177 protein-coding genes, 6 tRNA genes, 1 other RNA gene and 2 pseudogenes (1 of these 186 cut by a window edge) are annotated in these 200417 nt (G+C 67.1%); 98 read left to right on the top strand and 88 right to left on the bottom strand.

What is annotated here, in order from left to right:
• Positions 1–180: 180 nt before the first annotated feature.
• A tRNA-Glu gene (locus AC0IZJ_RS04500) sits at positions 181–256 on the top strand.
• A gap of 82 nt (positions 257–338) precedes the next feature.
• Positions 339–415 (top strand) — tRNA-Asp (locus AC0IZJ_RS04495).
• Between the two features lie 66 nt (positions 416–481).
• Here the strand turns inward: AC0IZJ_RS04495 and AC0IZJ_RS04490 are convergent.
• A complete protein-coding gene (locus AC0IZJ_RS04490) occupies positions 482–859 on the bottom strand; it encodes a hypothetical protein (protein ID WP_471847048.1) in 378 nt (125 codons plus the stop codon).
• A 94-nt stretch (positions 860–953) separates the two neighbouring features.
• On the bottom strand, positions 954–2501 hold the full coding sequence (locus tag AC0IZJ_RS04485; RefSeq protein WP_471847046.1) for a glycoside hydrolase family 43 protein: 1548 nt from the start codon (positions 2499–2501) through the stop codon (positions 954–956).
• Positions 2502–3042: 541 nt separating this feature from the next.
• Between AC0IZJ_RS04485 and AC0IZJ_RS04480 the strand changes: the two genes are divergently transcribed.
• Positions 3043–4188 carry a LacI family DNA-binding transcriptional regulator gene (locus AC0IZJ_RS04480; RefSeq protein WP_471847044.1) on the top strand — a complete coding sequence of 382 codons (1146 nt, stop codon included), beginning with the start codon at positions 3043–3045 and terminating at the stop codon, positions 4186–4188.
• 95 nt (positions 4189–4283) lie between these two features.
• On the opposite strand, the gene AC0IZJ_RS04475 is transcribed toward AC0IZJ_RS04480, so the two are convergent.
• The 3 genes from AC0IZJ_RS04475 to AC0IZJ_RS04465 all read right to left on the bottom strand — a co-directional run bounded on the left by AC0IZJ_RS04475 (position 4284) and on the right by AC0IZJ_RS04465 (position 10839).
• A complete protein-coding gene (locus AC0IZJ_RS04475) occupies positions 4284–7454 on the bottom strand; it encodes a TonB-dependent receptor (protein WP_471847042.1) in 3171 nt (1056 codons plus the stop codon).
• Between the two features lie 721 nt (positions 7455–8175).
• Positions 8176–9222 (bottom strand): LacI family DNA-binding transcriptional regulator, encoded by a 1047-nt coding sequence (locus AC0IZJ_RS04470; RefSeq protein WP_471847040.1) that lies wholly within the window; start codon positions 9220–9222, stop codon positions 8176–8178.
• Positions 9223–9495: 273 nt separating this feature from the next.
• Positions 9496–10839, bottom strand: a complete 1344-nt coding sequence (locus AC0IZJ_RS04465; RefSeq protein ID WP_471847038.1) for a GDSL-type esterase/lipase family protein — start codon at positions 10837–10839, stop codon at positions 9496–9498.
• A 173-nt stretch (positions 10840–11012) separates the two neighbouring features.
• Here AC0IZJ_RS04465 and AC0IZJ_RS04460 point away from each other — a divergent pair, with 173 nt between their 5' ends.
• The gene (locus AC0IZJ_RS04460; protein ID WP_471847036.1) at positions 11013–11732 is read left to right on the top strand and encodes a FadR/GntR family transcriptional regulator; all 720 of its coding nucleotides are present in this window, start codon (positions 11013–11015) and stop codon (positions 11730–11732) included.
• A gap of 125 nt (positions 11733–11857) precedes the next feature.
• On the opposite strand, the gene AC0IZJ_RS04455 is transcribed toward AC0IZJ_RS04460, so the two are convergent.
• The 3 genes from AC0IZJ_RS04455 to AC0IZJ_RS04445 all read right to left on the bottom strand — a co-directional run bounded on the left by AC0IZJ_RS04455 (position 11858) and on the right by AC0IZJ_RS04445 (position 13562).
• Positions 11858–11947 (bottom strand) — tRNA-Ser (locus AC0IZJ_RS04455).
• A gap of 237 nt (positions 11948–12184) precedes the next feature.
• On the bottom strand, positions 12185–13102 hold the full coding sequence (locus tag AC0IZJ_RS04450; protein WP_471847034.1) for an SPFH domain-containing protein: 918 nt from the start codon (positions 13100–13102) through the stop codon (positions 12185–12187).
• A 31-nt stretch (positions 13103–13133) separates the two neighbouring features.
• Positions 13134–13562 carry an NfeD family protein gene (locus AC0IZJ_RS04445; protein ID WP_471847032.1) on the bottom strand — a complete coding sequence of 143 codons (429 nt, stop codon included), beginning with the start codon at positions 13560–13562 and terminating at the stop codon, positions 13134–13136.
• 121 nt (positions 13563–13683) lie between these two features.
• Between AC0IZJ_RS04445 and AC0IZJ_RS04440 the strand changes: the two genes are divergently transcribed.
• The gene (locus AC0IZJ_RS04440; protein ID WP_471847030.1) at positions 13684–15957 is read left to right on the top strand and encodes an Orn/Lys/Arg family decarboxylase; all 2274 of its coding nucleotides are present in this window, start codon (positions 13684–13686) and stop codon (positions 15955–15957) included.
• A 6-nt stretch (positions 15958–15963) separates the two neighbouring features.
• On the opposite strand, the gene AC0IZJ_RS04435 is transcribed toward AC0IZJ_RS04440, so the two are convergent.
• Positions 15964–17295, bottom strand: a complete 1332-nt coding sequence (locus AC0IZJ_RS04435; protein ID WP_471847028.1) for a DUF1501 domain-containing protein — start codon at positions 17293–17295, stop codon at positions 15964–15966.
• A 14-nt stretch (positions 17296–17309) separates the two neighbouring features.
• A complete protein-coding gene (locus AC0IZJ_RS04430) occupies positions 17310–19481 on the bottom strand; it encodes a DUF1800 domain-containing protein (RefSeq protein ID WP_471847026.1) in 2172 nt (723 codons plus the stop codon).
• Between the two features lie 397 nt (positions 19482–19878).
• Here AC0IZJ_RS04430 and AC0IZJ_RS04425 point away from each other — a divergent pair, with 397 nt between their 5' ends.
• Entirely contained in the window at positions 19879–20565 is a 687-nt protein-coding gene (locus AC0IZJ_RS04425) for a PEP-CTERM sorting domain-containing protein (protein WP_471847024.1), read from the top strand.
• 7 nt (positions 20566–20572) lie between these two features.
• Here AC0IZJ_RS04425 and fabI read toward each other — a convergent pair whose 3' ends face one another.
• Positions 20573–21352, bottom strand: coding sequence for an enoyl-ACP reductase FabI (fabI, locus tag AC0IZJ_RS04420; RefSeq protein WP_471847022.1), 780 nt, complete (start codon positions 21350–21352; stop codon positions 20573–20575).
• A 246-nt stretch (positions 21353–21598) separates the two neighbouring features.
• Between fabI and rimP the strand changes: the two genes are divergently transcribed.
• From rimP to AC0IZJ_RS04340, 16 genes are all read left to right on the top strand, one after another.
• Positions 21599–22225, top strand: a complete 627-nt coding sequence (rimP, locus tag AC0IZJ_RS04415) for a ribosome maturation factor RimP (protein WP_457425189.1) — start codon at positions 21599–21601, stop codon at positions 22223–22225.
• On the top strand, positions 22222–23700 hold the full coding sequence (nusA, locus tag AC0IZJ_RS04410; protein WP_471847020.1) for a transcription termination factor NusA: 1479 nt from the start codon (positions 22222–22224) through the stop codon (positions 23698–23700). The genes rimP and nusA overlap by 4 nt, the downstream gene beginning before the upstream one ends.
• Before the next feature lie 49 nt (positions 23701–23749).
• Positions 23750–26740 (top strand): translation initiation factor IF-2, encoded by a 2991-nt coding sequence (gene infB / locus AC0IZJ_RS04405; protein WP_471847018.1) that lies wholly within the window; start codon positions 23750–23752, stop codon positions 26738–26740.
• Between the two features lie 72 nt (positions 26741–26812).
• Positions 26813–27193, top strand: a complete 381-nt coding sequence (gene rbfA, locus AC0IZJ_RS04400; protein WP_471847016.1) for a 30S ribosome-binding factor RbfA — start codon at positions 26813–26815, stop codon at positions 27191–27193.
• Positions 27186–28172 (top strand): tRNA pseudouridine(55) synthase TruB, encoded by a 987-nt coding sequence (gene truB, locus AC0IZJ_RS04395; RefSeq protein WP_471847014.1) that lies wholly within the window; start codon positions 27186–27188, stop codon positions 28170–28172. Before rbfA ends, truB begins: the two co-directional genes overlap by 8 nt.
• 26 nt (positions 28173–28198) lie before the next feature.
• Entirely contained in the window at positions 28199–30022 is a 1824-nt protein-coding gene (typA, locus tag AC0IZJ_RS04390) for a translational GTPase TypA (protein WP_471847012.1), read from the top strand.
• A 106-nt stretch (positions 30023–30128) separates the two neighbouring features.
• Positions 30129–30995, top strand: a complete 867-nt coding sequence (locus AC0IZJ_RS04385; RefSeq protein WP_471847010.1) for a DMT family transporter — start codon at positions 30129–30131, stop codon at positions 30993–30995.
• Entirely contained in the window at positions 30992–32107 is a 1116-nt protein-coding gene (locus AC0IZJ_RS04380; RefSeq protein ID WP_471847008.1) for an enoyl-CoA hydratase/isomerase family protein, read from the top strand. Before AC0IZJ_RS04385 ends, AC0IZJ_RS04380 begins: the two co-directional genes overlap by 4 nt.
• Positions 32108–32212: 105 nt before the next feature.
• Entirely contained in the window at positions 32213–33157 is a 945-nt protein-coding gene (dusA, locus tag AC0IZJ_RS04375) for a tRNA dihydrouridine(20/20a) synthase DusA (protein WP_471847147.1), read from the top strand.
• Positions 33154–33720 carry a methylated-DNA--[protein]-cysteine S-methyltransferase gene (locus tag AC0IZJ_RS04370; protein ID WP_471847006.1) on the top strand — a complete coding sequence of 189 codons (567 nt, stop codon included), beginning with the start codon at positions 33154–33156 and terminating at the stop codon, positions 33718–33720. Before dusA ends, AC0IZJ_RS04370 begins: the two co-directional genes overlap by 4 nt.
• A 360-nt stretch (positions 33721–34080) precedes the next feature.
• Positions 34081–34917, top strand: a complete 837-nt coding sequence (locus tag AC0IZJ_RS04365) for a hypothetical protein (RefSeq protein WP_471847004.1) — start codon at positions 34081–34083, stop codon at positions 34915–34917.
• Between the two features lie 79 nt (positions 34918–34996).
• Positions 34997–36241 carry a DEAD/DEAH box helicase gene (locus AC0IZJ_RS04360; RefSeq protein ID WP_471847002.1) on the top strand — a complete coding sequence of 415 codons (1245 nt, stop codon included), beginning with the start codon at positions 34997–34999 and terminating at the stop codon, positions 36239–36241.
• Positions 36231–36701, top strand: coding sequence for a CYTH domain-containing protein (locus AC0IZJ_RS04355; protein WP_471847000.1), 471 nt, complete (start codon positions 36231–36233; stop codon positions 36699–36701). Before AC0IZJ_RS04360 ends, AC0IZJ_RS04355 begins: the two co-directional genes overlap by 11 nt.
• A gap of 163 nt (positions 36702–36864) precedes the next feature.
• Positions 36865–37293, top strand: a complete 429-nt coding sequence (locus AC0IZJ_RS04350) for a hypothetical protein (RefSeq protein ID WP_471846998.1) — start codon at positions 36865–36867, stop codon at positions 37291–37293.
• Positions 37294–37384: 91 nt separating this feature from the next.
• A complete protein-coding gene (locus AC0IZJ_RS04345; RefSeq protein WP_471846996.1) occupies positions 37385–39484 on the top strand; it encodes a TonB-dependent receptor in 2100 nt (699 codons plus the stop codon).
• A 192-nt stretch (positions 39485–39676) separates the two neighbouring features.
• The gene (locus tag AC0IZJ_RS04340) at positions 39677–40756 is read left to right on the top strand and encodes a type II asparaginase (protein ID WP_471846994.1); all 1080 of its coding nucleotides are present in this window, start codon (positions 39677–39679) and stop codon (positions 40754–40756) included.
• Between the two features lie 55 nt (positions 40757–40811).
• Here the strand turns inward: AC0IZJ_RS04340 and AC0IZJ_RS04335 are convergent, their stop codons facing one another.
• The 3 genes from AC0IZJ_RS04335 to AC0IZJ_RS04325 form a co-directional block, all read right to left on the bottom strand.
• On the bottom strand, positions 40812–41795 hold the full coding sequence (locus AC0IZJ_RS04335) for a recombination-associated protein RdgC (protein ID WP_471846992.1): 984 nt from the start codon (positions 41793–41795) through the stop codon (positions 40812–40814).
• A gap of 60 nt (positions 41796–41855) precedes the next feature.
• Positions 41856–43184: a PEP-CTERM sorting domain-containing protein gene (locus tag AC0IZJ_RS04330; RefSeq protein ID WP_471846990.1), complete on the bottom strand. Its 1329-nt coding sequence runs from the start codon at positions 43182–43184 to the stop codon at positions 41856–41858.
• An 87-nt stretch (positions 43185–43271) separates the two neighbouring features.
• The gene (locus AC0IZJ_RS04325; RefSeq protein WP_471847145.1) at positions 43272–43925 is read right to left on the bottom strand and encodes a DsbA family oxidoreductase; all 654 of its coding nucleotides are present in this window, start codon (positions 43923–43925) and stop codon (positions 43272–43274) included.
• Between the two features lie 133 nt (positions 43926–44058).
• Between AC0IZJ_RS04325 and AC0IZJ_RS04320 the strand changes: the two genes are divergently transcribed.
• Genes AC0IZJ_RS04320 through AC0IZJ_RS04300 form a run of 5 tightly spaced genes read left to right on the top strand, consistent with a single transcriptional unit; the run spans position 44059 to position 48992 of the window.
• Positions 44059–45402, top strand: coding sequence for a hypothetical protein (locus AC0IZJ_RS04320; RefSeq protein WP_471846988.1), 1344 nt, complete (start codon positions 44059–44061; stop codon positions 45400–45402).
• The gene (locus tag AC0IZJ_RS04315; RefSeq protein WP_471846986.1) at positions 45386–45856 is read left to right on the top strand and encodes a hypothetical protein; all 471 of its coding nucleotides are present in this window, start codon (positions 45386–45388) and stop codon (positions 45854–45856) included. The genes AC0IZJ_RS04320 and AC0IZJ_RS04315 overlap by 17 nt, the downstream gene beginning before the upstream one ends.
• Positions 45853–47463 (top strand): diguanylate cyclase domain-containing protein, encoded by a 1611-nt coding sequence (locus AC0IZJ_RS04310; protein WP_471846984.1) that lies wholly within the window; start codon positions 45853–45855, stop codon positions 47461–47463. The genes AC0IZJ_RS04315 and AC0IZJ_RS04310 overlap by 4 nt, the downstream gene beginning before the upstream one ends.
• Before the next feature lie 18 nt (positions 47464–47481).
• Positions 47482–48366, top strand: coding sequence for a glutathione-dependent disulfide-bond oxidoreductase (gene yghU, locus AC0IZJ_RS04305; protein ID WP_471846982.1), 885 nt, complete (start codon positions 47482–47484; stop codon positions 48364–48366).
• On the top strand, positions 48363–48992 hold the full coding sequence (locus AC0IZJ_RS04300) for a glutathione S-transferase family protein (RefSeq protein WP_471846980.1): 630 nt from the start codon (positions 48363–48365) through the stop codon (positions 48990–48992). Before yghU ends, AC0IZJ_RS04300 begins: the two co-directional genes overlap by 4 nt.
• Before the next feature lie 6 nt (positions 48993–48998).
• Here the strand turns inward: AC0IZJ_RS04300 and AC0IZJ_RS04295 are convergent, their stop codons facing one another.
• Genes AC0IZJ_RS04295 through AC0IZJ_RS04255 form a run of 9 tightly spaced genes read right to left on the bottom strand, consistent with a single transcriptional unit; the run spans position 48999 to position 57232 of the window.
• Positions 48999–49391, bottom strand: coding sequence for a ribosomal maturation YjgA family protein (locus tag AC0IZJ_RS04295; protein WP_471846978.1), 393 nt, complete (start codon positions 49389–49391; stop codon positions 48999–49001).
• 3 nt (positions 49392–49394) lie between these two features.
• Positions 49395–50291, bottom strand: coding sequence for a substrate-binding periplasmic protein (locus tag AC0IZJ_RS04290; RefSeq protein WP_471846976.1), 897 nt, complete (start codon positions 50289–50291; stop codon positions 49395–49397).
• A 4-nt stretch (positions 50292–50295) separates the two neighbouring features.
• Positions 50296–51273: a succinylglutamate desuccinylase/aspartoacylase family protein gene (locus AC0IZJ_RS04285; RefSeq protein ID WP_471846974.1), complete on the bottom strand. Its 978-nt coding sequence runs from the start codon at positions 51271–51273 to the stop codon at positions 50296–50298.
• Positions 51270–52106 carry a PIG-L deacetylase family protein gene (locus AC0IZJ_RS04280; protein WP_471846972.1) on the bottom strand — a complete coding sequence of 279 codons (837 nt, stop codon included), beginning with the start codon at positions 52104–52106 and terminating at the stop codon, positions 51270–51272. Before AC0IZJ_RS04280 ends, AC0IZJ_RS04285 begins: the two co-directional genes overlap by 4 nt.
• 9 nt (positions 52107–52115) lie before the next feature.
• The gene (locus tag AC0IZJ_RS04275; protein ID WP_471846970.1) at positions 52116–52997 is read right to left on the bottom strand and encodes a DMT family transporter; all 882 of its coding nucleotides are present in this window, start codon (positions 52995–52997) and stop codon (positions 52116–52118) included.
• A complete protein-coding gene (locus tag AC0IZJ_RS04270) occupies positions 52997–54157 on the bottom strand; it encodes an esterase-like activity of phytase family protein (RefSeq protein WP_471846968.1) in 1161 nt (386 codons plus the stop codon). The genes AC0IZJ_RS04275 and AC0IZJ_RS04270 overlap by 1 nt, the downstream gene beginning before the upstream one ends.
• Positions 54158–54167: 10 nt before the next feature.
• Positions 54168–55484, bottom strand: coding sequence for an omega-aminotransferase AptA (gene aptA / locus AC0IZJ_RS04265; RefSeq protein WP_471846966.1), 1317 nt, complete (start codon positions 55482–55484; stop codon positions 54168–54170).
• Between the two features lie 59 nt (positions 55485–55543).
• Positions 55544–56335 carry a ferritin-like domain-containing protein gene (locus AC0IZJ_RS04260; protein WP_471846964.1) on the bottom strand — a complete coding sequence of 264 codons (792 nt, stop codon included), beginning with the start codon at positions 56333–56335 and terminating at the stop codon, positions 55544–55546.
• Between the two features lie 24 nt (positions 56336–56359).
• A complete protein-coding gene (locus AC0IZJ_RS04255; protein ID WP_471846962.1) occupies positions 56360–57232 on the bottom strand; it encodes a substrate-binding periplasmic protein in 873 nt (290 codons plus the stop codon).
• 109 nt (positions 57233–57341) lie between these two features.
• Between AC0IZJ_RS04255 and AC0IZJ_RS04250 the strand changes: the two genes are divergently transcribed.
• From AC0IZJ_RS04250 to AC0IZJ_RS04240, 3 genes are all read left to right on the top strand, one after another.
• The gene (locus tag AC0IZJ_RS04250) at positions 57342–57866 is read left to right on the top strand and encodes a gamma carbonic anhydrase family protein (protein ID WP_471846960.1); all 525 of its coding nucleotides are present in this window, start codon (positions 57342–57344) and stop codon (positions 57864–57866) included.
• Positions 57863–58828, top strand: a complete 966-nt coding sequence (gene hslO / locus AC0IZJ_RS04245) for an Hsp33 family molecular chaperone HslO (protein WP_471846958.1) — start codon at positions 57863–57865, stop codon at positions 58826–58828. Before AC0IZJ_RS04250 ends, hslO begins: the two co-directional genes overlap by 4 nt.
• Before the next feature lie 121 nt (positions 58829–58949).
• Complete coding sequence (locus AC0IZJ_RS04240) at positions 58950–62468, top strand: hypothetical protein (protein WP_471846956.1); 3519 nt, start codon at positions 58950–58952, stop codon at positions 62466–62468.
• Here AC0IZJ_RS04240 and AC0IZJ_RS04235 read toward each other — a convergent pair.
• The 13 genes from AC0IZJ_RS04235 to AC0IZJ_RS04175 form a co-directional block, all read right to left on the bottom strand.
• Positions 62447–62962: an AAA family ATPase gene (locus tag AC0IZJ_RS04235; protein ID WP_471846954.1), complete on the bottom strand. Its 516-nt coding sequence runs from the start codon at positions 62960–62962 to the stop codon at positions 62447–62449. The genes AC0IZJ_RS04240 and AC0IZJ_RS04235 overlap by 22 nt on opposite strands.
• Complete coding sequence (pnuC, locus tag AC0IZJ_RS04230; RefSeq protein ID WP_471846952.1) at positions 62959–63570, bottom strand: nicotinamide riboside transporter PnuC; 612 nt, start codon at positions 63568–63570, stop codon at positions 62959–62961. The genes AC0IZJ_RS04235 and pnuC overlap by 4 nt, the downstream gene beginning before the upstream one ends.
• Positions 63570–63863 carry a septum formation initiator family protein gene (locus AC0IZJ_RS04225; protein WP_471846950.1) on the bottom strand — a complete coding sequence of 98 codons (294 nt, stop codon included), beginning with the start codon at positions 63861–63863 and terminating at the stop codon, positions 63570–63572. The genes pnuC and AC0IZJ_RS04225 overlap by 1 nt, the downstream gene beginning before the upstream one ends.
• Before the next feature lie 163 nt (positions 63864–64026).
• Positions 64027–65313 (bottom strand): phosphopyruvate hydratase, encoded by a 1287-nt coding sequence (gene eno, locus AC0IZJ_RS04220; RefSeq protein ID WP_471846948.1) that lies wholly within the window; start codon positions 65311–65313, stop codon positions 64027–64029.
• A gap of 96 nt (positions 65314–65409) precedes the next feature.
• Positions 65410–66675 carry a DUF3999 family protein gene (locus tag AC0IZJ_RS04215; RefSeq protein ID WP_471846946.1) on the bottom strand — a complete coding sequence of 422 codons (1266 nt, stop codon included), beginning with the start codon at positions 66673–66675 and terminating at the stop codon, positions 65410–65412.
• Positions 66656–69385 (bottom strand): DUF2339 domain-containing protein, encoded by a 2730-nt coding sequence (locus tag AC0IZJ_RS04210; RefSeq protein ID WP_471846944.1) that lies wholly within the window; start codon positions 69383–69385, stop codon positions 66656–66658. The genes AC0IZJ_RS04215 and AC0IZJ_RS04210 overlap by 20 nt, the downstream gene beginning before the upstream one ends.
• 4 nt (positions 69386–69389) lie before the next feature.
• Positions 69390–69677, bottom strand: coding sequence for a DUF1330 domain-containing protein (locus tag AC0IZJ_RS04205; protein WP_471846942.1), 288 nt, complete (start codon positions 69675–69677; stop codon positions 69390–69392).
• Positions 69678–69749: 72 nt separating this feature from the next.
• On the bottom strand, positions 69750–70607 hold the full coding sequence (gene kdsA / locus AC0IZJ_RS04200; RefSeq protein WP_471846940.1) for a 3-deoxy-8-phosphooctulonate synthase: 858 nt from the start codon (positions 70605–70607) through the stop codon (positions 69750–69752).
• Positions 70608–70609: 2 nt separating this feature from the next.
• Positions 70610–72241, bottom strand: coding sequence for a CTP synthase (locus AC0IZJ_RS04195; protein WP_471846938.1), 1632 nt, complete (start codon positions 72239–72241; stop codon positions 70610–70612).
• Positions 72242–72305: 64 nt separating this feature from the next.
• Positions 72306–73100: an alpha/beta fold hydrolase gene (locus AC0IZJ_RS04190; protein WP_471846936.1), complete on the bottom strand. Its 795-nt coding sequence runs from the start codon at positions 73098–73100 to the stop codon at positions 72306–72308.
• Positions 73097–75664, bottom strand: a complete 2568-nt coding sequence (mutS, locus tag AC0IZJ_RS04185) for a DNA mismatch repair protein MutS (RefSeq protein WP_471846934.1) — start codon at positions 75662–75664, stop codon at positions 73097–73099. Before mutS ends, AC0IZJ_RS04190 begins: the two co-directional genes overlap by 4 nt.
• A gap of 92 nt (positions 75665–75756) precedes the next feature.
• Positions 75757–76071 carry an energy transducer TonB gene (locus AC0IZJ_RS04180; protein WP_457426551.1) on the bottom strand — a complete coding sequence of 105 codons (315 nt, stop codon included), beginning with the start codon at positions 76069–76071 and terminating at the stop codon, positions 75757–75759.
• 220 nt (positions 76072–76291) lie between these two features.
• Positions 76292–77233, bottom strand: a complete 942-nt coding sequence (locus tag AC0IZJ_RS04175) for an inositol monophosphatase family protein (RefSeq protein WP_471847143.1) — start codon at positions 77231–77233, stop codon at positions 76292–76294.
• A 122-nt stretch (positions 77234–77355) separates the two neighbouring features.
• Here AC0IZJ_RS04175 and AC0IZJ_RS04170 point away from each other — a divergent pair, with 122 nt between their 5' ends.
• The 3 genes from AC0IZJ_RS04170 to AC0IZJ_RS04160 all read left to right on the top strand — a co-directional run bounded on the left by AC0IZJ_RS04170 (position 77356) and on the right by AC0IZJ_RS04160 (position 82274).
• Positions 77356–78090, top strand: a complete 735-nt coding sequence (locus AC0IZJ_RS04170; protein WP_471846932.1) for an RNA methyltransferase — start codon at positions 77356–77358, stop codon at positions 78088–78090.
• Positions 78091–78132: 42 nt separating this feature from the next.
• The gene (gene cysE / locus AC0IZJ_RS04165; protein ID WP_471846930.1) at positions 78133–78909 is read left to right on the top strand and encodes a serine O-acetyltransferase; all 777 of its coding nucleotides are present in this window, start codon (positions 78133–78135) and stop codon (positions 78907–78909) included.
• A gap of 77 nt (positions 78910–78986) precedes the next feature.
• Positions 78987–82274 carry a two-component regulator propeller domain-containing protein gene (locus AC0IZJ_RS04160; RefSeq protein WP_471846928.1) on the top strand — a complete coding sequence of 1096 codons (3288 nt, stop codon included), beginning with the start codon at positions 78987–78989 and terminating at the stop codon, positions 82272–82274.
• Here AC0IZJ_RS04160 and mog read toward each other — a convergent pair.
• Positions 82271–82864, bottom strand: a complete 594-nt coding sequence (gene mog / locus AC0IZJ_RS04155) for a molybdopterin adenylyltransferase (protein WP_471846926.1) — start codon at positions 82862–82864, stop codon at positions 82271–82273. The two genes, AC0IZJ_RS04160 and mog, sit on opposite strands and share 4 nt — an antisense overlap.
• Complete coding sequence (gene yjgA, locus AC0IZJ_RS04150; protein WP_471846924.1) at positions 82857–83393, bottom strand: ribosome biogenesis factor YjgA; 537 nt, start codon at positions 83391–83393, stop codon at positions 82857–82859. The genes mog and yjgA overlap by 8 nt, the downstream gene beginning before the upstream one ends.
• Positions 83394–83718: 325 nt before the next feature.
• Here yjgA and pmbA point away from each other — a divergent pair, with 325 nt between their 5' ends.
• Together pmbA and AC0IZJ_RS04140 are read left to right on the top strand one after the other, a co-directional pair.
• The gene (pmbA, locus tag AC0IZJ_RS04145; RefSeq protein ID WP_471846922.1) at positions 83719–85086 is read left to right on the top strand and encodes a metalloprotease PmbA; all 1368 of its coding nucleotides are present in this window, start codon (positions 83719–83721) and stop codon (positions 85084–85086) included.
• Positions 85087–85188: 102 nt separating this feature from the next.
• Positions 85189–86271 (top strand): TRAP transporter substrate-binding protein, encoded by a 1083-nt coding sequence (locus AC0IZJ_RS04140; protein ID WP_471847141.1) that lies wholly within the window; start codon positions 85189–85191, stop codon positions 86269–86271.
• A 67-nt stretch (positions 86272–86338) separates the two neighbouring features.
• Here AC0IZJ_RS04140 and AC0IZJ_RS04135 read toward each other — a convergent pair whose 3' ends face one another.
• The 6 genes from AC0IZJ_RS04135 to AC0IZJ_RS04110 form a co-directional block, all read right to left on the bottom strand.
• Complete coding sequence (locus tag AC0IZJ_RS04135; RefSeq protein ID WP_471846920.1) at positions 86339–88024, bottom strand: TRAP transporter large permease; 1686 nt, start codon at positions 88022–88024, stop codon at positions 86339–86341.
• Complete coding sequence (locus AC0IZJ_RS04130) at positions 88021–88617, bottom strand: TRAP transporter small permease subunit (RefSeq protein WP_471846918.1); 597 nt, start codon at positions 88615–88617, stop codon at positions 88021–88023. The genes AC0IZJ_RS04135 and AC0IZJ_RS04130 overlap by 4 nt, the downstream gene beginning before the upstream one ends.
• A 134-nt stretch (positions 88618–88751) precedes the next feature.
• Complete coding sequence (locus AC0IZJ_RS04125; RefSeq protein ID WP_471846916.1) at positions 88752–89093, bottom strand: protein tyrosine phosphatase family protein; 342 nt, start codon at positions 89091–89093, stop codon at positions 88752–88754.
• Positions 89094–89102: 9 nt separating this feature from the next.
• Positions 89103–89549 carry a GatB/YqeY domain-containing protein gene (locus tag AC0IZJ_RS04120; protein WP_471846914.1) on the bottom strand — a complete coding sequence of 149 codons (447 nt, stop codon included), beginning with the start codon at positions 89547–89549 and terminating at the stop codon, positions 89103–89105.
• Between the two features lie 99 nt (positions 89550–89648).
• Positions 89649–89861 carry a 30S ribosomal protein S21 gene (gene rpsU, locus AC0IZJ_RS04115; RefSeq protein WP_007833691.1) on the bottom strand — a complete coding sequence of 71 codons (213 nt, stop codon included), beginning with the start codon at positions 89859–89861 and terminating at the stop codon, positions 89649–89651.
• A gap of 165 nt (positions 89862–90026) precedes the next feature.
• Positions 90027–91247, bottom strand: a complete 1221-nt coding sequence (locus AC0IZJ_RS04110; RefSeq protein ID WP_471846909.1) for a BaiN/RdsA family NAD(P)/FAD-dependent oxidoreductase — start codon at positions 91245–91247, stop codon at positions 90027–90029.
• Positions 91248–91467: 220 nt separating this feature from the next.
• Here AC0IZJ_RS04110 and AC0IZJ_RS04105 point away from each other — a divergent pair, with 220 nt between their 5' ends.
• Positions 91468–92469 carry a GGDEF domain-containing protein gene (locus AC0IZJ_RS04105; protein WP_471846907.1) on the top strand — a complete coding sequence of 334 codons (1002 nt, stop codon included), beginning with the start codon at positions 91468–91470 and terminating at the stop codon, positions 92467–92469.
• A gap of 6 nt (positions 92470–92475) precedes the next feature.
• Here the strand turns inward: AC0IZJ_RS04105 and AC0IZJ_RS04100 are convergent, their stop codons facing one another.
• The 9 genes from AC0IZJ_RS04100 to AC0IZJ_RS04060 form a co-directional block, all read right to left on the bottom strand.
• Positions 92476–93288 carry a sulfite exporter TauE/SafE family protein gene (locus AC0IZJ_RS04100; protein WP_471846905.1) on the bottom strand — a complete coding sequence of 271 codons (813 nt, stop codon included), beginning with the start codon at positions 93286–93288 and terminating at the stop codon, positions 92476–92478.
• Positions 93285–93740, bottom strand: coding sequence for an EVE domain-containing protein (locus AC0IZJ_RS04095; RefSeq protein WP_471846903.1), 456 nt, complete (start codon positions 93738–93740; stop codon positions 93285–93287). Before AC0IZJ_RS04095 ends, AC0IZJ_RS04100 begins: the two co-directional genes overlap by 4 nt.
• 24 nt (positions 93741–93764) lie before the next feature.
• Positions 93765–93943: non-coding RNA, 6S RNA (gene ssrS / locus AC0IZJ_RS04090), on the bottom strand.
• 17 nt (positions 93944–93960) lie between these two features.
• Positions 93961–94260 (bottom strand): cell division protein ZapA, encoded by a 300-nt coding sequence (locus tag AC0IZJ_RS04085; protein WP_471846901.1) that lies wholly within the window; start codon positions 94258–94260, stop codon positions 93961–93963.
• On the bottom strand, positions 94257–94469 hold the full coding sequence (locus AC0IZJ_RS04080) for a DUF904 domain-containing protein (RefSeq protein ID WP_471846899.1): 213 nt from the start codon (positions 94467–94469) through the stop codon (positions 94257–94259). Before AC0IZJ_RS04080 ends, AC0IZJ_RS04085 begins: the two co-directional genes overlap by 4 nt.
• A gap of 14 nt (positions 94470–94483) precedes the next feature.
• A complete protein-coding gene (nth, locus tag AC0IZJ_RS04075) occupies positions 94484–95128 on the bottom strand; it encodes an endonuclease III (RefSeq protein WP_471846897.1) in 645 nt (214 codons plus the stop codon).
• Positions 95129–95149: 21 nt separating this feature from the next.
• Entirely contained in the window at positions 95150–95794 is a 645-nt protein-coding gene (rsxB, locus tag AC0IZJ_RS04070) for an electron transport complex subunit RsxB (RefSeq protein WP_471846895.1), read from the bottom strand.
• A complete protein-coding gene (locus tag AC0IZJ_RS04065) occupies positions 95791–97113 on the bottom strand; it encodes a polyhydroxyalkanoate depolymerase (RefSeq protein WP_471846893.1) in 1323 nt (440 codons plus the stop codon). Before AC0IZJ_RS04065 ends, rsxB begins: the two co-directional genes overlap by 4 nt.
• 128 nt (positions 97114–97241) lie before the next feature.
• Positions 97242–98429, bottom strand: a complete 1188-nt coding sequence (locus AC0IZJ_RS04060; protein WP_471846891.1) for an amino acid aminotransferase — start codon at positions 98427–98429, stop codon at positions 97242–97244.
• Between the two features lie 113 nt (positions 98430–98542).
• On the opposite strand from AC0IZJ_RS04060, the gene uvrB reads away from it, so the two are divergent.
• The 9 genes from uvrB (at position 98543) to tsaD (ending at position 107171) form a co-directional block, all read left to right on the top strand.
• On the top strand, positions 98543–100669 hold the full coding sequence (gene uvrB / locus AC0IZJ_RS04055; RefSeq protein WP_471846889.1) for an excinuclease ABC subunit UvrB: 2127 nt from the start codon (positions 98543–98545) through the stop codon (positions 100667–100669).
• Between the two features lie 176 nt (positions 100670–100845).
• On the top strand, positions 100846–101379 hold the full coding sequence (gene iscR, locus AC0IZJ_RS04050) for a Fe-S cluster assembly transcriptional regulator IscR (RefSeq protein WP_471846887.1): 534 nt from the start codon (positions 100846–100848) through the stop codon (positions 101377–101379).
• Positions 101380–101406: 27 nt separating this feature from the next.
• A complete protein-coding gene (locus AC0IZJ_RS04045) occupies positions 101407–102627 on the top strand; it encodes an IscS subfamily cysteine desulfurase (protein ID WP_471846885.1) in 1221 nt (406 codons plus the stop codon).
• A 13-nt stretch (positions 102628–102640) separates the two neighbouring features.
• Entirely contained in the window at positions 102641–103036 is a 396-nt protein-coding gene (gene iscU, locus AC0IZJ_RS04040) for a Fe-S cluster assembly scaffold IscU (protein WP_471846883.1), read from the top strand.
• Between the two features lies 1 nt (position 103037).
• Positions 103038–103361, top strand: a complete 324-nt coding sequence (gene iscA / locus AC0IZJ_RS04035; protein ID WP_422015086.1) for an iron-sulfur cluster assembly protein IscA — start codon at positions 103038–103040, stop codon at positions 103359–103361.
• A 59-nt stretch (positions 103362–103420) separates the two neighbouring features.
• A complete protein-coding gene (gene hscB, locus AC0IZJ_RS04030; RefSeq protein ID WP_471846880.1) occupies positions 103421–103939 on the top strand; it encodes a Fe-S protein assembly co-chaperone HscB in 519 nt (172 codons plus the stop codon).
• A gap of 2 nt (positions 103940–103941) precedes the next feature.
• The gene (gene hscA / locus AC0IZJ_RS04025) at positions 103942–105786 is read left to right on the top strand and encodes a Fe-S protein assembly chaperone HscA (protein ID WP_471846878.1); all 1845 of its coding nucleotides are present in this window, start codon (positions 103942–103944) and stop codon (positions 105784–105786) included.
• Positions 105787–105795: 9 nt separating this feature from the next.
• Entirely contained in the window at positions 105796–106134 is a 339-nt protein-coding gene (gene fdx / locus AC0IZJ_RS04020; RefSeq protein ID WP_057299623.1) for an ISC system 2Fe-2S type ferredoxin, read from the top strand.
• Positions 106135–106139: 5 nt separating this feature from the next.
• Positions 106140–107171, top strand: coding sequence for a tRNA (adenosine(37)-N6)-threonylcarbamoyltransferase complex transferase subunit TsaD (gene tsaD, locus AC0IZJ_RS04015; RefSeq protein WP_471847139.1), 1032 nt, complete (start codon positions 106140–106142; stop codon positions 107169–107171).
• A 27-nt stretch (positions 107172–107198) separates the two neighbouring features.
• Here tsaD and AC0IZJ_RS04010 read toward each other — a convergent pair whose 3' ends face one another.
• Positions 107199–107594 carry an Hsp20/alpha crystallin family protein gene (locus tag AC0IZJ_RS04010; protein WP_471846875.1) on the bottom strand — a complete coding sequence of 132 codons (396 nt, stop codon included), beginning with the start codon at positions 107592–107594 and terminating at the stop codon, positions 107199–107201.
• 396 nt (positions 107595–107990) lie between these two features.
• On the opposite strand from AC0IZJ_RS04010, the gene rpsO reads away from it, so the two are divergent.
• From rpsO to AC0IZJ_RS03890, 24 genes are all read left to right on the top strand, one after another.
• A complete protein-coding gene (gene rpsO / locus AC0IZJ_RS04005; RefSeq protein ID WP_394480297.1) occupies positions 107991–108260 on the top strand; it encodes a 30S ribosomal protein S15 in 270 nt (89 codons plus the stop codon).
• A gap of 209 nt (positions 108261–108469) precedes the next feature.
• Positions 108470–110626, top strand: a complete 2157-nt coding sequence (gene pnp, locus AC0IZJ_RS04000) for a polyribonucleotide nucleotidyltransferase (RefSeq protein ID WP_471846872.1) — start codon at positions 108470–108472, stop codon at positions 110624–110626.
• A gap of 11 nt (positions 110627–110637) precedes the next feature.
• Positions 110638–111624, top strand: a complete 987-nt coding sequence (locus tag AC0IZJ_RS03995) for an NAD(P)H-quinone oxidoreductase (protein WP_471846870.1) — start codon at positions 110638–110640, stop codon at positions 111622–111624.
• A gap of 11 nt (positions 111625–111635) precedes the next feature.
• Positions 111636–112379: a triose-phosphate isomerase gene (tpiA, locus tag AC0IZJ_RS03990; RefSeq protein WP_471846868.1), complete on the top strand. Its 744-nt coding sequence runs from the start codon at positions 111636–111638 to the stop codon at positions 112377–112379.
• Positions 112380–112440: 61 nt separating this feature from the next.
• On the top strand, positions 112441–112827 hold the full coding sequence (gene secG / locus AC0IZJ_RS03985) for a preprotein translocase subunit SecG (protein ID WP_471846866.1): 387 nt from the start codon (positions 112441–112443) through the stop codon (positions 112825–112827).
• Positions 112828–112939: 112 nt separating this feature from the next.
• Positions 112940–113024 (top strand) — tRNA-Leu (locus AC0IZJ_RS03980).
• 220 nt (positions 113025–113244) lie between these two features.
• Positions 113245–113604 (top strand): NADH-quinone oxidoreductase subunit A, encoded by a 360-nt coding sequence (locus AC0IZJ_RS03975; RefSeq protein WP_348010679.1) that lies wholly within the window; start codon positions 113245–113247, stop codon positions 113602–113604.
• A gap of 30 nt (positions 113605–113634) precedes the next feature.
• The gene (locus AC0IZJ_RS03970; protein ID WP_046113908.1) at positions 113635–114111 is read left to right on the top strand and encodes a NuoB/complex I 20 kDa subunit family protein; all 477 of its coding nucleotides are present in this window, start codon (positions 113635–113637) and stop codon (positions 114109–114111) included.
• A gap of 10 nt (positions 114112–114121) precedes the next feature.
• Positions 114122–114718 (top strand): NADH-quinone oxidoreductase subunit C, encoded by a 597-nt coding sequence (locus AC0IZJ_RS03965; protein ID WP_471846865.1) that lies wholly within the window; start codon positions 114122–114124, stop codon positions 114716–114718.
• Positions 114719–114720: 2 nt separating this feature from the next.
• Positions 114721–115974 (top strand): NADH-quinone oxidoreductase subunit D, encoded by a 1254-nt coding sequence (locus AC0IZJ_RS03960; protein WP_471846863.1) that lies wholly within the window; start codon positions 114721–114723, stop codon positions 115972–115974.
• Positions 115971–116480: an NADH-quinone oxidoreductase subunit NuoE family protein gene (locus tag AC0IZJ_RS03955; protein WP_471846861.1), complete on the top strand. Its 510-nt coding sequence runs from the start codon at positions 115971–115973 to the stop codon at positions 116478–116480. Before AC0IZJ_RS03960 ends, AC0IZJ_RS03955 begins: the two co-directional genes overlap by 4 nt.
• Before the next feature lie 7 nt (positions 116481–116487).
• The gene (gene nuoF / locus AC0IZJ_RS03950) at positions 116488–117819 is read left to right on the top strand and encodes an NADH-quinone oxidoreductase subunit NuoF (RefSeq protein WP_471846859.1); all 1332 of its coding nucleotides are present in this window, start codon (positions 116488–116490) and stop codon (positions 117817–117819) included.
• 18 nt (positions 117820–117837) lie between these two features.
• Positions 117838–120144 carry an NADH-quinone oxidoreductase subunit NuoG gene (nuoG, locus tag AC0IZJ_RS03945; protein WP_471846857.1) on the top strand — a complete coding sequence of 769 codons (2307 nt, stop codon included), beginning with the start codon at positions 117838–117840 and terminating at the stop codon, positions 120142–120144.
• 171 nt (positions 120145–120315) lie between these two features.
• Complete coding sequence (nuoH, locus tag AC0IZJ_RS03940; protein ID WP_471846855.1) at positions 120316–121419, top strand: NADH-quinone oxidoreductase subunit NuoH; 1104 nt, start codon at positions 120316–120318, stop codon at positions 121417–121419.
• Between the two features lie 10 nt (positions 121420–121429).
• Positions 121430–121918: an NADH-quinone oxidoreductase subunit NuoI gene (gene nuoI / locus AC0IZJ_RS03935; RefSeq protein WP_471846853.1), complete on the top strand. Its 489-nt coding sequence runs from the start codon at positions 121430–121432 to the stop codon at positions 121916–121918.
• Between the two features lie 54 nt (positions 121919–121972).
• On the top strand, positions 121973–122617 hold the full coding sequence (locus AC0IZJ_RS03930) for an NADH-quinone oxidoreductase subunit J (RefSeq protein ID WP_471846851.1): 645 nt from the start codon (positions 121973–121975) through the stop codon (positions 122615–122617).
• On the top strand, positions 122614–122940 hold the full coding sequence (gene nuoK / locus AC0IZJ_RS03925) for an NADH-quinone oxidoreductase subunit NuoK (RefSeq protein WP_471846849.1): 327 nt from the start codon (positions 122614–122616) through the stop codon (positions 122938–122940). The genes AC0IZJ_RS03930 and nuoK overlap by 4 nt, the downstream gene beginning before the upstream one ends.
• Positions 122941–122953: 13 nt before the next feature.
• Positions 122954–125008, top strand: coding sequence for an NADH-quinone oxidoreductase subunit L (gene nuoL, locus AC0IZJ_RS03920; RefSeq protein WP_471846847.1), 2055 nt, complete (start codon positions 122954–122956; stop codon positions 125006–125008).
• Between the two features lie 13 nt (positions 125009–125021).
• Positions 125022–126500, top strand: coding sequence for an NADH-quinone oxidoreductase subunit M (locus AC0IZJ_RS03915; protein WP_471846845.1), 1479 nt, complete (start codon positions 125022–125024; stop codon positions 126498–126500).
• A gap of 21 nt (positions 126501–126521) precedes the next feature.
• Entirely contained in the window at positions 126522–128003 is a 1482-nt protein-coding gene (gene nuoN / locus AC0IZJ_RS03910) for an NADH-quinone oxidoreductase subunit NuoN (RefSeq protein WP_471846843.1), read from the top strand.
• A 13-nt stretch (positions 128004–128016) separates the two neighbouring features.
• Entirely contained in the window at positions 128017–128319 is a 303-nt protein-coding gene (locus AC0IZJ_RS03905) for a DUF2818 family protein (protein WP_471846841.1), read from the top strand.
• Entirely contained in the window at positions 128306–128884 is a 579-nt protein-coding gene (locus AC0IZJ_RS03900; protein ID WP_471846839.1) for an NUDIX domain-containing protein, read from the top strand. The genes AC0IZJ_RS03905 and AC0IZJ_RS03900 overlap by 14 nt, the downstream gene beginning before the upstream one ends.
• Before the next feature lie 224 nt (positions 128885–129108).
• Complete coding sequence (locus AC0IZJ_RS03895) at positions 129109–130278, top strand: efflux RND transporter periplasmic adaptor subunit (protein WP_471846837.1); 1170 nt, start codon at positions 129109–129111, stop codon at positions 130276–130278.
• Between the two features lie 18 nt (positions 130279–130296).
• Positions 130297–133524, top strand: coding sequence for an efflux RND transporter permease subunit (locus AC0IZJ_RS03890; RefSeq protein ID WP_471846835.1), 3228 nt, complete (start codon positions 130297–130299; stop codon positions 133522–133524).
• On the opposite strand, the gene AC0IZJ_RS03885 is transcribed toward AC0IZJ_RS03890, so the two are convergent.
• Both AC0IZJ_RS03885 and AC0IZJ_RS03880 read right to left on the bottom strand, forming a co-directional pair.
• Entirely contained in the window at positions 133502–134905 is a 1404-nt protein-coding gene (locus AC0IZJ_RS03885) for an FAD-binding oxidoreductase (RefSeq protein ID WP_471846833.1), read from the bottom strand. The two genes, AC0IZJ_RS03890 and AC0IZJ_RS03885, sit on opposite strands and share 23 nt — an antisense overlap.
• On the bottom strand, positions 134902–135291 hold the full coding sequence (locus AC0IZJ_RS03880) for a DUF2069 domain-containing protein (RefSeq protein ID WP_471846831.1): 390 nt from the start codon (positions 135289–135291) through the stop codon (positions 134902–134904). Before AC0IZJ_RS03880 ends, AC0IZJ_RS03885 begins: the two co-directional genes overlap by 4 nt.
• Positions 135292–135312: 21 nt before the next feature.
• Between AC0IZJ_RS03880 and AC0IZJ_RS03875 the strand changes: the two genes are divergently transcribed.
• Positions 135313–136608 carry a YihY family inner membrane protein gene (locus AC0IZJ_RS03875; protein WP_471846829.1) on the top strand — a complete coding sequence of 432 codons (1296 nt, stop codon included), beginning with the start codon at positions 135313–135315 and terminating at the stop codon, positions 136606–136608.
• On the opposite strand, the gene AC0IZJ_RS03870 is transcribed toward AC0IZJ_RS03875, so the two are convergent.
• Together AC0IZJ_RS03870 and AC0IZJ_RS03865 are read right to left on the bottom strand one after the other, a co-directional pair.
• A complete protein-coding gene (locus AC0IZJ_RS03870) occupies positions 136580–137536 on the bottom strand; it encodes a Bug family tripartite tricarboxylate transporter substrate binding protein (protein WP_471846827.1) in 957 nt (318 codons plus the stop codon). The two genes, AC0IZJ_RS03875 and AC0IZJ_RS03870, sit on opposite strands and share 29 nt — an antisense overlap.
• Before the next feature lie 28 nt (positions 137537–137564).
• Positions 137565–138125: a helix-turn-helix domain-containing protein gene (locus tag AC0IZJ_RS03865; protein ID WP_471846825.1), complete on the bottom strand. Its 561-nt coding sequence runs from the start codon at positions 138123–138125 to the stop codon at positions 137565–137567.
• Between the two features lie 99 nt (positions 138126–138224).
• Between AC0IZJ_RS03865 and kbl the strand changes: the two genes are divergently transcribed.
• From kbl to AC0IZJ_RS03840, 5 genes are all read left to right on the top strand, one after another.
• The gene (gene kbl / locus AC0IZJ_RS03860; RefSeq protein WP_471846823.1) at positions 138225–139421 is read left to right on the top strand and encodes a glycine C-acetyltransferase; all 1197 of its coding nucleotides are present in this window, start codon (positions 138225–138227) and stop codon (positions 139419–139421) included.
• Complete coding sequence (locus AC0IZJ_RS03855) at positions 139418–140362, top strand: NAD-dependent epimerase/dehydratase family protein (RefSeq protein WP_471846821.1); 945 nt, start codon at positions 139418–139420, stop codon at positions 140360–140362. Before kbl ends, AC0IZJ_RS03855 begins: the two co-directional genes overlap by 4 nt.
• 35 nt (positions 140363–140397) lie before the next feature.
• Entirely contained in the window at positions 140398–141219 is an 822-nt protein-coding gene (locus tag AC0IZJ_RS03850; RefSeq protein ID WP_471846819.1) for a MipA/OmpV family protein, read from the top strand.
• 98 nt (positions 141220–141317) lie between these two features.
• Positions 141318–142208, top strand: a complete 891-nt coding sequence (locus tag AC0IZJ_RS03845) for a hypothetical protein (protein ID WP_471846817.1) — start codon at positions 141318–141320, stop codon at positions 142206–142208.
• Positions 142205–142942, top strand: a complete 738-nt coding sequence (locus AC0IZJ_RS03840) for a TolB-like translocation protein (protein WP_471846815.1) — start codon at positions 142205–142207, stop codon at positions 142940–142942. The genes AC0IZJ_RS03845 and AC0IZJ_RS03840 overlap by 4 nt, the downstream gene beginning before the upstream one ends.
• A 160-nt stretch (positions 142943–143102) precedes the next feature.
• Here the strand turns inward: AC0IZJ_RS03840 and AC0IZJ_RS03835 are convergent, their stop codons facing one another.
• Positions 143103–143411: an Mpo1-like protein gene (locus AC0IZJ_RS03835; protein WP_471846813.1), complete on the bottom strand. Its 309-nt coding sequence runs from the start codon at positions 143409–143411 to the stop codon at positions 143103–143105.
• A gap of 108 nt (positions 143412–143519) precedes the next feature.
• Between AC0IZJ_RS03835 and AC0IZJ_RS03830 the strand changes: the two genes are divergently transcribed.
• Both AC0IZJ_RS03830 and aroC read left to right on the top strand, forming a co-directional pair.
• A complete protein-coding gene (locus tag AC0IZJ_RS03830; protein ID WP_471846811.1) occupies positions 143520–143984 on the top strand; it encodes a CBS domain-containing protein in 465 nt (154 codons plus the stop codon).
• Positions 143985–144060: 76 nt separating this feature from the next.
• Positions 144061–145158 (top strand): chorismate synthase, encoded by a 1098-nt coding sequence (gene aroC / locus AC0IZJ_RS03825; protein ID WP_471846809.1) that lies wholly within the window; start codon positions 144061–144063, stop codon positions 145156–145158.
• Between the two features lie 22 nt (positions 145159–145180).
• Here aroC and AC0IZJ_RS03820 read toward each other — a convergent pair whose 3' ends face one another.
• The gene (locus tag AC0IZJ_RS03820) at positions 145181–145675 is read right to left on the bottom strand and encodes a disulfide bond formation protein B (protein ID WP_471846807.1); all 495 of its coding nucleotides are present in this window, start codon (positions 145673–145675) and stop codon (positions 145181–145183) included.
• The gene (locus AC0IZJ_RS03815) at positions 145675–146142 is read right to left on the bottom strand and encodes a RidA family protein (RefSeq protein WP_471846805.1); all 468 of its coding nucleotides are present in this window, start codon (positions 146140–146142) and stop codon (positions 145675–145677) included. The genes AC0IZJ_RS03820 and AC0IZJ_RS03815 overlap by 1 nt, the downstream gene beginning before the upstream one ends.
• 379 nt (positions 146143–146521) lie before the next feature.
• On the opposite strand from AC0IZJ_RS03815, the gene AC0IZJ_RS03810 reads away from it, so the two are divergent.
• Together AC0IZJ_RS03810 and AC0IZJ_RS03805 are read left to right on the top strand one after the other, a co-directional pair.
• Complete coding sequence (locus tag AC0IZJ_RS03810) at positions 146522–148873, top strand: DNA internalization-related competence protein ComEC/Rec2 (RefSeq protein WP_471846803.1); 2352 nt, start codon at positions 146522–146524, stop codon at positions 148871–148873.
• 56 nt (positions 148874–148929) lie between these two features.
• Positions 148930–149352: a hypothetical protein gene (locus AC0IZJ_RS03805; protein WP_471846801.1), complete on the top strand. Its 423-nt coding sequence runs from the start codon at positions 148930–148932 to the stop codon at positions 149350–149352.
• Positions 149353–149471: 119 nt separating this feature from the next.
• On the opposite strand, the gene mltB is transcribed toward AC0IZJ_RS03805, so the two are convergent.
• From mltB to AC0IZJ_RS03775, 6 genes are read right to left on the bottom strand one after another with little or no spacing between them, the layout of a single operon-like run.
• Positions 149472–150545, bottom strand: coding sequence for a lytic murein transglycosylase B (gene mltB, locus AC0IZJ_RS03800; RefSeq protein WP_471846799.1), 1074 nt, complete (start codon positions 150543–150545; stop codon positions 149472–149474).
• 22 nt (positions 150546–150567) lie between these two features.
• Entirely contained in the window at positions 150568–151632 is a 1065-nt protein-coding gene (locus AC0IZJ_RS03795; protein ID WP_471846797.1) for a hypothetical protein, read from the bottom strand.
• A gap of 36 nt (positions 151633–151668) precedes the next feature.
• On the bottom strand, positions 151669–152679 hold the full coding sequence (locus AC0IZJ_RS03790; protein ID WP_471846795.1) for a hypothetical protein: 1011 nt from the start codon (positions 152677–152679) through the stop codon (positions 151669–151671).
• A gap of 49 nt (positions 152680–152728) precedes the next feature.
• On the bottom strand, positions 152729–154759 hold the full coding sequence (locus tag AC0IZJ_RS03785) for a transglutaminase TgpA family protein (protein WP_471846793.1): 2031 nt from the start codon (positions 154757–154759) through the stop codon (positions 152729–152731).
• Positions 154756–155739 (bottom strand): DUF58 domain-containing protein, encoded by a 984-nt coding sequence (locus AC0IZJ_RS03780; RefSeq protein ID WP_471846791.1) that lies wholly within the window; start codon positions 155737–155739, stop codon positions 154756–154758. The genes AC0IZJ_RS03785 and AC0IZJ_RS03780 overlap by 4 nt, the downstream gene beginning before the upstream one ends.
• A 28-nt stretch (positions 155740–155767) precedes the next feature.
• The gene (locus AC0IZJ_RS03775) at positions 155768–156565 is read right to left on the bottom strand and encodes a ParB N-terminal domain-containing protein (RefSeq protein WP_471846789.1); all 798 of its coding nucleotides are present in this window, start codon (positions 156563–156565) and stop codon (positions 155768–155770) included.
• 147 nt (positions 156566–156712) lie between these two features.
• Between AC0IZJ_RS03775 and AC0IZJ_RS03770 the strand changes: the two genes are divergently transcribed.
• Positions 156713–157645: an alpha/beta fold hydrolase gene (locus AC0IZJ_RS03770; RefSeq protein WP_471846787.1), complete on the top strand. Its 933-nt coding sequence runs from the start codon at positions 156713–156715 to the stop codon at positions 157643–157645.
• Here the strand turns inward: AC0IZJ_RS03770 and AC0IZJ_RS03765 are convergent.
• From AC0IZJ_RS03765 to AC0IZJ_RS03725, 9 genes are all read right to left on the bottom strand, one after another.
• A complete protein-coding gene (locus AC0IZJ_RS03765; RefSeq protein ID WP_471846785.1) occupies positions 157642–157962 on the bottom strand; it encodes a thioredoxin family protein in 321 nt (106 codons plus the stop codon). The genes AC0IZJ_RS03770 and AC0IZJ_RS03765 overlap by 4 nt on opposite strands.
• A gap of 73 nt (positions 157963–158035) precedes the next feature.
• On the bottom strand, positions 158036–158782 hold the full coding sequence (locus AC0IZJ_RS03760; protein ID WP_471846783.1) for an L-fucose dehydrogenase: 747 nt from the start codon (positions 158780–158782) through the stop codon (positions 158036–158038).
• 2 nt (positions 158783–158784) lie between these two features.
• Positions 158785–160062, bottom strand: a complete 1278-nt coding sequence (locus AC0IZJ_RS03755; RefSeq protein ID WP_471846780.1) for an L-fuconate dehydratase — start codon at positions 160060–160062, stop codon at positions 158785–158787.
• A gap of 2 nt (positions 160063–160064) precedes the next feature.
• Entirely contained in the window at positions 160065–160919 is an 855-nt protein-coding gene (locus tag AC0IZJ_RS03750) for an ureidoglycolate lyase (protein ID WP_471846778.1), read from the bottom strand.
• A gap of 42 nt (positions 160920–160961) precedes the next feature.
• Positions 160962–161897: a substrate-binding domain-containing protein gene (locus tag AC0IZJ_RS03745; RefSeq protein ID WP_471846776.1), complete on the bottom strand. Its 936-nt coding sequence runs from the start codon at positions 161895–161897 to the stop codon at positions 160962–160964.
• Positions 161898–161917: 20 nt separating this feature from the next.
• Complete coding sequence (locus tag AC0IZJ_RS03740) at positions 161918–162679, bottom strand: hypothetical protein (protein ID WP_471846774.1); 762 nt, start codon at positions 162677–162679, stop codon at positions 161918–161920.
• Positions 162679–163650: an ABC transporter permease gene (locus tag AC0IZJ_RS03735; protein ID WP_471846772.1), complete on the bottom strand. Its 972-nt coding sequence runs from the start codon at positions 163648–163650 to the stop codon at positions 162679–162681. The genes AC0IZJ_RS03740 and AC0IZJ_RS03735 overlap by 1 nt, the downstream gene beginning before the upstream one ends.
• Positions 163647–165149: a sugar ABC transporter ATP-binding protein gene (locus tag AC0IZJ_RS03730; protein ID WP_471846770.1), complete on the bottom strand. Its 1503-nt coding sequence runs from the start codon at positions 165147–165149 to the stop codon at positions 163647–163649. Before AC0IZJ_RS03730 ends, AC0IZJ_RS03735 begins: the two co-directional genes overlap by 4 nt.
• Before the next feature lie 3 nt (positions 165150–165152).
• A complete protein-coding gene (locus tag AC0IZJ_RS03725; protein WP_471846768.1) occupies positions 165153–165935 on the bottom strand; it encodes an SDR family oxidoreductase in 783 nt (260 codons plus the stop codon).
• A gap of 101 nt (positions 165936–166036) precedes the next feature.
• Between AC0IZJ_RS03725 and AC0IZJ_RS03720 the strand changes: the two genes are divergently transcribed.
• Positions 166037–166741, top strand: a complete 705-nt coding sequence (locus tag AC0IZJ_RS03720; protein ID WP_471846766.1) for a FadR/GntR family transcriptional regulator — start codon at positions 166037–166039, stop codon at positions 166739–166741.
• Positions 166742–166765: 24 nt separating this feature from the next.
• Here AC0IZJ_RS03720 and AC0IZJ_RS03715 read toward each other — a convergent pair whose 3' ends face one another.
• The gene (locus AC0IZJ_RS03715; RefSeq protein ID WP_471846764.1) at positions 166766–167701 is read right to left on the bottom strand and encodes an AAA family ATPase; all 936 of its coding nucleotides are present in this window, start codon (positions 167699–167701) and stop codon (positions 166766–166768) included.
• 35 nt (positions 167702–167736) lie between these two features.
• Here AC0IZJ_RS03715 and AC0IZJ_RS03710 point away from each other — a divergent pair, with 35 nt between their 5' ends.
• Both AC0IZJ_RS03710 and AC0IZJ_RS03705 read left to right on the top strand, forming a co-directional pair.
• Positions 167737–168672 carry a histone deacetylase family protein gene (locus tag AC0IZJ_RS03710; protein ID WP_471846762.1) on the top strand — a complete coding sequence of 312 codons (936 nt, stop codon included), beginning with the start codon at positions 167737–167739 and terminating at the stop codon, positions 168670–168672.
• 242 nt (positions 168673–168914) lie between these two features.
• Positions 168915–170198 carry a mechanosensitive ion channel family protein gene (locus AC0IZJ_RS03705; RefSeq protein ID WP_471846760.1) on the top strand — a complete coding sequence of 428 codons (1284 nt, stop codon included), beginning with the start codon at positions 168915–168917 and terminating at the stop codon, positions 170196–170198.
• Here the strand turns inward: AC0IZJ_RS03705 and ahr are convergent.
• From ahr to AC0IZJ_RS03685, 4 genes are read right to left on the bottom strand one after another with little or no spacing between them, the layout of a single operon-like run.
• Positions 170165–171181, bottom strand: coding sequence for an NADPH-dependent aldehyde reductase Ahr (gene ahr / locus AC0IZJ_RS03700; RefSeq protein ID WP_471846758.1), 1017 nt, complete (start codon positions 171179–171181; stop codon positions 170165–170167). The two genes, AC0IZJ_RS03705 and ahr, sit on opposite strands and share 34 nt — an antisense overlap.
• Before the next feature lie 8 nt (positions 171182–171189).
• The gene (locus AC0IZJ_RS03695) at positions 171190–172047 is read right to left on the bottom strand and encodes a CE1 family esterase (RefSeq protein WP_471846756.1); all 858 of its coding nucleotides are present in this window, start codon (positions 172045–172047) and stop codon (positions 171190–171192) included.
• A 52-nt stretch (positions 172048–172099) separates the two neighbouring features.
• Positions 172100–172558: a GNAT family N-acetyltransferase gene (locus tag AC0IZJ_RS03690; RefSeq protein ID WP_471846754.1), complete on the bottom strand. Its 459-nt coding sequence runs from the start codon at positions 172556–172558 to the stop codon at positions 172100–172102.
• A 37-nt stretch (positions 172559–172595) separates the two neighbouring features.
• Entirely contained in the window at positions 172596–174134 is a 1539-nt protein-coding gene (locus tag AC0IZJ_RS03685) for a fumarate hydratase (RefSeq protein ID WP_471846752.1), read from the bottom strand.
• Between the two features lie 112 nt (positions 174135–174246).
• Between AC0IZJ_RS03685 and fumC the strand changes: the two genes are divergently transcribed.
• The gene (gene fumC / locus AC0IZJ_RS03680; RefSeq protein WP_471846750.1) at positions 174247–175635 is read left to right on the top strand and encodes a class II fumarate hydratase; all 1389 of its coding nucleotides are present in this window, start codon (positions 174247–174249) and stop codon (positions 175633–175635) included.
• 13 nt (positions 175636–175648) lie between these two features.
• Here the strand turns inward: fumC and AC0IZJ_RS03675 are convergent, their stop codons facing one another.
• Positions 175649–176272 carry a TIGR00645 family protein gene (locus AC0IZJ_RS03675; RefSeq protein WP_471846748.1) on the bottom strand — a complete coding sequence of 208 codons (624 nt, stop codon included), beginning with the start codon at positions 176270–176272 and terminating at the stop codon, positions 175649–175651.
• 118 nt (positions 176273–176390) lie between these two features.
• Here AC0IZJ_RS03675 and acs point away from each other — a divergent pair, with 118 nt between their 5' ends.
• Positions 176391–178352 (top strand): acetate--CoA ligase, encoded by a 1962-nt coding sequence (gene acs / locus AC0IZJ_RS03670; RefSeq protein WP_471846746.1) that lies wholly within the window; start codon positions 176391–176393, stop codon positions 178350–178352.
• A gap of 61 nt (positions 178353–178413) precedes the next feature.
• On the opposite strand, the pseudogene AC0IZJ_RS03665 reads toward acs, so the two are convergent.
• The 3 genes and pseudogenes from AC0IZJ_RS03665 to AC0IZJ_RS03655 form a co-directional block, all read right to left on the bottom strand.
• Positions 178414–178512: pseudogene (locus AC0IZJ_RS03665) on the bottom strand (PEPxxWA-CTERM sorting domain-containing protein); the annotation flags it as partial.
• Between the two features lie 81 nt (positions 178513–178593).
• Positions 178594–179676, bottom strand: a pseudogene (locus AC0IZJ_RS03660) (esterase-like activity of phytase family protein); the annotation flags it as partial.
• Between the two features lie 257 nt (positions 179677–179933).
• Positions 179934–180230, bottom strand: coding sequence for a c-type cytochrome (locus AC0IZJ_RS03655; RefSeq protein ID WP_471846744.1), 297 nt, complete (start codon positions 180228–180230; stop codon positions 179934–179936).
• A 60-nt stretch (positions 180231–180290) separates the two neighbouring features.
• On the opposite strand from AC0IZJ_RS03655, the gene AC0IZJ_RS03650 reads away from it, so the two are divergent.
• Positions 180291–180551 carry a TIGR04438 family Trp-rich protein gene (locus tag AC0IZJ_RS03650; protein ID WP_471846742.1) on the top strand — a complete coding sequence of 87 codons (261 nt, stop codon included), beginning with the start codon at positions 180291–180293 and terminating at the stop codon, positions 180549–180551.
• 23 nt (positions 180552–180574) lie between these two features.
• Here the strand turns inward: AC0IZJ_RS03650 and ilvD are convergent, their stop codons facing one another.
• Positions 180575–182254, bottom strand: a complete 1680-nt coding sequence (gene ilvD, locus AC0IZJ_RS03645) for a dihydroxy-acid dehydratase (RefSeq protein WP_471846740.1) — start codon at positions 182252–182254, stop codon at positions 180575–180577.
• A 91-nt stretch (positions 182255–182345) separates the two neighbouring features.
• Between ilvD and AC0IZJ_RS03640 the strand changes: the two genes are divergently transcribed.
• The 6 genes from AC0IZJ_RS03640 (at position 182346) to AC0IZJ_RS03615 (ending at position 186177) form a co-directional block, all read left to right on the top strand.
• Positions 182346–183200, top strand: a complete 855-nt coding sequence (locus AC0IZJ_RS03640; RefSeq protein ID WP_471846738.1) for a LysR family transcriptional regulator — start codon at positions 182346–182348, stop codon at positions 183198–183200.
• Between the two features lie 73 nt (positions 183201–183273).
• Positions 183274–184257 carry a tetratricopeptide repeat protein gene (locus AC0IZJ_RS03635; protein ID WP_471846736.1) on the top strand — a complete coding sequence of 328 codons (984 nt, stop codon included), beginning with the start codon at positions 183274–183276 and terminating at the stop codon, positions 184255–184257.
• Positions 184258–184314: 57 nt separating this feature from the next.
• A complete protein-coding gene (lgt, locus tag AC0IZJ_RS03630; RefSeq protein WP_471846734.1) occupies positions 184315–185124 on the top strand; it encodes a prolipoprotein diacylglyceryl transferase in 810 nt (269 codons plus the stop codon).
• 80 nt (positions 185125–185204) lie between these two features.
• Positions 185205–185933, top strand: a complete 729-nt coding sequence (gene dnaQ / locus AC0IZJ_RS03625) for a DNA polymerase III subunit epsilon (protein WP_471846732.1) — start codon at positions 185205–185207, stop codon at positions 185931–185933.
• A 45-nt stretch (positions 185934–185978) separates the two neighbouring features.
• Positions 185979–186053: transfer RNA gene (locus AC0IZJ_RS03620), tRNA-Val, on the top strand.
• A gap of 49 nt (positions 186054–186102) precedes the next feature.
• Positions 186103–186177, top strand: a tRNA-Val gene (locus tag AC0IZJ_RS03615).
• A gap of 80 nt (positions 186178–186257) precedes the next feature.
• On the opposite strand, the gene AC0IZJ_RS03610 is transcribed toward AC0IZJ_RS03615, so the two are convergent.
• Entirely contained in the window at positions 186258–187589 is a 1332-nt protein-coding gene (locus tag AC0IZJ_RS03610) for an MFS transporter (protein WP_471846730.1), read from the bottom strand.
• Between the two features lie 4 nt (positions 187590–187593).
• Positions 187594–188607 (bottom strand): LacI family DNA-binding transcriptional regulator, encoded by a 1014-nt coding sequence (locus AC0IZJ_RS03605; protein ID WP_471846728.1) that lies wholly within the window; start codon positions 188605–188607, stop codon positions 187594–187596.
• Between the two features lie 242 nt (positions 188608–188849).
• Between AC0IZJ_RS03605 and AC0IZJ_RS03600 the strand changes: the two genes are divergently transcribed.
• From AC0IZJ_RS03600 to AC0IZJ_RS03575, 6 genes are all read left to right on the top strand, one after another.
• Positions 188850–189989 (top strand): glycoside hydrolase family 88/105 protein, encoded by a 1140-nt coding sequence (locus AC0IZJ_RS03600; protein WP_471846726.1) that lies wholly within the window; start codon positions 188850–188852, stop codon positions 189987–189989.
• Positions 189990–190009: 20 nt separating this feature from the next.
• Positions 190010–191272 carry a DUF2264 domain-containing protein gene (locus AC0IZJ_RS03595; protein WP_471846724.1) on the top strand — a complete coding sequence of 421 codons (1263 nt, stop codon included), beginning with the start codon at positions 190010–190012 and terminating at the stop codon, positions 191270–191272.
• Complete coding sequence (locus tag AC0IZJ_RS03590; RefSeq protein ID WP_471846722.1) at positions 191272–192474, top strand: DUF4861 family protein; 1203 nt, start codon at positions 191272–191274, stop codon at positions 192472–192474. The genes AC0IZJ_RS03595 and AC0IZJ_RS03590 overlap by 1 nt, the downstream gene beginning before the upstream one ends.
• Positions 192475–193190: 716 nt before the next feature.
• On the top strand, positions 193191–196070 hold the full coding sequence (locus tag AC0IZJ_RS03585) for a TonB-dependent receptor (protein ID WP_471846720.1): 2880 nt from the start codon (positions 193191–193193) through the stop codon (positions 196068–196070).
• A gap of 59 nt (positions 196071–196129) precedes the next feature.
• A complete protein-coding gene (locus tag AC0IZJ_RS03580; protein WP_471846718.1) occupies positions 196130–197449 on the top strand; it encodes a BNR repeat-containing protein in 1320 nt (439 codons plus the stop codon).
• Between the two features lie 335 nt (positions 197450–197784).
• On the top strand, positions 197785–200417 hold the 5' portion of the coding sequence (locus AC0IZJ_RS03575; protein ID WP_471846716.1) for a TonB-dependent receptor. Its footprint extends 124 nt past the window's final position; 2633 of the gene's 2757 nt are visible here — the first part of the coding sequence; the start codon lies at positions 197785–197787; the stop codon falls past the right edge of the window.

Here is a 200417-nt window from a genome sequence, read left to right as displayed (position 1 = left end):
GAGTGGTAGTTCAGTTGGTTAGAATACCGGCCTGTCACGCCGGGGGTCGCGGGTTCGAGCCCCGTCCACTCCGCCAAGGATTCCATCGGAAATTCCGATTTCGGGATTTCGATAAACGAACGGCCAATTTATTGGCCGTTTGCTTTTTGAGTTTGCTTTTTGAGTTTGGTTTTCGAGTTTGTCCCCTTCGTCTAGAGGCCTAGGACACCACCCTTTCACGGTGATTACAGGGGTTCGAATCCCCTAGGGGACGCCAGTTTATTGGCAATCCCGTCGTAAGACGGCCAAGTTTGATGCGGCTTGCGAGTATTGAGAAATGCTCGAAATGCATCCCACATGGAGTGGTAGTTCAGTTGGTTAGAATACCGGCCTGTCACGCCGGGGGTCGCGGGTTCGAGCCCCGTCCACTCCGCCAAAATTGCAAATGCACCCAAACCCTTCTCGGGTTTGGGTGCATTTTGCTTTGAGGGATTTAAGAAGTTCAGGAAACGCCGCGTGCAGGCGCCGGCGCATTGCCAGCCTCATCACCGCCTCCGCCTCCGCCGCCCTGCGTCTGCGCTGCCGCAGCTGGGCGGGGTTCTGGCGGGGTCGAGCGCGGAGCCTCGCTGGGCGCCCGCTTGCCGCTGACGACGAGCCGTGCAAGCTTGACCACTTCGCTGGCTTGTGCGGGCAGGCCCCCGGCCAGCAGGCCAAAAACCAGGCCCAGACTCATCCATCCCTTGATTCGTCGCATTTCGAACTCCAGCTTTGCATCGGGCAAGGCATGACCAAGAGTGTTCAGCAATTGCAGCGACCAAACCAGGGTCGAGCGACGAATTGCGTTTTCACAGGGATGAACTGCAAATGATGCATGTGCCATTCGGGCTGCGTCTGAAAGCGAACCGGGCCCAGGGGCTGAATCATCGCGCCAAACGAGTAAGCCACTGCCCGTCAAATGCAAGAGTTGGCGTGCGCTAAAGGCCGAGTGCTTCGAAATCGACCCAGGCGAAATCAGCAGTCGCGGGCTTGGCCGTATCACTGAACGCATACAGCCCCATGTAGACACCGGTGAACCCGGTCGATGTCTCCGTCGACAGCTGGTGGGTGGGGATTCTGCACAAGGTCTGCCAGGCCTGTGCCTCGCCGGCTTGTCTCCAGGACAGGGTGTACTCGGCAGGGGTGGCGACGACCTGCAGTTGAACGGCGGCGCCTGACTTGATGGGCGCCGAGGCCACCACCCGGGGCTGGTTGCCCAGGCGCTGCTGGCATTCGACGCGGCGTTCCTCCAGACCGGTGACGCGCAGCAGCACATGGTGCGATTCATTCATCCGCAGGGCCACGCCGGCTGCGTCGCCATCGGCGGCAGGATTGAAGTCCAGCTCCGTTGCAAAGCGCTGGTTCAGGCGCTCTTGGCGGCGCCCGACGAAGGCAGGGGTGCCGATGACATCAAGGCCGGTGCGCGCGCCGATCAGCCGCAGGTGACCCGGCCGGTCGGTCAGTGACCAGCGGTCCTTGGCCAGCGTGCGCAGGAAGGCCCAGTGCGGCGCCAGCTTGCGATCAGCCGCAAAAATCTCACGCACCGGCGGTTGCGGCCAGGGTGCCCAGCCAGGAAGGCCGCGAGTCGGCTGAGCCTCGGCCAGCACGCCGTTCTGGCCGAATTCGGGCCAGTCATCCTTGCGCCAGTGCACGGGCGCAAGCAGCGTCTCGCGGCCGATGTGATGGTGACGGCCGCCCGCCGCCGACTGGGGGCGAATGGCCAGCAGCGTGGCCCACCACTCACCCTGCGGCGTGGTCACGAGATCGGCGTGGCCCAGCGCCTGCAGCGGATGCTCCGGCAGGTTGCGATGGGTCAGGACCGGGTTGTCGGGATGGGGCTCGAAGGGCCCCCAGGGCGACCGCGAGCGCGCCATCGTGATGCGGTGGTCGTAGGACGTGCCACCCTCGGCAATCATCAGGTAGTACCAGCCGTTTCGCTTGTAGAGATGCGGGCCCTCGGGCCAGATACCGCCCATGCCGCTCCACACCAGCCGGGGCTCTTCAAGCAGTTTGCCGGCCTTGAGGTCGACGCGAGCCTGATAGACGCCACCATTGCGGCCACCGCCGTGCCGCGTGTAGAACACGGTGCCGTCGTCGTCGAAGAAGAAGGACGGGTCCATGCCGAAAACCGGCTCTGGCAGGCGGACAGGGTCCGACCATTCCCCGGCCGGGTTGGTCGCGGTGATGAAGAAGTTGCCGATCCCGTCGACGTCGGTCGTCACGATGTAGAAACGGCCGCCCTCGCAGCGGATGGTCGGCGCAAAAATCGCCTGTGAACTCTTGCGGCCGACGAAGCTGATCTGCGTCTCGCGGGACAGGGCATTGCCAATCAGCCGCCAATGCACGAGATCACGGCTGTGATAGATCGGCAACCCTGGAAGGTACTCGAAGGTGCTGGTCACCAGATAGAAGTCGCTGCCAACGCGGCAGACGCTCGGGTCGGAGGCAAACCCGCTGACGACCGGGTTGCTGAAAGTGGCGGGCATGGACGCAGGCGCGTTGGCGGTTTGCTGCTTCGCCGCCTCGGGGGCAAGGCTTTGGGCGCCGCTTGGCGCGCAGGCGGCCAGCAGTGCGCCCGCAATGAAAGCCACGGTTGAGGGCAAGGATGTCACGCACAGGCTCCAAAGTTTTTCGGATGATAGCGATATCATCCAGTGTGTGACTCTTGGGGTTTGCTCGTGGAGGCGGCTACATCCCCAGAGTAATTTCGGGCAGTCTCATAGGTGGAGGTCGCGGTGGCGCCGTCCCAATTCCAATCGAAGAGGCCGGCGCTTTGATGCGATTTGCACATCCGAAAAGGCACTGTGGGTTGTATGGAAATGGTGGCGCAACCATTTGATGATAAGGTTGGGACTTGATCCCGTTAAGCGCGCCTGCGCACGCCGACGGGTCTGACGAGGTTGGTGGCGCAAGCCGATACCACGTAGATTGTTTTTTGCAGGCAAATGATATTTGGCGGCGTGGCGATAGCCTAGATTCGATCAGACATCGTCAATATCGCATTTTTGGAATCGAACGCATCGTGTGATGGTGACGCCTCCTGAATCGACGCTTTCGTCAATACTACGAAATATGGATAACCTGGAAGCCAACCAAGCGCAGCGGAACAAGCCAGCGACGCTGGCGGATGTCGGCCGGCGTGCCGGAGTTTCCGCTATGACGGTGTCGCGCGTTGTCAATGGCGAGCAAGCAGTCAGGGCCTCGACGCGTGACCGCGTCCTCGCTGCAATATCCGAATTGAAATACGTCTCCAGTCAGGAGATACGGCGGATTGTCGACATAGAACCCATCCGGGTCGGCGTGCTCTACAGCAACCCGAGCGCGGGTTACCTGAGTGAGTTTCTGATTGGGCTCATCAACGAAGCGAGTTCCAGCAGCGTGCAACTCGCCGTCGAATGGGTCGACCAACATCGTGGCGCCGGCAGCGTGGATTCATTCCTGGCCAGCGGCCTGGACGCGGTCATCATCGCGCCGCCGCTCAGCGACTGCGGTGCCCTGATCGACAGTGTTCTGGAGCGGGGCCTTGCCACCATGCTGGTGGCGCCGGGCAGGCCGGACGCCAGGGTGAGTTCCGTGGGGGTGGACCACTACGGCGCTGCGATGAAGATGACGCAGCATCTGATCGCGCTGGGACATGAACGCATCGGCTTCATCACCGGCAGCGCGACCCACAGCGCCACTGAATGCCGCTTGAACGGGTTCCGAAGTGCGATGCGCAGTGCGCGCTTGATCACGCCGGACGATTTCGTCGTGCCCGGCCTGTTCACCTACAACTCCGGGCTGGTGGCCGCTGAAACCCTGCTGGCCCGGGCGTCGCGCCCCACGGCAGTCTTTGCCAGCAACGACGACATGGCCGCAGCCACGGTGACGGTGGCTCATCAGCTCGGGCTCGACGTCCCGGGCGACCTGACCGTGGTGGGATGTGACGACACGCCGATCGCGACGAGCAGCCGCCCGGAGCTGACGACGATTCGCCAGCCGATCAGGATGATGGCCGCCAGTTCGGTCAGCCTGCTCGTGCGGCAGGTGAAGGCGAGGCGCGAGGCGCAGGAATTCGAGCCGCAGGTGGTGCATATGGACTGCGAGCTCATCCGGCGCCAGTCCGACGCCGCTCCCCGCAAACGGTCCGCAGTAACGCCTCTGCCGAAGTTGCGTGCAGTGAGTCGGGGTTGATCGCGCGAGCCGGGCAACTCACGCCGGGCATCAGAAAGGGCCGGCGCGAGCCAGCCCTGCGGTGAGCGCCGAGGTCGGCGCCCGGCTGGCGAGGATCAGAACTTCGCCTGCGCCGTCAGCTGGTAGGTGCGACCCGGATCCCAGTAGGTGCGCGTCGCGTACTCTTCCTGCACGAAGGACTTCTGTTTGGCCGCGCCCAGGTTGGCCACGTCGAAGTTGATCGACAGGCCCTTCTTCCAACCCACCCAATCGCCGATTTCCAGGCGCGTGGAGAGGTCCATCACGAAGTAGGCACGGTTCGCCTTGATGAGCCGGAAGGCGTTGTTGCCGTCCGAGGCCATCGTGTCGAACGAGCTCTGCGCCTGATAGCTGTTGCTGAGTCGAATGGAGCCGCGGCTGTTCTCGAAGTACACCGCCAGGTTGGCCGTGTAGGGTGACACACCGATGGGCACCTGGCCGCTGGTGCCGGCGTCCTGCATGGTGCGGGTGTAGTTGGTGACGAAACCGAAGCCGTTCCACGGCAGCCAGCGATCCAGCGACTGCGACCAGGTCAGCTCCACCCCCTTGAGTTTCATGACGTCAGCCGTGTTGACCGGCTGACTCAGCGTCATCAGGTGCTTGTCCGGGCCGCCGCTGGCGTTCACCGCCGTCTCGGCTTGGCTGCCCGCAGCGTAGGTGATGGAGTTGGGGCCGTAGATCTGACGGAGCTGCGTCAACGTCAGCTGCTGCGTCACCGAACGCGGGAAGTTCTTGATGTCCTTCTTGAAGAACGCGGCGGCGAGGTAGCTGCCCTTCTTGTCCGTGTACCACTCCCAGCCTAGGTCGAGATTTTTGGCCTCGAACGGTTTCAGATTCGGGTTGGTAGCCGACACCAGCTGGAAGGCCACGTCGTTGACGGTGAGCGTCAGCGGACGCAGGTCGCTCGGGTTGGCCCGCGTGATGGACTTGGACGCCGCCGCGCGCACGATCATGTCGTCAGCAATGCTGTAGGCCAGCGTCCCGCTCGGCAGGTTGGTGTTGTACGACGTGCGGCCTTGTGTCTCCACCACCTGCGCCGGGTAGCGCGCGCCCTGGCTCGCGTTGGTCGTGCCGCCGTCGGGCAGAGCGGTCGTGCGCGGGTCCGGCACGCTGGCGAAGATGCCGATGGTCTGCATGGCGTGCGTGTGGCGCAGGCCCAGGTCATAGCGCAGCAGGCGGTCGAAGATGCGCGCCTGGCCCGACACTTCCAGGTAGCTGCCGAAGACGTTCTCGCCAAAGCGCTGGGCCGACACGCCGCTGAAGCCGTTGCCGGTCGCAGGGATCAGGTTGCTGGACAGCTGGTTGTACTGAGTCGCCTCGGCGAAGCGGGCCCAGTCCAGGCTGACGAAGCCGGCGCGCCCCGGCGTCAGGTATTGCGACATGTCGGGCACGGCCGAGCCCAGGTAGGCCAGCGGCGGCTTGCCGGCGGTCCAGCCACTGCCGTAGCCGGGGTACTGGGTCAGCGGGTTCGTCAAGGCTGCGTTGGCCGCCGTGATGCTGCCGTTGCACGGGTTCGGGCCCGTGTTGTTGGGCGCCAGCATCTGGAAGTTCAGGTTGCCGCCGCAGGCAATGTTGGCCCAGCGGCCGTCGTCGCCCATGCCGGTGATGCTGCGGTTGTAGGTGTCATAGGCGATGCCGCCCTTGACCGTGAGCTTCTCGTCACCCCAGGCCAGGTTCCAGCGTGCGCCGCGGGTGCGGATCTCGCGGCCTTCACCGTTGATGGTGGCCGTGACGCCGGTCGGGCCGCCGGTGTACCAGCCGAAGGTCTTCGGGTCGTTGGGGTCGCTGCTCGGCGTGTAGACCGGGAAGTCGCCGTTGTGGCTGATGTTCGTGGTGAACGGCTTGGCCGCGTTGGTGGGCACCAGCAGCGTCGGCGCCAGGCGCTTGAAGCCGCTGCGCGCCATGTTGACCTGGCCGGTGAGCGTCCACTTGTCCGTGAGGCGCCACTCAAAGCCCGGGGTCAGCGATGTGAAGTGCGTCTTTTCGTCCTGGCGGCGCCATTCAAGGAAGCCCACCGTGTTCAGGAAGGTGCCGCCCGTGGCGAAGCAGTAGTTGCCGCAGTCGCTGCGGTCGTACGACATCCCCATCGGGATGGCGGCGCCGTTGCGCATGCTGATGTTGAAGTCGGAGCGTTCCTGCTTGTTCGTCTTGCTGCCCAGCAGCACGTCGACATAGGCGTCGAAGGCTTCCGTCGGCCGGAACTCGACGCTCAGCAGGCCGTTCAGGCGGTCGCGCTGCCCCTCGAAGTACACGGGGCGGGGCAGGCGGGGCACATAGCCGTTGTCCAGCTGCTGGTTGGTCGCACCGGGATTGAGTGTCTTGAGCAGTGCAGCGTCGATGGCCTGGCCGGCGGTCAGCGTCTGGGTCACGCCGCCGACGGTATAGGTGCCGGCCGCAGCAGCAGGCACGGTCGTGGGAATGTTCCAGGCGCCGGCAGTCGTACCGGCCGTGCCTGCGGTCGACTGCGACGGGATGGCCAAGCGGGGGGTGATCCAGTCCTGCACATAGCCCACCTCGAAGCCGCGGGTCGCCACGCGGTTGCGGGCGAAGGACGCGCCGACGAGCACGCCGAAGGTGTCGCCAAACGTGGTGCTGTACAGCGCCGTGCCGCGCGTGCTGGCGTGCGGCGACGGGTCGTTCTTGGCCAGTTGCAGCTTCAGCACGCCGCGTGTGCCGGCCTTGTCGAAGGGCCGGGCGGTGCGCATGTCCACAACGCCGGCGATGGCACCTTCCAGCGTCTGCGCCGTCGGGCTCTTGGACACGGTGACACGCGAGAACAGGTCGCCGGGCAGGAAGTCGAGGTCGACCTCGCGGTTCGCGTTGGAGGCGCTGCCGCCACTCGTGCCGGCGGACGCGATCGGCGCGCCGTTCAGCAGGATGCGCGTGAAGTTGGAGCCGAGGCCGCGCACCTGGATGTTCAGGCCTTCACCGGTGAAGTCGCGGTTGACCTGCACGCCTGGCACGCGGGAGATCGATTCCGCGAGGTTGTTGTCGGGGAACTTGCCGATGTCCTCGGCGTGGATGGAGTCGGACAGGCCGACGGTGTCGCGCTTCTCACGGGCCGAAGCTGCCAGCGAGCTGCGGAAGCCGCTCACCACCACGGTGTCGAGCTGCTGTTTGTCAGCAGGTGCAGCGGGTTGCTGCGCATAGGCTTGACTGACGAGCCCTGCCAGCACGGACAGCGTCATTGCGCCACGAGCGGCCCGCAACGGGCGACGGTAAGCCCGGACACGTGGGGTATTTTTCATTTTTGTCTCCTATGGCCGCGAGGGCCGGAACGTTGGAAGCCTTGCCAGGCCCTTGGTGCACAGCGCCAGGCGGCGCTTGTGCATCGTTGAAGCAAGTCCGTGTGCTGTTGCCATCACAACGGAGCCTGCGGAATTCACTGTCAGAAATTCAATTGTTAGACGCTACCAATCGCGTGGTACCTGGGTTTCACCCTTGCGACTTCAGGCCCGCGGTGCCCTGAGGTGGCTTCTCGTGGGCAAGGACTTCGGGTGATACGGAAATCGACATTGATCCGCGAAAAAAAGTGATCAAACCGACTCTGCGTGGTGTTGCGATTTGGCCAACTGGTTGACTGGTTTCCGGCGCAAGAGGGGCCTGTTGGTTCCGGTTTTCATAGATAAGCCAGCGCCGAAAACTCACTTGGAAGAGGCGGGCGCCGGCGCAGCGTTTGAGATGGGTAATGGCGCCGCGTTTGTGCGGGCGTTGCTACCGGGTCGTCTGCAAGGGAGCCATGTCATACGACCGAAACCTTGCGTGATTGCGTTATCAGTAGCGACTGAGCGAAGCGTTGTGGCGGCTCGTCACACCGGCGCTGAACAGGCCTTGGGTCGTGACAGCCGAGTTCGAGAAGCTGCCTGTCCATGCCGCCCTTTCCCGGCTGGACACCGATCTGCTCGCGGGCTGCCCGCCCCTGCGGCGCGCGGTAGGACGAACATGAAAACCGGTGCGCCTCAACCGGCGCTAGGGAAGGTTGTCCTTCAGGTAGATCTCGATGCGAATCGGGTCGACGCCGTGCAGCACCGGGCGCCTTGCCAACAAGTTCAGCGCCAGATGGCAAGAAGCCCGCGCTTCGTGTGAAACCGATTGGCCGATGACGGCGCTGGCGCTGTCATCCAGCAGGGCGGCGCGCGTGTCGGGCGTCAGTTCATGACAGACCCACGCGACCCGGCCGGTTGCGCCCGCCCCGCGCACTGCGGCGTGGATCCCGCTGTTGCCTGCACCGATGCTGTACAGCCCCACCAGATCAGGGTGCGCAGCGAGCAATTCCATTACAGCGGCTCGCGTGAGGTCGTCGCGGTCGTTGCATTCCATGGGTTCCAGCAGCGCCAGCCGAGGGTGCCTTGCGCCCATCAACTCGCCGAAACCTCGCAGGCGCTCGGCGTGGTCCTGCAAGCCGCGAGAGCCCATGATGATGCCGACGCGCCCACTCCGCTCGCCGGTGGAGCGGCCGAGCAGGGTGCCGGCTGTGCGGCCGGCAGCTGCGTTGTCTATGCCCACGAAATGCGTCGTTTGGCGCGTCGCGATCTGCGACACCAAGGTCACAACACAGGTGCCGTCCGCCGCCGTGCGTTCGACGGCTTCGCGCACCAACGGATGGTCCTGCAGCATCAGCACGATCGCGTCGTACTGCCCACGCAAGCGTTTCACTGCCGCAGCCGCAGCGGCGGGTGCGAAGGCATCGGTGGTGCGAATTTCTATGCGAGCCCCTTGTTCGAGCAACCAGGGAGCGAGCATCTCCAACTCGCTGCGCAGCATGGTGACGAAGTAGTTGTCACCGGCAGGCAGCAGGAAGCACAGCAGCGAGGCGCGATTGCGGGCAGGCGCCCGTGCTTGGACGACGGAGAGCCGCTGCAGGGCCTGCTGCACGCGTAGCAGCGTGCGATCACTGACGCCGGGGCGATGGTGCAGCGCGCGGTCGACCGTGGCCAGACTGACGCCAGCTTCACGGGCAACGTCGTTCAGCCGCGCACGATGTTCGTGTTTGGCGGAGGGCAATCGGATGCCCATGCTATCCAGGGGAGCGGATTGAGGATGCACGCTTGTCTCCGGATTCTTGTTATCGCTATCATATGAACTGATAGCTAACATGATCTTGGTGTTTCTACGGCTTCACCATGTGGCCGCCCTATCAGCGAGTCATGGGACGGCGGCACCGTCTTTCAGGATGCAGCGGTCCAGATGCTCACCAGGCGGAACGGCTTTCGCTAGCTTGGCAGTGGCTCGTGCAAGCACGAACTACTGTCAGCGTGGCGGCGTCGGACGTCACAGCGCCCGCGGGCTTCACGGTTGCTCCCTCAACAGCTTGTGCAGCGTCGGCGCCATTGCGCGCTGCCAGATGTCGTAGCCCTTGGCGTTAGGGTGAAGGAGGTCTGGCATGACGTCCCTGCTGAGCGTGCCGTCCGCATTGAGGAGGGCGGCATTGATATCCAGGAAGTGAACGCTGCGACCATTGGCCAAGCCCTGGATGAGCTTGTTCGTCTGCTCGTTGATGCCGCGCAGGAAGTCGTTCGGCTTGTCGCCGCGCGAGAAGATCGCCAGGAGCAATACCTGGGTTTTGGGCAGGCGCTTGCGCAGCTCATCGAGCAGGCGTTTGATCCCGGCCGCCGTCCTCTCCGGGACCTCTGCCCGATGTCCGGCGTTGTTGGTGCCGATCATCAGCACCGCCACCTTCGGCGCGATGCCGTCGACCTCGCCATGTTGCAGCCGCCACAGTACGTTTTCGGTGCGGTCGCCGCCGAAGCCGAGGGCGAGCGCATGGTGCGGCGCGAAGTGGCGCTGAAAGACTTCGCTGCCTTCCTTTTCCCAGCCCTGGGTGATGGAGTCGCCGATGAAGACGATCTCTGGCGGCGTGCCGGCGGCAATGAGCCTGGCCTTCTCTTCAAGCTTCTGCTCATGGCGTGGCCGCCACCAGTCAATGGCCCACGACTCGTCGAGCGTCGCCGGCGTGACCGACTCGGTGCGGTAGTCCGGGCAGGCCAGGCCTGCCTTGGCGGTGCGCGTGATGCGCACGTTGGCGACGCTGACGCGGCCCGCCCCGGTTGCCTCGATGCCAAACGGCAGCCCGACCCTTGAGAAGTCGGCCCCGTCGCGCACAAAGCAGCTCATGGGCAGCGCGACGTGCTGCCATCCCTTGCCGGCCCAGCGGCGGGCAGGTTCGATCAGGTTGACCGCCCGGTCGCAGCCCTCGCCGCATCCGACCTTGGCCCGCACGCCGCCTTTGGCCAGTTCGGCCACGTCGAGATCGAATTCCAGCGTGCCGCCCTCGTAGGGGCGCAGGTCCAGCGGCTCTGTGCTCTCGATCCGCAGCGAGGCCTGCCAGAGGTCTTTCCACTCCAGCAGCACGGCCTCGCGCTGACCACCTCTGATCAGAGCGCTGGCGCCGACGAAGCCAGCACGGGCGTATTTAGCGGTTGGCGGCGGCGCGACGACGCTGTCGCCCGCCAGTTCGACCTGCTTCTCCCAATGGCCTACGACGATGCGCCAGGCGCCGGCCGGTGCGGGAAGGATGGTCAGGTCAGGGCTTGGCTGCGTTTGCGCCACGCCAGCGAAGAAGACTGAAGCGGCGCCGAGCAGACCGGCGGCAGCACGTTTGGAGGTGATTCTGGAGAAGAGGGCGCTGGTCATTGGTGATAGCCGCCACAGGGCGGTGAGCCGGGCAGCCGCTGATTTGCTGCCAACATTTTGGTCATGCCACTTTGCCATATCGGTCGGGGGCCGTCCTGGGATTTTCCCCAGGGCTCACCGCTGCGCCGTCAGAGTCGCTAGCATTTGGTCAGTCCAATTGCCAGTCGTCCCACATGACTCAACAACGAAGCGGTGAACCTCGACGGCAATATCAGCTGGCCGCCGACCGCATTCGCGCGCTTATCGAGACCGACGGCATCACTACGGGATCGCGCCTGCCGGCGGAGCGTGAGCTGGCGTTGCGGCTCGGTGTGTCGCGACCCACTCTGCGCGAGGCGCTTCTGGCCTTGGAGATTGAAGGCCGTGTCGAAATACGCGGCGGCTCGGGGGTGTACCTCTGCGCCGCGCAAGGGGGTGAGGCGGCGACGCTCCCACTGGGGGAGAGTCCCGAGGAGCTCATGCAGGCGCGAGTCGTGCTCGAAAGTGCAGTCATCATGCTGGCCGCCGCAAGGGCTACGAAACTGGGTTTGCAGCGGGTTGAGGACGCGCTGGACGCGATGCGCGAAGACCATGTCCACGGGCGCAAGCCGGTGGAATCCGACAGGCGGTTCCACCTGAGCATTGCCGAGATGTGCGGGAACCCGGTGCTTGTCGGCATGGTTGAAACGCTCTTCGATGGGCGCCACAGCCCGCTCGCCAAGCACATGAGCGGCCGAGTCGAATCGCCGCATACCTGGCATGCCGCGCTGGTGGAGCACGAAGCCATCGTCCATGCGCTGGCTGCTCGCAACCCCCAAACCGCTTCAGCTGCGATGTGCAGCCATTTGCTCGCCTCGCGTGGCCGCTGGATCGGGGTTTCCTCTGAACCGGGTTTCCGTAGCGACGCCGACTAATGAGTGGCCGTGAAAAACGGAATCACATGGAGATCAAATTCAGCGTGCGTGACCGATTTTGTCTATGAATCGGGCAAAAAAAGACCGCCTCTGGGACGGTCTTGAATGACTTGAGAATATTGCTCTGGCGGAGAGGGCGGGATTCGAACCCGCGGTGGGGATAAACCCACACACGCTTTCCAGGCGTGCGACTTAAACCGCTCATCCACCTCTCCTGCAAGCCCGCAATCATAACGCAACGTAGCGGTCAAACGCAGGAGGGCAGCGGGCCGATGGCGCGGCGCCACTCGAGTTGATGAACGACATTGTTCAAATGGACCGTGCAGAGGGAAAGGCTCCTGACCCCAGAGCTTTCAGAACAGCGTCTCCTCGATCGCTTTAGTTCGGCGTCCCGCACTTCTTGTGCCCGCCACCGCCCTTCAGGGTCTTCGCGGATTTTTATCCAAGCGTCGTCAAACCTTGCCACCGGCCTTGAGCAGGCTCATGGCGGTGCCAATCAGACCGGCCACCTCACTCATATTGCCGGGCACGATCATGGTGTTGTTCTTCTGCGCGAGCTGCGCAAAGGCATCCACCGCTTTCTCTGCCACCTTGAGCTGAACGGCCTGGTCGCCGCCTGGCTGCTGGATGGCGGCGGCGATCTTGCGGATGGCGTCCGAGGTGGCATCGGCCACTGCCGTGATGGCCGCCGCCTCGCCTTGGGCGCTGTTGATCTCGGCTTGCTTTTCCCCCTCTGACCGGGCAATCGCCGCTTCACGCTCGCCAGTGGCGATGTTGATCTGTTCCTGACGGCGGCCTTCGGAGGCGGCGATCAGCGCGCGCTTCTCGCGCTCGGCCGTGATCTGGGCCTGCATGGAGTGCAGGATGGCCGGCGGGGGAGTCAGGTCCTTGATCTCGTAGCGCAGCACCTTGACGCCCCAGTTAAGCGCCGCCTCGTCCAAAGCCTCGACGACCGAGGTGTTGATGACGGCGCGTTCCTCGAAGGTTCGGTCCAGCTCCATGCGGCCGATGACGGAGCGCAGCGTCGTCTGGGCCAATTGGGTAATGGCGACAACGTAGTTGCTGGCGCCGTAGCTGGCGCGCATCGGGTCGGTGACCTGAAAGTAGAGGATGCCGTCGACGGTCAACTGGGTGTTGTCCTTGGTGATGCAGACCTGGCTCGGCACGTCGAGCGCGATCTCCTTCAGCGAGTGTTTGTAGGCCAGGCGGTCGACGAAGGGCACGAGGAAGTTCAGACCCGGTGTGAGCGTGCCGTGGTACTTGCCTAGGCGCTCCACCACCCATGCGTTCTGTTGCGGGACGACTTTGATCGAGCGCACCACGAAGATGGCTGCGATGACGAGAATGACGAGTGCGATCTGGAACCCCATGAGGCCTCCCGGTGTGTTGTTGGTCTGAAGATCAGCGGTCGAGCAGCAAGCAACTGCCTTCAACCGCGCGAATCACATGCCGGCCACTCTGCGCTGGCGCTGGGCCGATGAAGCGCGCCTGCCAGGCGGCCCCACGGTATTGCACCTTGGCCAGGCCATCGGCCGTCCATGAATCGACCTGGACGGACTGACCGACGTCGAGGTTGACATCGGGATTGCTGGCGGCGGGCGCGGCTGCGGGCATGCGGCTGCGCCTGAGATGCCAAGCTATGACCGCAGCGCCGCCCACGACGGCTGCGGTCAGCACTTGGCCGGTCTCGCCCAAGCCCAGGTGCGCCGCCAGCGCACCGGCGGCGGCGCCCACGGCAAGCATCAGCAGATAGAAGGTGCCGGTGGCCAATTCGACGGCGACCAGCACGCCCGCCGCGATCCACCAGGCGGTGGCCCAGTTCCAGTCCATCTTGTCTCCCGAGATCAATGTTGTCGGGTCAGTTTATAGACTGCGCTGACACGGGCCAAACACACTGCGGCCCTACACTTCGCCGCTTCGTTTTTTGATGCCCGCCCGCTGGAGGCTGCCCATGATCCGTTTTCACTTTCCCGTCGTCATCATCGACGAGGACTACCGCTCCGAGAACACCTCGGGCCTGGGCATCCGGGCGCTGGCCGAGGCCATCCAGAAGGAAGGCATGGAGGTGCTGGGCGTGACGAGCTACGGCGACCTGTCGCAGTTCGCCCAGCAGCAGAGCCGCGCCTCGGCCTTCATCCTGTCCATCGACGACGAAGAGTTCACGCCTGGCCCGGAGATGGACCCGGTGGTGCTGAACCTGCGCAAGTTCATCCAGGAGATCCGCAACCGCAACCCGGACATCCCCATCTACGTCTACGGCGAGACGCGCACCAGCCAGCATCTGCCTAACGACGTGTTGCGTGAGCTGCACGGCTTCATCCACATGTTCGAGGACACGCCGGAGTTCGTGGCCCGCCACATCATTCGCGAGGCCAAGAGCTACCTCGATGGCCTGGCGCCGCCGTTCTTCAAGGCGCTGATGGAATACGCACAGGACGGTTCCTACTCCTGGCACTGCCCGGGCCACTCCGGCGGAGTCGCCTTCCTGAAGAGCCCGGTCGGCCAGATGTTCCACCAGTTCTTCGGCGAGAACATGCTGCGCGCCGACGTGTGCAATGCGGTGGAGGAGCTCGGCCAGTTGCTGGACCACACCGGCCCGATCGCGCAGAGCGAAAAGAACGCGGCGCGCATCTTCAACGCGGACCACTGCTTCTTCGTCACCAACGGCACGAGCACGTCCAACAAGATGGTCTGGCACCACACGGTGGCGCCGGGCGATGTGGTGGTCATCGACCGCAACTGCCACAAGAGCAACCTGCACGCCATCATCATGTGCGGCGCCATCCCCGTCTTCATGACGCCGACGCGCAACCACTACGGCATCATCGGCCCCATCCCGGAAAGCGAGTTCAGCCCGGAGACCATCCGCGCCAAGATCGCCGCCAATCCGCTGCTGGCGCACATCGACCCGGCCACCGTCAAGCCCGCCATCGTCACGCTGACGCAAAGCACCTACGACGGCGTGCTCTACAACACCGAGACCATCAAGAGGAAGCTCGACGGCTACATCCCGACGCTGCACTTCGACGAGGCCTGGCTGCCGCATGCGGCCTTCCATGACTTCTATGGGCAATTCCACGCGATGGGCAAGAACCGCCCCCGCCCGAAGGAGGCCATGGTCTACGCGACCCAGTCCACGCACAAGCTGCTGGCCGGCATCTCGCAGGCCTCTCAGGTGCTCGTGCAGGACTCGCAGAGCGTCAAGCTCGACAAGCACCTCTTCAACGAGGCCTACCTGATGCACACGTCGACCTCGCCGCAGTACTCGATCATTGCGAGCTGCGACGTGGCGGCAGCCATGATGGAGCCTCCCGGCGGCACGGCGCTGGTGGAGGAAAGCATCCGCGAGTCGCTGGACTTCCGCCGCGCGATGCGCAAGGTCGAGGCCGACTATGCCGAGGACTGGTGGTTCAAGGTCTGGGGCCCAGACTTCCTGCGCGCGCAGGACGACCATGGCAGCCAGCCGGTAGCGGACGACTGGATGTTGCATGCCGACGAGGACTGGCATGGCTTCGGTGGCCTGGCCGAAGGCTTCAACATGCTGGACCCGATCAAGTCCACCATCATCACGCCCGGGCTGGACATGGAAGGGCGCTTCGCCACGACCGGCATCCCGGCGTCCGTCGTCACCAAGTTCCTCGTGGAGCACGGTGTGGTCGTCGAGAAGACCGGGCTGTACTCCTTCTTCATCATGTTCACCATCGGCATCACCAAGGGCCGCTGGAACACGTTGCTGACCGCGCTGCAGCAGTTCAAGGACGACTACGACAAGAACGCGCCGCTGTGGCGCATCCTGCCGGAGTTCTGCGCCAAGTTCCCGAAGTACGAGCGCATGGGTCTGCGCGACCTGTGCCAGAGCATCCACCAGGCCTACGCCGAGGGCGACATTGCGCGGCTGACGACGGACATGTATTTGTCCAATCTGCAGCCGGCCATGACGCCCACCGATGCCTACGCCCACATCGCCCAGCGCCGCACGGAGCGCGTCGGCATCGATGATCTGGAAGGCCGCATCACGACTTCTCTGTTGACGCCTTACCCGCCCGGCATTCCGCTGCTGGTGCCCGGGGAGCGCTTCAACAAGAAGATCGTCGACTACCTGAAGTTCACTCGCAGCTTCAATTCCAAGTTCCCGGGCTTCGCGACCGACGTGCACGGCCTCGTGCACGAGATCGACGAAGAGACGGGGCGCGGCTTCTACTACGTCGATTGCGTCAAAGCCTGACCCTCATCAGGTCATGAAGCCCAGGTCCTGCGGCGCGAAGGCGCCGAGGGCCGGGAACGCGGTGCCGAGGCCCGCTGCGTCCACTCCGAACCAGCGCGCCAGCGTCGCGCCGAACTGCTCCAGCGAGGTGCTGGGAATGAGCGCGCCGCGGCTGCCCGAGTCGTCGGTACCGCCGAGCGCCGGGTAGGGGAAGCGGCCATAGACCTGGCCGCCCTTGACCGCGCCGCCGAGGATGAGGTGATGGTTGCCCCAGCCGTGGTCGCTGCCCGAGCCGCTCGGTTGCAGCGAACGGCCGAACTCGCTCTGCGTGAAGCTGGTGACGAGCTGCGACACGCCGAGTTCCACGGTCGCGTTGTAGAACGCACCCATCGCGTCGCCGAGCTGGCGCAGCAGGTCCCACTGCTGCCAGCTCTGGCCGCTGTGCGTGTCGAAGCCGCCAAGCTGCACGAAGAAGACCTGGCGTCGCACGCCGACGCTGCCGCGCAGCGCGACGACGCGGGCGACCTGCTGCAGCTGGCGGCCGAGGTCCGTGCCTGGGAAGACGGTGTTGACCGTCCCGGCGCCGCTGCTGCGCAGCAGCGTGCCGAGGCTGAGCGCATCACGCCTGACCTGGTTGGCCGCCTGGATCAGCTTCACGCCGCCATCCAGCGCCAGGATCTCGTTCAGCGCCTGGCTGCGCGCGGCGGTGGCCGAGGCAGGCCAGGTGTCCATGCCGCTGACGTCCAGATTGAAGCCCGGCACCAGGTTGGCGCTGGGCACTTGCGCGCCGTTGGCGAACAAGGCGCCGCCGGCCATCGACACGGCCGCCGGGAAGCGTGACGCGCCATTGCGCGCGAGGAAGGCATCCGCCGTGCGGCCGCCCCAGCCGGTGCCGCCGCCGCTGCCATTGCCAGCCTGCGTTTGCAGCATCTGGTCGGAGTGCGAGAAGAGGTTGGCGGGCAGCGTCGCCGTGCCGGCCAGGATCTGCGCACGCGTCGTCGGCGCCAGCAGCGGGCCGACGTTCGCGATCGCCGCGAGCTTGCGTTGCGCCCACAGCGGGTGGATGGTCTGCAGCCCCGAGTTCAGCGCATAGGGCAGACCGTCGGTCGTCGTGATGGGCAGCAGGCTGGCGGACTGGTCGGGCAGTGCCAGGCCGCCGCGCAGGCTGCGGTAGGCGGCGTAGGCGGCGGTGCTCTGCGGGACGAGCACGTTGTGCCCGTCGCAGCCACCAGCCAGGAAGACGCAGACGAGGGCGCGGTAGTCCTCGGTGCCTTGCGCCAGGCTCGGCAAGGCGGGCGTGGCGGTGAGCGCGCAGGCGGCGTGCAGCAGCGCGCGGCGGGTCGTGTTGTGAGCGGTCATGTTGTCGTCCCCTCTCAATGTTGGATGGCGTGCTGGCCGGACAGCAGCGTCAGGTACAGCGCCGTCTGCATGCGCTGCGTCGCGTCGGACTGGGCGTTGATCGCGTTCGCCAGGCTCTGGCGCATGGCGCTCGGCATGCGCCCCCACAGCAGCTGTTGATCCACCGCGTTGATCAGCGCCGTCGTGTCGTTGGCAACCGCCATGAACGGCTGCAGGTTGGTGCGCATGTTGGCGCCCGGCTGGGTCAGCAGTGCCCACATCAAGTTGCCGCGCAGCGTCGCCTCGGTGGGTGTGTAGATCTGGAATTCGGGCGCGGCCAGCGTGGTCTGCGGCAGGCGGAAGAGCTGGGAGTAGTGGCCGAAGACGGACGGCGGCGTCAGCGGCGTCTGGCCTGTGCGGCCGATCTCCCAGCCGAGTGCGTTGCCGGGCTGGAAACCGCCGTTAAGCGCCCGCAAGGTGGCGGCGATGTGCTGCATCGGGTCACGCAGCCGGCCGTCGTTGGTGGCGGCCAGGTCATTGCGCGCTTCCGCGTCGAGCAGGATGGCCCGCACGACGGCGCGCAGGTCGCCGCGCACGCCGCTGCCATTGTTGATGAAGACAGCCGCGACGCGCTGCACATACGCCGGGCTCGGGTTGCTCTTGACCAGTTGGCGGATCAGCCGTTGGGACACGAAGGGCGGCGTGTTGGCGTGCTGGAAGAGGCAGTCCAGCGTGGCCTTCAAGTCGGCGTCCGCACCCTGGCTGGCGGACAGGTTGCAGCCGAGGAAGCTCTTGGCCCGCTGGTCGTGGTTGACCTCTCGCAGCACCATCGGCCCACTGAAGTTCTCCCAGTTGTTGGCGCCAGTGCCGACATAGGTCCAGCCCGTCAGCGCCAGCGCGATCTGCTGCACGGTGGTCTGGTCGTAGGTGGGTATCGTCCGACCCGCAAGATCGAGCTGCGGGCTCCCGTCGGCATTCAGCTTGACGAGGCCGATGGTGAACAGCTGCGTCAACTCCCGCGCGAAGTTCTCGTTCGCCGCCGAGCCGCCGAGCGGCTTGTTGCTGTTGGCGAGGTCGAGGTACTTGCCCATCTGCGGGCTGCGTGCCACTTCCTCCAACAGCGCGCGGTAGTTGCCGAAGGCGTGCTTGCTGAGCGTGCGCAGGTGCGGCACCAGTTCGTTGGGGTAGATGTTCTTGTTGGCCGAGATGACGAGGACCTGGGCCAGCGCATAGGCCACGCGTTGGCGCAGCTGGTCCGGCGCGTCGGTCAGGCGGTTCAGCATCTGGGACGCCACGGTGGACGTGCCGTTGTCGGTCGGCAGCGCGATGGGCGTCTCGGGCAGCGCGAACTGCTCGTTCAGCCAGGCGTCGGCGCCCAGGCTCTGCACGCGGGCGACGGCCGTGGCGTTCGGGCCAAAGCTGGCCTGCTCGAGCAGGCGTGCCGCCGCGAGGTTGGCCGTGCCCTGGCCGGGGCCGGGTACGGGGGAGGGGGAGGGGGCTGGCGCGGGCGCGGGCGATGGCGCAGGAGCCGGAGCCGGAGCCGGAGCCGGAGCCGGAGCCGGGGAGGGCGCTGGAGCGGGGCCGGGTGCGGGCGCGGTGGCCGACACACTGAGGTTGACGACGTCCGAGCCGATCGCGCCCAGCCCCGTCGCCCACACCTGCACCGGCTGGCTTTTGCCCAACCACGCGCTGGGTGCGACCGCTGTGGCCTGCAGCTGCGTCGCGGAGAGCCGCGTCACCGTGGCCTGCACGTCGCCGATCTTCACGGCCACGTTGCCCGGGAAGGCCGCGCCGTTCAGCCGGATCGTGAACGCACCCACCGGCACGCTGGCCGGGCTGGCACTCCAAAGCCGAGGCTGTACCTGCGTGACGATCAACGTGATGCTGCCGGACTTGGCGGGGTAGGCCGTGCTCGTCGCCTTGACGATGACGCTGTTGGCCACCGGCACGGCGGCCGGCGCTACATAGCGTCCCGTACTGTCCACCGTTCCCACACTGGCATTGCCGCCCGCAATATCGTTGACGCTCCAAGTCACCCCGTTCGGCGACAACGGCACATAGGCGGTGAGCTGGCGCGTGCTGGCAACTGGTAGGCTGCCGCTGCTGTAGACGGTGATGGTCTGCGCGAACAACGGCGCGGCGCCGAGACTGCCCAGCAGGGTCAGCGTGGCAAGGCGGCCAAGACGTAACGGGTGGAGGGCGGGCATGAGCGGCTCCGTGAGGCGACCGCTACTGGCGTGCAACCACCATGCCGGCATTTACCGGCGCAAAAGTGACCAGACGCGTCGCCGTTGGACGCTGCAGCTGCCGGCCGGCTGACGAGATTTGTCACAGGCCGACGGGTTGTGTCACATCGCGTTCGCAGAGCTGATGTTCGCCGATGTCACCAGATGTGAGCTTGTTACACGCGCCGCGGCCAGATGCCTAGAACTAGGGTGTCGGGAGAAATGACATCACCGGCGTTCAACCCGGGCAAGCCGCATCGATACCGATCCTGGTCTAAGAAAAATCGACGATATGGCAGTGACTTGCGGGAGCTAGGGGGGCAATCTGGCATGGGCTATGCGCCCAGTGACCGCGTCCACAACTGTTTGAGACCCCTCCATGAAAGCAACTTACAAAATCGTGGCAGCAGCGGCGGCACTGGCAATGGCCTCCGCAGCGCAGGCCGTGCCCGTCGCCTTGACCAAGCTGACAGGCATCACCGGTGGCACGCTGGCCGGCACGGCGGTCTACAAGGCTGACCTGTCCAGCGTCGGTCTCTCCAGCATCCTGTCCATCGGCATCCGCGACAACAGCAGCATGCTCGGCGGCTCAACCGGCCAGTTCTCGGGCTTCGACCTCGACGCCATCAAGCTGTCGACGACCGACTGTGCCGACGCCGCCTGCGCCAGCGCAGCGCTCGGCTTGTCGGTGTTCGACTTCACGACCGGCACCGTGTTTGCGGCGGGCGCCCAGCGCGCCCCGGCCGATGCCAAGCTCTTCGGCACGGATGGCTCGGGCATGGCGGTCGACAACGCCGTCGCGACGCTGGGCCTGTTCGATGCAGAGTCCTCGACCGGCAGCCCCTTCGGTTTCCTGAGCATGGGTGACGACGGCATCATCGACTTCAACCTGACCGCAGCAGTCACGACGACCGGCCTCTTTCTCTACATCGGCGAGGTCGGCGACAACGGCGAGGTCGCGGCCGGCTCCATCATCGTGCGCGACACGAACTCGGTGCCCGAGCCCGCTGGCCTGGCGCTGCTCGGCCTGGCCGCAGCAGGCGTCGCCTCCCGGCGCCGCCGCTGAGTCAGCCTTACTCCCCGGCCATCGCGATCTGGCTAAAGCCGCCGTCCACGTAGGTGATCTCGGCGCTGATGCCAGCCGCGAGGTCGGACAGCAGGAAGGCGGCGGTGTTGCCGACGTCGTCGATGGTCACGTTGCGGCGGATCGGCGCCTGGGCCGCAAATTGGCCCAGCAGCTTGCCGAAGTCCTTGATGCCGGATGCCGCGAGCGTCTTGATCGGGCCGGCCGAGATGCCGTTCACCCGGACGCCCTTCGGGCCCAGCGCCTGCGCGAGGTATCGCACGCTGGCCTCTAGGCTCGCCTTGGCCAGGCCCATGGTGTTGTAGTTGGGCACGATGCGCAGGGCGCCGAGATAGCTCAACGTCAATAGGGCGGCGCCGGCGCGCAGCCGCGGCGCCGCGAGTTTGGCCATGGCCGGAAAGCTGTAGGCCGAGATATCGTGGGCGATGCGGAAGTTCTCGCGCGTCATGCCTTCGAGAAAATCGCCGGCAATCGCTTCACGCGGCGCAAAGCCAATCGAATGGACGAAGCCGTCGAACTCCGGCCAGGCCGCGCCGAGTTGATTGAACAGCGCTTCCAGTTGTTCATCGCTGGTCACGTCGCAGTCATAGATCAGCTGCGAACCAAACTCGGCAGCGAACTCGGTGATGCGCTCCTTGAAACGCTCGCCCTGGTAGCTGAACGCCAGCTCGGCGCCTTCGCGGTGGCAGGCCCGGGCGATACCGTAGGCGATGGAGCGGTTGGACAGCACGCCCGTGATCAGCAGCCGCTTGCCGGCGAGAAAGCCCATTCTTGTCTCCTGTGAGGTCTCAAACAGCCTCAGATTCTGTCACGCGCAGTGGCCCGCGACTTGCCGGCATGGGACTTGCACCGTACAATCCGACTTTCACCGAAAACGGGGCTAGCGCCTCGCCAGCCCCGGACGACATCCCCCGGCGCTGGCCGTCATTGGTTTTGGTGAAACGAGTTGGGCGGATTCATCCAGCCCATTTTTTTTGCTTTTTCGCTTTTCTTCTAGATCCAAACCCGCCCCCGCATGAGTTGGCAAACCGCTGTGGAAACGACCGTAACCGGACTCGGTTATGAACTCGTGGACTGCGAACGCAGTGCCAGTGGTGGAACGCTGCGCGTGACGATCGACAAGCTGGGCCCGCAGGTGGGTGCCGGCGAGCTGATCGACGTGGATGACTGCGAAAAGGTCACCCGCCAGTTGCAGTATGTACTCGAGGTCGAGGGTTTGGAGTATTCCCGGCTTGAGGTGTCCTCGCCGGGTCTGGACAGGCCGCTGAACAAGGCTGCGCACTACGCGCGCTTTGCGGGCCAGGAAATCGACATCACGCTCAAAGCACCTTTCCAGGGCAAGAAAAAGTACCGCGGCGTGGTGAGCGCCCAGCCGCAAGCTGAGAACGACCAGGCCTGGCGTCTGGTGTTCGACGACGGCGAGGCCGATCAGGCGCTGGATTTCACGCTCGATGAAGTGCGTGAGGCACGTCTCGTGCCGGTGATCAGCTTCAAGGGGCGTGGCGGCGAGCCGGCGCCCGACCGCAAGCCGGGCCAGCGTGGCGTCATCAAGCCGAAAAAAGCAGCAGCTAAGAAACAAGCGGGCGCATCCACCGAGGTGGCGCCCGGCCAAGACAAGGTTGACGGAGGTCTCAAGCAATGAACCGCGAAATGTTGATGCTGGTGGACGCGATCTCACGCGAGAAGAGCGTGGAGCGCGATGTCGTGTTCGGTGCGGTCGAAGCCGCCCTGGCATCGGCCACCAAGAAGTTTTACGGCGCTGAGGCCGACATCCGCGTCAGTGTGGATCGCGAATCGGGCGAGTACGAGACCTTCCGCCGTTGGCACGTCGTCCCGAACGAGGCCGGCCTGCAGATCGCCGACGCCGAGATCCTGCTGTTCGAAGCCCAGGACCAGATCGCCGACATCGAGGTGGACGACCACATCGAAGAGCCCGTCGAGTCCGTGCCCATCGGCCGCATCGGCGCGCAGGCGGCCAAGCAGGTCATCCTGCAGAAGATCCGCGATGCCGAGCGCGAGCAACTGCTGAACGACTTCATGTCGCGCGGCGAGAAGATCTTCGTCGGCACGGTCAAGCGCCTGGACAAGGGCGACATCATTGTCGAAAGCGGCCGCGTGGAAGGCCGCCTGAAGCGCAGCGAGATGATCTCGAAAGAGAACCTGCGCACCGGTGACCGCGTGCGCGCCATCATCCTCGGCGTGGACCCGACGCAGCGCGGCCCGCAGATCATGCTGTCGCGCTCCAGCCCCGAGTTCATGAAGGAACTCTTCGCGCAGGAAGTGCCGGAAATCGAGCAAGGCCTGCTAGAGATCAAGAGCTGCGCCCGCGACAGCGGTTCGCGCGCCAAGATCGCCGTCATCAGCCATGACCGCCGCGTCGATCCCATCGGCACCTGTGTCGGTGTGCGCGGTTCGCGCGTCAACGGCGTGACGACCGAGCTGGCCGGCGAGCGCGTCGACATCGTGCTGTGGAGCGAAGACCCGGCCCAGTTCGTCATCGGCGCGCTGGCCCCGGCGAATGTGCAATCGATCGTTGTCGATGAAGAGCGCCACGCGATGGATGTCGTCGTCGACGAGGAAAACCTCGCCATCGCCATCGGCCGTGGTGGCCAGAACGTGCGCCTGGCGTCCGAACTGACCGGCTGGCGCATCAATATCATGTCGGCCGAAGAATCGGCCGCCAAGCATGAAGTCGAGGCCGAAAGCGTCCGCAAGCTCTTCGTCGAGAAGCTCGACGTCGATGCCGAGGTCGCCGACATCCTGATCGCCGAGGGCTTCACCAGCCTGGAAGAAGTCGCCTACGTCCCGATGCAGGAAATGCTCGAGATCGAGGCCTTCGACGAGGACACCGTCAACGAGCTGCGCACCCGCGCCAAGGATGCGCTGCTGACGGCGGAAATTGCTCGCGAAGAGAAGGTTGACGATGTGTCGCAAGACCTGCGCGACCTCGAAGGCGTGACTCCCGAGCTGTTGAGCAAGCTGGCCGAGGGTGGCATCAATACCCGCGACGACCTGGCCGACCTGGCCGTGGACGAGCTGGTCGACCTGTCCGGCCTGGACGAAGCGGCGGCACGCACGCTGATCATGAAGGCTCGTGAACATTGGTTCAACGACTGATCGATCAACCCACGCTGCGCCGCACCAAAAGTAATTTAAGGATCCCCACATGGCCGTGACTACCGTCGCCCAATTCGCCGCCGAGCTGAGCAAGCCGGCGAGCACGCTGCTGGAGCAGCTGCTAGCCGCGGGCGTCAAGAAGTCTTCCGTCGATGACTCGCTGAGCGAGCACGACAAGGAACGCCTGCTCGACCACCTGCGCTCTTCCCACGGCACTGCCGGGGCGGATCGCAAGAAGATCACGCTCGTCAAGAAGTCGACCACCGAGATCAAGCAAGCCGATGCCAGTGGCAAGGCCCGCACGATCCAGGTCCAGGTCAAGAAGACCCGCACCTTCATCAAGCGTGACGACGCCTCTGACGAGGCCGGTAGCGGCCAGGACGAAGCCGATCTGGCTCGTCGCGAGGAAGAGGCGCAAGCCAACGCCGCCGCACTGCGCCAGCAGGAAGAGGAGCTGAACGCCAAGGTCAAGGCCCGCGAGGACGCCGAGCGCGCCGCCCGCGAAGCCGCCGAGGCGCGCCGCGCCGAGGAGCAAGCCGCCGCCGAAGCCGCCGCTGCTGCGCAAGCCGCTGCCGCCGCACAGGCTGCAACCGAAGCCGCCAAACCGGAGGCCGTTGCCGAAGCGCGTCAGCGCAGCTCGGACAAGGCGTCTGCCGAGGCCGCTGCGATCAACAAGGCCGCCGCCAGCCGCCGCAGCAAGTCAGCACCGGTCGAGGCGCCCGCGCCCGAGCCGGTCGTTGCTGCACCGGTGGAAGCACCGGCACCGGTCGTGGTTGCTGCTCCGGTCGAGCCGCCCAAGCCGCTGCTGCGTGTGGTCAAGGCCGTCGACGCTGCTGCCGAAGAGAAGAACAAGCAGGACGACCTGGCCCGCCGCCGCAAGGCCGCCGAGTCCGAGGCCGCTGCCATCCGCGCGATGATGAACGCGCCCAAGAAGGTGATGGTCGCGGCCAAGAAGGAAGAGCCCAAGCCGGCCGAACCGGCTGCGGGCATCAAGGGCACCATCCACAAGAAGGTTGGCGCGCCTGGCGCACCGGCCGCTCCCGGGAGCACGACCGCCAAGCCGGGCGACAAGAAGTCGGTCAAGTCCGAGAAGCTGTCGTCCAGCTGGGCCGATGACGCCGCCAAGAAGCGCGGCCTCAAGACCATCGGTTCGGGCCCCGCCGGCGCCAACCGCCCGGGTGGCGGTGGCAACTGGCGTGCTCCGGCGCGCGGTGGCCGCGGTGGCCGTGGTGGTCGTGACGACAACAGCTCGAGCTTCACGCCGCCTGTCGAACAGCAGACCATCGAGGTCCATGTGCCCGAGACCATCTCGGTCGCCGATCTGGCGCACAAGATGTCGGTCAAGGCTGCCGAGGTCATCAAGCAGTTGATGAAGCTGGGCCAGATGGTCACCATCAACCAGCAGCTGGACCAGGAAACGGCCATGATCCTCGTCGAGGAAATGGGCCACAAGGCATTGCCGGCCAAGCTGGACGACCCCGATGCCTTCCTCGAAGAAGAGGGCAGCGCCGCCGAGCAGCAGCACGAATCTCTGGCGCGCGCGCCGGTGGTCACCGTCATGGGTCACGTCGACCACGGCAAGACCTCGCTGCTGGACTACATCCGCCGTTCGCGGGTGGCGGCCGGCGAAGCTGGTGGGATTACGCAGCACATCGGCGCTTATCACGTCGAGACGCCGCGCGGCATGATCACCTTCCTCGACACCCCGGGTCACGCCGCGTTCACGCAGATGCGGGCACGAGGCGCCAAGGCGACGGACATCGTCATCCTGGTCTGTGCGGCCGATGACGGCGTCATGCCGCAGACCAAGGAAGCCATCCACCATGCCAAGGCCGCTGGCGTGCCGATCGTGGTCGCGATGACCAAGATCGACAAGCCGGATGCCAACGCCGAGCGCGTGAAGAGCGAGCTCGTGGCCGAACAGGTCGTGCCGGAAGAATTTGGCGGCGAGTCGCCGTTCATCGGCGTGTCGTCCAAGACCGGAGAGGGCATCGACACGCTGCTGGAGCAGGTGCTGCTCCAAGCCGAAGTGCTTGAACTGAAGGCGCCGGTGGTGTCGATGGCCAAGGGCCTCGTCATCGAAGCCCGGCTGGACAAGGGCCGCGGCCCGGTCGCGACGGTGCTGGTGCAGAGCGGCACGCTCAAGCGCGGCGACGTCGTGCTGGCCGGCTCCACCTTCGGCCGCGTGCGCGCCATGCTGGACGAAGACGGCAAGGCCTGTACCGAGGCTGGCCCGTCCATCCCGGTCGAGATCCAGGGCCTGACCGAAGTGCCGCAAGCCGGCGACGAGTTCATGGTGCTGGGCGACGAGCGGCGTGCCCGCGAAGTGGCCACCTTCCGTTCGGGACGCTACCGTGACGTGAAGCTGGCCAAGCAGCAGGCCGCCAAGCTGGAGAACATGTTCAGCGACATGGGCGCCGGCGACGTGCAGACGCTGCCGCTCATCATCAAGAGCGACGTGCAGGGCTCGCAGGAAGCGCTGGCCGCTTCGCTACTCAAGCTCAGCAACGCCGAGGTCAAGGTGCAGATCGTCCACGCGGCGGTCGGCGGCATCAGCGAGAGCGACGTCAACCTGGCCATCGCGTCCAAGGCCGTCATCATCGGCTTCAACGTGCGGGCCGATGCCGGTGCGCGCAAGCTGGCCGAAGGCAACGCCGTCGATCTGCGTTACTACAGCATCATTTACGACGCTGTGGATGACGTGACCAAGGCGATGTCCGGCATGCTGGCGCCCGAGCAGCGCGAAGAAGCACTGGGCACGGCCGAGATCCGTGTCGTGTTCGTCGCCTCCAAGATCGGCACGGTGGCCGGCTCGATGGTCACCAGCGGTCTGGTCCGCCGTGGCGCTCGCTTCCGCCTGCTGCGCGAGAACACCGTCATCTACACGGGCGAGGTGGACTCGGTGCGGCGGGAGAAGGACGACGTCCGCGAGGTCAAGGAAGGCTTCGAGTGCGGTATCAAGCTCAAGAACTACAGCGACATCAAGGAAGGCGATCAGCTGGAATTCTTCGAGATCAAGGAAGTGGCCCGCACGCTCTGACCGTCTGCCCTTCGGGTTTACCCCGCAGACCCCGCCCGAAAGGGGCGGGGTTTGTCCTTTTAGGAAACCGCCATGAGACACAAACGCGCCATCCCCAACCGAGCTTTCCGCGTCGCCGACCAGATCCAGCGCGATCTGGCGGAGCTGATCCGCGAGCTCAAGGATCCGCGCATCGGCATGGCCACGATCAATGCGATCGAGGTCACGCCCGATTACGTCCATGCCAAGGTATTTTTCTCGGTGCTGATCGGCGACCCGGCCGAGACGCAGGAAGCGCTGAACGAGGCCGCGGGCTTCCTGCGCAACGGCCTGTTCAAGCGCCTGCAGATTCACACCGTACCGACGCTGCATTTTCAGTTTGATCGCACCATCGAGCGTGCGGCGGAGATGAGTGCGCTCATCAACAAGGCCAACGCGACACGCGCGTTGGAGGACGAGGAACCGAATGACTGAGGCTGTCGTCGCAGCGGCCCGTCGGCCTCGTGTCCAGGATGCCAACCGCCCGCCTCGCGTGCGGGTGCAGCGCCGCGCCCTGCATGGTGTGTTGTTGCTCGACAAGCCGTTGGGCTTGTCGAGCAACGACGCGTTGCAGAAAGCCAAGTGGTTGCTGCGTGCGGAGAAGGCCGGTCACACCGGCACGCTGGACCCGCTGGCCACCGGCCTGCTGCCGCTGTGCTTTGGTGCCGCCACCAAGTTCAGCCAGCTCAGCCTGGACGCCGACAAGCGTTATCTCGCGACGCTGGCCCTGGGCATCCGCACGACGACCGGCGACGCCGAGGGCGAGGTGCTGGAGCGCCGTGAGGTCGACGGCATCACGCCCGAGCAGATCGCCGTCGCCTGCGCCGCCTTCACCGGCGAGATCGACCAGACGCCGCCGATGTACTCAGCGCTCAAGCATGAAGGCAAGGCGCTCTACGAATACGCCCGGGCCGGCATCGAGATCGAACGCAAGAGCCGTCGCGTGACGATTCATGCCGTCGACATCGTCGCCGTGCAGGCTGGCACCGTGACCCTCGACGTCCGCTGCACCAAAGGCACCTACATCCGCACGCTGGCCGAAGACATCGGCACGAAGCTCGGCTGTGGCGCGTCGCTGGCCGCGCTGCGCCGCACGGGCTCCGGCAGCCTGACGCTCGACGGCAGCATCACGCTGACCGCGCTGGAAGCCCTGCCCGAAGAGCAGCGCGCCGCGCTGCTCACTTCACCCGACGGCCTGCTGGCCGACGCGCCCGAGCTGCGCCTGCCGGCCGAAGAGGCCGTCCGCTTCCTGTCCGGGTTGCGCCGCCGTGTCGACGCGCCCGATGCCGAGCGCGTGCGCGTCTACGGCCCCGAATCGCGTGCCTTTCTCGGCAGCGCCCACATCACCTCTGGCGAACTGATCGCCGACCGCCTGTTGACCCCGCCGGAGGTCCAGGCTCTGCTCTCCGCCTGAACCGGTTTTTTTTAGAAGCACGTCTCATGACCACCCCGATCCGCAACATCGCCATCATTGCCCACGTCGACCATGGCAAAACCACCATGGTGGACCAGCTCCTGCGTCAGAGCGGCACCTTCGCCGAGCACGAGAAGGTCGTCGACACCGTCATGGACAGCAATGCCATCGAACGCGAACGCGGCATCACCATCCTGGCCAAGAACTGCGCCGTCAGCTGGGAAGGCACGCACATCAACATCGTCGACACCCCCGGCCACGCGGACTTCGGCGGTGAAGTCGAACGCGCGCTGTCCATGGTCGACGGCGTTGTGCTGCTGATCGACGCGCAGGAAGGCCCGATGCCGCAGACGCGCTTCGTGACCAAGAAGGCGCTGGCCCTGGGTCTCAAGCCCATCGTCGTCGTCAACAAGGTCGACAAGCCGGGTGCCAAGCCCGACGCCGTCATCAACGCCGCCTTCGACCTGTTCGACAAGCTGGGCGCCAACGATGAGCAGCTCGACTTCCCGGTCGTCTACGCCTCGGGCATCAACGGCTGGACCTCGCTGACCGAAGGCGCGCCCGGTGAGCAGTGGGGCCCCGACATGTCGGCCCTGTTCAACACCATCCTGACGCATGTGCCCGCGCAGAAGGGTGACCCTGACGCGCCGCTGCAGCTGCAGATCTCGGCGCTGGACTACTCCACCTTCGTCGGCCGCATTGGCGTCGGCCGCATCAGCCAGGGCACGATCAAGCCCGCGATGGACGTGCTGGTCATGGAAGGCCCGGACGGCAAGACCTACAAGGGTCGCGTCAACAACGTGCTGACCTTCCAGGGCCTGGACCGCGTGCAGACCACCTCGGCCGGCCCGGGCGACATCGTGCTGATCAACGGCATCGACGACATCAGCATCGGCGTGACCGTGACAAGCCCGACCGACCCGGCACCGCTGCCCATGCTCAAGGTCGACGAGCCGACGCTGACGATGAACTTCTGCGTCAACACCAGCCCGCTGGCCGGCCGTGAAGGCAAGTACGTCACCAGCCGCCAGATCTGGGACCGCCTGCAGAAGGAGTTGCAGAGCAACGTCGCGCTGCGCGTCAGCGAGACCGATGAAGACGGCATCTTCGAAGTGATGGGCCGGGGCGAACTGCACCTGACCATCCTGCTCGAGAACATGCGCCGTGAAGGCTACGAGCTGGCCGTGTCCAAGCCGCGCGTGGTGTTCCGCACCGTCGATGGCGAGAAGCACGAGCCGATCGAGCTGGTCACGGCCGACGTCGAGGAAATCCACCAGGGCGGCGTGATGCAGGCCCTGGGCGAGCGCAAGGGCGAGCTGGTCAACATGGAGCCGGACGGCCGTGGCCGCGTGCGCCTGGAGTACCGCATCCCGGCGCGTGGCCTGATCGGCTTCACGAACGAGTTTCTGAACCTGACCCGCGGTTCGGGCCTGATCAGCAACATCTTCGACGGCTACGAGCCGCACAAGGGCGACATCGCCAGCCGCAAGAACGGTGTGCTGATCTCGATGGATGCGGGCGAAATCTTCACCTACGCCCTGGGCAAGCTGGACGACCGCGGCCGCATGTTCGTCAAGCCGAACGACCCGGTCTACGAAGGGATGATCGTCGGCATCCACAACCGCGACAACGACCTGATCGTCAACGCCACGCGCACCAAGCAGCTGACCAACTTCCGCGTCTCCGGCAAGGAAGACGCGATCAAGGTCACGCCGCCGATCGACCTCACGCTGGAGTACGGCGTCGAGTTCATCGAGGACGACGAGCTGGTCGAGATCACCCCGAAGAGCGTGCGTCTGCGCAAGCGCCATCTGTCCGAGAACGAACGCAAGCGCGCGTCGCGCGCATAAGCGCTCGACACACGCTGCGCGGCGCCTTGAGCTCCCCCCAGCCCCCCCTCCAGGAGGGGGTTCTAGCCAGTTGATTGCCCGCGCCCCGAAAGGGGCGCTCGTCTTGATGACTCACCGATCTGCTGTCTTGCTGATGCTGCTGGTCACGCTGATGTGGAGTTCGGCGGGCGTGGTCACGCGGCATCTGGACGCGGCGCGCGGCTTCGAGATCACGTTCTGGCGCAGTGCGTTCAATGCGCTCGCGTTGGTCGTCATCCTTGGCTTCATGCGGGGCAGGGCGCTTTGGTCGGCGATGCGCGGCACGGCGGTCTGGGCGTCCGGCCTGTGCTGGGCCGTCATGTTCACGGCCTTCATGGTGGCGCTGTCGTTGACGACGGTGGCCAATGTGCTGGTCACGATGTCGCTGTCGCCGCTGTTCACGGCGGTTTTTGCGCGCGTGTTCCTGCGGCAGCCGATTCCGGCGCGCACCTGGTGGGCGATTGCCGTGGCCGGTGCGGGCATCGCGTGGATGTTCGGCGGTCAGTTGGGCGGGCCGCTGCTGGGCGTGTTCGTCGCGCTCGGCGTGCCACTCGCCGCAGCGACCAATTGGTGTTTGCTGCAGAAGGTCGGGGAGGGCGGTGACATGCTGCCCGCCGTCCTCATCGGCGCGCTGATCTCGATGGCCGTCACGCTGCCGCTTGCCTGGCCGCTGCAGGCCGGTGCCCACGACCTCAGTCTGCTGGCGCTGCTCGGTGTCTTCCAGCTCGCCATCCCCTGCCTGCTGGCCGTGCGTCTGGCCCGCGAGCTGCCCGGCCATGAGATGGCCTTGCTCGGTCAGGCGGAAACCCTGCTTGGCGTGCTCTGGGCCTGGCTGTTTGCGGGCGAACACCCAGGCAGCGCGGCCTTGATCGGCGGTAGCCTCGTGCTCGCCGCCCTGATCGCCAATGAAGCCCTGGCGCCTCCTTCCGTCAACCCTGCATTGAAAAACGCATGAGCGACCTGATCCCGCCCCTGGTATCCGATGGCCACGTCCTCGCCGAAGTCAACGGCTGCCTCGGCCTCATCACACTGAACCGCCCGCAGGCGCTGAACGCCTTGTCGCTGGCCATGATCCGCGACGTGACGGCGCTGCTGCGCCACTGGGCCGCACTGCCGCAGATCCAGGCCGTGGCCGTGCTGGGTGCCGGCCGCGAAGGCAAGCCGCCGGCCTTCTGTGCGGGCGGCGATATCCGCTTCTTTCACCAGGCCGCCCATGCCGGCGACCCGGCGCTCGGCGACTTCTTCACCGAGGAATACCGCCTCAACCACCTGATCCACAACTACCCCAAGCCCTACATCGCGCTGATGGACGGCGTCGTCATGGGCGGCGGCATGGGCATCAGCCAGGGCGCCAAGCTGCGCGTGTTGAGTGACCGCTCCACGCTCGCCATGCCCGAGACCGGCATCGGCCTCTTTCCCGACGTGGGCGGCGGGTGGTTTCTCGCCCAATGCCCCGGCTTTGTGGGCGAATGGCTGGCGCTGACCGGCCAGTCCATCGCGGCGGGCGACGCGATTGAATGGGGCCTGGGCGACGTCTTCGTGCGCGCCGAGCATTGGCCCGCGCTGATTGACGACCTGCGCCACGGCGCCCAGCCCAGCGCCGAGCATGTTGTCGCCACCGTCATGGAGCGCGTCGACCTCGCGCCGTCGTCCGACCCCAAGGCCGTCGCCGATCGCATCGACCGCCATTTCAGCCTGCCGACGCTGGCCGACATCCTGGACTCGCTGGCTCGCGCAAATGACGACTGGGCGCGGCACACGCGCGCGGCGCTGCTGAAGCGCTCACCGACGATGCTGGCCGTCACGCTTGAACTGGTGCGCCGGGGCCGCCGCTTGAACTTGGCCGACGACCTGCGCCTGGAGCGCGACCTCATGCACCACGCCTTCCACCTGCGTGGAGCGGCGCGCAGCGAGACGGTGGAGGGCATACGTGCGCTGGCTGTCGACAAGGACCACGCACCGCGCTGGGTTCCGGCCACGGTCGCCGAGGTCGACCCCGGCGAGGTGGCCGCCTTCTTCGTCAGCCCATGGGCGCCGGCCGAGCATCCCCTGCGTGACCTGAGCTGAAGGGACAGCGCTTCCAACGACGGCACGGAGGGCAACTTTGAGGCCCTCGATAATCACGGCGTGAATTCCGAAGCTTTTTCTCCCTGGCGCCTGTCCGTCGCGCCGATGATGGACTGGACCGACCGGCATTGCCGCTACCTGCACCGTCTCATCACGCGCCGCACCCTGCTCTACACCGAGATGGTGACGACCGGCGCACTGCTGCACGGCGACCAGCCCCGCCACCTGGACTTCAATGCCGAGGAGCACCCGGTCGCGCTGCAGCTCGGCGGCAGCGAGCCGGCTGATCTGGCAGCCTGCGCCAGGCTGGCCGAGCGTTGGGGCTATGACGAGGTCAACCTGAACTGCGGCTGTCCCAGCGAGCGGGTGCAGAAGGGCGCCTTCGGGGCCTGCCTGATGGCTGAGCCGCAGCTCGTGGCCGACTGCGTGAAGGCCATGCACGACGCGACGTCGCTGCCCGTCACCGTCAAGCACCGCATCGGCATCGACAGGAACGAGAGCTATGACTTTGTGCGCGACTTTGTCGGCACCGTCGCCGAGGCCGGCTGCGAGGTCTTCATCGTCCATGCCCGCAATGCCTGGCTGCAGGGCTTGAGCCCCAAGGAGAACCGCGAGATCCCGCCGCTGCGCTACGAGTGGGTGGCGCAGCTCAAGCGCGAGTTCCCGCAGCTCACCATCGCCATCAACGGCGGCCTGAAGACGCCCGACGAGATCGCCGGACAGCTTGCCCACCTGGACGGCGTCATGGTCGGCCGCGAGGCCTATCACGAGCCCTGGAGCATGGCGCAATGGGATTCGCGCTTCTTCGGCCAGCCCGACCCGGCTGCGTCTCGCGAGCAGGTCGAAGACGCCTGGCTGGACTACCTCGCACGCGTGCACGCCGCCGGCCGTTCCTGGTCCTACGCCATGCGCCATGCCTTGGGTCTGTGGAACGGCACGCCGGGCGCGCGGCGCTGGCGCCAGGTCTGGAGCGACCACCGGCTGAAGACGCTGCCACCGCGTGAGGTCGCAGCGCAGGCCACCGCCGCGCGGCTCGGCCGATTGGCATGACGCCCCAGTTCGCCGTCTTCGCCACCTCGTTGGGCCATTGCGGTGTGGCGTGGCGTGGCGATGCGGGCGAAGGCCTGATCGGGTCGCAACTGCCGGCCGCCGACGTCGATGCGTTGCGGGACCTGATGCACCGCCGATTTGAGAATGCCATCGAGGCCGAGCCGCCAGCGCCGGTGCTCGCGGCCATTGGGCTGATCCGGCGCCTGCTGGCCGGGGAGACGGCCGACCACCGAGAGCTGCTGGCCGTGAAGCTGGACGACCGCAGCGTGCCCGAGTTCGACCGTCAGACGCTGTGGCTGACGCGCCAGATTCCCGTCGGCCAAACCCGCACCTATGGTGAACTGGCGGCAGCGCTGGGCGAGCCGGGCGCGGCGCGCGCGGTGGGTCGAGCCGAGGGCCACAACCCTTTTGCGCCCATCGTGCCCTGTCACCGGGTGATGGGTGCCGGCGGTGCGCCGACAGGTTTCTCGGCGCCCGGCGGCGTCGAGACCAAGCGGCGCATGCTGCTTATCGAAGCGCGCGCCGCGGGTCAGTTCGCGGGCGACCAGCAACGCTTGTTTTAACTGTCTGACAAAGCGGTGGATGGCGTCCTACGAGGCGCTCCTGCCTTGGCCGATGGCTGCTGGACAAAGTGCCTTTTCCAATCGTGACACCGGCACCTGGCCGGGGGCCACGCGGATCAGGAGCCGTCCATGTCTTACACCCGCCAGCATGCGCGGAACTCTGCGGCCTTGCTTTTGGCAATGGCCTTGGCCGCGTGCGGAGGAGGCGGCGGCGGGGGAGCTTCCGGCGCTGTCGGATCGTCGCCTGCGCCCGCTGCGCCGGCTCCTTCACCGGCACCATCCCCGTCGCCAGCGGCATCGGCGCCGTCGCCCGCCGTTCCGCCGCCTCCTTCGGAAGCCAGTGCGCCCGGCAGTGGCGTCGTGTGCACGCCGGAAGATCTGATCCAGCCCCGTTCGGGCGCTTTCGCGCTGGTCAACCTGACGCGCCTCGCATTGGGCCTGCCACAGCTGACGCGCCTGCCCGCTCTGGACGGCACGGCGCAGGCCCACGCCCGGTATGTCATCGTCAACAACGAAGCCGGCGTGACCGAGTCACCCGATCGGCCTTGCTTCACCGGCACCGATCTTGAGCAACGGCTGACCGCTGCGGGCGTCGCCTCGACCGAGTCACCGGGGCTGCGTCAGCGCACCGAGATCGTCTTGGCGTACAGGGTAGCGGCCGGCGCCGAGCCCGAACCCTGGGCCTACGCCAACGACATGTTGAGCAATCTCTATGGGCGCATCGTCCTGCTCGACGCGCGCCTGCAGCAGGTGGGCCTGGGCTACTCGGCCGAAGCGGGCGGTCAGCGGCGGGCTCTGGTGCTGGACACGACGGTGTCGGCCGGCGCGGCCTTGCCCAACCCCGACGTCTTCGCCGTGTGGCCACGCGACGGCGCAACGGGCTTGCCAACGCGGATGCACCCGTCCGACGTGAAGCCGCTGGCTGCCGGTCTTGTCGAGGGCTATCCCATCACGCTGCATGCGGGCGCAGTGGTGCAGGTCACGCGCTTCGTCATGTTCACTGCGAGCAGCGGCGCACCTGTTGAAGCCACGGCAGTCACCGGCGCCAACGACAGGAACGGCCTCCTGACGGCGAGTGAGGCGGCGCTTGTGCCTCATGCGCCTCTGGCCGCCGGCACGACCTACCGGGTCGAGTTTGACGGCATCGTGGGCGTAACGCCGCTAAGCCTTGTGTGGTCGTTCACCACGACGCCCTGATCGCACAGTCGGCCGAGCTTGCCCCGCACGAGGTCACGTGACTCTGCGGCGTGCCGCTGCGCTGCCGCGACAATCGCGCATGTCCTTTGCATCCCTTGGCCTCACGCCCGCCCTGTTGCGCGCCGTGCGCGAACAGGGCTACCACGCCCCCACCGCCATCCAGGTGGCCGCCCTGCCTCCCGTGCTGGCGGGCCGCGACGTGCTGGCCCTGGCCCAGACCGGCTCGGGCAAGACGGCTGCCTTTGCCCTGCCGCTGCTGCAACGGCTGGTCGACTCGCCGCCCCGGCCCGGTCCGCGTGCATTGGTGCTGGCGCCAACGCGCGAGCTGGCGGTGCAGACCGCCGAGTTCCTGCGCGAGGTCGCGGCCCTGCTGCTGCACCGGCCCCGGGTCGCGCTGGCCTTTGGCGGCGTGTCGATCAACCCGCAGCTGATGGCGCTGCGCGGCGGCTGCGATGTGATGGTGGCCACGCCCGGCCGCCTGCTCGACCTGCTGGATCACAACGGCCTGACGCTGGCCGGCGTGCAATGCCTGGTGCTGGACGAAGCCGACCGCCTGCTGGGCCAGGGCTTTGCGGAGGAGCTCCAGCGTGTGCTCAGCCTGCTGCCCGCGCAGCGCCAGTCGCTGCTGTTCTCCGCCACATTTCCGCCGTCCGTGCAGGCCTTGGCCGGGCAACTGCTGCGCGATCCGGTCCGCATCGAGATCGAGGAAGCGCCGCCGCGTATCACTCAGCGCGCCATCCAGCTCGACCGCGCGCAGCGCCTGCCCGCGCTGCGGCAGTTGCTGAAGGAGGGAAGCTGGGAGCGGGTGCTGGTCTTCGTGGCCAGCCGCTACGCCGCCGAGCTGGTGTCGGACAAGCTCTTTGCCCATGGCTTCAAGGCCGGCGCCTTGCATGGCGAGCTCAGCCAGGGTGCGCGCGGCGACGTGCTGGCCGCGCTGAAGGCGGGCAGCGTCAAGGTGCTGGTGGCCACCGATGTGGCTGCGCGCGGCCTGCACATCGACGCGCTGGACGCCGTCATCAACTATGAGCTGCCGCGCTCCGCGGCCGACTACACCCACCGCATCGGCCGCACCGGCCGGGCGGGGGCCGAAGGCCTGGCCATCAGCTTCATCTGCGCGGACAGCCCGGACAACGCCGAGAGCCATTTCCGCCTCATCGAGAAGCGCCAGGGCCAGCGCGTTCCGCGCGAGCGCCTCGCCGGCTTCGAGCCCGAGGCCGTGGCGAGCGAGGCGCAGGCGGCAGGTGGCATCAAGAGCACGACGCGCAAGAGCAAGAAGGACAAGCTGCGGGAAGCCGCGGCCAGGGCAGCCGACCATGGGCATTGAGATCGAGCGCAAGTTCCTCGTCACGGACGACGGCTGGCGCGGCCAGGCCTCGAGCCAGACGCGCTTCAGCCAGGGCTACCTCAGCCGCGACCCGGCCCGCACGGTGCGCGTGCGCATCGCGGGCCAGCAGGCCTTCCTGACCATCAAGGGCGCCACGCACGGCGCCACGCGGGCCGAGTTCGAGTACGAAGTGCCGCTGACGGACGCCCAGGCGCTGCTGGCGCTGTGCGACGGCCCCGTCGTCGAGAAGGTCCGCCACTTGTGCCCGTTTGATGGCATGACCTGGGAGGTGGACGAGTTTCTCGGTGCCAATGCCGGCCTCGTCGTCGCAGAGATCGAGCTGGCTTCGGAAGCCCAGTCGTTCGCGTCGCCCGCATGGCTGGGTGACGAGGTGACCGGTGATGGCCGCTACGTCAACGCCAACCTGGCGGTGCACCCGTTCACGAGCTGGGGCCGCTGAATTAGGGGGCGGCGAATCCGGCCGCTGCGGGTCTGCGTAAGTCCGGTGACGCATGTCACAGGCTGGCAATGCCAGCCAACGAAGATGCGCCGTCCTGGTCTGCCCCACACCCGTGCCCCCCATCCTGTCATCCCTGCTGCAACGAACGCGCACTGGCATCCTGATGCTGCTGCTCGTTGTGTTGCCGTTGCAGAGCGTGGCCCAGCTCATGGCCAGCTTGCAAGGGCACCGCCATGTGCATACCGCAACGGCGTCGCCGTCGCCTTTGCGGGCGCTGCTGGACCATCTGCATGCCGCCCAGGACCCGCGTCTGCAGGCGGCCAGGCTCAGCTGGGTGGTGAGCGAGGGGCCGGCGGCGGAGCTGCATGCGCACGGCGGCGTGTTCCACAAGCACTCGCAAGACCAGGCCGATGTGCTTGAGGTCGGCGAGCCGGCGGACGATTCCGTGCAAAGCGGCGCGACCGCGTTCCTGGCCTGGCTGCCGGCTGCGCTGGCCTTGCCGGTCGGCGAGCGCAACGAGCGGCCGGCCACTGCCGGTCGCGACTGGCGCGACCGGGTCGTCGCGCCACCGCTGACGCCGCCTCGCGGCTGAGCTCAGCCGAACGCCTCCTGCTTTCCGCCTGTCCTGCTGCGACAGGTGGCCCCTGCGCACGCCCGCAGGCCCCGGTTTCCCGAGATTTTCCATGCCCAAGAATCGCTTCCAGCCGACGCTGCTGGCCGCTGTCGCCTGCCTGTTCGCTGCTTCCGCCGCGCAAGCGCAGGTTGAACGGCCCGTCGTCGTCGCCACCGCCGTGCTCGACAAGGTTGAAGTGGCGGGCCGCCACTACGACAACGCCATCGGCAGCGCCGACGCCGCCTCGCAAGGCACCATCCGCGCCGAACTGCTGAAGAGCCGCCCCGCACTGCGCCCCGGCGAAGTGCTGGAGTTCGTGCCCGGCCTCATCGTCACGCAGCACTCCGGCGACGGCAAGGCCAACCAGTATTTCCTGCGCGGCTTCAACCTCGACCACGGCACCGACTTCGCCACCAGCGTCAACGGCCTGCCGGTCAACATGCCGAGCCACGGCCACGGCCAGGGCTATTCGGACCTGAACTTCCTCATCCCCGAGTTGGTGGACCGCATCGAGTACCGCAAGGGGCCGTACTTTGCGAAGAACGGCAACTTCGCTGCCGCCGGCTCGGCCGACATCGCCTATCGCAGCACGCTCGACGAGAGCTTTGCCGCGCTGACGCTGGGCCAGCGTCAGTTCCAGCGCTTCGTCGGCGCCGGCTCTGCGGCGATCGGGGGTGGGCTGACCCTGCTGGGTGCCGTGGAGGTCCAGCACAACGACGGCCCGTGGAAGTTGCCGGAGCGCCTGCGCAAGAGCAATGGGGTAGCCACGTTGTCCGGCGGTACGAAGACCGAGGGCTGGAGCGCCAGCTTGATGGGCTACGACGCGAACTGGCAGTCGACCGACCAGGTGCCCGAGCGCCTCATCACGATAGGCACATACAACGGCCAGCCCTTCGGCCGCTTCGACGCCATCGACACCAGCGACGGCGGCGAGACGCGCCGCACGAGCGTCTCCGGCGAATGGCATCGCAACACGGGTGCCGAGACCACGAACGTCGCGGCCTATGCGATGAACTACCGGCTCAAGCTCTTCTCCAACTTCACCTATGCGCTGGAGCGCCCCGACGACGGCGACCAGTTCTCGCAGCAGGACAAGCGCAGCGTCTACGGTGCCAGCGCCAGCCATGCCGTGGAGCACGGGCTGGGCAACCTGCCGGCGAAGAGCGAAGTCGGCCTGCAACTGCGCCACGACCGCATCCGCGTCGGCCTGTATGACACCGTGGAGCGCCGCATCACCGGCACCACGCGCGACGACGAGGTGCGCGAGACCCAGCTTGGCGTCTACGGGCAGACCTCGGTGGAGCTGACGCCCTGGCTGCGCAGCGTCGTCGGCCTGCGGGCAGACCAGGCGCGCTTCAAGGTCAACAGCTTGAGCAACCCAGCCAACTCCGGCAGCGCCTCGGCGCATCTGTTGTCGCCCAAGCTGTCGCTGATCGCCGGCCCCTGGGCCAAGACGGAGTTTTTCTTCAACGCCGGTCGGGGCTTTCACAGCAACGACGCGCGCGGCACCACGGCCGCGGTCGACCCCCGGACCGGCGATGCCGTCGACAGGGTGCCGGGTCTTGTCGCCGCACGCGGCCTGGAGCTGGGTGTTCGCACGGAGTGGGTGCCGGGCCTGCAAAGCTCGGTGGCGCTGTGGAAGCTGGACTTCGACTCCGAGCTCGTCTACGTCGGCGACGCTGGCGCCACCGAAGCGAACCGGCCGAGCAAGCGGCACGGCATCGAATGGAACAACCGCTATGTGCCCGCGCCCTGGCTGCTCATCGACGCCGACCTCGCCTGGACGCATGCACGCTTTGCGGACTTTGATGCGGGCGGCAACCGCATCCCCAATGCCGTCGACAAGGTCGGCTCCATCGCCGTGACGCTCCGCGAACTGGGCCCATGGTCGGCCAGCCTGCAATGGCGCTACCTCGGCTCGGGTTCCCTGATCGAGGACAACAGCGTGCGATCACGCGCGTCGCTGACGACCAACCTGCGCGTCAGCCGCAAGCTGTGGCACAAGGCCGAGCTGACGGTGGACGTGTTCAACCTGACCGACCGCAAGCTCAACGACATCGAGTACTTCTACGAGTCGCAACTGCCCGGAGAGGCCGCGCCGGTGGCCGACCGGCATGTCCACCCCGCTGAGCCCCGCACGTTGCGTGTGACGCTGAAGATGGGCTTCTGAAGAGGGTGACGCCGCGCGATGGCGAGCTGCTGGCGGTGGCGCCACCTTGAAGCGCTTTTGCACGCGGCCCGATCCAGGCAATGCACCAGAGTCATGCGCCTGCTGAAGGCGTGAATGCTGGATCGGTATCCATGCTGGCCCGTTTCTCGCATCTACTCGCGCTCTGTCTTTACCCTCAGAGGAGAACCCCGCATGCAATCCATGACCTTCGGCCTGCGCGCCGCCTGCGCCTCGCTGCTGGCGGCCAGCGCCTTCGCCTGCCTGCCGGCGCTGGCCCAGACAGCCAAACCCACCGTGGTGATCCTCGCCACCGGCGGCACCATCGCCGGTGCTGGCGCCTCGGCGCTGAACAGCGCCACCTACCAGGCTGCCAAGGTGCCAGTGGACAAGCTGATTGCCGGTGTGCCCGAACTGGCCAGCGTGGCCAACGTGCGCGGCGAGCAAGCCTTCCAGATCGCCTCCGAGAGCTTCACCAACGACAAGCTGGTGACCCTGGGCAAGCGTGTTTCCGCACTGTTGAAGGACCCGGAAGTGAGCGGCGTGGTCGTCACCCACGGCACCGACACGCTGGAAGAGACCGCCTTCTTCCTGAACCTGGTGGTCAAGAGCGACAAGCCCATCGTGGTGGTCGGCTCGATGCGGCCGGGCAGCGCGATGTCGGCCGACGGCATGCTGAACCTGTACGACGCGGTGGTGGTGGCGGCGTCGCCCAGCGCCAAGGGCAAGGGCGTGCTGATCACCATGGCCGACGACATCCTGTCCGGCCGTGACGCAGCCAAGCGCGTGAACATCAAGACCAGCGCCTTTGGCAGCCAATGGGGTTCGCTGGGCATGGTGGTCGAGGGCAAGACCTTCTGGTTCCGCAGCCTGGCCAAGCGCCACACCGCGAACTCCGAGTTCGACATCGACACCATCGACGCGCTGCCGGACGTGTCCATCGTCTACGGCTCGGGCAGCATGAACATGGCGATGTACGACGCGGCGGCGACGCCGGGCGTGAAAGCCATCATCAACGCCGGCACCGGCAATGGCTCGGTGCCCAACTACGCGGTGGACAAGCTCAAGTCCATCCGCGACAAGGGTGTGCTGGTCATCCGCTCCAGCCGCGTGGCTGACGGCATCGTGCTGCGCAACGCCGAACAGCCCGACGACAAGTACGACTGGGTGGTGGCCCATGACCTAAACCCCCAGAAGGCCAAGATCCTGGCTGCCGTGGCCCTGACCAAGCCACAGACCACCGCTGAGCTGCAGCGGATCTTCTGGGAATATTGATCGACGGCGACGCTGGTCGAGTCCTTGCGCGCAGCGCATAGCGCCGCCTGGCGTGTTACCAGGGCGGTGACTCGCTGAGCGCTTCCTCGGGGACGTTGGCGGGCAGGGCGGCTGGCGCCAGTGCCGGTGCCGAGCCCGCGGCAGCGAAGTCGTGCTCGCCGCCCAGGCCTTCGATCAGCGCCGGGATCAATCGGCTCAGCTCACCCGTGGCCAGGGCCAGGTCGGCGTCGAAAGCTTCATCGCCGCTGGCCTCGGCCCGGCCTTCGAAGGCCAGGTCCAGGAAGCTGATCTTCTTGACCGCGAAGCCCTCGGTCAGCGTGAAGGCGACGCGCTCGTTCCAGCTCAGGGCCAGGCGCGTGGGCATCTTGCCGCTGGTCAGATGGGCGCGCACTTCCTCGATGTCCAGCGGATGGCGGGCGTAGCGCACGACGGGCTTCTGCTCGTCGCTGCCCTTGAGCTCGCACTCGCGCTCGATCTGGAAGCCCTCGGGCGTCACGCCGTCCAGCAGCCAGGCGGCCATGCAGGCGGCCGGGCTCTCGGCTGTCTGCACGAGTTGCAGCGACAGGCCGGGGCTGGCCTGGATCAACAGCGTGATGACCTCATCGGCCCGGCTGGTGGAGCCGGCGTCGACGAACAGCAGCTGCTGCGCTGGGGCGATCCACACCTGGGTGGCGGAAGTCTTGGTGAAGGCGCGCGGCAGCAGCTCGTGCTCGGCCTGCTCCTTCAGCTCCTTCTTGGCCTTCTTGCCGGGCTTGCGGCCGGTCGTGGCCTCGATGTGCTCGGCCAGCTCATCCACGCGCTCCTGCACGACCGAGGAGGGCAGCAGGCGCTGCTCGCGCTTGAGCTTGACGAGCCAGTGGCCGTCGACCATTTCGACGAGGGGCGCGTGCTCGATGCCGCGTGGCGGCGCCCATCCCACGGCCAGGGGCTGGGTCGGGGCGCAGGGCAGGAAGGTTTCCTTGGCGAGCTGCTCGCCGAGCAGCTTGGCGTCGGCCGTCCAGCCTTCGCCGATGCGGTAGGTGATCAGGTTCTTGAACATGGGCTCTGGAGAAACAAGAAGCCCGCCAGCGGCGGGCTTCGGAAACAGAGCGTCATTGTCTCAGGTCCGGCGCCGGCGCCAGGTCAGCAGGGCGCCGGCACCGGCCAGCCACAGCCAGTAAGTCTCAGGTTCGGGCACGGCCGTCGTGACGGCCTGCATGGTGCCGGTGAAGCTGCCGTTGGCCACGAAGCTCAGGCCGGTGACGAAGCCGGTCACGTCGAACGCGTTGACGTTGGCCGATGCCTCGATGCCGCGGATCTCGAACTGGTTCACGCCGCCGGCAAAGCCATGGGCGATGAAGTCGAAGGTCACGCCGGCCGCGACACCATCGGCCGTCTTCTGCCAGACGTCGCCCGACCGGGTCCACACCTCGTAAAGCCCGTCGCCGACGTTGCTGGCCACCTGCACGGCCTTGAAGTTGGGGTCGCCCGCGCCCGTGGCGTAGCTGAAGCCGGTGGCGACGACGGGGTCGATGAACGTGATGTGGTCGGGGCCGACATCCTCAACGTGGAAGCCGTAGACCGGCCCGGCCAGCTCGCCGTCGACGGTCGGCACCGGCTTGAGCGTCGGCAGCGCGATGTTGCCGACACCGCTGGGCAGGGTTGCGGGATCGATGGGCGTGAAGTCGAAGTACGAGCTGGAGCGCGCGTCCACGCTGCCGTCGCCGCGCGTGTGGGCGAGGTCGATGCTGATGGAGTAGCTCGTGCCGTAGCTCAGCACGCCGATGGGCAGCGTGAAGCCGGCAGTGGCGAGCACGGGGCTCTGCCAGATCAGGTCGGACTGCTCGAAGCTGCGCGGCACGCCGTTGCGGGCCTCGACCGTGACCGGGTGGGTGTTGTCCTGCACGCGGATACGCATGGTGTCGATGCCGTCCGGCGTCATGCCCGGCAGCGTCCAGCTGATGGTGGGCGTGAGGCCCGAGCCACTGACCGTCATGGACTGGACGAAGGGCATGGCGCCCACGTCGCCGACCGTGGGCGTCTGCACGACCAGCGTGTTGCCGGCGGAGAAGTTGGACGCCGTCGACAGCAGCAGCCGCCTGGAACCGGTGAGGGCCGCGTCGTACGGCGTTGATGCGAAGTACTGGTGCGGCGTCAGCGTCCAGTCGCGCTCGTAGAGGCGCGCCTTGACCCAGTCCGGGTCGGTGGCGAATGAGTCGCAGGTCTTGCCCGTCGGGCAGACGCCGGACGTACCGTAGACATAGGCGCCCGGGCTGGCGGCCGGCGGCTGCACGTTCTGGATGCCCCAGACGAGGATGTCGCCCGTTGCGTGGTTGCCGCTGTTGGCGCTGTTGGCCTGGCGGATGTGGAAGGGGCTTTGTGCGGTGGGCGGCGCGGCCAGCGCCGTGGCGGCGGCAAGCAGGCCGGGGAGGACGAGGCAGGTCTTCATGGCAGGCTCCTGGCGGTGGCCGCCGAGCCTAGTGAGCGTGTCTCACGCTCGCATCCTCATCGCTGAGGATGCCTGCCTTCAAGCCATTCAGGCGACTTCGTCCACAACCTGCCGCAGCAGCTTCTCGAACACCTCGACCGACTGCCCGCCCTGGATCAGGTGGCGCTGGTTGACGATGATCGCCGGCACGGCATGGATGCCCTGGGCGTGCACCTCGGCTTCGGCCTCGGCGACCTCGGCGGCGTAGCGGTCACCGGCGAGCAGTTCGCGCGCCTCGGCCTCGGGCAGGCCGGCCGCGGTGGCCAGTTCCAGCAGCACGGCGGGGTCGGAGACGTTGCGGCCATCGGTGAAGTAAGCCGCCAGCAGCGCCACCTTGAGCGTGCGCTGGAGGGTGGCGCCAAAGGCCTCGTCGGCCCAGTGCAGCAGGCGGTGGGCGCTGCGGGTGTTGTAGATGCGGCTGCGCGCTTCCATGCTGAAAGTGAAGCCAAGCTCTGCGCCGCGCTCGCGGATCGCCTGGCGCGTGCCGGCCAGCGCGGCGGGGCTGGCGCCGTATTTGTGCGCCAGGTGTTCCTCGATGTCCTGGCCTTCGGTGCCCATGTCAGGGTTCAGCTCGAAGGGGTGGAAGTGCAGGTCCAACGCCAGCCCCGGGATGCGCGCCGCAGCCGCTTCCAGCGAATACAGGCCGATGGCACACCAGGGGCAGACGATGTCGGAGATGAAGTCGATGCGCATCTGCGGCATTTTCACGGGCCGGCGCCAACCCCGGCCTGAGCAAGGTCGCGCCGAGCGTGACGGGGTTGCGCTTGAAGGCCACACGCGCGCCGCACGGGCCGGCAAGGGTTTGATAATTCCCCCAGTAGTAACCCGTATCGCCATGTCTTTCAAGATGTTCAGAAGTTCGAGCCCCTGGGGGCGCTCGCTGCTCACCGGCCTGTTGGCCACTTTCAGCGCGGGCAGCGTCCACAGCCAGGCCGACGCGGCGCGTGGCGACAAGGCAGACCGGTCGGGCACGCCCACAGCGAGCGCCGTCCTCGGCGGCCTGCGGGTCAGCGGCTTCGGCAGCGTCGGCCTGAGCCGCGTGGACGCGCCGGCGGGCTGGGGTTTGCGCCGCGAGCTGACCCAGTCCGCCACCGAGGCGACTTGGCGTGCAGACGTCGACAGCCGCTTGGGCGTGCAGCTGAACTACAGCCTCGGCAACCAGTTCGAGCTGGTCGCGCAGGCCATCGCCCGCAAGCGCGGCAGCTATGCCAGCGACAGTGACGCGCTGGAATGGGCCTACGCCAGCTACCGGCCCAACGCCGACTGGACGGTGAGGGTCGGTCGCGTCAATCTCGACGCCTTCCTGATGGCCGACTACCGCAACGTCGGCTATGGCTTCACCGCGGCCCGCCCGCCGGTCGAGCTGTACGCCATGCTGCCGACGACGCTGGACGGCGGCGACGTCGCCCGCAGCTGGTTCCAGGGCGATGCACAGTGGCGCGCCAAGCTGATGCTGGGCACGGCCCAGATCGGCGACTTCGCCACCGGCGACCCCGGCCGCGTGCGCGACATCGCCGGTCTCATGGTGTCGCGCGAGGAGGGCGGCCTGCTGGTGCGCGCCAGTGCGTCGCGCACGCGCATCGAGCTTGACCTGAGCACCTCACAGGCCGCCGTGGACGCCCTGGGCCAGCTCGGCAGCCTGCCGGTTCCGCCAGTGGCCGACCAGGCCCGGCTGCTGCGTGACCGTCTCGGCGCGTCACCCATCTGGGCGACCTTTCTAGAACTCGGCCTTCGCTACGAATTGGCCGACTGGCAGTGGAGCGCCGAGTTCGTGCGCATCTCGGCGGCGCCGCTGGTGAAGCAGTCATCGGCCTATGCCACCGTTGGCCATCGCCTGGGCGACTGGACGCCCTACATCGGCTATGGCCGCACGCGCGACGCCATGCCCGTGACGCCGACGCCCGCCTGGCAGGCCACGCTGACGCCGGTGCTCGGCCCGGACGGGGCGGCGCAGCTCCAGATGCTCGGCAGCCTGATCACCGACGCGGTGAACCGCGCCCGCGTGCAGCAGTCGGGCTGGTCCGTTGGCGCGCGTTGGGACTTCCATCCGCAGGCGGCGCTGAAGCTGCAATGGGACCGGACCCGCATCGATGCCAATGGTCCGGGCCTGTGGACCGGCGCCGACAGCTCGCCCGGCAAGGCTCACGTCGCGACTGCGGTCGTTGACTTCATCTTCTGAAGCCGTGGCCGTGCGCAAGTTCTTCGCCCATGTCCTGGCCCTCGCCGTCCTGATGGCCTGCGCCTTGCCCGCACGGGCCGACTTCTACATCGTCGTGCACGCCAGCAATCCGCAGAAGGCGCTGACGCAGAAGGAGGCGGTCGACCTCTTCATGGGCCGCAGCCGCGCCTTTGCCAACGGCGATTTCGCGCTGATCTTCGACCTGCCGCGCGACCATCCGCGCCGCGCGGCCTTCTATCAGGCGCTGACCGGCATGAGCGTGGCCCAGGTCAACAGCTACTGGTCGCGGCTGATGTTCTCCGGCCAGAGCGTGCCGCCCCAGGCGCTGCCTGACGAGACCGCCGTGGCCGGCATCCTGCGCCGCAACCCGAGCGCCTTGGGCTGGCTCAGCAAGGAACCCACCGAGCCCGGCCTTCGAACTGTGCTCGTCATCAAGGAACCCGTCACCAAATGACGCCCGCTGCACCCCGTGTGCGTGGTGCCGACAGCCTGCAGCTGCGTTTCATGCTGCTGGTGTTTGCCAGTGCTGCCGTGCTGGCCCTCGTGGCCGCCACCATCGCCTACCAGCTCGGCCAGTCGCGCGCGTTGGCCAGCGGGCGCAGCAGTGTCGAGGCGCTGGCCACGGCCGTGGAGAAGACGCTGGCCATCGGCGCCTACGCCAAGGACGCCGTGCTGCTGCAGGAAGTGGCCGGCGGCCTGGCGCGCAACGAGCTGGTGGATGTCGTCGAAGTGGTGTCTGCCGACGGCAGCGCGCTGGCCAAGGTCCTGCGGCCCAACGCGGTCGAGCGGCCCGGCTCGACGCTGCTGACGCGGCCGCTGGTGTCGCCCTTCGACGCCAAGGAGAACCTCGGGCAGCTGCGCATCCATCTGAACGACGCCAAGGTGCAGGCCGACGCCGACCGCGAGGCCTACACGCTGGCCGCAGCCATGGCCGGCCAGGCGGCCTTGCTGGCGGCCGTGCTCTACCTGCTGGCAGCCCGCATGGTGTCGCGGCCCATCGTGCGCCTGGCGAGCGCCTTGCGCCGCATGACGCCGGGCTCGGGCGAGCGGCTCGAAACGCCGGACAACCACGCTGCCGACGAAATCGGCGTGCTGATTGCCGGCGCCAACACGCTGCTCGAATCCAACGAACGCGCGCTGCAGACCGAGCGCAGCCTGCGTGCCGAGGTCGAGGCCATGGAGGCGCAGTACCGCCAGATCTTCGACTCGAGCAGCGCCGGCATCTTCGTGCTCAACGAGGGTGGGCGCCTCATCAACGGCAACCCGACGGTGTCGCGCGTGGTGGGCGTGTCGATGAACGAGCTGCGTACGCTGAGCGAGGACGATTTCATTGCCCGTGTCTTCAGCCGGCCCGAGCAGGTCCGGCAGATGATCGACGAGGCCACGGCGCGGGGCGAAACCGTGTCGGCCGACCTGGAGCTGGTGCAGCAGGGCGACGAGCGGCGCTGGGTGCACTGCCTGATCTCCGTGCAGCACGTCGACGGGCAGACGGTGGAAGGTGTCATCTACGACATCACCGAGCGCAAGACCGATGAGAACGCGGTGCGCCACCGCGCCGAGCACGACGCGCTTACCCAGCTGAAGAACCGCGCTGCCGGCCAGGCCACGCTGGAGCGCTTCGTCACCGATGCCCGCTCCCGCGACGCCGCGCTGAGCGTCGTCTGCGTCGACCTCGACGGCTTCAAGCAGATCAACGACAACCACGGTCACGCCTTCGGCGACGAGGTGCTGGTGGCCTGCGCCGAGCGCATGCGTGCGGCGGTGCGTCGCTCGTCCGATCTCGTCGCGCGCCTGGGCGGCGACGAGTTCCTGATCGCGTTGCGCGACATCGGCCCCGGCGACGCGGTGCTGCTGCAGGTCATGCGCAACCTGCTCGACGGCCTGTCCCAGCCCATCGCGCTGTCGACGGGCGAGTCGGTCAGCGTGGGCGTCAGCATCGGCGTGGCCTGCCTGCCCACCCATGGCACGGAAGCCAAAGACCTGGTGCGCGCTGCGGATGAAGCCCTTTATCAGGTGAAGCGAAACGGGAAACATGCATTTGCGATAGCGTTGCCGGGTTAGCACCTCGACCACGCATGCATGACCGACTCGACCGACGCCTACACCCCGCCCAATGTCTGGACCTGGAACAAGGCCAGCGGCGGCCAGTTCGCCAGCATCAACCGCCCGGTGGCCGGGCCGACGCATGACCAGCCGCTCCCCGTCGGCCGCCATCCGCTGCAGCTCTATTCGCTCGGCACGCCCAACGGCATCAAGGTCACCGTGATGCTGGAGGAGTTGCTGGCCCTGGGGCACGCCGGCGCCGAGTACGACGCCTGGCTGATCCGCATCAACGAAGGCGCGCAGTTCGGCAGCGGCTTCGTCGAGGCCAACCCCAACTCCAAGATCCCGGCGCTGGTGGACCGCAGCGGCCAACCTGGGAGCCCACCCGTGCGCGTCTTCGAGTCGGGCGCGATCCTCATCTACCTCGCCGAGAAGTTCGGCGGCGCCTTCCTGCCTTCGGGTGGCGCAGAACGCGCCGAGGCCTTGAGCTGGCTGTTCTGGCAGATGGGCAGCGCGCCCTTCCTGGGCGGCGGCTTCGGCCACTTCTATGCCTATGCACCGACCAAGCAGGAATACCCCATCGACCGCTACTCGATGGAGGTCAAGCGCCAGCTGGATGTGTTGAACCGCCTCCTGGCCGAACGCCGCTACCTGGCGGGCGAGCAGTACACGATTGCCGACATGGCCACATGGCCGTGGTATGGCGCGCTGGCCAAAGGCCAGCTCTACGGCGCGGGCGAGTTCCTGTCGGTGCACGAATACACCCACGTCATCCGCTGGGCCGACGAGATCGCCCAGCGCCCGGCCGTGCAGCGCGGCCGCAAGGTCAACCGCACCTGGGGCGAGCCGGGCAGCCAGCTGCATGAGCGGCATGAGGCCAGCGACTTCGAGTTGAAGACGCAGGACAAGGTCGCGCCGTGATCACGCTTTACGACTGCGCCACCGCCCCCAGCCCGCGCCGCGCGCGCATCCTGCTGGCCGAAAAAGGCGTGCCGCATGAGACGGTGCAAGTGGACTTGCGCGGTGGCGAACAGATGGGCGAGGCTTTCCGACGCATCAACCCGCAGTGCACGGTGCCGGCGCTGGTCGTGGACGACGGCGCCGTGCTGACCGACAACGCGGCCATCGCGGCCTGGCTGGAAGCGCGCTACCCCGAGCCGCCGCTGCTCGGCCGCACGCCGCTGGAGAAGGCGGAGATCGCCAGCTGGCAGTGGCGTGTCGAGTTCGAAGGGCTGGCGGCGATTGCCGAGGCCTTTCGCAACAGCAGCCCGGCTATGGCCAACCGCGCGCTGACCGGGCCGGTGGACTTCGCACAGATCCCCGAACTGGCGCAGCGCGGCCTGCTGCGCGTGCAGCAGTTCTTCGCGGTGCTGAACGAGCAGCTGGCCGGTCGCGATTTCATCGCTGCGGGGCAGTTCAGCGTCGTCGACATCACCGCCGTCGTTGCGGTGGATTTTGCGCGCGTGGTGAAGGTCAAGCCGGGCGAAGAGCACCCGCATCTGCGTTGCTGGCGAGAGGCGATGCAGCAGCGCGGCACCATGGGCTGATCTGCTTCATTGCGAGGCGGGCGGGCGCAGCAGCAGGCACTCCAGCGCGGCGCCAGCAGCCACGCCAGCGCTGTAGGCCAGCAGGTCCGGCGCATGGAAGGTAGAGCCCAGCACCAGATGGCCAAGCGTGGTGTGCCGGATCGCGTTGATCCAGTCCGCCTGGTAGAGCTGGCTGAACTCCACCGCGAATGACGTCGCCAACGCCGCCGCAGCCACCCGGCCGATGGACCAGCCCGGCCTGGCCAGCCCGTAGAGCAGCATCACCATCAGCGCCCAGAGCGCGTCGCCCGGATATTTGCCGAACTGTGCCGGCAGCAGGAAGGGGTATCGGCGTGACGCCAGTCCTGCGGCGATGACCGCCAGTACCAGCAAGACGTAAAGCGGCCGGCTTCGACGCATGGTCTAGCGCTTGGCGGCCTTCTCCAGCGCGACGACCGCATCCAGCAGATAGGGCCGATCGCGCTCGAAGAAGCTCTTGTCGATGTTGGTGTTGGGGACGTGCAGGAACTTGAGCCGCTTGTTCTTGAGCAGCTTCAGGCTTTCACCAAAATAGCGGTTGAAGAGCCTGTCGAGCTGGCCGTTCGCATACGCCTTCTTGAGCCCGTACGCCAAGCGTTCGGCCAGTTGGGGCTGGTTCTTGGCGACGAAGAAATACATGGGCATGTAGGTGAAGACGGCGAAGTTGTCGACGATGGCCAGGCCGGGGTGAGCCTGCCGCTGGGCGAGCAGCTCCGGCTCGACCTCGTAGACGCTGCGCATCAGCAACTGGAAGCGGCCGGAGTCCAACATCGGGATCAGCGTCGAGTGGGCGCCGCCGTAGACGACCTTGAAGCCGTTGCTCTCCAGGATGGGCGCGGTGGACCAGCCGGGCCCCTGGCCGATGCTCAGGCGCCTTAGGTCGTCGACAGTCCGGACCGATTCGTAGAGCGGCAGTTCGCTCTGCCGCCCGAGAAAGAAGCGGAAGCTCGCCAGGCCGCGCATGATGGGCACCCGCACCGGCAGCGCACCGTCCAGCCATTCCGGCGTTGGCATGGCCACCGCGACAGACATGCTGCCCTTCTCCAGTTCCAGCAACTGCCTGCGGATGACGCTCTCCTCGCGCTGCTGGACGACACGGTAGCCGCCGTACCTGTCGCGGGAGAGCTCCAGCGCCAGTGCGAGCAGTTGGTCAGCGTAGGCGCGGTGCGGCGCCTCGCGCTCCATGTAGGGGATGGTGACGATCAGCGGCGGTGGCGGTGGCGGTGATGCGGCTGCAGGCATTGCCGCCAGCAGCGTCAGCAGCGCCAAAAGCCATGTCATCGGGTCAAAGCTGGCGGTCGCTGGGCCGCGCCAGGTAAAACCATTCGGTACCCGGCACCGACTTCACGTTCGGGAACACGATGCGCCCCTCGCTGGGTGCCAGCACCGCCTCGCCGCTGGCGCGGGTGCCAATCTGCTGGCCTTCGGCGATGGCGTCGAAGCTGGCCCATTCGCGCGCGAAGCTGTCGCCCATATCCTCGCGGTCGATGACGTCGTAGAGCTGCAGCAGCTCCGGCGGCTGTGCCGGGCGGTGCGGCTCGACGGCGCTCTCGTCCAGCATGCCGAGGAAGACCAGCGCGCGCAGGATGGCCAGGCGTGCCACCTCAGGGCCGTTGGCGTCCAGGTGCTGGCCGCATTCCAGCGTGATGGCCCAGCCGCCGGTGGACCGCATGTATTCGGTGGTGCCGACGCCGTAGTGCGGGTCGGAGATCAGCGATGCACGGCGCGAGCCGTCGTGCTCGCGCTGCTGACGGCGCTGCAGGCCCAGGGCATAGGTCGACAGCCAGCCTTCGACGATGCGCGTCACGCCGAGGGCCGCAGCCAGGGCCGACTCGGTCGCCTCCTGCGAGAAGGGCTCCAGCTCGCCGCTGTTGTTGCGTGGGCCGATCATCGCGAAGGCGGGGCCCTGGCCCTGGAAGCTGTGCAGGTCGAGGATGCCGTCGTGCTGCGCGATCAGGGGGCACAGCACCCGGGCGATGCGATCCTCGAAGTCCTGGGCAATGATGGGTGGGCGCAGGTTGCGGTTGAGGTTGCGGTCGCCTTCGCGGCGGTTGAGCTGGTGGGCGAGCGGGTTGACGATGGGCACGAGCGTCAGCGTGCCGCGCTTGAGCGTCAGCTCGCCGGCATCGAGCTGCCGAATGATCTCGGCCATGGCCTTGGTGCCGTGGATCTCGTTGCCATGGACGGCGCCCGTCACAAGGAAGCGCGGCCCCGGTTGCAGGCCGGCGAACTGGTGGATGCGGATTTGGGTGGGCTGGGTCATGGCGTGAGCAAGGCGGAAGACGACAAGGCCTGGTCGGCGGCGAAGACGCGGCGCGGCAGTTCGGCCACGGGCTGGCCGGCGCGGCAGGCGACGAGGCGGTAGAGGGTGGCGAAGGCGAAGTCCGGCGGTGCCTCGCCGGCGCCCAGCACCAGCTCGCCGCCGCGCCGCACGGCGTCGGCCAGGAAGGCGGGCAGGCGCAGGTGATAGGGGTTGCGAGCGATCTCGCCGGTGTGGCGCTCCAGCGCGGCAATCAGACGCGCCGTGTCGGCGATGTTCGTTTCAACCAGCGCGTTGGGCGTGGCTTGGGTGGACCAGAACTCGGTGAAGGCCAACACCGTGTCAAGCCGGGCCTGTGCCACCGCCTCCACGACGAGGCGATAGACGCCACGGTGGCTGGGGTTGTCGTCCAGCGCATGCGGCGCAAGGACGAGGGCAGGGCGATGCTCGGTGAGGAGGGCTGCGAGGGCGTGGACCTGTGCGGGGTTGCTCGCGTCAGCGCGCACGTCGGACAGGCCTTCCTCGCCGACGCGGATGCAGCCAAAGCCGAGCACGGCGCAGGCGTCCTGAAGCTCGGCCCAGCGCGCCCCGCGTCGCTCGGCATTACTGCCCAGCGTGACGGCGACGTTGCTGACGCGCCAGCCGGCCTCCTGGCGAAGGCGCAGTGGCATGGCGCCGACGATGCATTCGTCGTCGGGATGCGGCGCAAAGATGAGGCAGTGGCCGGGGCTGGCGTCCGGCGCGGGCGACGCGTGGCGGTCCGGCGGGCTGCCGAGCAGGGTGGCGAAACGGGTCAGGTGCTCGCGCCAGCGCGCGAGGTCGGCTTCCAGGGACATCCCGCGATGCTAACGAACGCGCGCTGGCCAGGTCGCCAGCAGCACGCCGACCAGCGCGAGGCCGAAGGCCAGCGCCTGCCGGGCCGACAGCGTCTCGCCCAGGGCCAGGCCCACGAGCGCCGTGCTGATGGGCAGGAAGACCATGAACACGCCCGCCTGCGCCGCCGGCAGGCCCCGCAGGCCCGCCATCCACAGCCAGACTGTGATGACGCTGGCCGTGGCCGAGTAGTAGGCCAGCAGCGCCCAGTCCAGCGCGCGCGGCGCGGTGAAGTCGAAGCTCAGGCCCTGCCAGATGGCCAGCGGAGTCACCAGCACGAGGCCCCAGAGGTTGATCAGCGCGCTGATGCGCTTCGGCCCGAGGCCGGCCGTCAGCTTCTTGCCGATGACGACATAGCAGGCCTCGCAGCACACGGCGGCAACCAGGAGCAGGGCGCCGACGGGCGTGGTCTCTGCTCCACCCTGCCTGCCCGTGGCGACGAGCGCGATGCCGCCCACCGCGCAGGCAATGCCGGCCAACGTGCGGCCGCCCGGACGTTCACGCAACACGGCCCAGCCCAGCAGCGCCACCGCCGCCGGGATGCCGGCCAGGATGACGCCCGCCACGACGGCCGAGCTCTGCCGCAGGCCGAACAGCATGCAGATCGAGAACAGAAAGTTGCCGAGGAAGGACTCGAGGAAGAGCAGCCCGCGTGAGCGCGCGTCCAGCGGCGCTTCGTCGCGCGGCTTCTTCAGCCAGGGCAGCATCAGCACGGCCGCGAAGCCGAAGCGCAGGCCGGCGAGCAGGAAGACCGGGAAGGCCACCACCAGCAGCTTGGACAGGCCGACGTAGCTGCCGACCAGACTCGTGCTGGCGGCCAGCAGCGCGTAGGCGCGCCAGGGGACCGGGTGCATCAGGGCAAGGCGCCGTCGATCGTGAACGCGATGAACTGCGTGAACTGGGCCGGATTGAAGTTGTTGTCAGACACCAGGATCAGCGTGCGCTTGCCGTCCACCATCGGGCCGAAGCTGATGCCCTCGATGTTGTCCAGCGCCAGCACGCTGCCGTCGTCATTCGTCAGCGAGGACAGATCCAGCAGCATGGTGCGCTTGACCGGCACCACGTCACGGCCCTTGATGCTCGGCCAGCCCGACACATCGGTCGCGCCGCGCGTGTCGATGCGGTAGAGCTTGATGGTGTTGCTGGTGGGCTGCTTTGTCTGCGCGGCGCGGCCGGGCGTGATGGCGCCCACGGCAAAGGCACGCTCGATGACGATGAACTCGGTCGACGACAGGGCGAGCATGTCGGGCACGCCGTTGGTGGCGAAGTCGCCCTGGCGCGCGGGCGCAAAGGGCAGGGCGGCCACGTCGTAGACGTACTCGGCGCCAGGCTTGCCGGTATCAAGGTCGAAGGACAGCAGGCGTGCGCGGCTGCCGCGGCCCACCGCTGCTGGCAGGCTGTCCTGCGCCAGGCCGTTCTCGGACATGGTCCACAGCGCCCTGCCGTCGGGCGTGATGGCCACGCTTTCGAAGGCGAGGTTGTTGTAGACACCCATGTCGCCCGCGGCCAGCCCGCCGGCGCTGCCTGCGGGGTTGTAGTAGCTCGGCACCGCAAACTCGCCGGCGGGTTTGCCGTCCAGCTGCATGCGGCGCATGGTGGGGTTCTGCGTGTTGCCGGAGCTGCGCTGGCCTTCGTTGGCCCAGTAGATGAGGTTGCGCTTCGCGTCCAGGCGCAGGCTTTCAGGGTCGACCTGGTTGCGGCCGAAGGGCTGGCCGTCATGGTCCAGCATCGTCGTCATGCTGACCCAGCCGACGCCAGCGTCGCCCGGGTCGGCGCTGCGCCGGAACTTGGCCAGGTCCAGCGTCAGCTCGTAGAAGCGCGCCGGCCCGCGGTCGCTGCGGTCATCGCAGATGGCCAGGTAGCGGCCGGTGGCGGGCACGTAGTCGATGCTGGACAGGCCGCCCAGCGGCACGCCGCGAAAGCTGGCACTCGTGGGCACGATCTGCTGGCCGAGATAGGTGAGGTTCTGCGCATGCGCAGACCCTGCCAGCAGCAGGGCGAGTAGCCATTTCATTGGGAAAGCTTTATGCGGCGCGGCGCAGGGCGGCGCGCAGGGTGTCGATGATGCGGTGGATGTGCTCGCTCTCGATGATGAGCGGCGGCGACAGGGCGATGGTGTCGCCCGTCGTGCGGATCAGCAGGCCCTTGTCCCAGCAGTCCAGGAAGATGTTGAAGGCGCGCTTGGCGGGCTCGCCGGGCAGGGGCTTGAGCTCCACGCCGCCGACCAGGCCGATGTTGCGCACGTCGATGACATTGGGCTCGTCGCGCAGCGAATGCAGCGCCTCGGCGAACTCGGCCTGCATGGTGGCCGCGCGGGTCAGCAGGCCATCGTCGGCGTAGGTGTCCAGCGTGGCGATGCCGGCCGAGCAGGCCAGCGGGTGGGCGGAGTAGGTGTAGCCGTGGAAGAACTCGATCAGGTGTTCGGGCCCGGTCATGAAGGCGTCGTGGATCTTCTGCTGCGCGAACACCGCGCCCATCGGCACGCAGCCGTTGGTGATGCCCTTGGCCACCGTCATCAGGTCCGGCGTGACGCCGAAGGTCTGGGCACCGAACGGGTTGCCGGTGCGGCCGAAGCCGGTGATGACCTCGTCGAAGATCAGCAGGATGCCGTGCTTGTCGCAGATATCGCGCAGGCGTTGCAGGTAGCCGGCCGGCGGGATCAGCACGCCGGTGGAGCCGGCGACGGGCTCGACGATGACGGCGGCGATCGTCGAGGCGTCGTGCAGGGCGACGAGGCGCTCCAGGTCGTCCGCGAACTCGGCGCCGTGCTCGGGGATGCCCATCGAGAAGGCGTTCCGCGCCGGGTCGTGCGTGTGGCGGATGTGGTCCACGCCCGCCAGCAGCGTGCCGAACATCTTGCGGTTGGCCACCATGCCGCCCACCGAGATGCCGCCGAAGTTGACGCCGTGATAGCCACGCTCACGGCCGATGAGCCGGGTGCGGGCGCCTTCGCCGCGCACGCGGTGGTAGGCAATGGCCATCTTCAGCGCCGTGTCGACGGCCTCGGAGCCCGAGTTGGTAAAGAACACGCGGTTCATGCCCGTGGGCGCGATCTCGGCCAGGCGCTCTGCCAGCTCGAAGGCCTTGGGGTGGGCCATCTGGAAGGGCGGCGCGAAGTCCAGCTCCGCGGCTTGATCCTGGATCGCCTTGACGATCTTCGGCCGGTTGTGGCCGGCATTGACGCACCACAGGCCGGCGATGCCGTCGAGCACTTCGCGGCCTTTGTCATCGCGGAAGAACATGCCGTCGGCGCCAGTCAGCAGGCGCGGCGACTGCTTGAACTGCCGGTTGGCAGTGAAGGGCATCCAGTAGGCATCAAGCTTGGGAACGTCGGCGCTCATAGGTGGCTCCTCGGAGGAGCCCAGAGTCTAGGGGAATCTGACTGGTTGGTCAGAATCGCTCAGTCGGTCTGTTGCAAGGCTGCAAGTTCCGCCTCGTCGAAACCCGCGGCGCGGCGGGCTTCGAGATTGAAGGGCGCACGCAGCCTGGGCGCCTGGTATTTGGCCGCCAGCTCGGCATAGGTTGAGACAGGCTCCAGCCCGCGCTGCTCGCACAGGAAGCGGTACCAGCGGTTGCCGGCCAGCACATGGCCGATCTCGTCGTGCAGGATCACGTCGAGGATCTCGCCGGCTCGTTTGTCACCGGCGCCGACCAGCTTGCGTTTGACGGCGGGCGACGCGTCCAGGCCGCGCGCCTCCAGCGTGCGCGGCACCAACGCTATGCGGGCGAGCAGGTCGTGCTTGGTGCGCTCGGCCATGTCCCACAAGGCGTTGTGGGCGTCGAAATCGCCGTAGTCGAAGCCCAGGCCCAGCAGGTGCTCGCGCAACAGCGTGAAATGCTTGGCTTCCTCCTGGACGATGCGTAGCCAGTCGCGGTAGAACGCCTCGGGCATGCCGGCAAAGCGCCAAGCCACATCCAGGGCGAGGTTGATGGCGTTGAACTCGATGTGGGCGATGGCATGCACCAGTGCCGCGATGCCGGCCGGCGTGCGCAGCGATGGCCCCTTGAGCGTGATGTGCTCGACGAGGCGCGGGCGCTCGGGGCGCCCGGGGATGCCCGGAATGCCCGTGGGCTCGGCGAGTTCAAGCTGCGTGTCGAGCGGCAGCGCCGTGTCGAGCGCCAGCGCTTCGGCCGCCTTGGTGGCGGGGTCGGCGATCAACAGAATGTCGAGGGCGCGGGAGCGGAGGTCCATGCGCCGGCATTGTCCGCGCCGGCGTCAGTGCAGCTCGCGTGCGATGTCGATGTCGTAGCGCTTGAAGTCGAAATCGGCGTCGAAGATCGATGGCGTCTTGAGGCGGAACAGGCGCCGCTTGGGCAGGTCGGAGAAGCGTATCGAGGCCTGCATATGGGCACGGAACAGCGCCAGCAGCGAGCCGTCGGCATGGGCCTGCTCCATCCCCTGCGTGAGCCGCTCGATGAGTTCCCGGTTGTCGCGGTGGGTGTAGAAGAGCTGCGGCAGGTCGTAGACGAGGGCGAAGCTCGTGTCCAGGCGCAGATCCAGTTCGGGATGAGCGTCGACTTCCTTGCGCACCTCCAGCACGCTGCGGCAGAACAGATCGAAGCGGCCCTGCGCCACCATCTTGAACATCGCTTCGTAGCTGACGATCTCTTGAACCCGGAAGCCGTTGGCACGCAGGATGGCGCCGTCGGTCCAACCCGCGCCCTGGGCGATGGTGAAGCGGCGCAGGTCGTCCAGCGTGCGCGCCTGGGCAACGGCTGCCTGGGCCTGGGGCGAGACGAAGCAGACGCGATAGCCTGCCATGCCCAGGTGCATCGGCACGCGGATGGGCACCAGACCCGCCGCGACGCGCTCGGCGCGCGGCACGCTGATGATGAGGAAGCCGGGATAGCGCCGCTGTTCGGCACTGACGAGTGCACGCTGGGCGTTCATGGGCGGCGCGAACTGCAGGGTGTAGGGGCCGTGGCTGGCGAGGGTCTTGTCCAGCGCCAGGCGGATGACGGCCTGGTCATAGGCCGGGCGTGGGTCGGTGTCGCTCTCCGGCTTTCGCACGGTCACCACCAGCGGCGCGGCGCTTGCACACAGGCATGACAGGATCAGCAAGCCGGCAAGCAGGAGGCGAAAAGGCATCGAGGAGGGGCGTCTCAGGTTGGCCGCGATTTAAGCACCGTTCCAGGGCATGCCCGGCCTCGTAAAATCGAGGTTTCGCCCGCTGGGCCAACGATCAAGGGGCGATGCGATGGCGATCTACCAGCTCGACGAGCATGTTCCCGATGTGGCCGAGTCGGCTTTCGTGGCCGACAGCGCCGAGGTCATCGGCCGCGTGACGCTGGGGGACGGCGTCAGCGTCTGGTTCAACGCCGTGCTGCGCGGTGACAGCGACACGTTGACCATCGGCGCTGGCAGCAACATCCAGGACGGCTCGGTGCTGCATGCCGACTACGGCTTCCCGCTCGTCATCGGCCAGAACGTGACCGTGGGCCACCAGGTCATGCTGCACGGCTGCACGGTCGGCGACGAAAGTCTCATCGGCATCGGCGCCGTGGTCTTGAATGGCGCTCGCATCGGCCGCAACTGCATCGTCGGCGCCGGTGCGCTGGTGACCGAGGGCAAGGACTTCCCGGACGGCAGTCTCATCGTCGGCGCGCCGGCCAAGGTCGTGCGCGAGCTGACCGAGGCGCAGATCGCCGGCCTCAAGGCCAGCGCGGCCCATTACGTGAACAACGGCCGCCGTTATGCGGCCGGCTTGAAAAGAATCCGATGAGTGAACTCCACAAATTCCTGTTCGATGGCCTGCCGGTGCGCGGCATGCTGGTGCGCCTGACGGGCGCCTGGCGCGAGCTGCTGAGCCGCCGCGAACCCGGCCAGGAATACCCGCCCGAGCTGCGCGACATGCTCGGCCAGATGAGCGCTGCCGCCGTGCTGATGCAGGCCAACATCAAGTTCAACGGGGCGCTGGTGCTGCAGGTCTTTGGCGACGGCCCGGTCAAGCTGGCGGTGGCCGAGGCGCAGCCCGACCTGAGCTTTCGCGCCACGGCCAAGTGCGTGGGCACTGTCGATCCCGGCGCGACGCTCGAGGCCATGGTCAACCTGCGCGGCCAGGGGCGCTGCGCCATCACGCTGGACCCCAAGGACAAGTTCCCCGGCCAGCAACCCTACCAGGGCGTCGTGCCCCTGCACGGCGACCAGCGCGAGCCGCTGCAGAAGATGAGCGAGGTGCTGGAGCACTACATGCTGCAGTCCGAGCAACTGGACACCAAGCTCGTGCTGGCGGCCAATGGCGACATCGCCGCCGGCCTGCTGATCCAGCGCCTGCCCATCCAGGGCAAGGGCAATCTCGAAGGCCGCAGGAATGAAGACGACATCGGTCTTTCCGAAGGCTTCAACCGCATCAGCATCCTGGCCGCCACGCTGACCGCCGAAGAACTGCTGACGCTGGACGCCGACACCATCCTGCGCCGGCTGTTCTGGGAGGAGACGGTGACGCGCTACGAGCCTCTCAGCGGAGCAACAGCGCCGCGCTTCGCCTGCACCTGCTCGCGTGAGCGCGTCGGCCAGATGCTGCGCGGCCTGGGCCGTGAGGAGGCCGACAGCGTGCTGGCCGAGCGCGGGGAGATCGAGATCAGCTGTGACTTCTGCGGTCAGCACTACCGCTTCGATGCGGTGGACGTGGGCCTGCTGTTCGCGCCGGCCAGCCACCAGCCCGAGGGCGGCACGATTCAGTAGTCGCCGCAGCGCAACGCGGTCTCATGCCTTCTGGGGACGCGCACCGTCCTGGTGATTGACGCCGGCCGCCTGAGCTGAGACCTTGGCGGGTGGCCCGTTTTCGCGCGGGCGGGAGCGGGCGATGGCAGATGCCAAAGGCGGCTTGGGTGGTTTCCCGTGGGCGAGTGCGGCGGTGCTGGTGGCGTTTGTGGCCAGCACGCAGCTGGTGCCTCATGCGTTCGAGCCGCTGCGCCCGGCCGAGAAGCCCCGCGCCCAGGCGCCACTGGACCCGGAGCTGGAAGTCAACGCCCGGCTCTGGGAAGACCCCTTTGCCGCACTGCGCCGCTACGAGACCGAACGCTCCGAGCGCTGCGAGCGCTTTCGCAAGCAGGCCTCCCGCGAGATGGACGTGGACTGCCTGGACCGCGTGGCCGAGGCGCGCGACCCGCGCAACATGCTCGCCAAGCTGGACCGCGACCACGATCAGCGCCTGGACGACACCCTGGTCGTGCTGGGCCTGCTGCCGGGGGCGGACTTCGTCGGCGCGGAGGAGGCACGCCGCCGCGTGCGCTATGCCGCGCTGGCGGGCTTCCTGGCCATGGACTACGTGCCCGACAACGCCGAGCGGCTGAGCCTGCTGGAGTTCGACCTGCTGGAGGCGGCCCAGCCCAAGGCCGCTATTGCACCCGTCTCTGCGCCAGCCTCGGCCGCAAGCACTCCGGCCAAGGCACGCGCGCCCTTCGTCGTGCCCTACGAACTGCTGTCGCAGCGCACCGGCCACCGCGACAGGCCGGGCCGCGTGAATACCCGCTATGCCCAGGTGGCCGTGCTGTGGGTAGACGAGAACGCCTTGCCCAGCCGCAAGCTGGACGCACTGGCCCGCCTGACGCAGCAACTGATCGGTGAGCGCGCGCGCGGCTTTGCCAGCTTCAAGTTCAAGGAGGGCGGCCAGCCCAGCCTGGCCGTCATCGGTCCCTCGTCCACAGACGCGCTGCGCCAGGCCCTGGCCGACCTGCGCTGCGCGGCCGACCGCAGCACCGCAGCCTCGGCCGCAGCCGAGCGCTGCGCCGCGCCCGGCATGCAGGACAGCCTGCGCCTGGCGCCCGACGTGCACGAGGGCTACCGGCTGCTGTCTCGTGCGGAGTTCTACAACTCGGCCTCGACGGCGCCCAACCGCATGCTGGCGGAGCTGAACAAGCAGGACCTGGACGCCTTCGTCACCGAGCAGTTCGGCCGCATCACCGGGCAGAGCGGCGCGGTGCAGCTGCAGCGCACCGTGGGCAACGACGGCGAGCTGATCCGCAAGCTGGATGCAGAGATCCGCCTGCGCCTGTCGACGGAGAGCAAGCGCCGGGTCGTCGTCGTCGCCGAGCGGGATTCTCTCTACGCGCAGTCGTTGGTGGCGGAGCTCAAGCATCGGCTGGGGCAGGGCGGGCAGGACAGGCTGCAGCTGGAGGTGGTGTATTTCTTCCGCGGGCTGGACGGCGTGACCACGCGCGAGACGACGGTGCCCAGCACAAGCAAGAGCACGCAGATGCTGGAATGGCCCGAAAGCCGCGACCAGCTCGATTACCTGCGCCGCCTGGGCGCCGACCTCAAGCGCAGTGAGACCAACCCGGAGTTGCCGCCCGTGGGCGCCATCGGCATCTTTGCCAATGACGTGCACGACAAGCTGCTCGTGCTGCAGGCCCTGCACGAAGACTTCTCCGACAAGATGTTCTTCACGACGGACATGGATGCGCGCTATCTGCACCCGCGCACACAGGCCTTCACGCGCAACCTCGTCGTGGCCAGCAGCCTGCCGCTGTCCTTCTATCCGCCGTCCGAGCAGCCTGAGAAGGCCGGGCCCCAGCCGGTCAACCTGCAGGCCGGCACGCCGCCGCTGCGCGATATCTACCAGACCAGCACGTATGCCGCCGCGCGCCGCGCCGGCTGCCGCGACGAGGCCTGCAAGCAGCGTGAGCGCACCGCGCTGGACCTGGCCCTGCTCAACCCGTCGCTCTACGAGATCGGCCGCAGCAACGCCGTGCCCCTTGCCGGTTATGCGCTGGACGCACGACCCGCGCTGAACAACGCGGGGCGGCTCTTCGTGGCCGTGCTGATGATTGCGATCACCGGCACGATGCTGCTCGTCTGGCCGTCCACGCCGGCCATCAAGCAGGCGCGGCGCGTCTTCCTGCGTGAGCCGACGATGGACAACCAGCCGCAGATGGACATGACGGCCATCGTGCTAGTGGCCTTGCACGCAGGGCTGTTTTCCTATGTGCTCGCCAGCCTCATCGAGTTCGTGCTGCCCAGCCGGCTGGACTTCATCCACGCCTTGCTGCTGGCCAGCCTGGCCGCTTTCGGCGCACTGCTGGCCGTGTTGCCGGCACTTCTGTCGGCGCGGCGTGAGCAACCGGCGCCGCCCAACCAGGCGGCCGGCGTGGACCGGCTCCACCTCGTCGTGCTGATGATGATGGCCGGCGTGTGGCTGTGGCTGGCCTGGCCCGCCGCCGGTTGGCGCGGCACGGGCGCCTGCAGCACCTGCGAGCCGGTGGCCTGGCTGGAAGGCGTCAGTGCCTGGCCGTCCCACCTCATCCACCTGCTGGCGCTGTTCGCCATCTTCTGGACGCTGGACTGGGCCTGGGCCTGCTCGCTGCAGCTGCTGCGGCGCGACTCCGACTGGCTGCGCCTGCCGCGCCCGGTGCCGCAGGCGGTGGTACGCAGCAACCTGCGTGAACTGGTGCAGGGCTGGTTCGAGCAGGTCAGCGTGCTGTTCTGGAAACCCGGCGTGGGCTACAGCTGCGACTTCGAGCAGCTCTGGCAGGAGTACGGCGAGCGTGGCGAAGCCCGGCCCCGCGCCGCCCGCACGCTGGTGTGGTTCGTGCTGACCATCGTGCTCGTCGGCCTGATGTACCTGGGCCTGTCCGAGGGCCAGATCCCCGAGGTGCCGGTGCGCGGCGACGAGCACCGCCAGATCGTCAAGGCGACGCTCTACGTCATCCTGCTGATGCTGCCGCTGCTCATCGTTGCGGTGGCCGATTCCATCGTGCTGCTGGTGCGCTTCGTGCGCCACCTGAACGTCGGCCGCAGCTTCTATCCGGACGCGACCATCGAGATGTTCTCCCGATCACTCGGCGAGGAGCAGCAGGCGCTGTGGGCACAGCGCTTCTGCGCCCGGCCCGAGGAGCGCAGCAAGAGCGGCGGCGGCTTTGCCATGCACACGCTGCTGGACGACTGGATCGACGTGCAGGTGGTGGCCCGCCGCAGCGCGCCGGTCGCGCGCCTCGTCATCGGCCCCTTCGTCGTGCTGGCGCTGCTGGTGGTGGCGCGCAGCCGCCTGTTCGACAACTGGGCGCTGACGCCAGCCATCGCCGTGGGCGTGTGCTTCTACGTGGCGGCGCTGATCGGGCTGACCTTCCTGCTCAAGCAATCCGCCGAGGCCACGCGCAAGCGCGCCCTGGAGTCCATGCAGGCCGACCTGCGCTGGCTGGCCGGCAGCGGCAAGCCGCTGAGCGACCTCGTCGAGCCCTTCAAGCGCCTGATCGCCCAGGTCGAGAACAACCAGCAGGGCGCCTTCGCATCCTTTTTCGACCAGCCGCTGCTCAAAGCCATGCTCGTGCCGCTGGGCGGCGCGGGTGGCACACAGCTGTTCGACTACCTGCTGCTGGGACGTTGAACGGCGGCTATCGCCGCAGCCTGGCGTTCGGCCTCGCTGCCGACGATGTCGACCCAGGCGATGCCCCCGGCCGTCAGCGCGGCGCGCAGCCGGGCGTCGAAGGCCTGCCGCACTGCCGGGCCATCACGCTGGATGCCGTCGGCCTGCCAGGGCAGGTCGGGCGCACAGAGCAAAGTCAGATCGCAGCGCCGTTGGAAGGCAATCGCATCGGCCAGCAGCGAGTCGTCGTCGAAGTAGTGCTGGCTGCACAGCGCCGTGATGAGGGGCGTCGTGTCGCAGAACACCAGCTCATGCTGGCGCGCTGCGGCGTCGATGCGCGCGGCCTGTTCGGCGGCGATGTGGGCCTGCTCGTGCTGCTGCGGCGTGCGGTTGTGGGCGTCGCACCACTCGCGCAGGTACTCGCTCACGAGGCCGGCGCTGAACCTCGCGGCCAGTGCCTCGGCGAGAGTGGACTTGCCGGTGCACTCGGCACCCAGCAGGGCGACCAGTTTCAAGCTCGCCTCCAGGCGCGCCAGCCGATCACGCTCATCGGGATGAAGCCCGCGTAGAGGATGACCGTCAGCCAATAGCCCTTGAGCCCGAACAGCACGACGCTGACGACGTTGACGACGATCCAGGTCGGCCAGTTCTCCTCGTATTTGCGCGCCAGCAGCCATTGGCCCAACAGGCTGGCCACGGTCGGAAAGGCGTCCCAGTAGGGCAGGGGGCTGTCGGTGGCGCGGTCGAGGAACAGGCCGAGCAGCGGCCAGGCGGCCAGCGTCAGCAACGCGGGCTTCAGTAGGCCTTGCAGGCCGAGGCGGCGCACCTCGAGCGCGTCGCCGTCGCGCGTGCGGCCGAAGCGCCATTGCCACCAGCCCCAGACGGCCAGCGTGGCGAACACGAGCTGCAGCCCCGCCTCGCCGTAGAGCTTGCCGTCCCAGAAGAGCGCGAAATACATCATCGAGCTGATCAGCGCCAGCGGCCAGGCCAGCAGACTCACCCGCATATTGCAGATGACCATCCACACGGCCAATACGAAGGCGACGAGTTCGAGCCACGAGACGGGGGTGTCGAAAGCGGTGAAGGCCGGCGCCAGCAGCGCCGCCCACAAGGTGGCGAGCATCAGCGCCGGCCCGCCGACGCGGCGGCGGGCGGCAGCGGCACGAAGACCTCGTCGGACTTGATCATGCCCAGCTCGAAGCGGGCCTTCTCTTCCACCATCTCCAGGCCCTCGCGCAGATCGCGCAGCTCGGCCTGCAGCTGGGCATTGCGAGCGCGCGCCTGGTCGTTCTCGGCCCGCGCCTGCGCCACCTCCTCCCGGAGATGGGCCACGTACGGAAGGCTGCCCCGGCCCACCCAAAGTTGGGCCTGGATGGCGATCAAAAAGACCGCCAGGACCAGGGCAAGGACTTTCATGGTGCCCCTCGCCCATCCTCGCCCCGCTGGGCGCGGGCGAGTCTGGTCGGTCCCCCGAGGGGACGGCGATGCTCGCGGCGTTGAGCCGCAAGCACATCGCCAGGCCGGGCCGGCTTGGGAGCAGCCCGGCGCTCGGCCCGCAGGGCGGGGGCTACCGAACGGATCACTTCAAGTTGTAGAACGCAGCGCGGCCGGGGTAGACCGCCACGTCGCCCAGGTCCTCTTCGATGCGCAGCAGCTGGTTGTACTTGGCCATGCGGTCCGAGCGCGACAGCGAGCCAGTCTTGATCTGGCCGGCGTTCAGCCCGACGGCGATGTCGGAGATGGTGCTGTCTTCAGTCTCGCCCGAACGGTGCGAGATGACGGCCGTGTAGCCGGCGCGCTTGGCCATCTCGATGGCGGCGAAGGTCTCGGTCAGCGTGCCGATCTGGTTGATCTTGATCAGGATCGAATTGGCGATGCCCTTGTCGATGCCCTCTTGCAGGATCTTGGTGTTGGTGACGAACAGGTCGTCGCCGACGATCTGCACGTTCTTGCCCAGGCGGTCGGTCAGGATCTTCCAGCCGTCCCAGTCGCCTTCGGCCATGCCGTCTTCGATCGAGATGATGGGGTACTTGTCGACCCACGTGGCCAGCATGTCGGTCCATTCCTGGGCCGTGAGCTGGATGCCGCCTTCGCCATCCAGCACGTACTTGCCATCCTTGTAGAACTCGCTGGCCGCGCAGTCCAGGGCGATGGCGATCTGCTCGCCGGCGCGGTAGCCGGCGTTGTCGATGGCCTGCAGGATCAGCTGGATGGCCGCCTCATGGCTCTCGACGCTGGGCGCGAAGCCGCCTTCATCGCCGACAGCGGTGGAGATGTGCTTGTCGTGCAGGATCTTCTTCAGCGCATGGAAGACTTCGGCGCCCCAGCGCAGCGCTTCGCGGAAGCTCGGTGCGCCCACGGGAACAATCATCAGTTCCTGCAGGTCCAGCGAGTTGTTGGCATGGGCGCCGCCGTTGATGACGTTCATCATCGGCACCGGCAGCTGGCAGCCGTTCATGCCGCCGAAGTAGCGATACAGCGGCAGGCCGGACTCTTCAGCGGCCGCACGCGCCACCGCCATGGACACTGCCAACATCGCGTTGGCGCCCAGGCGGCTCTTGTTCTCGGTGCCGTCCAGGTCGATCAGCGTCTTGTCCAGGAAGGCCTGCTCGGAGGCGTCCAGGCCCAGCACGGCTTCGCTGATCTCGGTGTTGATGTGCTCAACGGCCTTCAGCACGCCCTTGCCCAGGTAGCGGCTCTTGTCGCCGTCGCGCAGCTCGATGGCTTCGCGCGAACCGGTCGAAGCGCCCGACGGCACGGCCGCACGACCCATGACGCCGGACTCCAGCAGCACGTCGCATTCGACGGTGGGATTGCCGCGGCTGTCGAGGATTTCTCGACCGACGATGTCAACGATGGCGCTCATTCAGTGTCTCCAGGGAAAGTGAAAATTCGGGGCGGATGCAGTGTGCCAAGCGGGCGTTACCGCGTCACATCAATCGGCCGGTGCAGGCGCGGGAGTTTAAGTGCTGGCATTGCCCGTCGGTCCCTGCCGCCACAGCCGCCAGGTGACTGCGGCGAGCGCGGCAACGCCCAGGCCGAGCACCACCCACAGCAGCAGGCGGCGCGGTGGCAGGGCGGGCGCAGCCGGTTCGGCCTGCGCCGTGAAGGCGCCCAGGCTGGCCTGGCCCAGGCGCGACTGTTCTTGTGACCAGTTGGGCACGACATCGGCGAGCGTTCGCGGGCCGGCCTCGGGCGCGGCCTTGCCAACCTGCAGGCTGAACGGCGGCTCGCCCTGCGCGGCCCAGACGAGGCGGGCGGTGCGCACGGTCCAGCTCAACTGAAGGCTGCTGGCCGGTGGCAAGGCAGTGCCGCGTGGCGGCAGCAGGCGCAGCTCGCGGGCGCTCAGGGCCAGCGGCAGCGCGGGCGCCAGGTCGGCCGGCGCTGCACCGCGGTCGACGCGGTAGAACACGCTGCGGGCGACGGTCTGCCAGGGCGACTGGGGGCCCGAGCGGGTCTGCACCTGCACCGGCAGCACCCAGGTGCCCTGGGTGCCGGACAGCGTCAAGCTCAGCAGTGGCTGCGGGCCGCCCAGGGGCACGACCCAGCCGCCATCGGCATCGGGTGCGGGCAGTGTGGCCGTGCGCGCGATCTGCTGCGGTGCCGAGCCGGCAGATCGAGCGAGCAGCGCGGCGCCTTCAGGCTGCACGCTGCGGGCCGAGTCGTCCCAGACCAGGCGCACATAGCGCTGCGGGCGGTCGGGCAGGGCCACCAGCGGCTGGCCCAGGGGCGCGCCGTCTGCGTTGCGCAAGCCCAGCAGCTGGCCGGTGCCCAGGAAGCGCCAGGCTTGCAGGTCGGCACTGGTTTCGAGCCGGTAGCCGGCCTGGAAGGGCGCCGCGTCGGCGGGCCAGCGCAGGCGCAACTGCTGCGGCTCGGCGGGCCAGCGCGCGGGCTCGCCCAGGTCCAGCAGCCAGCCGGCCGGCGCCTTGTTCGGCGGCGCCGAGGCCGGCTGGGGCGCGGGCGGCAGCGCGAACAGCTTGAGCTCGCGCTCGGGCGGTACGACGAAGCCGTTCTCCGGCAGCAGTGCGAATGGCACGCGCCGCCCCTGCGCGTCGAGCAACTGCCAGTCGCTCAGGTCGCTGCCCAGGCTGTGCTGCCAGGCCTCGGCGCTGGCGTCCAGCGTCAGGAAGGGCGCGGGCTGGGTGACCTGGACCGGCGCGCGGTGCGGCGCGGCGCTGGCCGACGCGGCGGCCAGCAGCATGAGCAGTTCAAACAGGCGTTTTTTCATCGCGGGACGAACCAGAGGAACCGGAAGAACCAGGGAGGGGCGCGACATAGCCGATCACCAGCATCAGCACGCCCACGCCGATGAAGGAAACGATGCGCAGCACGGTGCCGCTGCCCTGCAGGTCGAACACCATCAGCTTCAGCACGACAGCGCCCAGCAGCACGGCGCCGGCCAGCCACGGCGCGCGCTGGTGGCGGCGCGTGCCGAGCAGCATCAGCACCAGGGCGAGCGCGCTCCACAGCAGGGCCAGGCCGGTCTGCACGCCGCGTGAATCGAGCCAGCCGTCGACGTGATACGGCACGCCGCCCCAGTGGTGGAAGCAGCGGATCAGCATGCCGTTGAGCCACAGGAAGGCGAGGCCTGCAGGCACCGCCAACATCTGCTGCGGCAACTTGAGCGCTGCCGCGGCCGGGCTGCGCAGCCAGGCGACGATGGCGAGCAGCGCGGCAGCGATGCCGAGGTCCAGCGGGTTGAGCACCGGGATATACGGCAGGGGCTGGGCGTTGCCGGGACTGGCCCAGTTGGCGATCAGCACCCACGCGGCGAGCGACAGGCTCAGCACGGCCGCGCCCACCTGGGCGTAGGCGGCGGGTGCCAGGCGCAGCGGCCAGACCTGACGTTCGGGCAGGCGCTTCTGCTGGCGAAGCACGGCGGCCAGCAGCAGCGCCGGCACCAGCAGCCAGCCCAGCCAGCCCCAGGCGCTGCCGCCGTTACCGTCGATATTGCCGAGGTCAGCAGTCCAATGACGGCCCTGCAGAGCGCCGAGCAGCGCGAAGGCCAGCAGGCTGCCGGCATGCGTGGCATTGCGCAGCAGCGCGGGCCAGTGCGGCGCGGTACGTTGCAGCACCAGCGCTTGAGCGACCCAGGCCAGCGGCAGGGCCCACGCGCCACCGGCCGACAGCGGCGCGCCGTGCAGCACGGTGCCGAGGATTCCGAGCAAACCCCAGGCCGGCAGCAGCAACGCCGTCGGCCACGCGACGGTGGGCCAGCGCCACAGCGCCTGCAGGCCCAACAGCACGAGGCCGATGGCGGCGACCAGCGCGACGCTGACGGCCCATTCGTGCGGTGCCGGCACCCACTGGTCAAGCACGATGCCTGCCGCGACGGCGAGCCACAGCGTTCCCCAGCCGACCAGCGTGAACGCAACGCCTGCGTGCCAAGGTCGGCTGTCGTCGCGGCCCAGGAAGCGTGCGGCACCCAGCCCCGCGGCGGCGATAAGCAGCGCGTTCAGCAGCTGTGACGAGGCAAGCAGGCCTGACGAGTCGTCGCGGGACATCGAGAAAACCAGCGTGAAGCCGCCCAGCGCCATCAGCGCCAGGCCGCTGGCCAGCACGCGCAGGCGGCGCTGGCGCAGGCTCAGCCACACGGCGCCCGCGCCCTCCAGCGCCCAGGCGCCGGCGGTGGCCTCGGCACTCAAGGCGAAGGGGATGACCAGCGTGCCGAACACGGCGGCCAGCGCGATGAAGGCCTCGAACACGAGCGCGTGCGCCGGGCGACGCCGCACCCATGCGGCAAAGCCCACATAGGCGCCGCCGATCAGCAGCGCGGCGAAGGCGATGGCCATGGAGTCGGGCTTGAGCAGCGTGTACTGCATCGCCGAGCCGAAGACCGGCACGCCGAACAACAGCGTGGCCTGCAGCCAGGGCTCGGGCGCTTGTGCGCGGCGGCCGGGCAACAGCAGCACGGCGGTGAACAGCAGCCAGAAGGCGATCAGGAAGCCCTGGGCGACGGCGTAGTCGGCACTCGTATAGCTGGTGGCGCCCCAGGCGCCGGCGACGACGGACGTGAAGCCGAAGGCGATGAGGTTCAACCGCGGCCAGTGCTTGAACCAGGCGACCAGCGCGACGCCCAGGCCGAGCACGAGGTAGTAGCCCAGCAGCATGGCGATGGCGCCGCCACCTGTGGACAGCAGCAGCGGGGTCGCGTAGCCGCCCAGCGCCGCAACGACGGCCAGCGCCTGCGCGTCCTGCTTCACGGCCAGCAGCGCGGCCAGCAGTGAGACGGACAGCATCAGCGCGAACACCAGGCCCAGCGGATGAAGGCCGGCCAGCTTCACGGCGGCAAACAGCGTCAGGTAGACCACGGCCACGCCGCCGCCCTGCAGCAGCAGCCCGTAGCCGCGCGAGCGCAGGCGCAGACGCCAGCCGACCGTCAGCAGTGCAATGCCGGTCGCGCCGATGCCAGCCAGGCGCAGTTCCAGCGGCACCGTGACGTTCTCGGCCGCAAAGCGGGCCAGGAAGACCAGGCCGAGGAAGAGCATGGCCAGCCCGACCTTGACGATGGTGTTGGCCGCCGCGATGCGCTGCGCCCAGGCGGGCATCGGAATGGGGCGGCGCGGGGTCGGCGTGGCCGCCGGAACCGGGGCGTGAGACGGCTGGACGGGCGGCCTCGGAGATTGAGATGAGGCGACCGGTGTGGCGATGACAGGCGGCACCGGGATGGCGACTGCCGCCTCGGGCCGGGCGGTTGGCACGGCTTCGGCTGCGGCGACCGGCGCTGCGGCAGGCGCTCGCACAGACACGGGCTGGGGCGCCACGGCCGGGGCGGTCGCGCTTGCCTGCAACTGCTTTTCCAGCTGAGCTATCCGCCGACCCTGTTGCGACTGCTGCCAGGCCAGCCAGCCGATGGCGGCGCCGAGCAGTGCGCCGATCAGGCTTTCGGAAGCGAAGCCGCCAAACAGCGCGCCCAGCAGCAACAGAACGACCGGCACGCCGTCAGACGCCGTCGATCAGGACCATGCGCATCACCGCGATGCCCTCGCGGGCCTCGCGCGCTGCGCCGTACTCCGGCGAGTCATAGAAGGCTTGCGCGGCCTCCCGGGACGGGAACTTCAACAGCACGACCCGCTCGGGCATCCAGTCACCCTCGAGCAGGGTTGTCTGGCCGCCGCGGACCAGCACCTCGGCGCCGTGCTCCTTCATCGCCAGCGTCGAGAGCCGCCGGTAATCCTCGTACTGTGCTGGGTGGGTGACCGTGACGTTGGCGAGGATGTAGGCGGCCATGTGTTCTCAGCAGGAGAGGTCGTTGTGACGGAGGGGGCAGGTCATCGCTGCCAGGGGCGGATGATTTCCCCTTCAGCAGGAGAAGTCGTTCTCCAGCAGCGGCTGCTGCTTGACGACGCGATCCAGCGCCACCAGCTGTTCCAGCAGCGTCTTCATGTGCTTGAGCGGCACGGCGTTCGGCCCGTCGCTGAAGGCCTCGGCGGGATTCGGGTGCGTTTCCATGAACAGACCCGCCACGCCGACGCCCACGCCGGCACGGGCCAGCACCGGCACCATCTCGCGGGCACCGCCGCTCGAGCCACCAAGGCCGCCGGGCTTCTGCACCGAGTGGGTGACGTCGAACACCACCGGCGCGCCGGTGTTGCGCATCTCGGCCAGGCTCGTCATGTCGGCAACCAGGTTGTTGTAGCCGAAGCTGACGCCGCGCTCGCAGGCCAGGAAGAGGTCCTCGGACAGGCCCACCTCGCGCGCGGCGGCGCGGGCCTTGTCGATGACATTTTTCATGTCCCACGGGGCGAGGAACTGGCCCTTCTTGATGTTGACCGGCTTGCCCGACTGCGCAACCGCGCGGATGAAATCCGTCTGGCGGCACAGGAAGGCCGGGGTCTGCAGCACGTCCACGACGCTGGAAACCTCGGCCACCTGGCCAGCATCGTGCACGTCGGTCAGCACCGGCAGGCCGGTCTGGCGGCGCACCTCGTCGAGGATCTTCAGGCCGGCTTCCATGCCGACACCTCGCTTGGTGGTGCTGGATGAGCGGTTGGCCTTGTCGAACGAGCCCTTGTAGATCAGCGGGATGCCGAGACTGGTGCAGGCCTCCTTCAACAGGCCGGCGACGTCGAGCGACATCTGCAGGCCCTCGATCGAGCAGGTGCCGGCGATCAGGAAGAAGGGTTGGTCGATGCCGACGTCGAATCCGCAGAGTTTCATGGTCAGGCTTCCTGCTTGTGGTTCAGCGCGGCCTTGATGAAGGCCGTGAACAGCGGGTGGCCGCCCCAGGGCGTGGACTTGAACTCGGGGTGGAACTGCACGCCGACGAACCACGGGTGCACCTCGCGCGGCAGTTCGACCATCTCGGTGAGCTTCTCGCGCTGGGTGATGGCCGAGATGACGAGGCCGGCCTGCTGCAGGCGGTCCAGGTAATGCTCGTTGGCCTCGAAGCGGTGGCGGTGGCGTTCGGTGACGACCTTGCCGTAGATGTCGAAGGCCAGCGTGCCGGGCTTGACGTCCGAGCTCTGCGCGCCCAGGCGCATGGTGCCGCCGAGGTCGCTTTTCTCGTCGCGTTTCTGGATGCTGCCGTCGGCGTCCTGCCACTCGTCGATGAGTGCAATGACGGGGTGGGGCGTGTCGGGTTCGAACTCGGTCGAGTTGGCGCCTTCCAGGCCGGCCAGGTGGCGGGCCACCTCGATGGTCGCAACCTGCATGCCCAGGCAGATGCCCAGATAGGGCAGCTTGTGCTCGCGCGCGTACTGGGCGGCCAGTATCTTGCCCTCGACGCCGCGCTTGCCGAAGCCGCCGGGCACGAGGATGGCGTCGAACTTGCCCAGCGAGGCTACCGTCTCGGGCGTCAGCGTCTCGCTGTCGACGTACTCGATCTTCACGCCGGCATGGTTGTGGATGCCGGCATGGCGCAGCGCTTCGTTGAGCGACTTGTACGAGTCCGACAGGTCGGTGTACTTGCCGCACATGGCGATGGTGACTTCGGTCTTGGGGTTCTCGACCTCGTAGACCAGCGTGTCCCAGCGGCGCAGGTCGGCGCTCTTGGTATTGAGCTGCAGCTTGGTGCAGATGAGCTGGTCCAGCCCTTGTTCATGCAGCAGGCGGGGCACCTTGTAGATGGTGTTCACGTCCCACATCGAGATCACGCCGTACTCGGCAACGTTGGTGAACAGCGAGATCTTCTCGCGCTCGTCGTCGGGGATGCGGCGGTCGGCGCGGCACAGCAGCGCGTCGGGCTGGATGCCGATCTCGCGCAGCTTCTGCACCGTGTGCTGGGTGGGTTTGGTCTTGAGCTCGCCCGCAGCGGCGATCCAGGGCACGTAGGTCAGGTGCACATAGGCCGTGTTCGTCGGTCCGGCGCGCAGGCTCATCTGGCGCACGGCTTCGAGGAAGGGCAGGGACTCGATGTCGCCCACCGTGCCGCCGATCTCGACGATGGCCACGTCGACGCCCTCGGCGCCACGCTTGATGAATTCCTGGATCTCGTTGGTGATGTGCGGGATCACCTGCACCGTCTTGCCGAGGTAGTCGCCACGGCGTTCCTTCTCGAGCACGGTCTTGTAGATCTGGCCGGTCGTGAAGTTGTTGGTGCGCTTCATCCGCGTGGTGATGAAGCGTTCGTAGTGGCCGAGATCGAGGTCGGTTTCGGCGCCGTCTTCGGTGACGAAGACCTCACCGTGCTGGAAGGGCGACATCGTGCCGGGGTCGACGTTGATGTACGGGTCCAGCTTGATGAGAGTGACTTTGAGGCCGCGCGATTCGAGGATGGCAGCCAGGGAAGCCGATGCGATGCCCTTGCCTAGCGAGGACACCACGCCGCCCGTGACGAAGACGTATTTGGTCATGTCTTGCAGCGCGCCAGAACAGCAGCGCTGAGGTGGAAATTGCGATTGTAAGAGAGGCGGCCGGTCAGCCCAGCAGATCGAGCACCAAGTCAGCCGTTTCCTCGGGCTTCTCGAACGGATACAGGTGCGAGCCCTCCATCCAGCGCCACCTGTCACCCGCCAGCTTCCGGGAGGCTGCTGCACCCGCTTGGCGCAGCTCGGCCGAGCGTGTGCCGCCGACGAAGGCGACCGGGCATTGCGGCGGGCGCAGGCGCAGCAGCAGCGGCAGGTGATGCGGCAGCGTGCGGTAGACGTGGGCTTCGACCTCGCGGCTGAAGCGCAGCTGGACATGGCCGTCGGCCTCCTCGAAGCCGGCGTCGATGTAGTCAGCCAGCACGCGCGGGTCCCAGCGGGCGAACATCTTCTTGGCCGCGAAATGGGCATGCACGGCGGCGCGGTCGGGCCAGACGTGGCGGCGCTCGCGGGCAACCCTGGACGGACCGTAGCGGTGGATCAGCCCGGTCGTCTTGGCCACCGCGACGGCAGCAGCCTTCAGACCCGAGACGACGGGCGAATCCAGCATCACCAGGCGGCTGACGAGGTCGGGCCGGCGGCAGGCGGCCATCAGGCTCAGCATGCCGCCCAGCGAGTGGCCGACAAGGGCGACGCGGTCACTCGGCTTGACCTCGTCTTCTATGAAATGGATGAGCTGGTCGCGCAGGAGGCGCCAGTCGCCGGTGACCGGGAAGCGCGGGTCGTGGCCGAAGCGGTCCAGCGCCTCGACGCGCCAGCCGGCCGCGCGCCAGCGCTCGAAAAGCAGGCGGTAGCAGCCGGCGGGGTAGCTGTTGGCATGCGAGAAGACGATGGTCTTTCGACTCATGCCTTCGCCAGCTTCTTCAGCTTGTAGAGCGCCTCAAGCGCTTCGCGCGGCGACAGCGCATCAGGGTCGATGCCGTCCAGCGCAGCCACCAGGCCGCTCGGCTCCGGCAGCGGCGGTGGCGCGGGCGGGGCGGCAAAGAGGTCGAACTGGTCATCGGCCGCGTTCTGGCGAGCTTCCAAAGCCTCCAGCGTCGCCCGGGCCTGGCGCACCAGGCTGGCGGGCATGCCGGCGAGCCTGGCGACCTGCACGCCGTAGCTGCGGCTGGCGGGGCCGGGCTGAAGCTCGTGCAGGAAGACGATGTCCTCGCCGCTTTCCACGGCCGAGACGTGCCAGTTCTGCGCCTGCGCATGCTTGGCCGGGAACTCGGTCAGCTCGAAGTAGTGGGTGGCGAACAGCGTGAAGGCGCGCGTCCTGTCGTGCAGGTGGCTGGCAATGGCCGACGCCAGTGCCAGGCCGTCGAAGGTCGACGTGCCCCGCCCGATCTCGTCCATCAGCACCAGGGACTGATCTGTCGCCGAATGCAGGATGGCCGCGCCCTCGGTCATCTCCAGCATGAAGGTGGACTGCGCGTTGGCGAGGTCGTCCGCCGCGCCGATGCGGGTGTGGATGGCGTCCATCGGTCCCAGGCGGCAGCTTGTGGCGGGCACGTAGGAGCCGATGGCGGCGAGTAGCGCGATCAGCGCGACCTGACGCATGAACGTGCTCTTGCCGCCCATGTTCGGGCCGGTGATGACGAGCAGCCTGGTGCGGGCGTCCAGCCGGCAGTCGTTGGGCATGAACTCCGTGCCGCCGGTCTCCTGCAGGCGGCCTTGCACCACGGGGTGGCGGCCGGCCTCGATCTCCAGGCAGGGCTGCGAGACGAACTCCGGCCGGCACCAGTTCAGCGTGACGGCGCGTTCGGCCAACGCGGCCAGCGCGTCCAGCCCGGCCAGCGTGCGGCCCAGCGCCGTCAGCGGCTCCAGGCGGGTGATGAGGGCGTCGATGACCTGCTCATACAGCAGCTTCTCGCGCGCCAGTGCCCGCTCGTTGGCCGACAGTGCCTTGTCTTCAAACGCCTTCAGCTCCGGCGTGATGTAGCGCTCGGCGTTCTTCAGCGTCTGGCGGCGCTGGTAGTCCATCGGCACCTTGTCGACCTGGCCTTGCGTCACCTCGATGTAGAAGCCGTGCACGCGGTTGAACTGCACGCGCAGGTTCGCGATGCCCGTGCGGGCGCGCTCGCGCGTTTCGAGGTCCAGCAGGAAGCCGTCGCAGTTCTGCTGGATGCCGCGCAGCTCGTCCAGCTCGGTGTCGAAGCCATCGGCGATGACGCCGCCGTCGCGCGTCAGGATGGCCGGCTCCAGCGCGATGGCGCGCTCGAGCAGCTCCTGGATGTCGACGGGCGGGTTCAGGCTGGCATCGCGCAGTGCAGTGGGTGTCACGGCGCGCAGCTGGGGCAGGACCTGCAGCGTCGCGCGCAGGCCTGTCAGCTCACGAGGGCGCACCTGGCGCAGGGCGATGCGGGCCGAGATGCGCTCCACGTCGCTGACCGACTTCAGCGCCTCACGCAGCGGCTCGAAGCCTTCGGCATGCAGCGCCGCGATGGCGTTGTGGCGCGAGATGGCCTCAGCGCGGTCACGCCTGGGATGCAGCAGCCAATGGCGCAGCGTGCGGCTGCCCATGCCGCTCTTGCACGTGTCCAGCAGCGAGAAGAGGGTGGGACTAGGTTCGCCGCGCAGCGTCTGCACCAGCTCCAGGTTCCGCTGCGTGGCCGGCGGCAGGTCCAGCAAGTCGCCGCTGCGTTGCACGCGCAAGGACCGCACATGGGCCAGCGCGCGGCCCTGCGTGTGTTCGGCAAACGCCAGTAGTGCGCTGCCCGCTGCATGAGCCAAGGCCAGTTCATGCGCGTTGAAGCCCTGCAGGCTGGCCACGGCCAGTTGCTCGCAGAGCTTGCGCTGGCCTAAAGCGCCGTCGAACTGCCAGCTTGGCCGGTTCGTGACCGGAAAGCGCGCCTTCATGACGCCGGCGGGCTGCTGCTCGCGGTTCACCAGCACCTCGGCGGGCGACAGCCGCGCCAGCCAGGCCGGCAACTCCGCGTCGCTGCACTCGGCGAGACCAATTTCGCCCTGCGTCAGCGACAGCCACGCCAGCCCGTGTCGGCGGCCGTGGCCGGAGACGGCGAGCAGCACGGCATCCTGTTTGTCGGCCAGCAGCTCGGTGTCGGTGATGGTGCCGGGCGTGACGACCCGTACGACCTTGCGCTCCACCGGGCCCTTGCTCGCGCCGACCTCGCCGACCTGCTCTGCAATCGCCACCGCTTCGCCCAGCTTGATGAGCTTGGCGAGATAACTCTCCAGTGCATGCACTGGCACGCCGGCCATGACGACCGGCTGGCCGGCGCTCTGGCCGCGCTGCGTCAGCGTGATGTCCAGCAGCGCATTGCACTTGCGCGCGTCGTCGTAAAAGACCTCGTAGAAATCGCCCATCCGGTACAGCAGCAGCGTGTCCGGGAAGTCCGCCTTCAAGCCAAGGTATTGGCTCATCATGGGCGTGTGAGGCGCGAGGTCGGGGGCGGTGTCGGCTTTCATCGAGCCGCGCATTATCAGAGCCATAAAAGAACAAGGCCCGCATCGCGGGCCTTGTTGAATTCAGCGAAGCGCCTCGTTATCGAAGCGTCTGATCAGTCTTCCGACTTGAACACCAGCTTCACTTCATGCGTCTGGGCGGCGCCGGTGCCTTCGAACTTCCACTGGCTCAGGGCTTCGACGGCGGCGCGGTCGAAGACGCGCTTGGGTTCGGCTTCAACGACTTCGACGCCCGAGACCTTGCCGTCACCGGCGATGGCGATCTTGGCGCGCACGCTGCCGTTGTTGATGTTCTTCTTCACGGCTTCGTTGGGGTACTCGGGGGCCACCTTCTTCAGGACCTTGGCGTCGGCATGGGCCAGGGACGCGGCGGCAACGAGGGCAAGGGCGAGAACGGAGCGAGCGAACATGGGATCTTTCGGATGGGTTGGAGTGAAAGCGAGGCGGCTGCTGTGCCGCGTTGGCCCGCATTCTGTCGAGTCAACCCCCCACGTGTAAGGGATGTAGCCGTGCACAAGTCACGGCGCATGGGGTGGGTTCACCCGTAGCTGCGGCGTCCGCCAACTTCGTCACGGCAGAAACGACGAAGCCCTCCGAGGAGGGCTTCGCCGGGGCCACAGAGCGGACGGGTCAGACCGGCGCGTCGCCGCTCATGTCTTCCTTCTTGAGCCGCACCGCGACGCGCTTCTTGGCCACCGGCGCCGCCGGAGCCACAGCCGCGGCCACGTCGCCTTCCGCGGAAGGCGCAGCGGCAGCTTCTTCCTTGATGACACGGGTGTACGGCGACAGCATCGTCACGAGCTGCGCGTAGATCTTGGGGTTGCCTGCGACGACTTCGCGCTGGTGCAGGTAGTCGGCTTCACCCGTGAAGTTGCCGACCAGGCCACCGGCCTCGGCAATGATCAGCGAGCCCGCTGCCACGTCCCAGGGCTGCAGGCCGGTCTCGAAGAAGGCGTCGTAGTAGCCGGCGGCGACATAGCAGAGGTCCAGCGCGGCAGCCCCTGGCCGACGCAGGCCGGCGCAGCTCTGCATGACCTCCTCAAACATCTTCACGTAGCGCTTGAAGTTGTCGCCGCGGCGGAACGGGAAGCCGGTGCCGATCAGCGAGTCGCTCATGCGGGTGCGCTTGGACACGCGCAAACGGCGGTCGTTGCAGAAGGCGCCGCGCCCTTTGGTGGCGTAGAAAAGGTCGTTGCGCGTCGGGTCGTAGACGACGGCCTGTTGTACGACACCGCGATGCGCCAGCGCGATGGACACGCAATACATCGGCAGGCCGTGGATGAAGTTGGTGGTGCCGTCCAGCGGATCGATGATCCAGACGAACTCGGAATGCTTGGCGCCGTGGGTGCGGCCGGACTCTTCGGCCAGGATGCCGTGGTCCGGGTAGGCGCCCAGCAGCGTCTCGATGATCACCCCTTCTGCGGCGTGGTCGACCTCGGTGACGAAGTCGTTCGAGCCCTTGGTGTTGATGCGCAGAGCTTCGAGGTCCAGCGAGGCGCGGTTGATGATGGCGCCAGCCGCACGCGCCGCCTTGATGGCGACATTGAGCATGGGATGGTGAGACGTTTGCAGCATGCGTGGCACTCGCTGGGAAGAAGGGGCTGACAGGAGGAAAGAGCGACGGATCGCCCCTCCTTGCAGGGTGGGCGGCCCGGATAATCGCGCGATTCTAGCCGTCGCCTCCGAGTAAACCCGTGGAATCCACACGCTTCATCCTCATCAACACCAGCCATGCCGGCAACGTCGGCGCGACGGCGCGGGCGATGAAGGTGATGGGCTTCCACGACCTGGTGCTGGTGGCGCCGCGCTTCGCCGATGTGCTCTGCCACGAGGAGGCGGTGGCCATGGCCAGCGGCGCGGCTGACATCCTGGCGCGTGCGCGCGTCGTGGCCACGCTGGCCGAGGCGCTCGACGGCGTGGACCATGCCTGCGCCACCGCGATGACGCCGCGCGACTTCGGCCCGCCGACGCACGAGCCGCGCGCACTGTTCGCCGAGCTGGCCGCCCGCGAAGCCACGCCGCGCCTGGCGCTCGTGTTCGGCTCCGAGCGATACGGCATGAGCAACGAGGATGTCTACCGCTGCCATGCCGTGCTGAGCATTCCGACCCACCCCGACTACGGCTCGCTGAACCTGGCCCAGGCCGTGCAGCTGCTGGCCTACGACCTGCGCCAGGCCATCGGCGGCTTCGGTGTGCAGGCGCGCACGCCCGATCCCAAGCGTGCCGACGCGCGCGCCGTGCAGGGCTTGCTGGATCACTTGCAGGCATCGCTGGTCGACATCGGCTACCTCGACCCCGCCGCGCCGCGCAAGCTGATGCCGCGCCTGAACCAGCTCTTCAACCGCGCCGAGCTGACCAACGAGGAGGTCCACATCCTGCGCGGCATTGCCCGGCAGATGACGAAGACCTCGGCCCGACAAGGCTCTTGACCCGCTGCGACACTGGCGCGCCTTTCCCTTCCGGACGCCACCATGTTCCAGCGCCTGCGCGAAGACATCGCCCTGATCCTCGAGCGCGACCCAGCCGCCCGGTCGACATGGGAGGTGCTGACGTGCTACCCCGGCCTGCATGCGCTGTGGATGCACCGGCGCGCCCACTGGCTGTGGCAGCGCGGTTTGCGCTGGCTGGCGCGCTGGGTGTCTCACTGGGGCCGCTTCCTGACCGGCATCGAGATCCACCCCGGCGCGCGCATCGGCCGCAAGGTCTTCATCGACCACGGCATGGGCATCGTCATCGGCGAGATGGCCGAGATCGGCGAGGGCTGCACGATCTACCAGGGTGTCACGCTGGGCGGCACCTCGCTCATCAAAGGCGCCAAGCGCCACCCGACGCTGGGCCCGGGGGTCATCGTCGGCGCGAATGCCTGCGTGCTGGGCGGCTTCACGGTCGGCGCCGGAGCGCGCATCGGCTCTGGCGCCGTGGTCACCAAACCCGTGCCGGCGGGTGCGACGGCCGTGGGCAACCCGGCACGCATCATCGAGGCCGCCAGCGAGCAGGCCCGCGAGGAAGCGGCCGCCCGCATGGGCTTCTCGGCCTATGGCGTGGCCCATGGCGACGACCCTGTGGCCCTGGCCATGCGCGGCCTTATCGACAGCGCCTCGGGCCACGAGCACCAGATCGCGCTGCTGTGGGAGGCGCTGTGCAAGCTCTCCACGCAGCTCGGCAAGCCGGTCGGCGACTGCGTGCCCTGCGACGCCCAGCGCGACGAGACCTTCGACGCGGCGGAGATGAACCGGCTGGTCAAGTAGCGCCCGCTTCGGTGGCGCTGCGCGTCGATGAGAATCGGCGCTTCCGGGCCGGCTGGCCCGACCTTCGACGGCCTGCTGTGCTCCTCCGCGAGATTCGACTGCGGCTTCACCCTGTCTGGCGCCTCGCGCTGGGCGGGTTGCTGGCCGCCACGCTGGCGCAGGCCGCGCCGGAGCCGCCCGCGCCGCCCGCACCGCCCCCTGGTCGCCTGGCCGACATCGCCTTCCAGCACATCACGCAGAGCCAGGGCCTGCCCAACGCGATTGCTTCAACCCTGGCCGAAGACGGCCAAGGCTTCCTGTGGATAGGCAGCCCGGGCGGCCTGTCTCGCTGGGACGGCTATCGCTTCCGCGCCTACCAGGCCGACCCGCAACGCGACGGCGCCTTGCCCGACAGCTATGTTCAAGCCCTCTACGGCGATGCACGCGGCCGGCTCTGGGTAGGCACGAGCTCGGCCGGCCTGCTGCGGCATGACCCGGCCACCGACCGCTTCGTCCGCTACCCGGTCGGCGGCGAGCGCGGCCTCAGCCACGTCAGCGTGCGCCAGATGCGGGACGACGGCGAGGGCGGCCTGTGGGTCGTCACCGACGGCGGCCTGGACCGGCTGGTGCCCGGTGGCTCCATCGAGCACGCCAGCCGGGGCTGGGCGGCGGCGGCCGGCGCGCAGGTGCGTGTGCTGCTGCTCGACCGCCGTGGCGCGCTCTGGCTCGGCAGCACGGCCGGCCTGTTCCGGCGCGAGCCCGGTGCTTCGACGCTTGAGCCGGTCGCGGTGCGCAGCGGGACCACCGTGCAGCCCGAGGTGCTCACGCAGGACAGCGCCGGGCGAATCTGGGTGGGCAGCTTGCAGCATGGCGTCTTCGTGCTGCCGGATGAAGGCCGCGCGCCAGCCACACCGCTGCACGAGCAGGCCACGCGCGACGGACTGGACCTGCTGAGCAACAGCCAGATCGCCGGCCTGAGCGAGGTGCAGCCGGGCGAGATGTGGGTTGCGACGCTCAGCCAGGGTCTCGTTGCAGTCGACTTTGCGCAAGGGCAGACGCGCCGCATCCGCCACGTGCCCGCCTGGCCGACCAGCCTGGCCGACAACTCGCTGCGTGCCCTCTACCGCGACAACGCCGGGCTGATCTGGGTGGGCACCAACCGCGGCCTGAGCCGCTATGACCCGCGCCAGACCGCCGTGCTGACGCGCTTCGGCGTGTCGCCCGACGGCGGCGACGCGATGGACGCCCGCTTCGTCAGTACCGAGATCAGCTGGATACAGCCCCGGCCGGATGGCAGCCTCTGGCTGGGTACCCACAAGAGCGGCATCGACATGCTCGACGCGGCGGGCAACCGCGTCGGTGCTCTTCGGCCGGACCCGACACGGCCCGATACGGCCTTGCCACCGGACATCGTGCTGGCCATGGCGCCTGCGCCTGACGGCGGCCTTTTCATCGGCACCAAGCGCGGGCTCTACCGTACCGACGCGGCGGGGCGGCGGGTCAGCCGCGTGACGCTGGCGGGCCGCGATCCTGCCGCGTCCGCCTGGGCGCTGCTGGCCGACGGTGACGACCTGTGGATAGGCGGCCAGGCCGACGGGCTTTGGCGGCTGGACGTGAAGCGCGGCCAGGCCGAGGCCATCACGCTGGCCGCGCCCGGCCTCAGCGACCAGCGCGTGACTGTCCTGGCACGCGACCCGCGTGAGGCCGGCGTGCTGTGGGTCGGCACGCGCCACGGCCTGAACCGCGTCGACACGGCCACGCGAGCCGTCACGCAATGGCTGGCCGGCCCTGTCGAGCCTGGCCGCTTGTCTGCGGCCTTCGTCACGGCCCTGCTGGCAGATGACCATGGTCGGCTGTGGGTGGGCAGCTACGGCGGCGGCATCGATGTGCTGCCTGCGACCGGACAAGCCAGCGAAGCACCGCAGCGCCTGGGGCCGGCCCAACTGCCCGACAGCACCGTCAACGCACTGCTGCGCGACCTGCAGGGGCGGATCTGGGCCAGCACCGACAACGGCCTGGCCCGCATCGACCCAAAGACGCTGGCCGTGCTGGCGCTGCGCCGTGCCGAGGGCGTCGTCTTCCCGACCTACTGGACCGGGTCGGCCGCACGCACCGAGCGGGGCGAGCTGCTGTTCGGCGGCGCCGGCGGCATGACGGTCGTGCAGCCTGAGAAGCTCAAGCCCTGGACCTATGCCGCCGGCGTGCTGGTGACCGACGTGAAGCTCGGCGGCCAGCCCGTGAATGTGGCCGCCAGCAGCGCCACGCTGACCGTGCCTGCCGATGCCAACAGCCTGGCTGTCGAGTTCTCGTCGACCGACTTCTCCGCGCCCGAGCGCAACCGCTACGCCTACAAGCTGGAGGGCTACGACGCCACCTGGCTGGCAACGGACGCGACGCGCCGGCTGGCCGCCTACGCCAACCTGCCGCCGGGCGACTATCGGCTGCTGCTGCGCGCCTCCAACCGCGATGGCCAGTGGGGCGAGCGCGAGCTGGCGCTGCCCATCCGCGTGCTGCCGGCCTGGCACCAGACCTGGTGGTTCCGCGCCGCGCTGGTGCTGGCCCTGGGCCTGCTGCTGCTGGCGCTGATGAGCGCGCGCACGCGGATGCTGCGCCATCGCCAGCGCGAGCTGGAATCCAAGGTCCGCGAACGCACGGCCGAGCTGGAGGCCCTGCACCGCACGCTGGAGCAGAAGTCCGCCGAGCTGCAGATGAGCAGCGTGACCGACCCGCTGACCGGCCTGCACAACCGCCGCTTCCTGAGCGACCACATCGACCACGACCTGGCCGCCAGTCTGCGCCGCTCGCAGGAGATGCTGGCTGCGGGCGGCCAGCCGGTGGACACCGACAACGTCTTCCTGCTGCTCGATGTCGACGCTTTCAAGCGCATCAACGACCGCCACGGCCACGCCGCCGGCGACACCGTGCTGGTGCAGTTCGGCGCGCGGCTGCAGTCGGTGCTGCGCGAATCCGACTACCTGGTGCGCTGGGGCGGCGAGGAGTTCCTGGCCGTCGCGCGCGACACCGACCGCGTGCGCGCCGACGAGCTGGCCGAGCGCATGCGCGCCGTCATCGCCGACACGCCGTTCAAGCTTGACGACGGCAGCGAGTTGGAAGTGACCTGCTCCATCGGCTTCGCCTGCGTGCCGTTCGAGGCCGAGCGGCCACAGGCGCGCAGCTGGCAGCAGGTCCTCAACCTGGCCGACCTCGGGCTGTATGCCGCCAAGCGGTCGGGCCGCGATGCCTGGGTGGGCGTGCACACCGCCTCGGGGCGCGGCGCCATCGGCCAACGCGTCGTGGGCGGTTTCGGCCTGAGCAGCAACCGTGCGCTCGATGAGGTGGAAGCCGCGATCAGCGCATCGGCCGCGCCGGACGTCGTCGTCGGCTAGACGCTTGGGGCGCTGTGGGCGCGTTGAGCGCTCTTGGGCCGGAACGCCTTGCAGACCTCGTCACGTGTTTCCAGATAGGGCCCGCCGATCAGGTCGATGCAGTAGGGCACGGCGGCAAAGATGCCGCTGGCTTTCTCGTGACCGGCGAGCGTCTCGGCGATGGCCTTGGGCTGGCCCGGCAGGTTGATGATCAGCGCCTTGCCGCGGATGACGGCGACTTGTCTGGACAGGATGGCCGTCGGCACGAAGTGCAGGGAGATCTGGCGCATCTGCTCGCCAAAGCCCGGCATCACGCGGTCGGCCACGGCCAGCGTGGCTTCGGGCGTCACGTCGCGCGGCGCGGGGCCGGTGCCGCCGGTTGTCAGCACCAGGTCGCAGTGCTCCGTGTCGACCAGTTCGATCAGCGCCGCCGAGATGCCGGCCTGCTCGTCAGGAATCAGGCGGGGCACGAACTGAACGGGGTTGTGCAGCGCGCTGTTCAGCCAATCCTTCAGCGCGGGCAGGCCCTTGTCTTCGTAGACACCGGTCGAGGCACGGTCGCTGATCGAGACGATGCCGATGCGAACAGTTTCAGGGGCCGGGTCACTCATCTTCGGCCGCAGCTTCCGACGCCTTGATGAACTGGAACAGCTCGCGGAAGGCGCGCCCGCTGCGCTTCTCGGGCTCGTTGGCCGCATCCTTGCGTGCCGCGCGCACGAGGTTGCGCAGCTGCTGGATGTCGACGTCGACATGCTCCGTCAGGAACTCCTGCAGCGCCTCGTCGCCGGCCAGCAGGCGGTCGCGCCAGCGCTCGGACTGGTGCAGCCGCAGGCTGTCCTGGGCATGGCCGAGTTTGAAGGCGGCAACGGCTTCCCGGATGGGCTCGGGGTCGATCCTGCGCATCAGCTTGCCGATGTACTGGATCTGCCGGCGCTTGCCCTCGAAGTTGGTGATCTTCTTCGCATGGCGCAGCGCGTCGTACAGGATCTCCGGCAGGGCCAGCGCCTCCCAGCGGCTCTCGGGCAGGGCCATCAGGTCTTCGCCCAGTTCCTGCAGCGCGGTCATGTCGCGCTTGAGCTGGGATTTGCTGGGGCGATCGAAGTCGTCGTCGTCTTCGAGTTCAGGAGTGTTTTCTTGCATCGGGGGGCCATCGTCGGGCGAGTGGGAGTCTGCTCATAGCCAGTTCATGGTTCCCGCAAGGCAGCCCAGGGTCGCAATCTAGGCGCGTGCCGCCGGCCAGGCTGGCCGCCTGGCCAAGGTGCGCAACGACGAGTGCGGCTCTGGGCTGCCTTGCCCTTCGGGTTGCCCCGCAAAAACAGCGTCTGCGGCGTTGCAAATCCTCGCCGGGCGTGAGCCCGGCTGCGGTTTGCGCCTTGCATCCACTATTTTTGCGGGACAACGGGAACTATGAACTGGCTGTGAGCAGACTCTTATGATTGTCGCCCACTCGATTTGCCTCGCATTCATGTCCCAAGCTCAAGACGGTTTCGCCTACAGCCCCGCGCAGTTCCAGCAGTGGATTGAAGACGCCCTTGATGAAGCGAAGAAGCTCGGTGCCAGCGATGCCGGTGCCGAGGTCTCGGAGGGCTGTGGCCTGTCGGTGTCGGCACGGCTGGGCCAGCTGGAGAACGTCGAGCGCAACCGCGACAAGTCGCTCGGCATCTCGGTCTACCTGGGCCAGCGGCGCGGCAACGCCAGCACGTCCGACTTCTCACCCCAGGCCATCCGCGACACGGTGCGTGCGGCCTACGACATCGCCCGCTTCACGGCCGAGGACGAGTTCGCCGGCCTGCCGGACGCCGACGACCTTGCCCTTGACTCGGCAGCCCGGCCCGAGCTGGATCTCTTCCACCCCTGGGCCATCGACGCCGCTCAGGCCGCCGAGATCGCGCTGCGCTGCGAAGCGGCGGCTCTCGGCGTGGACAAGCGCATCACCAACAGCGAGGGCGCGGCCGTGTCGGCCCAGCAGTCGCACTTTTGGATGGGCAACACGCGCGGGTTCCGCGGCGGCTATGCCAGCTCGCGACATTCGCTGTCGGTGGCGCCGATTGCCGGCCGTGGCGCCGGCATGCAGCGCGACGCGTGGTACAGCTCCATGCGGTCTGCAGCAGACCTGGCCTCTCCCGAGGCCATAGGCCGCTACGCCGCCGAGCGCGCGCTGTCGCGCCTGAAGGCACGCAAGGTCGCCACCGCCGAGATCCCGGTGCTGTTCGAGAGTACGGTCGCCATCGGCTTGCTGGGCGCGCTGGTGCAAGCCACCAGCGGCGGCGCGCTGTACCGCCGCACGACCTTCCTGCTCGACAGCCTGGGCAAGCCCGTCACCGCTTCGCATATCGACATTTCGGAAGATCCGCATGTGCCCAAGGGCAAGGGCAGTTCGCCGTTCGACGACGAAGGTGTCACCACGCGTGCACGTTCGGTTGTCCAAGGCGGCGTGCTGCAGGGCTATTTCCTGTCCAGCTACTCGGCACGCAAGCTCGGCATGAAGACGACCGGCCATGCCGGCGGTTCGCACAATCTGCGCATGACCAGCCGCGCGACGGCACCGGGCGACGACCTGCCGACGATGATCCGCCGCCTGGGCCGCGGCCTGCTCGTGACCGAGCTCATGGGGCAGGGCGTGAACTACGTGACCGGCGACTACTCGCGCGGCGCCAGCGGCTATTGGGTCGAGAACGGCGAGATCGCTTATCCCGTTCACGAGGTGACCATCGCCGGCAACCTGAAGGACATGTTGCAGAACATCGTCGGCATCGGCGCGGACGAGTATTCGATGGGCACCAAAACCATCGGCTCGGTGCTTTTGACCGGCATGAAGCTGGCAGGCAACTGACACCGGGCTCCGGGGTAAATCCCGGCCGTGGCGTTCGGGGCGGCATTCCAGAATCGCCCCGTCTTTTTCTTTGCAAACCGATAACAGGAGACATCCATGTCCATGGAACGCCGTTCCTTTGTTCGCCATGCCGGCATCGCCGGCGTGCTGGCTGCGGGCGCCGCCCCGGCCGTCGTGCACGCCCAGGCCCAGGTGCGCTGGCGCCTCGCGTCGAGCTTCCCGAAGTCGCTGGACACCATCTTCGGCGCGGCCGACGTGTTCGCCAAGAAGGTCTCCGAGATGACCGGCGGCAAGTTCCAGATCAGCATCCATGCGGGTGGTGAGCTGATGCCTCCGTTCGGCGTCGTCGACGGCGTGCAGGCCGGCACCGTGGAAATGGCTCACACAGCGCCCTATTACTTCTTCGGCAAGGACGAGACGTTTGCGCTGGGCTGCGCCGTGCCCTTCGGCCTGAACAGCCGCCAGACGACGGCCTGGATGGTGGAAGGCAACGGCCTGAAGCTGATGCGCGAGTTTTATCGCAACTACAACATCATCAACTTCATGGGGGGCAACACCGGCGCGCAGATGGGCGGCTGGTATCGCAAGGAGATCAAGAGCGTCGCCGACATCAAGGGCTTGAAGATGCGCATCGGCGGCTTTGCCGGCCGTGTGCTGGAGCGCATGGGTGGGGTGCCGCAGAACATTCCGGGCGGCGAGATTTACTCGTCGCTGGAGAAGGGCACCATCGACGCCGCCGAGTGGGTGGGTCCGTATGACGACCAGAAGCTGGGCTTCAACAAGGTGGCGCCCAACTACTACTACCCCGGTTGGTGGGAAGGCGGCCCGCAGCTGGACTTTTTCGTCAACACCAAGTCGTACGACTCGCTGAGCGCCGAGTACAAGGCCATCCTGGAGGCTGCGACGCACGTCGCCCACGTCGACATGCAGGCCAAGTACGACGCCAAGAACCCGGCTGCGCTGAAGCAGCTGGTGGGCTCGGGCACCAAGCTGTTCCGCTTCCCCAAGGACGTGATGGACGCGGCCTTCAAGGAGTCCATGGGCATCTACGCCGAGCTGTCGGCCAAGAACCCGAACTGGAAGAAGGTCTACGAGGATTATTCGAACTTCCGCCGCGACCAGAACCTGTGGTTCCGTTTCGCCGAGGCCGGCTTCGACGACTTCATGCAGTCGCAGAAGCTGTAATTCGGCTCACCCGGATCGCAAAAAAGCCCCGCACCGCGGGGCTTTTTTGCGTGCGCCGCAGCGGTCGCTACTTGGACGCCGCGCTGGCCGCCTCCGGCAGGCCGAAGAGCTGGTTCATGTCGATCTCCTTCTTCTCCTCGTCGGGCGGCTGCACCTCCAGGATGACCTTGCTGGTATCGACCTCGGCCTTCTTGTCCAGCCCGCCCGACACCATGCCGGGGAAGGCGATGACCAGGCCGATCATGATCACCTGGATGCACACGAACGGCACGGCGCCCCAGTAGATCTGGCCGGTGGTCACGGGCGCGGTCAGGCGGCCGGTCAGCTTGTCCTTGTAGTCCTCGGTCGGCGCCACGCTGCGCAGGTAGAAGAGGGCGAAACCGAAGGGCGGGTGCATGAAAGACGTCTGCATGTTGACCGCCAGCAGCACGCCGAACCACACCAGATCGATACCCAGTTTCTCGGCCACCGGCGCGAGCAGCGGCACGACGATGAAGGACAGCTCGAAGAAGTCCAGGAAGAAGGCCAGCACGAAGATCAGGATGTTGACGACGATCAGGAAGCCCAGCTGACCGCCGGGCAGACCGGACAGCAGATGCTCCACCCACAGCGGGCCGTCGACGCCCTGGAAGCTCAGGCTGAACACAGTCGAGCCGAGCAGGATGAAGACGACAAAGCAGGACAGCTTCATCGTCGAGTCCATGGCCTGACGCAGCAGCGGCAGGGACAGACGCTTGCGCACCAGCGCCATGGCCAGGGCACCCACTGCGCCCATCGCGCCGCCCTCGGTGGGCGTGGCGATGCCCAGGAAGATGGTGCCGAGCACCAGAAAGATCAGCGCCAGCGGCGGGATCAGCACGAAGGTGACTTTCTCGGCCATGTGCGACAGCAGCTTGAGCCGGAGCAGGCGGTTGACCACGGCCAGCACGAAGGCCACGCCGACGCCGACGCACATCGACGTGACGATGAGTTCGTCGGTCGCCGTGCCCTCGGGCCGGCTGCGCGCAAACGCGATGGCACAGACCACCGACAGCAGCGTCAGCAAGCCCAGTGAGCGCAGGCCGGCGCTGCCGTCGTCTTCCCGGATAGTGCGTGCCTCGGCCGGCAGCGCCGGCGCCCATTGCGGCTTGATCAGCGTGATCAGCAGCACGTAGCCGACGTAAAGGCCTGTCAGCACGAAGCCGGGCAGGAAGGCGCCCTTGTAGAGGTCGCCGACGCTGCGGCCGAGCTGGTCGGCCATGATGATCAACACCAGGCTCGGCGGGATGATCTGGGCCAGCGTGCCCGAGGCGGCGATGACGCCCGATGCGATGCGGCGGTCATAGCCGTAGCGCAACATGATCGGCAGCGAGATCAGGCCCATGGAGATCACCGAAGCCGCGACCACGCCCGTGGTCGCCGCCAGCATGGCGCCGACGAGGATCACCGCATAGGCGAGACCGCCGCGGATGGGGCCAAAGAGCTGGCCGATGGTGTCCAGCAGGTCCTCGGCCATGCCCGAGCGTTCCAGGATCAGGCCCATGAAGGTGAAGAACGGAATGGCCAGCAGCGTCTCGTTCTGCATGATGCCGAACACCCGCAGCGGCAGGGCCTGCATCAGCGAGGCGGGCAGCATGCCCAGCTCGATGCCGATGAAGCCGAAGGCCAGGCCGGCCGCGGCCAGCGAGAAGGCCACCGAATAGCCCATCAGCAGAAAGACGACGAGGCCGCCGAACATGATCGGCGCCATGTTGGCTTGCAGGAACTCGATCATTGCTGGCCCTTCGCTGCAGCCTGCGCACGGATGATTTCAGCGAGCTCTTCCTCGGCCGATTTGCCCTGGGGCTTGCGGGCAGGGTCGTCGATGAGACCGCCCAGGAAGGCGAAGCGCTTGATCAGCTCGGACAGGCCTTGCAGGCCCAGCAGAGCGAAGCCGGCAGGCACCAGCGCGAACACCGGCCAGCGGATCAGGCCGCCGGCGTTGCCGGAGACCTCGCCGCTGACATAGGCCCTGACCACCAGCGGCCAGACCAGCACGACCACGGCGATGACGAAGGGCAGCAGGAAGGCCAGGATGCCGAAGATCTCGACCTTGACCTGAGTACGCCTGGAGAAGCGGCCCAGCACCACGTCGATCTTGACGTGCTCCTGGCGCAGCAGCGTATAGCCCGCGGCCAGCAGGAAGACGGCCGCGAACAGATACCACTGGATCTCCAGCAGCGCGTTGGAGCTGTTGTTGAAAATCTTGCGCACCACCGCATTGCCGGCACTGATCAGCACTGCGGCCAGCACCAGCCAGGACACCCAGCGCCCGACCCACTCATTGAGCCGGTCGATGGCGCGAGCCACTAGGAGTAAAGAGGACACGTTGTCTCCGTTGTCGATTCAGAACAGACGGCGGGCTTGCCGCCGCTCGCTGGCCGACACTGTAAGGAGACGGGCTGGCGTTTTTGCCCTGCGACGGCGGCGAGCCGGGAAAACCCCGTGCCCCGCGTGCGCCCTCAGCTCTGCGAGGCCGCGATGAAAAGTCGTGTCGAGCGCGCGCCCGAACGGCAGAACACCAGCAGCGGGCGCGGCAGTTCCTGCAACAGCAGGGCGAAGGCCGCGATCTCTTCAGGCGACTGGTAGCCGCCGGCCACCGGCAGGTGGCGGTATTCCAGGCCGGCGGCTTCTGCGGCTGCCTGGATCTCAGCCGAGGTCGGCTGGTCAGGGCCATGCTCGAAATCGGGGCGGTTGTTCACCACGCTTTTGAAACCCATGGCCGCAGCTTCGGCCATGGCTTCGGGCATCAGCTGCGGCGCGGCGCAGATGTCAGGGGCGATTGCTTGCAGAGGCAGGCTCATGTCGGCTCCTTACTTGGCCAGCGCGGCCTTGACCGCAGCAGACACCGTGCTCATTTCCGCCACGCCGCCGAGTGCGGCCTTGGCGGCGGCCATGACCTTGCCCATGTCGGCAGGGCCGGTGGCACCCAGCTCGGTGACGATGGCATTGACCTTTTCCGCCACTGCCTCGGCCGACAGACGCTCCGGCAGATAGGCCTGCAGCACGGCCAGCTCTGCGGTTTCCTTGGCGACGAGGTCATCGCGGCCGGCGGCACCGAACTGGCTGATCGAATCCTTGCGCTGCTTGATCAGCTTGTCGACGATGGCGACGAGGGCTGTGTCATCCACGACGACACGTTCGTCGACTTCCTTCTGCTTGACGGCAGCCAGCAGGCCGCGGATGGTCAGCAGGCGGTCGGCTTCCTTGGCGCGCATGGCGGCCTTCATGTCTTCGGTGATGCGGTCTTTGAGGCTCATGGGGGCATCCAGTTCAAAAAGACAAAAACCCGCGACAGCGTCCTGTGGCGGGTCTTGGAGTTCAACCAGAGCCGAGGCTCCGGGTGGCGTCAGAAACGATCAGTACAGCTTCTTGGGCAGCTGCATGCTGCGCACGCGCTTGTAGTGGCGCTTGACGGCCGCAGCCTTCTTGCGCTTGCGCTCGGCGGTCGGCTTCTCGTAGAACTCGCGGGCGCGCAAGTCGGTCAGCAGGCCCAGTTTTTCGATGGTGCGCTTGAAGCGACGCAGTGCGACGTCGAACGGCTCGTTTTCTTTGACGCGGATAGTGGTCATGTATTTCCTTCAGATTGCGCTCGGTATTCGCGGCTGAGTTCAGCAGCAGGTTCCGGATTACTGCGTCACTTGTTTAGTCCAATGACATGCAGCGAATCGACGCGCGGGGTTTGCCAGCAAAGCCGAGGATTGTAGCCAGAAAATCAAGCACTTGCCAAGATTTGCTCAGGCGGGCGTTGAAGCCTCCGCCATGGCTCGTGCGCAGGCGGCTGCGCTGGCCCAGGCCCACTGGAAGTTGTAGCCGCCGAGCCAGCCCGTCACATCGACGACTTCGCCGATGAAAAACAGGCCAGGCACCCGCCTGCTCTCCATCGTCTGTGAGCTCAAGTCCTTGGTACTGACGCCGCCGCGCATCACCTCGGCCTTGCGCCAGCCCTCGTCGCCGCTGGGCAGAAGCTGCCAGTCGTGGACGCTGCGACCCAGGCGCTGGAGGTCGGTATCGCGGCATTCCGCCATAGGTTTGGCGGCATCGAGTTTGGCGCGTTCCAGCCAGGCTGCGGCCAGGCGCTGCGGCAGGCGGGCCGCTAACTCGTTGCCCAACTGGCGGCGCGACGTGGCCTTGGCCTCGATGAGGTCCTTGTCGAGCTGCATTTCGGGGGCGAGGTTGATCTGCAGGGGCTGATCGGCGGACGTCCGGTAGCTGGAAATCTGCAGGATGGCCGGGCCGCTAAGCCCGCGGTGCGTGAACAGCAGGTCCTCGAGGAAGCGCCCACGCGCCTTGCCACTGCCGCAGGACACCTCCACCAGCAGCGAGAGCCCGGCGAGCGCCGCGAACGGAGCCCAGGCGTGTTCGTCAAAGGTCAGCGGTACGAGGGCCGGGCGCGGTTCAACGATGGCGTGCTCAAGGCGCTTGGCCAGGCGCAGGCCCCAGTCGCTGGCGCCTATCTTGGGCACCGGCAGGCCGCCAGTCGCGACGACGACGCGCGGCGCCGTCACCGGCCCCTGGCTGGTGTCCAGTTCGAAGCCGCCGCCGGGCAGCGGGCGCACATCGGCCACCGTGCACGGTTGCCAGCGCGTGACGCGGCCGGCCTCGCACTCCTTGACGAGCATCTGGATGATCTGCTCGCTGGCGCCGTCGCAGAACAACTGGCCCTTGTGCTTCTCGTGGAAGGCGATGCCATGGCTTCGCACGAGCTTGATGAAGTCCTGCGGCGTGTAGCGCGCCAGTGCCGAGCGGCAGAAGGCGGGGTTCTCGGACAGGAAATTGGCCGGCCCCGCCTCGCGATTCGTGAAATTGCAACGCCCGCCGCCCGAGATACGGATCTTTTCAGCCAGGCGTGGCGCGTGGTCGATGAGCAGCACGCGCAGGCCCGATTGGCCCGCAAGCCCCGCGCAGAACAGGCCTGCCGCGCCCGCGCCCACCACCACCGCATCGAATCCCTGCATAAACCTCCCGTGAATGGGGCGCCATTCTCGCGGGTCGTGGTGTTGAAACTCGGTAGGATGCCCTCCAAGTGATGCAGCGGGCCTTCTAGGGGGGAGGCCCGATTCATGGGGTGACCCGGCCTTGCTGGCCGCGTTCGCGCCCCACTACAGTCCTTTGACACTGGACCGGCCCGGTTCCCCTACCGACGGCAAGCGATCGCATCAAAACGATTTCATGGACATGACCGCTGACTCCTCCGCGACGCAGCCTGGCAGCCTGGCGCATTGGCTTGCCGGACGCAACGAGCTGGGCGGCGAGACGCTGGCCGGCCTGATCGCGCTGATCGAACCTCTGGGCAGCCAGGCAGCGATCAAGACGGTGGCCAACGGCCGCTACGTTTTTGCCAGCCCCGGCCTGGCCCAGTTGTTTGAAAGCGAGAACGTCATCGGCCATACCGATGCCGAATTGCTGAAGGCCGACGAGACCACCGCGCTGCGCCGCGTCGAGCAGACCGTCATGGCCCAGCGCCACCCGGTTGTGTCCGAGCACAAGCTTGAGATCAACGGGCGCCGCCGCGAGTTCAGCGTCACGCGCCTGGCGCTGGGGCAGGACTTCCTGCTGTCCGTCTGGCATGAGCGCACCGAAGAGCGTCACCGCGAGTCGCATCTTCAGCGCGCGCTGGCGCAGATCGAGCAGCAGCAGAGCGCTATCGAGCAGATCCGCCGCGAGTTGCAACTGGGCTCGGGCCGCGACGACATTTCGGGCCTCTACATGCGCCCGCAGTTCGACGACCAACTGCTTCGCGAGATCGACCTGTCCTCGCGCGAGCATCGCGAGTTCGCCCTCGTCGTCATCGCGTTGGACGCCGTGCCGGCGGCTGCGGATCTGGGTGACGAAGCGCAGCAGCGCCTGCTCGAAGGCATAGGCCGCATGCTGCGCGCCAACACGCGGGCGATGGACTCGGCCTGCCGCATCGGTGCGCAGCGCTTTGCCGTATTGCTGTCGGGCGTCGGCCTCGCGACGGCACATGCCCGCATGGAGCAGTTGCGCCGCCAGTGCGCGGCCCAGATCGTCGTACTGAACGGCCAGGACCTGGGCCTGTCAATCTCCATGGGCGTGTCCAGCTTCCCTCACACGGCCTCGCGCCAGGAGGAACTGGTGGCCGCCAGCGAGGCCGCCGTCCATGAGGCCCAGCGCCGCGGCGGCAACCAGGTCGTGCTGGCTTCCATCGCCTTCACCTAGAGCCCTCTAGATCCCGCTGAGGCCTTTCCAGAGCATGTAGGCCGCGAGCGCGAACAGCAGCGTCGCGAAGGCCTTCTTCAACTGCGTGACGTTCATCGCATGGGCGGTCCGGGCACCCAGCGGCGCCATCGTCACGCTGGCGGCGGCGATCAGCGCCAGCGCCGGTAGGTAGAGGTAGCCGAAGGCGCCCGGCAGCGCTGGCGCAACGCTCCACCCACCGACCACGTAGCCCAGCGTATTGGCGATGGCAATGGGAAAGCCCAGCGCCGCGCTTGTCGCCACGGCGAAGTGCACCGGCACATTGCACCAGACCATGAAAGGCACGCTGGCGAAGCCACCGCCCGCGCCCACCAGCCCCGAGAGCAGGCCGATGCCGGCGCCCGCGCCGAACTGGCCGGCCGTGCCGGGCATCTGGCGGCTGGGTGCGGGGCGCTTGTTGCGCAGCATCTGCCAGCCCGAGAAGCTGACGAAGGCGGCAAACACGAGGGCCAGCCAGGCACCCTTGAGTAGCGTGAACAGACCTGCGCCGGCCAGCAGGCCGCCGGCGAGGATGCCGGGCGCCAGCCCCTTGACGAGATCCCAGCGCACGGCGCCACGCTGATGGTGGGCCCGCACGCTGGACAGCGACGTGAAGATGATGGTGGCCATCGACGTGGCGATGGCCATCTTGACGGCCATGCCAGGCTCGACACCGCGCTCGCTGAGAATGAACGTGAGGAAGGGCACCAGCAGCATGCCGCCGCCGATGCCGAGCAGGCCGGCCAGAAAGCCGGCCGCGAGCCCCAGCACCAGCAGCTCGGCAACGAGGCCGGCCGTCATCCGCGCAGTCGCTTCATCAAGGCCTGCCATTCGGTCGGCGTGACCGGCGTGATGGACAGCCGGCTGCCGCGCTGCAGCACCACCATGCTGGCCAGCTCGGGCGCCTCGCGCATCTCCTTGAGACTCAACAGGCGAGTCGTCTCCCGCCAGCGCACATCCACATGCACCCAGCGCGGCGCGTCGGGCTTGGACTTGGGGTCGAAGTAGTGGCTGGCCGCGTCGAACTGCGTCGCATCGGGGTAGGCCGCGCTGCAAACCTCGGCGAGGCCGGCAATGCCAGGCTCGGGGCAGGACGAGTGATAGAAGAGCACACCATCGCCGAGCCGCATGTCGTCGCGCATGAAGTTGCGCGCCTGGTAGTTGCGAACGCCGGTCCAGGGCAAAGTGCCCGCGCGAGCCAGGTCGGTGATCGACGCTTCGTCGGGCTCCGACTTCATCAGCCAGTAGTTCATGGGCTGATGCTAAGGGGGAAGAAGGTGTCCACCGCAATCCTGGGGGCCGAGATCCTGAACACCCAGGGGTAATCAGGTGGGCGAGGTCAGCCGGACTTCGGGTTCATCTGACGCGAGACGATCACGCCCGTCCGGCATTTTCCAAGCCCTTGCTCATAGAGCATCGGATGAAGGAAATAAAGCCCCGGGGAAAGCAGTGGACGGAACGGATTTTAAGCGCTCAGAGCAGCTGCCCGTCATGTCCGAGGGCTTCGTCCAGACGCTTGATGAGGGTATCGACTTCCGGCGACGAAACAGGCGTAGAAGCGGACGCCTCGCGCGGTGCTTCGGCGAGCTGATAAGCGAGGTTCAGCGCAGCCAGCACGGCGATGCGCTCGCGTGCCTTGACCTTGCCGGCGTCTCGGATGGCGCTCATTTCGCGGTCCACCTGCGCCACGGCGGCGGTCAACGCGGTCTCGCCCCCTGGAGGGCAGCCGAGCAGGTAGCTCTGGCCCATGATGATGACTTCCATCTGCTTCATGGCTGCTCCTCCTTGGGCGAGTCGGCCGGCAGGCGTTCCAGCAGCGCGTCCACGCGGGCTCGGGCGGCGCTCAGGCGCGAGCGCAGGCTGTCGCGCTCCTGCGTGATTGAGGTGAGCTGCACCTGCAGCAGCAGGTTGGTGCGCAGGATTTCGTCGTGTCGCACGAGCAGGCGCTCCACGCGGTCGGTCAGGTCGGTCAGGCTGGCCATGGATGGGCTCGGGATCAGGCGGAGACCGATTTTAGGTTGCGGCCGTAGTCGCACTCATTGATCACAGCGCAAACATTGCATAACGGCTTGCGTGCCTGGCAGACATAGCGGCCATGCAGGATCAGCCAGTGGTGGGCGTCGACCAGATAGGCCTCGGGGATGCGGTCGAGCAGGCCCAACTCCACGGCCAGTGGTGTCTTGCCGGGCGCCAGACCCGTGCGGTTGCCAACGCGGAAGATGTGGGTGTCGACGGCCATCGTTGGCTCGCCGAAGGCGACGTTGAGCACGACGTTGGCGGTCTTCCGACCGACGCCCGGCAGTGTCTCCAATTCGGCACGCGAGCGTGGCACCTCGCCGCCGTGCAGGTCGATCAGCATGCGGCAGGTCTGTAGCAGATGCTTGGCCTTGCTGCGGTACAGGCCGATGGTCTTGATGTGCGACTCAAGACCTTCCTGGCCTAGCGCGAGGATCTGCGCCGGCGTGTTGGCGACGGCGAACAGGCGTCGAGTGGCCTTGTTGACACCGACATCCGTGGCCTGAGCCGACAGCAGCACGGCCGTCAGCAGCTCGAAGACGCTGGCGAACTCCAGTTCTGTCTGCGGCGCCGGGTTGGCGGCTTTCAGCGTGGCGAAGAAGCGTTCGACTTGGGCGGCGTTCATGCCGCCCATTGTCGACGTGCTTCAGCTGCGCTTGGCTCTCGCGCGGGCCAGTGCCGCTTCGATGACGGCGCGCTTGCGGTCGAGTTGGACCGGGTCGGTAATGGCCGACGCAGCCGGCAGGTCGGCGAGCTTGGCCTGCGCCTTCTCGGCCAGGCGCGCCTCGTTTTCTTCCGCCTCGCGGTGGCGGCGGAACTGGCGAAAGACATAGCGCTCGCGGGCTTCTGCGGCCTGCGGCGCGCTCCAGGCGGCCCAGCCGGTGGCTGTCGTCACCTCGGGCATCGAGATGCAGTCGACAGGGCAGGCCGGCACGCAGAGTTCGCAGCCGGTGCACTGCGCGGTGACGACGACATGCATGGCCTTGGGTGCGCCGACGATGCAGTCCGCGGGGCAGGCCTTGATGCACAGCGTGCAGCCAATGCACCAGGCCTCGTCGATGACGGCGACGCCGCGCGTGGCTTCGATGCCGTTGACGGGATTCAGCGGTTGAGTGGGTCGGCCGGTGATCGCTGCCAGCCGGGCAACGCCCTCGGCGCCGCCTGGCGGGCATTGGTTGATGTCAGCCTCGCCCGCAGCGACGGCGTCAGCGTAGCCACGGCAGTCCGGGTAACCGCAGCGGGTGCATTGGGTCTGCGGCAGTGCGGCGTCGATCAGCTCGGCAAGGCTCACGCTTTGCGCTTGCGGGCCGGCGACGATTTGGCGGTCGCCTTCGCCGACGTGGCCTTGGCCGTCTTCTTCAGCGGCGCGGCCTCGTACTTGGCAATGAACTTGCAAACTTCGGGATACACCTTCTCGCGCCAGCGGCGGCCCGAGAAGATGCCATAGTGGCCGGCGCCTTCGACGTCGTAGTGGAACTGGTGCTGCTTGGGTACCCCTGAGCAGATGTCGTGCGCTGCCTGAGTCTGGCCGGCGCCTGAGATGTCATCCAGCTCGCCTTCAACGGTCAGCAGCGCCGTCGTCGTGATGTCCTGCGGGCGGACCAGCTGGCCATCGACCTCCCAGGTGCCGTTGACGAGGGCGAAGTCCTGGAAGACCGTCTTGATGGTGTCGAGGTAGTACTCGGCCGGCATGTCGAGCACGGCGTTGTACTCGTCATAGAACTTCCGGTGCGCCTCGACGTTGTCGTCGTCGCCACGCACCAGGTCCAGGAAGTAGTCGTAGTGCGAAGTCAGGTGTCGATCCGGGTTCATCGCGACGAAACCGGTGTGCTGGAGGAAGCCGGGGTAGACCGCGCGGCCGGAGCCCGGGAAGTTGGTCGGCACGCGGTAGATGACGTTGTTTTCGAACCAGCTGTAGCTGCGGTTCATGGCCAGGTTGTTGACGGCCGTCGGGCTCTTGCGAGCATCGATGGGGCCGCCCATCATCGTCATGCTGCGCGGCGTGGCCTCACCGGCGCTGGCCATCAGCGAGATGGCGGCCAGCACGGGCACCGTCGGCTGGCAGACGGAGATGACGTGGCTGTCGGCGCCGCCGACGTGGCGGATGAACTCCTGCACGTAGGAGATGTAGTCGTCCAGATGGAAGGCGCCAACGTCCAGCGGCACCATGCGCGCGTCGGTCCAGTCGGTGATGTACACCTTGTGGGTCTTCAGCAGTTGCTTGACCGTCTCGCGCAGCAACGTGCTGTGGTGGCCGGACAGGGGCGCCACGACGAGGACGGTTGGCTGGTCCTTCATCTTCGACAGCACGGTGAGTTCGTCCGTGTAGCGCTTGAAGCGCAGCAGGCGGCAGAAGGGCTTCTCCAATGCCACCAACTCCTGCACGGCCACGTCGACGCCGTCGACCTCGACAGACCGGATGTCGAACTCCGGCTTCTCGTAGTCCTTGGCCAGGCGGTGCATCAGGTCCAGCCCGGCCGACAGGCGCTGCGCCATGGGCGTGTGCGCAAACGGCGAGAGCGGGTGGCTGTAGAGCTTGGCCGAGGCGGCGGCAAACTCGGAGAACGGGCTCAGCAGGGCGCGCTGGGTTTCGAACAGTTGATACAGCATGGCCGGCCTTGGCGAGGATCAGGAAGCCTTGATGGTGCCAGAAAACGTTGTCAGTTTTGTGCGCTGCAACATTGGATTGGCGGACATACCGCCAATCCTGCGCACTTGAGTGGTGCGATAAACCCCTATCAGCCCTTCAGCACGGCCGCCATTGCACCAGCGACGGTCGGCAGGTTGCCCTCATTGAGTGCGGCGACGCAGATGCGGCCGGAGTCCACGCCGTAGACGGCAAACTCGCTGCGCAGGCGCTGCATCTGCGTGGCGTTCAGGCCGGAGTAGCTGAACATGCCGAGCTGCTCGGTGACAAAGCCGAGATCTTGGGTCACACCGGCGGCCTTCAAGGCTGAGACGAGGGCGCCGCGCATGGCCTTGATGCGCACGCGCATGCCGGCCAGCTCTTCTTCCCACAGTGCGCGCAGCTTGTCGTCGGCCAGCACCTGGGTGACGACCTGGGCGCCGTGGGTCGGCGGGTTGGAGTAGTTGGTCCGGATCATGATCTTCAGCTGCGACAGCACGCGCACGGCTTCCTCGTCGCTGGTGCAGGCCACGCTCAGCGCACCGACGCGCTCGCCGTACAGCGAGAAGCTCTTGGAGAAGCTGGTGGATACAAAGAAACCGACGCCAGCGGCCATGAACTGGCGCACGGCCTCGCCGTCTTCCTTCAGGCCGAAACCGAAGCCCTGGTAGGCCATGTCCAGGAAGGGCGTCAGGCCGTTGGCCTTGACGGCGGCGACGACCTGAGCCCACTGGGCCGCCGTGATGTCGTAGCCGGTCGGGTTGTGGCAGCAGGCGTGCAGCACGACGACAGTGCCGGCGGGCGCGGCATTCAGCGCGGCCAGCATGCCGTCGAAGTTGATGCCCTTGTTGGCGGCGTCGTAGTACGGATAGGTCTCGACCGTGAAGCCGGCCTGCGTGAACAGCGCGCGGTGGTTCTCCCAGCTCGGGTCTGAGATCAGCACCTTGGAGGCGGGGTTGAGCTGCTTCAGGAAGTCCGCGCCGATCTTCAGCGCGCCGGTGCCGCCGATGGCCTGCACGGTGGCGACGTTCTTCAGTTCGCTGCCGAAGACCAGCTTCTGCACGGCCTTGTCATATGCAGCGATGCCGTCGATGGGCAGGTAGCCACGCGGCTTGGGCGCTGCGGCCATGGCCGCTTCGGCTTCGCGCACGCACTTCAGCAGCGGCAGCTTGCCGGCTTCGTCGTAGTAGACGCCGACGCCGAGGTTGACCTTGCCCGGGCGGGTGTCGGCGTTGAACTGCTCGTTCAGGCCGAGGATGGGATCACGGGGGGCAAGGGCGACATCGGCAAAGAGAGACATGGTGATTCCTGAAAGGACGGTGGCAGCAGGGGAGGGCGCGTCAGCCGGGCATGCGCTTAAGCTGACGGATTACTCAGGGCTGCAATTTTGCCCGTGAACCCCATATGCCCCCCATGCAAGAAGCCTTGAACGCCATGCCCGCCCCAGAGGGCGACACCGAGGAACGCAAGGGCGAATTCGTGAGCTTCGAAGGCTCGCCGTTCCAGTTGTTCCAGCCTTTCCCGCCTGCCGGGGATCAGCCCAAGGCCATCGCGCAGCTCATCGAAGGCATCAACGACGGCCTCAGCTACCAAACGCTGTTGGGAGTGACCGGCTCGGGCAAGACGTTCACGATGGCCAATGTCATCGCCCGGCTGGGCCGTCCGGCCATCATCTTTGCGCCCAACAAGACGCTGGCGGCTCAGCTTTACAGCGAGTTCCGGGACTTCTTTCCGAACAACGCCGTCGAGTATTTCGTCAGCTACTACGACTACTACCAGCCCGAGGCCTATGTGCCGCAGCGCGACCTGTTCATCGAAAAGGACAGCGCGATCAACGAGCACATCGAGCAGCTGCGGCTGTCCTGCACCAAGAGCCTGCTGGAGCGGCGCGACGTGGTCATCGTGGCCTCCGTGTCGGCCATCTACGGCATCGGCTCGCCGGCGGACTATCACCAGATGGTGATGACGCTGCGCGTGGGCGACAAGATGGGGCAGCGCGACGTCATCGCCCACCTGATCCGCATGCAGTACACGCGCAATGAGATGGAGTTCACGCGTGGCCACTTCCGCGTGCGCGGCGACACGATTGACGTGTTCCCGGCGGAGCATTCCGAGCTGGCCATCCGCATCGAGCTGTTCGACGATGAGATCGAGGCGCTGTCGCTGTTCGACCCGCTGACCGGCCACATCCGCCAGAAGATCCCGCGCTTCACGGTCTACCCGAGCAGCCATTACGTGACGCCGCGCGACCGCGTGCTGGCGGCGACGGATGCGATCAAGCAGGAGCTGCGCGACCGCGTTGCCTTCTTCGTCAAGGAAGGCAAGCTCGTCGAAGCCCAGCGCGTCGAGCAGCGCACGCGCTTCGACCTGGAGATGCTGCAGGAGGTGGGCCACTGCAAGGGCATTGAGAACTACACGCGGCACCTTTCGGGCGCCGAGCCGGGCGACCCGCCGCCGACGCTGGTGGATTACCTGCCTAAGGACGCCATCATGTTCCTGGACGAAAGCCACGTGCTGATCGGCCAGTTCGGCGGCATGTACAACGGCGACCGGGCGCGCAAGACGACGCTCGTCGAGTACGGCTTTCGCCTGCCTTCCGCGCTGGACAACCGGCCGCTGAAGTTCGCCGAGTTCGAACGCAAGATGCGCCAGGCCGTCTTCGTATCTGCCACGCCGGCGCAGTACGAGAAGGACAACGCCGGCCAGGTCGTCGAGCAGGTCGTGCGCCCGACGGGCCTCGTCGACCCCTTGGTGGAAGTGCGTCCCGCCACGCACCAGATCGACGACGTGTTGCAGGAAATCCGCCTGCGCGTTGAGGTGCAGGAGCGCGTACTGATCACGACGCTGACCAAGCGCATGGCCGAGCAGCTGACCGACTACCTCAGCGACAACGGCGTGAAGGTGCGCTATCTGCACTCGGACGTGGACACCGTGGAGCGGGTTGAGATCCTGCGCGACCTGCGCCTGGGAGCCTTCGACGTGCTGGTGGGCATCAACCTGCTGCGCGAGGGGCTGGACATTCCCGAGGTGTCCCTCGTTGCCATTCTGGACGCGGACAAGGAAGGCTTCCTGCGCGCCGAGCGCAGCCTGATCCAGACCATCGGGCGGGCGGCGCGCAATCTGAACGGCAAGGCCATCCTCTATGGCGACCGCATCACCGAGTCGATGCGCAAGGCCATCGACGAGACCGAGCGCCGCCGCGCCAAGCAGATCGCCTTCAATGCGGAAAACGGCATCACGCCGCGCAGCGTGACCAAGCGCATCAAGGACCTGATCGACGGCGTGTATTCCGCCGAATCCGGCCGCGACGACGCCAAATTGCTGGCTGCGGCCAAGGTCGAGGACTTGTCTGAGAAGGATCTGGCCAAACGTATTGCCCAGCTCGAGAAGCAGATGCTGGAGCACGCCCGCAATCTGGAGTTTGAACAGGCAGCGCGGACGCGCGACCAGTTGGCGCAGCTGCGAGAGGCGGCCTTCGGTGCGCGTGTGCACGACAACATCGTGCCGCTGGACAGTGCGCGCAAAGGCGCGCCGCGCTGAAGGTCCAAAAACCCTGCCGGAGGCTGGGGCTACCTAGTAACCCTGGGATGCGCTCGATTAGTCGAGTAAAATCATCGGAAATGAATTAGTCGGCTATTGTCCCGTTCATCACGGGTTAACCCCAAATCATTTGCCCTGGACAAATCGTGTCAGGGCGTCTCGCAAAGGAGTTTCGTATGCGTCTCACCACCAAAGGCCGGTTTGCTGTTACCGCGATGCTGGACTTGGCGCTGCGCGAGAACACGGGCCCCGTCGCGCTGGCGGCGATCAGCCAGCGGCAGCAGATTTCGCTTTCCTACCTGGAGCAGCTCTTCGGCAAGCTGCGCCGCCATGAACTCGTGGAAAGCACCCGCGGCCCGGGCGGCGGCTACTCGCTGGGCCGCAAGGCCGAGAACATCACCGTCGCCGACATCATCGTCGCCGTGGACGAGGCGCTCGACGCCACCGGATGCGGCGGCAAGGAAAATTGCCAGGGTGAAGACAGCGGCCGCTGCATCACCCATGAACTCTGGACCAATCTAAACGCCAAGATGATCGAGTACCTCGATTCCGTCTCCCTGCGCAAGCTTGCCGACGAGCAACTGGCCAAGGGCTTCGAGGTCGAGGCGGCGCCGGTCAAGCGTGCGATTTCGTCGCAGCCGGTGCTCAAGCCCATCCGCGTGACGGCGCCCAACTCGGTATTCGCGCTCGGCAACGCGTTCAGCAAGTAAGTCAAAAAACTCAAAAGTAGTCGTTCCATGGACATGACCCCGCACTTCCCGATCTACCTCGACTACGGCGCCACGACGCCGTGCGACCCCCGTGTGGTGGACGCAATGATTCCCTGGTTGCGCGAGCACTTCGGCAACCCGGCATCACGCAGTCACGCCTGGGGCTGGGAAGCGGAAGAGGCGGTCGAGAAGGCGCGCGTGCAGGTCGCCGAGCTGATCGGCGCCGACCCGCGCGAGATCGTGTGGACCTCCGGTGCAACAGAGTCCAACAACCTTGCGCTGAAAGGCGCCGCGCAGTTCTACAAGACCCGTGGCAAGCACCTGATCACCGTCAAGACCGAGCACAAGGCCGTGCTCGACACCATGCGCGAACTGGAGCGCCAGGGCTTCGACGTGACCTATCTCGACGTGCTGGAAAGCGGCCTCGTCGACCTCGAAGCTTTCAAGGCCGCGCTGCGCCCGGACACCATCCTGGCCTCGGTCATGTTCGTCAACAACGAGATTGGCGTCATTCAGGACGTCGTCGCCCTGGGTAACTTGTGCCGCGAGCGCGGCATCATCTTCCACGTCGACGCGGCCCAGGCCACCGGCAAGGTCGAGATCGACATGGCCAAGCTGCCCATCGACCTGATGAGCCTGGCCTCGCACAAGAGCTATGGCCCCAAGGGCATCGGCGCGCTCTACGTGCGCCGCAAGCCGCGCATTCGCCTGGAAGCGCAGATGCATGGCGGCGGCCACGAGCGTGGCATGCGCTCCGGCACGCTGCCCGTGCACCAGATCGTCGGCATGGGCGAAGCCTTCCGCATCGCCCGCGAGGAAATGGGCGCCGAGAACGAGCGCATCCGCGCGCTGCACAACCGGCTCATCCAGGGTCTCTCGGGCATCGAGCAGACCTTCATCAATGGCGACCTCGAGCGTCGCGTGCCGCACAACCTCAACATCTCGTTCAACTATGTCGAGGGCGAGTCGCTGATCATGGGCGTCAAGGGTTTGGCGGTGTCGTCGGGCTCGGCCTGCACGTCGGCCAGCCTGGAGCCCAGCTATGTGCTGCGCGCGCTGGGCCGCAGCGACGAACTGGCGCACAGCTCACTTCGCATGACCATCGGCCGTTTCACGACCGAGGAAGAAATCGACTACGCCATCAGCGTGCTGACCGACCGCGTCGGCAAGCTGCGCGAGCTGTCTCCGCTGTGGGACATGTTCAAGGACGGCGTTGACATCAGCACCATCCAGTGGGCTGCCCACTGAGCAGGAGAACAACATGGCATACAGCGAAAAGGTCGTAGACCACTACGAGAACCCGCGCAACGTCGGCAAGTTCGACAACGGCGACGACGATGTCGGTACCGGCATGGTCGGCGCACCCGCCTGCGGCGACGTGATGAAGCTGCAGATCAAGGTGAACCCGGCGACCGGCCTCATCGAGGACGCCAAGTTCAAGACCTATGGCTGCGGCTCGGCCATCGCTTCCAGCTCGCTCGTGACCGAATGGGTCAAGGGCAAAAGCCTGGACGAAGCGCTGACGATCAAGAACACGCACATCGCCGAAGAGCTGGCCCTGCCGCCGGTCAAGATCCACTGCTCCATCCTGGCCGAAGACGCCATCAAGGCCGCCGTGGACGACTACCGCGCCAAGCACGCGGCTGTGGCGAACTGACATGTCCGTCACGCTGACCGAAGCAGCGGCCCGCCACGTCAAGCGCTACATCGCCAAGCGCGGCAAGGGCGTGGGCGTGCGTTTGGGCGTGAAGACGACCGGCTGTTCGGGCCTGGCCTACAAGCTGGAGTACGCCGACGACGTGGCGCCGGAGGACGTGATCTTCGAAGGGCATGAGGTGAAGATCCTCATCGACCCGAAGAGCCTGCCCTACCTCGATGGCACCGAGCTGGACTTCGTTCGCGAGGGCCTGAACGAAGGCTTCAAGTTCCGCAACCCGCGCGAGAAAGACAAGTGCGGCTGCGGCGAGTCCTTCCGTGTCTGAAACTTGCTGACTCGACGACAGGCGCGGTGTGAACCGCGCCTTTTGCTTTTTCACCCGCCATGCGCCTCACCGACAACGACTTCCAGCTCTTCGGCCTGCCTGAACAGCAGGCCCAGGTCCGTGCGGACATCGACGCGCGTTGGAAGGCGCTGCAGGCCGAAGTTCATCCGGACCGCTTCGCTTCGGAAGGTGCCGCAGCCCAGCGTTTGGCCATGCAGTGGGCCATGCGCGTGAACGAGGGCTACCGGCGCCTGAAGGACCCGCTCAAGCGCGCCGCCTACCTCTGCGAATTGCGTGGCGCGCCCGTGGGTGCCGAGACCAACACGCAGATGCCTGCCGCCTTCCTGATGCAGCAGATGGAATGGCGCGAGGCGCTGGACGACGCGAGCGGTGAAGCCGCGCTCGAAGCCCTCGACGAAGACGCGATGCAAGCCGAAACGACAGCCTTGGCCCAGGCCGAGCGCCTGCTCGACGACAACAACGACGCGCCGGCCGCGGCCGCGCAGGTGAGGGCGCTGATGTTCATCCAGCGTTTCCGCGCCGACATTGACCAGCGCTTAGCGGCGCTCGACGCCTGACCATGGCTCTCCTCCAGATCTCCGAACCCGGCGCTTCGCCCGACCCGCACCAACGCCGCATCGCCGTTGGCATCGACCTCGGCACGACGCATTCGCTCGTCGCCGCCGTGCGCCACGGCGTGGCCGAATGCCTGCCCGACGAGCAGGGCCGCGTGATCCTGCCGTCCGTCGTGCGCTACCTCCCCGAAGGCCGCCGTCAGATCGGTGCCGACGCGCTTGCTGCGCAGGCTGAAGACCCCGAGAACACCATCGTCTCGGTCAAGCGCTTCATGGGCCGCAGCCTGGGCGATGTGGCCAACCGCGAGCAGCTGCCGTACCAGTTCGAGAACCGACCCGGCATGCTGGCCATCGCCACTCGCGACGGCGTGAAGAGCCCGGTCGAGGTCTCCGCCGAGATCCTCGCGACGCTGCGCTTCCGCGCCGAGGACAGCTTTGCCGACGACCTGTTCGGCGCCGTCATCACCGTGCCGGCCTACTTCGACGACGCCCAGCGCCAGGCGACCAAGGACGCTGCCGAACTGGCCGGCCTCAAGGTGCTGCGCCTCATCAACGAGCCCACGGCCGCTGCGATTGCCTACGGCCTGGACAACGCCAGCGAAGGGCTCTATGCCGTCTACGACCTGGGCGGCGGCACCTTCGATATCTCGCTGCTGCGCCTGACGCGCGGTGTCTTCGAGGTGGTCGCGACCGGCGGCGACGCGGCCTTGGGCGGCGATGACTTTGATCGTGTGCTGGCCGACTGGGCACTCGCGGGTCGCGCCGTCGAATCCGCGCACGACAAGCGCGCCGTACTCGTCGCCGCCCGTGCGGCCAAGGAGGCGCTGTCCGACGCCGACTCGGCCGAACTGGTCGCCGCGCTGGACGCGGGTGAGCTGCGCGTGACCGTGACGCGCGAGCAGTTTGAGGCGCTCGCCCAACCGCTGATCGCCAAGACGCTGTCTGCCGTGAAGCGCGTGCTGCGCGACGCCAAGGTCAAAGCTACGGACGTGGCCGGTACCGTCATGGTCGGTGGCTCCACGCGCATGCCCATCGTGCGCCGCGCGGTGAGCGAACTCGTCGGCCGCGAGGTGCTGACAAATCTGAACCCCGACGAGGTCGTCGCGCTGGGCGCCGCCATCCAGGCCAACCAGCTCGCTGGTAACGCACGTGATGGCGAGATCCTTTTGCTGGACGTGATCCCGCTGTCGCTGGGGCTCGAGACGATGGGCGGTCTGACGGAACGGGTCATCGAGCGCAACTCGACCATCCCCGTCGCCAAGGCCCAGGACTTCACGACCTTCAAGGACGGGCAGACCGCGCTGGCCATCCACGTCGTGCAGGGCGAGCGCGAGCTGGTCAGCGAATGCCGCTCGCTGGCTCGCTTCGAGCTGCGGGGCATCCCGCCCATGGTGGCCGGCGCCGCACGCATCCGCGTCAGCTTCCAGGTCGATGCCGATGGTCTGCTGAACGTTTCTGCCGAGGAGCTGACCTCGGGCGTGCAGACGGCCATCACCGTCAAGCCGAGCTACGGCCTCGGCGACGACGTGATCGCCAACATGCTGAAGGATGGCTTCAACAGCGCCGAGGGCGACATGGCCGCGCGCAAGCTGCGTGAGGCCAAGGTCGAGGCGGAGCGCATGGTGCTTGCCACGCGCAGCGCGCTTGAGGCCGATGGCGACCTGTTGCCGCGGGCGGAGCGCGATGCGCTGGAATCGCGCCTGCTCGCACTTGCCCAGATGGACGGCGATGCCGACGCCATCGATGCCGCCGTTAAGGCGCTGGCCGAAGCCACAGAAGGCTTCGCCGCCGAGCGCATGAACCGCTCCATCGCTCGCGCGCTGACCGGCCGCAACGTCTCGGCCCTTTAAGAGAACAACATGCCCGTCATCAAGATCCTCCCGCACGCCGAGTACTGCCCCGACGGCGCCAGCATCACGGCCGCGCCTGGCACCTCGATCTGCGAGGCGCTGCTGGCCAACGACATCCACATCGAGCACGCCTGCGACCAGGTCTGCGCCTGCACGACCTGCCACGTCATCGTCCGCGAGGGCGGCCGTTCGCTGAGCGAGATGGAAGAGGACGAAGAGGACATGCTGGACCGCGCCTGGGGGCTGGAGCCCGACTCGCGCCTGTCCTGCCAGGCGCTGCTGCGCCAGCAGGACGTGACGGTCGAGATTCCCAAGTACTCGATCAACCACGCCAAGGAAGGCAAGTGAGTGACGTGAAGCGCATCCTTGGGTTCGAGTCGTCGTGCGACGAGACCGGGGTTGCGCTTGTCGAGGTGGACGGAGATGCGCCACCGCGGCTGGTCGCGCAGGCGCTGTATAGCCAGATCACGATGCATCAGGCCTACGGTGGCGTCGTGCCGGAACTGGCCTCGCGCGACCATGTGCGCCGCGTGCTGCCGCTGACGCGCGAGGTGCTGGCCCGGGCCGGCCTGGTGTTGCAGGACGTCGACTTGATCGCCTACACCCAAGGCCCCGGCCTGGCGGGGGCGCTGCTCGTCGGCGCCGGTGTGGCCGTATCGTTGGCCGCCGCGCTGGATGTGCCGGCACTGCCTGTTCATCACCTTGAAGGGCACTTGCTGTCGCCCTTCCTGTCGGCCGACCCGCCGAAGTTCCCCTTCGTCGCGCTGCTCGTGAGCGGCGGCCACACGCAGCTGATGCGCGTGGACGACGTGGGCGCCTACGAGATGCTCGGCGAGACCATCGATGACGCGGCCGGCGAGGCCTTCGACAAGAGCGCCAAGCTGCTCGGCCTGCCTTATCCGGGCGGCCCGCACCTGGCGCGCATGGCCGAGTTCGGCAATGCGGCCGCGTTCACGCTTCCGCGCCCGCTGCTGCACAGCGGCAAGCCGGATTTCAGCTTCGCCGGGTTGAAGACGGCCGTGCTGACGCAGGTGAAGAAGATCGGCGACTCACCCTGCGACCAGACGAAAGCGGACCTTGCTGCGGCGACGCAGGAGGCCATCGTCGAAGTGCTGGTGAAGAAGTCGTTGCTGGCGCTGAAGATGACCGGCCTGAAGCGCCTCGTCGTTGCTGGCGGCGTCGGCGCGAACATCAAGCTGCGCGAACAGCTGAACGCCGCCTGCGAAAAACGGGGCGTGCGCGTGCACTACCCCGAGCTGTCCCTGTGCACCGACAACGGCGCCATGATCGCGATGGCCGCCGCGCTGCGGGTGCAGCGCGGCATGGCAGCGTCCCGACACGACGGCGGCTTTGAAGTCCGCCCGCGCTGGGAATTGGGAACCTGACGCTCCCGCTCCAGGGTGTGGCGCCGCTTAGTTGACCGTCAGCTCGCCACCGTTCTCGGCGACACGCTTGACCAGGTTCAGCGTCAGCACACCGTTCTCGAAACGGGCTTGAGATTGGCCCTGGTCGATCTCGGTCGGCAGCGAGAAGCTGCGGGCATAGCGCGCGGCGCGGCGCTCGCGGTAGAGCACGCGGGAACCGTCCGTCGGCGCTGCGGCCTCTGCGGTGACGGTCTCGACCTGCACGCGGCGGCCCTCGACGCGGACCTTGACGGCTTCCTTGGCAACGCCGGGCATGTCCACGGTGACGTGGTAGCCCTTGTCGTCCTCGCTGACATCGAGAGCAGGGGTGCGGGCGGCGTCCGCATCGGCGTCGAACTGGCGCAGGACGCGGGCAACATGGCGGGGGTGGGTCAGATAGAACATGGCGAAACTCCGTGGCGGTTGACGCTGCTTCGAAGGGTCGGGAGCAGCACCCGATGACCGAGAGATAGGGCAGGGCCGAGGCGCTTCAAGAGCAGTTTTCGGCGGGTGGCAGAGAAGTCACGCATTCGCGGGGCAGGGCGGTTCGGCCTCTTGAAACCGTCGTCAGCGGCAGCATGTCCGCGAGCTTGGTCTGGGGCGGAATGTGTGCCTCTGCCGCTTTGGGCTAGAATCCGCAGGTTTTGCGCAAGCAGAACAACGCCCAACGCAAGTTGAGCGGTACCAGCACGGCTTGGGGCGGTTTCCCCCTTGTCCGCAAGTCAACCCCGGAAACCGTCTGCGGCAGCGCCTTGTATGCGTCTCGCCCGGCCGGACTTCCGAAACCTTTTGGAAAACAAAATGTCCGTCGCCGATCTGAACAAGGCCGAAATCGTCAAGGCCAACGCGCGCAGCGCCAACGACACCGGCTCGCCGGAAGTCCAAGTCGCCCTGCTGACCGCCCGCATCAATGACCTGACCCCTCACTTCAAGACCCACGCCAAGGACCACCACGGTCGTCGCGGTCTGCTGAAGATGGTCAACACCCGCAAGAGCCTGCTGGCCTACCTGAAGCGCGTTGACTCGAGCCGTTATGTCGCGCTGATCGCCAAGCTCGGCCTGCGCAAGTAAGCCACTGAATCCGACACGGAGCCTGTCTGGTCCTCAAGCCCAGTACAGGCTCTTTGTCCATCTATCTGCCGGAACCGAGCTGTCGTGGTGTCGGATCATTCCAAGACGGTTCTTCACTGAACCGCCCTGGAATGGCATCTGGACCAAACCCAGTCTCGTTCCCGGTTACCCCCGGGTGCCCCCGCACCCACAACAACCAGGAGATGAGCATGTCCATTTTCAACAAGGTCACGAAGTCCTTCCAATGGGGCCGCCACAACGTCGTGCTGGAAACGGGTGAAGTCGCCCGCCAGTCCAGCGGCGCCGTTCTGGTCAACATCGAAGGCACCGTCGTGCTGGCCACCGTGGTCGCCAAGACCGAAGCCAAGGCCGGTCAGGATTTCTTCCCGCTGACCGTCGACTACCTCGAGAAGACCTACGCCGCCGGCAAGATCCCCGGCAGCTTCTTCAAGCGTGAAGGCCGCCCGAGCGAGCACGAAACGCTGACCAGCCGCCTGATCGACCGCCCGATCCGCCCGCTGTTCCCCGAAGGCTTCTTCAACGAAGTCCAGGTCGTCGTCCACGTCGTGAGCCTGAACCCCGAAGTGCAGGCCGACATCGCTGCGCTGATCGGCTCGTCCGCCGCGCTGGCCATTTCCGGCATCCCGTTCAGCGGCCCGATCGGCGCTGCCCGCGTGGGCTACGTCAACGGCGAGTACGTGCTGAACCCCAGCAAGTCCGAGCTGGTCAACAGCCAGATGGACCTCGTCGTCGCAGGCACGCAAGCCGCCGTGTTGATGGTCGAGTCCGAAGCCTCGGGCCTGTCCGAGGAGGTCATGCTCGCCGCCATCGTCTATGGCCATGAGCAAGGCAATGTCGCCATCGCCGCGATCAACGAGCTCGTCAAGGAAGCCGGCAAGCCGGCCTGGTCCTGGGCCGCGCCCGCCAAGGACGAAGCCTTCATCGCCAAGGTCAACGGGCTGGCCGAAGGCCCGCTGCGCGAGGCTTACCAGATACGCTCCAAGCAAGCCCGCACCCAAGCCTGCCGCAGCGTCACGTCCAGCGTCTTCGCTTCGTTGAAGGACGAAGGCGTCGCGTTCGACAAGGTCGAGGTCGAAGGCCTGCTGTTCGAGATCGAAGCGCGCATCGTCCGCAGCCAGATCCTGGCCGGCGAGCCGCGCATCGATGGCCGCGACACGCGCACCGTGCGCCCCATCGAGATCCGCAACGGCATCCTGCCGCGCACCCACGGTTCGGCGCTGTTCACGCGCGGCGAGACGCAGGCGCTGGTCATCGCCACGCTGGGCACCGACCGTGACGCACAGCGCATCGACGCGCTGGACGGCGAGTTCGAAGACCGCTTCATGATGCACTACAACATGCCCCCCTTCGCGACCGGCGAGACTGGCCGTGTGGGCAGCCCCAAGCGCCGCGAAATCGGCCACGGACGCCTCGCCAAGCGCGCGCTGATCGCCGCGCTGCCGAGCAAAGAAGACTTCCCGTACTCGCTGCGCGTGGTCTCGGAAATCACCGAGTCCAACGGCTCGTCGTCGATGGCTTCCGTATGCGGCGGCTGCCTGGCACTGATGGACGCCGGCGTGCCGATGAAGGCCCACGTGGCCGGTATCGCCATGGGCCTGATCAAGGACGCCAACCGCTTTGCCGTGCTGACCGACATCCTGGGTGACGAAGATCACCTGGGCGACATGGACTTCAAGGTGGCCGGAACGACGACCGGCATCACCGCCCTGCAGATGGACATCAAGATCCAGGGCATCACGAAGGAAATCATGCAGGTCGCCCTGGCGCAAGCCAAGGAAGCCCGCCTGCACATCCTGGGCAAGATGACCGAAGCCATGGGCACGGCCAACACCGAGGTGTCGCAGTTCGCGCCGCGTCTGTACACGATGAAGATCAACCCGGAGAAGATCCGTGACGTCATCGGCAAGGGCGGCTCGACGATCCGCGCGCTGACCGAAGAGACCGGCACGACCATCGACATCGGCGAAGACGGCACCATCACCATCGCCTCGACCGACGCGGACAAGGCCGAGCTGGCCAAGAAGCGCATCCAGGAGATCACCGCTGAAGTGGAAGTCGGCAAGGTCTACGAAGGCCCGATCGTCAAGATCCTGGACTTCGGCGCCCTCGTGAACCTGCTGCCTGGCAAGGACGGCCTGCTGCACATCAGCCAGATCGCCCACCAGCGCGTCGAGAAGGTCACCGACTTCCTGCAGGAAGGCCAAGTGGTCAAGGTCAAGGTGCTCGAGACCGACGAGAAGGGTCGCATCAAGCTGTCGATGAAGGCACTGATCGACCGCGAAGCTGCGCCGGTTCAAGCGGCTCCGGTCGCTCCGGCTGCTGACAACGGTCCCGCCGCGGAGTAATCGACTCAGCGATGAAAGCCATCGCGATCACCCGCCCCGGCGGGCCCGAAGTGCTGGAGCTGGCCGAACGGCCGGATCCAGTCGCGGGCCTGGGTGAGTGCCTGATCCGCGTTGCAGCTTCGGGCATCAACCGCCCGGACGTGCTACAGCGCAAGGGCGCCTACCCACCGCCGCCGGGCGCGAGCGATCTGCCAGGGTTGGAGGTCGCGGGGGAGATCGTCGCCGGCGACGCCGAGGCCTTGGCGGCTCATGGGTTTGCAATCGGCGACAAGGTCTGCGCGCTGGTCAACGGCGGTGGCTATGCCGAGCTCTGCACGGCGCCGGTCGGCCAATGCTTGCCGGTGCCCGAGGGCTGGACGTTGACGCAAGCCGCGACGCTGCCGGAAACCTGCTTCACGGTCTGGGCCAATGTGTTCGACCGCGTCGGTCTGCAGGCTGGCGAGTCGCTGCTGATTCACGGCGGTTCCAGTGGCATCGGCGTGACGGCGATCCAGATCGCAAAGGCACTCGGCGCCCGCGTGCTGGTGACGGTTGGCAGCGCCGACAAGGCCGAAGCCTGCCTGGCGCTGGGTGCTGACGTCGCCATCAACTACCGCGAGCAGGATTTCGTCGCTGAAGCCAAGGCCGCCACCGGTGGCCGTGGTGTCGACGTGATCCTGGACATGGTGGCCGGCGACTACATCGGCCGCGGCGTGCAAGCGCTGGCCGAAGACGGTCGCCTGGCTTTGATCGCCGTGCAGGGCGGCGTGAAGTCGGAGATTGATGCCGGCCTCGTGTTGCGCAAGCGGCTGACCATCACGGGCTCGACGCTGCGCCCGCGCTCGGCGGCGTTCAAGGCTCGTCTGGCGCGTTCGTTGCGCGACAAGGTCTGGCCGTTGATCGAAGCCGGCCGCATCAAGCCGGTCGTCTACCGCGAGCTTCCCGCTGCGCAGGCGGCCGCGGCGCACGCGCTGATGGAATCCAACGAGCACATCGGCAAGATCGTGCTGACCTGGTGAGGAGAGCAGACATGAGAAGAAAACTCGTCGTGGGCAACTGGAAGATGCATGGCAATCGCGCTGCCAATGCGCAGTTGCTTGCCGGCCTCAAGGAAGCCGGCCCGTGGAACGCCGACGTTGCCGTCTGCGTGCCCGCCGTCTACATCGCCGAGACCGCGCTTGCGCTGACCGGCAATGCCATCGTCTACGGCGCACAGGATTGCTCCTCGCACGAGCAGGGCGCGTACACCGGCGAGGTGTCGAGCGCGATGCTGGCGGATGTCGGCTGCCGCTATGTCATCGTCGGCCACTCGGAGCGCCGCGCCTATCACGCGGAAAGCGATCAGCTCGTCGCTGACAAGGCCAAGGCCGCGCTTGCGCACGGTGTGACACCGATCGTCTGCGTCGGTGAAACGCGCGCCGAGCGCGAGGCCGGCCAGACCGAGGCGGTTGTTAAGCGCCAGCTTGCCGCCGTCATTCACACGCTCGGTCACTGCTGCGGCGAGATGGTCGTCGCCTACGAGCCCGTCTGGGCCATCGGCACCGGCCTGACTGCCTCGCCCGCCGAAGCGCAGGCGGTGCACGCCGTGCTGCGCGCCCAGTTGCACGCGGCAACGGACCGTTCTGGCGTGATGCGCATCCTCTACGGCGGCAGCGTCAAAGCCGACAACGCGGCTGAGTTGTTCTCGCAAGCAGACATCGACGGCGGCCTGATTGGCGGTGCGTCGTTGAAAGTGGCGGATTTCGCCGCCATCTGCCGGGCTGCGGCCCACTGAAGTTTTCCCGGCGCGTGCCAATGCCGGCGCGTGTCACAAGAGTTTTGATGGAGTGTTTGGAATGCAGTTCTTTGCAAATCTGGTGTTGATCGTTCAGCTGCTGTCGGCCCTGGCGATCATCGGTCTGGTGCTGGTGCAGCACGGCAAGGGTGCCGACATGGGCGCCTCCTTCGGGAGTGGTGCGTCGGGCAGCCTGTTCGGCGCCACAGGCAGCGCCAATTTCCTGTCGCGCACGACGGCCGTCGCGGCGACAATGTTCTTCGGTTGCACGCTTGGCCTGGCTTTCCTGTCGAACGGCCGCACGGCCACGTCGGGCGGTGACAACGCGCTGGATCGCGCGCCCGTCGTCGCGCCCGCACCGGCCGCTTCGGGTGCAGCTGCCATCCCCGGCGCCATCGTCGCCCCGGCCGCACCGGCGTCGGTCGCACCCTCGTCCGCAGCGAACTGAATCCCGACTAAAACCCTCGCCTGCTCACCGAGAAGCAAAGTTTTTTCGGTATAGAATGCGAGGCTGTCTGGCAAGCAAACCCTCATTAGCTGCCAGGCATATTTGAATACCTGCCGTCGTGGTGAAATTGGTAGACACGCTATCTTGAGGGGGTAGTGGCGAAAGCTGTGCGAGTTCGAGTCTCGCCGACGGCACCAGACAATCGGCTAGGATTCCTGCTGGTCTTGAAGCGGGAGTCAGCCAGAGCGACCTGTCGCTGAGATCGCCCGGTTCGGGTTGATCAAAGCTAGGTTCAGGGCGGGCGCGATCCGCGAGCGAGTTCTTTCGATTCGCTGGTGGCGCGCCTGTTTGCTTTTGTGGCCCGCTCCTTGCGAGTCACGTTGACGAAGACTTTGAAGTCGACCCGAGAAAGCCCAGATGAATCTCGATCAATACCTGCCCGTCATCCTCTTCATTTTGGTCGGCACGGTGGTCGGGATTGCTCCCCAGGTGCTCGGCGCGCTGCTCGGCCCGAATCGGCCCGATGCGGCCAAGAACTCCCCCTACGAATGCGGCTTTGAGGCCTTTGAAGACGCGCGCATGAAATTCGATGTGCGCTACTACCTCGTCGCGATTCTGTTCATTCTTTTCGACCTGGAAATTGCCTTTCTCTTCCCCTGGGCCGTCGCGCTCAAGGAGATTGGTGCCACGGGCTTCTGGGCGATGATGATCTTCCTCGGCATTCTGGTCGTCGGCTTTGCCTACGAATGGAAAAAGGGCGCCCTGGACTGGGAATGAACGCCAAGCCAAACACGCTGGGAATTCGAAATGGGTATTGAAGGCGTCCTCAAAGAAGGCTTTGTCACGACCTCGGTCGACAAGCTCATCAACTGGTCCAAGACCGGCTCGCTCTGGCCGATGACGTTCGGCCTGGCCTGCTGCGCCGTCGAGATGATGCACGCAGGTGCCGCGCGCTACGACATCGACCGCTTCGGCATGCTGTTCCGTCCGAGCCCTCGCCAGTCCGACCTGATGATCGTGGCCGGCACGCTGTGCAACAAGATGGCGCCGGCGCTGCGCAAGGTCTACGACCAGATGGCCGAGCCGCGCTGGGTGTTGTCGATGGGCAGCTGCGCCAACGGCGGCGGCTACTACCACTACAGCTATTCCGTCGTGCGCGGCTGCGACCGCATCGTGCCGGTGGACGTCTATGTGCCCGGCTGTCCGCCAACGGCGGAGGCGCTGCTCTACGGCATCCTGCAATTGCAGGCCAAGATCCGCCGCGAAAACACCATTGCACGCTGAGCGCCAAGGTATGAGCCTGAATCTCGAAACCCTGGCCCAGCAAGTTGGCGCCATCCTCGGCGAGCGCGTCGTCTCGCTCCAGTCAGCCCTCGGCGAACTGACGCTCGTCGTGCGCGCGGCCGATTACCTCGACGTGGCGACCATGCTGCGCGACCACGCCGAGCTGAAGTTCGAGCAACTGGTCGATCTCTGCGGCGTCGACTACAGCGACTACGGCAACGGCGGCTACGAAGGCCCGCGCTACGCCATCGTCAGCCACCTGCTGTCGATCAGCAAGAACTGGCGCCTGCGCCTGAAGGTGTTCGCCACCGACGATGACTTCCCGGCCGTGGCCTCGGTCACCGGCGTGTGGAGTTCGGCCGACTGGTTCGAGCGCGAAGCCTTTGACATGTACGGCGTCATCTTCGACGGGCACGACGACCTGCGCCGCATCCTGACCGACTACGGCTTCATTGGCCACCCGATGCGCAAGGACTTCCCGGTGTCGGGCCACGTCGAGATGCGCTACGACGCCGAGCAGAAGCGCGTCATCTATCAGCCGGTGACCATCGAGCCACGGGAACTCATCCCGCGCGTCATCCGCGAAGACAAATACGGCGGGATCTGAACATGGCCGAAATCAAGAACTACACGCTGAACTTCGGTCCCCAGCACCCGGCGGCCCACGGCGTGCTGCGCCTGGTGCTGGAGCTGGACGGCGAAGTCATCCAGCGTGCCGACCCGCACATCGGCCTGCTGCACCGTGCGACCGAAAAGCTGGCCGAAAGCAAGACCTACATCCAGTCGCTGCCCTACATGGATCGTCTCGACTATGTGTCGATGATGGCCAATGAGCAGGCCTACTGCCTGGCCATCGAGAAGATGATGGGCATCGAGGTGCCGATCCGCGCGCAATACATCCGCGTGATGTTTGCCGAGATCACGCGCTTGCTGAACCACCTGATGTGGCTGGGCGCGCACGGCCTGGACTGCGGTGCGATGAACGTGCTCATCTACTGCTTCCGCGAGCGCGAAGACCTGTTCGACATGTACGAAGCGGTCTCGGGCGCGCGCATGCACGCGGCCTATTTCCGGCCGGGTGGCGTCTATCGCGACCTGCCGGACACGATGCCCAAGCACAAGGCCAGCAAGATCCGCAATGCCAAGGCCATCGACGCCCTCAACGAGAACCGCCAGGGCTCGCTGCTGGACTTCATCGATGACTTCACGGCCCGTTTCCCGAAGAACGTCGACGACTACGAAACGCTGCTGACCGACAACCGTATCTGGAAACAGCGCACGGTCGGCATCGGCATCGTGTCGCCCGAGCGCGCGCTGAACCTGGGCTTCTCCGGCCCCATGCTGCGCGGCTCCGGCATCGCCTGGGACCTGCGCAAGAAGCAGCCCTACGACGTCTACGACCGTCTGGACTTCGACATCCCCATCGGCACCAACGGCGACACCTACGACCGCTATGTCGTGCGCGTCGAAGAGATGCGCCAGTCCAACCGCATCATCCAGCAGTGCTCGGCCTGGCTGCGCGCCAACCCTGGCCCGGTCATCACCGACAACCACAAGGTGGCGCCGCCTTCGCGCGTGGACATGAAGTCCAACATGGAAGAGCTGATCCACCACTTCAAGCTCTTCACCGAAGGCTTCCACGTGCCCGAGGGCGAGGCCTATGCGGCCGTCGAACATCCCAAGGGCGAGTTCGGCATCTACATGGTCAGCGATGGCGCCAACAAGCCCTACCGCCTGAAGATCCGCGCGCCGGGCTTTGCCCATTTGGCCGCGCTGGACGAGATGGGTCGCGGCCACATGATTGCGGACGCCGTCGCCATCATCGGCACCATGGACATCGTGTTCGGCGAGATTGATCGATGAGCTACCAACTCTCTGACGCCACCCGCGCGCGCTTCGACCGCGAGGTTGCCAAGTACCCCTACGAGCTGCGCCAGTCCGCCGTCATGGCCTGCCTGGCCATCGTGCAGCAGGAAGAGGGTTTCGTGTCCCGCGCCGCCGAGGACGTGATCGCCGTGTACCTCGGCATGCCGCCCATCGCGGTGTATGAGGTGACGACCTTCTACAACATGTTCAACCAGCGCAAGCTGGGCCAGTTCAAGTTGAACGTCTGCACCAACCTGCCTTGCCAGTTGCGTGACGGCCAGACGGCGCTGGAGCACCTGTGCCACAAGCTGGGCATTGAAGAAGGCGGCACGACGGCTGACGGCCTGTTCACCGTGCAGAAGAGCGAATGCCTGGGCGCCTGCGCCGACTCGCCCGTCATGCTGGTCAATGACCGCCAGATGTGCAGCTTCATGAGCGCTGAGCGCCTCGACGAACTCGTCGACGTGCTGCGCGCAAATGCAGCCACGGCCGTGAAGGCCTGAGGACAACATGCTGGACCTCACCAAATTCCAATCGACGGGTGCCGAGACCTGCTTCCACGGCCGCCACATCACGCCGCAGATCTATGACGGCCTGGACGGCAAGAACTGGTCGATCAAGGACTACGAAGCCCGCGGCGGCTACGAGGCGCTGAAGAAGATCCTCGCGGCCGACGGCGGCATGACGGCTGACCAGGTCATCGCCGAAGTGAAGACCTCCGCCCTGCGCGGCCGCGGCGGCGCGGGCTTCCCGACCGGCTTGAAGTGGAGCTTCATGCCGCGCCAGTTCCCGGGCGCGAAGTACCTTGTCTGCAATTCCGACGAAGGCGAGCCGGGCACCTGCAAGGACCGCGACCTGCTGATGTTCAACCCGCATCAGGTCATCGAGGGCATGGCCATTGCTGCCTACGCGATGGGCATCAAGGTCGGCTACAACTACATCCACGGCGAGATCTTCGAGGTCTACGAGCGCTTCGAGGCGGCCCTTGAAGAAGCGCGCGCCGCCGGGTATCTCGGCGACAACATCCTCGGCTCGACGTTCAGCTTCCAGCTGCACGGCCACCACGGTTTCGGTGCCTACATCTGCGGCGAAGAAACCGCGCTGCTGGAATCGCTGGAAGGCAAGAAGGGGCAGCCGCGCTTCAAGCCGCCGTTCCCAGCCAGCTTCGGCCTGTACGGCCGGCCGACGACGATCAACAACACCGAGACCTTCGCGGCGGTGCCCTGGATCATCCGCAACGGCGGCCAGGCCTACCTGGAGATCGGCAAGCCCAACAACGGCGGTACCAAGCTGTTCTCGGTCTCCGGCGACGTTGAGCGCCCGGGCAACTACGAGATCCCGTTGGGCACGCCGTTCAGCAAGCTGCTGGAACTGGCTGGCGGCGTCCGCAAGGGTCGCACGCTGAAGGCGGTCATCCCGGGCGGCTCGTCTGCGCCGGTGCTGCCGGCCGAAGTGATGATGCAGTGCACGATGGACTACGACTCCATCGCCAAGGCCGGGTCCATGCTGGGCTCGGGGGCCGTCATCGTCATGGACGACTCGCGCTGCATGGTCAAGAGCCTGATGCGACTGTCCTACTTCTACACGCACGAGTCCTGCGGCCAGTGCACGCCCTGCCGCGAAGGCACGGGCTGGATGCACCGCGTCATCGAGCGCATCTACGCCGGCCAGGGCAGGGCGGACGACCTCGACCTGCTGAACTCGGTGGCCGACAACATCCAGGGTCGCACCATCTGCGCATTGGGCGACGCCGCCGCGATGCCGGTGCGGGCCATGATCAAGCACTTCAAGCACGAGTTCGTTCATCTGATCGAACACAAAAAGCCTCTGGTGGCTGCATAACAGGCGCCGGGAACACTCATGGTTGAAATCGAACTCGACGGCAACAAGGTCTCGGTGCAGGAAGGCAGCATGGTCATGCATGCCGCCGAAAAGGCCGGTACCTACATACCGCACTTCTGCTATCACAAGAAGCTGAGCATCGCGGCCAACTGCCGCATGTGCCTGGTGGACGTGGAGAAGGCGCCCAAGCCCATGCCCGCCTGCGCCACGCCGGTCACGCAAGGCATGATCGTTCGCACCAAGAGCGACAAGGCGATCAAGGCGCAGCAGGGCGTCATGGAATTCCTGCTGATCAACCACCCGCTGGACTGCCCTATCTGCGACCAGGGCGGCGAGTGCCAGTTGCAGGACCTGGCCGTGGGCTACGGCGCAGGCAAGAGCCGCTACTCGGAAGAGAAGCGCGTCGTCTTCCACAAGAACGTCGGCCCGCTGATCTCGATGGAAGAGATGAGCCGCTGCATCCACTGCACCCGCTGCGTGCGCTTCGGCCTGGAGATCGCCGGCCAGATGGAGCTTGGCATGGCCCACCGCGGCGAGCACAGCGAGATCCAGACCTTCGTCGGCCGCACGGTGGACTCCGAGCTGTCGGGCAACATGATTGACATCTGCCCGGTCGGCGCGCTGACGAGCAAGCCCTTCCGTTACAGCGCCCGCACCTGGGAGCTGTCGCGCCGCAAGAGCGTCAGCCCGCACGATTCGACCGGTGCCAACCTGATCGTCCAGGTCAAGAACCACCAGGTCCTGCGTGTCGTTCCGCTGGAGAACGAAGACGTCAACGAATGCTGGATCGCCGACCGCGACCGCTTCAGCTACGAAGCGCTGAACAGCGACGCGCGCTTGACGGCGCCGATGATCAAGCAGGGCGGAGCGTGGAAGCAGGTCGACTGGACGACGGCGCTGGAATACGTCGCCAACGGCCTGAAGTCCATCAAGGGTGACCACGGCGCTGCTTCGATTGGCGCGCTGGGTTCGGCTCACAGTACGGTTGAAGAACTGCACCTCCTCGCGCAGATCGTGCGCGGCCTGGGCAGCGACAACATCGACCATCGCCTGCGCCACAGCGACTTCGGCAATGCCGCATCCGCTGGCCAGGCTCACTGGCTGGGTACGAGCATCGCGAGCCTCTCCGAGCTGGACCGCGCGCTGGTCGTCGGTTCCAACCTGCGCAAGGATCACCCGCTGTTCGCCGCCCGTCTGCGCCACGCCGCACGCCGAGGCGCTGCTGTCCATCGCGTCGGCATCAACAACGACGACTGGCTGCTGCCGCTCGCCGCCTCGCAGTCCGTGGCGCCGTCGGGCTGGGTGCAAGCCCTGGCCGATGTGGCTGCTGCGATTGGTGAAGGCGCACCGCTGGCCGGCACGGCCACCGATGAGGCCAAGGCCATCGCCGCCAGCCTGTCGTCCGGCCAACGCAAGGCCATCCTGCTAGGCAATGCCGCTGCCGAACACCCGCAAGCCACCAGCCTGCTGGCACTCGCGCAGTGGATAGCCGCGCAGACCGGCGCCAGCGTCGGCTACCTGACCGCTGCCGCGAACACCGTCGGCGCGCAGCTCGTGAAGGCGCAGCCGCAGATCGACGGCCTGAACGCTGGCCAGATGCTCACCGGCACGCCGCTGAAGGCCGCGCTGCTGCTGAACACCGATCCGGTGCTCGACTCCGCCAACGCCGCCGCTGCCGCCAAGGCGCTGGACGCGGCCGAGATGGTCGTCGTGCTGAGCCCGTTCAAGAGCGGTCTCGAATACGCCGACGTGCTGCTGCCGATTGCGCCGTTCACGGAGACCTCAGGCAGCTTCATCAATGCCGAGGGCCGCCTGCAAAGCTTCGTTGGCGTCGTCAAGCCGCTGGCTGAGACGCGCCCGGGCTGGAAGGTGCTGCGCGTGTTGGGCAATCTGCTGGGCCTGCCGGGCTTCGACCAGGACAGCTCCGAGCAGGTGCGTGAGCAGGCGCTGAGTGGCGACATCACGGCCCGTCTCAGCAACACCACTTCGGCCGCGCCGCAAGCCGCCGCGCGCGGTGAGGGCGTCGAGCGTTTCGCCAACCTGCCCATTTACGCAACCGATGCGCTGGTGCGCAACTCGACGTCGCTGCAACTGACCGCCGACGGCCGCGAAGCCGCCACGATCGGCCTGCCCACGGCGCTTTGGCAACAGCTCGGCCTGCAGGACGGCGACCTGGTTCGTGTCGTGCAGGACGGCGGCGCGGCTCAGTTGCCCGCCCGCCTTGAAGCCGGCTTGCCGAACGGCGTGGCCCGCGTGCCCGCCGGCCTGCCGCAAACCGCCGCGCTGGGTGCCGCCTTCGGCACGCTGACGCTGAGCAAGGTTTGAAGCTATGAACGCGCCCCTCACACCCGCTCATCCCGCCGCAACGCCGCCACTCGGCGTTGCAAATGCTCGCCGTAGTCAAGCTACGGCTGCGCTTTGCGCCTTGATTGGCGACGCTGCGACGGTCTGCTCGGCCGCGCGGAGCGCATTCACAGCTTCAGGGAGCCTGAACACATGATCGACTCTCTCTACCAAAACGGCGCTGCTCTGCTTGGGGGGCTGTGGCCCGTGGTCTGGAGCCTGCTGAAGATCGTCGCGGTCATCCTGCCGCTGCTGGGCTGCGTCGCCTACCTGACGCTCTGGGAGCGCAAGGCCATCGGTTGGTCGCAGATCCGCCCCGGTCCTAACCGCGTTGGCCCCTTCGGCCTGCTGACGCCCATCGCCGACGCGGTCAAGCTGATCTTCAAGGAGATCATCAAGCCGGCCGCCGCGCACAAGGGCCTGTTTTTCCTCGGCCCCGTCATGACCATCATGCCGGCGCTGGCCGCCTGGGCCGTCGTGCCCTTCGGCCCGGATGCCGCGGTCGCCAACGTCAATGCCGGCCTGCTGTTCCTGATGGCGATCACGTCGCTCGAGGTCTACGGCGTCATCATTGCCGGCTGGGCATCGAACTCGAAGTACGCCTTCCTTGGCGCACTGCGTGCGTCGGCCCAGATGGTCTCCTACGAGATCTCGATGGGCTTTGCGCTCGTCATCGTGCTGATGGTGACTGGTAGCCTGAACATGACGGAAATCGTGCAGGTGCAGGAGCGCGGCACGTTCGCGAGCATGGGTCTCACGTTCCTGTCCTGGAACTGGCTGCCGCTGTTCCCGATCTTCATCGTCTACTTCATCTCGGGCCTGGCGGAAACCAATCGCCACCCGTTCGACGTCGTCGAAGGCGAGTCGGAAATCGTCGCCGGCCACATGATCGAGTACTCGGGCATGTCGTTCGCGATGTTCTTCCTGGCCGAGTACGCCAACATGATCCTGGTGTCGGCGCTGGCGGTGCTCATGTTCCTGGGCGGCTGGACGGCACCCATCTCCTGGAGCCTGTTCGGCATGGAGACGCCGGCCTTCATCCAGCACACGATGGCGTTCTGGAACTGGGCCTGGCTGTTCGGCAAGACCTTCTTTGTCGTCACGATGTTCCTGTGGGTGCGTGCCACGTTCCCACGCTTCCGCTACGACCAGATCATGCGTCTGGGCTGGAAGATCTTCATCCCCATCACGCTGATCTGGCTGGTGGTTGTCGGCGCCTGGATGCAATTGCCGGCTCCGTACAACATCTGGAAGTGAGGCGGCGCCCATGACTGCAATCACGAATTTCGCGAAGACCTTTTTCCTCTGGGAACTGCTCAAGGGGATGAAGCTCACCGGGAGGCATTTCCTCTCGCGCAACATCACCATCCAGTTCCCCGAGGAAAAGACGCCGCTGTCGCCGCGCTTCCGCGGCCTGCACGCGCTGCGCCGTTATGAAAACGGCGAAGAGCGCTGCATTGCCTGCAAGCTCTGCGAGGCCGTCTGCCCTGCGCTGGCCATCACCATCGAGAGCGACGTGCGCGCCGACGGCAGCCGCCGCACGACGCGCTACGACATCGACCTGACCAAGTGCATCTTCTGCGGCTTCTGCGAAGAAAGCTGCCCGGTGGACTCGATCGTCGAGACGAGCATCTTCGAATACCACGGCGAAAAGCGCGGCGACCTGTACTTCACGAAGGACATGCTGCTGGCCGTCGGTGACAAGTACGAAGCCGAGATCGCGGCTCAAAAGGAGGCCGACGCCAAGTACCGCTGATCGCCGGCGCGCCGCGAGGCGCACTGCGGTCCAGCTCAGCTGGCCTGGATACGTATGGACATCACGACCATCCTTTTCTACGTCTTCTCCGGCATCCTGCTGGTGAGTTCGTTCCGCGTCATCACGGCGCGCAGCACCGTGCATGCGGCGTTGTTCCTGATCCTGTCGTTCTTCACGGCGTCCTGCATCTGGATGCTGCTGAAGGCCGAATTCCTGGCCATCGCGCTGGTGCTCGTCTACATCGGCGCCGTCATGGTGTTGTTCCTGTTCGTCGTCATGATGCTGGACCTGAACACGGACGGCGTGCGTGAGGGCTTCTGGAAGCACCTGCCGCTTGCGGCCGTCGTCGGCGCACTGATTGCCTTCGAGATGGGCATCGTGCTGATGGGCGGCTTCCAGCTGACCGACGCGCCGGTCGCCACGGCCGAGCAGATCAGGATGGGCAACACCAAGATGCTCGGCATCGAGGTCTACACCGCCTACCTCTACCCGTTGCAGATCGCCGCCGTACTGCTGCTGGTGGCCATCGTCGCGGCCATTGCGCTGACACTGCGCCGCCGCAAGGATTCGCGCGCCATGGACCCGTCGGAGCAGATCAAGGTCACCAAGGCCCAGCGCCTGAAGATCGTCAAGATGGCGCCCACCGTCAGCGCGCCGCCGGCTCCGCCTGCCGCACCCACCGAAGGAGGCAAGGCATGATCGGCGCACTGACCCTGGGCCATTTCCTGACGCTCGGCGCGATGCTGTTCGCGCTGTCGGTGATCGGCATCTTCCTGAACCGCAAGAACCTGATCGTGCTGCTGATGGCCATCGAGCTGATGCTGCTGGCCGTCAACCTGAACTTCGTCGCCTTCTCGCACTACCTGCCCGTCGAGGCGGACAAGATGGCCGGCCAGGTCTTCGTGTTCTTCATCCTGACCGTCGCGGCGGCCGAGTCGGCCATCGGCCTGGCCATCCTCGTCGTGCTGTTCCGCAACCGCGCCAGCATCAACGTCGAGGAACTCGACGCCCTGAAGGGCTGAGGACACACACAAGATGTCTGCACAACTCTCCCAGAACGTACTGCTGACGGTGCCGCTCGCGCCGCTCGTGGGCGCCATCGTCGCCGGCTTCTTCGGCAAGACGGTGGGCCGCCGCGGCTCGCACATCGTCACCATCCTCGGCGTGCTGATCGCCTTCATCCTGTCGGCGCAGACGCTTTACAGCGTCGCGGTGGACGGTGCGCGCTTCAACGCCACCATCTACGAGTGGATGAACCTCGGCCCGCTGAAGATGGAGGTCGGCTTCCTCATCGACGGCCTGACCGCGATGATGATGTGCGTCGTGACCTTCGTGTCGCTGATGGTCCATATCTACACCATCGGGTACATGGAAGAGGACGACGGCTACCAGCGCTTCTTCTCCTACATCTCGCTGTTCACCTTCAGCATGCTGATGCTCGTCATGAGCAACAACATGCTGCAGCTGTTCTTCGGCTGGGAGGCGGTGGGCTTGGTGTCCTATCTGCTGATCGGCTTCTGGTACAAGAAGCCGACGGCCATCTTCGCCAACATGAAGGCTTTCCTGGTGAACCGGGTCGGCGACTTCGGCTTCATCCTCGGCATCGGTCTCCTCGTGGCGTTCGGCGGCACGTTGAACTACGCCGAGACGTTCGCCAAGGCGGGCGTGCTGTCGCAGATGACCTTTCCGGGCACGGACTGGTCGCTGATGACCGTCACCTGCATCTGCCTGTTCATCGGCGCGATGGGCAAGAGCGCGCAGTTCCCGCTCCACGTGTGGCTGCCGGACTCGATGGAAGGCCCGACCCCCATCTCTGCGCTGATCCACGCGGCGACGATGGTGACGGCCGGCATCTTCATGGTGGCCCGCATGTCGCCGCTGTTCGAGCTGAGCGACACGGCGCTGAACTTCGTCATGGTGATCGGCGCTATCACGGCGCTGTTCATGGGGTTCCTGGGCATCATCCAGAACGACATCAAGCGCGTCGTCGCGTACTCGACGCTGTCACAGCTCGGCTACATGACCGTGGCGCTGGGTGCGTCGGCCTACTCGGTCGCCGTCTTCCACCTGATGACGCACGCCTTCTTCAAGGCGCTGCTGTTTCTCGGTGCCGGCTCCGTCATCATCGGCATGCACCATGACCAGGACATCCGCAACATGGGCGGCCTGCGCAAGTACATGAAGATCACCTGGATCACGTCACTGCTGGGCTCGCTGGCGCTGATCGGCACGCCGCTGTTCTCGGGCTTCTATTCCAAGGACTCGATCATCGAGGCGGTGCATGCGAGCACGTTGCCGGGTGCCGGCTTCGCCTACTTCGCCGTCGTCGCCGGCGTGTTCGTGACGGCGTTCTATTCGTTCCGGATGTACTTCCTCGTCTTCCACGGCAAGGAGAACTTCCGCCACAAGCCTTTCCCGGGCGAGCACGATCACCATGACGACGATCATGGCCACGGCCACGACGATCACCATGTGCACGTGCCGCACGAATCGCCCGCCGTCGTCTGGGTGCCGCTGGTGCTGCTGGCCATTCCATCGGTCGTCATCGGCTACATGAGCATCGAGACGATGCTGTACGGCGACTTCCTGAAGGACGCGATCACCGTCAACACCGCGGCCCACCCGGCGATGGCCGAACTGGCACATCACTTCCACGGCGCTTTGGCGATGGCCACGCACGGCCTCATGACCCTGCCGTTCTGGCTGGCTGTGGCGGGTGTCGCGACCGCCTACGTGTTCTACATGGTCGCGCCTGCCATCCCGGCCACGCTGGCCAGGGTGCTGCGCCCGCTGATCGTCATTCTGGAGAACAAGTACTTCCTGGACTGGTTCAACGAGAACGTGCTCGCCCGTGGCGCTCGTCTGCTGGGCACCGGCCTGTGGAAGGGCGGCGACGGCGCGCTGATCGACGGTCTCGTCATCAATGGCTCGGCCCGTGCGGTGGGCGGCATTGCCGGCGTGGTGCGTCGCCTGCAAAGCGGTTACCTGTATTGGTACGCCCTCGTCATGATCCTCGGCGTCACCGGTCTGATGACCTGGCAGCTGTGGCCCTACATCGAGCCCCAGTTCAAGTCGCTGCTCGGGGCTTGAGGAGATAACAAGAATGTTGCTGAGCCTTGCGATTTTTCTGCCCATCGTCTGCGGCGGCCTGCTGCTGGCGCTTGGGCGCGACGACCAGAAGCACGCGGTGCGCTGGTTGGCCCTGGTGGCGGCCGTGGCGAGCTTCCTCGCCACCATCCCGCTGATCACCGGTTTCGACACGACGACGGCTGCCATGCAGTTCGTTGAAAACCAGCCGTGGATCGAGCGTTTCAACATCAACTACCACCTGGGTGTGGATGGCATCTCGATGTGGTTCGTGCCGCTGACGGCCTTCATCACCGTCATCGTCGTCATCTCCGCGTGGGAGGTCATCGAGACGCGCGTCAACCAGTACATGGGCGCCTTCCTGATCCTGTCGGGCCTGATGGTGGGCGTGTTCAGCGCGCTGGACGGCATGCTGTTCTACGTGTTCTTCGAGGCCACGCTGATCCCGATGTACATCATCATCGGCGTGTGGGGTGGTGCGAACCGCGTCTACGCGGCCTTCAAGTTCTTCCTCTACACGCTGGCCGGCTCATTGCTGATGCTGATCGCGCTGCTCTACCTGTACTCACAGGTACCGGACGGCAGCTTCGACATCCAGACCTGGCACAAGCTGCCGCTGTCGGGCACGGCGCAGACCTATCTCTTCTTCGCCTTCCTGGCCGCGTTCTCGGTCAAGGTGCCGATGTGGCCGGTGCACACCTGGCTGCCCGACGCCCACGTCGAGGCGCCCACCGGCGGCTCCGTCGTGCTGGCGGCCATCATGCTGAAGCTGGGCTGCTACGGCTTCCTGCGCTTCTCGCTGCCCATCGCGCCTGACGCAGCGCGTGAATGGTCCTGGCTCATCATCGCGCTGTCGCTGATCGCCGTCGTCTACATCGGCCTGGTGGCCCTGGTGCAGAAGGACATGAAGAAGCTGGTGGCCTATTCGTCCATCGCCCACATGGGCTTCGTGACGCTGGGCTTCTTCATCTTCAACGAGCTGGGCGTGTCGGGCGGCCTCGTGCAGATGATTGCCCACGGCTTCGTGTCAGGTGCCATGTTCCTGTGCATCGGCGTGCTCTACGACCGCGTGCATTCGCGTGAGATCGCGTCCTACGGCGGCGTGGTCAACACCATGCCCAAGTTCGCCGCGTTCGCCGTCTTCTTCGGCATGGCCAACTGCGGCCTGCCCGCCACCGCCGGTTTCGTCGGCGAGTGGATGGTCGTCCTTGGCGCCGTGCAGTTCAACTTCTGGATCGGTGGCGTCGCGGCCACGGCGCTGGTGTTCGGCGCGGCCTACACGCTGTGGATGGTCAAGCGCGTCTACTTCGGCGACATCGCCAACGACGATGTGCGCGCGCTGACCGACATCAACAGCCGCGAGTTCCTGATGCTCGCACTGCTGTCGGTGGCCACCCTCTACATGGGCCTCTATCCCAAGCCCTTCACCGACGTGATGCACGAGTCGGTCACGGAGCTGCTCAAGCACGTCGCGCTCACCAAGATCCCCGCCTGATCCCGAGCAGAGGCAAGAACAATGAACGACATGAACTGGCTCGCGATCTATCCCGAAATCCTGCTGCTCGTGATGGGTTGCGTGGTTGCCCTGGCGGACCTGTGGGTCACCGACGAGCAGCGCCGCCCGACCTACTGGCTGACCCAGCTGACGCTGGTCGTCGTGGGCGGCATGCACTTCGCCTATTTCGATGCGGGTGTCACCACCTATGCCATGCAGAACATGGTGGTCGCCGACCCCATGGGCCACCTGCTGGCCGGCTTTGCCTGCCTGGCCACGCTGATCACGCTGGTCTACGCACGGCCCTACGCCGCCTCGCGCGACATGCTCAAGGGCGAGCTCTTCATCCTTAGCCTGTTCTCGCTGCTGGGCATCAACGTGATGCTGTCGGCGAACAACTTCCTGGTCGTCTACCTCGGCCTGGAGCTGATGAGCCTGTCGCTGTACGCGCTGGTGGCGCTGCGTCGCGACCATGCGGTCTCGACCGAGGCGGCAATGAAGTATTTCGTCCTCGGCGCACTGGCCAGCGGCTTCCTGCTCTACGGCCTGTCCATGATGTACGGCGCCACTGGCTCGCTGACCATCAATGAGGTGTTCAACGTCATTTCCCAAGGCATACCGAACACGTCGGTGCTGGTATTCGGTACCGTCTTCGTCGTCGCCGGCCTGGCTTTCAAGCTTGGCGCGGCACCCTTCCACATGTGGGTGCCCGACGTCTACCAGGGCGCCCCCACGGCCGTCACGCTCCTGATCGGCGGCGCCCCCAAGCTGGCTGCCTTCGCCATCACGGTGCGCCTGCTCGTCGAAGGCATGATCGGCCTGGCGGTGGACTGGCAGCAGATGCTGGTCGTGCTGTCCGTCATGTCGCTGCTCATCGGCAACCTGGCCGCCATCGCGCAAAGCAATCTCAAGCGCATGCTGGCCTACTCGACCATCGCCAACATGGGCTTCATGCTGCTGGGCATGACCTCGGGCGTGGTCAACAACAACACGCTGTCGGCCGCCAACGCTTACAGCGCGGCCATGTTCTATGCGGTCACCTACGTGCTGACGACGCTGGGCACCTTCGGCATGATCATCGTGCTGTCGCGCCAGGGCCATGAGGCCGAGGAGATCAAGGACCTGGCCGGCCTGGCCAAGCGCAGCCCCTGGTTCGCGCTGGTCATGGCCATCTTCATGTTCTCGCTGGCCGGCCTGCCGCCCACCGTCGGCTTCTACGCCAAGCTCGCCGTGCTGCAGGCACTGGTGTCCACCGGCCTGCCGTTCTACCTGTGGCTGGCCGGCTTCGCGGTCGTCGTGTCGCTGATCGGCGCCTTCTACTACCTCCGGGTGGTCAAGGTCATGTTCTTCGATGCGCCGACCGACACGGCGCCGCTGGCCGCACCCGGCGACGTGCGCTTCGTCATGACCCTCAATGGCGCCGCCGTGCTGGTCTTCGGCCTGCTGCCCAGCGGTCTGCTGGAGCTGTGCAAGGTCGCGATCCGCCAAGCGCTCGCAACCTGAGACTGCAGAGGGCATGGACCAGTCCGCCGCCGTCTGGCTGGTCCTTGCCCTGGCCGTCATCGCGGCCAACCTCCCTTACTTCAACGAGAGGTTGCTCCTCATCGGCCCGCGCCGCGCGCCGAAGGCAGCCTGGTGGCGGTTGCTGGAACTGGTGTTGATGGCCGCGCTGACGTTTGCGCTGGGCGCGGCCCTGGAGGCCCGCATCGGCCAGCGTCACTCTCAAGGCTGGGAGTTCTACGCGGCGGGCACCTGCCTCTTCATCACGCTGGGCTTTCCCGGCTTCGTCTGGAGGTATCTGCGCCGTGGCCGAGTCTGAGGACGACCACCTCGTCGAGCGCCTGCTCGAGAGCACCCAGGTCTATCGCGGCCATTTCCTGGACGTGCGCCGCGACAGCATCGCGCTGCCCGACGGCAAGACCTCGCACCGTGAATACATCCGCCATCCCGGCGCCGTCATGGTCGTGCCGTTGCTCGACGACGGCCGGCTGCTGATGGAGCGCCAGTACCGCTACCCCATGGGCCGCGTGATGCTGGAGTTCCCGGCCGGCAAGCTCGATGCCGGCGAGGCGCCGCTCGTCTGCGGCCAACGCGAGCTGTTGGAAGAAACCGGCTACAGCGCCGCCGAATGGGCCTATGCCGGCGTCTTGCACAACGCCATTGCCTACTCGGATGAAGGCATTCACATCTACTTCGCGCGTGGCCTGCAGCGCGGCGAGCAGAAGCTCGATGACGGCGAGTTCCTCGAACTCGTCATGCACACCGTCGACGACCTCGACCGCATGGCCGCCAGCGGTGAACTGACCGACGCCAAGACACTGATCGGCCTGCTGTGGTTGCAGCGTTGGCAGCAGGGCGCCTGGGCTCTGGACTGGATGAAATAGGGCCCCTCGCCCAATGAGTACCTTGGCTGGCCCCCGAGGGGACGGTAATGCTTGCGGCATTGAGCCCCAGGCACATCACCATGGCGGGCCGGCTTGGGAGCGGCCCCGCGCTCGACCCGCAAGTTCATAGGCACCTCGTACATGACCTCTGGCGGCTCTGTATCAGATCGTTAAGCTCAAGCGTTTTTGTCGTTCGAACCCCGTCCTCACAAGAAGGTCTTTTCATGATTCGCGCAACGCCGATCCTCACCGCTCTGACGCTGGCCCTGGCCCTCACCGCCTGCGGCAAGGGTGGCAAGTCCGACGACGCCAAGGCTGCTGCAGCCAAGCCCGCCGCGCCGCTGTTGCTGGCGCCTGAAGATCTGCGTGCGGTGGGGCAGAGCGGCCTGATTGGCGGCGCCGTCATTTCAGGCGCCATCCAGCCCGCCCGCCGCGCCGACCTGCGCGCCGAGGTGGCTGCCGTCGTACTGCAGGTGGCCAAGGACAACGGCGAGCGCGTGCGCGCGGGCGATCTCATCATCCGCCTCGACCCCACGTCCATCCGCGACGGCCTCACGTCTGCCGACGAGGCCTTGCGCGCGGCCCAGCAGAGCTTCGAGCAGACCGAGCGCGTGCTGGTCCGCCAGCGCACGCTGAACCAGCAGGGCATGATTTCCATGCAGGGCCTCGAAGACGCCGAGGTGCGCCGCAACGCCGCGCAGAGCGAGCTCGCCGCCGCCAAGGCGCGTGCCGCCACGGCGCGCCAGCAGGTCTCGCGCACCGAGATCCGCGCCCCGTTCGATGGGGTCGTCAGCGAGCGCAAGACGTCGGTGGGCGACACCGTGCAGGTCGGCCGCGAACTCGTCAAGGTGATCGACCCGGCCTCCATGCGCTTTGAAGGCCAGGTCTCTGCCGACCGCCTCGGTGAACTCAAGGTCGGCCAGCCGGTTTCCTTCCGCATCAACGGCTTTGGCGACGCCGAGTTCAGCGGCAAGCTGGCCCGCATCGACGCCTCCGCCAACGCGACGACCCGCCAGGTCGAGCTCATCGCCGAATTCAACGACCGCAGCAAGGCGCCCCAGGTCGCCGGGCTCTACGCCGAAGGCCGCGTCGAGAACGCGGACCGCCGCTCGCTGGTGCTGGCTGAAGGCTCGGTGCAGCGCCAGGGTGACACGGCCGTCGTCTGGAAGGTGGCCGGCAATCAGCTGAAGAAGGTCACGGTGACCCTCGGCGAACGCGACGACCGCCGTGGCGAAGTCGTCATCACCTCGGGCCTGGCGCTGGGCGACCTGGTGCTGCGTGCGCCTACGGGCAGCCTGGTCGACGGTGCGCCCGTGCAGCGTGTGGCCGCCGGCGCCGGTGCAGCGTCCGCCGCGTCGCCAACCGCAACGGCCACCACCACGGCCAGCAAGTAACCCTCAAGAGGTCAGCTCATGTTCCTCTCCAACTTCAGCATCAACAAGCCCGTCGCGACCGTGGTCATGGTCATCGGGCTGATGCTGGTGGGCCTGCTGGCGCTGTCCAAGCTCAAGGTCAACCAGTTCCCCGAGGTCGAGCCGCCGGTGCTCGTCATCAACATCCCCTACCCGGGCGCGTCGCCCGAGACGGTGGAGCGGGAGGTCGTCAACCGCATCGAGAAGGCGCTGCAAAGCATCTCCGGCGTGGACCGCTCCAACTCCACGTCGCGCGAGGGCAGCGCCACCCTCGTGCTCGTCTTCGACTTCTCGAAAAACATGATCGAAGCCGCGGACGAGGTGCGCAACGCCATCGCCTCGGTGCGTTACAAGCTGCCCACCGAGATCCGCGAGCCCATCATCACGCGGGCCGACCCGGGTGCCCAACCCATCCTGCAGCTGTCGCTGTCCAGCACCTCGCTGACGCACGCCCAGCTCAGCCGCCTGGCCGAGGACCAGCTCGCCGAGCGCTTCCGCGGCATCACCGGCGTGGCGGTCGTCAACGTCAACGGCGCGTTGAGGCGCGAGCTGTCCATCCTGCTGCGTGCAGAGAAGCTGCGCGAGTTCGGCGTCTCGGTTACCGAGGTCACCAACGCCGTGCGCGCGCAGAACACGACGGCGCCCGTCGGCAAGGTGCGTGGCGCGCTGGAAGACCAGAGCATCCGCCTGCTGGGCCGCCTGGAGAGCCCGGCCGAGTTCGAGCAAATGATCGTCAAGCGCCTGGTCACGAACGGCGTCGGCACCGTCGTGCGCCTGGGCCAGGTGGCCGAGGTCAGGGACGGTTTCGCCGAGATGAGCGGCTACAGCTTGCGCAACGGCCGGCCCAACGTCGGCATCTCCATCACGCGCTCGCGCGACAGCTCCACGGTCGGCGTCGCCAACGACGCGCGCAAGCTGCTGAAGGAAATCGAGAAGGAACTGCCCAAGGGCACGACGCTGGAGATCACGCAGGACGGCGGCAAGGACGCCGAGAACAGCCTGAACAACGTCACGCACGCGCTGGTGTTCGGCGCGGGGCTGACCATCTTCGTTGTCTACGCCTTCCTGAACAGCTGGCGCTCCACGCTCATCACCGCGCTGTCGCTGCCCACCTCGGTGCTGGCCGCCTTCATCGCGGTCTGGCTGCTCGGCTTCTCGCTGAACTTCATGAGCCTGCTCGGCCTGTCGCTGGCCATCGGCGTGCTCATCGACGACGCCATCGTCGTGCGGGAGAACATCGTGCGGCACATGGAGCGCGGCAGTGACCGCGTCACCGCGGCGCGCGAGGGCACGGCCGAGATCGGCCTGGCGGTGGCAGCCACCACGTTCGCCATCGTGGCGGTGTTCGTGCCGGTTGCCTTCATGGGCAACGGCCCCGGCCAGTGGTTCAAACCCTTTGCGCTGACCGTCGTCGCCTCCGTCATCGTCTCGCTGCTGATCAGCTTCACGCTCGACCCGATGCTGTCGGCCTACTGGGGCGACCCCCCGGGCTACCACCACGCGGAGAAGAAGGGCATCAGCAAGCTGCTGCACCGTTTCAACGTGTGGTTCGACGGCGTGGCCAATGGCTATGGCCACGTCATTGCCTGGGCGCTGCACCACCGGCGCTGGATGGCCGCGTTCGCCGTGGCCAGCTTCGTCGGTGCGATCGCGCTGCAGGCGACGGTCGGCGGCTCCAGCTTCCTGCCGCAGGCCGATGCCGGCTTCCTGGTCATCGACGTGCGCTCACCGGCGTCCAGCAGCCTGGAGTATTCCAAGCTCAAGCTCGACGCGGCCGCCTCGCTGGCTTCGTCGATGCCGGAGACCAAGGCGACGATGGCCTATCCCAACGCCAGCGGCGGCCGCATCTACGTCGACATCGGCAAGAGCACCGAGCGCCAGCGTTCGGCCACCGACGTGGCCAAGATCCTGCGCGAGAAGGTCGGCCGACTCGTCGGCGCCGAGTACGTCGTGCTCGACGACCTGAACAACGGCGCGCAGAAGCCCGTGCAGATCCGCTTCTACGGCGCTGACTCGCGCAAGCTGCAGGAGATCACGCAGCAGTTCGTGACGACGCTGCGCGGCGTCAAGGGGGCGGTCGACGTGGGCTATTCCGAGCAGGACCCGCAGAACGAGCTGCAGATCGAGCTCGACCGCGGCCTGGCCAACCAGATGGGCATCTCGGTCAACGATGCGGCGCAGGCGCTGCGCGTGGCGTTTGCCGGCGTCGAGGTCGGCGACTGGATCGACCCGACCGGCGAAGCGCGTGATGTGGCCGTGCGCCTGCACCCGGCCGACCGTGTCGACGCCGCCAACATCGAGCGCCTGCCCATCACCGTCACCGGTACCAACCGCATGGTGCCGCTGGATCAGATCGCCACCGTCACCATGGGCAAGGGCCCGGGCCAGATCCAGCACGGCGACGGCAAGCGCACGATCACCGTCAGCGCCAACGCACAAGGCCGCGCGCCCGGTGAGATCACGGCCGAGGCCAAGAAGCTGGCCAACACGATCAACTTCCCGCCCGGCTTCGGCATCGAACTGGCGGGCTCGGCGCGCGACCAGGAGGTCGTCTTCACGGCCATGATCACGGCGCTGCTGTCCGGCATAGCGCTGATGTACTTCGTGCTCGTCATCCAGTTCAACAGCTTCACGGCGCCGCTGGGCGTCATGCTGTCGCTGCCGCTGAGCCTGATCGGTGTCGTGCTGGCGCTGATCATGACCGGGGGCACGCTCAACCTGATGAGCCTCATCGGCGTCATCATGTTGATGGGCCTGGTGGCCAAGAACGCCATCCTGTTGCTGGACGCGACGCGCCAGGAAGAGAAGGCCGGCATCGACCGCGAGGAAGCGCTGATGCATGCGGGCCGCAAGCGCTTCCGGCCCATCCTGATGACGACGCTGGCCCTCATTGCCGGCATGCTGCCGGTGGCGGTGGGCATCGGTGAGGGCGGCGAGTTCTACCGCCCGATGGCCGTGGCCATCATCGGCGGCACGATCACGTCGACCTTCCTGACGCTGCTGGTCGTGCCCAGCTTCTACGACAGCATCGAGATCGCCCGCGACGGCGCGCTGGCCAAGTTCAACCGCCGCGTGCCGCGCTTCACGGTGGTCGGCGCCTTCTTCATCACATTGATCGAAGCGGTGCTGACGCTGCTGATGGTGCGCTTCGTGTTCCGCATGATCGTCAAGCTCGGCCGCTTCGCGACCGGCCGCCGCTCGACGGTCACACCAGCCGTCCAGGGTTGAGCAGGTCCAGCGGGTCCAGCGCCCGCTTGATCGCCCGCATCAGTGCGAGGGCCGTCGGGTCCTTACGCAGAGCCAGCTCCTCGCGTTTGAGCCGGCCTATGCCGTGCTCGGCCGAGATCGAACCGCCGCGCTTCTGCACGGCGTTGTAGACCCGTTCATTGATCGCCGACTCATGCGCGGCCAGGAACTCGGCCGCCGCCACGCCGGCCGGCGCTTGCACGTTGTAGTGCAGGTTGCCGTCGCCCAGGTGGCCGAAGTCGATCACCTCGATGCCCGGTAGATAGGCTGCCAGCGCCGCGTCCATCTCGGCGACGAAGCCGGGGATGGCGGACACCGGCAGCGAGATGTCGTGCTTGATGTTCAGCCCCGCCTGGGCCTGGGCGAGCGGGATGGATTCGCGTAAATGCCAAAAGGTCTTCGCTTGCTGGATGTTCTGAGCGATGGCCGCGTCCTGCACGGTGCCTTGCTCGACAGCGGCCTCCAGCAGGCCTTCAAACACGCCGCGGGCGTGCTCGGCGCTTTCGCCATCGGACAGCTCCAACAGCACCGTCCATTCGGCGGCGCCCAGCGGCTGAGCCAGTTGAGGCAGCTCGCGGGCCACGAGGGCAAGTGATGCACGGTTCATGACCTCGAAGCCGGTCAGCGCATCCCCCGACCGCTCGCGCGCCAGGCCCAGCAGCGCCACGGCGCCGTCCAGCGACTCGCAGGCGGCCAGCGCGGTCAGTCGGTCCTTGGGTTGTGGATATAGCTTCATCGTCGCCGCCGTGATGACACCCAAGGTGCCCTCGCTGCCGATGAAGAGGTCGCGCAGGTCGTAGCCGGTGTTGTCCTTGCGCAGGGCCGACAGGCCGTGCCAGGTTTCGCCCGTGGCGGTCACGACTTCCAGCCCGAGACACAGCTCGCGCGCATTGCCATAACGCAGCACCTGCGTGCCGCCGGCGTTCGTGGCCAGGTTGCCGCCCAGCGTGCACGAGCCCTCGGCCGCAAGGCTGAGCGGGAACAGCAGGCCCGCCCCGGCCGCCGCCGCCTGCACCTCGGCCAGCACGCAGCCCGCCTCGGCCGTCAGGCTCGCGTTGGCCACATCGATCTCGCGCACGCGCTTCATGCGCGACAGGCTCAGCACCAGTTGGCGACCGCTGTCGTCCGGCGTCGAGCCCCCCACCAGGCCGGTGTTGCCACCCTGCGGCACGACGGCCACGCGGTGCTCATGGCAGAGGCGCATCACGGCAGCCACTTCCTCGGTCGACCCCGGGCGTGCCACAGCCAGCGCGCGGCCCGTGTAGCGCTTGCGCCAGTCGTTCTCGTAGGCGCCCAGGTCGCCACTCACCAGCAGACCCGCCTCGCCGAGCCGCTCACGCAGCGCGTCGAGGAAGGTGCTCATGCCGATTCCGCCATTTTGGCCGCCGCCAGCCTCAGGCGGATCTGCGCCGTGCAGGCGATGAAGACGACGGCACCCAGGATCACCTCGCCCAGCGCCAGCCATTGGCCCGGGCCGCCTTCGCTGGTCGAGCGCACCAGGCCTTCCATCACATAGAGCCAGATGGCGAGCGACAGCCAGCGGTAGGTGTACATGCGGTAGCGCCACAGCCCGACGGGGGCGGCCAGCAACGGCAGCGCCTTCACGGCGAGCGTGCCGCGGCCCGTGGGAGCCAGCCACAGCTCCCAGGCCAGGCACAGCAGGATCAGCGCGACGGTGCCGCCAAAAGCGAGGTTGCGCGACAGGCGTTCGTTCGCGCGGGGCTGGGTTCTTTCGAGGGCGGAGGGCATAGCTGCGGCATCATAGAAGCCATGTCTTCGACACCGGTCCACCCTGTTCCGCCAGCCGCGCCAGACGCGCTCGACGCCCCGCTCGCCCGCAATCCCATCGCCTTCGCCAGCGACTTCATCGCCGAGTTGCTCGCCTGGCCCTGGCTGCAGACCCTGCACACCTTCCGCCAGCGCTTCCGCGAGGAGAAGCTGGGCCTCACCGCCGGCAGCCTCACGTTCACGACGCTCATTTCACTCGTGCCGCTGCTGACCGTGATGCTGGCCATCTTCACGGCCTTTCCGATCTTTTCCAGTCTGCAATCGGCGTTGGAACAGTACTTTCTGAAGAGCCTGATCCCGCCCAACATCGCCAAGCCCGTGCTGGGCGCGCTGACCCAGTTCGCGACCAAGGCCAACAAGCTGGGCGCGGTGGGTCTGGTGTTTCTCGGCATCACGGCACTGGCGTTGATGCTGACCATCGACCGCACGCTGAACGCCATCTGGCGCGTCAAGCGGCCCCGGCCCATGGCCCAGCGCGTGCTCGTCTACTGGGCCGCTTTGACGCTCGGCCCGCTGCTGCTGGGCGGCAGCCTGACGCTGACGAGCTATGCCGTCAGCGTCGGCCAGGGTTTCATCACCAAGATGCCCGGCAACCTCGCCACGCTGCTGGGCGGCGCCGACATCGTGCTGCTGGGCCTGGCCATCGCTGGCCTCTTCCATTACGTGCCCAATACCCATGTGCGCTGGCGCCATGCGCTGCTGGGCGGCGCCTTCGTGTCCATCGGCTTCGCCTTCGCCAAGTCGCTGCTGGCCTGGTACGTGAAGTTCGTGCCGACCTACTCGACGCTCTACGGCGCCTTCGCCACCGTGCCTGTTTTCCTCGTCTGGGTCTACCTCGGCTGGGTCATCGTGCTGCTGGGCGCCATCCTGGCGGCCAACACGCCCAGCTTGACCGGCCGCCTGCATCTTCGGCCCGACACGCCGGGTCAGCCCATGGCGCTCGCGCTGGAAGTGCTGCGCGAGCTCTGGCGCGTGCGCGAGGCCGGCAAGCAGGGCCTGTCCGACCTGGGTCTGGCCAGCGCCTTGCGCGTGGACCCGCTGCAGCTCAGCCCCGTCGTCGACAAGCTGCTGGCCATGGACTGGCTGGGTCGGCTGGAAGAGGAGGGCGCCCAGCGCCTGGTGCTGCTGTGCTCGCCCGAGCGGGTGGCCGCCGAGCCCTTGATCGCCGCCTTCCTGGCCGAGCGCCAGGGGCTGCTGGGCAATCTGTGGCTGCAGGGCGAATGGTCCAGCCTGATGCTGGACCGGCTGCTCACTGAGGCTGGAAGCCCCCACCCTTGATGATGCGCGCCCACGCTGCCGAGTAGGCGCGCTCCCGCGTCGCAAGCTGGGCGGAACTCATCATGCCGACCGACAGGCCCAGCTCGCCCAGCCTTGCTTTCACGCCCGACTGGGCGATGACGCCGGCCAGCGCGTTGGAGAAGCGCTCCACCACGGCTGGCGCGGTGCCAGCAGGCGCGAACAGGCCGTAGTAGGGCAGGTCCTCGAAGCCCGCGATGCCCAGTTCGGCAAAGGTCGGTACCTCGGGCAGCACGGCCTGGCGCTGCTGGCCCATGACGGCGACGATGCGCAGCTTTTTCTGCTGGTGGTTGGCGATGAGGTCGGGCACCGAGCCCACACCGGCGCTGATCTGGTTGCCGAGCATGTCGGCAATCATGGGCGCGCTGCCGCGGTAGGGCACGCTGAGAAGGTTGAGGGCGTTCTTCTCGCCCAGCAGCTTGACAAGGAACTCCGGCACCGAGGCCGGTGCCGGCACACCGACGCTGCCCTGGCCGCCCTGCTTCTTCACCCAGGCAAGGTAGTCGGGCAAGTTGGCGGCCGGCGTGCCGCCCGACAGCGCCAGCGCGTTGGCAAAGGTCGCGAAACCGGCCACCGGCACGAAGTCCCTGGTCGGGTCGAAGCCGGGGTTCTTCAACACCAGCGGCAGGATGGAGATGGTGTGGTCGTGACTGATGAAGAAAGTGGTGCCGTCGGGCGGCGCGGCCTTGAGCGCCTGGGCCGCGATCTGGCCGCCGGCGCCGGGCCTGTTGTCGACGATGACGCTCGTGCCCAGCGACGCCTGCAGCGCCTCGCCGAGCAGCCGCGCGATGGCGTCGGTACCCCCGCCGGCGGGGAAGCCGACGAGAAGGCGGATGGGCTTGTCCTGAGCCTGGGCCGCGAAGGGCAGGGCAGCCAACGCGGCCAGCGTCGAACGACGGGTGATCTGCATGCAAGCCTCCTTGGGAAGAGGCTGAAGTCTACGGATGAAGAACGACCAGCAGGGCCGTCGCCGCAGACTTGCCCACGTTGCGAATGGCATGCGGGCCGTCTACCGCATAACGAGCCGTCTCGCCGGCTTTCAGCCTGTTCGCCACGCCCTGCGCGGTGACCTCCAGGCTGCCGGTCAGCACGCTCAGATGCTCGCGCGACCCGCGCTCGTGGGCCTGCGAGTCGAGCACGCCGCCCGCCTGCATGCTCAGCTCGTACCACTCGAACTGACCCGCCAGCTCGATCGGCCCGAGGATGCGCAGCTTGCACAGGCCGTCGGGGCTGGTCAGCCCCGGCGTGGCGTGGGCCGGCACGGTCTCGATGGCCGGCGTCGCGGCGCGCTCGGTGCCGAGCAGCTCACCCATCTCCACGCCCAGCGCGTTCGCGAGCCGCCACACCACGGCCACCGTGGGATTGGCCTGGTTGCGCTCGATCTGCGACAACATCGACTTACTGACGCCCGCGCGCTTGGAGAGATCATCCAGCGACAAGCCACGACTGCCGCGTAGCGCCTGCAGCGCAGCGCCTACGCGGGGAGGTTCGGTATCCATGTTCATGCTTGACCTGGCTAGACGAATTTCAGATACTGCACGAAAGTTCGATATATCGAACAAGTTCAATTTACCGAATTGTGCATCAGGAGCGGCGCCATGAGCCAAGCCTTCTTTCAACATCTGCAGTCCGAACTGGACGGCATCCGCGCCGCCGGCCTCTACAAGGCCGAGCGCATCATCACGACGCCGCAGGGCGCCGTCGTGCAGACGACCGAGGGCCGCGAGGTCATCAACCTGTGCGCCAACAACTATCTCGGGCTGTCGTCGCACCCGCAGGTGATCGAGGCGGCCCACGAGGCGCTGCGCACGCACGGCTTCGGCCTGTCGTCGGTGCGCTTCATCTGCGGCACGCAGGACGTGCACAAGGCCCTGGAGGCGCGCATCGCCCGCTTCGTCGGCTGCGAGGACGCCATCCTCTACGCCGCAGCCTTCGACGCCAACGGCGGCCTGTTCGAGCCGCTGCTCGGCGAGCAGGACGCCATCATCAGCGACGCGCTCAACCACGCCTCCATCATCGATGGCATCCGCCTGTGCAAGGCGCAGCGCTGGCGCTATGAGCACAACAACCTCGACGACCTGGAGCGCTGCCTGAAGGAGGCGAAGGAGAAGGGCGCCCGCTTCACGCTGGTGTTCACCGACGGCGTGTTCTCGATGGACGGCACCATCGCCCAACTCGACAGGATCCGCGCGCTGTGTGACCAGTACGACGCGCTGCTGGGCATCGACGAATGCCATGCGTCCGGCTTCATGGGCAAGACCGGCCGCGGCACACACGAGCATCGGGGCGTGTTCGGCAAGATCGACATCATCACCGGCACCTTCGGCAAGGCGCTGGGCGGCGCGTCGGGCGGCTTCACGGCGGCGCGCAAGGAAGTCGTCGAGCTGCTGCGCCAGCGCTCGCGCCCCTATCTCTTCAGCAACACGCTGGCGCCCAGCATCGCCGGCGCGTCGCTGGCCGTGCTGGATCTGCTTGAAAGCTCGACCGCGCTGCGCGACAAGCTGGAAGCCAACACGGCGTACTTCCGCGAGGCCATCCAGGCGGCTGGCTTCGAGATCAAGCCCGGCACCCACCCCATCGTGCCCATCATGGTCTATGACGCGGTGAAGGCGCAGCAGCTCAGCAAGCGCATCCTGGAGCTGGGCATCTACGCGGTGGGCTTCTTCTTCCCCGTCGTGCCCAAGGGTCAGGCGCGCATCCGCGTGCAGGTGTCGGCCGTGCATGAACGGGCGCATCTGGAGAAGGCAGTCGCCGCGTTCACGCAGGCCGGCCGCGAGCTCGGGATCATCAAATGAAGATCCTCATCATTGGCGCGAATGGCCAGATCGGCACCGAGCTGGCCGGCGAACTGGCCCGGCTGCATGGCAACGAGGCCGTCGTCACCAGCGACCTCAGCCCCAAGGGTCGCGTGCCGCAGCTGCACCACGAGACGCTGGACGTGATCGATGCCGGCGCGCTGGCAACCATCGTCAAGCGCCACCACATCACGCAGATCTACCACCTCGCCGCCGCTCTTTCGGCCAACGGCGAGAAGCACCCGATGTGGGCCTGGGACCTGAACATGAAGGGCCTGCTCAACGTGCTGGAGCTGGCCCGCCACGAAAAGCTGGACCGCATCTTCTGGCCCAGCTCCATCGCCGCCTTCGGGCCCAACACGCCGGCGGTCGACACACCGCAGACGACCGTGATGGACCCGACCACGGTCTACGGCATCTCCAAGCTCGCGGGCGAACGCTGGTGCGCCTGGTACCACGCCAAGCACGGCGTGGACGTGCGCAGCCTGCGCTACCCCGGCCTCATCAGCTGGAAGACGCCGCCCGGCGGCGGCACGACGGACTACGCGGTGGAGATCTTCCATGCGGCGATCAAGGACGGCCGCTACACCTGCTTCCTCGAGGCCGGCCAAGCCTTGCCGATGATGTACATGCCCGATGCGCTGCGCGCCACCATCGAGCTGATGAACGCGCCGGCCGATCAGGTGAAGCAGCGTGGCAGCTACAACCTGGCCGGCGTCAGCTTCACGCCCGAACAGATCGCCGCGAGCATCCGCCGCAAGTTGCCGCAGTTCACGATGGACTGCGTGCCCGATTTCCGCCAGGCCATCGCCGCCAGCTGGCCTCAGCGCATCGCCGATGTCGCCGCGCAGGCCGACTGGGGCTGGACATTGCGCTATGACCTCGACGCCATGGTGGACGACATGCTGTTGAATCTGGCACGTGAATTGAAACCTACCTGACGGGCGCGCGGAGCTGCGCTGTTAGGCTGACCCACATGACCTTTCTGCTGCGCACAGCCTTCGTGACCGCCGCCTTGCTGGCTGGCCTGCCTGCCCGGGCGCAGGCCGAGCCCAAGCCGGAGAAGGAGGACAGCATGCGCTACCTGCTCGGCGCCTCGCTGGCCAGCAGCCCCGAATACGACGGTGCCAGCCAACGCAAGGTCAGGATCAGGCCGCTGTGGGCCGCCAGGTTCGGCCGCATCCGCATCGCCACCTCGGGTGGCAGCGCGCTGCTGGGCTTCGGCCGCGAGGGCGTGGGCGCCGGTGCAAGCACCCAGCTCGTCGAGGGTGACAAGTGGCGCGTCGGTGTCTCGCTGCGCATCGACAGCGGTCGCGACAGCGGCGATGCGCGCACCACGCAAGGCCTGCCCGACGTCAAGCGCACGCTGCGCGCACGGCTCAACGCCAGCTACAGCTTCACCAAGGACTGGAACGCCAGCGTCTCGCTGTCCCAGGATGTGCTGGGCCACAAGGGCGGCATGACGGCCGGGCTGGACCTGGGCTGGCGCTTCTATCGCAGCGACGAGACCGAGTGGACGACGGGCGTCGGCCTGTCGGCCGCCAACGGCGTGAACCTGCGCAGCTACTTCGGCGTACCGGCCTCGGCCGTTGCTGCCAGCGGCAAGCCGCTCTACCAGCCGGGCGCCGGGCTGCGCGACGCCCATTTCGGCGTCAATTTCAAGCACATGTTCAGCAAGCACTGGTTCCTGTTCGGCGGCGCCGGCACGAGCCGCCTGCTGGGCCCCGCGGCGGACAGCCCGCTGGTGCAGAAGCCCGGCAACACCTCGGCCGCCCTGGGCGTGGCCTGGCGCAACTAGCGGCTTCTCCAGAAGTGGGGATGCCGCCCCTGTACGGCTGGGCTTAGTCTGCCGGGCATCACCGATGCCCGACTTGGCCGCCCCCTGCTGACATCCCGATGAGCAACCCCCAGGACGCCCTTCCCAAATCCCTGAAGGAGCTCGCCGGCGGCTGGGCCGGCTACGCCGCGCTCGGCAGCTTCGTGCTCTATCTGTGCGGCTATCTCAGCCTGCGATTTCATTTGATGGCCTTGGGCGTGACCAGCGACCTCGCGGTGCTGGACGAGCGCTACCTCTTTGCCGGTGCGCGCTTCCTGGTCTACCTGGCGGCGGCCATCCCCAGCCTCGTGCTGGTGCTGCTGCCTGTCGTGCTGCTCGCCTTGCTGGCGCGGCGCCCGCTCGCTCGCCTTCACGTCTGGTGGCTGGCGCCGCATCGCCTGGCGTGGCTGGGCGTGCTGTGGACACTGGCCTGGATACAGCTCGTCATGCGTCAGTGCTGGGCGCTGAGCAACCTGTTGTTCATCAAGGCCCTGCCGGAGGACATGCTGCCCTGGGTCCGCCAGGTGCTGCTGGACGAAGCCAGCCAGCCCTTCTACTTCATGGCCCTGATCGGCGCCTGCGCGGTATCGGCCCTTTTGCTGCGCCTGCTCTGGGCGGTCGCGTCGCCTTCGCCCGCGCTGGGCTTGGGGCGCGCGCTGCTGTCCCTGCTGGTCGCCATCCAGTTGCTTTTGTTGCCGGTGAACTACGGGATGCTGGTGCTGGACCAGAGCCTGCCCCGGGTCGCCGCCGCCGGGCCGCGTTCGCTGGTCGCAGGCGAGTCAGCCTGGCTGGTCTGGGAGGGCAAGGAGGCGGTCAGCTTCCTGGTGCTCGGCGCGGACGGTCGGCGCAGCCTGCTGAGCGTGGAGCGCAAGCAGGTGCCGACCATCGAGGTCATCGGCGTCGATGCCATCGTGCCGCGCCTTCTCGCGGCGGTGCCGGCGCCAGCGTCCAAAGCGGGGAGTGCACCATGACAAGGAAGTCCAACCCGGCGCCGCGCCGCCAGTTGCTGCTGGGCCTTCTGGCCTTGGCGGGCGTCGTGCACGCGGCACCGCCGCCGCCGCCCAAGCCCTCGTTGGTCAAGCGCCTGCTGCGCATCACGGGCCTGAGCCTGGCGCCGGGGCAACTGAAGGGGCCGGGCGACGCGAACGGCAGCATCTGGGTGGTGGCGCTCAGCGGCAACGAGGCGCCGCAGCGCTGGAGCCGGCGTGGCGGTCTGCGCTCGCCGGTCTTCGACGCCGAAGGCCGCAGCCTTTACGCGCTGCGCGGTGACGAGCTGGTGCGCCTGGACGCGCCCGGCCGCGAGCCGGTCAGGCTGACGCCGCTCGAGCGAGCGCAGAAGCTGGTGGGCGTGTCCGACGGCGAGCTGATCTTCCTGCGCTCTGACGCCAGGCAGCCACTGGCCGCCTGGCCGCTGGGCGGCGGTGCCGTCCAGCTGCTGGAGCTGGACCTGACGGCCGACGAGACGCTGCGCATGTTGGGCCAGATGCGCGGCGAGTCGCGCGGCACTGCGGCCTTCGTCATCGGCCCGCGCCAGCAAAGCCGCGAGGGCAAGTCGGGCATGCTGGAGTGGCTGGACATCATGCTGCTGCCGCGCGACGGCTCGCCGCCACGCAACCTCAGCCGCTCCAGCGGCAGCGACTGTGCCCAGCCGGCGCTGGACCCGCGCGGCGAGCGCGTGGCCTATGTGCTGGTCGAGGAGGTCTAAGGAAGCGTTGAATGAGTCCCCGCGATGCAGCGCGCCCTGGTTTGGGTAGGGCTGCAAGGCGCATACCGGAGTCGGGTTGAACACCCGACGAGGATCTGCAACGCAGCAGACCCGCCCAAAGCAGGGATGCGATGCGCGCGAGGGACTTGTTCAGCGCTTCCTACAGCTTGACGCGCCCGCGCCAGATGTCGGCGTACATGACCCAGTCACCGAGGAAGCTGTAGAGCGGGTACTTGAAGGTGGCCGGCCGGTTCTTCTCGAAGAAGAAATGCCCGATCCACGCAAAGCCATAGCCGCAAAGCAGGCCGTTCAGCAACCAGACCAGGTGACCCGTGGTGAACAACTGCCACAGGCAGACCAGCACCAGCGTCGTGCCAGCGAAGTGCAGACGCCGGCAGACGACGTTGCTGTGCTCGCGCAGGTAGAAGGGGTAGAAGTCGGCGAAGCGGGTGAAGCGTTCGGTGCTCATGCGCCGATTCAAGCGCGCGACAGCGCGGGCAGGCATGGTGTTTTCTATGGGGTGGAAGCGCGCAGATACTGTGCTATGTTGCCCAGGCATCACCTCTCGGAGTCCCCCATGAAAGTCGTCGATATCCTGCGTGTCAAAGGCGGCACCCTGTACACCGTCACGCCCGACGAACCGCTGAAGGTGTCCCTGGACGTGATGGCCGAGCGCGACATCGGCTCGCTCGTCGTCATGGAGCATGGCGACCTGGTCGGCATGCTGACCTTCCGCGAGGTCATCCAGGCGGTCGTGAAGAACAGCGGCGCCGTGGGCTCGACCATCGTGCGCTCGGTCATGGACGATGCGCCGCTGACCTGCACGCCCGAGACCGAGATCGACGAGGTGCGCCGCATGATGCTGGGCCGCCACGCGCGCTACATGCCGGTCATGAACGGCAAGACGCTGATGGGCGTGATCTCGCTGTACGACGTGGCCAAGGCGGTGGTGGACAGCCAGGATTTCGAGAACCGCATGCTCAAGGCCTATATCCGTGACTGGCCGGTCGAAGAGAACGCCGAGCCGGAATCGAAACTTTGAGAATCCGGTTCGCATCCTGAGAAGGCGGCCTTGCGAGGCCGCTTTTGCATTTCAGGGCCGCCTAAACTTCGGGCCTATGTCAGGCAGCACCTTCGGCGAACTCTTTCGCGTCACCAACTTCGGCGAAAGCCACGGCCCGGCCATCGGCTGCATCATCGACGGCTGCCCGCCCGGCATGCTGCTCAGCGAGGCCGACATCCAGCCCGAGCTGGACCGCCGCCGCCCCGGCACCAGCCGCCACGTCACGCAGCGCAACGAGCCTGATGCAGTCGAGATCCTGTCGGGGGTGTACGAAGGCGTCACGACCGGCACGCCGATCTGCCTGCTGATCAGGAACACCGACCAGCGCAGCAAGGACTACGGCAACATCCTCGACACCTTCCGCCCTGGCCATGCCGACTACACCTACTGGCGCAAGTACGGCGTGCGCGACCCGCGCGGCGGTGGCCGCTCGTCCGCCCGCCTGACAGCGCCCATGGTTGGCGCCGGCGCGGTGGCCCGCAAATGGCTGCGCGAGGCCTACGGCACCGAGTTCCGTGGCTGCATGACGCAACTGGGCTCGGTGGAGATCCCGTTCGAGGGCTGGGAACACGTCGGCCAGAACCCCTTCTTCGCCGCCAACGCCAGCAAGATCGCCGAGCTGGAGGCCTACATGGACGCGCTGCGCAAGGCCGGCGACTCGGTGGGCGCACGCATCCGCGTCGAAGCCACCGGCGTGCCGGTCGGCCTGGGCGAGCCGCTGTTCGACAAGCTGGACGCCGACATCGCCTACGCGCTGATGGGCATCAACGCCGTCAAGGGCGTGGAGATCGGCGCCGGCTTCGGCGTCGTCGCGCAGCGCGGCAGCGAGCATGGCGACGAGCTGACGCCACTCGGCTTTGCCAGCAACAACTCCGGCGGCATGCTGGGCGGCATCTCCACCGGCCAGGACATCGTCGCCAGCATCGCCATCAAGCCCACCAGCTCCATCCGCAGCCCCAAGGCCAGCATCGACCGCGAGCTCAAACCCACGACGGTGGAAACCTTCGGCCGCCACGACCCCTGCGTCGGCATCCGCGCCACGCCCATCGCCGAGGCCATGCTGGCCCTGGTGCTGATGGACCATGCGCTGCGGCACCGGGCGCAGTGCGGGGATGTGCTGTTGCCGGTCGAGGCGATTCCCGGCCATACATAGCCTGGCATTGCCAGGCAGCGACTCAGCGCTTGGTCAGCACCGCCAGGCCCAGCGCGCCCAGGCCGGCAAACAGCAGGCCGCTCCAGATCTCGTACGGCAGGAAGGCGAAGCGGTACGCCGCCGCCTCCGCGCAGTTGGCCGTGATCATGAACACCGATGGCCAGAGCTCTTCGAGATTCAGCGCGGTAACGGTCCTGTCCGCCAGGCCCATGGCGCAGGTCGCGGTCTGCGACGCCACCTCGTGCTGGAAGACCGCCGCCGTCAGCCCTGCCGCGCACAGCAGCAGCACGGCCACCAGCGCCGCCTGCCGCAGAGGCCGCCTGGCCTGCACCAGCCAGCCCAGCAGCGCAAACACGCCGATCAACAGGAAGATGCCGCGTTGCAGCACGCACCAGGGGCAGGGCTTGACGCCGAACTGATGCTGGGCAACGAGCGCGACGCCCACCGCCGCAAAGCTCGCCAGGCCGATGACCGCCAAGGCGCGGGCCGGAAACTTCGAAGGTTTGATGAAGAACATCAATCGGTGATCTCGGCGATCAGCTCGATCTCCACGCAGGCGCCCATCGGGATCTGCGCCACGCCGAAGGCGCTGCGCGCATGCTTGCCCGCATCGCCCAGCACCGTGGCCAGCAGCTCGGAGCAGCCATTGGTGACGAGGTGCTGCTCGGTGAAGTCGGCCGTGCTGTTCACCAGGCTCATCACCTTGACGATGCGCACCACCTTGCCGAGGTCGCCGGTGGCGGCCTGCAGCGTGCCGAGCAGGTCGATGGCGACCGCGCGCGCCGCCTGCTGGCCGGTGGCGGTGTCCGTGTCGCGGCCCAGCTGGCCGACCCAGGCCTTGCCATCTTTCTTGGCGATGTGGCCGGACAGGAACACGAGGTTGCCCGTGCGCATGAAGGGCAGGTAGGCGGCGGCGGGCGTGGCGACGGGCGGCAGCGTGATGCCCAGTTCGGTCAGCTTGGCCTGGATGTCAGAGGAGCTCATGGGGGAAGCGCCGTGGCGCAAGGCAAAAACGGCGGCATGCTACACCCCGCTCCAAGGGGCCTGTTTGCCCGACGGGAATCGGATGCGTTGTCACTCAAAAAGCCGCGAGCAAGGCGTGAGGCGAAGCCGGGGTGCCCCCCCGGCGAGGCCGAGCAACGCCGCGCGCGGTTTTTTGAGTGGCAACCCGAAGGGAGAGGGGCTGCGCGGGCGCATGGCGTCGTTGCGCGCCTTGCCCGGGCAACCAGCCCGGGCTTCAGCGCGTCGCCTAGCCCTGCGCCCGCGCAGCCCCTCTCGCACCGACTCCCGTCGGGCAAACAGGCCCTAAAGAGGTGTGGGAGGGGCATTGACGCAGTGGCGATGGGGCGCTGGGGCGCTGGTGGTGACAAGCCTTGCCTGGCTGGCCGGCCTGGCGCTGCTGCATCGCTGCGAGCGGCTGCCGAACGGAGTCGAATACGCCGCACTGGCCTCGGCCCTGGCGCTGTTTCTCGCGCTGCGGCGCAAGCATTTGCTGGCACTTGCGGGCTGTGTTGCCGTGTTCGCGTTCACCCAGGCCGCGCTGCGCGCCGAGTGGCGGCTGACGCCCGAGCTGCATCCCGCCTGGGAAGGGCGAGATCTCTCAATGACGGGCCGTGTCGACTCGCTGCCCATCGCCGTCACCGGCCAGGGCGGCGTGCCCGGCTGGCGCTTCGAGTTCGCCGTCGAATCCGTCGGCCCAACCGGCACGGCGCTGCCGCCCGAGGTTCCGCGGCGCCTGATGCTGCTGAGCTACGACGGCCCGCCCATCACGGCCGGCGAGCGCTGGCGCTTCACGGCCCGGCTCAAGCGCGCCCATGGCCTGGCCAACCCGGGTGGCTTCGATGCCGAGCTGTGGCTGTTCGAACAGAGTCTGCGCGCCAGCGGCGTGGTGCGCTCGGCCGAGCGCCTGCAGACCGCACCCTGGTGGGAGATCGACGCCGCACGCCAGCGCCTGCGCTCCGCCATCCACGAGCGCGTGGCCGACCCCGGCATGGCCGGCGTGCTGGCGGCGCTGAGCCTGGGTGATCAGAACGCGATTGCCCACGCCGACTGGGCGCTGCTGCGCGACACCGGCGTGGCGCATGCCTTCAGCATCAGTGGCCTGCACGTGACGATGTTCGCGTGGCTGGCCGCCAGCCTCGCAGGCGCTCTGTGGCGGCGCAGCGGCCGGCTCTGCCTGCACCTGCCCGCGCCCACGGCCGCCCGCTGGGCCGGCGTGCTGGCGGCGCTGGGCTATGCGCTGTTTTCGGGCTGGGGCGTGCCGGCGCAGCGCACCGTGGTGATGCTCGCGGCCGTGGCCGGCCTGCAAACCTTGGGCCTGCGCTGGCCCTGGCCGCTGGTGCTGCTTGCCGCAGGCGTCGTCGTCACGGCGGTGGACCCCTGGGCGGTGATGCAGCCCGGCTTCTGGCTCTCCTTCGGCGCCGTGGGCCTGCTGATGGCGGCGGGTGGCGAGCCGGCGCAAGGCTGGCGGGCGCGGCTCAAGGCGGCGTTCCGCACCCAGGCCATCGCGACGATCGGCCTCGCGCCGCTGAGCCTGATCTGTTTTGCGCAGCTGTCTATCGTCGGCTTGCTCGCCAATCTGGTGGCCATTCCGGTCATCAGCTTTCTCATCACGCCGTTGGCACTGCTGGGCGGCGTGGCGCCACCGCTGTGGACGCTGGCCGCCTGGCTGACGCAGTGGCTGGTGAGCGGGCTCAAGCTGCTGATGCTGCTGCCGGGCGCCGTCTTCTGGCTGCCGGCCGCGCCGCCGTGGGCGCAGATTCTCGCGCTTCTGGGGGCGGCGTTGATCGTCATGCGCCTGCCCTGGCGGTTGCGGCTGGCCGGCCTGGCGATGACGCTGCCATTGCTGTGGCCTGCCGTGCCGCAGCCGCCGGCCGGTGAGTTCGAGCTGCTGGCGCCCGACGTCGGCCAGGGCAATGCGGTGTTGGTGCGAACCCGGGGCCATGCGCTGCTGTTCGACACCGGCCCGGTCTACGCGCCCGGCGCCGATGCCGGCGAGCGCGTGCTGCTGCCGCTGCTGCGCTCGCTGGGGGTGAGCGGCCTGGACATGCTGATGCTCAGCCACCGTGACATCGACCATGTCGGCGGTGCGGCGTCGCTGATGCAGGCGCTGCCTGTCAGCGAACTGCGCAGTTCACTGGAGCCCGGCCATGCGCTGCTCCGTGCCGGGCCGGCCGAAGTGCGTTGCGAAGCCGGCCAGAGCTGGACGTGGGACGGCGTGCGCTTCGACGTGCTGCACCCGTTGGCGTCTCACTACGAAGCCGGCCTCAAGTCCAACGACCTGTCCTGCGTGCTGCGCATCACGTCCACGTCGGGCCGGCGCGCGCTGCTGGCGGGGGACCTGGAGGCCGGGCAGGAAAAGGGACTTGTGCTGCGTCAACCGGATCTGCAAGCCGACGTGCTGCTGGTGCCCCACCACGGCAGCAAGACCTCGTCGAGCGCCGAGCTGCTGGCGGCCGTGCGGCCCTCAGTCGGGCTGGTGCAGGCTGGCTACCGCAGCCGCTTCGGCCACCCGGCACCGCCGGTGCTGGCGCGCTATCAGGCGGCGGGCATTGCAGTGGTGGCCAGCCCGTCCTGTGGCGCCTGGCGTTGGCGGAGCGACGGCACCGCGGCGACCTGTGAACGTGACCTGCGCCGGCGCTATTGGCATGATCAGGTGTCGCCTACCATCACCACCGAGCTGACCGGGCCTTGGCCTGAGGATGCGGAGCCATGACACCACGGCCAAGCTGCGGTGCTCCTCAGGATGTTCGCTTTGAGACGAGGGAGACCGTGATCATCAGAGCGAAACACCTCGGCACGGCCGTGGCGCTGTTGCCCCTCATCCTAGTTGCGCCGATGTACGGCCTGAGCTGGGAGCTGCGGCCACCAATGCTGCCGGTGTTGTTGACCTGCGCATTCCTGTCGCCGTTTCTGACCATGGGCTGGATATCCGCGAGGGCATGGCGCGGGTCCGTCAAGCTGGTCTTGATGTCGGTGGTGCTCGTCGCCGGTGCCCTCATGGTGCTGACGTCTTTGATGTTCGTGCTCTTCCAGGCCACGACGATGTCTCTTCCGCTGGAAGATGGTTGCCGCGTAGATGCCAAGAGCGTGGGCGGCTTCGGCGACACGCTTCTCGTCGTCTCGGAGGTCTGCCCGAGGGCCGGCCTGTGGCAGCCTCAAGGTCACTGCTATCCGACGAGGAGGCCGTGCTGAAGGCGCTTCGCCAAGCGCCGGCAGCGGCCGACGGCGCCGCCCAGGTTGCCCTCACGTTGGGCCGTCATGGCAAGCCTGACGAAGAGGCTCTGCTGCGCCTGCCCGGCCGCTAAGGCTCATCAGCGCGTGGCCAGCCGCTTCGCCTTGACCGCCTGCCCCAGCTCGATGACCGCTAGCGCGTAATAGGCCGACCAGTTGTAGCGCGTGACGACCCAGAAGTTCTGCGTGCCGAGCAGCACCGTGGTCGGCTTCTTGGGCCCGTTTTGCAACTCGATGACGGCCATGGGGCCGACGTGGTCGCGCGCGGCTTCGGACGGCTCGGCTCCGGCCTCCACCAGCTCGGTCGCCGTGAATGTCGGCTTGATGTCCGGCGCCAGCAGGCGCCGCCGCGTGATCGGGTCGGCCGGCAGGCGCACGCTGTAGTGCGTGGTCTCGCCCGGTTTCCAGCCGTATTCGGACAGGTAGTGGGCCACGCTGCCGATGGCGTCCGCGGCGCTGGTGATCAGGTCGATGCGGCCGTCGCCGTCGAAGTCCACCGCGTGCCGGCGCCAGCTCCCGGGCATGAACTGCGGCCAGCCCAAAGCGCCGGCATAGCTGCCGCGCACGTCGGCGGCGTCGAGGCCGTTCTCGCGGCAGAGCTTGAGGAACTCGGCCAGTTCGCTGCGGAAGAAAGCCTGGCGGTCGGCCGCGCGCGGATGCTCGGTGGGGAAGTCGAAGGCCAGTGTGGCCAGCGCGTCCAGCACCTTGAAGCCGCCGGTGATGCGGCCGTAGAAGGTCTCCACGCCGACGATGCCGACGATGACCTCGGCCGGCACGCCGTACTGGCTCTCGGCGCGGGTGAGCGCGGCCTCGTGCTCGGCCCAGAATGCCAGGCCGGCGTCGATGCGTTTGGGCTCGATGAAGCGGTCGCGGTAGGCCGTCCAGTTCTTGGCCGTGCCGACGGCGGCGGGCAGGATGAGCTGCTTCACGCGCGGCAGGTCCAGGGCCTGGCCGAGCTGTTCGCGTAGCGCGGTGGCGTCCCAGCCCTGCGAGGCCGCCAGTTCGTCGGCAAAGGCGACGACGGCGGGCTTGTCGCCGAAGGGCTGGGGCGGCGGCGGGGCCTTGGGGTGGCGGGGCTTGGCAGCCTGGGCGGTGAGGCTCAGGGCCAGCGCCAGGCCGGTGCAGAGGTGCAGGAGGAAGCGATGGCGTGTCACGGCGACAGCATACGGGGCCGCGTCAATCGATCTTGAACTGGAACTCCTGCTCGAAGGCCATATTGCCTTCGCACTCGTACTTGGCCAGCGCTTGCAGGACCAGGCTGCGGAAGAAGTCGGACGCTTCGTCCCGCCTGTCGCTCGAGATGGACACCAGGTCGACATCGGCGACTTCCAACACGCCCGCGTGCGTCGCCGCGACCACCTTCAGCAGTACATCGCCTGACCAGGAGATGCGCGGCAGTTCCGGCTTGGGCATCTTCACGCAGGGAAAGTCCTGGATCCGCAGCAGCGGCGGCAGGCGGGCTTGGCGCCGGTCGCCGTCGTCCGGGACGAATCTCATGCCCTTGGGTGGCTTGGGCGCAATGCTCTTGATGGACTGGACCGCCGCCTTGTTGAACTCGGCCTGCCGCGCGATGGCGTGGTTGATCAGCGTGGTCATCAGCTCGCCCTCCGCCAGGGCCTGACGCAGTTCCGGCGAGGCGTTGGGGCAGCGGGCCAGCCACGCGCGCTTGCCGTCGTCAGGCGTGGGCTCTGCGCCAGCGGCCTCCAGCGACCGGATGATGGCGCCGATGGCGGCCCCCTTGGTCTTCAACAGGTGGCCCATGCGCAGCAGATAGGGCGGCAGCAGCGCATAGCGTTCGCGCGTGAGGGCGCCGGGCTGGCAGGCGACCAGCGTGAGCGTCGGCGCGAAGTTGGCCACCATCCAGGCGGTTTCGCCGCTCTTGTCGGGCACGTTGATGGCCAGCTTCACGCTGGGGTCGGCGAGCAGCGCCTCGACGACGAGGGCATAGCCACCGCTGGCAGCCAACATCAGGGGCGTGCGGCCATGGCTGTCGCGCTCGGTGAGCGCCAGATGGCCTTCGGCGCTCTGGATCAAGGCCGTGATCTGGCCTGCCGCCGCCCGCTCGGCGTCTTCCGGGGTCTTGCGCGACTTGGGGTCGGCCAGGATCTGGCGGATCTCCACGCCCAGCTTGTCGATCAGTTGCCGCGGCGTGCGCAGCGGCTCGGCATGGGCGGGTTGAAGGCACAGGAGCAGCACGGCCAGCAGCGCGCTGCTGCGTGTCAGTCGGGAGCTTGGGAACATGGGGCGTGGGGTGGTGGCGAGGGGCGAGGGGTGGCGTCAATCGACCTTGAACTGGAACTCCTGCTCGAAGACGTGGTCGCCTTCGCACTGGTAGCTGGCCAGCGTGCGGATCAGCGTGCTGCGGAAGTGGTTGACGACGGCGGGGGGCGCATCGTTGCCCGACAGCACCGTGAAATCGACGGCCTCCACGACGCCTGCGCGCGTGGCGATCACGGCCTTGAACAGGATGCGTCCCGACCAGGTGAGCACACCGAGCGGGGCGGGTGGCCGCATGCGCGGGCAGTGCACGTCCTTGGCGTTGCTGAGCTCGCGCCCCAGCGGAATGAACCGCATGTCCTGCGGCGGCCGTTGAGGGATGGTCATCAGGCCCGCTCCGTGTGCCTTGTTGAAGCCCAGTTGGCGGTCCAGAGCGTGGTTGACGACGGTTTGCTGCAGTTCGCCGTCCGCGAGGGCCTTGCGCAACTCGGGCGCGGTGTTGGGGCAGCGCGCGAGCCAGGCCTTGCGGGCTGCGTCCGGAGCCACCTCGGCGCCGGCGTCTTCCAGCATCTGGGTGATGGCGACGACGGCGGACTTTTTGCTGTCCATCAGAGTCGCCATGCGCCGCAGGTAGGGTGCCAAAAGCGCATGGCGCTCCAGCGTGAGGGCGCCCGGCTGGCAGGCCACCAGCGTCAGCGCGGGCGCGAAGTTGGAGACCACCCAGGCGGTCTCGCCGGCCTTGTCGCGCGCGTTGATGCGCACCCTCACGATGGGGTCGGCAAGCAAGGCCTTGACCACCAGCGGATAGGCGCCGCTGACGGCCAGCATCAGCGGCGTGTGGCCTTGGCCGTTGGCTTCTATCAGCGAGTCATCGCCCGGCGAGCGGCGTGCCAGCGCGGTGATCTGCTCGGCCACCACGCGCTCGGCATCCTCGGGGGTCGTGCCAGGCTTGGAGGCCTCGAGGATCTGGCGTATCTCGACGCCCAGGCTGTCGATCAGTTGCCGTGGTGTTCGAACGGGCTGGGTCGCTTGAGCCGAGGAAAGTGCAGCAAACTGGAGCAGCAGGAGCAACAGAACAACAGGCAGGCGTGGCGGCATGGGGCCGGAGTGTCTCCCGACCTCAGCCCCTCAACATGCGCGCCGCCAGGTGGAATTCACGCCACGCAGGTGCGGGGGCAGACGCCGCGTAACGCGAGCGCTCCAGCTTCTCCAGCCACTGCGCAGCCGGTTCGGCCTTCTGCCCGTGCTGCTTGCGCAGCGCCCGCGCCCAGGCGGCCGGGCTCTCGTGCGGCGGCACGGTGACGCCGGCCGGCGCCAGCGCGGCGGCAATGCGCGCTCGCTGCCGGCTCCAGGCGTCATGCGGCCGGCTGCTCCAGCGTATCCATGCCCACGCGGCGCCGGTGAAGGCGAGGATGACGCCGGCCAGCGCCTGGCCGAGGCCGGTCCAGTCGGGGCGCTCGAAGCCCATCTTCTTCAGCAGGTCGAACTGGTTCTGCCGCGAGTAGTTCAGCACCACCTGCTGCCAGCGGTTGTTGATGGCTTCCCAGCCGCCGCGCATGGCCCGCCACAGCGTCGGGTTGATCTGGCCCAGGACGTTGTATGCGCCGGGTTGGGGCTGCAGCGCCAGGCCCTGCATGACGCGGTTGGGCGCGACGGCGGCGGTCGGGTCGCTGCGCAGCCAGCCCCTGCCGTCGACCCAGTACTCGGCCCAGGCATGGGCATTGGCGTTGCGCACGATGAGGTAGCCATCCTGCGGTTCGGCGTCCCAGCCCTGGAAGCCGGTGACGATGCGCGCCGGCACGCCTGCGGCGCGCATCAGCACGACAAAGGCGGAGGCGAAGTGCTCGCAGAAGCCCAGGCGCCGGTCCAGCCAGAACTCGTCGATGACGTGGGGCGATTCCTCGCCGTAGCGGCCGGGCGCCAGCGTGTAGGTGTAGTCGTTGCTGCGCACATGCGCCAGCAGCGCGGCGGCCAGCGCTTCGGCGCGCGCGCCGGTCGCAAGGCCGGCAAAGCGCGGCTGCGCGGCAAGCTCGCGCGCCCAGGCGACGCTGCGCGGGTTGCCGCCCGCAGGCAGTTCGACGTTCCTGGCCTGCTGCAGGCGGTTCAGGCCCAGCCCGGCTCCCCAGCTGAGGTGGGCGGTGGCCTTGAGCCTCAGCCGCTCGGTGATGGGCCGCGGCGCAAGCCATTGCAGCTCGGGGCCGCGTGCGAGGGTCAGGTCGGGCAGCTGCAGCTCGGTGCCCGGGCCGCCTGGGCTCATTTCCAGCAGCGGCAGCACGGGAATGCGCAGCGGCTCCACGGTGATTTCGTAGGCCAGCGCCGGGCCGCTGGTGCGCAGATCGTCGCGACTGCGCAGCCAGCCCTGGCTGAGGCGGCCGTCGGGTGCGCGCCAGGTCTTGCCATCGAAGCGGGTCAGCACCGGGCCACGGAAGTAGCGCTGGTCGGGCGGCGGCGCGGCGCCGTCGAACTTCAGCCGCATGGCGATGCTGTCGTCGTTGGCGATCTCGCTCATCGCGCCGAATTCCATCTGGTTGGACAGCCCCGTCTTGCCGATGCTCTCGGTCGGCACGCCCCACAGCGGCGCGATGCGCGGGAACAGCACAAACAGCAGCACCATGACCGGCAAGCCCAGCGCGGTGGTGCCGGCCGCGCGCCGCGCCGCAATGGCGATGCTGGGCACGCCCGTGGGCATCTGCGCCAGCACGACGGCCGCCAGCAGCCCCCAGAGCGAGAACAGCGCCCCGATCGCCGTCAGCAGCGACTGCGAATAGAGAAACTGCGTCAGCACCAGGAAGAAGCCGAGGAAGAAGACGACGAAGGCATCACGGCGGGCGCGCAGCTCCATGGTCTTCAGCGCCATTAGCACGGTCAGCAACGTGATGCCGGCCTCACGGCCGACGAGGGTGCGGAAGGTCAGCCAGGTCAGCGCGGCGTAGATGAGCGCGATGCCCAGCAGCCACCAGCGGCTGGGCAGCGGCCGCTGGCGCCAGGCGATCTGGGCGCGCCACAGCAGCACGAGCGCCGTCAGCCCCGTGGCCCACAGCGGCAGGTGGCTGGCATGCGGCGCCATGACGGCGGTGATGACGCCGAGCAGGAAGAGGCTGTCGCGCGTATCGCGCGGCAGGCGTTCCCACCAGGCCTGGATCGCCCTCATGCGTTGAACCCGGCGAGCAGTTCGAGACAGGCTTGGCGGTGCGCCGCACCCAGCGACGGCGCCAGCTCGCGGCCGGCCAGCCGCAGGCCATAGGGCTGGCTCTGGCGCTCGGCGGCCAGCACCCAGGCGGCCAGCCGGGACAGCCGCGCCTCGACGTCGCGGCCCTGCGTGTCGCGCCAGTCCAGCCACAGGTCCTTTGCCAGCGGCGCCTCGGTTTCTCGTACCCACAGCGGCAGGCCGTGGTCCAGCGCGAGGGCGGACTTGCGCCACAGCACCTGCTTCATCGAATCGCCCCGGCGGTAGCTGCGCACGCCGGAAAAGTCGGTCCCGCTGGCGGACTGGCGGGTGGACACGGCCTCGCCCGCGCCGGCCTCGGCCTGGGTGGGGAAGGGCGCCAGCACTGCCTCGGCCTGCGGGTAGACCCAGACCTTGCTCGCCGGCCGCCAGTAGCTCCAGGCGCGGAAGAAGCCGAGCGGGAAGCGGGTCGTGACCACGAGGCGTGGCAGCTCGCGCAGCCCGCGCTTCAAGGCCGGCAGGCGCAGCCTGAGCATGGCATGGCCCAGGGCCGGCACGTCGACCCAGGCGGGTTCGCTGCTGCCGCTGTCGAGCTGGGCGCTGACGGCGATGCCGAAGCGCGCCTTGCCCGGGTTGTGCAGGCGCAGTTCCAGCGTGAACTCGTCGCCGGCATGCACGCCCTCGGGCGCCTTCAGGTCCATCTGCAGGCCGCGCAGGTTGGCGTGCGTGGTGTGCATGGACGCCAGCCCCGCGCCGGTCAGCGCGAAGGTGAGGGCATAGCCCAGACTCAATTGCTCGTTGATGGACGCGACCAGCAGCACGCCCAGCGTGCCGCAGAAGGCCAGGCCCGCCAGCGTGGGCACGATGTAGACGTTGCGCTGGGTGGTGCTGTGCGTGTCCGAGACGGCCTGGCGGGCCTGCCACCAGAACTGCCAGCGAGAGCGCAGGGCGCTGAAAACTGCCATGCGCCGCAGGATACGTGGGCTTGGCGCTTCAGCGCTCGGTGTGGGCGGCCCGGAGCGCCGTCAGTTCCTGCCGCAACGCCGCGTTCTCGGCCTCGAGCGCGGCAACCCGCAGGCGCAGCGATTCTGCGGTCTGCTCGGGTGCCGACGCGTCGTGCGACTCAGCTTCCGGGCTCGCCGCAGGCGGCCTGCGCCGGGACTCGCGCACACGCTTGGCTGCCTGCTTGAGTTCGTCGGCCCCGGCGGCCGCAGCGGCGGCCTGTTCCTCGGCGGGCAAGGTGGCCACGGCCGCCGCGGCATTGATCGACACCGTGCCGGCCTTCACCGCCGCCACCAGCTCGGGTGCGCCCTGCTTCTGGATCTTCTCGATCAGCACCACCTGGCTGCTGCTCAGGCGCGCGGCCTTGGCCAGCGCCTCGCGGGTTTCAAGCGCCGTGGCGTCCGGCGCCTGAGGTGGGGCCTCGGCCACCGGCAGCGCGGCCGCGACGGCAGCGCTGCGCGCACGCCGCTCGGACACGATCTCGCGCTTGCGAAGCGCCAGCACGCCGCGCTGGAAGTCCGAGATGCTGCGCCGGCCCAGGTGCTGGTCGATCATCCACAGGTGCACGTCCTCCATGGACTTGAAGCGCGTGTTCTGCACCGTCTGGAAAGGCAGGCCGTGCTTGCTGCAGATGCCGTGGCGGTTGTGGCCGTCGACCAGCACGTCACCCCACAGCACCAGCGCATCGCGGCAGCCTTCGGCCAGGATGCTGCGTTCCAGGGCTTCGTACTCCTCCGGCGTCAGTGGGTCGATGTAGGCCTTGAGTTCTTCGTTGACGACGATGTCCATGGAAACCGGGTGCGCGGGCGTTCAGAAAAAGGGGCGGATTCTAGAGAGGCTGCGGCGCAGCCGGCCAAGGCGGAATTCGGACGTAGATGGGAACGCAGATTGCCAGAGGAACCCCTCGACTTGAACGGACCTGGACAAGGAGACGCCATGACTGCCGACATTGCTGCAAAGCGCACTGCAAGCCTTTCGCTTCGGGCGGCCTGGGTGGCGGGCCTGCTGTCGCTCACCACGCTGGCGCACGGCCAGGCGCCGGCAGGCGCCGCTTCCGCCAACAAGGCGAAGGCGACGCAGGTCGTGACGTCAAAGGACGGCACGCGCATCACCTATGACCGGTGGGGAGCGGGCCCGGCAGTGATCCTCATTGGGGGCGCGCTGTCCGACCGCTCGGGCGGCTCGGAACTGGCGCAACTGCTGGCCAGCCGCCTGACCGTCTACAGCTATGACCGCCGAGGTCGCGGCGACAGTGGCGACACCAAGCCCTATTCGGTGAAGCGGGAGATCGAGGACATCGAGGCGCTCATCGACAGCGCGGGCGGATCGGCCTACGTTTACGGCAAATCCTCGGGCGCGAGCCTCGCGCTTCAGGCTGCGGCGGCGCTTGGCAACAAGGTCAACAAGCTCGCGCTGTACGAGCCGCCCTACAGCGAGGCCGAGGGCGCGGCCACGTCCTGGCGGGCGTTCAATGCGAAGCTCGACGGGCTGCTCGCCGCCAACCGTCACGCCGACGCGATCACGTCGTTCATGGGCTTCGTCGGCGCGCCGGACGACGTGGTCGCCAAGATGAAGGGGTCCCCAGCGTGGCCGGGCATGCTGGCAATGGCGCCGACGCTGGCCTACGACAACGCCGTCGTCGGCGAGGACCGTTCTGTTCCCGGTGGCATTGCCGCCACCGTGAAGGCCCGAACGCTGGTGATGGATGGCAGCGCCAGTGCCGGCCCCATGCCCTTCATGCGCCCGACGGCCGACAAGCTGGCCAAGGTCATCCCCGGTGCGCAGCGGCGGGTCGTCGAAGGCCAGGCGCATGACGTCAGCGCCAAGGTGCTGGCGCCCATCCTGCTCGAGTTCTTCGTCGGGCCCTAGTTCAGCTGCGCCAGCGCGTCGGCGATCTCGCGCGTGCTGCCGGGCCGCACGACGCGGGCGACCTCGCGGCCGTCCTGAAGCATGACCAACGTCGGCCAGAGCTTGACGCCGAAGGAGCGGCCCAGCGGCCGACCGCGGCCGTCCTCGATCTTCAGGTGACGCAGTGGCGCATGTGCCGCCAGCGCGCTGTCGATGATGTGTTGGGCGGACTGGCAGATGCCGCACCAGTCGGTGCCGAACTCCAGCACCGTGCTGCCCGCCATCGCGTCGACCTCGGCGCGGGCCGGGGCGTCGCTGGAATAGCTCAGAGGGCTCATCGCGTTCTCCTGTGGGCAGGTCGGCCAGCCGTGGCAAACATCATGCCCATGCAGGCCAGCACGCTGCGCCGCGTCAACCGAGGGCGCGGTCCAGGTGGGTGTAGCCGCCGTCGACGAATACCCACTGCCCGGTGGTGTGCCCGGCCCGCTCCGAAAGCAGGAAGGCCACCGTGTCGGCGATCTCGTCCGCCGTCGTCAGACGTTGCCCGAGCGGGATGCGCCGGGCGATGTCGGCGAGTTGCGCCTCGGGATCGGAGAAGCCGTCGAGCCACTGCTGGTACAGCGGCGTCATGACCTCCGCCGGAACGACGGCGTTGACGCGGATGCCGTCGTTGCGGAGAGCCGCCGCCCATTCGCGGGTCAGCGACAGCAGGGCGCCCTTGGACGCGGTGTAGCCACTGGTGCCGCCCTGGCCGGTCACAGCGGTCTTGGAGGAAATGTTGACGATGCTGCCGCGCGTGGCGCGCAGGTGCGGCGTGCACAGGTGGGCCAGCAGATAGGCGTGCACGAGGTTGCGTTCCAGCGAGGCGCGAAACGCTGCTGGGCCGGCGTCCAGGCCGATGCCGTCGTTGATGCCGGCGTTGTTGACGAGCCCATGGATGGCGCCGAAGTCGGCCAAGGTCTCGGCCACGGCGGCGCGGACGGCGGCTTCATCCTCAAGTTCCAGCGCGATGTGGCGCGCCGCGTGTTCGGCAGCGTCACCGCGACCGAGGCTGATGGGGATCGCGCCTTCGCGAGCCAGCGCCTCGCAGATCGCCAGGCCGATGCCGGCACCGCCGCCGGTGACGATGAAGACCTTGTCCTTCAGCCCCAGATCCATGTTCAGCCCCTGAACCTGTACTGTTGCAGCGACTCCGGCTTCATCGTGATCGAGAAGCCCGGTGCCTCGGGCGGCAGGTAGGCCGCGCCGCGCACGACGCAGGGGTCGATGAAGTGCTCGTGCAGATGGTCCACGTACTCGATGACGCGGCCGTCACGCGTGCCGGCGATGCAGAGGTAATCGATCATGGACAGGTGCTGCACATACTCGCACAGGCCGACGCCGCCGGCATGCGGGCAGACGGGCAGGCCGAGCTTGGCGGCCATCAGCATGACGGCCAGGATCTCGTTGACGCCGCCCAGCCGGCAGCTGTCGATCTGCACCACGTCGATGGCCCCGCGCATCATGAACTGCTTGAACATGATGCGGTTCTGGCACATCTCGCCGGTGGCGACCTGCATGGGCAGGATGGCTTCACGGATGGCGCGGTGGCCTTCGACGTCGTCCGGGCTGGTCGGCTCCTCGATGAACCAGGGCTTGGCGAAGGCCAGGTCCTTGAGCCAGTCGATGGCGACGGGCACGTCCCAGACCTGGTTGGCGTCGATCATCAGCTTGCGGTCCGGCCCGAGCACCTCGCGGGCGATGCGTAGCCGGCGGATGTCGTCCTCGCGGTCGCGGCCGACCTTCAGCTTGACGTGGTTGAAGCCGGCGTCCACGGCCTCCTGGCACAGGCGCCGCAGCTTGTCGTCGGGGTAGCCCAGCCAGCCGGCCGAGGTGGTGTAGCAGGGGTAGCCCTCGCGTTGCAGCGTGGCCAGGCGCTCGGCCTTGCCTTCGGCGGCGCGGGTCAGCAGCGCCAGCGCTTCGTCGGGCGTGATGCAGTCGGTGATGTAGCGGAAGTCGATGCAGCGCACCAGCTCGGCCGGGCTCATGTCGGCCACCAGCCGCCACACCGGCTTGCCCTCGGCCTTGGCCCACAGGTCCCACACGGCGTTGACCACGGCACCGGTGGCCAGATGGATGGCGCCCTTGTCCGGGCCGATCCAGCGCAGTTGGCTGTCCGACGTGACGTGGCGCCAGAAGCGGCCCATGTCGGCGGCGATCCAGCTCAGCTCGAGGCCAACGACGAGGTGACGCATGGCCTCGATGGCGGCGCAGCAGATGTCATTGCCGCGGCCGATGGTGAAGGTCAGGCCGTGGCCTTCCAGCCCGGGCTGGTCGGTCTCCAGGATGACGTAGGCGGCCGAATAGTCCGGGTCGGGGTTCATCGCGTCCGAGCCGTCGAGGTGCTGGGACGTGGGGAAGCGCACGTCGACCGTGCGCAGGCTGGTGATGCGGGTCATGGTCAGGCGGCGACGGTCTTCTGTGTCTGCACGCCCAGGCCCTGGATGCCGAGCTTCATCGTCTGGCCGGGCTTGAGGTAGAGCGGCGGCTTCTGGCCCAGGCCCACGCCGGGCGGCGTGCCGGTGGAGATGACGTCGCCGGGTTGCAGGCTCATGAACTTGCTGAGGTAGCTGACGATCTGCGCGACGTTGAACACCATCGTGCGCGTGTTGCCGTTCTGGAAACGCTTGCCGTCGATCTCCAGCCAGAGGTCGAGCTGCTGCGGGTCGGCCACCTCGTCGGCTGTGACGAGCCAGGGGCCGATGGGGCCGAAGGTGTCGCAGCCCTTGCCCTTGTCCCACTGCGTGCCGCGCTCCAGCTGCCATTCGCGCTCGGACACGTCGTTGACGACGCAGTAGCCGGCGACGTGCTTCATCGCGTCGGCTTCCTCGATGTAGCTGCCGCCCTGGCCGATGACGACGCCAAGCTCCACCTCCCAGTCGGTCTTGACCGAGCCGCGCGGGATCTTCACGTCGTCATCGGGGCCGCAGATGGCGCTGGTCCACTTGGCGAAGACGACGGGCTCGGTCGGCACCGGCAGACCGGACTCGGCGGCGTGGTCGGCGTAGTTCAGGCCGATGCAGATGAACTTGCCGACGCGGCCGACGCAGGGGCCGACGCGCAGGTCCTGCTGGGGCGTGCCTGCAACCAGCGGCAGCGTGTGGATGTCGATGCCGCGCAGGCGTTCAAGGCCGGCGGGCGTGATGACGTCACCGGCGATGTCGTCGACGAACGAGGACAGGTCGCGCACGCGGCCGTCGGCGTCGAGCAGGCCGGGGCGTTCCTGGCCCGATGGGCCGTAGCGGAGGAGTTTCATGGTCTTGTGTTTTCTCTGGTCGGAGGAGCTGGTGGGATTGTTCTATTCGTACAGGACCGCGGCGATCTTCGGGTCGCGCAGATTGGTCTTGTCGTACCAGTAGTAGCCGGTATCGATGGCCTTGGGCAGGGTTTCGCCCTTGAGCGCCTTCACGGCGGCTTCCACCGTGCGGTAGCCGATGCCGACGGGGTTCTGCGTGATGGCGCCGGCCATGGCGCCGCTCGCGATGGCGTCCTTCTGCTGCTTGCCCGAATCGAAGCCGACGACCACGACGCTGCTGCGCTTCATTTCGCGCGCCGCGTTGACGATGCCGATGGCCGAGCCCTCGTTGGTGCCGAACAGCGCCTTGAGTTTGGGGTTGCCTTGCAGGATGGACTTGGCGACCTCGGTCGACTTGAGATGGTCGCCACCGCCGTACTGCACGGTGACGACGCGCACCTTGGGGTGGGCGGCCTTGAGCCGGTTCACGAAGCCCTCGACGCGCTCGATGCCGGTGCGGCTGGTCTGGTCATGGCCGACGACAGCCACGTCTCCGTCTTCGCCGATCAGCGCGGCGAGCTTGTCGGCAGCCAGCGCCGCGGCGGCGCGGTTGTCGGTCGACGCGGTGGTGAGCGGAATGTCGCTGTCCACCCCCGAGTCGAAGGCGATGACGGGAATCTTGGCCGCCCGCGCCTTGCGCAGCAGCGGGATGGTGGCCTTGCTGTCCAGCGCGGCGATGGCGATGGCCTGCGGCTTCTTGGCCAGCGCGGCGGCGAGCATGTCGATCTGCCTGTCGACCATGGCCTCGCTCTCGGGGCCTTCAAAGGTCACGCGGACCTTGTAGTCCTTGCCCGCCTGCTCGGCGCCGGCCTTCACGGCCTGCCAGAACTGGTGTTGGAAGCCCTTGGAGATCAGCGGGATGTAGATCGTCGTTGGTTGTTGCGCCTGCGCGGTGGCGGCGGCAAGCAGGGCGGCGGTAAACAGGAGGCGGCGTCGCATGGTGTTGTCTCGGGTCGGTCTTATTCGGACTGCTTGAATGGCGGCGAGGCGGTGAAAGCCTTCATCAGGTAGACGTAGTCATGACCGGCCGGCTTGCCGTCGATGAGGTCGCCGGCACCGCGCCCACCAAACGGCGGTTTGAACAGGGGCTTGGCGCCACAGGTGGGTGGCGGTGGCGCGCTGCCCGCCGGCGCCGTGCTGGAGCAGAACCAAGCCGTGCCGCCTTCAACGGCCATCAGGTCGACGTGCACGGTGCCCTCGCCCACGTAGGTGCCCATGGGTGCCATCGCCGGCATCCAGGCGTTGGCCTCGCGGCGGCTGTGGAAGTTGCCGCCGAGCACGATGACTCGCCTGTGCTGGCGCATCAGCGCATTCAGTGCCTGCCCGCCAGCTTTTTCGTAGTCGGCCTGATCGGGGTAATGCACGGTCGGCTGGTGATGATCCAGCTTCAGCGCGCCGGCTGCCTCCTGGGCCAGCAGCCATTGGTGCAGGCGCCACATGGCCTGCGAGGCGCGACCGTCCCGGTTCTTCCAGAATTCGTCGTCGGGCCGGCGTGCCGCCTCAGGCAGCTCAAGCGACACGGCCAGGCTGGCGGGCTTCGCGGCGATGGCGCTGCGCACCAGGCATTCCACGAGCTGCGGCACTTCCTGGGTGCCGTGCATCTCGCCAAGGTAGAGATGCTCGAACGAGGCCAGCTTCTTGAAGCCGGCGTCGTCCGGGCACGCTGCTGCCACCGGGCCGGCCAGGCTCAGCAGCAGCGTGAACAGCGGTAATGCTTTCATCAGTCCTTCCCCCGCCGCAGGATGTCGATATAGACGGCGAGGACGATGATCACGCCCGTCACCGCGGTCTGCCATTCCTGGGGCACGTTGAGGATGCGCAGGCCGTTGGCCAGCACGCTCATGATGAAGGCGCCGATCAGCGTGCCAAGTACCGACCCACGGCCACCCACCAACGAGGTGCCGCCGATGACCACGGCCGCGATGGCGTCCAGCTCGTAGCCCTGGCCCAGCGCCGGCTGCGCCGAGTTCAGCCGCGAGGCGATCAGCAGGCCCGCAATGCCGCAGATGGCGCCGCCGACCGCGTAGACGGCGACCTTCCAGCGCTTGACCTGCAGGCCCGACAGCCGCGCGGCTTCCTCGTTGCTGCCCATGGCGAATGCGTAGCGGCCGAACAGCGTCTGGCCCAGCAACCAGCTCGCACCCAAGGCGACGGCGAAGAGGATGAGCACGGAGTTGGGAATGGGCAGCGCGGGCAGCACGGCACCGAGCAGCGAGTCCTGTGCAATGGATTCGAAGCCCGGCGTGTCCAGGAAATAGATCGGCTTGCTGCCCGAGATGACGAGGGCCAGCCCCTTGAGCAACATCATCATGCCGAGCGTGGCGATGAAGGGCGGCACGCGCAGTTGCGCCACCAGCCAGCCCGACAGCGCGCCGCAGGCCGCGCCGCAAGCGATGGCGGCGAGGACGCCCAGCGGCAAGGGCATGCCCCAGTTCGTCAGCACGACGCCGGTGACGACGGCGCAGAAGGTCATCAGGCAGCCCACCGACAGGTCGATGCCACCGCTGACGATGACCAGCGTGCAGGCGATGGCCAGCACGCCGTTGACGGCCGTGGCCTGCAGGATGCTGACGAGGTTGTCGGTCTGCAGGAAGTTGTCGGACGTGAGGCTGAACACCAGCATCAGCACGACGAGGCCGGCGAAGGCGAGCAGCCTTTGCAGCGCCGCGGGAGAGAAGGGGAGGGTGGTCATGCGGGTTCGGTCTCGCGCCGCGTGGCCAGGGCCATCAACGCTTCCTGCGTGGCTTCGGCGGCGCTCAGCTCACCGCTGATGCGGCCCTCGCACATGACGAGGATGCGGTGGGCCAGGCCGAGCAGCTCGGGCAGCTCGGAGGAGATGACGATGAGGCTCTTGCCGGCCGCAGCCAGCTCGCGCAGCAGGCGGTGGATCTCGGCCTTGGCGCCCACGTCGATGCCGCGCGTGGGTTCGTCGACGATGAGGATGTCGCAGTCGCGCAGCAGCCACTTGGCCAGCGCGATCTTCTGCTGGTTGCCGCCGGACAGGCGCGCCACGGTCTGGCCCAGCGACGGCGTCCGGATGCCCAGGCGCTGCACGAAGTCCTGCGCGGCAGCCTGGCCGGCGCGGCGATTGATCTGGCCCAACCCCCCGGTGAAGCGGGCCAGGCTGGGCAGCAGCAGGTTGGCCTCGACGTCCAGCCCGGTCGCCAGGCCCAGGCCCTTCCGGTCCTCGGACAGGTAGGCGATGCCGAGGCGCACCGCGTCGGCCGGGCTGCGGATGTCGGCGGGCTGGCCGTCGACGAACACCTCGCCGCCGTCGCGCCGGTCGGCACCGAAGACGAGGCGGGCCAGCTCGGTGCGGCCGGCGCCCATTAACCCGGCCAGGCCCACGATCTCGCCACGGCGCAGCGTGAAGGAAGCGTCGCGCACGGCCCGGCCCCGGCTCAGGCGGCGGGCCTCCAGCACGACGGGCGCCGCGTTCAGGTCGGGCGCGGTATGCGCGGTCTGCTGCAGCTCTCGGCCCACCATCAGGTGGATGAGCTCGGCCATGTCCGCGCCGTCCATGCCAAGTGTGGCGATGTGCCGGCCATCGCGCAGCACGGTGACGCGGTCGGCAATGCGCTGCAGCTCGTCCATCTTGTGCGAGATGTAGACGATGCCGACACCGTCGGCGCGCAGCTGGCGAACGACGCGGAACAGCTCCTCCACTTCGGCCGGGTTCAGCGCCGCCGTCGGCTCGTCCATGATGAGGACGCGGGCGTTCAGGGACAGCGCCTTGGCGATCTCCACCATCTGCTGCTGGGCCACGCTCAAGGCCCCGACCGCGCGGCGCGGGTCGAGGTTCAGGCCCAGGCGTTCGAAGAGGGCGCGCGTGTCGGCGAGCTGGCGGGTGTGGTCCAGCAGCCAGCCGGCGCGCCTGGGCTCGCGGCCGATGAAGACATTGGCCGCCGCGCTGAGGTCGGGCATCAGCTGCAGCTCCTGGTGGATGAGGGCGATGCCGAGGTCCTGCGCCTCACGCGGGCTGCTCGGGCGCACAGGTTTGCCGTCCAGCAGCACCTCGCCGTCATCGGCCGTGTGCACGCCGGCCAGGATCTTCATCAGCGTCGACTTGCCCGCGCCGTTCTCTCCCATCAGCGCATGCACTTCGCCGGGCTTCACGTCGAAGGAGATGCCCTGCAGCACGGTCACGCCGGCGAAGGCCTTGGACAGGCCGCGAGCTTGCAGAAGGCTCATGCGTCAGATCGTCACGCCGCCGTCGACGCTGACGGCCTGGCCGGTGATGAAGCGCGACGCATCGCTGAGCAGGAAGACGACGAGCGGCGCGATGTCGTCCACCGTGGCAAGCCGGCCCATCGGCTGGCGCGCGATGAAGTCCTTCTCGGCCTGCACCGGGTCTGCCGCTGCGGCGATGCGGCCGCGCAGCGACGGCGTGTCCACCGTGCCCGGGCACAGCGCATTGCAGCGCAGGCCTTGCTTGACGAAATCGGCCGCGACCGACTTGGTCAGGCCGATGACGGCGGCCTTGGTCGTGCAATAGGCAAAGCGGTTTGGGAAGCCCTTGATCGACGATGCCATCGAAGCCATGTTCAGCACGGCGGCGCCCGCGCCCGTGCGCTCGGCTTCGGCCAGCATGCCGGGCAGGAAGGCGCGCAGCGTGCGCAGCATGCTCTTCACGTTGAGGTCCATGCTGAAGTCCCAGGCGGCCTCGTCGCAGTCCAGCACGGTGCCGCTGTGCACGAAGCCGGCGCAGTTGAACAGGCCGTGCAGCGGCGGCAGCTCAGCCGCGAGTGCGTTGACGGCGGCCGTGTCGCGAACGTCCAGCCGCGCGGTGCGCAGACGGGCGCCGGCCTCGGCCATCAGCGTCTCCAGGCCTTCGGTCTGGATATCGGTGGCGATCACATCGGCCCCGGCGGCCAGGCAGGCCAGGGCGCTGGCGCGGCCGATCCCCTGGGCGGCGGCGGTGATGAGGACGGTCTTGCCCGCAAGAGCGGGCGGCGGGGATGATGGAAGCGTTGTCACGCCGTCCAGTCTAGGCCCGACGCCTAAATTGGCCTTACCGTACAAACCCGATTGGGTGAAATTCGAATAATTGGCCTTACCGTGCCGGCGACAATGCCGCCATGATCGAACAGCTCAAAGGCGCCGACAGCCGGCGCCTGTATCACCAGATTGCCGACCAGATCCGCGAGCAGATTCGCCAGGGCCGCTACAGCGTGGGCAGCCGCCTGCCACCGGAGCGGGAGCTGGCCATCCAGCTCGGCGTGTCGCGGCCCTCGGTGCGCGAGGCGCTGATCGCGCTGGAGATTTCCGGTTGCGTGGAAGTCCGCATGGGCGCCGGCATCTATGTGCGCGGCAGCGGCGACCCGGACCCCGAGGTCACCGCAGGCCTGGGCGAGAGCCCGCTGGAGCTGATGCAGGCGCGCGTGGTGCTGGAAGGCGGCTTGATGCCGCAGGCCTGCGCGCGAGCGACGCCGGCCGGCCTTGCGGCGGTGCGCGAGGCGGTCGACGAGATGCGGGATGCCTTCGCTGCCGGCAAATCGGCACTGGACGCCGACCGGCGTTTCCACCTCGCCATCGCGGCGCTGGTGGGCAACTCGGTGCTGGAGCGGATGGTGGCCGAGCTCTTCAACGGCCGCTACAGCCCGATGTCACTGCAGCTCAGCGCGCTGGCCGACACGCATCAGAACTGGGAAGACGCACTGGCCGAACACGAACGCATCCTGAACGCGCTGGAAGCCCACGACCCGCTGGCCGCGCAGGCGGCGATGCGCACGCATCTGCTCAATGCGCAGGATCGGTGGGCGGGGAATCGGTTGAAGGGGTAGCACCGATTCAGCGGTGGTTGGAACTCATGGCAGCGCAATCGCCTCAACCATCGCCCGCACCTGCTCCCGCGCACCCCGCCCGGCACCCGCCCGCGGCTGCAGCCGATGCGCAATCGTCTGCGGCAGGATGGCCTGGATGTCGTCCGGCGACACGTAGTCGCGCCCCTGAAGCAGCGCCCGCGCCCGGGAGGCGCGCAGCACGGCCAGGCCGGCGCGTGGTGACAGGCCTTCCACAAACCACTGGCCCGAGCGCGTCGCGGCGATCAGCGCCTGCAGATAGTCCAGCAGCGGCGGCGCGGCGTGGATGGCTTTCACGGCCGCCTGAGCTTCGATCAGATCGGGCGGCGTCATGACGGCCTTCAGCACGCGCAGCTGCTCACGGCTGTCCTGGCCGGTCAGCAGCTCGCGCTCGGCGGCGGCGTCGGGGTAGCCCAGCGAGATGCACATCAAGAAGCGGTCCAGCTGCGACTCCGGCAGCGGGAAGGTGCCGAGCTGCTCGCTGGGGTTCTGGGTCGCGATGACGAAGAAGGGCTCGGGCAACGGGTGGCTGATGCCCTCGATGCTGACCTGGTGCTCCTCCATGGCCTCCAGCAGCGCGCTCTGCGTCTTGGGGCCGGCGCGGTTGATCTCGTCGGCCAGCAGCACCTGGGCGAACACCGGGCCGGGGTGGAAGGCGAAACCGTTCTTCTCGCGCTCGTAGACGCTCACGCCGAGCAGGTCGCTGGGCAGCAGGTCGGCGGTGAACTGCAGGCGCGAGAACTTCAGGCCGAGCGAGATGGCGAGTGCATGGGCCAGCGTCGTCTTGCCGACGCCGGGCAGGTCCTCGATGAGCAGGTGGCCACCGGCGATCAGGCAGGCCAGCGAGTCGGCGATCTGGGCCGGCTTGCCCTTGATGACCGTGCTAATCTGGTTTTGCAGGGCTTGCAGTTGCCCTGCCAGCGTTCGTGATGGCGTCGTCATGAAGCAGACCATATCAAGAGACAGCCGGCCCTGACATGCCCACCGCGTATTTCAATCCTCCCGAATGCCGCCGCCATGACATGGGCGAAGGCCACCCCGAATGCCCCGAGCGCCTGGCCGCCATCGACGACTGGCTGATTGCCTCTGGCGTGGCCCCGGCGCTGGAGCACTTCGATGCGCAGCCTGTTGACCTCGCGGCGGTGGAGCGCGCTCACACCCACGGTTATGTCGCGGAGATCGGCAGGCTGCTGCGCGACTGCGCCGAAAAGGGCCAGCGCTGCGCGGTGGACCCGGACACCTCGGCCAACGCCCACACCTGGGCCGCCGTGCTGGCCGGTGCCGGTGCCGCCGTGCAGGCCACCGACCTCGTCATCGACGGCCGCGCCGACAACGCCTTCTGCTCCGTGCGCCCGCCCGGCCACCACGCCACGCGCGACCAGAGCATGGGTTTCTGCTTTTTCAACAACGTGGCCATCGCGGCGCGGCATGCGCTGGATGTGCGCGGGCTGGCGCGCGTGGCCATCGTCGACTTCGACGTCCACCACGGCAACGGCACCGAGGACATCATTGCCGGCGACGACCGCGTGCTGATGGTCAGCCTGTTCCAGCACCCGCTCTACCCCTACAGCGGCGCTGTGCCCAAGGGCACCAACATGGTCAATGTGCCGCTGCCCGCCTACACGCGCGGGCCCGAGGTGCGCGAGATCGTTGAGGCCATGTGGCTGCCCGCGCTGGAACGCTTCAAGCCGCAGATGGTCTTCATCTCCGCCGGCTTCGACGCCCACCGCGACGACGACCTCGGCCAGCTCGGCCTGGTGGAGGCCGACTACGAGTGGCTGACCCTCAAGCTCAAGGACGTGGCCGAACGCCATTCGCAAGGTCGCATCGTGTCGGTGCTGGAGGGTGGCTACAACCTCAATGCGCTGGCGCGCAGCGTGGGCGTGCATCTGCGGGCGCTGGCGGATCTGTAAACCTTGCGGGACAGACCGCCCGAGCGAAGCGAGTAGCTCTGTCCCCAACTGACTAGAAAACCTTGCGGGACAGACCGCCCGAGCAAAGCGAGTAGCTCTGTCCCCAACTGACCAGAAAACCTTCCGGGACAGACCGCCCGAGCGAAGCGAGTAGCTCTGTCCCCAACTGACCAGAAAACCTTGTGGGACAGACCGCCCGAGCGAAGCGAGTAGCTTCGTCCCCAACTGACTAGATGAATTCAATGCATCAACCTCTGAGCCTGACCGAACTGCAGGCCTTGCTGTCCCGTGTGTTCAGCACCGACGCCCTGGCCGAGTGGGCGCTGCTGCTGAGCTGCCTGGCGGTCGCCGGCCTGCTGAGCTGGGCGCTGTCGCGTGCCGTGACCAAGCGCGAAAACAGCGTGCTGTTCGGCGAGCGCGTCATCGACGGCGCGCTGTTTCCGCTGCTGGCGCTGGCCCTGGCCTTCGGCGCGCGCCGCCTGCTGCCCCTGTGGGGCCTGGCGCCGGCGCTGTTCAAGCTGGCCTTGCCGGTACTGGTGTCGCTGGCAGTGATCCGCGTCATTGCGCGCGTGCTCAGGGCCGCCTGGCCCAACTCGGCGCCGATACGCGCGGTCGAGCGCATCGGCTCCTGGCTGGTGTGGATTGGCGCGGTACTGTGGATCACCGGCCTGTTGCCCATCATCCTGGACGAACTGGACGGCATCGGCTGGAAGTTCGGCGCCGTCAAGCTGACGCTGCGCAACATCATCGAAGGCGGGCTGACGGCGGCGCTGGTGCTGGTGATGGCGCTGTGGGTCTCGGCGGCCATCGAGTCGCGGTTGCTGCTGCGCGAGTCGATGGACCTGTCCATGCGCAAGATCGCCGCCAACTCCATCCGTGCGCTGCTGCTGTTCGTCGGCCTGCTGTTCGCGTTGTCGGCCGCCGGCATCGACTTGACCGCGCTGGGCGTGCTGGGCGGCGCCCTGGGCGTTGGTATCGGCTTCGGCCTGCAGAAGCTGGCGGCCAACTATGTGAGCGGCTTCGTCATCCTGGCTGAACGGAGCTTGCGCATCGGCGACATGGTCAAGGTCGACGGCTTCGAGGGCCGCGTGACCGACATCAAGACGCGCTACACGGTGATCCGGTCGCTGGGCGGCAAGGAAGCCATCGTGCCCAACGAGATCCTCATCACGCAGCGCGTGGAGAACTCGTCACTCGCCGACCCGCGTGTGCTGCTGTCGACCGTGGTGCAGGTGGACTACGACTGCGATGTCGACAGCGTCATGCAGGCGCTGACCGAAGCCGTCGGCAAGGTGCCGCGCGTGCTGAGCGACCCGGGTCCGTCCGTGCAGCTGACCCGCTTTGCTGACAGCGGCCTGGAGCTGACCCTGCACTTCTGGATCATGGACCCCGAGAACGGCAGCGGCGGTGTTCGCTCGGACGTCAACCTGGCGGTGCTCCACACGCTCAAGCAGCTGGGCGTGGACATTCCCTATCCGCAGCAGGTGCAGCGTCAGGCGAAGTCGGCGTCCAGCACGACTCTGTAGCGCGCCTTGCCGCTGCGCAGGTGATCGAGCGCGTCGTTGACGCGGCTCATCGGGAAGCGCTCGACCTGCGGCAGGATCTGATGGCGGGCGGAGAAGTCGAGCATCGTCGCCAGCACCGAAGGCGGTGGCGTGGGCGAGGCGGACAGGCCCTTCTGCCAGCTCAACAGGCCGCCGCTCCTGATGCTCAGCGCGTCGGTGACGACGCCCACCAGATGCATGCGGCCCTTGGGCGCCAGCGTGGCGATGAGCGCGTCCCAGTTCAGCGCGGCGCCGACGGTGATGAGCAGGAAATCCAGGCTGCCGGCTGCGGCCTTCAGCTCGGCCTTGTCGACGCTGGACAGCGTCTTGTGCGCGCCGAGCGCCAGCGCCTCGTCACGCTTGGACGGCGACGACGTGAAGGCCGTCACCTCGCAGCCCCAGGCGCGCGCGAACTTGACGGCCAGGTGGCCCAGGCCACCGATGCCGACGACGCCGACGCGGTCGGTCGGCTTGATGGCATGCAGCACGAAGGGCAGGAAGACCGTTCCGCCGCCACACATCAACGGACCGGCGGCGGCCGGGTCGAGCGTGTCGGGCAGCGGGATGGCCCAGCTCCAGTGCGAACGCAACCGGTCTGCAAAGCCGCCGTGGCGGCCGATCAGCGTCGGCTGGCGCTTGCCGCACAGGTGCTGCTCGCCGCCGATACAGAAGTTGCAGTGCGTGCAGCTGCCCGCGTGCCAGCCGACGCCGACACGCTGGCCGAGTTGCCGGCCCTTGGCGTGCGCGCCCAGGGCCGTGATGCGGCCGACGACTTCGTGGCCGGGCACGACCGGGTAGCTGGCGGGGAACCACTCGCTGTCGATCATCGCCAGGTCCGAATGGCAGACGCCGCAGTGCTCGACGGTGATCTCGACGTCTTCCTCGCCCAGCGGGCCGGGGTCGAAGTCGAAGGGCTGCAGGGGGCCGCCGGCGGTGTGGGAGGCGTAGGCGCGGATGTTGGGCATGGGATGTCCTACTGGAGCGGATGGGTTTTGAAGAACTGCCAGATCGCAGCGGTCGCGTCGATCTCGGCGCGGGGCCAGACGTGGCCCATGCCGTCGATACGCAGCAGCCGCACGTCGGCGCCGCTGGCGCAGCCCGTGTAGCGAACGGCGTGCGCCGGCCCGGGCATGTCTTCCTGCACCAGCTTGGGCTGGCAGCGGTTGTGCGACGCCCAGCCGGCCAGGGCCTCCGGCACGCTCTCAACCCATTCGGCGCCGCGGTCGCCGTGGCCTTCGTACGGGTTGGTCGTGTCGGCCAGGCCGTGCACGGTGAGGACCGGCACCGCGCGGCCGGGGCACGGACCCGTCCAGCGCAGCCCGCCGACCGGTGCGATCGACGCGATGCGGTGATTGAGCCGACATCCCAGCAGCGACGACATGCGACCGCCGCCGGAGAAGCCGGTGGCATGGACGCGCGCCGGGTCGATGCAGGTGCGGGCGGCGACGTGGTCGATGACATTGGCCACGTACTGCACGTCGTCCGCGCGGCCGTTCGTGACCGGCACGTTCCAGCGCGCGTCCTCGGCCTGCAGCGAGGCGACCGCAAAGCCTTCGCGCGCCGCCAGTGCTTCCAGCCCGCTGGTCTTGGCCTGACCCGCCGCATTGCCGCCCGAGCCGTGCAGGTCCAGCACCAATGGCAAGTGGGTGCGGCCTGCGACGGCGGGCGGCACGAAGAGCCGGTAGGTGCGCGTGCGGTCGCCCAGTGCAAGCTCGCGCGTCTCGCCGGTCACCGCTGCCAGCGTGCAGGCGGTGGCCGGCGTCTGCGCGATGGCCTGAGGCGACAGCGCGATGGATGAGAGCAGGGCGGCGATGGCGGCAAACGGGCGCAAGTGGAATCCTCCGAAGCGCGCCAGCTTACCGCCGGTCTTTCGCGTGCCGGAGTCAGGCGAGGTCGTGACCGTAGATCAGGAAGCCGTCGTTGCGTGCCAGCTTGTCGTACAGCGCGCGTGCGGTGGCGTTGGTCGCGTGCGTCTGCCAGTAGACGCGCCGGCCGCCGGCCTGGCGCACGGCCGCGTAGACGGCCTCGATCAGCGCGCGGCCCACGCCGCGGCCTCGCGATTCGGGTGTCGTGAACAGGTCCTGCAGGTAGCAGGTCGGCTCGATGCGCGTCGTGCTGCGGTGGAAGAGGTAGTGCACGAGGCCCAGCAACCGGCCGTCGGCATCGACCGCGACGAGCGCGTGAAGTGGCTCGTAGGCGTCGAAGAAGCGCGCCCAGGTCGTGTCGGTGATGGCGGCCGGCAGAGCCGTCTCGCCGGCGCGGCCGTAGAAGGCGTTGTAGCCGTCCCAGAGCGGCTGCCAGGCAGCGAGGTCGGTGGGCTGAAGGGGGCGAACTTGGATCATGTCGGGTGGTCGTGATGACCACCCGATTGTGCGAGGCTCAGGCGGTCGCGAAGGGGATGCTGATGGCCTTGCCGGACGCGATGCGCTGCTTCCACTCGGCAGGACCGGTGATGTGCGCGCTGGTGCCGCTGGCGTCGACAGCTACCGTCACGGGCATGTCCACCACGTCGAACTCGTAGATGGCTTCCATGCCAAGGTCCTCGAAGCCGACGACCTTGGCGCCCTTGATCGCCTTGCTGACAAGGTAGGCCGAGCCGCCCACCGCCATCAGGTAGGCGCTCTTGTGCTGCTTGATGGACTCGATGGCGACGGGCCCGCGTTCGGCCTTGCCGACCATGGCGATGAGGCCTGTCTTGGCCAGCATCATGTCGGTGAACTTGTCCATGCGCGTGGCGGTGGTGGGGCCGGCCGGGCCGACGACTTCGTCGCGCACCGGGTCCACCGGGCCGACGTAGTAGATGGCGCGGTTGGTGAAGTCCACCGGCAGCGGTTCACCTTTTGCCAGCATGTCCTGGATGCGCTTGTGGGCGGCGTCGCGGCCGGTCAGCATCTTGCCGTTCAGCAGCAGCGTTTCGCCGGCCTTCCAGGTGGCCACCTCGGCCGGTGTCAGCGCGTTCAGGTCGACGCGACGGCTCTTGTTGTAGTCCGGCGCCCACTGCACGTCGGGCCACAGGTCCAGGCTGGGCGGCTCCAGGTAGGTGGGGCCGCTGCCGTCCAGCACGAAGTGCGCATGGCGGGTGGCCGCGCAGTTGGGGATCATCGCGATGGGCTTGCTGGCGGCGTGGGTCGGGAAGGTCTTGATCTTCACGTCCAGCACGGTTGTCAGGCCGCCCAGGCCCTGCGCGCCAATGCCCAAGGCGTTGACCTTCTCGTACAGCTCGATACGCATCTCTTCGAGCTTGTTCTGCGGGCCACGCTGAAGCAGCTCGTACATGTCGATGTCTTCCATCAGCGCCTGCTTGGCCAGCAGGGCCGCCTTCTCGGCCGTGCCGCCGACGCCGATGCCCAGCATGCCGGGCGGGCACCAGCCGGCGCCCATGGTCGGAACGGTCTTCAGCACCCAGTCGACGATGTCATCGCTCGGGTTGAGCATGTAGACCTTGCTCTTGTTCTCCGAGCCACCGCCCTTGGCCGCGACGATGACGTCGACCGTGTTGCCAGGCACCACTTCCATCTGCACGACGGCGGGCGTGTTGTCCTTGGTGTTCTTGCGCGCAAAGATGGGGTCGTCCAGCACGCTGGCGCGCAGCTTGTTGTCGGGGTTGAGATAACCCTGGCGCACGCCTTGGTTGATGGCGTCCTCGATGCTGCCGCTGAAGCCTTCCCAGCGCACGTCCATGCCGATCTTCAGGAAGACGTTGACGATGCCGGTGTCCTGGCAGATCGGCCGGCGACCCTCGGCGCACATGCGGCTGTTGGTCAGGATCTGCGCGATGGCGTCCTTGGCGGCGGGCGAGGCCTCGCCCTCGTAGGCGCGGGCCAGGTGGGCGATGTAGTCGGCCGGGTGGTAGTAGCTGATGTACTGCAGGGCGGCAGCGACGCTGTCGACGAGGTCTTGCTGGCGGATGGTGGTCATTTGGCGAAGCGTGGCGAGGTTCGGGCGGCGCGAATTATCGGTGGCCGCACAGACGGGAAGGGTTCTCATGCTGGCTATGCTGAAAGCCAACCCGGCCTTCGTGAGAACCGTCATGAGCAGTACCCGCATCGAACGCGACACCTTCGGCCCCATCGCGGTGCCGGCAGACAAGCTCTGGGGCGCGCAGACGCAGCGTTCGCTGCAGAACTTCGATATCTCCGGCGAGCGCCAGGCGCCCGAGCTGATCCGCGCGCTGGCCAAGGTGAAGCGCGCCTCGGCGGTCGTCAACCACGCGCTCGGCCTGCAGGATGCGAAGAAGACCGAGGCCATCGTGGTGGCGGCCGACGAGGTCATCGGCGGCCTGCACGTGGACGAGTTCCCGCTGGTCGTCTGGCAGACGGGCTCGGGCACGCAGACCAACATGAACGTCAACGAAGTGCTGGCCAACCGCGCCAGCGAGCTGCTGGGCGGCGAGCGCGGCGAGGGGCGCCTGGTGCACCCCAACGACGACGTGAACCGCAGCCAGAGCAGCAACGACGTCTTCCCGACCGCCATGCATGTGGCCGCCGTGCAGGCGCTGACGGAGCGCCTGCTGCCGCCGCTGCGGGCCTTGCGCACGACCTTGCAGCAGAAGGCCGAGGCGTATGGCGACATCGTCAAGATAGGCCGCACCCACCTTCAGGACGCGACGCCGCTGACGCTGGGGCAGGAGATCTCGGGCTGGGTCGCGCAGCTGGCGCACGGCGAGCGCCATGTGCTGGCGGCGCTGCCGCATCTCTACGAGCTGGCACTGGGCGGCACGGCGGTGGGCACCGGGCTGAACGCGCCCAAGGGCTATGCGGAACAGGTCGCCGCCGAACTGGCGCGGTTGACGGGGCAGCCCTTCGTCACTGCGCCGAACAAGTTCGAGGCCATGGCCTCCTGCGATGCCCTCGTCCACGCTCACGGCGCGTTGAAGACGCTGGCCGCCAGCATGAACAAGATCGCCAACGACGTGCGCTGGCTGTCCAGCGGCCCGCGCAGCGGGATCGGCGAGATCAGCATCCCGGAGAACGAGCCGGGGTCTTCAATCATGCCGGGCAAAGTCAACCCGACACAGAGCGAGGCGGTGACGATGCTGGCCGCTCAGGTGATGGGCAACGACGTGGCCATCAACATCGGCGGCGCGTCGGGCAACTTCGAGCTGAACGTGTTCCGTCCGATGGTGATCCACAACTTCCTGCAGAGCGTGCGGCTGCTGGCGGACGGCATGGCGAGTTTCGACCGGCATTGCGCCGTGGGCATCACGCCCAATGAGGCGCGCATCGCTGAGCTGGTGTCACGCTCACTGATGCTGGTGACGGCGCTGAACACCCACATCGGCTACGACAAGGCCGCGCAGATCGCCAAGAAGGCGCACAAGGACGGCAGCAGCCTGCGCGAGGCCGCTCTCGCGCTCGGCCATGTGACGGCCGAGCAGTTCGATGCGTGGGTCGTTCCCGGGCAGATGGTGGGGCGCTGACGGCGCCGCTGTCCTAGTGCTTGCCGTGGTCGGCCGAGGCCAGCAGCTTGTCCGTGTACGCAATCGCCATGGCCGACAGCAGGAAGGCGACGTGGATGATGGTCTGGTACATCAGCGTCTTCTCGGCGTAGTTGTCCGCGTTGATGAAGGTCTTCAGCAGGTGAATGGAGCTGATGCCGATGATGGCCGTGGCCAGCTTCACCTTCAGCACCGACGCGTTCACATGGCTCAGCCATTCGGGCTGGTCGGGGTGGCCGTCCAGGTCCATCCGCGATACGAAGGTCTCATAGCCGCCGACGATGACCATGATCAGCAGGTTGGAGATCATGACCACGTCGATCAGGCCGAGCACCACCAGCATCAGGATGGTCTCGTTGAGACTGGCGATAGGCTCGTAGCCGATGACGTGATCAGCCGCATCCTTGATGGCGGCGCTTTTGTAGCCAATGCTCTTGACCAGAATTTCCAGGGCGTGCTGGTCTCCGAACGCCGCCTCGATGAGGTGCACCAGTTCGGTCCAGAACTGGAAGACATAAACCGCCTGCGCCAGGATCAGGCCGAGGTAGAGCGGCAGCTGCAGCCAGCGGCTCGCAAAGATAAGGCGGGGCAGGGGGCGAAGCTGGGGATCGTTGGACATGGATGGGAAGCTAGCAGAATCAGGGGAAATTCTAGGTGGCGTGCATGACGCCACATCGTCAGGGCATCGTCAGACGCCCGAAGCACAGTCCGCGCCAAGAATCATCAGGAGACATGCCATGAGCACGCTGAACACCTATGCGCCCACACCCGAGTGGGTCGCCAACGCCCATGTCAAAGGCGAAGCCGGCTATGCCGAACTGGTGGCGGAGGCCGAGGCCGACTACGCCGGCTTCTGGGCCCGCCAGGCCCGCGAGCTGCTGAGCTGGCAGACGCCGTTCACCAAGACGCTGAACGACAGCGATGCGCCGTTCTTCAAGTGGTTCGAGGACGGCAAGCTCAATGCCTCCTACAACTGCCTGGACCGCCATGTCGAAGCCGGCAAGGGTGGCAAGACGGCGCTGATCTTCGAAGCCGACGACGGCAAGGTCACCAACGTCACCTACGCCGAGCTGCTCGACAAGGTCAGCCAGCTCGCCAACGCGCTCAAGAGCCGCGGCATCAAGAAGGGCGACCGCGTCGTCATCTACATGCCGATGTCGGTCGAAGGCGTGGTCGCGATGCAGGCCTGCGCGCGCATCGGTGCGACGCACTCGGTCGTGTTTGGCGGTTTCTCCGCGCAGAGCCTGCGCGACCGCGTGCAGGACGCCGGCGCCGTGGCCATCCTCTGCGCCGACGAGCAGGCGCGGGGCGGCAAGGCGCTGCCGCTGAAGGCCATCGTCGACGAGGCACTGGACGGCGGCTCCTGCCCGACGCTCAAGGACGTCATCGTCTACAAGCGCACCGGCGGCAAGATCGGCTGGGTCGAGGGGCGCGATTCCTGGCTGCACGAACTGACGGCCGCCGAGTCCACGACCTGCGCGCCCGAGTGGGTCGAGGCCGAGCATCCGCTGTTCCTCCTCTACACGTCGGGCTCCACCGGCAAGCCCAAGGGCGTGCAGCACAGCACCGGCGGCTACTTGCTGCATGCGGCACTCACGACCAAATGGACCTTCGACCTGAAGGACGACGACATCTTCTGGTGCACGGCCGACATCGGCTGGGTCACCGGCCACACCTACATCACCTACGGCCCGCTGGCCCTGGGCGGCACCGAGATCGTCTTCGAGGGCGTGCCCACCTACCCGGACGCCGGCCGCTTCTGGCAGATGATCGAAAAGCACAAGGTCACGATCTTCTACACGGCGCCCACAGCAATCCGTTCGCTGATCAAGGCGGCCGAAAGCAACGCCGCCGTGCACCCGGCGCGCTCGGACCTGAGCAGCCTGCGCCTGCTGGGCTCGGTGGGCGAGCCCATCAATCCGGCCGCCTGGGAGTGGTACCACGAGCATGTCGGCGGCAAGCGCTGCCCCATCGTCGACACCTTCTGGCAGACGGAGACCGGTGGCCACGTGATCACGCCGCTGCCGGGCGCGACGACGCTGGTGCCGGGCTCCTGCACGCTGCCCTTCCCGGGCATCACGGCGGCCATCGTCGACGAGACCGGCAACGACGTGCCCAACGGGCAGGGCGGCATCCTGGTCATCAAGAAGCCCTGGCCGAGCATGATTCGCACGATCTACGGCGACCCCGAGCGCTTCAAGAAGAGCTACTACCCGCCGGAGCTCAAGGGCTACTACCTGGCCGGCGACGGCGCCATCCGCGACGCGGAAACGGGCTACTTCACGATCACCGGCCGCATCGACGACGTGCTGAACGTATCGGGCCACCGCATGGGCACGATGGAGATCGAGTCGGCACTGGTCAGCTGCACCGAGCTGGTCGCTGAGGCCGCCGTGGTGGGCCGCCCGGACGACACGACTGGCGAGGCCATCTGCGCCTTCGTCGTGCTCAAGCGCGCCCGCCCGACCGGCGACGAAGCCAAGGCCATCGCCAAGCAGCTGCGCGACCACGTGGCCAAGGAGATCGGCCCCATCGCCAAGCCCAAGGACATCCGCTTTGGCGACAACCTGCCGAAGACGCGCTCGGGCAAGATCATGCGGCGGCTGCTGAGGTCGGTGGCCAAGGGGGAGACGGTGACGCAAGACACCTCCACCCTGGAAAATCCGGCGATTCTGGAGCAGTTGGGGCAGGCTTACTGATCGGTATCGCCCAGCAAAAAAGGCCGCCCCACGGGGCGGCCTTTGTTTTGGCCGAAGCGAATCAGCCGCGCTGACGACGGCGGGCGATCAAGCCCACCAGGCCCATGCCGCCCAGCATCAGCGCATAGCTGCTCGGCTCCGGCACGGCCGACACGTTGAGCGCCTGGTCCAGATGGATCTTCAGGAACTCGGTGTTGTCCGAGCCCAGGTTGCGGCCGCCGGTGCCTGGGTAGTTGTTGTCGTTGGCCACCAGCAGCGTGTGCGCATCGAGGATGAGCACGCTTTCGATGGTCGTGAACGGGAAGGTGAAGGCGGCGCTGCCGTCGCCGTTCAGGTCGTGCGGGTCGGCGATGTCCATCAGGTTGACCACTTCGGTCTTGATGACGTTGCCGCTGCTGTCGACATTGTTCAGGTCGATCTTGAAGATCTTCTTGAACGGCGAGCCGCTGGTGGCGGTGGCGCCGTTGCGCTCGATGATGAGGAACTCGTGGTCGTTGATGGCGGTCATGTCGCCGATGTTGGTGCCCAGCACGTCGAGCTTGTACTTCCACTGATCGCCGGTGTAGGCCTCAGTGTTGACGTCGAAGGCGTTGATGCGCAGCGTCTTGGTCGCGTCGCCGGTGACGGTGCCTTCCAGCAGCGTGTAGAGGCGGTCGCCGTTGGGGTTGATGGCCATGCCTTCAAAGCCGCTGGAGCGGCCCAGCGTGGCACCGATGGTGCCGTTCACGACGGCCTCGTTCTGCGGCGAAGCCACGCCCACCATGCCGATCTCGCGGCGCTGCACTTCGCCCTTGGCGTTGGTCTTGACCAGGTAGGGGCCGAACTCGTCGCCGAACCACAGGTTGCCGTTCTTGTCCTTGCGCACCGACTCGATGTCCAGGTCGGCGCCGGTCAGCAGGCGGCCGTTGCGGATGCGGGCATCGACGAGCGGGTTGGCGGCGCTGTTGTAGTAGCGGCTGTAGTCGGCCTGGACCTTGATGGACAGCAGGTTGTTCGGGTCGGACAGCGTGATGCTGCTGGCGGCCGTGAAGCCGCCGACTGCGGCGCCGGTTTGGTAGTTGGCGGCCGAGACGGTGCCGGTGCCGCCGGCGGCGGTCTTGAAGTCGGGCGTCACGGCGTAGATGCGCAGCAGCGCGTCACCAGAGTTCTCCTTGGCGCCGAAGCCGTTGTCGGGCATGAAGTAGTAGCTGCCGGCCTTCGGGCCAGCCAGCACGGCCGAGAAGCCCTGCACCGGCTGCTTGTCCAGCAGGGGCAGCGGGTTGCCTCCGGCGCCGGTCGCGAACTGGCCGGAGGTCGGGCCCTCGGCAAAGGTGTTGGCCGGCATCAGCGCCCAGCCTTCCAGCGTGGCGGAGGCGGCCTGAACGCTGCTGACGGAGAACAGCGCGGTGAGGGTCGCCGCGAAGGCGGCGCGTTTCGGAAGACGGGTCTTGTTCATGAGGGGCCGATGAGGAGGCGCAGAACGGCCTGCGCGCTCGCGATTCTTGGCAGCGGCCATGAATCGCTGGTGACATGCCGTCTCTTCGGCTCAACCCCACAAGAAAACAGGCCCCGCAGGGCCTGTTCGTCACTCAGGAACCGCGGTCACTTGACCGTCAGCACCCACTTGGCCAGCGTCTCGGCCTCGGCCGGCGTCACTGCATTGGGCGGCATGACCATGGCGCCCCAGACGCCGGAACCGCCCTTCTGGATCTTCTCGGCCAGCTTCTTGTAGGCGTCCTTGTCCTTGGCGTATTTAGCGGCCACGTCCTTGTAGGACGGGCCGACGAGTTTCTTGTCGATCGCATGGCAGGCCATGCAGTTCTTCTTCTGCGCGAGTTCCTGGTTGGCGAAGGCGGCGGCGGGGGCGATGAGGGCGAGGCCGAGGAGCAGGGCTTTCATGGAAACCTTTCGGAGCGTTGGACTACAGTGAACGCAAAGATACCTGAAGGAGTTGACCCCATGGCATTCGTGTTGATTGGCGTGTTGCTGCTCGTGCTGCGCTTGGGCGGCTGGGTGCAGTTCCACCAGGACGACTTCTGGGCCTGGGCGATCGTGCTGTCGCCCTTTGTGCTGGCGATCGCCTGGTGGAAGTTCGCCGACGACACCGGGCTGACCCAGAAGAAGGCGATGGACGCGCTGGACGCCAAGAAGGCCGCCCGGCGCGAGCAGTTGATGGAAGGGCTGGGGCAATTCAAGCCCGGAGCCAAGAAAAAACGCTGAGCGCGCTTTCCCTTGTTCCCGTTCTACTCAAACAGGTCAAGTACAGCGCCCGAGCTCGCGCTGGACGCATTCTTCGCAAACTTCGCCAGCACACCTCGCGTGTAACGCGGCGTCGGCTTGACCCAGGTCTCGCGGCGCTTCGCCAGCTCGGCGTCGTCGACGTTGAGGCTCAGCACCAGCTGGTGCGCATCGATGGTGATGGAGTCGCCCTCGTGCACCAGCGCAATGACGCCGCCCTCGTAGGCTTCTGGCGCCACGTGGCCGACGACCATGCCCCAGGTGCCTCCCGAAAAGCGGCCGTCGGTGATCAGGCCGACGCTTTCGCCCAGGCCCTGGCCGATCAGCGCGCCGGTGGGGGCCAGCATCTCCGGCATGCCGGGGCCGCCCTTGGGGCCCAGGTAGCGCAGCACCATGACGTCTCCGGCGACGATCTTGTTGGCCATGATGGCGGCCAGCGCCGACTGCTCGTCGTCGAACACGCGCGCGGGGCCGGTCATCACCGGCGTCTTCAGGCCGGTGATCTTGGCGACACAGCCTTCCGGGCTCAGGTTGCCGCGCAGGATGGCCAGGTGGCCTTCGGCATAGATCGGGTCGGCAACCGGCTGGATGACGTCCTGCTCGGCACTCAGCGCCGGCACGTCGGCCAGGTTCTCGGCGACCGTCTTGCCGGTGATGGTGATGCAGTCGCCGTGCAGCAGGCCGGCGGTCAGCAGTTCCTTCATGACGGCGGGCACGCCGCCGGCCTTGTGCAGGTCCACGGCCAGGTACTTGCCGCTGGGCTTGAGGTTGCACAGCACCGGGATCTTCTTGCGCATGCGCTCGAAGTCGTCGATGGTCCAGTCCACCTCGGCCGCGTGGGCGATGGCCAGGAAGTGCAGCACCGCATTGGTCGAGCCGCCCGTGGCCATGATGACGGCGACGGCGTTCTCGATCGCCTTCTTGGTGACGATGTCGCGCGGCTTCAGGTCGGCCTTGACGGCCTCGACGAGGTAGACGGCCGCCTTCTTCGTGTTCTCGACGACTTCGTCCTCGACGTTGGACATGCTCGACGAGTAGGGCAGGCTCATGCCCAGCGCCTCGAAGGCCGAGCTCATGGTGTTGGCCGTGTACATGCCGCCGCAGGAGCCGCTGCCCGGGATGGCGCGCTTCTCGATCTGGCAGAAGTCTTCCTCGCTCATCTTGCCGGCGCTGAACTGGCCCACGGCTTCAAAGACGCTGACGATGTTCAGGTCCTGGCCCTTGTAGTGGCCGGGCTTGATGGTGCCGCCGTAGATGTAGATGGCCGGCACGTTGGCGCGCAGCATGCCCATCATGCCGCCGGGCATGTTCTTGTCGCAGCCGCCGATGACCATCACGCCGTCCAGCCACTGGCCGCCCACACAGGTCTCGACGCAGTCGGAGATCACCTCGCGCGACACCAGGCTGTACTTCATGCCCTCGGTGCCCATGGCCATGCCGTCCGAGATGGTCGGCGTGCCGAACAGCTGGGCATTCGCGCCGGCGGCCTTCAGGCCGATGACGGCGGCGTCGGCCAGCTTTTGCAGGCCCGAGTTGCAGGGCGTGATCGTCGAGTGGCCGTTGGCAATGCCGATCATGGGCTTGCCGAAGTCGGTCTCCTGGTAGCCCATGCCGTAGTACATGGAGCGGTTGGGGGCGCGGGCAACGCCTTCGGTGATGTTCTTGCTGCGGCGGTTGAAGCTCATGGAGGTCTCCTCGGAAGGCCGCCAGTGTGGCGCGCCGTTTCTCGCTTATCAAATATATTGTTCGTACCGAATCAATACGCACGATGAATCGATGATCGAGCTACGCCCCCTCCAGCAATTCCTCGCCGTGGCCGAGCTGTTGCATTTTGGCCGTGCCGCTCAAGCGCTGCACATGAGCCAGCCGCCGCTGACGCAGGCCGTGCGCAAGCTGGAGAGCGCGCTTGGCGTGCAGCTCTTCGAGCGCAGCAGCCGCAGCGTGCGGTTGACGGCAGCGGGTGCAGCGCTGCAGGTGTCGGCGCAGAAGCTGCTGCTCGATGCCGCCGCGCTGCCGGTGGAGGTGAGGGCGGTCGCCAACGGCCTGGCTGGCCGGCTGCGCCTGGCCTTCGTGTCCACCGTGGGCTTTGGCGGCCTGCCGCAGTGGCTGCGCTCCTTCCGCGAGGCCTGCCCGCAGGTGGCGCTGGCCCTACGCGAGGCGACGCTGGACGTGCAGCTCCACGACTTTGCCACCGGCGCTATCGACGCGGGCTTCGTCATCCACACGCCCGGCAGCGCCCCGGACGGCTTTGAACGCCTGTCGATTGGCATCGAGCCCCTCGTGCTGGCCCTGCCCAGCAGCGACCACACGCCCAGCGACGCCGAGTGCCGCGCGGCGCCGCTGGTCATCTTCCCGCGGGAAGTTGCTCCGTCGCTTTTTGATGCCATCCTCGCTCACCACGGCGGCGCGGGCGTGGCCCAGGAGGCCATCCAGATGCAGACCATCATCAACCTTGTCTCCGCCGCCATCGGCGTGGCCTGGGTGCCGGCCAGTCTCCAGGGCCTGCAGCGCGCGGGCGTTGTCTACCGCAGCATGGCCGGCGCGCCCGAGGTTGAGACCAGCCTGATCTGGCGTGTCGATGCGCCGCCTGTCGTCTCACGCTTCGTCGAGCACGTTCGTAGCCATGTATGAAGTCACACGGTGCAAACCCGGACTTCCGCGCAAGCTTCTGCCGCGTTGAGCCGACGACCCCAGGAGCTCTACGATGAAACGCTGCCTTCTTCCCTTTGCGCTGGCCTTGCTGGCGGGCGCTGCCAATGCCGACCTGCTGAAGGACCCGCAGTGGCAGGCGTGGCTCGACAACGGCAAGACGGCCGACCTGACCCGCGCCGCCCAGGCCCGTGCCAAGGCGCAGCCCGACGATGACCAAGCGGCCATCGCACTGGCCCTGGCCGCTGTCGACGACAACGATGCCGCACGCTTGAAGGCCAGCCTGCCGGCGCTGCAGGCCTGCGCCGAGAAGCGTCAGCAAGCCGCTTGCACCTACGCCCTCGGCCGCGTCTACGGCCAGCAGGCCATGACAGCCGGGGTCTTCAAGATGGCGGGTCTGGCAGGAAAAACCAAGGAGCACTTCGTCAAGGCCGTCGAGCAGGACCCGCAGCTCTTCGAGGCGCGCAGCGCGCTGGCCCAGTTCTATCTGATCGCGCCGGGCTTCGTCGGCGGCAGCGAGGCCAAAGCCCGCGAGCTGGCCACCGAGGTGCAAGCCCGCCAGCCGGAGCAGGCCAAGCTGATCCGCTTCCTGGCCGCTGCGCAGGACAAGGACTGGAGCGGTGCCGAGAAGGAGCTGGCCAGCGTCAAGCCCGGCGACGACCGTACGGTGCAGCGCGAGTTGCGCAACAGCTGGATGCGCCTGGGTGCCGAGCTCCTCGAGCAGAAGACGTTTGCGAAGGCCAGGACCGTGTTCGAGACCGTGCAGCGAGAGCACCCTCAGCATGCCGCCGGCCACTATGGCCTCGCCCGCGTTGCGCTCGAAACTCAGCAGCCAGACGAGGCCCTGCGCCTGCTGGACCGCTGCCGCACGCTCGATGGCGCCGATCGATACCCGCTCGACTACCGCGCTGGACAGGCCTTTCAGGCCAAGGGCGACAAAGCCGGCGCCAAGCTGGCGCTGGAGCGCGTCGTGCAGAACAAGCGCTCCAGCCCGCGCATCGTCGAGGACGCCAAGAAGCGGCTGGCCGAGCTGGCCTGATGAGGACGAGAAAGCGGCTGGCTATGATGCCGGCCGCCTTCCTTCCGCCTGCGCCTCATGCTGGTTCACCCCCAGTTCGACCCCATCGCCCTCCAGCTCGGCCCCGTGGCCGTGCACTGGTACGGCATCACCTATCTGATCGCCTTTGGCCTCTTCCTGTGGCTGGCAGGCAAGCGTGCGCGCATGCCGCAGCACGCGGCCGTGGGCTGGACGAAGCCGGACGTTGACGACGTGCTCTTCTACGGCGTGCTTGGCGTCGTGCTCGGCGGGCGCCTCGGCTATTGCTTCTTCTACAAGCCCGACTATTACCTGCACAACCTGACCGAGGTCTTCGCCGTCTGGAAGGGCGGCATGGCCTTCCACGGCGGGCTGCTGGGCGTCTTGTTTGCCTTGTGGCTGTTCGGCCGCCGGCGCGGCCGCAGCTTCTTCGAGGTGTCGGACCTGATCGCTCCCTGCGTGCCGTTGGGCATCATGGCCGTGCGTCTGGGCAACTTCATCAACGGTGAGCTGTGGGGCCGCCCCGCGCCGGCCGATCTGCCCTGGGCCATGGTCTTTCCGCAGGCCAATGACGGCGGCATCGCGCGTCACCCCTCGCAGCTCTACCAGGCGGCCGGCGAAGGCCTGCTGCTTTTCATCGTGCTCTGGTTCTACGCCCGCAAGCCGCGTGCGACCGGGCAGATCTCCGGCGTCTTCATGATGGGCTACGGCGTATTTCGATTTGCCGCTGAGTACTTCCGCCAGCCCGATGACTTCCTCGGCTTGCGCGCGCTCAACTGGAGCCAGGGGCAGTGGCTCAGCCTGCCGATGATCCTGGCCGGCCTCGCCATCTTCGTGTGGGCTACGAAGCGCAATCAAAGACCCGCATAAATGAAGCCCCCACGCTCGCTTTGCTCGCTGCCCCCCGAGGGGGTGCGTCAGTGGCTTCGGACGGCCGGGCGTTCACTGACATGAGACAGATCTTCTTCGACACCGAAACCACCGGCCTGGACGCCGACAAGGGCGACCGCATCATCGAGGTCGGCTGCGTGGAGATGGTGGACCGTCAGTTGACGGGCAACAACCTGCACCTCTACATCAACCCGGAGCGCGCGAGCCACGAGGATGCGTTGCGGGTACACGGGCTGACCGAGCAGTTCCTGTCAGACAAGCCCAAGTTCGCCGAGATCGTCGATCGGTTGCTGGCCTTCGTGGCCGGCGCCGAGCTGGTCATCCACAACGCGCCCTTCGACATCGGCTTCATCAACGCCGAGCTGAAGCGCCTGCGCCGTGGCGTGCTGACCGACCACGTCGGCGGCGTGCGCGACACGCTGCTGATGGCGCGCGATCTCTTCCCCGGCAAGGCCAACTCGCTGGATGCGCTGTGCCGCCGCCTGGAGGTGGACAACACCAAGCGTGTGCTGCACGGCGCGCTGCTGGACGCCGAACTGCTCGCCGACGTCTACATCCGCCTGACGCGCGGCCAGGATGCGCTGCTGATGGACGACCACGGCGACTCGGCCGGGGGCGACGCCCATGCGACCGTCGAGGCCGTGGACCTGAGCCGCTTCGAACTGCCGGTGCTGCGCGCCGACGCGGCCGAGATTGCGGCCCACGCCAAGCTGATGGTCGATCTCGACAAGGCCGCCGGTGGCGCCTGCCAGTGGCGCAAGCTTGAGCCTGCTCAAGCCGTGGCATAATCGCGGGCTTCGCGGAACTCGAGTGGCTTTTGGCTCGGGCGTTCAGGGCGGTTAGCTCAGGGGTAGAGCACCACATTCACACTGTGGGGGTCGCAGGTTCGAAACCTGCACCGCCCACCACGACTCTTCGAGTTGCGGTGGCGATGGACGCAAAACAGTTTTCAGGATTGGGCGGTTAGCTCAGGGGTAGAGCACCACATTCACACTGTGGGGGTCGCAGGTTCGAAACCTGCACCGCCCACCAATCCGATCTTCAGACCCGGCCTGGACGCTGTCCACGCCGGGTTTGTCGTTTCTGGGCGCGGTGCGGGCGCGCCTCGCGCATCAGCGGCTCGCCACGCACTGAGCCAGTTGGCCAGTCTGCAGGCGCGCCAGGCAGACCAGGCAAAGCAGCGAGAAGACCGCTCCGGCCAGCAACGTGAAGCGGTAGTCATGCCCGGACAGGTCGAGCATCGGCCCCTGGATGCCGCTGACCAGGATGGTCCCGAAGACCACAAACAGGTCCTTGGTCGAATTGAACTGGACGAAGCTGGCGCGCGGGAACAAGGCCATGGGCATGGAGGCCGAGGCCGTGAACCAGGCGCCCGAGATCACAACGTGGGCGATGTAGAAGGCGCGGAAGCTGGCCTCGTCCTCCACGCCCGCGAAGCCGACTGCCGAAATGACGCAGTACATCGCCAGGATGAACGCCGAGACCCTCGTTGCGCCGAAGCGGTCGGCCAGCCAGCCGATGCCGAGGGCCGAGAGGATGGAGATCGCATAGCCGGCGGCGGTCAGCGTACCGAGCGTGGCTTTCAGAATGCCCGTGGCATGGGCGTAGTGCAGATAGAAGGTGTTGAACGGGCTGAAGGTGACGCTGGCCAGCACGAAGGCCACCACCGCCCAGCCGTAGGGTCGGTAGCGGAAGCAGTCCAGCATGTGCTCCAACGGAAACCGCAGGCGTCGCAAGGGCCGCTCTGGCGGGGCGGCATCGGCAGCCAGCGGCGACTCCTTCACCATCAGCGCCATACCCAGAATCGGCAGGCAGAACAGCAGCCCCACGCCGATCAGGATTTCGTGCAGATACTGATCGGTGAGGGCGAAGATCCAGTGGTGATAGGCAATGCCGGCACTCAGGCCGGCAATGCGGAAGACGGCGAAGAAGCGGCCCAGCAGGCCGGCTGGCACCAGGTCGTTGACCAGGCCGTTGAACAGCGAAAGAGCGCTGATGGCGGCGCAGTCGAAAACGGTCCAGAACACGCAGAACAAGGTCAGGCGACAGGTAAGCAAGCCGGGTGACCAGTCGCCCAATGCGGCGTCGAGCGTGACGGCCAGCATGGGTGACGATGCCAGGCCCCACACGCCGAGGCAGCCGATGGGCGCCGCCGCCAGCAGGAAGGGTGTGCGCCGGCCCAGGCGGCTGCGGCACCGATCCGAATGAAACCCGACCAGCGGCACCACCAGCAGGCTCAACACGGCCGGCACTGTCGACATCAGCAGCGAGACCGTCGTGTCAGACGCCGCATGCCGGCGCAGGAGTTCAAGCGCAGTCGGAGTGGCGGCCCGGTCGCGCATGGCCATGCCGATGTCGCCGACCAGCAGCCAGCACAGCAGCGCGAGCAGCGCCGCCGTGCCCAGCGGGACGACCGCCCCCGCACGCCGCATCGTCAGCTGCACGGCCTCACTGCCTCACCGGGCCGGTGGACTTGCGGACGATGAGTTCGAGCGGGAAGGTGATCTTCTTGGCCTGCACGCCCTGGCCATCGATGACGGCGAGCAACTCATCCACCGCGCAGGCGCAGAGCTTGGCCAGTGGCTGGCGCATCGTGGTCAGGGGCGGGTGGATGTAGCTGGAGGTCACGATGTCGTCGAAGCCCACGACCGAGATGTCTTCCGGAACGCGCAGGCCCTTGCTGCGCACCGCGTCGATGGCGCCGAAGGCCATCTCGTCGTTGGCGGCGAAGATGGCCGTTGGCGGTTCTGCCAGCGCAAGCAGCCTCTCGGTGGCGGCAAAACCCCCGGCTTGAACGAAGTGACCGGCATCGATCAGCGACGTGTCGACGGCGATGCCGGCCTCGTTCAGTGTCTCGACATAGGCCGCCTGGCGTGCAGCGCTCTGGCCGGTGAATCGGGAGCCGGCGATGAAGGCGATGCGGCGATGACCGAGTGACAACAGGTGCTCGACCGCCGCGCGGGCGCCCTTGCCGTTCTCGGCCACCACGACCGGCAGTTCCACGGCTCGCGCCTCGAAGTTGAGCAGGACGCAGGGCAGGTGGTGCTTTTCCAGCTCGCCGAGGTAGCCGTCCTCGCCGTTGGGCATGGGCAGGATCAGGCCGGCGCACAGGTTGGCCAGCATGTCCCGGGTGCCCGCGCGGTCCGCGCCGTCGAAGCGCTCGGCGTTGAACAACAGGATGTCGTAGCCGCGGGCGCGAGCGGCGTCGTTGATGGCCTTGGTGAACTCGTGAACCATCAGCGAACCGAAGTTGTTCACGAAGATGCCGATGAGCTTGCTTTTCTCGCCGCGCATGCGGCGGGCGACCATGTTCGGCGAATAGTTCAGCTTCGCCGCGGCCTCCATGATCCTCGCGCGCGCCTCTTCGGACACGTAGCCTTCGCCGCGAATGGCGCGCGATGCCGTGATCGGGGCGACCCCTGCCATCTTGGCTACTTCACTGAGCCTGCTGGGCTTTCGCATAGGTCGACATGAAAATGGAATACCGGGGTGTGGCAACGATACCACATTCATCTCGCGGACAACCGAGGGAAACCTCGCGGAGTCATCCGCTCAAGGTTTTCACCAGTGCCTGGAAAAACATCTTGGCGGTGTCGGGTCGATATGCTAACGTAACCATACTGATGTGAACGGTGCTTGCGGTGGTCGCCTGCCGGCCGTGTCGGCACGTGGGCCGGCTCCATCACGTCCAACCGATACAAGCGATGAAACTGAAACAATACCTGACCTGCCTGTTATTCACGCTGAGCCTCGCGTTAGGCGGATGCGCGGGCGTGTCGCCCGGCGCCGGAACCAGCCGCAGTGAGGTCATGGCGGCGATAGACAAGGTCAACGGCTACTGGCAAGCCCGCACGCCTGCCGAAGAGACCCCGTTCTGGAACGTCGCCGCTTATCACACGGGCAACATCGAAGCCTACCGGGTGACCGGCAATGAACGTTATCGGCGCTATTCCGAAGCCTGGGCCGAGCACAACCAGTGGATGGGCGCGAAGGGCAGGGACAAGGCCAACTGGAAATACACCTACGGGGAGACCGACGAGCATGTGCTGTTCGGCGACTGGCAGATCTGCTTCCAGGTCTACGCCGACCTCTACCAGCTCGACAAGGACCCGCGCAGAATAGCCCGCGCCCGCGAGGTGATGGAATATCAGATGAGCACCGCCAACAAGGATTATTGGTGGTGGGTGGACGGGCTTTACATGGTGATGCCGGTCATGACCAAGATGTACAAGATCACCGGCAATCGCCAGTATCTTGACAAGCTGCACGAGTATTACAGCCATACCAACAGCATCATGTTTTCGCCGGAAGCGAATTTCTATTACCGGGATGCCCGATACGTTTATCCCAAGCACAAGAGCGTCAACGGGAAAATGGATTTCTGGGCGCGTGGCAACGGCTGGGCATTTGCCGCCCTGGCCAGGGTCCTGTCGGAGCTGCCGCAGGACGACCCTCACCGAGCCGAGTACGTCGAGCGTCTTCAAGCCATGGCCGCTGCGCTGCTGCCGGTGCAACAGCCCGAGGGCTACTGGACGCGCAGCCTGATTGACCCGGCCCACGCGCCCGGCCCGGAGACCAGCGGCACCGCGTTCTTCACGTATGGCCTGTTGTGGGGCATCAACAATGGCCTGCTGCCGCGCGACCGGTATCTGCCCGCAGCACAGCGCGGCTGGCACTACCTCACGACGGTCGCGATGCAGGCAGACGGCAAGCTGGGCTACGTCCAGCCCATCGGTGACCGCGCGATACCGGGGCAGGTGGTGGACCAGAACTCGACGGCGCATTTCGGTGTCGGCGCCTTCCTGCTCGCGGGGGCCGAGATGGTCCGCCTGCTCGAAAAATAGTCGGCCGACAAGGAGACAAGATGGAACGTCGCAATTTCATTCGCGCAGCGTCCTTGGTGCCGTCCGCGGCGGGCTTGCTGGTCGCAGGCCAGGCGGCTGGCGCCACGGCGGCGAACTCGCCGGGGCAGGAGCGCGCCTACCTGCTCAATCTGCTGCGTCAGATGGCGGAGCCGGTGCTGGAGCCCATGTCCCGGGGCCAGCTGAAGAAGCGTTTCGCGCTCGAGCTGAGCCCGACCTGGGATGGCCGTGATCCTGCGGTCGCCTACCTCGAATGTTTTGGCCGCCTGATGTCGGGCATAGCGCCCTGGCTCGCGCTGCCGGCAGATGACAGCGCCGAGGGCCGGCTGCGCGGCCGCTTGCAACAGCAGGCGCTGCAAAGCTATGCCAACTCGGTCGACCCCAAGAATCCCGACTACCTGACCTGGAAGGGCCACGGCCAGGCACTGGTGGATTCCGCCTACTTCACCAACGCGCTGATGCGAGCGCCCAAGGTGTTGTGGGAACCGTTGGACGCGACGACGAAAGCGCGCATCGTGGCCGAGATCAAAGGCCTGCGCCGCATCGAGGTTCCCTACATCAACTGGCTGCTGTTCGCGGCGATGAACGAAGCCTGGCTGCTGTCCATCGGCGAAGAGTCAGACCCGATGCGGATGAACGGCGCGATCCGCAAGATCAACGAGTGGTACATCGGCGACGGCTGGATCAAGGACGGTCAGGACTTCCACTTCGATTACTACTCGTCCTATGTCATGTACCCGATGCTCATCGAGATCCTCGAGGTGCTGGTGGCACGGAAGGGGCCGTTCTGGAACGCCAAGCCGGAGGACCTGCTGGCGCAGGCCACCAAGCGCGCGCAGCGCTATTGCGAACATCTGGAGCGGTTCATCGGGCCTGAGGGCAACTACCCGCCCATCGGCCGCTCGCTCACCTATCGCACGGCGGTGTTCCAGCCGCTGGCTTTGTTGGCCTGGCGCAAGCAGCTGCCCGCATCGCTGCCCGAAGGGCAGGTGCGTTCGGCCTTGCACGCCGCGCATGTTGCGATCTGGGACGGCCCGGGCAACTTCAGCAAGGACGGCTTCCTGACCATCGGCTTTCGTGGTCACCAGCCCGAGCTGGGTGACTGGTACTCCAACAACGGCAGCATGTACATCGCCGCCGCCGGCCTGCTTGCCCTGGGCCTGCCCGCCAGCGACTCCTACTGGACGGCGCCGGCGCAGGCCTGGACCCAGAAGAAGGCATTCAGCGGCAATCGCTTCCCCAAGGATTACCCAGTGAGCTATTGATGAAGCGCCTGATCCTCGCCGCCTGGCTGGCGCAGCTCGCGTTGAGCGCCGCTGCGGCTGAGCGCATGCTCGTCACGGTCCGGCACGAACTCGATGCGGCGCGGCCGGCCGAGACGATCACCATCCCCTGGTCCGAGGTCAACCGGCGCCTGCCTGGCGTGCTGCTGCAACAGCTCGCGGTGCGCGACGCCGGCGGGCGGGTCCTGCCTTACCAGGTGACCAACGTGGCCCCGCTGGCGCGCGACCCCAAGGGCGAGGGCCTTGCCTACGGCGAGCTGATCTTCCAGCACGACTTTGCGGCCGGTGAGCGGAGCGCCCGCTTCACCATCGAGAAGACCGCGACGGTCGCGCCGCCATCCCCGGTCAAGGCCTATGCCCGCTATGTGCCGGAACGCCTCGACGACTTCGCATGGGAGAACGACAAGATCGGCCACCGCACCTATGGCCAGGCCCTGGCCGCACCGGCATTGCCGGGCAGTGACAAGGAGGTCCTGGTGACCAGCGGCGTCGACATCTGGTTCAAGCGACCCACCTACCTCATCGTTGACCGTTGGTACAACAAGGGCCACGACCACTATCACAAGGACGAGGGCGAGGGGCTGGACATGTACGCCGTCGGCCGCACGCGCGGGGCGGGCGGCACCGGCATCTGGAATGGCAGCCGCCTGGCTGTCAGCCGCAACTACTCCGGCTGGCGCGTCATCGCCAACGGCCCTGTTCGCGCGGTGTTCGAGCTGACCTATGACAGCTGGGATGCGGACGGCGTGCAAGTCGCCGAAGTGAAGCGCTTCACTGTCGACGCGGGGCACTACTTCGACACGGTCGAGAGCACGTTCAGCGCGTCAGGCCAGCAGACGCTCAGCGTCGCGCTCGGCCTGAACAAAAAGCCCGCCTACGCTGAGCAGGAGCCCGTGGTCACCACCTATCGGGCGCCGGCCACGCTGATGCAATGGGTGCGTCAGCGCAGCGCCGGAGATTTCGGCACGGCCATCATCCTTCCGGGCGCCGAAGGGTATGCGGCCGACGCCGACAACGAGTTGATCCTCGTCAAGGCCAAGCCGGCGCAGCCGCTGCGTTATTACCTCGGTGCAGCTGCCAGCTGGTCTGGCGAGTTTCCAACAGCGCAGGTCTGGCAGGCGTATGTGGAGGGTTATCGCAAGCGTATCGCCTCGCCGGTCAGTGTTCGGCTCGACATGGAATAGGGTGGCGATCAATATCGCCCGGAACCACAGCTTGCGTGGAAGCTGCGGCGGCGCAGTGTTACTCAGTTCGTTATGCAGCGCGGCCTTACGAAATATCTATATCTCCCGCAGTTTTATTGATACCAGATCGCGCCTGTCGACATTATGCTGTTGTAAGGTCGCTAGGCTTCAGGCTTCGACTCCAAGGCAAAAAGGGCGAGTGTGACGTAGCGATGCGGAGGGGCAGCAATCCCGCGGGTAAACGCCAATCCGGCGGTCATGAGGCAACGTTACCATGCGCCAAGAACGGGTGTTTTTAGGCCGCCTGGTGAGCGTTCGGCCGTACGATGATTCGTAGGTGGTAAGAAAAAAGGGCGCGTAGAGTCGACTTTCGGCGCAATGAGGCAACGCTACCATATACGTGTTTGGATGATTCTTTGCGCTGCACTTCTTGCATAAAAAAACTCCGGACTGATGGCAGTGAACACGCCAGCGCCGGGCGCCTGGATGGTGCAGAAATACGATTGCTACTGTTGAAACGCAGGCGTCGACTAGAAGAAATATAGGCTAATTTCAAGTCCAGCTGGTAACGTTGACATAAGGTTGGCGGCTCGCCGACTTCTGCCGGGTGGGGAGAGCCCACCGGCACGCACATAACGACAACGGGCAGCCATGGCGTCGGATTCAAACGCAGTCATGGTGACGAAAAGCCTCTCGGGGCATATGGAGCAGAGACAATGAAACAGAAACTGATTCTTTCGGCGATTTCGATGGCGCTTGCCGCCGCATATGGCCAGGTCTTGGCTCAGACGATCCCGGCCCCGGCGCCCGCGCCCGCGCCGGCCCAGCCTGCAGCGGACGGTGCCGCAAAGCCCGAGGCCAACCAGCTTTCGACGGTGGTCGTCACCGGCTTCCGTGCCAGCCTCGAGAAATCGATGGCGCTGAAGCAGCAGGCCATCGGCGTGCGCGATTCCATCGTCGCCGAGGACATCGGCAAGTTCCCCGAGGCCAACGTGGCCGAATCCCTCCAGCGCGTGCCAGGCGTGATCCTGAACCGCGACGAGAGTTCGGGTGAAGGCCAGCGCATCTCCATCCGCGGCCTGCCCACCGAGTACACCGTCACCACGCTGAACGGCGCGCTGGTCAATGCCACGTCCACAGCCACCATCGGCAGCGCGGCACGCGGCTTCAACTACGACGTGTTCGCGTCCGAACTTTTCGGCCGGGTGGACTTCTACAAGTCGCCGCTCGCCGAACTGAGCGAGGGCGGCATGGGCGGCGTGGTGGACCTGCAGACCCCGCGCCCCTTCGACAATCCCAAGCGCACCATCCGCTACGGCCTCACGGCCGCGCACAACACCACGTCCGGCAAAACGGACCCGATGGGCTTCGCGCTTTTCTCCGACACCTGGGGGCCGTTGGGCTTCCTCGCCGGCGTGTCGCATTCCTCCAGCGTGAACAACCGCTCCGGCTTCGAGGCGACCGGCGGCTACAACAGCTCGGCACGCGGCAGCCAGAGCCCGGTGAAGGGCAACTTCGCCGTGGCGCTGGACTACGACAGCCCGCGCGCCAACCTCGGCGGCTACACCCGCGCCGAGGTGGACAACGCGCTGCTGCCGCGCATCTACCGCTTCTACGGCTCGTCCAACGACCGCAGCCGTGACGGCCTGGTGTCGTCCCTGCAATACAAGACGCCGACGCTGGACGTCAGTCTGGACACGCTCTACTCCAAGCTGAAGAACACGCGCGACGAGATGTACTTCGGCATCCTGGTGCGCAACAGCCGCACCACCGATCGCACCAAGCCCGCGGGCCAGGCGGGCAACAACGGTTTCATCCCGCTCAACGTCAAGATCGACCCGACGTCCAACCTGCTGACCGGCACCTTCGGCAACACGTCCTACAGCAGCGGCGTGACCTACAGCAATGACGAAACCCAGTTCGGCTACGTCGCCGCCAACGCCCGCTGGACCGTGAGCGACAAGCTGGTGCTGAGCGGCCAGCTGAGCACCAACAGAAGCAAGGCGCTGAGCTACCAGGACACGCTCTCCGGCCAGATCTTCGGCGTCGACTCCACCATCGACTACGGGAGCGACCACGTCTACCCGTCCATGTCCTCGCCGGTCAGCTACACGAACCCGGCCAACTTCCAGGGCTTCGGCATCGGCACCGGCTGGACCCGCGAGACTGACAAGAGCAACCAGGGCCGCATCGTGGCCGACTGGGACTACAGCCTGGCAGGCGACTGGACCGGCCACCTGAAGGTCGGCCTGGCCTATGCCGAGACGTCCAAGGACATCAACAAGCGCAACGGCACATCCGCCGCCACCACCAAGCTCAACACGCTCGGCACCGCCGGCCTGCGTTCGGGCATGACCTCGGACCTGCCCATCGGCAACCTTGACATGGGGGCCGGCTGGCCGCACGCCTGGGGCACCTTCACGCGGGGCTACACCTACTCGACCTTCGACCCGCTGGCCTTCAACTCGGAGGCGACTTTCACGCCGGCGCAGAGCTTCAAGGCGCAGGAGAACGTGTCCACCGCCTTCGTCCAGTCCGACTTCAAGGGTGAGGTCTTCGGCAAGGAGCTGCGCCTGAACGCCGGCGTGCGCTTCGCGCGCACCGCGACGCTGATCGACAACTACAAGCAGCAAGGCGCCAGCCTCACCTACGCGCCCAATCAGGAAAAGGGCTCGTACACCAGCGTGCTGCCGGCCTTCAGCGCCGCGCTGGACCTGACCGACAACCTCACCTGGCGTGCCTCCTGGGGCAAGACGCTGAGCCGCCAGTCGCTGTCCATCATCGCGGCGCAGACGGTCATCCCCAATCCGTTCGACAACACCGCGACAGCCGGCAACCCCGGCCTGCGCCCGCAAAGGTCCAAGAACCTGGACACCAGCCTGGAGTGGTACTTCCAGAAAGGCAGCATGCTGTCGGCCGCGCTGTTCAGGAAGGAGCTGACCGACGCCACCTTCAGCACCAACGTGCAGACCACCTTCGGCGCGCTGGGCCTGCCGGACACCGCGCTCGGCGCCATCTTCCAGAACGCCCAGGGCAAGGTGGACCCGGCGCTGCCGATGACGCTGCGCACATTCAGCAACGCCGGCAAGCAGACGCTCAAGGGCTTCGAGCTGGCCTACCAGCAAGCGTTCACCTTCCTGCCCGACCCGTTCAAGGGCCTGGGCGCGCTGGCCAGCTACACGCACATCAACCCCTTCAACAGCCAGGTGTGGACGACCAACGGAGGCAGCGTCATCGAGGTGAACTCGGTGCCCAAGTACGCGTACAGCGCGACGCTCTACTACGAGAACGGCCCGTTCGCATTCCGCACGTCATACAACTACAAGGGCCGCTCCCTGCACGGCGACAACCCGAAGAACAACGGCGACGACCTGATCCGCTGGCGCGCCGGCCGGGGCTACCTCGATGCCAACGTCAGCTACAAGATCAACGATGCGCTTGAAATCCGATTGGAGGCGCTGAACCTGTCCAACACGCTGGCCTACGACTACTTCGAAGACGCCACTGGTCAGTACGGCCTGGGCGACAAGACGCGCATGGACTACGCGAAGTACGACGGTCGCACCTTCAAGATCGGCCTGCGCGGCAGGTTCTGATCGCCGCGTTGATTGAATGCGGGGCGGGCTTCATGCGAGGCTCGCACCTTTTCTCTCCCATGAAGAAGACAACAGCGTTTGCCCTGGTCATCGCGGTGTTGCTCGCCAGTTGCGCGGTCGCGCCGACAGGCGGTGTCGTACGCATCTCGGAGGTCGCCGACGGCTGGGCGCGCAACTCCGTCAACGCCGTGGTGTTCCGCAAGAACTCCCTCGTCACGCACGGCGACACGCAATACATCGCTTTCTACGACAAGGACGCCAACGTCGTGCTGGGCAAGCGCCCGCTGGGCAGCGATGCCTGGACGTTGAAGACCACGCCCTTCAAAGGCAACGCGCTGGATGCCCACAACAGCATCAGCATCATGGTCGACGGCTCGGGCACGCTGCATGTCGCCTGGGACCATCACAACAACGCGCTGCGCTATGCGCGCGGCCTGCGCCCTGGCGGCCTGGAGCTGACCGACAAGCTGCCGATGACGGGGCAGGAAGAGGGTTCCGTCTCCTATCCCGAGTTCCATCGCCAGCCCGATGGCAACCTGCTGTTCTTCTACCGTGACGGCGGCTCGGGTCGGGGCAACCTGGTCATCAACCGCTACGACGTGGCCACGCAGACATGGGCGCGGCTGCACAGCAACCTGATCAGCGGTGAGGGCGAGCGCAACGCCTACTGGCAGGCCTTCCTCGACCACCGGGGCACGCTGCATGTCTCCTGGGTCTGGCGGGAATCGCCCGACGTGGCCAGCAACCACGACATGGCCTATGCCCGCTCGCGCGACGGCGGCCGCAGCTGGGAGACCTCGGCCGGCCGGCCCTACACGCTGCCCATCACGGCGGCCAGTGCCGAGTACGCCGCGCGCATCCCGCAGAACAGCGAGCTGATCAACCAGACGTCCATGTCCGCCGACAAGGATGGCCAGCCCTATATCGCCAGCTACTGGCGGCGCCCGGGCAGCATGGTGCCGCAATACCAGGTCGTCTACCGCAGCGGTGGTGTGTGGAAAGAGCTGGAACTGGGCTTTCGCCGCACGCCGTTCTCTCTCAGCGGCGCGGGTACCAAGGCGATTCCCATCGCAAGGCCGCAGATCATGGTCGGCCTGCACGCTGGCCAGACCACGGCGCTGCTCGTGTTTCGCGACCAAGAGCGCGGCAGCAAGGTCTCGGTCGCCAGCATTGCCGACTTCGACGCGATGCGCTGGAGCGTGCGTGACCTGACCGCGGATGCGGTGGGTGCCTGGGAGCCGAGCTTCGACACGGAACTGTGGCGCACGAAGGGCGAATTGAATCTGTTCCTGCAAGCCGTGCAGCAGGTAGACGGGGAGGGCGCCGCCAACGTCCCGCCCAGCAAGGTGCGCGTGTTGCAGTGGCGTCCTCAAACATGAATCTTTTGATTCTGGAATAGGGGCCTAATCACTCGCAAACCGCGGAGACGTTTCAAAATATTTCCCTGTAGCTGTGATATTGCATGACGTCGAAAACCTATCGGCGGATACTTTGGCGCGCGTCGATTTATCAGCCGAGCATTACCAAATATTCATAGCGCGGGATAGAAACGGCATACAAGCTCAAATCGCGTCACTGCTAGCCTTGGAGAATTACGCCGCCGCATCGGTTGGCGTAATTCCCGGGCAAGTGGCGAAATGCCTTCTTGACGGTACCAAGCCTGTAAATGGAGATCCCATTGCACGCTTGAAAGTCAACCCCTAAGGAGACAAACATGCGGTCTGATATTTTCGTGAAAACAGCTCTCGCGGGCCTGATCGGCCAACTTTGGCTGGCGCTTCCAGCGGTTGCGCAGGATTCAGCAAACGCCAAGCCGGACCTGGAGCGCGTGGTCGTGACCGGCATTCGAGCGTCCTTGGAATCCTCCGTGGCGACCAAGAGAATGCAGGAGGGCGTTGTCGACGCCGTGTCGGCGGAGGACGCCGGCAAATTCCCTGACACCAATATCGCGGAATCACTCCAGCGTGTCACCGGCGTCCAGATCCAGCGCAACAATGGCGAAGGTCGATATATCTCCGTTCGCGGGCTGGGACCTGAATTCAACAATGTGCTCGTCAACGGGCGCACGATGACCAGCGATACCGGGGGCCGCGAATTCTCATTCGATCTGCTTTCGTCCGACCTGATTTCGAAGGCGCTCGTCTACAAGACCGCTCAGGCCTTCCTGCCGGAAGGCGGCATTGGCTCCACGGTCGATATTCAAACTGCGCGGCCGCTGTCGGGCCGCAAGGGCTACAGCGCAGTCGTGAACCTGTCTGGCTCCTACGATTCGAGTTCTAAAAAGAAAACGCCGAACGCGAGTGCCATGTACTCATTCGCGAATGACGACCGGAGTTTCGGCGTCAGTGGCTCGCTGTCCTATACCGACCGCGCGTCGAAGCAGACAAAGGCGGTCAACGATGCGTGGAACTACAAGGACGTGTCGCTGATCAACGGCGATCTGAATTCCAGGAACCTGACGATGGCCGACGTGACGGTCAAGAAGCTCTACATCCCGCAGAGCTACGGTTTCCAGGAAGAAAACGAGCGCCGCAAGCGCCTGGTGGCTGCGGGCGCCGTCCAATTCAACCCGACCGCAGGGCTCAAGCTGTCGGCCGACGCGCTGTATTCGCGCCTGGACCAGAAGAACGACGTCATCGCGGTCAGCGACTGGAACAACCCGACCCAGCTCGGCGTCAAGTTCAACTCGGACAACCAGATCACCAGCTTCCTGCGGCCGGGCTCCACGTTCTTCGCCAACAACCCCGAGATCGCCGGGCCGGGCAAGCTGCTCGGTGAAGCGAACTCGAACGACATGATCGTCAAGGCTGGCGATCGTTTGTCGACGACCAAGGCCTTCGGCGTCAACGCCAAGTGGGCCCTGGCGTCGGAGTGGAATCTGGAAGGGGATCTGTCCACCTCGCGCACGACCTCGAGCACGCCCGACATGTGGATCGTCGCCGGCATGGTGCCCAAGAATGGCGACACGCTGACCTTCGAAGGCACGCCGGCCATTCAATTCGGCGACAGCCTGTCCGACCCCGCTGCCGTACGCGCCCATGCCGTCGCCTACGGCCAGATCCGCAATGGCGACGATCTGAAGGAAGGCCGGCTCAACCTGGGCTGGGACCACGAGATCGGCTACTTCAAGGGGCTGCAGTTCGGCCTGTCGACCTCGCGCCGCAAGGTCGATCGCACGCAATGGAACAGCGATTCCTGGAACGCCTACAGCGGCTATCACCTGTCGCTGCCCGCGTCGCTGTTCACGGTCAGCCAGCTCGACAACATCTTCGGCAAGGAAGGGGCGATGCCGGCGACCTTCCTGCGGTTCGACCCCCAGGCCTACATGGCCTACCTCAACCAACCGGCGCAGATCGCGCAGTCGAACGACCCGGCGCTCTATGGCGACAAGACGAAGTTCCCGAACGGCCCGATGGCGATCGACTACACCAGGCCATCCATGTGGGGCGTCAAGGAGAAGGTGACCAGCCTCTTCGTGGACAGCAAGTGGGAGGGTGACGGCTGGTCCGGCAATGCCGGGATGCGGTATGTCCGCGTGAACTCTACGGCCATCGGCATCAGCCGGGTGCTGCTGTCGGCCGTCAAGAGCCCCAACGACACGACCTACATCCTGGAGTACGGCCCAAGCACGGTGAACACGGTCGAGAACATCTACAACAACCTGCTGCCCTCGGCCAACCTGAAGCTGGACCTGACCCGCGAGCTGGTGCTGCGCCTGGCGGCGTCCAAGACGCTTACGCGCCCGACCCTGAACCAGATGGGCGTGAACAACTGGTACGGCGGCCGCTTTGGCGACGTGCAGACCGGCGGCGGCAACCCCTACCTGAAGCCCATGCGCTCCACCAACCTGGATGCGTCGCTCGAGTGGTATCTGTCCAAGACCAACTATCTGAGCGCCGCGCTCTTCCACAAGAAGGTGACCGACTTCCTGGAAACCCGGCTCGTCGATGTCCAGCTGCCGCAGTTCCCCGAGATTGCGCACGACACCCGTGTGCGCAACGGCCAGCAGGGCAAGATCAAGGGGCTGGAACTGGCCGGCCAATATGCCTTCGATGCGAACGGCAGCCTGCTGCAGGGCTTCGGTGTCGCGGCCAACTTCACGTATGTGGATGCCAGCGCGACCCGTGAGGGCGGGGCGCCGAGTTGCGGCTACCCCGGCCTGTCGAAGCAGTCGTACAACGGTTCCGTCTTCTACGAGAACAGCCGTTTCCAGGCGCGCCTGAGCTACAACTGGCGCAACCATTTCTCCGTCGACTGCGGCGGCGGCAGCACCTTGCCGCGCACCCGTGCAGCCTACGGCCAGGCCGACGCGAGCGTGCGCTACAACGTCACGCCGACGGTTTCGCT

It is taken from the genome of Roseateles sp. AC306 (genome assembly GCF_979253795.1).
Note: the sequence above shows the minus strand (reverse complement) of the source record. Positions and strands in the feature narration are given on the sequence as shown.

Bases quoted from the DNA above. Each gene is read 5' to 3' on its own strand.
- AC0IZJ_RS04490 (WP_471847048.1), bottom strand. From the start codon at position 859: ATGGCACATGCATCATTTGCAGTTCATCCCTGTGAAAACGCAATTCGT.
- AC0IZJ_RS04485 (WP_471847046.1), bottom strand. From the start codon at position 2,501: ATGCCCGCCACTTTCAGCAACCCGGTCGTCAGCGGGTTTGCCTCCGAC.
- AC0IZJ_RS04480 (WP_471847044.1), top strand. From the start codon at position 3,043: ATGGTGACGCCTCCTGAATCGACGCTTTCGTCAATACTACGAAATATG.
- AC0IZJ_RS04475 (WP_471847042.1), bottom strand. From the start codon at position 7,454: ATGAAAAATACCCCACGTGTCCGGGCTTACCGTCGCCCGTTGCGGGCC.
- AC0IZJ_RS04470 (WP_471847040.1), bottom strand. From the start codon at position 9,222: ATGGGCATCCGATTGCCCTCCGCCAAACACGAACATCGTGCGCGGCTG.
- AC0IZJ_RS04465 (WP_471847038.1), bottom strand. From the start codon at position 10,839: ATGACCAGCGCCCTCTTCTCCAGAATCACCTCCAAACGTGCTGCCGCC.
- AC0IZJ_RS04460 (WP_471847036.1), top strand. From the start codon at position 11,013: ATGACTCAACAACGAAGCGGTGAACCTCGACGGCAATATCAGCTGGCC.
- AC0IZJ_RS04450 (WP_471847034.1), bottom strand. From the start codon at position 13,102: ATGGGGTTCCAGATCGCACTCGTCATTCTCGTCATCGCAGCCATCTTC.
- AC0IZJ_RS04445 (WP_471847032.1), bottom strand. From the start codon at position 13,562: ATGGACTGGAACTGGGCCACCGCCTGGTGGATCGCGGCGGGCGTGCTG.
- AC0IZJ_RS04440 (WP_471847030.1), top strand. From the start codon at position 13,684: ATGATCCGTTTTCACTTTCCCGTCGTCATCATCGACGAGGACTACCGC.
- AC0IZJ_RS04435 (WP_471847028.1), bottom strand. From the start codon at position 17,295: ATGACCGCTCACAACACGACCCGCCGCGCGCTGCTGCACGCCGCCTGC.
- AC0IZJ_RS04430 (WP_471847026.1), bottom strand. From the start codon at position 19,481: ATGCCCGCCCTCCACCCGTTACGTCTTGGCCGCCTTGCCACGCTGACC.
- AC0IZJ_RS04425 (WP_471847024.1), top strand. From the start codon at position 19,879: ATGAAAGCAACTTACAAAATCGTGGCAGCAGCGGCGGCACTGGCAATG.
- fabI (WP_471847022.1), bottom strand. From the start codon at position 21,352: ATGGGCTTTCTCGCCGGCAAGCGGCTGCTGATCACGGGCGTGCTGTCC.
- rimP (WP_457425189.1), top strand. From the start codon at position 21,599: ATGAGTTGGCAAACCGCTGTGGAAACGACCGTAACCGGACTCGGTTAT.
- nusA (WP_471847020.1), top strand. From the start codon at position 22,222: ATGAACCGCGAAATGTTGATGCTGGTGGACGCGATCTCACGCGAGAAG.
- infB (WP_471847018.1), top strand. From the start codon at position 23,750: ATGGCCGTGACTACCGTCGCCCAATTCGCCGCCGAGCTGAGCAAGCCG.
- rbfA (WP_471847016.1), top strand. From the start codon at position 26,813: ATGAGACACAAACGCGCCATCCCCAACCGAGCTTTCCGCGTCGCCGAC.
- truB (WP_471847014.1), top strand. From the start codon at position 27,186: ATGACTGAGGCTGTCGTCGCAGCGGCCCGTCGGCCTCGTGTCCAGGAT.
- typA (WP_471847012.1), top strand. From the start codon at position 28,199: ATGACCACCCCGATCCGCAACATCGCCATCATTGCCCACGTCGACCAT.
- AC0IZJ_RS04385 (WP_471847010.1), top strand. From the start codon at position 30,129: ATGACTCACCGATCTGCTGTCTTGCTGATGCTGCTGGTCACGCTGATG.
- AC0IZJ_RS04380 (WP_471847008.1), top strand. From the start codon at position 30,992: ATGAGCGACCTGATCCCGCCCCTGGTATCCGATGGCCACGTCCTCGCC.
- dusA (WP_471847147.1), top strand. From the start codon at position 32,213: ATGATGGACTGGACCGACCGGCATTGCCGCTACCTGCACCGTCTCATC.
- AC0IZJ_RS04370 (WP_471847006.1), top strand. From the start codon at position 33,154: ATGACGCCCCAGTTCGCCGTCTTCGCCACCTCGTTGGGCCATTGCGGT.
- AC0IZJ_RS04360 (WP_471847002.1), top strand. From the start codon at position 34,997: ATGTCCTTTGCATCCCTTGGCCTCACGCCCGCCCTGTTGCGCGCCGTG.
- AC0IZJ_RS04355 (WP_471847000.1), top strand. From the start codon at position 36,231: ATGGGCATTGAGATCGAGCGCAAGTTCCTCGTCACGGACGACGGCTGG.
- AC0IZJ_RS04350 (WP_471846998.1), top strand. From the start codon at position 36,865: ATGCTGCTGCTCGTTGTGTTGCCGTTGCAGAGCGTGGCCCAGCTCATG.
- AC0IZJ_RS04345 (WP_471846996.1), top strand. From the start codon at position 37,385: ATGCCCAAGAATCGCTTCCAGCCGACGCTGCTGGCCGCTGTCGCCTGC.
- AC0IZJ_RS04340 (WP_471846994.1), top strand. From the start codon at position 39,677: ATGCAATCCATGACCTTCGGCCTGCGCGCCGCCTGCGCCTCGCTGCTG.
- AC0IZJ_RS04335 (WP_471846992.1), bottom strand. From the start codon at position 41,795: ATGTTCAAGAACCTGATCACCTACCGCATCGGCGAAGGCTGGACGGCC.
- AC0IZJ_RS04330 (WP_471846990.1), bottom strand. From the start codon at position 43,184: ATGAAGACCTGCCTCGTCCTCCCCGGCCTGCTTGCCGCCGCCACGGCG.
- AC0IZJ_RS04325 (WP_471847145.1), bottom strand. From the start codon at position 43,925: ATGCCGCAGATGCGCATCGACTTCATCTCCGACATCGTCTGCCCCTGG.
- AC0IZJ_RS04320 (WP_471846988.1), top strand. From the start codon at position 44,059: ATGTCTTTCAAGATGTTCAGAAGTTCGAGCCCCTGGGGGCGCTCGCTG.
- AC0IZJ_RS04310 (WP_471846984.1), top strand. From the start codon at position 45,853: ATGACGCCCGCTGCACCCCGTGTGCGTGGTGCCGACAGCCTGCAGCTG.
- yghU (WP_471846982.1), top strand. From the start codon at position 47,482: ATGACCGACTCGACCGACGCCTACACCCCGCCCAATGTCTGGACCTGG.
- AC0IZJ_RS04295 (WP_471846978.1), bottom strand. From the start codon at position 49,391: ATGCGTCGAAGCCGGCCGCTTTACGTCTTGCTGGTACTGGCGGTCATC.
- AC0IZJ_RS04290 (WP_471846976.1), bottom strand. From the start codon at position 50,291: ATGACATGGCTTTTGGCGCTGCTGACGCTGCTGGCGGCAATGCCTGCA.
- AC0IZJ_RS04285 (WP_471846974.1), bottom strand. From the start codon at position 51,273: ATGACCCAGCCCACCCAAATCCGCATCCACCAGTTCGCCGGCCTGCAA.
- AC0IZJ_RS04280 (WP_471846972.1), bottom strand. From the start codon at position 52,106: ATGTCCCTGGAAGCCGACCTCGCGCGCTGGCGCGAGCACCTGACCCGT.
- AC0IZJ_RS04275 (WP_471846970.1), bottom strand. From the start codon at position 52,997: ATGCACCCGGTCCCCTGGCGCGCCTACGCGCTGCTGGCCGCCAGCACG.
- AC0IZJ_RS04270 (WP_471846968.1), bottom strand. From the start codon at position 54,157: ATGAAATGGCTACTCGCCCTGCTGCTGGCAGGGTCTGCGCATGCGCAG.
- aptA (WP_471846966.1), bottom strand. From the start codon at position 55,484: ATGAGCGCCGACGTTCCCAAGCTTGATGCCTACTGGATGCCCTTCACT.
- AC0IZJ_RS04260 (WP_471846964.1), bottom strand. From the start codon at position 56,335: ATGGACCTCCGCTCCCGCGCCCTCGACATTCTGTTGATCGCCGACCCC.
- AC0IZJ_RS04255 (WP_471846962.1), bottom strand. From the start codon at position 57,232: ATGCCTTTTCGCCTCCTGCTTGCCGGCTTGCTGATCCTGTCATGCCTG.
- AC0IZJ_RS04250 (WP_471846960.1), top strand. From the start codon at position 57,342: ATGGCGATCTACCAGCTCGACGAGCATGTTCCCGATGTGGCCGAGTCG.
- hslO (WP_471846958.1), top strand. From the start codon at position 57,863: ATGAGTGAACTCCACAAATTCCTGTTCGATGGCCTGCCGGTGCGCGGC.
- AC0IZJ_RS04240 (WP_471846956.1), top strand. From the start codon at position 58,950: ATGGCAGATGCCAAAGGCGGCTTGGGTGGTTTCCCGTGGGCGAGTGCG.
- pnuC (WP_471846952.1), bottom strand. From the start codon at position 63,570: ATGCTCGCCACCTTGTGGGCGGCGCTGCTGGCGCCGGCCTTCACCGCT.
- AC0IZJ_RS04225 (WP_471846950.1), bottom strand. From the start codon at position 63,863: ATGAAAGTCCTTGCCCTGGTCCTGGCGGTCTTTTTGATCGCCATCCAG.
- eno (WP_471846948.1), bottom strand. From the start codon at position 65,313: ATGAGCGCCATCGTTGACATCGTCGGTCGAGAAATCCTCGACAGCCGC.
- AC0IZJ_RS04215 (WP_471846946.1), bottom strand. From the start codon at position 66,675: ATGAAAAAACGCCTGTTTGAACTGCTCATGCTGCTGGCCGCCGCGTCG.
- AC0IZJ_RS04205 (WP_471846942.1), bottom strand. From the start codon at position 69,677: ATGGCCGCCTACATCCTCGCCAACGTCACGGTCACCCACCCAGCACAG.
- kdsA (WP_471846940.1), bottom strand. From the start codon at position 70,607: ATGAAACTCTGCGGATTCGACGTCGGCATCGACCAACCCTTCTTCCTG.
- AC0IZJ_RS04195 (WP_471846938.1), bottom strand. From the start codon at position 72,241: ATGACCAAATACGTCTTCGTCACGGGCGGCGTGGTGTCCTCGCTAGGC.
- AC0IZJ_RS04190 (WP_471846936.1), bottom strand. From the start codon at position 73,100: ATGAGTCGAAAGACCATCGTCTTCTCGCATGCCAACAGCTACCCCGCC.
- mutS (WP_471846934.1), bottom strand. From the start codon at position 75,664: ATGAAAGCCGACACCGCCCCCGACCTCGCGCCTCACACGCCCATGATG.
- AC0IZJ_RS04180 (WP_457426551.1), bottom strand. From the start codon at position 76,071: ATGTTCGCTCGCTCCGTTCTCGCCCTTGCCCTCGTTGCCGCCGCGTCC.
- cysE (WP_471846930.1), top strand. From the start codon at position 78,133: ATGTTCCAGCGCCTGCGCGAAGACATCGCCCTGATCCTCGAGCGCGAC.
- mog (WP_471846926.1), bottom strand. From the start codon at position 82,864: ATGAGTGACCCGGCCCCTGAAACTGTTCGCATCGGCATCGTCTCGATC.
- yjgA (WP_471846924.1), bottom strand. From the start codon at position 83,393: ATGCAAGAAAACACTCCTGAACTCGAAGACGACGACGACTTCGATCGC.
- pmbA (WP_471846922.1), top strand. From the start codon at position 83,719: ATGTCCCAAGCTCAAGACGGTTTCGCCTACAGCCCCGCGCAGTTCCAG.
- AC0IZJ_RS04140 (WP_471847141.1), top strand. From the start codon at position 85,189: ATGGAACGCCGTTCCTTTGTTCGCCATGCCGGCATCGCCGGCGTGCTG.
- AC0IZJ_RS04135 (WP_471846920.1), bottom strand. From the start codon at position 88,024: ATGATCGAGTTCCTGCAAGCCAACATGGCGCCGATCATGTTCGGCGGC.
- AC0IZJ_RS04125 (WP_471846916.1), bottom strand. From the start codon at position 89,093: ATGAGCCTGCCTCTGCAAGCAATCGCCCCTGACATCTGCGCCGCGCCG.
- AC0IZJ_RS04120 (WP_471846914.1), bottom strand. From the start codon at position 89,549: ATGAGCCTCAAAGACCGCATCACCGAAGACATGAAGGCCGCCATGCGC.
- rpsU (WP_007833691.1), bottom strand. From the start codon at position 89,861: ATGACCACTATCCGCGTCAAAGAAAACGAGCCGTTCGACGTCGCACTG.
- AC0IZJ_RS04110 (WP_471846909.1), bottom strand. From the start codon at position 91,247: ATGCAGGGATTCGATGCGGTGGTGGTGGGCGCGGGCGCGGCAGGCCTG.
- AC0IZJ_RS04105 (WP_471846907.1), top strand. From the start codon at position 91,468: ATGACCGCTGACTCCTCCGCGACGCAGCCTGGCAGCCTGGCGCATTGG.
- AC0IZJ_RS04100 (WP_471846905.1), bottom strand. From the start codon at position 93,288: ATGACGGCCGGCCTCGTTGCCGAGCTGCTGGTGCTGGGGCTCGCGGCC.
- AC0IZJ_RS04095 (WP_471846903.1), bottom strand. From the start codon at position 93,740: ATGAACTACTGGCTGATGAAGTCGGAGCCCGACGAAGCGTCGATCACC.
- AC0IZJ_RS04085 (WP_471846901.1), bottom strand. From the start codon at position 94,260: ATGAAGCAGATGGAAGTCATCATCATGGGCCAGAGCTACCTGCTCGGC.
- AC0IZJ_RS04080 (WP_471846899.1), bottom strand. From the start codon at position 94,469: ATGGCCAGCCTGACCGACCTGACCGACCGCGTGGAGCGCCTGCTCGTG.
- nth (WP_471846897.1), bottom strand. From the start codon at position 95,128: ATGAACGCCGCCCAAGTCGAACGCTTCTTCGCCACGCTGAAAGCCGCC.
- AC0IZJ_RS04065 (WP_471846893.1), bottom strand. From the start codon at position 97,113: ATGCTGTATCAACTGTTCGAAACCCAGCGCGCCCTGCTGAGCCCGTTC.
- AC0IZJ_RS04060 (WP_471846891.1), bottom strand. From the start codon at position 98,429: ATGTCTCTCTTTGCCGATGTCGCCCTTGCCCCCCGTGATCCCATCCTC.
- uvrB (WP_471846889.1), top strand. From the start codon at position 98,543: ATGCAAGAAGCCTTGAACGCCATGCCCGCCCCAGAGGGCGACACCGAG.
- iscR (WP_471846887.1), top strand. From the start codon at position 100,846: ATGCGTCTCACCACCAAAGGCCGGTTTGCTGTTACCGCGATGCTGGAC.
- AC0IZJ_RS04045 (WP_471846885.1), top strand. From the start codon at position 101,407: ATGGACATGACCCCGCACTTCCCGATCTACCTCGACTACGGCGCCACG.
- iscU (WP_471846883.1), top strand. From the start codon at position 102,641: ATGGCATACAGCGAAAAGGTCGTAGACCACTACGAGAACCCGCGCAAC.
- iscA (WP_422015086.1), top strand. From the start codon at position 103,038: ATGTCCGTCACGCTGACCGAAGCAGCGGCCCGCCACGTCAAGCGCTAC.
- hscB (WP_471846880.1), top strand. From the start codon at position 103,421: ATGCGCCTCACCGACAACGACTTCCAGCTCTTCGGCCTGCCTGAACAG.
- hscA (WP_471846878.1), top strand. From the start codon at position 103,942: ATGGCTCTCCTCCAGATCTCCGAACCCGGCGCTTCGCCCGACCCGCAC.
- fdx (WP_057299623.1), top strand. From the start codon at position 105,796: ATGCCCGTCATCAAGATCCTCCCGCACGCCGAGTACTGCCCCGACGGC.
- AC0IZJ_RS04010 (WP_471846875.1), bottom strand. From the start codon at position 107,594: ATGTTCTATCTGACCCACCCCCGCCATGTTGCCCGCGTCCTGCGCCAG.
- rpsO (WP_394480297.1), top strand. From the start codon at position 107,991: ATGTCCGTCGCCGATCTGAACAAGGCCGAAATCGTCAAGGCCAACGCG.
- pnp (WP_471846872.1), top strand. From the start codon at position 108,470: ATGTCCATTTTCAACAAGGTCACGAAGTCCTTCCAATGGGGCCGCCAC.
- AC0IZJ_RS03995 (WP_471846870.1), top strand. From the start codon at position 110,638: ATGAAAGCCATCGCGATCACCCGCCCCGGCGGGCCCGAAGTGCTGGAG.
- tpiA (WP_471846868.1), top strand. From the start codon at position 111,636: ATGAGAAGAAAACTCGTCGTGGGCAACTGGAAGATGCATGGCAATCGC.
- secG (WP_471846866.1), top strand. From the start codon at position 112,441: ATGCAGTTCTTTGCAAATCTGGTGTTGATCGTTCAGCTGCTGTCGGCC.
- AC0IZJ_RS03975 (WP_348010679.1), top strand. From the start codon at position 113,245: ATGAATCTCGATCAATACCTGCCCGTCATCCTCTTCATTTTGGTCGGC.
- AC0IZJ_RS03970 (WP_046113908.1), top strand. From the start codon at position 113,635: ATGGGTATTGAAGGCGTCCTCAAAGAAGGCTTTGTCACGACCTCGGTC.
- AC0IZJ_RS03965 (WP_471846865.1), top strand. From the start codon at position 114,122: ATGAGCCTGAATCTCGAAACCCTGGCCCAGCAAGTTGGCGCCATCCTC.
- AC0IZJ_RS03960 (WP_471846863.1), top strand. From the start codon at position 114,721: ATGGCCGAAATCAAGAACTACACGCTGAACTTCGGTCCCCAGCACCCG.
- AC0IZJ_RS03955 (WP_471846861.1), top strand. From the start codon at position 115,971: ATGAGCTACCAACTCTCTGACGCCACCCGCGCGCGCTTCGACCGCGAG.
- nuoF (WP_471846859.1), top strand. From the start codon at position 116,488: ATGCTGGACCTCACCAAATTCCAATCGACGGGTGCCGAGACCTGCTTC.
- nuoG (WP_471846857.1), top strand. From the start codon at position 117,838: ATGGTTGAAATCGAACTCGACGGCAACAAGGTCTCGGTGCAGGAAGGC.
- nuoH (WP_471846855.1), top strand. From the start codon at position 120,316: ATGATCGACTCTCTCTACCAAAACGGCGCTGCTCTGCTTGGGGGGCTG.
- nuoI (WP_471846853.1), top strand. From the start codon at position 121,430: ATGACTGCAATCACGAATTTCGCGAAGACCTTTTTCCTCTGGGAACTG.
- AC0IZJ_RS03930 (WP_471846851.1), top strand. From the start codon at position 121,973: ATGGACATCACGACCATCCTTTTCTACGTCTTCTCCGGCATCCTGCTG.
- nuoK (WP_471846849.1), top strand. From the start codon at position 122,614: ATGATCGGCGCACTGACCCTGGGCCATTTCCTGACGCTCGGCGCGATG.
- nuoL (WP_471846847.1), top strand. From the start codon at position 122,954: ATGTCTGCACAACTCTCCCAGAACGTACTGCTGACGGTGCCGCTCGCG.
- AC0IZJ_RS03915 (WP_471846845.1), top strand. From the start codon at position 125,022: ATGTTGCTGAGCCTTGCGATTTTTCTGCCCATCGTCTGCGGCGGCCTG.
- nuoN (WP_471846843.1), top strand. From the start codon at position 126,522: ATGAACGACATGAACTGGCTCGCGATCTATCCCGAAATCCTGCTGCTC.
- AC0IZJ_RS03905 (WP_471846841.1), top strand. From the start codon at position 128,017: ATGGACCAGTCCGCCGCCGTCTGGCTGGTCCTTGCCCTGGCCGTCATC.
- AC0IZJ_RS03895 (WP_471846837.1), top strand. From the start codon at position 129,109: ATGATTCGCGCAACGCCGATCCTCACCGCTCTGACGCTGGCCCTGGCC.
- AC0IZJ_RS03890 (WP_471846835.1), top strand. From the start codon at position 130,297: ATGTTCCTCTCCAACTTCAGCATCAACAAGCCCGTCGCGACCGTGGTC.
- AC0IZJ_RS03885 (WP_471846833.1), bottom strand. From the start codon at position 134,905: ATGAGCACCTTCCTCGACGCGCTGCGTGAGCGGCTCGGCGAGGCGGGT.
- AC0IZJ_RS03880 (WP_471846831.1), bottom strand. From the start codon at position 135,291: ATGCCCTCCGCCCTCGAAAGAACCCAGCCCCGCGCGAACGAACGCCTG.
- AC0IZJ_RS03875 (WP_471846829.1), top strand. From the start codon at position 135,313: ATGTCTTCGACACCGGTCCACCCTGTTCCGCCAGCCGCGCCAGACGCG.
- AC0IZJ_RS03870 (WP_471846827.1), bottom strand. From the start codon at position 137,536: ATGCAGATCACCCGTCGTTCGACGCTGGCCGCGTTGGCTGCCCTGCCC.
- AC0IZJ_RS03865 (WP_471846825.1), bottom strand. From the start codon at position 138,125: ATGGATACCGAACCTCCCCGCGTAGGCGCTGCGCTGCAGGCGCTACGC.
- kbl (WP_471846823.1), top strand. From the start codon at position 138,225: ATGAGCCAAGCCTTCTTTCAACATCTGCAGTCCGAACTGGACGGCATC.
- AC0IZJ_RS03855 (WP_471846821.1), top strand. From the start codon at position 139,418: ATGAAGATCCTCATCATTGGCGCGAATGGCCAGATCGGCACCGAGCTG.
- AC0IZJ_RS03850 (WP_471846819.1), top strand. From the start codon at position 140,398: ATGACCTTTCTGCTGCGCACAGCCTTCGTGACCGCCGCCTTGCTGGCT.
- AC0IZJ_RS03845 (WP_471846817.1), top strand. From the start codon at position 141,318: ATGAGCAACCCCCAGGACGCCCTTCCCAAATCCCTGAAGGAGCTCGCC.
- AC0IZJ_RS03840 (WP_471846815.1), top strand. From the start codon at position 142,205: ATGACAAGGAAGTCCAACCCGGCGCCGCGCCGCCAGTTGCTGCTGGGC.
- AC0IZJ_RS03835 (WP_471846813.1), bottom strand. From the start codon at position 143,411: ATGAGCACCGAACGCTTCACCCGCTTCGCCGACTTCTACCCCTTCTAC.
- AC0IZJ_RS03830 (WP_471846811.1), top strand. From the start codon at position 143,520: ATGAAAGTCGTCGATATCCTGCGTGTCAAAGGCGGCACCCTGTACACC.
- aroC (WP_471846809.1), top strand. From the start codon at position 144,061: ATGTCAGGCAGCACCTTCGGCGAACTCTTTCGCGTCACCAACTTCGGC.
- AC0IZJ_RS03820 (WP_471846807.1), bottom strand. From the start codon at position 145,675: ATGTTCTTCATCAAACCTTCGAAGTTTCCGGCCCGCGCCTTGGCGGTC.
- AC0IZJ_RS03815 (WP_471846805.1), bottom strand. From the start codon at position 146,142: ATGAGCTCCTCTGACATCCAGGCCAAGCTGACCGAACTGGGCATCACG.
- AC0IZJ_RS03795 (WP_471846797.1), bottom strand. From the start codon at position 151,632: ATGTTCCCAAGCTCCCGACTGACACGCAGCAGCGCGCTGCTGGCCGTG.
- AC0IZJ_RS03785 (WP_471846793.1), bottom strand. From the start codon at position 154,759: ATGAGGGCGATCCAGGCCTGGTGGGAACGCCTGCCGCGCGATACGCGC.
- AC0IZJ_RS03780 (WP_471846791.1), bottom strand. From the start codon at position 155,739: ATGGCAGTTTTCAGCGCCCTGCGCTCTCGCTGGCAGTTCTGGTGGCAG.
- AC0IZJ_RS03775 (WP_471846789.1), bottom strand. From the start codon at position 156,565: ATGGACATCGTCGTCAACGAAGAACTCAAGGCCTACATCGACCCACTG.
- AC0IZJ_RS03770 (WP_471846787.1), top strand. From the start codon at position 156,713: ATGACTGCCGACATTGCTGCAAAGCGCACTGCAAGCCTTTCGCTTCGG.
- AC0IZJ_RS03765 (WP_471846785.1), bottom strand. From the start codon at position 157,962: ATGAGCCCTCTGAGCTATTCCAGCGACGCCCCGGCCCGCGCCGAGGTC.
- AC0IZJ_RS03760 (WP_471846783.1), bottom strand. From the start codon at position 158,782: ATGGATCTGGGGCTGAAGGACAAGGTCTTCATCGTCACCGGCGGCGGT.
- AC0IZJ_RS03755 (WP_471846780.1), bottom strand. From the start codon at position 160,062: ATGACCCGCATCACCAGCCTGCGCACGGTCGACGTGCGCTTCCCCACG.
- AC0IZJ_RS03750 (WP_471846778.1), bottom strand. From the start codon at position 160,919: ATGAAACTCCTCCGCTACGGCCCATCGGGCCAGGAACGCCCCGGCCTG.
- AC0IZJ_RS03745 (WP_471846776.1), bottom strand. From the start codon at position 161,897: ATGCGACGCCGCCTCCTGTTTACCGCCGCCCTGCTTGCCGCCGCCACC.
- AC0IZJ_RS03740 (WP_471846774.1), bottom strand. From the start codon at position 162,679: ATGAAAGCATTACCGCTGTTCACGCTGCTGCTGAGCCTGGCCGGCCCG.
- AC0IZJ_RS03735 (WP_471846772.1), bottom strand. From the start codon at position 163,650: ATGACCACCCTCCCCTTCTCTCCCGCGGCGCTGCAAAGGCTGCTCGCC.
- AC0IZJ_RS03730 (WP_471846770.1), bottom strand. From the start codon at position 165,149: ATGAGCCTTCTGCAAGCTCGCGGCCTGTCCAAGGCCTTCGCCGGCGTG.
- AC0IZJ_RS03720 (WP_471846766.1), top strand. From the start codon at position 166,037: ATGATCGAACAGCTCAAAGGCGCCGACAGCCGGCGCCTGTATCACCAG.
- AC0IZJ_RS03715 (WP_471846764.1), bottom strand. From the start codon at position 167,701: ATGACGACGCCATCACGAACGCTGGCAGGGCAACTGCAAGCCCTGCAA.
- AC0IZJ_RS03710 (WP_471846762.1), top strand. From the start codon at position 167,737: ATGCCCACCGCGTATTTCAATCCTCCCGAATGCCGCCGCCATGACATG.
- AC0IZJ_RS03705 (WP_471846760.1), top strand. From the start codon at position 168,915: ATGCATCAACCTCTGAGCCTGACCGAACTGCAGGCCTTGCTGTCCCGT.
- ahr (WP_471846758.1), bottom strand. From the start codon at position 171,181: ATGCCCAACATCCGCGCCTACGCCTCCCACACCGCCGGCGGCCCCCTG.
- AC0IZJ_RS03690 (WP_471846754.1), bottom strand. From the start codon at position 172,558: ATGATCCAAGTTCGCCCCCTTCAGCCCACCGACCTCGCTGCCTGGCAG.
- AC0IZJ_RS03685 (WP_471846752.1), bottom strand. From the start codon at position 174,134: ATGACCACCATCCGCCAGCAAGACCTCGTCGACAGCGTCGCTGCCGCC.
- fumC (WP_471846750.1), top strand. From the start codon at position 174,247: ATGAGCAGTACCCGCATCGAACGCGACACCTTCGGCCCCATCGCGGTG.
- AC0IZJ_RS03675 (WP_471846748.1), bottom strand. From the start codon at position 176,272: ATGTCCAACGATCCCCAGCTTCGCCCCCTGCCCCGCCTTATCTTTGCG.
- acs (WP_471846746.1), top strand. From the start codon at position 176,391: ATGAGCACGCTGAACACCTATGCGCCCACACCCGAGTGGGTCGCCAAC.
- AC0IZJ_RS03655 (WP_471846744.1), bottom strand. From the start codon at position 180,230: ATGAAAGCCCTGCTCCTCGGCCTCGCCCTCATCGCCCCCGCCGCCGCC.
- AC0IZJ_RS03650 (WP_471846742.1), top strand. From the start codon at position 180,291: ATGGCATTCGTGTTGATTGGCGTGTTGCTGCTCGTGCTGCGCTTGGGC.
- ilvD (WP_471846740.1), bottom strand. From the start codon at position 182,254: ATGAGCTTCAACCGCCGCAGCAAGAACATCACCGAAGGCGTTGCCCGC.
- AC0IZJ_RS03640 (WP_471846738.1), top strand. From the start codon at position 182,346: ATGATCGAGCTACGCCCCCTCCAGCAATTCCTCGCCGTGGCCGAGCTG.
- AC0IZJ_RS03635 (WP_471846736.1), top strand. From the start codon at position 183,274: ATGAAACGCTGCCTTCTTCCCTTTGCGCTGGCCTTGCTGGCGGGCGCT.
- lgt (WP_471846734.1), top strand. From the start codon at position 184,315: ATGCTGGTTCACCCCCAGTTCGACCCCATCGCCCTCCAGCTCGGCCCC.
- dnaQ (WP_471846732.1), top strand. From the start codon at position 185,205: ATGAGACAGATCTTCTTCGACACCGAAACCACCGGCCTGGACGCCGAC.
- AC0IZJ_RS03605 (WP_471846728.1), bottom strand. From the start codon at position 188,607: ATGCGAAAGCCCAGCAGGCTCAGTGAAGTAGCCAAGATGGCAGGGGTC.
- AC0IZJ_RS03600 (WP_471846726.1), top strand. From the start codon at position 188,850: ATGAAACTGAAACAATACCTGACCTGCCTGTTATTCACGCTGAGCCTC.
- AC0IZJ_RS03595 (WP_471846724.1), top strand. From the start codon at position 190,010: ATGGAACGTCGCAATTTCATTCGCGCAGCGTCCTTGGTGCCGTCCGCG.
- AC0IZJ_RS03590 (WP_471846722.1), top strand. From the start codon at position 191,272: ATGAAGCGCCTGATCCTCGCCGCCTGGCTGGCGCAGCTCGCGTTGAGC.
- AC0IZJ_RS03585 (WP_471846720.1), top strand. From the start codon at position 193,191: ATGAAACAGAAACTGATTCTTTCGGCGATTTCGATGGCGCTTGCCGCC.
- AC0IZJ_RS03580 (WP_471846718.1), top strand. From the start codon at position 196,130: ATGAAGAAGACAACAGCGTTTGCCCTGGTCATCGCGGTGTTGCTCGCC.